We start from the raw sequence: 221,882 nt of genomic DNA, 5'->3' as shown, positions 1-221,882 counted from the left end.
GCAGGTTCCCATGCAGCGTCCCGGCCAGCCGGCGGAACTCGCCACCGCCTATGTGATGCTCGCGGATCCGGCCTCCAGCTACACCTCGGGCGCGACCATCGCGGTCACGGGGGGCAAGCCAATCCTCTGAGGCGACACGGAGGACGAAGGGGCGCGTCGGAGAACCCGGCGCGCCCTTTCCTGTTGTGCCCTCTCGCCGAACGCGCCGCGGAAGGGTGCCGCAGGAACCAGCCTCAAGATCCCTGTGCCGTTCCGTGTCTCCTCGATCTCCCCGTTGAAACTTGACCATTTTGGTAAACATAAAGTAAAGAACCGCCAGCCGTAACCTTGCTGCGACTCGACAGGGACGTGCGCAGGCAGGAGACAAGCCAAGCAAGAAACTCCCGCTGAATGCGGTCGAATACCGGAAGAATCCATGGCCTTGCTCTTGCGTCCGATCCTGCTGCTCGTCTTGACCGCCCTCGCGGCGCAGGCGCAGGAACAGCCGCCTGCCGTCCCGGATCTTGCGCCCCGGATACAGGTGCCATCATCCGACGACCCTGCTCCTGCCTTGCCGTCTGTTGACGCCGCGCCCGAAGGCTCGCCCGCGGAAGCGCCGCCGCCGGTCGCGGAGCCGGCCCCGTCCGGCGCCTCATCCCCGGCGGAGCCCTCCGCCGCCGACTCGCCGGCCGTTGCGCCGGAAGCCGATCCGCCAATCGCGTTCGAGCCGGGGCCCGACTTCGCGCCGGGTCCGATCCCGCATGACCTGACACCTTGGGGGATGTTCGAGGCTGCGCATTGGGTGGTTCAGGCGGTGATGGTCCTGCTGGTCGCGGCGAGCTTCGTGACCTGGACGGTCCTCGTCTTCAAGCTGGCCGAAATTGCCATTGCGCGCCGCCGCCTCGCCCGCACCGCGGCGACCTTGCGGGCATCCGCGACGCTGGACGAGGCAGCGCAGCGCCTCGCGGGGCGCAGCGATCCGGCAGCCTTCATGGCCCGGTCGGCGCTGGAGGAACTGGAGCGTTCCGACGCGGCGCTGGACCTCGCCGGGACTGCGGGGCTGAAGGAGCGCGTCCGCTCTATCCTCGAGCGGGTGGAGGCTCAGGCCGGCGAGAAGCTCCGGCGCGGGACCGGCCTTCTGGCGACCATCGGCTCGGTCGGGCCTTTCGTCGGGCTGTTCGGAACGGTCTGGGGCATCATGAACGCCTTCATCGGCATCTCGCAGAGCCAGACCACCAACCTCGCGGTCGTGGCACCGGGGATCGCCGAGGCCCTGCTCGCGACCGGGCTCGGCCTCGTCGCGGCTATCCCGGCCGTGGTGATCTACAACCACTTCATCCGCGCGATCTCGTCCTGGCGGCTGAGCCTCGCCGATGCGGGCGCAGCGGTCGAGCGGATGATGAGCCGCGATCTCGACTTCCGCACCGCGGGGAGGTCCTGACGATGGCGGGCTTCCGCGGCGACAACGGCGATGACCTGAACCACGAGATCAACGTCACGCCCTTCATCGACGTGATCCTCGTGCTGCTGATCATCTTCATGGTGGCGGCGCCGCTTTCGACCGTCGACGTGCCCGTGGACCTGCCCGGCTCGACCGCGAACCGCAGCCAGCGACCGGACGAGCCGATCTTCCTCACGCTGCAGAAGGACCTGCAGCTTTCTCTGAAGAACGCGCCGATCCCGCGCACCGGTCTCGGGCCGCAACTCGACGCTGTGACAGGTGGCAACCGTGACACGCGGATCTTCCTGCGGGCGGACGAAGCCGTAGCCTACGGGCAGCTGATGGAGGTGATGAACCTCCTGCGTGGGGCGGGTTACCTCAAGGTGGCGCTGGTCGGTCTGGAGGCAGTTCCCGGCGGAGGCACTCCATGAGCCATTATGCGGACTGGCGACAGAGCCTCGGCCCCGGACGGTTGCGGCGCGAGGCGGCAGGGTGGTCGCTGGCCGCCCTGACCGTGGCGGCCACGGCAACGGCGGCCGCCACGGCGGTCTTCCGCGTCGAGCAGCCCGGAAGCCCGGAGGCCCTGCAGGAGGCGGTCTATCTCGATCTCGAGCCGGAGCCGCCCACCCCCGCAGCCCTAGCCGCGCCCGCGGCCGCGCCGGAAGTGCCTCAGGCTGACGCTCCCCACACTCCCGAACCCGAGGAGATGGCCGGGTCGGCGCCGGATCTCGCCCCGTTGCCGCCCGATCTGCGGCCGCCCACCGAGACCGTCGATCTGCCGGATATTCCGGTGCCGGCGCCCGAGACCTTTTCCTACGATCCGCCGCCGCCTCCTCCCGAGGAACAGGTGGCCGAGATCCCGCCGGACGTGCGCCCTCTGCCCCGCCCGGAGCGGGACCCACCACCGGAAAGGAAGCCCGATCCTCCCAGGCGCGAGGCGAGGACGGCCGCGGCACCGCCGCCACAGCAGTCGGCCGCTCCCTCCGCTCAGGCGACAGGTCGGGCGACCGTGACCGCATCACGCGGTCAGGTGGAGAATCTCAAGGCGCGCTGGGGTGCCGAGATCCGCAATCGCATCCAGCGCCGGACCCGGGCGGCGAGAGGCTTGGCGGGAGAGGTGACGGTGCGTCTGACGGTGGCGCAGGGGGGGTCGCTCGGTGCCGCCTCGATCACCCGTTCCTCCGGAAATGCGAGGCTCGACCAGATGGCCTTGAGGGCCGTGCAATCGGCGGGCCGGTTTCCGGCCGCACCCGCAGCCCTGTCGGAAGCAAGCTACACCTTCACCTTGCCGATCACCTTTACCCGCTGAGGCGGGCGGACACCGCGAGGACGCGGGCTGGCCTCCTTCACGCACGGCACCGACCGGGATGCCCCGGCGGTAGATCAACGGAAAGACGCTCTGGGCCGGATTGGCGGCCGTGCCTCCGGCGGGGTTCTCCTCACCACGCACGGCTGGTGCGCGCGGTGGACCGGTCAGTCGGAGACGGGCCAGGTCGGGTAGAAGAGCCCGGCCGGCGAGAGGGTGAAGATCTCGCAGCCATCGGCGGTCACGCCCACGGAATGCTCGAACTGCGCCGAGAGCGACTTGTCCCGCGTCACCGCGGTCCAGTCGTCGGCGAGGACCTTGGTCTCCGGCCGGCCGAGGTTCACCATCGGCTCGATGGTGAAGAACATCCCTTCCTCAAGCACCGGCCCGGTGCCGGGACGCCCGTAGTGCAGGACGTTCGGGGGCGCGTGGAACACCCGTCCCAGCCCGTGCCCGCAGAAGTCGCGCACCACCGACATGCGGTTGTTCTCGACATGGGTCTGGATCGCCGCGCCGATGTCGCCGAAGGTCGCGCCGGGCCTCACGACCTCGATGCCCTTCATGAGCGCGTCATGGGTCACTTCCAGCAGGCGCTCGGCCTTCCGGCCGAGGGTACCCGCGACATACATCCGGCTGGTGTCGCCGAACCAGCCGTCGACGATCACCGTCACGTCGATATTGAGGATGTCGCCGTCCTTCAGCACCTTCGAGCCGGGAATGCCGTGGCAGACCACATGGTTGACCGAGATGCACGAGGCGTGCTGATAGCCCTTGTAGCCGACGGTGGCCGAGGTGAGGCCGCGCCGCTCGATCTCGTCGGTGATGAAACGGTCGATCTCGGCAGTGGTCGCGCCCGGCTGCACCAGCGGACCCACGAGGTCGAGAACCTCGGCCGCGGCCCGTCCGGCGGTGCGCATGCCCGCGAAATCCTCGGGTTCGTAGATCCTGATGCCGTTCTTGGTGATGCGGCCGCGCGACTCGTCCACTGGGCCTGATCCTTCTGGTCTCGGTGTCGTCTCAAGATAGTCAAGCTTCGGCTCCTTTGCCATACCTGCGCCTCCCGCGAAAGGTTTGAAACGCCGCGCGACCAGTCCTATAGCTTGGCCAGCCGAAGGAGGAGCCGATGCCCGCGAACCCCACCGCCGCCATGCTTGTCATCGGGGACGAGATCCTTTCCGGCCGCACCCGCGACGGCAACAGCCACTTCCTCGCGGGCGAGCTGACGCGCCACGGCATCCGCCTGTGCGAGATTCGCTGCGTCGCCGACGACCGCGAGGCGATCGTCTCGGCGGTGAACGCGCTGCGCGAACGGTGGGATCATCTGTTCACCTCCGGCGGGATCGGACCCACGCATGACGACATCACCGCCGAGTCGGTCGCCGAGGCCTTCGGCGTGCCCATCTCGGTCCGCCAGGACGCCTACGACCTGCTCGCCGCGCATTACGCGCGCACGGGCCTCGAGTTCAACGAGGCCCGGCAGCGGATGGCGCGGATCCCCGAGGGGGCAACGCTGATCGACAATCCGGTCTCGACCGCGCCGGGCTTCACGCTGGGCAACGTGCATGTGATGGCGGGCGTGCCGAACATCTTTCAGGCCATGGTGGCCTCGGTCATGCCGACCCTGACGGGCGGCGAGCCCCTCCTCAGCCAGACGCTGCGCGTGGACCGGGGAGAGGGGGAAATTGCGGGCCCTTTTGCAACTCTGGCCGCCGAATATCCCGACCTGCAGATGGGAAGCTATCCCTTCATCCAGAACGGCGCCTACGGATCCAACCTGGTGATCCGCGGCACCGATCCGGGGCGGATCTCGGAGGCCATGATGCGCCTCGCGGTGCTCTTCCCGCAGGCCCGCTGAGAGATGACGCCGCAGGACGTCTATGCGACCGTCGAGGCGACCTGGCCCGCGGCGGGCCTGACCCGCCTCGGCCCTTGGATCATCCGGGACGGCAAGGGGGGCGGCAAGCGGGTCTCGGCTGCGACCGCCGAAGGAGACTGGGCGGCTGACGACCTGCCCGAGGCCGAGGTCGCGATGGAGGCGCTCGGCCAGCCGCCGCTCTTCATGCTGCGCGCGGGCGAGGAGGCACTGGACGCGGCGCTGGACGCGCGCGGCTACCGCATCGTCGATCCGGTGACGGCCTATGCCTGCCCGGTTGGAAAACTCTCGGACGATCCTCCGGACGCCATGTCGGCGTTCACGCACTGGCCGCCTCTCGGCATCGTGCGCGATCTTTGGGCAGAGGGAGGTATCGGCCCCGCGCGTGTCGCGGTAATGGAGCGGGCGGCGGGACCGAAGTGCTGCATCCTCGGCAGGCAGAACGACCGCCCCTCCGGCGCGGCTTTCGTGGCGCTCCACGGCCCTTTCGCGATGGTTCACGCCCTCGAGGTGACGCCGGCGCTGCGCAGGCTGGGCTCGGCGCAGGCCATGATGCGGCGAGCGGCCTGCTGGGCCGAGGAGCAGGGCGCCGCATGGCTCTCCCTCGTCGTGACCTGCGCCAACGGGCCGGCGCGCGGCCTCTACGCATCGCTGGGAATGGAAGAGGTCGGCACATATCACTATCGCATGAAATGAGGCGACGAGAGGCGCAGGAGTGCACCGCAGGATCCGGTCCTCCTCCGGCGTTCCGGCTCGGCTGGATCGCAGCTGCGGTGCTTGCCCTTTGGCCGGGCATGGTGTCGGCCCTCGATCTCCCGGCTCCCTGGGCCCTTGCCGACCGGGAGGAGGAAGCCTTCTCGAGCTACCGGCTGCCCACCGGACCATGGACGGAGCAGGGCCTGCCGGTCCGGGTCTTCGAAGGCCGCATCACCCGCAGCGTTTGGCAGCGCGACCTCGAAGGCGCCTCGACGCTGGAGTTGCTTGCACCGCTTCGCGCGCAGTTCGAGGCCGAGGGCTTCGATCCGGTCTTTCAATGCGAGACGAACGGCTGCGGCGGGTTCGACTTCCGCTACGCGACAGATGTGCTGCCCGAGCCCGAGATGCATGTGGATCTCGGAGACTTCCGCTTCTACGCGGCGATCCGCGAGACACGGCAGGGGCCGGAAGCCGTCACTCTCTTCCTCAGCCGCTCGGACGCCACGGGCTTCGTGCAGGTGATCGAGACCGCGCCGCGCGATGCGCCGGAGCGTCCCGCCCCGGCGCCTCCGGCCGAAACGGCTGCCAAACCTCCGCCGGAGGTGCCGCCGGAGGGTGGCGTGGTCGGACGGCTGGAGCAGGCGGGGTCGGCGGTGCTGGAGGATCTGGCCTTCGGCAGCGGCTCGGCTGAACTGGAGGATCGCACCTACGAATCACTTGCCGCACTGGCCGGATGGATCGGGCAGGACCCCGCGCGGCGCGTTGTGATCGTCGGCCACACTGACGCCTCCGGAGGGTTGGAGGGGAATGTGACTCTCAGCCGGGCACGGGCGGCCTCGGTGCGGCAGCGGCTGATCTCGCGCTACGGGGTGGCCGAGACGCAGGTCACGGCTGAAGGCGTGGGCTATCTGGCGCCGCGCGCCACCAACCGCACCGAGGAAGGCCGCAGCCGCAACCGGCGGGTCGAGGTCATGCTGGTGGCGGGCTGACGAGGCCGAGGCAGGGACTGGCCCCTTGCCGAGCCGCCCGCAATCCATGCCGGAAGACGCGGTTTCCGGTCCTTGTGCAAAGGGCCGTCCGGTGCGGGTTCACCAGTTGTCCGGCCCCTTGTCGTTGTAGCGCCGGGCGAGGAAGTCGATGAAGGCGCGCACCTTCGGCTGTGTGAAGCGTCCGGGCGGATAGACCGCATAGATCCCCAGCGTCTCCACGGGCAGGCCGGGAATGGCTTCCTCGACCAGCCCCTCTCGCATCGCCTCGGCGAAGAGGAACGAAGGCAGGTAGGCGATCCCGAGCCCCGAGATCGCGGCGTTGAGCAGCGACTGGCCGTCGTTGACCGTGAGCCAGCCGGCCGTCCTCACCTGCCGCTTCTCGCCCGTAGGCGAGGTGATCTTCCAGACGTTGCCGTTCGCCTGGTTCGAGTAGTGCAGGAGCTTGTGGTCGTTCAGGTCGTCGATCTTCAACGGCCGGCCGTAGTGCTGGAAATAGCGGGGCGCGGCGATCATGCGCCGGGTCGTCTCGGTCAGCTTGCGGGCGCGAAGGCTGGAATCCTCGAGGTCGCCGATGCGGATCGCCATATCGAACCCTTCAGAGATGAGCTCGACATACCGGTTGTTCAGCACCATGTTCACGGTGATGTCGGGATATTCCAGCAGGAAGTCCCCGAGGATCGGAGAGAGCAGGTTGACGCCGAAGTCGGTCGCGACCGAGATCCTCAGGAGGCCGGAAGGCGCCGACTGCATCGAGGTCACGAGCGCATCCGCCTCTCCGGCATCGTTCAGCACGCGGCGCGCTCGGTCGTAATAGGCCAGCCCGATCTCGGTCGGCGAAACGCGCCGGGTCGTCCGGTTCAGAAGCCGCGCGCCGAGCCGGGCCTCGAGCGCCGAGACGTGCTTCGAGACGGCGGATTTCGAGATGCCCATCTTCTTGGCGGCGTCGGTGAAGCCGCCCTGATCCACGACCGTGGCGAAGGCTTCCATTTCCGTCAGTCGATCCATGGCGGTTCCCCCGGGGCACAGTCTTGGGCTCCTAATTCTCATGATCGGCAATTCGGGCAGGATTGCGGAAGGGGGCAGGCAAGTCCGGGATTTTGCGGTGGTCGCCCCGTTTCGCCAGAAGGCGGCGCTCGAGCTTCACGGTGATTCGCAATGGGTGCCGGGGTCGTATGCGTTGACATGCCGCACCCGCGCAGCCGGGGTGCGGACAGAATGTCACCTCGCCAAGCGCCAACGCGCAACAAAATTGCGTCATGCTGTCGCGCTGCGTTGCGGCGAGAGCATGGGAGGCATGCACCATTAGGGAGAAGTCAAGAAATCTGTGAGGTTTATATCGGGGGCCAAAGGAGAACGACCATGAAACACGATCATCGTCCCATGACCGCCGCCAATGCTGCCGAAATGGTTCCGGCCTATTTCACGCCCGAGCGCAACACCCGGCAACTGCGGAACCTGAGCGTTCTGGAACAGATGTACGGTTACTACAACCGCGACTGATCCCGCCGACGGAAGCCAGCCCGCGCCGCCCAGATCCGGACGGCGCCCGCGGCTCCAGGCTTAGACGGCTTTTCTCCCTTCCTCCTCCGGCACGCGCAGGCTGATGCGAAGGAGATCGGGCATCAGACGTCACCTCGTCATCCGTGACCACACTCGCCATAACGGCGAATCCGGCCAACCGACATGGGCGCGAGGTTCGGCACATGCCTTGCCCAAGCCGGTGAAGGCGGAATGCCTGTGCAAGCAGGTTCATTTCCGTACGCGGCGGAGGACCTTGGACAGGATATCCTGTTCAAGCGGCGCGAGGCCCGGACTACACGTCCCCCTCGCGGCAATGACGCCGGAACGCCTGCTTCAGCAGGTCGAGTTCCGCGCGCAGCAGGACCACTTCGGATAGGACGTCCTGATCAAGCGGCGCTCCGGCAACGATCGTGAAATGCGCCAGCTTTCCGGCTACGCCCGCCTCGCGGACGAGGAAGGTGTGGATGCCTTCCGAAAGCAGCTGCACCGGGATCGGCACACGCACCGTCCATTGGCCGCTGCGGTTAGGGATCGCCAGGATCTCCGGCACGGCCACCACTTCGCCCAGATGCATCACCTCGAGCTGCGGCGCCTCGCCGGCAGCCACGAGCAGGCCTTCCCAGACGCCCGCCTCTATCCGCACCTGCGTCAGGTCCATCGCCGCATCCTCACAGTTCCGCCCTCGGTCGCCGGCTGAGCGTCACGTCCCGAAGGATGATCCGATTCATACCCGGCCCTTCGAAGATCAGGTCCACCCACATCTTCTCGACTCGCGTCTCGACCATGCCGGTATAGGCCAGATCGAACTCCGTCACGCCGTCCGACAATGCGCGCACCTGCTGCTCCGTGTTGGGCCCCTGCCGCACGTTGAGCCGGGCGTAGACGGTCGTGGGCCATTCGAGATCGATTGCTGCCTCGAGCCGGAACAGGTGGCGGCGAGAGATACCGCTGCTCGCGGCGCCGGGCAGGTCGATCGCGATCGAGAGGAAGGTGCCCGTGAAACGGAACACCTCGAACTGCAGCCCATGCGGCGCAGGATCTCCCGGCCGGGCGTTCCTGATCTGGCGCAGCACGATCTCGCCCAGGTCGCAGTCATGGAAGAGCGTGATGCCTTCGCAGAGCTCGGCGCGTTTCGCGGCGGACGCGATGACCGGTAGCGGAACCGCACCCGCCCAAGGCTCGGGCCGCCAGTTCCAGTCCGTGCCGAGCGGCAGTCGCGGAGCCGCTGCTCCGCTTCGCGGCGCAGCGAGTCGCGCATCCGCCATACGCAGGAGTCTGTCGATCTGTCCTCGAAGGGCCCGGGCCTGCGTCCGGTGCAGCCGCAGCGCCTCCGGATCCTCGCGGGCGGCGCCGTCGGCTATCCTGCTCCAGCGCCGCAGCGCCAGCCGGTGCAACATTCCCTCGGCCAGCCCGCGGAGGAGTCCCATCCGGGGCCTCTAGCCTTCCGTGCGCGCGCCGCGGCGGTTCGCGTGCTGCATGGCGTCGACGAAGGCCGCGATCAGGCGCTTGCCGTTCTCACGGCCAAGCGGGGCGCTGCCAGTCCCGGAGGCGGTCAGCGTCACGAGACGACCGTTCAGGGTGATGACGGCACGCCAGCTTTCGGGGGACGAACGACGGTTGCCGTCCCGAAGGCGGATCAGGAACGCCTCGCCCCGCACCAGCGCCTCGAGAACCTCGATCCGTCGCGGATCGCCCGACCCGCTCAGCGCGCGGAGGCCGGGCTGCGACTGGAAGTAGGCCGCGAGCTCCCCTCCGCGCGTCTTGACGTCGATCCCCGAGCCCGGACCGCCGATCGTCGCGGTCAGCACCGCCGCCGGCCGGTCGGTGATACCGGCGCACCGCCCGATCAGCACGAGGCCGGCACCCGCGCCCGCCTCGCGGTCGATGCAGTACCCCGAGGGCGCCGCGACCCGAACGCCCTCGGCCGAGACCGGGAGCGCCGCGCCAGCCGCGATCAGCGCCGCAAGCAGCAGACTTGTTGTGCCGCCCCGCTCTCGCCGGCGGCTTCCGCGCACCGTGCCCGGCCCGCCACGAAGCAGGCTGCGCACGCTATGAACGAACAGGTTCCACATGGTCCCTCCGGTCCTGCTGCGCAGGGCATACTGGCCGCTACGGCGCGGAGCAAGCCGCGATTCGGTCGCCTTGCGGCATCCACCGCCGGGCGGCCCCGGTTCGCGGGGTCTGCGGAAGGATGCGACAGGGATGCCGCCGGGCCGGTCCGGATGCGGGCATCCGACCCGATCGGGACGGGGCAAGGACATGAGGGTGAGGGCGCGCCCCTCCCCCGCACGCCGCTGGGCGCGCAAGAGCATCGCGGACAGCCTCGGGCGGCCCGAAGCCCCGCGCGCCCGCGTCACAGGGGCACCCCGCCCGATTGCATTTCCCGGCCCTCCGGACTATCTCCGCACCAACGCCGCGACCGGAAGGGCAAGCCCCGCATGAACTGGATCTCCAACTACGTCCGCCCGAAGATCAATTCGCTGTTCTCGCGCCGCGAGGTGCCGGAGAACCTCTGGACCAAGTGCCCGGAGTGCGGAACGATGCTCTTCCACCGCGAGCTGTCCGAGAATCTGAACGTCTGCTCGACCTGCGACCATCACATGAACATCAGCCCGCGCGATCGGTTCGCCGCGCTGTTCGACGGCGGGATCTTCACCGAGGTCGAGGTTCCGGTGCCGCTGGCCGACCCGCTCCAGTTCCGGGACCAGAAGCGCTATCCCGACCGGATGAAGGCCGCGCAGAAGGCCACGGCCGAGAAGGAAGCGATGCTGGTCGTCGAGGGCGAGATCGCCCGGACGCCGATCGTCGCCGCCGCCCAGGACTTCGGCTTCATGGCGGGCTCGATGGGCATGTATGTTGGCAACGCCATCATCGCCGCGGCCGAGCGGGCGGTGAAGCAGAAGTGCCCGCTGATCCTCTTCGCCTCCGCAGGCGGGGCGCGGATGCAGGAGGGCATCCTCTCGCTCATGCAGATGCCGCGCACCACGGTCGCCGTGCAGATGCTGCGCGAGGCCGGGCTGCCCTACATCTGCATCCTCACCCATCCGACGACCGGTGGCGTGACGGCGTCCTATGCGATGCTGGGCGACGTGCAGATCGCGGAACCCCAGGCGCTGATCTGCTTCGCCGGCCCGCGCGTGATCGAGCAGACGATCCGCGAGAAGCTGCCCGAGGGCTTCCAGCGCGCCGAGTATCTGCTCGACCACGGCATGCTGGACCGGGTGACGCATCGCAAGAACATGCGCGAGGAGCTGGTCACGATCATCCGGATGCTGATGAACCAGCCGCCGGCGATCAAGGGCGACCTGCCCGCCCCCGAGGTCAAGCCCGTGATCGACCTGCCGCCGCCACCCACACCGGAAGCCATCGTCGAAGACAAGGCCGCGGAGTGAGCCTTCCCGCATCGGACGTCATCCTTCAGCGGATGATGTCTCTGCATCCCAAGATCATCGACCTGACACTCGACAGGGTGCACCGGCTGCTTGAGGCGCTTGGTCATCCCGAACGGTCGCTGCCGCCGGTGATCCACATTGCGGGAACCAACGGCAAGGGCTCGACCCAGGCGATGATCCGCGCGGGGCTCGAGGCGCAGGGCCTGCGGGTGCATGCCTATACCTCGCCGCATCTCGCCCGCTTCCACGAGCGCATCCGCCTGGCCGGAGAACTGATTTCCGAGCCCGCCCTTGCGGCTCTCCTCGACGAATGCCTTGAGGCGAACGGCCCCGATCCGATCACCTTCTTCGAGATCACCACCTGCGCGGCGTTGCTCGCCTTCGCCCGGACGCCCGCCGATTTTACCCTGCTCGAGGTTGGGCTCGGGGGCCGGCTGGACGCGACCAACGTGGTGGAGACGCCGCGCCTCACCATCGTGACGCCCGTGTCCATCGACCACCAGCAGTATCTGGGCGAGACGCTGCCCGAGATCGCGGGCGAGAAGGCGGGCATCCTGAAGCGCCGGGTGCCCTGCGTGGTCGGTCCGCAGCAGGAAGAGGCCCTTGCCGTCATCGAGGCCCGCGCCGCCCGCCTCGGCGCCCCTCTCCTCGCTCACGGCCAGCACTGGCAGGTCTGGGAGGAGCGCGGCCGGATGGTCTTCCAGGACGAGAACGGTCTGCTCGACCTGCCGCTTCCGAACCTGCCGGGGCCGCACCAGGTGCAGAACGCCGGTGCCGCGCTGATGGCGCTGCGCCACCTCGGCGCGCCTGCCGCCGCCTGCGAGGTGGCCGTCACCCGTGCCGACTGGCCCGCGCGGATGCAGCGCCTGCGCCGCGGCCCCCTTCCCGAAAGCGCGCCCGATATCGAGCTCTGGCTCGACGGCGGCCACAACCCGGCTGGCGGCGAGGCCGTGGCGGCGACGCTGGCGCGGATGCCACCGCGCCTTACCCATCTGATCTGCGGGATGCTGAACACCAAGGACGTGACGGGCTACATGCGCCCTCTCGCGCCCCACGCGGCGCGGCTTCACGCGGTGTCCATCCCCGGCGAGGCCAATACGCTTCCGGCCGAGGAAACCTGCGCCGCCGCCCGCGCGGCCGGGCTTGAGGCCACCACCGCCCCCTCCGTGGCCGCGGCTCTCGCCGCCATCGCCGCGGAGACGCCGGGCGCGCGCGTGCTCATCTGCGGCTCGCTCTACCTCGCCGGCGCGATCCTGCGCGAGAACGGCTGATACCGCTCGTTCCGCCGCACCCGCCGGCAGCCGGCAGCATCAGGGGGCCTCGACTTCATTCTCGTCCAAATATCCCGCGGGGGAGTCGCCGCGCCCGGAGGGCGGGGCGACGGGGGCGCGAAGCCCCCTCGCCCGCAGCGACCGGCGCTCAGGCGAGATGTTCGCGGAACGCCGCCACAACCTGCTCGTAGACCGCGCGCTTGAAGGGGACGATGGCCTCGACCATCTCGTCGGCGCCGATCCAGCGCCAGCGAGAGAATTCGGCATGTTCCGTGCCGATTCCCACCTGCTCATCGGTCCCGAGGTAGCGGAAGAGGAACCATTTCTGCCGCTGCCCGCGATACCTGCCCTTCCAGACCTTGCCGAGAAGGTCCGGCGGCAGGTCGTAGGTCACCCAATCCGGCGCCTTGGCCACGAATTCCACAAGGTCCGACGGGATGCCGGTTTCCTCCTGGAGTTCGCGCAGCGCCGCCTCGCGCGGCTTCTCGCCCTCGTCGATCCCGCCCTGCGGCATCTGCCAGGCGGGCACCGGGCTGTCGATCCGCTGCCCGGTGAAGATCAACCCTTCGCGGTTGATCAGCACGATCCCCACGCAGGGACGATAGGGCAGCGCCTCGGGGTCGATCACGTGCTCCATGGCCGCCTCAGGGCTTCACTTCGATGGCCGAGAGGCCCTTGAGGATGTCCACCGCATAGGCGAGCTGGTAGTCCTCGTCGCGGAGCTTCGCGGAGTCCTCGGCGCGGGCCCGGTCGGCCTCGAGCTGCTTCTTCTCGTCCTCGGTCATCGAATCGTTCGAGAGGACGCCACGCAGATCCGCCTCGGAGCGGCTGCGGGCGGCGCTCGCTGCGGGGGTCTCCTCCTCCTCGGTGCCCGCGGGCTTCGCCGGAGGCTGGTTCACCACGATGTCCGGCGCCACGCCGAGCGCCTGGATCGACCGGCCCGAGGGCGTGTAGTAGCGCGCGGTCGTCAGGCGCATGGCGCCCTCGCCCCGCAGCGGGATCACGGTCTGGACCGATCCCTTGCCGAAGCTCTTGGTGCCGACGACGATGGCGCGGCGATGGTCCTGCAGCGCCCCCGCCACGATCTCCGAGGCCGAGGCCGAGCCGCCGTTGATCAGCACCACCATCGGCTTGCCGTCGATCAGGTCGCCCGCGGTCGCGTTGAACCGCTCGCCATCACCCGCGGCGCGGCCGCGCGTCGAGACGATCTCGCCCTTGTCGAGGAAGGCGTCGGACACCTGGATCGCCTGGGTCAGCAGGCCACCCGGGTTGTTGCGCAGGTCGAGAACGACGCCGTTGATCTTGTCCTCGCCTCCCAGCGCCTTCATCTCCTTCTCCAGACCCTCCTTCAGGCCCGAGAAGGTCTGATCGTTGAAGGTCGTCAACCGCACCACGATGGTGTTGCCGACCACGCGGCTGCGCGCGGCCACGAGCTTGATCGTGTCCCGGATGATCGAGACGTCGAAGGGCTCGGCGGTGCCCTCGCGGACGACGGTGATGAGGATCTCCGACCCGACCGGGCCGCGCATCATGTCGACCGCCTGGTCGAGCGTGAGGCCGAGGACGGATTCGCCGTTGACATGGGTGATGAAGTCGCCGGCCTCGATGCCGGCGGCATCCGCGGGGGTCCCGTCCATCGGAGAGACGACCTTGACGAAGCCTTCCTCCTGCGTGACCTCGATGCCGAGCCCGCCGAACTCGCCGCGGGTCTGGACCTGCATGTCGTCGAAGTCGTCGGGCGGCAGATAGCTCGAATGCGGATCGAGCGAGGTCAGCATTCCGTTGATCGCGGCCTCGACCAGCTTCTGCGTGTCCACCTCCTCGACATATTGCGCGCGGATGCGCTCGAAGATGTCGCCGAAGAGGTCGAGTTGCTCGTAGACCGATTTCGACCGCTGCTGTTCCTGCGCGATGAGGGGCCCCGCCACCTGGGTCGCCAGCAGCACGCCGGCGACCGTGCCGCCCAGCGCGGCCATCATGTATTTCCTCATGGCGGTCCTATTCCTCGTTTGCCTCGAACCAGTCCGCCGGATCGACCGGCTCGGCTCCTTGCCTCAGTTCCAAGTAAAGCGTTTCCGTATCCCGAGCGCCAGCGCCCTCTCGGCCTTCTGCCTCTGCTGGCGAGGCCTGCGTCTCGCCCCCCATCAGCCCGAGCGGCGCACCGGCGGCGACGACCTCGCCCGTGTCACCATAGACGGTGCCCATCCCCGCCAACACCAGCAGATAGCCGGCGCCGGGCTCGAGGATCATCACATTTCCGTAGTCGAGAAGCGGCCCGCGGTAGCGGATCGTGGCGGGCCAGGGTGCGGTGACCAGCGCCTGGGGTCGGGCCGCGATGAGGATGCCGGGGCGGCGGATGCCCGCAGCATCGGCCTCGTTGGCGCGGCGCAGGATCGTGCCCAGCACGGGCAGCGGCAGGCTTCCGCGGGCCCCTTCGAAGTCGCGCGCCGCCGCATCCGGATCGCCGGTGGCAAGCCCGCCCGCGAAGGCGTCGAGCGTGTCGGCGCTTTCCAGCAGGCCCTTCAGCACCGCCGGGTCCTCGGTGAAGCGCGTGGGCAGGTCCACCCGCTCCGAAATCGCCTGACTGAGGCCGGTCCGCGCCTCCTGCGCGACGCCCAGTCCTTCGGCGAGCGTCTTGCCTGCCGCAGTCTGCAACTCGCGCAGGTCGCGCATCTCGCTCACCTGCTGGCGGAGCGACTCGGCCTGCGCCAGAAGCGCGGGCGTCACATCCGACAGGATCATCCCCGAGCGCGCCGTGCCGAGCGGCCCCGCAGGATGCATGAGGAGGAGCGGCCCCGGCCGCGCATCCATCCGCGCGAGCACACCCAGAAGCTGCGAGATCTCGTCCCGCTTGGCCTCGAGCAGCATCTCGAGCACCGACTCGCGGATCGCCGCCTGCCGCAGGTTCTCGCGCAGCGCGGCGAGCCCGCGCTCGTAGGCCCGGATCGTCGTGGTCAGCGCCGAGACCCGATCGCGCGCGCCCTTGGCCTCTTGCAGCGCCGTCACCGCCGCCTGCAGATCGCGCGCCGCCTGCGCTGCCTCCTGCGCCACGGTCACGGCCGCGGCCGGCGTGGCAAGAAGGCCCAGCGCAAGGACGAGCGCGCGGATCATGCGTCGATCAGGCTCCGTCCGGTCATCTCCTCGGGCTGGGGCAGCTGCATGAGCTGGAGGAGCGTCGGCGCGAGATCGGCAAGCCGGCCCGGATGGAGGCGCGCACCCGCAGGCCCGTTCACGAGAATGACCGGCACCGGGTTCGTCGTGTGCGCCGTATGCGGGCCGCCGGTCTCGGGATCGACCATCGTCTCACAGTTGCCGTGGTCGGCGGTCACGATCATCGCGCCGCCGGCCTTCGTCACCGCCTCGACCGCCCGGCCGAGCCCGCGGTCCACCTCCTCGACGGCGGCCATGGCGGCCTTCAGATCGCCGGTGTGGCCCACCATGTCGGGGTTGGCATAGTTCACCACGATCAGGTCGTAGCCGGCGCCGATGGCCTCGACGAGATGGTCGCTCACGTCGGGGGCCGACATCTCGGGCTGCAGGTCGTAGGTCGCGACCTTGGGCGAGTTGGCCATGTAGCGGTCCTCTCCCGTCTCGGGCGCCTCGCGGCCGCCGTTCAGGAAGAAGGTGACATGGGGATATTTCTCGGTTTCCGCGATACGGAACTGCCGCAGCCCATGGCTCGCCACCCATTCGCCCAGCGTGTTGCGGATCACGGGCTTGGGATAGGCCGTGGTCATGAAACGGTCGTGCTCCTTGGAATAGTCCACCATCCCGAGGAAGGCCGACCAGTCCGGCCGCGCGCCCGTCTCATAGGCGTCGAAGCCCGGCTGGGCGAGACCGGCGAGGATCTCGCGCGCCCGGTCGGCGCGGAAGTTGAGGCAGAAGAAGCCGTCGCCGTCGCCGGCGCCCGCATAGTCGCCCACCACGGTCGGCGCGACGAATTCGTCGGTCTCGCCCCGCGCCAGCGCCGCCGCCACCGCGGCCTCGGCGTCGGGTGCCTGCTCGCCCGTGGCGTGGAGCATCGCGTCGGAGGCGCGCTTCACCCGATCCCAGCGCTTGTCGCGGTCCATGGCCCAGTAGCGGCCGATCACCGTGCCGATGCGCGCGCCCTCGGGCAGCACCCGCACGAGCTGGCCCACGAACTCGCCCGCCGAGGTGGGGGCCACGTCGCGCCCGTCGGTAATCGCATGGATCACCACCGGGATGCCCTCGCCCGCCAGCACCTCGACCGCGCTGATGAGATGCTGGATGTGCCCGTGCACGCCGCCGTCCGAGACGACGCCCATCAGATGCGCCGTGCCGCCCTTGGCCTTCACCTTGCCGATGAAGTCGCGCAGCGCCGGATTCTGCGGAAACGACCCCTCCTCGATGGCAAGGTCGATGGCGCCGAGGTCCATCGCCACCACCCGGCCCGCGCCGATGTTGGTGTGCCCGACCTCCGAATTGCCCATCTGGCCGCGCGGCAGGCCCACGTCCGGGCCGTGGGTGACGAGGGTCGCGTTCGGGCAGGTCGCCATCAGCCGGTCGAAGGTCGGGGTATCGGCCAGCGCCACGGCATTCGCCTCGCGCTCGGCACGCAGCCCCCAGCCGTCGAGGATGCAGAGGACGACGGGTTTCGGTGCGGTCATGGAAGGGCCTTTCACTGGAATGGCCGGGTTTTACGCCGCGAGATCGGCCTCGGCAACCGTGGCGGTCAGGCGCCCCTCAGCATGACCCGAGACGGCGGCGGAGAGGATCCGCCCCTCGGGCTGGTCGGCGGCGAAGGCCACTTCGGTGAACTGCTCGGTTCGGCCCATGCGCGGGCCCTCCATCAGCACCCGGTGCGTCCGGCCGCGCTGGCCCTCGAGATGGGCCAGAAGCCGCGCCTCACCGAGAGCCCGCAGCTGCGCCGCCCGCTCACGGATCACGGGCCCGGCGAGCTGCGGCATCCGCGCGGCGGGCGTGCCCTTGCGCGGCGAGAAGGGGAAGACATGCAGGAAGGTGAGCCCGCACTCCTCCACGAGCTTCAGCGAGTTGGCGAAGGCCGCCTCGGTCTCGGTCGGGAAGCCCGCGATGATGTCGGCGCCGAAGACGATGTCGCGGCGCAGCCGCCGTGCCTCCTCGCAGAAGCGGATCGCATCGTCGCGCAGGTGGCGGCGCTTCATCCGCTTCAGGATCAGGTCGTCGCCATGCTGGAGGCTCAGGTGCAGATGCGGCATCAGCCGCGGCTCGGTCGCGATGGCCCCCATCAGCGCCTCGTCGGCTTCGATCGAATCGATCGAGGAGATCCGCAGCCGCGCGAGGTCCGGCACCAGCCGCAGGATCCGCATCACGAGATCGCCGAGACGCGGAGCGGCCGGCAGGTCCGCCCCCCAGGAGGTGAGATCCACGCCCGTCAGCACCACCTCGGCAAAGCCGCGGTCCACGAGCCGCCGGATCTGCTCCACCACCACGCCCGCGGGGACCGAGCGCGAATTGCCGCGGCCATAGGGGATGATGCAGAAGGTGCAGCGGTGATCGCAGCCGTTCTGCACCTGCACATAGGCGCGGTGGCGGCCGAAGCCGTCGATCAGGTGGCCCGCGGTCTCGCGCACTGACAGGATGTCGTCCACCTGCACCCGCTCGGTCTCGCCGATCAGGTCGGGCGCCATCGCGGCCCAGGTGGCGGGTTGCATCTTCTCGGTATTGCCGATCACCCGGTCCACCTCGGGCATGGCCGAGAAGGTCGCGGGCTCTGTCTGGGCCGCGCAGCCGGTGACGATGATCGTGGCCTGCGGATTCTCGCGGCGCAGGCGGCGGATCTCCTGCTTGGCCTTGCGCACCGCCTCGGCCGTGACCGCGCAGGTATTGACCACGACGGCATTGTCGACGCCCGCCGCGGTGGCGAGCTCCTTCATGGCCTCGGTCTCGTAGGCATTGAGCCGGCAGCCGAGAGTGGAGAAGACCGGCGCGCTCATGCCAGCGCCATCATCTCGGGCGAGAGATGCCCCTCGAACACCCGTGCGACCGGCCCCGAGAGCCAGACGCCCTCGTCGCGCCAGTCCACTTCCAGCACGCCCCCGTCCATCTCGAGCCGCACCTGCCGCCCCGTCAGGCCGCGCCGGGCAGCCGCCACCGCCGTGGCGCAGGCGCCCGAGCCGCAGGCGAGCGTGATGCCCGCCCCGCGCTCCCAGACGCGCAGCCGCAGCCGGTCGGGGCCGATCAGGCTCGCGAATTCCACGTTGGTGCGTTCGGGAAACAGCGGATCGGTCTCGACCGAGGCCCCCCGCGCCGCCAGATCGACCGCCTCGGCGTCGTCCACGAAGAAGACGCAATGCGGGTTGCCCATCCCCACCGCGGCGGGCGCGCCCTCGAGCGGCAGGCTCTCCGTCTCCACGGCACGGGCGAGCGGAACCTCGGACCACAGGAGCTGCGGCGCCCCCATGTTCACCGCCACGAGCCCGTCCTCGCGCCGCCGCGCGTGCAGGTGGCCACGCGCGGTGACGAGCGTCACCTCGTCCCGGCCCAGATCCCGCATCAGGTAGTCGCTGACGCAGCGCGTGGCATTGCCGCAGGTGCCCGAGCGCGAGCCGTCCGAGTTCCAGAAGTCGAGCGCGCAATCCGCCCCCTCCTGATCGCGGATCTCGGCAAGCTGGTCGAATCCCACCCCGCGGTGCCGGTCGCCCAGGGCCCGCGCCAGCCCGGCCGTCACAAGCGCCCCGCCGCGCCCGCGCGAGTCGATCACCACGAAATCATTGCCCGCCCCATGCATCTTCATGAAGCCGAGACCCGAGGAAGCGCCCATGTCCATCATGCCGCACCCTATACGCCCGTCAGGATCTTTTTGCCAGAGCAGGCGATCTTTCTGCATATTTGACCCTTGACCCCCCGCAGCCGAGTGCGTAGAGAGCGGCCCTGTCGGGAAGGACGGGTCAGCCCACTTCCGACATGGTGAGGGCGGGTAGCTCAGTGGTAGAGCAGCTGACTTTTAATCAGCTGGTCGTGGGTTCGATACCCACCCCGCTCACCATTTCTCTCAAGCAGCGCCAAGGCTTGCAAGGAACCGGCCCGCGTGGTCCGCGTTCCCTCTCCGCACTTCAGGGGAGGATTCCATGCGGATCTGGACGGGCTGAGGATGGACATCAGCCGCACGAGCGACGTCTGGTGGAAGAACGCGATCTTCTACTGCCTCGATGTCGAGACCTTTCAGGACGGTAACGGCGACGGCGTGGGCGACTTCGTCGGCCTCACGCGACGGCTTGATCATCTGGACCGGCTGGGGGTGAGCTGCATCTGGCTCATGCCCTTCTATCCCAGCCCGAACCAGGACGACGGCTACGACATCACCGACTATTACGCCATCGACCCGCGTCTCGGCACGATGGGAGAATTCGTCGAATTCCTGCGCGCGGCCAATGACCGGGGCATGCGCGTGATCGCCGATCTCGTCGTCAACCACACGTCGCGCGAACATCCCTGGTTCCAGTCGTCGCGGTCGGATCCCTCGTCGCCCTACCGCGACTGGTATGTCTGGCGCGACGAGAAGCCGGAAGAGGATGCCTCTTCGCTGGTCTTCCCGGGCGAGGAGGAAAGCAGCTGGACCTGGGACGCGAAGGCCGGGAAATACTACCTGCACCGCTTCTACAGCCATCAGCCGGACCTGAACGTCGAGCATGGGGCTGTGAGGGACGAGATCCGCCGGATCGTCGGCTTCTGGCTGCAGCTCGGCCTTTCGGGTTTCCGCGTGGATGCGGTGCCATTCCTCCTCGAACAGATGTCGACCGACGACAAGGGCTTCGCGCCGCACCGCTGGCTGCGCGACCTGCGCGCCTTCATCAACCGGCGCTCGGGCGACGCGGTTCTTCTGGGAGAGGTCAATCTCGATTATCCCGACGTCCGCCGCTTCTTCGGCGACGAGGACGGCGACGAGCTGCACATGTGCCTCGACTTCAACCTGAACCAGGCCATGGCGCTGGCGATCGCGCGCGGCGACTCGGGTCCGCTGGTGCATGGCCTGCGCCACATGCCGGAGCTGGCCGAGGATGACGGCTGGGCGCATTTCCTGCGCAACCACGACGAATGGTCGCTCGACAAGCTGACCGAGGCAGAACGGCAGGAGGTCTTTGCCGTATTCGGTCCGGATCCGGAGATGCAGCTCTTCGGGCGCGGCCTGCGGCGTCGGATGCCCACGATGCTGGGCGGGGACGAGGCGCGGCTGCGGATGGCCTATGCGCTGATGGCGTCGATGCCGGGCGCGCCCGTGATCTTCTACGGCGAAGAGATCGGCATGGCCGAAAACCTCGAGATACCGGGACGCCTCGCGGTGCGCGCGCCGATGCAATGGGAGAATGCGCCGAACGGCGGGTTTTCCTCCGCCTCCGCGGATCAGCTGCACCGGCCCGTGGTTTCCGATCCGAAATACGCGCCGGCGAAGGTCAACGCGGCCGACCAGCAGGACGATGCCGGATCCTTCTTCCATTTCATGGAGCGGCTCCTGCGGCGGCGGCGCGAATGCCCGGAAATCTCGTTCGGCAGGCATTCCGTCCTGCCGATGACCGAGGCCGAGGTCTTCGCGATCCGGCACGACTGGGACGACCGGACGCTGATCGCCATCGTAAACCTGGGTGCGGAAGCGCGGACAGTTACCTGCGCGCTCCCGGACGGGGCGGCGCTGGGCAAGCCGCGTCCGATCCTCGGCGACGGCGAGGTGTCGTTGAAGAAGGGACAGCTGACGGTCGAGCTGGAAGGCTATGGCCTCCGATGGATCCGCTTCGAGGGCTGAGGCCGCGACCGGGCGCCTGACGGCCGGGAACATCGCTCCGCAGCCCCGGTTGGCCCTTACGGCGCCCGGATGCGCCGGAAGGAGGAACCAATGGCACATGCGGACAAGAAGCACTTCGGTCAGGGCGTGCAGGGCAAGGGCGACGGAAGCGGCGCGATGAGTCAGGCCGAGACGTCCGACATCCCGGCGAACAGCGTGATCTCGAACCGTGACAAGCGGGGCACCGAAAGCCGGGGCAAGGATGGCGGCCACGTCAAGACAGAGCAGTATCAGGACCATGCGGGCAACCGCCGGACCGACTGAAGGAAGCGCCCATGAGCACGCAATCCCTACCCATCCCGCCCGGGAACCGAAGCGACAGGGGATCCGGCGGCGGTGAGAAGGATCGCCCCCACACCCACGACCCGGACCGCAAGTGACCCCGGACAGATCCCTTCGCCCGCGAGAGAACCCCGTGCCCGTTGCCTTTCCGGCGGCGGCCCTGCATCCTTCCCGCTCCTGTCGGGAGGGGAGATCGGCATGATCCGCATCGGCATCGGCGGCTGGGTGTTCGAGCCATGGCGCGGCCGGTTCTACCCCGAGGGGCTGCCGCAGAAGCGCGAGCTGGAACATGCCGCCTCGCGCCTCACCACCATCGAGATCAACGGGACCTACTACGGATCGCAGAAGCCCGAGAGCTTCGCACGCTGGCACGACGAGGTGCCCGAGGATTTCGTCTTCTCGCTGAAGGCGCCGCGCTTCGCCACGAACCGCAAGCGGCTGTCCGAGGCCGGCCAGTCCGTCGCCCGCTTCCTCGACAGCGGCATCCTGCGGCTGGGCCGGAAGCTCGGGCCGATCAACTGGCAGTTCCTTCCCACGAAGGCGTTCGATCCCGAGGATTTCGCAGGTTTCCTCTCTCTCCTGCCGCCCGAGCACGGCGGCCTTCGGCTCCGCCATGCGGTCGAGGTGAGGCACGAGAGCTTCCGTGACCCTGCCTTCGTCGAGATGGCGGCCAAACGGAACGTGGCCATCGTGCTCGCCGGCGACAGCGACCATCCCCAGATTGCGGACGTCACCGCCGATTTCGCCTATCTCCGCATCATGGGCACACGCGAGGGAGAGCCCGAAGGCTATCCGGCCGGCGAGCTGGATCTCTGGGCCGGTCGTGCGGCTGCTCTGCAGGAAGACGGGAAGCCCGCCGGGCTGAAGCATGTGACGGACACGGCACGCGCCGTCGAGGACGTGTTCCTCTACGTCATCTCCGGGCACAAGGAGGCGAATCCTGCCGCAGCCGAGGCATTGATCCGCCGGATCGGCTGAAGAGAGCGCCCTGTTTCAAAGCAGAGCGTCGACTTTCGCGCATATAATGCGCACATTCGGACGTGTTCTGTTCATCCCGCAGGCATCCGCCTTGCACAAGCCTACAAGGCAGGCAGCCTCGCTTCTGACTTCCCGATCGAGGAGAGAGCCATGTTCCGCGCCTCCGCCGCCGCCCTTGCCGCGGCATTCACCTTCACCGCCGCGCCCCTTCAAGCCGAGACGGCAATGCCGTTCGCGCTCGACTGGAAGTTCGAAGGCCCGGCCGCGCCCTATTTCGTTGCGCTCGACAAGGGCCATTTCGCCGCCGAGGACCTCTCGGTCGAGATCTCCGAAGGCGCAGGGTCGCTCGACGCGATCCCGAAGGTGGCGACGGGCGCCTTCCCGGTCGGCTTCGCCGACATCAACAGCCTGATGAAGTTCCTCGACCAGAACCCCGGTGCGCCCGTAACCGCCGCAATGATGATCTACGACAAGCCGCCCTTCGCGGTCGTCGGCCGAAAGTCGCAGGGGGTCGCGGCGCCGAAGGACCTCGAGGGCCGCAGGCTTGGCGCGCCGCCCCCGGACGGTGCCTGGGCGCAGTTTCCGATCTTCGCCGCGGAGAACGGCCTCGACATGGGCCGGATCACGGTCGAGCCGGTGGGTTTTCCCACGAGAGAGCCGATGCTGGCCGAAGGGCAGGTCGATGCCGTTACGGGCTTCTCCTTCTCGTCGGTCCTGAACCTCGTGCGGCTCGGCGTGGCCGAGGACGACATCTCGACGCTGCTCATGGCCGACCACGGCGTGGCGCTCTATGGCAACGCGATCATCGTCAACACTGACTTCGCCGAGGCGAACCCCGAGGCCGTCACGGGCTTCCTGCGGGCCGTGGCGCAGGGCTGGAAGGATGCGGTGGCCGATCCCCCGGCGGCAATCGCCTCGCTGATCGAGCGCAACCCCGCCGCCGATGCGGCCCTCGAGGAGCGGCGGCTCGGCATGGCGATCCGGGACAACGTCGTCACCGACTGGGTGAAGGCCAACGGCATGGGCACCATCGACCCCGAGCGCATGGCTCGGGCGATCGAGCAGACGAAATCGGTCTACGAGTTCCAGAATGCTCCCGATGCGGCGCTCTACTTCGATCCGCAGTGGCTGCCCGCCGACGGCAGCCTGACCTTCGAATGACATCCGCATGAACCGGACGCGCCGGGCTGGCGCGTCCCCTTCGCTGCCGGGAAGACCATGGCCAACCTCATCGACATCAGGGGCGTGACGCACGCCTACAAGACGCGTCTCGGCCCGCTGCCGGTGCTGGACGACCTGAACGTCGCCGTGCCCGAAGGCGAATTCTGTGCCGTCGTCGGCCCCTCGGGCTGCGGCAAGTCCACGCTCACCCGGCTCGTGGCAGGGCTGATGAAGCCGGACCGCGGCGAGGTCTGGCTGCATGGCGAGCGCGTGACCTCGCCTCGCAAGACGGTCGGGATGGCCTTCCAGAACCCGGTTCTGCTGGAATGGCGCACGATCCTCGAGAACGTGATTCTGCCGCTCGAGATCGTGGCGCCCCGCATGCCGCGCAAAGAACGGATCGAGCGGGCGATGACGCTGCTCGAGATGGTAGGCCTGAAAGGCTTCGAGACGAAGCGGCCGAGCCAGCTGTCGGGCGGCATGCGCCAGCGCGCCTCGCTCTGCCGGGCCATCGTGCACAAGCCCGACGTGCTGATCATGGACGAGCCCTTCGGCGCGCTCGACAACTTCACCCGCGAGGACCTGTGGCAGACCATGCGCGACCTGCGCGCGGCCGAGCCCTTCACCTGCGTGCTCATCACCCACGACCTGCGCGAGAGCGTGTTCCTCGGCGATCAGGTCATCGTTCTCTCGGGTCGTCCGGCCAGCACCCAGTTCATCCTGAACGTGGGCCTGCCCGCCGATCGCCGCATCGACGTGCTCTACACGCCCGAGGCGACCGACATGCTGCATATCCTCCGCGACCAGATCCGCATCGCGCAGGGCCGCGACGGAGAGGTCCACTGATGGATCTCCTGCGCAAGATCGGCGTGCCGCTCGCCGCCATCGCGATCTTCCTCGGCCTCTGGGAGGCGCTCGTGTGGTGGAACGGCTGGCCCAACTACAAGATGGCCTCGCCCTCGGACCTGCCGCCCGCCTACGAGCGCTACTGGGAACTGTTCCTGACGATGGGCTGGCAGACGCTCTGGCGGACCGTGGCGGGCCTCGCCCTGGCGGTCGTGTTCGGCACGCTGCTGGGCATGATCATGGGCTTCTCGCGCATCGCGCGCGACGGGCTCTATCCGCTGCTCGTGGGCTTCAACGCCATCCCCAAGGCCACGCTGGTGCCGGTGCTCGCGCTCATCTTCATCGGCCAGCACGATTTCAACACCGTGCTGATGGCCTTCCTGATCTCGTTCTTTCCCATCGCGGTCTCGGTCGGCATCGGCCTTTCGACGCTCGAGCCGGAATACCGCGACATCCTGCGCTCGCTCGGGGCGTCAAAGCTCACGATCTTCTGGAAGATCGCGCTGCCGAAGACCCTGCCCGAGTTCTTCGGCGCGCTGAAGGTCTCGGTGACGCTCGCCTTCATCGGCACCAACCTTGTCGAGATCGTGAGCCCGCACGGCCGCGGCCTCGGCGCGCTCTTCAAGTCGGGCGAGACGAACGGCGACTACCCCCTGATGTTCGCCGTCCTCATCGCGCTCGCCTTCCTCGGCATCCTGCTCTACTATGCCGTGGTCGCGCTCGAGCGGATCTTCGCCGGCTGGGCCGAGCGACCGCAGCACTGACTTCACGAAGCGCGGAATGCACGGGCCGGTCCGATCCGGCCTGTTGCCTTTTTCCCGGATCGCGCAGCAAACTCGACCGAACGGTCAGGAATCACACCGACAGGGAGCACGGATCATGCAAGGCTTGGCGCAGGCGAACGACCTCAGCGAGGTGATCGAGGCCGATCGCGCGCACATGTGGCACCACCTGAGCCAGCACAAGCAGTACGAGACGGTCGATCCGCGGATCATCGTCGAGGGCAAGGGCATGCGGGTGTGGGATGCGGCCGGCAAGGAGCATCTCGACGCGGTCTCGGGCGGCGTCTGGACGGTGAACGTGGGCTACGGCCGCGAGAGCATCGCCAACGCCGTGCGCGACCAGCTGATCAAGATGAACTACTTCGCTCATTCGGCCGGGTCCATCCCGGCTTCGATGTTCTCGAAGCGCCTGATCTCGAAGATGCCGGGAATGAGCCGCGTCTACTACTCGAACTCGGGCTCCGAGGCGAACGAGAAGGTCTACAAGATGGTGCGGCAGATCTCGCACCGGCACCACGGCGGAAAGAAGGGCAAGATCCTCTTCCGCGAGCGCGACTACCATGGCACGACCATCACCGCACTCGCCACCTCGGGCCAACCGCAGCGCGCCGAGCAATACGGGCCGCTGACGCCGGGCTTCGTCATGGTCCCGCACTGCCTCGAATACCGCAAGCAGTGGGACGTCGAGAACTATGGCGAGCGCGCCGCCGACGCGATCGAGGAAGTGATCCTGCGCGAGGGGCCGGACACCATCGGCGCGCTCTGCCTCGAGCCGGTGACGGCGGGTGGCGGCGTGATCGTGCCGCCTGCCGGCTACTGGGAGCGCGTGCAGGAGATCTGCCGGAAATACGAGATCCTGCTCCACATCGACGAGGTTGTCTGCGGGCTCGGCCGCACCGGCACCTGGTTCGGCTACCAGAACTTCGGCGTGCAGCCCGATTTCGTGACGATGGCCAAGGGCGTGGCCTCGGGCTACGCCGCCATCTCCTGCACGGTCACGACCGAGGCCGTCTTCGAGATGTTCAAGGACAACCCCGACGACCCCCTGAGCTACTTCCGCGACATCTCGACCTTCGGCGGCTGCACGGCCGGGCCGGTCGCCGCGCTCGAGAACATGCGGATCATCGAGGACGAGGGGCTGCTGGACAACACCCTGAAGATGGGTGCGCGGGTGATCGAGAACCTCTCGGCGCTGCAGGAGAAGCACGCGGTCATCGGCGACGTGCGCGGCAAGGGCCTGTTCTGCGGCGCGGAACTCGTGTCCGACCGCGCGACGAAGGAGCCCATGGACGAAAAGCGCGTGGCGGCCGTGGTGGCCGACGTGATGGCGCAGGGCGTCATCATCGGCATGACGAACCGCAGCCTGCCGGGCTTCAACAACACGCTCTGCCTCTCGCCGGCGCTGATCGCCACGGCCGATGACATCGACGAGATCACAGACGCCATCGACCGGGCGCTGACCCGCGTCTTCGGCTGACGCTTCCGGCGCCCGCCGCCAGGCGGGCGCCTCCACCTTCCTGCCCCGATCCTTTCTGGTCCTTGATCCTTTGGGCGCTGACGCCGAGGGTCAGCTCCGTTTTCCGCCCCCCCACGCCCGCAGGCCGTCGGCTCGGACTCTCCCCCGTGGCGGACGACCCTGCCCAGCCTGCGACCCGATGTCAGATTTCGCGCGCCCTAGGTCGCTTTGTGATGTGCCGCGCAGGCCCCGGCGCTATAGCCCCTTCGGAAAGACCAATGCGAGGGAGCCCCATGCCGAAGTTCGTCCTCACCGTCACCTGCCCGACCCGCCGGGGCATCGTCGCCGCCATCTCGAATTTCCTCGCCGACCACGGCTGCAACATCACCGACTCGGCGCAGTTCGACGATCAGGAGACCGGGCGCTTCTTCATGCGCGTGGGCTTCCAGTCCGAGACCGGCGCCACGCTTGACGGGCTCACCGCGGACTTCGCCGCCGTGGGCGAGACCCTCGAGGCGGACTGGCAGATCTTCGACAGCGCGCAGAAGATCAAGGTCCTGCTGATGGTGTCGAACTTCGGCCACTGCCTGAACGACCTGCTCTACCGCTGGCGCATCGGCGCGCTGCCCATCGACATCGTCGGCGTCGCCTCGAACCACCTCACCTACCAGAAGCTGGTCGTGAACCACGACATTCCCTTCCACCTCATCAAGGTCACGAAGGACAACAAGCCCGAGGCCGAGGCGCGCCTCTTGGCGCTGGTCGAAGAGACCGGGACAGAGCTTGTGGTGCTTGCCCGCTACATGCAGGTGCTGTCGGATGCCTTCTGCGCGAAGATGTCCGGCCGGATCATCAACATCCACCACTCGTTCCTGCCCTCGTTCAAGGGCGCCAACCCCTACAAGCAGGCCTACCAGCGCGGCGTGAAACTGATCGGCGCCACGGCGCACTACGTCACGGCCGATCTCGACGAGGGCCCGATCATCGAACAGGACACGGTCCGCATCACCCACGCCCAGAGCCCGGACGACTACGTGAGCCTCGGCCGCGACGTCGAGGCATCGGTGCTCTCGCGCGCCATCCACGCCCATATCCATCACCGGGTCTTCCTGAACGGCAACAAGACGGTTGTCTTCCCCGCATCCCCCGGCGCCCACGCCTCGGAACGGATGGGCTGAGCCCGGGCCCGCCGGCCCCTTCATTCTCGTCCAAATATCCCGGGGGTGCGGGGGCAGCGCCCCCGCTCTCAGGACAGATCCTCGGGCTTGAGCGGCAGGTCGTCGTGCAGCGGCACCGTCTGGCGCTCGATCATGCGGCGCACCCTTGGCTTCTCGGGGCCCCGGTGCAGCGCGAGCAGGCGGTCGGTCACCTCGGCATCCGCCTTCGTCCGCCGTTCGTGGTGGCGCAGGTATTCCGCCCAGGTCGCGACGTGATAGCTCTCGGCCCAGATCCCGGGCCGCTCCAGATCGCGCAGCAGAACCCACTGCCGCGCGCCGTCGCGGATCCGGATGCGCCGCCGATCCGCCATGGCGGCGAGGAAAGGGTCCACATTCGCGGGCTCGATCTCGTATTCGACCGTCACCATGATCGGACCCGACCGCATCCGCAGGTCGACGGGCAAACGCGGTTCCACGAAGCGGCCCAGCGGATCGAGGTCCTGCATGCCGAAGGCCGGTAGCGGCATCCTGAGGCCGGCGAGCGCCCCGATCACCAGCACGCCCGCCGCGCCGAAGAGGGCTTGCGCCACGCCGCCCACCTCGGCCGCCTGTCCCCAGAGGAAGCTGCCCGCCGCCATGCCCCCGAAGGTCGCGGTCTGGTAGAGGGCCAGCGCGCGGCCGACGACCCAGCGGGGCGTGGCGAGCTGCACGCTCACGTTGAAGAGCGACAGCGCCAGCACCCAGGCCGCGCCGGCGGGCAGCAGCACGAGGCCCGACAGCCAGAGGTCGCGCGAGAGGCCGATGCCGGTCAGCGCCAGCGCGAAGGTCACGAAGCCCGCGCGCACGATGGTCTCGTTCTGGAAGCGCTCGCGCAGGCGCGCACCCGAGAGCGCGCCTCCGATCGCGCCCACGCCGAAGCAGCCGAGGAGGATCCCGTAGGTGAAGGCTCCGCCTCCGACGAGGTCGCGCGCCACGATGGGCAGGAGCGCGAGGAGGCTCACCGCGGCCAGGCCGAAGAGGAAGCCGCGGAACAGCACCTTCAGCAGCACGGGCGACATCGAGACGTAGCGGAGCCCCGCCGCCACGGCCGAGCCGAGCGCCTCGCGCGGCAGGCGGCGGGGTGCGTAGTCCGGCCGCCAGAGGAAGAGCGCAAGGACGAGCGGCAGGTAGCTCGCCGCGTTGATGGCAAAGGCGGCCGCCGCGCCTCCGGCAGCGACGATGAGGCCGCCGAGGGCCGGGCCCACGCTGCGCATCAGGTTGAAGCCCATGCTGTTCAGCGCCACCGCCGAGGGCAGGTCGCTGCGCGGCACGATGTCGCCGACCGAGGCCTGCCACGACGGATTGTGCAGCGCCACGCCCGCCCCGATCAGGAAGGTGAAGGTCAGGAGCAGCCAGGGCGTCAGCAGCCCCGCGAGCGCCGCAAGCGCCAGCCCCGCGGAGGCGGTCAGCATGAACACCTGCGCCGTGAGCATGAGGCGCCGCCGGTTCAGGCTGTCGGCCAGCGCGCCCGAAGGCAGCGAGAAGAGCATGATGGGCAGCGTGGTCGAGGCCTGCACCAGCGCCACCATCGCCGCCGAATGGGTGAGTTCCGTCATCATCCATCCCGCACCGACGGCCTGCACCAGCCCGCCGAAGTTCGAGACGATGCTCGCCATCCAGAGGTTGCGGTAGGTGGGCAGGCGGAAGGGCGCGAGAGGAGAGACGCGGTCTGGCAAGGGAGAACCTTCTGTCGAGCCGGCTGCCTGCCGGAATAGGTCGCGCTGCGGCGGCTGGCAAGCCGGGCAGGGCCCACCGGGCCCGGATGCCGGACTGGAGCTTCAACGCCGGGAACCCGCACCCGTTCCGCCGGTTGAGGGCGACGCCAAACGGCCGGGCCCGCAACGGCGCGGCGCGGGCGGGAAAGTCGGTGGCATTCTTCGCAGATGCGGCAGCAGGAGGGGCGGAAGGTGAAGGACGGCTGCGTTCTTGTCCGGATGGCGGACGGAAGCGAGGCGCTCGTGCCCCGAGGTCTGGTCTATGTCACTGATGCCAATCCCGGCATCAGCCGGCGTCGCTGTGGCCGCGGCTTCGTCTATCGCGGTCCGGACGGACGGCTGCTCGACGCCGAGGAAAAGGCCAGGGTCGCGAAGCTGGGCGTGCCGCCGGCCTACGAGCGCGTCTGGATCTGCCCGGTCGAGAACGGGCACCTGCAGGCGACGGGCTTCGACGCGCGGGGGCGCAAGCAGTATCGCTATCATCCCGACTGGGGCGCATGGCGGTCGCAGGCGAAATACGCCCTGCTGCCGGCGTTCGGCGAGGCGCTGCCGCAGCTCCGCCGCCGCGTGACCCGAGACCTGCGGGCGGAGGCGGGCGAACTCGCCTTCTCGCTCGCCGCCCTCACCATGCTGATCGACCGGACCTGGCTGCGTGTCGGCAGTTCCGCCTACGCCGAGGAGAACCGCACCTTCGGCGCCACCACCCTGCTCTCGCGCCATGTGAAGCTGCGCGAGGGCGAGGTGCGGCTGGACTTCCGCGCCAAGGGCGGCAAGCGGGTGCGGCAGGTGCTGAAGGACCGCCGACTCCACCGGATCCTTCAGGAGATCGAGGACCTGCCAGGGCGCAACCTCTTCACCTGGATCGACGAGGAGGGGCACGTGCGCCGCGTGGCCTCGCATCATGTGAACGAGTACCTCGCCGAGGCGACGGGCCTCGCCGGGGCGAGCGCGAAGACCTTCCGGACCTGGGGCGGATCGCTCGCCGCCTTCGCCGCCGCACGCGAAGCCGAAGGGAAGCTTACGGTCAAGATGATGGCGGAAGCAGCGGCCGACAGGCTCCACAACACGCCCACGATCAGCCGCACCTCCTACATCCATCCCCGCATCCTCGGCCTTGCCGACCTGAAGCCGGACCAGCGCGTTCAGGAGCTGGCGGTGGTGACACCCGCGGACCTGCCCGACCTGCGCAGCGACGAGCGACGGATGCTGGGTTTCCTTCGGTCCTGACCCGGCAGGCGCCTCGGCCACGCCACGCCCTGTTGCTCCACGCAGCGTTTCCCGAAGCGGGAAACCGCGGCTTGCCGTGCAGACAACTCGTTTTTCGGTGCGCATGGCTCCGGGGACGCAAGGACTTCGGTGACGGGATACGGCCTGCATACGCAAGAACGCCGCGCCGGGGAGCGACGGCGCGGCGTGGGCCTCTGTCGCGCGTGTCAGCCGGACTTGTGTTCCGGCTTGCCCTTCCGCGGGGTCGAGGCCAATTCGTCGAGTTGCTTCTCGGTCATGGATTTCTCCATGCTCCTGGAGGCTCCCTTGAGGTCGCTCTTCTTCGTGTCGCCGCGCTTCGCCGAGAGGGCGGCTCCGGCAGCCTTCTGCTGGGCCTTGGACTTCGCGGGCACGCTTGCCTCCTGGCGAGTAGGTGATCCTGACGAGTGGCGGGGCGGCTGCGGTTCGTGCCGACGCCGCGCCTGTCGAGGTGGCAACGGCGGACAGGACGTGCTGTTCCCGTCGCCCTGCATCCTGCTGCAGGGTGGCGACCATATCGGCGGCGGTTTGCCGATCCTCCGACTGCCGGAACTCGTGTGCGGCCATGACTGTTGACGTCTCGCCGCGTGCGAAAGTCAATGAAGAGACTCCGGAGCCGAACGATGAGACTTGTGCCGCTTGCCCTAGGGGCGCTGCTTCTTGCCACGCCAGTGGCCTTCTCGCAGTCCGATGCGGTCGGGCCGCCGCTCGTCGTGATCGACGACGCCCAGGTGTTCGCCGGCATGGCTGTGTCCTCGGCCCTGTTTGGCGTGGAGGCCAGCGAGACCGCGCTGGAGCGCACCCGGAACGAGGAGGTGCGTGCTTTCGCGCAGGCCGTGCTGAACGAGCGGAAACAGACGACCGAGCGGCTCATGAAGGCCGCGGAGCAGGATTCCCTGCCCATTACGCCCCGCATGTCGCCGCGCCATGAGGCAGAGGCGCAGACGTTGCGCGGTGCGGATGGGGACCTGTTCGACGATCTCTATCTCGCAGGCCAGAGGCGCGTGATCGACGAAGAGGTGACGCTCTATCAGGGCTTCGCCACCGCCGGTCAGGAAGGCGCGCTTCGGGACACCGCTGGCGAGTTGCTGCCGGGGATGGTCGCAGGGCAGGAGAAAGTGCGCGCCCTGGCTGCCCCGCGCGGCTGAGGGCGGTTCAGAGATCGTGCAGCGGCGCGGCCCAGTCGCTGCGGGGGCTCGGGTCTATGCAGAAGATGGGCTCCGAAGCTCAAGAAGGTATTCCCCGCCGCAGGCCGCGCCCCGGATGTCCGCAAGGTCAGCCAAGGCAGGACGTCTTCTGCGTCGCACAGAGGGCGAGGGCGGAGGCAACTCCAGCAGTCATCGGGCGCGCTCGGCCCCTCATCATCTGAAGCCCTTACCCGTGAATCCCCCTCATGCGCGGCGGCGCGTGGACTGGATCACGCGGGCAGGTCCGCCTCGGGGCGGACGCTGCTTCATGTCACGCGCAATTCTTGTCCGGGGACACGACGTAAATCTCAGGCCGTGTCGTCCACGGTGAGGGCACCATTGTCTACGGGGGCGTGCCGGAGTGCGTCGAGGAAGGTCCGGCACCACCAGATCACGTCGTGGCTTTCCAGATGGTCCATCATCTTCCTCCAGCGCATCATCCGCTCGTCCAGCGGCATCGAAAGGGCGCGGCCGATAGCGCTGGCGGTCTGCTCGGTGTCGTAGGGGTTGATCAGGATCGCGCCGTCCAGCTCGCGCGCCGCGCCCGCAAAGCGCGACAGGACCAACACCCCGGGGTCCGAAGGATCCTGAGAGGCGACGTATTCCTTGGCAACGAGGTTCATCCCGTCGCGCAGGGGCGTCACCAGACCCACCTTCGCAAGCCGGTAGAGACCTGCCAGAGTGGGACGGGTCAGCGACTGGTTGACGTAGCGGATCGGCACCCAGTCGATCGTGCCATGCGCGCCGTTGACCCGTCCGCAATGCGACTCGACCTGCCCCTGCATCTCCAGGTATTCGGGCACGTCCGACCGGGAATGCGGCGCCACCTGAAGCAGCGTCACCTTGCCAGCCTGATCGGGATTGCGCGTCAGATATCGCTCGAAGGCATCGATCCGGGCCTCGATCCCCTTCGAGTAGTCCAGCCTGTCCACGCCGATCATGAGGGCGCTGCCGTTCAGGCTCTGCTGCATGTCCGTGACGAGCTCGAGCCCGTCGGTCTTCGCCGCCAGCCGGGCAAAGTCGTCGGTCTCGATGCCGATGGGAAAGGCCGCCGCCGCCACCTCCTTGTCGAAGGCCGTCAGCCAGCCCGGCGCCGACCAGTCGCCCCACCCCTCGCGGCGCAGGCATCCGACGAAATTGTCGAGATCGTAGTCGGTCTGGAAGCCCACGAGATCATGGGCCGCAAGGCCACGCATGATGATCTCGTAGACGGGCAGCGCGGTCAGGATGTCGGCAGGGGGCCAGGGAATGTGCAGGAAGAAGCCGATCCGGTTGCGCACACCGCGCTTGCGGAGTTCCTGCGCGAGCGGGATCAGGTGGTAGTCGTGCACCCAGATCACGTCGTCAGGCTCAAGCAGAGGAACCAGCCGGTCCGCGAAGAGACGATTGACGCGGAAGTAGCCGGCCATCTCCTGCCGGGCATATTCGGCAAGGTCGAGCCGGCAGTGGAAGATCGGCCAGAGCACCCTGTTGGCGAAACCGTTGTAGTATTCATCGAGGTCGGCCTGCGACAGGTCGGTCAGCACGTAGCTGATGCTGTCCTGCTCGAGCGTGGTCAGGCCCTGCGGCTCTTCCTCGCCGGTCGAGCGGCCCGACCATCCCATCCAGATGCCGCCGTTCTTGCGCAGCGCCGCATGCACGGCCACGGCCAGCCCGCCCGGCGGCGGTGTGCCGCGTTCGTCCGGCAGGGGCACGCGGTTGGAGACGACGACGAGCCGGCTCATGCCGCCAACTCCGCCAGCAGGTCGCGAAGCGCTTGCGGAGATGCAAGTCGTCCGCCGGCCAGTGTCGGCGCCTCCGTTTCGCAGATGCGGACCGAAATTCCGTTGCGGGCATTCGCCACCCGGAACATCTCCTCGTCGGTGACGTCATCCCCGACTGCGACCGGCCGACGGCCCACGAAGGGCGGCTCGGACAGGAAGGCCTCGATCGCCGTCCCCTTGTTGGCGGAGGCGGGACGAAGTTCCACCACCATCTTGCCGTGCTGGAGCACCCAGCCGTCGCCCATCACCTTCAGCGCCATCTCCATCATGGCGCGAACATCGGGCTCGCGCTCCGGAGCCTGCCGATAGTGCAGGGCCACGGCCGCCACCTTATCCTCGAGCAGCACGCCCGGCATCCGCGCCGTCCGCCGCCCGAGATCCTTGCGCAGCGCGTTCAGAGAGGGGGTCAGCGCGGCGCGGTCCAGCTCTCCCGAGGCGCGGCGGCGCTCGACACCATGAAGGCCGGCGGCAGGAAAGAGGTGCGGGCTGAAACTGGCGTCGATCCAGTCGACGCGGCGCCCCGTGACGAGAGCGAGCGCCCCGCCCATCCGGTCCGAGAGGCTTGCCAGATGCCGGGGCAGGTCGGGCGCAACCCGCACGTCGTGCGGCTGCTCTGCGATGTCCACGAGGGTCCCGTCGATGTCGAGGAAGAGCGCCCACTCCTCGGGCGTGTCGCGCAATGCCGTCCGGAGGAAGGCTGCGCCATCATCATGCTCGGGGTGCAGGGCAGGTTGATGCATGGGGCCTCCGGCGAAGTTGCGAACATGGGGCAACGCGCAAGGGCGGGTTCCGGTTCACCGAAAATCGCGAGACCGCGGCCGAATTCCGGTGGCGACGGGCGCTTCGGCGCGTGATCGCGCCTTTCCTGACAGGCAGTTCCGCGCCTTTCTGCGACCCACGGCCGCAGGCGGCCGGCCGCTTCAGGCGCCAACCGGATCCCTGCCGGGCGCGGCCATGATCGACGGCCGGCCCGAAGACGCGCGGCGGAGAACGGACCCTCCGCCTTCACGCACCATCGGCCGGTTCCAGCAGCTCGGCAGCGATCCCGTGGAGGAAGTCCGGCAGGACGCCGAAGGCATAGGGCGCATGAACCCGTTCGAGCGGTGTGTGATAGGCACGGCCCCACGGACCGATGTTCACGGCCGGCAGGTTCGCGATGCGCCCGTCCCAGCCCGTGGCGTTCCAGGCCGGCGTGTTGGCGCCGATGACCGGCAGGTCGGATGCATCACCCTCCCCGAGGAAGGACAGGTCCGAGATGCCGGGAAAGAAGCGCATCGTCCCGATGCGGCAGCCATGGGCTGCCTCGGTCGCCGCCCGGGCGCGGTCGATTGCGGACCGGAACTGCATCGCGCCTTCGCCGGTGCCGAGTTGCACGGCCACATAGGGCAGCGCGCCGAAGCCCAGCAGGATGGCGGGGCCTGCCCGGCCCGAGAGCCGCCAGGCCTCTTCGGCAAGGCGGCGGTTCTGGTCAGGCAGGGAATGACCCTCTGCCGCAAGACCACGCCCGAGGTCGGCCAGCCGCGCCGCCGCCTCGGACGGCAGGCTCTGCACGAGGTCGGAGAGAGTGGATACGGATATGGCCGGCAGGGCCGCGGGGCGATGCGTGATGGCCTCCTGTCGCGACGCGAGCGCGGCCACCAACCCGGCCGAGGCCTCAAGCGCGATCGCGCGGAAAGCGGCGAGCGTTTCAACGGCGGCCCGCCCCTGCGAAAGGACGTTCCAGGTCGCGAACACGGTGCCCGGCGTGGTCACGTCATAGCGCTCGCGCCCGTCGCGCAGGCTGAGCAGCACGGGCGGGATGCCGGCCGCCCCGTTCGTCCCGTCAGCGAGTTCCGGCGCCCATTCCGCCCGAGCCACGAGCGCCGCGGCAATGGCGCCCGCGTTCAGGCCCTCGTAGGGCTGGCTTGCGTGCGCGGGCACGCCGGCCACGAGCGCGGTAACCAGCAGCTTGCCGACGCTGCCCGTTGCGACGCATTGCCCGAGGCTCCCGTCGCCCTCGTCCGTCACGCAGTCGCAATTGACCGCGGCAAGCAGTCTCAGTCCCTTGTCGGCCTCGATCTGCGGCAGGGCCGAAGCCAGCGCGCGCGCCCCGACCGAGGTCACCTCCTCATCCGGCACGGCAACGAAAAGCAGGTTGCCGCGCCGGTCCGGCCGGATGGCCCAGGCTTCGAGTGCCGCCAGCGCCGCCCCCAACCCGGCCTTCATGTCGAGAAGCCCGCGACCCGGCACGAAGTCGCCGGATTCGAGATCCGCCTTCGCCAGCGCCTCGGCACGCGTCCGGGGCGAGGCGAGGCGCCGGAGCAGCGCGCCCTGCAGGGCCTCGGGCTCGCAGGCGACGGGCTGGAGGTCGCCGTAATCATCATCGGCCACGGTGTCGTAATGGCCGGTCAGAAGCAGCGTGTCCTTTCCGCTCCCGCGAACGAGGGCGGCGCAGCAGCTCCGGCCGAGCAGGTCGTCGCAAGGGAAGGTCCAGACCTCGGCACCGGCCACCGCCGGCGTGGCGGCGATGCGGTCCGCCAGCTTCCGGGCCAGCGCCACCTCGCCCGGCGTGCCCGTGGCGGACCGCTGCCGCGTGAGCCAGAGCGCCCAGTCCTCTGCACGGTCCCGGAATGGATAAGTCATTGCTCTCTCCTGCTCGTCATCCGGGGCATTCCGCCCCGTCGCTCTTCGTTAATGCCGCGTGTCCCCGCGGCTCCCCCCTGACCGGGGGCGATCCGGCCCTGCTGGCGCTGCGCGCCTTCCGCCTCGCAAGCGGTTCGGGCGCTGCGGCCGGCGTCGACCATGTCCCGGACGCAGCGCAAGGCCACCGTCCCGGAGCTAGGCAGGCCGCCTCCGGCAGGGAAGCTCGACCCACGAAGGCGTGACGGGTCGCGGCGTGATGTCGCCCATGGCCGGATGCGTCGCCCTGCGGCTTGACGCAAGCCCGCGCTGGCGGCAACGGTGAGGTCTGGCCCAGCTTGCATTGTAAGGAGGCAAACATGCCCGAAGTCTCTGAATTCGCCTTTCGCCTGATCATGGCCGCCGTCATCTTCGTCGGCGTGGGCATCATGTTCGCCTTCGCCGGCGGTCACTGGTTCGTCGGCCTCGTCGTGGGCGGCCTCGTCGCCGCCGTCTTCGCCGCCACGCCCAACAACAGCTGACGCGGATCCCGCCGCTCCGGGCTTTACGACATGCGCTGCGAGACCGGCCGGCGGCGGCGGGTCAGGCGCCTCGGCGACCGCAATCTGAGGTGGGGCCTTGAAGCGGCTCCGCCTCGGTCGTCGGCAGGGCGGCACCCGGACACGGCTGCTCCCGCCGTCCGCATCACCTGCGAGGCGCCGGCGCGACGAGGCGGTTCCCACCTACGAAGCGCAAGCCGAGAGCGGATGGGATCGCGGCGTGGAACGTCGCGGCAGGCGGACACGATCGGCACCAGCCGGCCACGCGACGGGCGCAGCACGCCCTGCCCGCGCGGCACCTTCCGTGGAATGCGGCGCTTCCACGCCGGCGCCGGGGTCATGCCTGACCCTTCTCTGAAAAGCGTTTGTCTCGGACAAGCCTCTTTGTCTAAAATCGACACTGCAGCGGTTCAGCTGCCGGGCAACGGCCCATGACCCGCCCCGGCGGCGGGCCACCCCGAACCGATTGAGATCCGATACTTTTCAAGGCTTTTCAGCATGAACATTGCGGTCATCATCCCCTTCTTCCAGCGGGAAGGCGGGATACTCTCACGGGCGCTCGACTCGGTCGACGCCCAGATCCTTCCGGATGGGTGCAGCCTCACCGTGCTCGTGATCGACGACGAATCGCCCGTTCCGGCGCGATCCGAGATCGAGTCGCGGCAGGGCCGCGTTCCGGTCAGGCTGATCGAGCAGAAGAACGGCGGCCCGGGCGCCGCGCGCAACACGGGCCTCGACGCCGTAGCGGCGGACCGGTTCGACTATGTCGCCTTCCTCGATTCGGACGACATCTGGCAGCCCACGCATCTGCAGGACGCGGTGGCGCTGCTCGAGCGCGGCCATGACTTCCACTTCTGCGATCATCAGCGCACCGAAGACGACATCACCTATTTCGAGCGCACGCCCGCGCTGCGCCGGATGCGGGGCGAGCGGCACGGGGGCGTGACGGTGCTCGACCCGGAGATCCCGATCCTGGCCTTCGACCAGCCGTCGATCATGGCGGCGTCCGTGGACACCTACCTCAGCCAGACCTCGACCGTGGTGGTGCGGCAGAGCTTCGTGCAGTCCCTTCGCTTCGAGCCGCTGCTGCGCAATGCGGGCGAGGACCAGCTGTTCTGGCTCTCGCTCATCGAGGCGGGCGCGCGTGCGGTGGTGTCCTGGAAGATGAACGTTCTCTGCGGTCGCGGCGTGAACGTCTATTTCGACGCGTTCGACTGGAAGTCGACGAAGGTGGTCGATCGCACCGGCTACATGCTGATGTTCTTCCACACGGTGGAGCGCAGGCTTTCGCTTTCGGCCTCGGACCGCAAGACGGTGGCGGATCGCGTGCGGCGCTACCGGCGCGCCTACAGCTACCTGTTCCTCCGGTCGCTGATGCAGGGGCGGGTGCCGAGCCTGTCCCTCACCTGGAAGCTTGCGACGCTGGATCCGGGACTGGTGCCGGCCATGCCGTTGCGGTTCCTCGCTGTCCTGCCGAAGCGGCAGGCCGAAAGCCTGCAGTGGTGAGGGTCCTCCCCTCCGCCGATCCGGCGGAGGGGATCATCGCACGCGAACGGCACATCCGGGTCAGGACCGCGCTCGCGGCTTAAGGTGCGACGGCTCTCCGCCAGCCCTGGCCGGCGGAGAGCGGGAAGCTCACTCCCAGATCTTCCAGGGCGCCTTGCCCTTGTCCCACATGCCCTGCAGCAGCGTCTTGTCGCGGAGCGTGTCCATGTTCTGCCAGAACCCGTCGTGACGATAGACGGCAAGCTGGCCGTCGTTGACCAGACCCTGAAGGGGCTCTTCCTCCCAGACGGTGCTGTCGCCCTCAATGTAGTCGAAGACCGTGGGCTCGAGTACGAAGAAGCCGCCGTTGATCGTCTGGCCATCCGCCATGCTCTTCTCGCGCAGGCGGTTGACGCGGGTTCCTTCCGAGAGGTCCAGCGCGCCAAAGCGGCCCGGCAGGCGGACGGCGGTGACGGTGCCGATCACGCCCTGCTCCTTGTGGAAGGCCAGCAGTTTGCCGATGTCGATGTCGGACACGCCGTCGCCATAGGTCAGGCAGAAGGCCTCGTCGCCGATATGCTCGCGGATGCGCTTGATCCGGCCGCCGGTCATCGTCTCGAGCCCGGTATCGACCATCGTCACGCGCCAGGGCTCGGACACCGGACGGTGCAGCTCGATCTGGTTGCTGCGCACGTCGATGGTGATGTCGCTGTTCCGGTGGAAGTAGCTGAGGAAATAATCCTTGATCATCTGCCCCTTGTAGCCACAGCAGATCACGAAATCGGTGATGCCGTGGGCGGCATAGATCTTCATGATGTGCCAGAGGATGGGCCGGCCACCGATCTCGACGAGAGGCTTGGGCACGATGCCCGTCTCTTCGCTCAACCGCGTTCCATAGCCACCCGCAAGCAATACGGCCTTCATGCAAATGCTCCTGTCAAAGCGTCTTCGATGTCAATGAAGCCCGGAAAATGTGGCGCGGTCCGGGCGGCCGGCTCGGAAAGGAATGTCAGAGCAACGTGTCTGCCACCTCGCGCGAGAGTCTCCGTGCGGCGGGCCACTGCATGTGGAACGCGTCCCAGAAATCCACATCCTGATAGGACGGATCGCCGAAGTAGTCGAGCACCCGGATGCCCCGGCTGCGCGCGAAGGCCTCGATGCGTCTGGTCGCAAGGGTGGTGGCCGGGTGCAGGTCCGAATAGCGCGGCGCTACCGGCGTCATGACCATCGTGAACTCCACGCCGCGGGCTGCGAGGTCCTGCTTCAACCCCTCGAGGGCCTCGAGGCAGGCCGGATCCAGCGCGATCGCGTCGTAGCGCAGGTCGTAACCGACTTCCGTCGGCAGCATGGACGGCGTCGTCCCGTGCCGGTCCAGCCAGTAACCGAAGGCGTCATAGGGCTTCAGCCGGTCCGCGCGGCGGCGCGCCTGCAGGGCGTAGCGGAGCGGCGCGAAGTAGCGCATGTAGAACCAGGCCTCCGGCACCCGGCCGCGCACATATGCGGCGGCATTGTCCAGATCCATGATCTCGCCGTCGCCAGTGCATGTGCCGTAGTCGGGCAGCGCGCTCAGCATCACGACCTGCGATATCTCGGGATAGAGGTCGAGGTAGAAGCCGGTGAAGGTGCGGATCTCGTTCACCTGCAGGTAGGCCGTGCCCCCGTTGACGAAGCGTCCTGCGGGCCTGTCAAAGGGCGCGCCGTCCAGATGCTTCCAGGTGATCGAGGAACCGATAGCCAGTATATCCACTGGCTCGGGCCCACGTTCCCGCAGATATTTGAGCTTCTCGTCGGTAGCGACGCTGCCGGAGATCGAGGGGGGTGGCATCTGGTCGGGCCAGAGAGTGGAAGCCGCCGTAAACATCGCAGCGATGGACCCTGCCATCAGGACCATGCCGCCGATCACGGACAGGATATAACCTCTCATCCCGGTAACCTTTGCTTTCAAGATCCGCGCCCGGCCGAGGGAAAAGCCCACCGGCAGATGCCGGCACCGGGTCACTTCGAAAGGATACGCCGCGCTGCCGTCATGGCGAGTGCTTTTTGCTGCGGTCACAAAAAAATTCGGGGCGGGGAACAATCACCGTGCTATCGTGCTTTCCATAGACACGACCATGCGGCTGCGCAGGCATTTGCAGCTCGTCCTTTTCGATCAACGACTTGCGGCGGTCACGCCGCGTATGAATTCGATTCGAGGCGCAATTTGGCGATAGCGTTCGATTTCACGGTAAGCGCTGACCGGATGGAAGAGTTCCGCCGAATCAGCGCAGACGACAATCCGATCCACTTCGATGCGGACTTCGCCCGGGACAGGGGGTTTGCAGGGCCGATCGTCTACGGCGGCCTGCTGGTGGCCGAGATCTCGCGGATGCTCGGCACGGCGCTGCCCGGTCACGGCTGCGTCTGGCAGTCACTGACGCTGAAGTTCCGCCGGCCGCTGCTCGTGGGCGAGACCGGAACGCTGGAGGCCGAGGTGAAGCACGAGACGCCGCATCTCGGCGTCATGCTGATACGGCTTCTCATCTCCAGCAATGGCCAGCGGATCGCCGAGGGAGAGGCGATGGCGCTTCTGCCCCGGCCGAAGCAAGAGGCGGCGGAATGAGGGGGGGGCTCCTCGTTACCGGCGGCAGCGGCGCGATCGGCGGTGCCCTCTGTCATCTGGCCGCGCGCAGCGGCCCGGTCTGGATCGGCTATGGCGAGGGCGCCGGCCGGGCCGAAGCGCTTGCAGGCAGGATCGCGCAGGAGGGGGGCACTGCCACGCCCATCCATCTTCCATCGCAGGTTCCTGTGGCGATCGAGGCGGCACTGGCCGCCATTCCTGCGGCCGAGGCGCCCCGTGCAGTCGCGCTCTGCGGGTGGCCCGCACCGCTCGTGGCGCCCTTCGGGCGGCAGGGCGAGGATCTGAACCGGCAGGCGGCGGCGCTTGTCGGGTGCCACGCCGTCCTGGCTTCGGCTTGGCGTCTCTGGTGGCGCCGCGCCGGAGGAGGACATGTCGCGGCCGTGCTGACAGCCGCCGCGGAGCCGCCGGTTGCGCGCCACATGGCGGCCTATGTCGCACAGAAGACGGCACTTCTCGGGCTGCTCCGGGCCGCTGCGGCCGAACTCGGGGCCGCGGGGCTTCAGGTCAGCGCCGTCTCGCCCGGCTATGTCGAGACGCCCATGCTCGATGCCTTCGATCCGCGCCTTCTGGAGCGGGCGAGGACCGAAGCCGGCGGAAGCTTCCTGTCGCCCGAGCGCGTGGCGCGGGTCCTTCTGGACACGCTGAAGTCGCCGGCCCCCTGCGGCACGGTTCAGGAAATTCACGTGAACGATGAGGTGGAGAGCGATGAAAAGCACCCCGCTTGAGTTGCACTGGCTGCCGGTGGCAACGGATTTCGAGGGCGACCTTGCGCGTGCCCGCGAAACGGTCACAGAGGCGCCGCAGGAGGGCTGGCGCGCGCTGCGCCGTCTTGCCGGTCACAGGATCGACTTCCTCCAGACAACGCGCATCGAGCGCGCCCTGCGTGCGGCCGAGCCTCCGCAGGAGGCGCCGAAACTCCGGCTGGCGCTTCTCGGCTCGTTCACCGTCGAACATCTGGTGCCGGGCCTCAAGGTCGGCGCGCTGCGTCGCGGGCTCGCCCTCGACGTCCATGTTCCGCCCTACGGTCAGTGGCGGCAGGAGATCCTGGATCCGTGCTCGGCTCTTGCGACCTTCGCGCCGAATGCCGTGCTGATCTGTTCCTGCGAGACGGACCTCGTGCCGCAACTGCCGCTGACGACATCCGCCGAGGAGGTCGATGCGGCGCTTGACGCGAGCCTGTCCGAGAACGTGCACCGCTGGCGCGCGCTGCGCGCGCTGGGCGCCACGGTGATCCAGCAGCTTCCGGTGCCCACGACCGATCCCGTCTTCGGTCATCTCGACCGACTGGTCCCGGCCTCGCGCCGCGCGATGGTGGCCGAGATGCAGCACCGGCTGATCCGTGCGGCACGCGACGAGGGAGTGCTGATCCTCGATCCCGCCGCGGCGGCCGAGGCCGAGGGGCTGGACGCGCTGCAGGACCGGCTGATGTGGCTGCACGCCAAGCAGCATGTGAGCCCCGCCGCCGGCCCGTGGTTCGGCGATCAGGTCGCGCGAATCCTCGCGGCCCTGCGCGGACTTTCCCGCAAGGTGCTCGTGCTCGACCTCGACAACACGCTCTGGGGCGGGGTCATCGGCGATGACGGGATCGACGGCATCGTGATCGGCGAGGGCTCGGCCCGGGGCGAGGCCTTCAAGGCCTTCCAGCTCTACTGCAAGGCGCTGCGCGAGCGGGGGATCCTGCTTGCCGTCAGCTCCAAGAACGATCCGGAACGGGCCGAGGCGGCCTTCGACCACCCGGAGATGGTGCTGCGCCGCTCGGATTTCGCAGCCTTCGTGGCGAACTGGGAGGACAAGGGCGTGGGCCTGCAGCGCATCGCGCGCGACCTGAACCTCGGCCTCGACGCGCTCGTCTTCTTCGACGACAACCCGGCCGAGCGGGCGCTGCTGCGCGAACAGTTCCCCGACGTCGCCGTCCCCGAGGTGCCGGACGAGCCGGAGGCCTATATCCGCTGCCTGGCCTCTGCGGGGCTCTTCGAGGCAGTCGGCTACACGGTCGACGATGCCCGCCGCGCCGATCAGTACGCGGCCAACGCCGAGCGCAAGCAGCTCGAGATCGTGGCCTCGGACATGGAGAGCTTCCTTGCCGGGCTCGAGATGGAGATGCAGGTGGGCCCTGTCCGGCGGGTCGATCTGGTGCGGGTGACGCAGCTGATCAACAAGACGAACCAGTTCAACCTGACCACGCGCCGCTACACCGAACGCGAGGTCGCCTCGATGATAGACGACCCCGACATGCTGACGTTCTGTGTCCGGCTCAAGGACCGGTTCGGCGACAACGGGATCGTCTGTGTCGTCCTCGGGCGGCTGCGCCCGGACGGCGAGGGGGGACGACTCTTCGAGGTGGACACCTGGCTCATGAGCTGCCGCGTCCTTGGCCGGCGTGTCGAGGAAGCCGTGGCCGCCGTCATAACGCGCGCCGCCCGACAGGCCGGGGCCTCGACCGTGGTCGGCTGCTACAGGCCTACGCCCAAGAACGGCATGGTGGCCGATCTCTTCCCGCGCCTCGGTTTCGAACCCGCGGGCGAGGACGGGCAGGCAGCCCTGTGGCGTCTCGACCTTGCCGCCGCGCCGCCGCCGCCGCCGCACATCCGGCTCACCGAGCGCGGCCTGAGCCATTGAGCGCCCCGGCGGGACCTTCGGGCCCCGCCCTTGACGGAAGCTAATGAGTGAGACCATGACCGAGCCCGAGATCTATGACGGCCTGACCGCCATCCTCCGCCAGGTATTCGACGATCCCGACATCACTGCCACGCCGGATCTTTCAGCGCAGGACGTGGCCGAGTGGGACAGCTTCAACCACATCAACATCGTTGTCGCCTCCGAGATGCGCTTCGGCGTCTCGTTCAAGTCGTCCGAGCTCGAGGAGCTGAAGAACGTGGGTGACTTCGTGTCCCTGATCCGGACGAAGAAGGCAGCCTGATGCTGTTCCACAGCCCGGAATTCCTGTTCGCCTTCCTGCCGCTGACGCTGGTGGGCTACTACCTTCTGGGACGGCTGCCGAACAAGCTCTGGGCAGTGGGCTGGGTCGCTGCCGCGTCCCTCTTCTTCTACGGATGGTGGAACATCTCGTTCCTGCCGATGCTGCTGATCTCGGTCGTGCTGAACTACGGGATCGGGATCATGCTGGTGGACCGGCCGAGGCGGTGGCTCCTGCTCGCAGGTGTCGCCATGAACCTCGCGGCCATCGGCTTCTTCAAATACGCGGGCTTCCTTGTCGAGATCCTGAACACCCTGACGGCCGCCAATGTGCCGGTGCCGCACATCCTGCTGCCGCTCGCGATCTCGTTCTATACCTTCCAGCAGATCGCCTATCTGGTGGACTGCCACGAGGGGCGGATCGGGCGGCCGAACCCGCTGCGCTACGCGATGTTCATCACCTTCTTCCCGCAGCTCATCGCGGGTCCGATCGTCCATTACCGCGAGGTCGTGCCCCAGATCGAGCGGGACGAGACCTTCCGGATCGACAGCGCCAAGCTGGTGCTGGGGATCACCGTCTTCTGCTTCGGCCTGTTCAAGAAGATCGGGATGGCCGACACGCTGGCGCCGCTGGCGCAGCCGCTCTGGGATCTTGCGGCGCAGGGCGACACCGCCTATCTCGCCTTCGCCTGGCGCGGAGCGGTCGCCTTCGCGTTGCAGCTCTACTTCGACTTCTCGGGCTATTCCGACATGGCCATCGGCCTCGGGCTCATGTTCGGGATCCTGCTGCCCTTCAACTTCGACTCGCCCTACAAGTCGCAGACGATCATCGAATTCTGGTCGCGCTGGCACATCACGCTCACCCGGTTCCTGACCGCCTATCTCTACAACCCGATCACCAAGGCCGTGATGCGGCGACGGATGGAAAAGGGGCAGCCGATCTGGAATCCGCGCAAGCCGCAGGTGCTGCCCTTCCTCGTGATGCTCGCTTTCCCCACACTGGTCACCATGGGCCTCGCCGGGGTCTGGCACGGGGCGGGCTGGCAGTTCATCGTCTTCGGGCTGATGCACGGGACGATGCTGGTGATCAATCACGGCTGGCGCGCGACGCCCATGGGGCGGGTGGCCCTTCCGGCCCCGGTGTCCTGGCTTTTATCGCCGGTCAAGATCCTCGTGACCTTCCTTGCCGTGACCGTCAGCCTCGTCTTCTTCAAGTCGCCCACACTCACCGACGCCATGACGGTGGTGCGCGGCCTCGCCGGGATGGGCGAGGACGGCGGCTATCTCTACCTCGGCGACACGGCGGTCGTCCTCTTCGGGCTCTTCATCAGCTGGGCGCTGCCGAACACGCAGGAATGGGTGGGGCTCAAGACGCACACCGCCCCCAAGGCGCCCGCGCGCGAGAGGGCACGCTTCGCTTCGCTCTACTGGAAACCCTCGCCCATGCACGGCCTTATGGTGGGTGCGGTGCTCTGCATCACGCTTCTGAGGATCTTCGGCAGCCCGCCCGCCGAATTCCTCTACTTCGCCTTCTGAGGCGAAGGACGGGCAGCCCGCCCGCGTCGCCATGGCGGAAGGCGGGCTGCACAAGTCCGGCGGGATCTTCCCGCCGGCGCCCGTGTCAGAGGACGTAGCGGCTCAGATCGGTCGAGCGGGCAAGCTCGCCCAGGTTCTTCTCGACATAAGCCGCGTCCACCGTAACCTCCTCGCCCGAGCGGTCGGGTGCGTGGAAGGACAGCTCCTCGAAGACCCGCTCCATCACCGTGTAGAGCCGCCGCGCGCCGATGTTCTCGACGGCGCGGTTCACCTCGGCCGCGATCGAGGCCAGCGCCGCGATCCCGTCCTCGGTGAAGGTGATGCCCACCTTCTCGGTCTGCATCAGCGCCTTGTATTGCAGCGTCAGCGCGTTGTCGGTCTCCGACAGGATGCGGACGAAGTCCTCTTCGGTCAGCGCGCGCAGTTCCACCCGGATCGGCAGGCGGCCCTGAAGCTCGGGCAACAGGTCCGATGGCTTGGCGATATGGAAGGCGCCAGAGGCAATGAAGAGGATATGGTCGGTCTTGACCGGGCCATACTTGGTCGAGACGGTCGTGCCCTCGATCAGCGGCAGCAGGTCGCGCTGCACGCCCTCGCGGCTGACGTCCGCCCCGCGCATGTCGGACCGGGCGCAGACCTTGTCGATCTCGTCGATGAAGACGATGCCGTTCTGCTGCACCGCCTCGAGCGCGGTGGCCTTCACCACCTCATCGTCGAGAAGCTTGTCGGCCTCCTCGTTCATCAGGATGTCGTGGCTTTCGGCCACCGTCATCTTCCGGCGCTGGGTGCGTCCGCCGAAGGCCTTCCCGAAGATCTCGCCGAGGTTCATCATCCCCATCTGGCCCTGCCCGGTGGGGTCGAGCATCTGCATCGGGTTCGACGTATCGGCCACGTCGATCTCGATCACCGTGTTGTCGAGCTCGCCGCGCTTCAGCTTGCCGCGGAACATCTCGCGGGTCTGCTCGCGCGCGTCGCGCCCGGCGACGGCCTCGATCACGCGGTCCTCGGCGGCCTTGGCCGCGCGCGCCTTCACATCCTCGCGCATCCGCGCGCGGGTCTCGACGATGGCCGCATCCACCAGATCGCGGATGATGCTGTCCACGTCGCGGCCGACATAGCCCACTTCGGTGAACTTGGTCGCCTCGACCTTCAGGAAGGGCGCCTTCGCAAGCCGGGCCAGACGGCGTGAGATCTCGGTCTTGCCGACGCCGGTCGGGCCGATCATCAGGATGTTCTTGGGATAGACTTCGTCGCGCAGGTCGTCGGCCAGCTGCTTTCTGCGCCAGCGGTTGCGCAAGGCCACGGCCACGGCGCGCTTGGCCTCTTTCTGGCCGATGATGAAGCGGTCGAGCTCCGAGACGATCTCGCGCGGGGTCAGGTCAGTCATTTCGAGATACGCTCCACCGTCAGGTTGCCGTTCGTGTAGACGCAGATGTCGGCCGCGATCGCCATGGCCGTGCGGGCGATCTCCTCGGCCGGCAGCTCGGTGGCCATCAGGCCGCGCGCGGCGGCCAGCGCGAAGTTTCCGCCCGAACCGATGGCGGTCACGTCATGCTCGGGCTCGAGCACGTCGCCCGCGCCGGTGATCACCAGAAGCGTTTCGCCGTCCGTCACGATCAGCATCGCCTCGAGGTTGCGCAGGTACTTGTCCATGCGCCAGTCCTTCGCCAGCTCGACGCAGGCGCGGGCCAGCTGGCCGGGCGCGGATTCGAGCTTCTTCTCCAGCCGCTCGAGCAGCGTGAAGGCGTCGGCGGTCGATCCCGCGAAACCCGCCACCACTTCTTGCCCGCCGGGCGAAAGCCTGCGGACCTTGCGCGCCGTCCCCTTGATGACCGTCTGGCCGAGGCTCACCTGCCCGTCACCCGCGACGACGACCTCGCCACCGCGGCGCACGGCAAGGATGGTCGTGCCGTGCCAGCCGGGAAACCTGTCTTCTGCCATGAAACCCTCCGTTTGCGCCTATATGGAGCCCCTCCCCGAGAGGCACAACCCGAGCGACGGCGCGTCACTCTGGCAGCGCCGTTAAGCCCGCCTTAGCCTTCTTGGCGCATGGTCCGGTGAAGCCGGAAGGGGAAAGATGCCGCACAGCCGCGTTCTCAACATCTATCTGCCGTCTCCCATGCGCGAGGATGCAGCCGCTGGGAAGGTGAACATCGTCAACCGGATCGGCGCCGCGGTGGCACCGCAGGGCATCCGGCTCGCGATTCATTCGGATGCCCCCGAGGAGCTGAGCGACCCTGCCCGCCGCCAGGGGTGGAGCCTCTTTCACATGCAGGAGCCGGTGGGCCCGCGCTGCCTCTGCCTCCGGCGGGCCTATCACTACCCCTTCTGGCAGATCGAGGCCACGAACGAGCGCTGGTGGTTCGACGTGGCGCAGACGCCCTTCGATCCCGCCACCGTCGATCCCGCGGCGGCGCGGCCCTTCTACCAGCGCTGGCTCAAGCGCCTTCTGGGTGAGCGCACCGTGTCGCGCGACGGCTTCATCTTCATGCCGCTGCAGGGACGGCTGGGCGAGCACCGGTCGTTCCAGTCCATGAGCCCGATCGCCATGATTCACGCCGTGCTGGAACACGACCCTCGCCCCATCCGCGCAACGCTTCACCCGAAGGAGCACTACGGCCCGTCCGAGCTGCACGCGCTCGAGGATCTGATGCGGCGGTATCCGCGGCTGTGGGTGGGGCGGACCGATCCGCTTCCCCTGCTCGCGGCCTGCGATCTCGTGGTCACGCAGAATTCCTCGGTCGCGCTGACGGGCTATTTCCTGCGCAAGCCGGTCGTCCTCTTCGCCGGGATCGACTTTCATCATATCGCGGGTTCGGTCCCCCGCGACGGGGTGACGAAGGCCTTCGGCCTGGCTGAAGGCGCGGTCCCCGACCACGAGCGCTACCTCTACTGGTTCTTCCAGTGCAACACGATCAACGCCGGCGCCCCCGAGGCAGAGGCACGGATCTCGGCCCGCCTCACACGTCACGGCTGGCACTTCTGACGGCGCGGTCACGGATCCTGCCTCGGCGGGAACCTCAGCACGCGAGCAGGGGAAACACGGATCGCCGTGCGGGTCGTGACCTCGGACGTGGCGACCGGCAGGGTCAGCTTCGTCACCCGAAGATCGCGTCCAGATAGCTGGCCTCAAGATTGAAAAGGGCGCCCGAAGGCGCCCCTGCCGGACCACAGCCGAACGACTCAGAGGGCCGTGGCGATCCAGTTCGCGAGCGCGGCCTTTGGCGCGGCGCCGACCTTGTTCGACACGACCTGCCCGTCCTTGAACAGGAAGAGCGCCGGGATGCCGCGAACGCCGAGCATCGCCGGGCTCTCCGGGTTCTCGTCGACATTGACCTTCACGATCTTGACCTTGCCGGCATATTCCTTCGAGAGTTCCTCGAGCGCCGGGCCGATCTGCCGGCAGGGGCCGCACCATTCGGCCCAGAAATCGACGACGACGGGCACGTCGGACTTGCGCACCTCGGTGTCGAAGGTGGCGTCCGTCACGGGAACGGTGGACATATTCAATTCTCCTGATCCGTAGGGCTTGCAGGAAAGGTAAGTACCGGCCGTCTCCGCGTCAAGTTGTCGTGGCCCGACCCAGGGCCGACCTCACGATATCGCGCGGCAGCCGCATCAGTTGCGCTGTCCGCGTCCAGAGGACCGCCGTCTCGACGATCCGATCCGGGTAGATCTGCGCCAGTGCCTCGGCATAGGCGCCCATCTGGCGCAGGATGCCCTCGGGCACGTCCTCGGGCCGGTCTGGCACCACACGGTTCGTCTTGTAATCGACCGCGAGCACACGGTCGGGCTCCACCACCAGCCGGTCGATCGTGCCATGGAGCCGCCGCCCCGCCACCTCGGCCGTCACGGGCACTTCGAGAAGCGCATGGGGCACCAGAGCCTCGGCCATTTCCTCGGCAGCAAGAACGGTTCGCGCCTCCTCCAGCACCTCAGGCAGGTCGACGAGATCGGGCAGGAGGCCCCGCGCCGCCACCTCCCACTCCTCCGGCGGATGGAGCGGCAGATGCTCGAGCAGCAGATGGACCGCGGATCCACGGACGAGCGCAACCTCGGTCGGCTGCGCGTCTCCGGGCAGCGCCTTGGCCCCGCCCAGATCCGACGGCGAGAGCAGCTTCGGCAATGGCGGTGGCACGACGGCGGGAAGCAGCGCCCAGTCGGGCAGCGCAGGCCGCTCAACCGCGGCCGGGGCAGCAGAGGGCGCGGGCGCGGGCCAGGCCCCCTCCTCGAGCAGCAGGCTGCCATCCGGGCGCTCCTCGGCGCCTGCCGCCTGCATCCCCTGCCGGATCAGGTCATGCCAGGCGCCGCCCGACTCGAGCTTGCCGGCCGCCGCCGCAATCAGCCAGCACTGGGCCCGCGTCATGGCCACATAGAGCAGCCGCAGGTTCTCGGCCGCGTCGCGCGACCGCCGCGCCTCGCGAGCGGCGGCGATCTGCGGCGGGCTGTCCGCGGCGGGCGTCTTCCAGACCCGCGCGCCCCCCTCCAGCGTGAAGAGCTCGTCATGCTCGCGCGGCTTGCGATCGGCCGTGTCCGGGAGGATCACGATGGGCGCCTCGAGCCCCTTCGAGCCGTGAACCGTCATCACCCGGATTCGCCCGCCCGCGGTCTCCATCTGCCGCTTCACCTCGACCTCGTCGGTCTGGAGCCACGTCAGGAAGCCCGTGAGGCTCGGCACGTCGGTCCGCTCGTAGGCGAGCGCCTGGCTCAGCAGTTCATCGATCCCGTCCTCGGCCTCCTCGCCCAGCCGGGCAAGCAGCCGGCGGCGGCCGTCGTGACGCGTCAGCGCGCGCTCGATCAGGTCGAAGGGGCGCAGGAAGTCCGCCTGATCGCGCAGGTCGCGCAGGATGGCCACCGTCCGGGGATGGGCCGCCTCGCGGTCGTAGAGCCTGCGCCAGAGATAGCCCTCGCGCCCGTGCGCCAGATCGAAGAGCTCGCCCTCGGTCCAGCCGAAGAGCGGCGAGCGCAGGACGGCGGCGAGCGACAGATCGTCCTCGGGCGTGGCAAGGAAGGCCAGCAGCGCCGAGAGATCCCGCACCGCAAGCTCGGCCCCGAGCTTCAGCCGGTCGGCCCCGGCGATGGGCAGGCGGGCTTCCTTGCAGGCCCGGATGATCTCTCCGAAGATGTCCGACCGCCGCTGGACGAGGATCAGGAAATCGCCCGCCGCAACGGGGCGGAAGCCTCCCGGCTGCGGGATCTGAACCCCCGCCTCGATCATGGCGCGGATGCGGGTGGCCACCTGCCGCGCGAGCCGCGCCGCGTGATGCTCGTCCGAGACGAGATCCACCGGATCGAACCAGTTCTCGGGCTCGGGCTCCTCGGCGGCCTCGACCAGCGGCCAGAGCTCGGCCCGCCCCGGCATGTCGCTGCGGAAGGCGATGTGGCGGACCTCGCCGCCCAGCGCCTGCCGTCGGGGCTCGTCGAAGGTGAGGTCCACCAGCCGCAGGATCGCAGGCGAGGAGCGGAAGGAATGCAGCAGGTCCAGCTCCTCGAGCCGCCGCCGCGCGCCCGCGAGACGCTCGCCGAACTCGGCCCGCATCCGGTCGAAGGCCGCCACATCGGCCCCCTGGAACGAGTAGATCGACTGTTTCTTGTCGCCCACGACGAAGATCGTCCGCTCCACCTCGCGCGCGCCGCGCCCCGAGGTGAATTCCTGCGCCAGCAGCTCGATCACCTTCCACTGGTCGGGGCTCGTGTCCTGCGCTTCGTCGACGAGGATATGGTCGATCCCGCCATCGAGCCGGAAGAGCACCCATTGCGCGACCGACGGGTCGGTCAGCAGGCCCTTGGCGCGCTGGATCAGATCGTCGAAATCGAGCCAGCCGCGGGCGGCCTTGCGCGCCTGATAGAGCGGCAGGAACACGCCCGCGAAGGCATGGATCAATCGCGCCCGCTCGGCGGCCAGCAGGCAGCAGCGCACGGGGCGCGCGGCCTCGACCCGGCGCATCAGAGCATCGAGCCGGTCGGCGAGCGGACCGAGTGCCCCGCGCGTGGCCTTGGTCGGGAAGCTGCCGAGCTTGGCGGTATGGGGCTCCTTGGCCGAGGCGCCGGTCAGGAGCACCCCCTCGAGCCCGGCCAGCGTGGCGGTCGTCGGCGCCGCGAAGGACAGAAGCCGCAGCTTCGCCGCAGCCTTCTGGTCGTTCGCCGAGCCCGCCTCGAGCGCTGCGATCAGCGCGGGCATCCACTCCTCCTCGCCGCCGAGGAAGACCTGCGCCAGCAGCGCGGCCTCGCCGCCCTCCACCCCGTAGAGCGCCCGGCAGGCAGGGGCGTCGAGCGGCGGCAGGAGGCCCGCGGCATTGCGCGCCACCTCCTCGGCCAACGCGCCGAAATCCTCGCCCGTATAGGCGCGCGCCAGATCGGCCACCACGTCGGGGGCGATGCGATCGGCCATCTCCTCGACGATCTCCTCGCGCAGGAGGCGCGCGGCGCGGTCGTCGAGCTCGGTGAACTGCGGCGAGACCCCGGCTTCCAGCGGGAAGCGGCGCAGCAGCGTCGCGCAGAAGGAGTGGATCGTCTGGATCCGCAGCCCGCCCGGCGTCTCGATGGCGCGGGCAAAGAGCCTGCGCGCCTGCGCCAGCACCTCGTGGCCCACGGCGGCTACGCCCAGGGCATCGAGCGCGTGGCGCAGCTCGGCATCGTCGAGCATCGCCCATTCGCCCAGCCGCCGAAACAGCCGGTTCTGCATCTCGGAGGCGGCGGCCTTGGTATAGGTCAGGCAGAGGATGCGCTGCGGCTCGACCCCGTCGAGCAGCAGCCGCGCCACCCGGTCGGTCAGCACCCGGGTCTTGCCCGAGCCCGCATTGGCCGAGAGCCAGGTCGAGGCGCGCGGATCGGCGGCCTGCACCTGACGCTCGGAGGCCTCGTCTCTCAGGCCGCTCATCGGCCGGCCTCAAAGGTGGCAGGGCGTCTCATGCGGCATCCTCCGGGCAGCTTCCCTTGTCGCGATCCGTCCCCGCCTCGGTGGAGCCTGCGCCCTCGTCCGGCGCCTCGGCCCCTACCGGCACGGGCACGGGCGCGTCGCTCATCTCCCATTCGCCGAACCGCGCAAGATGGTCGTAATCGCCCGGGAAGCGTTCGCCGAACATGGCGCGGCGCGAGACATAGCCCTGCTCGCGCCGCATGTAGCGGCCGACGAGGGCGTGAAGCCCCTCCCAGACCTGCCCGAGGAGCGCCGCATCGGTCTCGACACTCTCGACCTTGGGGCTGGCGCCAAGGCCGATGTAGCTGATCCGCGCCACCTCGGCGGGCCCGAGGCCACGGAAGCCGCCGCGTTCGGCCATCGCCGCCTCGAGGAGGAGCTGCTTGTCGAACTGCTCCTGCTGCTTCTTGGTGGGTGGCGTTCCGGTCTTGTAGTCGAGGATATGGAGCCGGCCGTCCGGCAGCACGTCGATCCGGTCGGGCTTCGCCGTCAGCGTGAAGCGCAGGGGCGTCAGATCCACCCGCCCCTCCTCCTCGAGCACGACCGGGGTGCCGGCATGGGCCGCCTCCGTCTCGAGGAAGAAGTCGGCGGCCCGGTCGAGCCGCGCGAGCCAGAGCGCCCGGGCCGCGGGCCAGGGCACGTCCTCGGCCAGCACCGCCTCCGCGATCCGCATCAGGCGCGCGCGCTCGCCGGGGCGGTCGCCCCCCGGCGCGCGGTCCTTCACGAAGGCCTCGAGGATGCGGTGCAAGATCGAGCCGCGCAGCCGCGCATCCGGCGCCCGGTGCAGCGGGTCCAGCGGATAGAGCCGCAGGATATGGCGGGCATAGACCGCGTAAGGATCGCGGATCAGCGTGCGGATGCCCGTCACGGCCAGCCGCTCTGGCCGGGCCGAGACCGGGGGCTGCGGCGCGGGTCGCGCGGCGAGCGGCACCGGCGTCGCGGGCTGCTCCAGCGCCGCGGCGAGGTCCAGCCAGTCGCGCCCGCGCGCGCGCATCCCGGCCAGCGCCTCCGGCCCTCCTCCCGCCTTCAGCCCGCTCATCAGGTTCATCAGGCGGTTCAGCCAGCGCGAGGGCACCGTCTCGGCCTCGGCATCGCGGGTGGCACGGGTCAGCACCACCTCGGGCGCGGCGACCGCCTGGCTGTAGTCATGCGCCGACAGGCCGATCCGCCGTTCGGGCAGAAGAAGCCCGGCCTTCAGCCGCATCTGCCGGTTGAGCCACGGATCGGGCGGCGGCAACTGCGGCCATGTCCCGTCGTTCAGCCCACCGAGGATCACGAGATCCGCGCCCTGCACGCGCGCCTCGAGCGTGCCCCAGATCATCAGGTCGGGCCGGGCCTGCACCGCCTCGCGCACCTCGCCACGCGCGAGGATCGCGTCGAAGAGGTCGGTGTAGTCGGCCGGGGTCAGCTCGCCCCCATGCGGCGCCTCGCGGCGGAGCTCCTCGACGGCGGCGCGCGCGGCCTCGCCCGCCTCCTTCAGCCAGAGCTCGCCCGTCGTGGCGCCCGCGGGCCCCGTGGCCAGCGCCTCGGCCAGCGCGAGATGCGAAGTCACATGATCGGCGAGCGGGCGCGGGCCTGCCGCGTCGAGCCCCTCGATCAGCCCGCCCAGCCAGCGCGCCCAGTCCGCCACCCCGTCCGCGGGCCGCGTCCCGGCCCAGAGCACGAGATCGGCCGCCGCCGGGAAGGGCGGCCCTTTCCGGCGCAGGTGCAGCTCCAGATCCCGCGTCCAGCGCAGGTGGTTGCCACGGTCCGCGCCGGTCGCGGTCAGCGGGTGCTTCAGCAGGGTGAGCAGCGTCTCGCCCGTCAGTCGCCGGCCGAAGAGTCGGGCCACATGGCGCAGGAAACGCCCCGGCGCCGAGAGCGCGAGCGGCTTGCCCGCGGAATCGTCCGGCACGATCCCCCAGCGGTCGAGCGCCGCCGCCACCTGCCGCGTGAGCCCCCGGTCCGAGGTGATGAGCGCCGCGCGGCGACCCTCCTCGGCGGCCTTCCTCAGGATCATCGCCACCGCCAGCGCCTCGGCCCGCGGCCCCGGCGCTTCAATGAGCGTCACGCCGCGCGCGGCCTCGGCAAGCCCGGTGAGGTGCCGGCCCTCGGTCAGCCACTGGTCAGTGACGGGCGCGGGTCGGAGCGAGAGCGAGATCAGCCGATTGCGCGCCGGGCTGGGCGGGATCTCGTCGGTCCAGCGGCCGACCTCGGCCGGGCCCACGCCCACGAGGCCCATCAGCCGGTGAAAGCGGAACTGCGGATGATCCTCGGCCGTCAGCGCGTCGTCCATCCCCTCCCAGACCGCGGCGGGCAGGTCGAAGTCGAAGCCGGGCAGCACGAGCGCGCCCTGCGGCAGCCGCGCCACCGCCTGCATGAAGAGGCTGGTCGTGCCGCGCGAGCCGGTCGAGCCCGCGACGATCACCGGATGATCGGGCGGCGCCTCGGCCCAGCGCGCCGCGATCCGTTCGACCGCCATCCGCGCCAGCGCCTGCGCATCAGGCGCGTCCGCACCGAACATCGGCGCCACGATCGCCATGAAGGCCTGCGTCCGCTGCCAGTGCGCCGAATGGTCGGCCACATCGAGCCGCGCGATGGCCTCGGGCGGCACGCCCTCGCCCTGCATCTCGTCGATGAGCTCGGCCAGACTGTCCGACAGATCGAAAAGCGCCGAGCGCGGCGCGATGTCGGGCTGCGCCTCGATCAGCCGGGCCACGAGCTGCGCAAGCTCGAGCCTGCGGCGCAGCGGCGGGACCGGGGCCGGCAGGCCCGGCACCGGCGGCAGCTCGGTCACGAGGCGGATGCGCGGCAGGAAGCCCTCGCCCTCGGCCGTCATCAGCTCGGTGACCCGCCGCCGCATCCGCTGCGTGTTGACGTAAAGCTCGACCCGCGCCATGGCCTCGGGCACGGCACCCGCCATGCGCGCGCGCAGGCCACGCACCAGTGCCGCGGGAAAGTCGACGCCCGGCGGCAGGCCGAAGAGGCGGGGGCCTGGTGTGTCAAACATCGGCAAGCATCGCCTCGGCCGCGGCGATCCCTTCGGGCCGCCCCACGTCGCACCAGCCGCCGCGGTGGACGAGGCCATGGGCCGTGCCCGCGGCAATCATCGCGTCCCAGATCAGATTGAGCGAGAATTTGGCCTCGGCGACCCCGGCGAGCCGGCCGGTCCGCAGGATCTGTGCGCCGAGATAGGTGTAACCCGGCGCGCCCCGCGCCCGGGCGAGACGGCCCGCCGCGTCCATCGTGAAATCGCCCGGCGCGGTGCCCGACGGTGCCAGCAGGAGAAGCGCCTCCATCCCCTCGCGCCAGCCCGCCGCCAGCTCGTCCAGCGGGTTCTCTCCGGTCCAGACCGCATCGCTGTTCAACGTATAGACCGGCCCCTCTCCCAGCAGCGGCAGGGCACGGCGCAGCCCGCCGCCGGTCTCGAGGATCTCCTCCTCGTGTGAAACGAGGGCGCGGCCTGCGAGATGCCCCGTCAGGCTCTCGGGCAGGTAATGGGTGTTGGCCACGATGCGCGAAATGCCGGCCGCCTCGGCCAGCGCCAGCGCGTGATCGATCAGCGGCCGGCCCGCGACCTCGATCATCGGCTTCGGCCGGGAGGCGGTCAGGGCGCCCATGCGCGTCCCGAAGCCAGCTGCAAAGATCATCACCGCATCCGGCCGCATTGCGCGCGGATCCTTTCCAGAACGGCCAGAGCGGGCTCCGGCAGGAGGGCGCGGCACTCTTCCGCCAGCGGCGCGAGCGCCGGGTGTCGAAGATTGCGCCAGAGCTGACCCCAGACCCGCGGGATCAGCGCGACATAGCCCGGCTTGCCGGCCACAAGGCAGAGCCGGGCGAAGATGCCGAGGATGCGCAGCGCCCGCTGCGCGCCGAGCACGGCATAGGATGCCGCGAAGGCCTCGGGATCCGCGGCGGTCGCGGCGACGAAGCGGGCCATCATCGCGCGCTCCATTTCCTCGGGCACGTCGCGCCGGGCATCCTGCAGAAGCGAGACGAGATCGTAGCCCGGCTGTCCCATCTGGGCGAGCTGGAAGTCGAGAAGCCCTACCCGGGCAACGCCCCGGCGGCCCGGCAGCCAGAGGAGGTTCTCGGCGTGATAGTCGCGGAGGATCAGAACCCGCGGTCCATCGGCATGCCGCGCAAGCGCCTCGGCCAGCAGCGCCTTGAAGCGCATGGTGTCTGGGCGCTCTCCGGTGGCGGCGAGGGCATACCAGTCGGGCGCGAAAGCAGCCGCTTCCGCCCAGTCCTGCGCCGCAAGGTCCGGCAACCCGGCTGGCGCGGGAGACCGCTGGAGATGAACCAGGACATTCGTCGCCGCGGCGTAGAGCTCTGCCTCGGCAGGCACCGGTTCGGAGGCCATGAGAAGCCGGGCGAAGAGCGCATCCCCCAGATCCTCGAGAAGAAGGAAGCCGTGGCCCAGATCCTCGGCCAGCACCGCTGGGGGCGAGAGGCCGAGGCCGCGAAGGTGGGCCGCGATGGCGACGAAATCCGCCGGATCGTCGCCCCGCCCCGGCGGCGCGTCCATCAGCACGGCGGTCTCGGTGCCGCGTTGCAGCCGCTGGTAGCTGCGGTCCGAGGCGTCACCCGCCAGATGACGCCGTCGGACATCGCCCCAGCCGGCCTGCGCGAGAAAGGCCCGCGCCAGCGCCTCGCGGTCGGAGGGGGCGAGATCAGCCATGCCAGACACGCTCGAGATCGGCGAGCAGGCGAGGGCGACCGCCCGACAGGACGGCGCGGCGGCCGTGACCCTCGGCCTCGAGCCTCAGGTGCAGCGCCTCGGGCGGCACGAGATCGCCGAGGCGATCGGGCCATTCCACGAGGCAGACAGCGGTCGCGAAGGCGGCCTCGAGCCCCAGTTCCAGCACCTCGTCCGGATGGGTCAGGCGGTAGAGATCGGCGTGCCAGATCTCGTGCCCCGCTGCCTCGTAGGTCTGGACCAGGGTGAAGGTGGGCGAGGGCACCTCTTCCGCAAAGCCGAGGGCGGCGCGGATGAAGGCGCGCGCCAGATGGGTCTTGCCGGCACCGATGGGGCCTTCCAGCAGCAGCACGTCCCCCGGCCGCAGCAGGCCTGCGAGCACGGAACCGAGGCGGTCGGTCTGCACTTCCGCGGCGAGCGTCAGGGTGAGGATGGCTGAAGGCGGCATGGCCGCGACCATGCCCAGAGGCGAAGCGCAGCGCAAGGGTTGGCGGGACGCAACCCGCAGCCGCCTTCGGGCCTCTGATGCCGAGCCGGTGCGGTGCCAACGGCAGGTCATACCGAACCACCCGGCGCGCCGCGGCAGGCCGGTCCGGCGGTCCGCTAGGCGGCGGATTCGGCGCGCACCGGATCTTCGGCAAGGGACGGACGGAACAGAACCAGCGTCGCGCCCCCGGTCAACGGCGTGAAGCGGCAGGAGACGAGCCGTCCATCGTCGAGCCGCACCTGCCCGCCCCAGGCCGTGCGCTCGCCCAGATCGGCCACGAAGCGTTCGGCTTCGGCCCAGATCGGCGACGGGGCACTGCGTGCCCGCCACTGCTCGCAGAGATGCGCGACCGCCCCGGCGCCCACCGTTTCGACCGGATCGTGTCCCCAGAGCGCCCCATAGGCGGCGTTGGTCATCACGAGATCGCCTGCCGATGAGAAAACGGCAATGGCCTCGTCCATCGCATCGACCACCGCCTGCCCGAGTTCCAGATCGGCGCGGTAGCGGCGGGTGCGGGACATTTCGGTCGAGATGTCCTCGAACATCAGCGCCAGCGCGCCGTTCGGATGTGGCCGGCCGATGACCCGATAGGTCTGGCCCGAAGGAAGGCTCCATGTCTCGGTGTAGAGACCGCTCGACGCCGCCTTCTCGAGTTCGAGGATCTGGCGTCTCCAGCTCGGGTAGTCCTTGGGCTCGGGGATCATCTGCCTGTCGCGCAGTGCCTCGAGGAAGGAGAAGAGCGAGGGCTTGAGCGCCAGCATGTCGGGCGGCAGGCTGGTGAGATCGAGCAGCGCCGGGTTGAAGAGCGCGAGCTTTCGGTGCTGGTCGAAGATCGCCAGTCCGATGGGCAGATGGGCGAAGGTCTTGGCGAGGGTCTGCATGAAGTCGCGCAGCGAGGCCTCGGCCAGCACGGCGGCATCCGCGGGCAGCGCGAAGAGAAGCCGCCCCTCGCCTTCGGAAAAGCCGATCAGTTCGAACCAGTGCACCGCGCCCTGGATCTCGATCTTCTGCCGCTGGCCCGGCACGCCCTGGGTCGTCGCCGCGCGGTCGAAGAGGCGCGGCAGGGGCCAGCTCAGGTCCTCGCCGGGCTCGAGGCGCTTGGCCGCTTCGAGCAGATAGGCGGCATTGGCCCATGTCACCTCGCCCGCACCGCTTTCGCGCCACATCATCAGGGGCGCCTGAGAGACGGTCGTCCGGAGTTGATCCAGTTCCTCGGCGAGCGCGCGCTGTGCCAGATGATCCGGGCGCGGGCGGGTCGAACTCGTCGGGTCGTCGAGCGTCAGGCGCGTGACCCCTCCCCGCATCTCGGCCGTGAGGAGCAGCGGCTCGCCCTCGCCCGTCGAGGCCAGCGTTAGCCGCCCGTCACCCGCCAGCGTCGAAATCCGCGTCTCCAGATCCGGGAAGCGCGGAACGAGGTAGGCCAGCAGGCGCACCCATGCCCCCCCGCGCGCCGGGGACAGCGCGAGGATGGCGCGGGCCCCGGGTGTCGCATCGAGCAGGGTCTCTCCATCAAAGAGGAAGACGGTGCCGCCCTGCGGGTCCGAGAAGATGCCACCCGTCCTGCCAACCGATCTGGCCTGCAGGACGCCTGCCAGCACGACGGCGGCGGAGGCGGCCAGCATCGCCGTCAGGATCAGCCCGAGCGCGAGTGCCCAGTCGAATTCCATCTGCCGTCACCTCAGACCGCATAGCCAAACGTGGACACCATTCGCCCAGAAGGTTAACAGCCCGTTAACATGGATTAAAAGGTGCACCCTCCGGCGACGCTCGGCACGGCCGCGCGGCGAGAAGCGCGCGCTTCAGCCCTGAATCAGGACGTTCTCGCCGAGCGGCGCATTGTGCAGCACCACGAGGCGATCGACCGGCCAGATCACCTCGACGATGGCGCCGCAGCGCTCGGGGCGCTCATGGCTGCGCAGGAAGGGGTCGGCCGCATTGGCGAAGCTGAGCTCGGCCCCCGATCTCTCGAGCAGGGTCTTGGCGATGAAGAGCCCGAGGCCCATCCCCTCGTAGCCCGGGCGGCGCGACTGGCTCTCCTCGCTGCGGCGCTGGCGGACGAAGGGATCGCCGATGCGGCCGATGATCGCAGGCGGGTAGCCCTCGCCGTCGTCGACGATGCGGACGGCGATCCGATCGCCCGTCCATTCGCCGTCGATCCAGACCGTCGAGCGGGCAAAATCCACAGCGTTCTGTATCAGGTTGCGGAGCCCGTGGATCACCTCGGGGCGGCGCAGGACGACTGGCTGGCGCTCCTCTCCGTCACGGCTGGGATAGAGGTCGAACTCGACCCGCTTGCCGCGCCCGACATGGGGCTCGGCCGCCTCGCGCAGCACCTCGCCCAGAGGGGCCTGCCGCATCTGAAGATCGTCCTTCCCCGCACGCCCCATCGAACGGAGGATGTCGCGGCAGCGGTCCGCCTGCTCGCGGATCAGTTCGGCATCGTCGCGCAGCGACGGCTGGTCGGAAAGCTCCTCCGCAAGTTCGGAACTGACCAGCTTGATCGTGGCAAGCGGCGTGCCGAGTTCATGCGCCGCCGCAGCCACCACCCCCCCGAGGTCGGTCAGCTTCTGCTCGCGATCGAGCGCCATCTGCGTGGCCAAGAGGGCGTCAGACATGGACCGGATCTCGATGGCGACCCGGCGCGAATAGAGGCCGAGGAAGAGGATCCCGATCACGATGGCGAGCCAGAAGCCGAATTCGAACATCATCGGAACCATGAGGCTCGACCCGTTCGCAAGGATCAGCGGCAGGTGGAAATAGGCGGTGAAGGTCAGCAGGCCGATGGCGATCGCCCCGAGGATGACGGTCGTCCTGAGTTCGAGCGCAAGGGCCGAGATCGTGACGGGCGCGAGGATCAGAAGCGCGAAGGGGTTGGTGAGGCCCCCCGTCAGGAACAGCAGGAACGAAAGCTGCGTCAGGTCGAAGAGCAGGATCATCAGCGCCTGGAACTCGGTCAGGCGGCGGTTCTGCGGGAAGACGAAGGTCGCGATGACGTTGGCGATCACGGAGGCGCCAACTGCCATGAAGCAGAGCCCCATCGGAAGCCGCAAGCCGAGGTACCAGTCGGTCACCACGATGGCGGCCAGCTGGCCCGCGACCGCCATCCACCGCAGCAGGATCAGGGTGCGCAGCCGCACCCAGTCGCCGCGCGTGTCACGGTTCAGAATACCGTCGGGACCGAGTATCATTGCAGCCCATGCCACTTTGCCTGTATCGGGACCTTGTTAGGTTGCCCTGACCCCGGGATCAATCGGCAACCGCAGGACCGGAGGAACCATTCCATGACGAAGCTCTACGCCGGGGCCGCGGCGGCGGCCATCGTCGCGCTTCTGGCAGGATCGGCGGCATGGGTGCTGATGACCAGGCCCCAGGAACGCTTCGCGCAATGCGGCGCGAACCAGGTCGCGGGCGGCGCCATCGGGGGACCTTTCACGCTGGTCGACCAGGAGGGCCGGACGGTAACGGACCGCGAGGTGCTGGCCAAGCCGGCGCTCGTCTACTTCGGATACACGTTCTGCCCCGACGTCTGCCCCTTCGACATGGCGCGCAATGCGCAGGCGGTGGACATACTTGCCGAATGGGGCGTCGAGGTCACGCCGGTCTTCATCTCGATAGACCCTGCCCGAGACACGCCCGAGCAACTCAAGTTCTTCGCCGAGGCGATCCATCCCGACACGGTGGCGCTGTCGGGAACCGAAGAGCAGGTGAAGGCGGCTTCACAGGCCTACAAGACCTTCTACCGCGTCCAGGACTCCGAGGACGAATACTATCTGATCGATCATTCCACCTTCACCTACTTCATGCTGCCCGAGGTCGGCTTCGTCGACTTCTTCAAGCGCGACGACACACCGGAACAGATCGCAGAGAGAATTTCGTGCTTCGTGAATGACAGCCATGTGTCAACTTCCTTTGACGCTCGGGCGCAGAAGTCCTATCAAGCATCAAGGGGAAAGCAGATGGGCGACAATCATGGCTGAGGATCTGGTATTCGAACTCGGGGCCGACCGGTCCCTGCTTCTCGTGGACGACGACGAGCCCTTCCTGAAGCGGCTTGCGAAGGCGATGGAGAAGCGGGGCTTCGTGCTCGAAACGGCACAAAGCGTCGCCGAGGGGAAGGCCATCGCGCAGGCGCGGCCGCCGGCCTATGCCGTGGTCGATCTTCGGCTCGAGGACGGGAACGGCCTCGACGTGGTCGAGGTGCTGCGCGAACGGCGGCCGGATTGCCGGATCGTCGTTCTCACCGGCTATGGCGCCATCGCGACCGCGGTCGCCGCGGTGAAGATCGGCGCGACAGACTACCTGTCGAAGCCCGCCGACGCGAACGAGGTGACCCATGCGCTTCTCGCCAAGGGCGAGAGCCTTCCTCCGCCGCCTGAAAACCCGATGTCGGCCGACCGCGTTCGGTGGGAACATATCCAGCGGATCTACGAAATGTGCGACCGCAACGTTTCGGAAACGGCGCGCCGGTTGAACATGCACCGGCGGACGCTGCAACGCATCCTTGCCAAGCGCAGCCCGCGCTGAAGCCATCCGAATGAAACGAGGGGCGGCGGCCACGATGGCCCGCCGCCCTTTTTGTTTGTGCTGCCATCCCGTTGCCCGTCCAGAGGCGCATTTCTCCACCCGACTGCCCGAAAGTGCAAGGCTCGGTCAAAAATATTCAGCGAATTGGGTGAAAGAACCCGGAATTTGCAAAGAGCGCGATTGACGCGGCGACAGATCCGTAAAATGAATTGGAGCAGTTACTGTAAACGGGAAGAATGAATGGACATCGATCTCGACTCCATGAGCCTCAAGGAACTCAAGTCGCTGCAGGCGCAAGTTGCCAAGGCGATCTCCAGCTACGAGGACCGGCGGAAGCGGGATGCACTGGCCGAACTGGAGGAAAAGGCCCGTGAACTCGGTTTCTCTCTGTCGGAACTGACGGGTGCGGCGGCCACCAAACGCCGGGCGGCTGCACAGCCCAAATATGCCAATCCCGAGAACCCTTCGGATACGTGGTCCGGACGGGGCCGCAAGCCCCGCTGGTTCGACGCGGCAATCAAGGCCGGCAAGCCGGCCGAAAGCATGGCTATATGAGTTCTGGGCGATCCAGCGCCGATAGAAGCTCCTGGTGGCGGGCGGTATAAGCCGCCCGCACTTCAACGGGTGGACGCAGGCGGATTTCCAGCCCGTCCAGAACCGAGCCCGAGGGACGCCCGAAAAAGCGATCCGCCTCGGCTTCGGTGAACCCCGCAATCTGGACCGCTTCCAGCCAGGCGGACACCCGGTCCGCCTTCTTGATGTCCCGCTTCACCTGCTGCGGCAATTGCGCGGGCAATCCGAAGCGGATGTGAATGGCCGCCGATAGCCTCGCATCCAGGTCGCCGTATTGCGCGCCGATCGCATCCTTCACGGGGCTGATCATGTCGCCGATCACGTATTCCGGCGCGTCATGCAGAAGCGCCGCAAGCCGCCAGCGCGTCGGAACCTTCGGATGGCAGCGCCCGAGGATCTCCTCGACCAGCAGCGAATGTTCGGCGACGGAATAGGCGAAATCCCCTCGCGTCTGACCGTTCCAGCGCGCCACGAAGGCGAGGCCATGCGCGATATCCTCGATCTCGATGTCGAAGGGCGTCGGGTCGAGAAGATCCAGCCTGCGCCCCGAGAGCATCCGCTGCCAGGCGCGTTTCAAAGGATCACCGTCATGTCCGAAGGAAAGCGATCCAGATAACGCGCAAGCTTTGCGGATGAAACGAAGTGTTTTACAAGCATCTTTCGCATCATGTGATCGGCAGGAGACAGTCCGCTGCTCACCGGATTGCGGGTCCGTCCGGGAAAATGCGTCGCGATGAACCGGTCGTAGCTTTGCGCGAAACGGGGCGAGTATTGGCCTTTCCGATCGGTCCAGGGTTTCAGCGTTCCGATGAAGTGGACGATGTGCGGAAAGCGCATCGCCTCGAACAGGCGTGCGGACCAGGAATACTGCCAGTTCCACATCGGGCTGAGTTCGGCCCAATCTCCACGCAGGACCGCGTTGTAGAGATTCTGGTCGTGACGGATCATCCGGTGGGACTCGCGACGGCCAAGCTCGACGCATCGGTCGAGGAGGCTCATTTCGTTGTAGCGTCGCACATCCATCAGCAGGAGCCCTGCATTGAAATAGGGTGCCGCGTCTATATTGAGACGCCGGAACTGCTCGGCCCGGCGATCGGGCGTGCGCCACTGGATGTTGTCCCGGACGGCGCCCAGCGGATGGTTCCCAAGGTCGAGCCCGAGCAGCGCCGTGAAATCTCCACCCTGAATGAAGATGTCGGAGTCGAGATATAGGATTCGGTCGTAATCGGCAGCCAGCGCCTGCGGCAGCGCAAGACGCAAATAGACGTCATGCGTCCGCCCCGGATCCAGCCGCAAGCCGGTGAATACGCCACTGGTTTCGATCCGGATCAGGCGCACATCGAGGGACGACAGGCTGTCCGGAATAGTGATCGGCTCTTCGCCATGACAGATGCAGATATCGAAGGCGCGGGCGGGAGTGAGGCGGTCGATCTGGTCGGCGGCGTGCAGCGCGAAGGGCAGGTATCCCGAATTGCAGCAGAAGATCACCGCCTGTCGCGAGCGCGCCGCCCGCGAAGCCTCCACCGTCATGGCCATGATCGCCCCCCTTCGCGCCTGCGGCCCGCAATACCTCGAAAGCCGCAGGAGGCGCGGATTGCTCCGATCCTGCGTCGATGCTAAGGCAGGGCCGACTTAGTGATCAGGAGCCGAAAGCCCATGGCCGATTTCATCGTAAAGGATCTATCGCTCGCCGACTTCGGGCGCAAGGAACTGGACATCGCCGAAACCGAGATGCCGGGCCTGATGGCCCTGCGCGAGGAATTTGGCACTTCGAAACCCCTCGCGGGCGCGCGGATCGCCGGTTCGCTGCACATGACGGTGCAGACTGCCGTGCTGATCGAGACGCTCGTGGCGCTCGGTGCCGACGTCCGCTGGGCTTCGTGCAACATCTTCTCGACCCAGGACCACGCGGCGGCCGCCATCGCCGCCTCCGGCGTGCCGGTCTTCGCGATCAAGGGCGAGACGCTCGAGGACTACTGGGCCTATACCGACAAGATCTTCCAGTTCGCCGACGGCACCTGCAACATGATCCTCGACGACGGGGGCGATGCCACGCTCTATGTGCTGCTCGGCGCGCGGGTCGAGGCGGGTGAGACCGACCTCATCGCCGTGCCGCAATCGGATGAGGAGGTGTGCCTCTTCAACCAGATCAGGAAGCGCATGGCCGAGACCCCCGGCTGGTTCACGAAGCAGCGCGACGCGATCAAGGGCGTCTCGGAAGAGACGACGACCGGCGTCCACCGTCTCTATGACCTGCACAAGAAGGGCCTGCTGCCCTTCCCGGCGATCAACGTGAACGACAGCGTCACCAAGTCGAAGTTCGACAACAAATATGGCTGCAAGGAATCGCTCGTGGACGGCATCCGCCGCGCGACCGACGTGATGATGGCGGGCAAGGTCGCCGTGGTCTGCGGTTATGGCGATGTGGGCAAGGGCTCGGCGGCCAGCTTGCGTGGCGCGGGCGCCCGCGTGAAAGTGACCGAGGTCGACCCGATCTGCGCGCTTCAGGCGGCGATGGACGGGTTCGAGGTCGTGGTGCTCGAGGATGTGGTGAAGGATGCCGACATCTTCATCACCACCACCGGCAACCGCGACGTGATCCGCATCGAGCACATGCGCGAGATGAAGGACATGGCCATCGTCGGCAACATCGGCCACTTCGACAACGAGATCCAGGTCGCCGCGCTGAAGAACCACAAATGGACCAACATCAAGGAACAGGTGGACATGATCGAGATGCCCTCGGGCAGCCGGATCATCCTCCTCTCCGAGGGGCGGCTCCTGAACCTCGGCAACGCCACCGGCCATCCGTCCTTCGTGATGTCGGCCTCGTTCACCAACCAGGTGCTGGCGCAGATCGAGCTCTGGACCAAGGGCGACGAGTATCAGCCCGGCGTCTACATCCTGCCCAAGGCGCTCGACGAGAAAGTCGCCCGGCTGCATCTGAAGAAGATCGGCGTGAAACTGACCGAACTGCGCCCTGAACAGGCCGACTATATCGGCGTGAAGGTCGAAGGGCCGTTCAAGGCCGAGCACTACCGCTACTGACCGCGCCCACAGGGTGCCGAGGGGGCCGTCCGGAAGACCGGGCGGCCCCTTTTCCGTTCCAGGAGGAAACGGCTCGCGTTCCGGCGGAAGGGGCAGACCGGCGCCCGGCCGACCGGCGGCAAGCTGCAGGTGGGGGCTGCGGGCCCCTCGTCCGGCCCCGGAGGGCCGGACCCCCCGGGGGATTTTCTAGGGGGCGTGCCGGGGGTCAGGCGGTCTCGCCGAAGCCGAAAGTCTCGGTGACGTAGTCGATGTCCTTGTCGCCGCGTCCCGAGAGGTTGACGAGGATCGACTTGCCCGCATGGGCCTTCGCCTCGCGCATGGCGAAGGCCACGGCATGCGCGCTTTCGAGGGCGGGAATGATCCCCTCATGGCGCGACAGGGAGAAGAAGGCCGCCAGCGCCTCGCGGTCGTCGGCGCCGGTGTAGGTCACGCGGCCCGAGCGGTGCAGGAAGGCGTGCTCGGGGCCGACGCCGGGATAGTCGAGGCCGGACGCCACGGTGTGGACCGGCGCCGGATTGCCCTCGGCATCCTTCAGCACCATGGTGCGGAAGCCATGGATGTCGCCATCCTCGCCGAAGGTGATCGTCGCCGCATGGTCGCCGAGCTTCGAGGAGGTGCCGCAGGGCTCGACCCCGTAGAGGGCCACGTCGTCGTCGATGAAGCCCGAGAAGATCCCCATCGCGTTCGATCCGCCGCCGACGCAGGCCGCCACCATGTCGGGCAACTCGCCGGTCATCTCGAGGAACTGCTCTCGCGCCTCGACGCCCACCACATGCTGGAAGTCGCGCACCATCATCGGGAACGGATGTGGACCCACCACCGAGCCGATGGCGAAAAGCGCCGTGTCGGCCTGGGCGAGGTAGCTCTGGAAGCAGCTGTCGACCGCCTCCTTCAGCGAGCGGCCGCCGAAGCCCACCGGCACCACCGTGGCACCCAGAAGCTTCATCCGGGTGACGTTCGGCGCTTCCTTGGCGATGTCGATCTCGCCCATGTGGATCTCGCATTCCATGCCGAAATAGGCCGCGGCCGTGGCCAGCGCCACGCCATGCTGCCCGGCGCCCGTCTCGGCCATCAGCTTGCGTTTGCCCATGAAGCGCGCGAGCAGCCCCTCGGCCATGCAGTGGTTGAGCTTGTGCGCGCCGGTATGGTTCAGATCCTCGCGCTTGGCATAGATCTGGGCGCCACCGCAGAGCGCCGAGAGGTTCTTCAGATGCGAGACCGGCGTCGGACGGCCCTGGAAGTGCTTCCGGATGTAGCGCAGCTCGGCGATGAAGTCGGCGGATTTCGAGATCCGGCCATAGGCCTCGCGGATCGCCGCGAAATGCGGCTCGAGCGGGGGCGGCAGCATGGCGCCGCCATAGGGGCCGAAGAAGCCCTCGCGGTCGGGATGGGATTTCAGATAGGCGCTCATTCCGCCCCTCCTCCTCTGGATCGGTTCGGCGCACTATCGACCGCCCGGCGCGCGGCTTCCAGCCGGGTCGTGGTCGCAGGGAGGCCGAATTTTCTTTGCGGTGACGCGCTCGGGACCTACCCTGCCGCCGCGGGCAATCCCGCCCGCTGAAGTCGGGAGGATGGGATGAGCAGACGTGACGAGTTGATCGCCAAATACGCCGCAGTGCTGCGCGACCGCTGCGGGCTGGAGCCCGACATGGACCTGCTGAAGCGCGTGACGATCGCCTGCGGACCGTCGATCTACGATGCAGATGCCGAGACGGTCGCGGCAAGCTCTGCCACGGAGCTGGCGACGGTCCGGAAGAACTTCCTGATGGGCAAGCTGGGGCTGCCGGACGGGCCGGAACTCGACGAGGCGCTGACGGCGGTCATTGAGCGCTACGGAAAGTCGGACCGGAACAAGTATCGCGTGGTGCTCTACTACCTGCTGACGGTGCATTTCCATCGCGAGGCCGTGCTCGCCTGAATTCTACTAGAATGCCGGGCGCTTCGGCTTTGCGCGGAGCGCCCGAGTCGCGCTAGTGTCAACTCGACGGGGCAGGATGCCCGGGACCTTTCAGGAACACGTGTGGTGCCGAACGGGGGCACGTGGGGTGGATGGAGGGTCCCTTCTGGGGTGGGGCCCTCCATTTCTTTCAAACGTCAGATCTTCTTTAAGACGTCAGATCGTGCCGGCTCCTGAGGGGAAGCACCCGACCGAGCGAACGATCCGGGCCTCGGGTCGCTTCAGAGACCGCCCATCTCCCGAATGATGCGCCACTCGTCCTCGGTTACCGGCTGCACCGACAGGCGCGAGTTGTTCACGAGCACCATGCCCGACAGCCTCGGCTCGGCCTTGATCTCATCCAGCGTGACCGGCTTCGGTAGAGGCTCGACCGCGCGGATCGTGACGCAGTCCCAGCGCGGATCCTCGGTGGTGGAATCCTGTGCCGAGAGCCCGCAGACCTCGACGATTCCCACGACCTCCTTGCCGATGTTGGAATGGTAGAAGAAGCCGCGTTCGCCGATCTTCATCGCCCGCATGTTGTTGCGCGCCTGGTAGTTGCGAACTCCGGTCCATTCCTCGCCCGCGTCTCCCTTCGCGACCTGCTGGTCCCAGGACCAGGCGTCGGGCTCGGACTTGAACAGCCAGAAGGCCATCAGCCGACCACCTTCTTCCATTCCGAGAGGGTGACGTTCTCGAAGAGGCCCGCCCTGGCATAAGGATCGCCGGCAGCCCATTCCTGCGCCTCGGCCAGCGTCTCCACGTTCAGCACCACGAGCGAACCAGTCATCTGTCCCTCCGGGTTGAGGAACGGGCCGGCCATCTCGACCACGCCGGTCTCCTCGATATAGCCAAGGTGCGCGGCGCGGTTGTCGAGCCGGGTCTGAAGGGCGCCTGCCTTGTCGGTGCAGATGAGAGCCACGCGCATGGGTTACTCCTGTTTCAGGGGGCGGGAGAGAAGGGACTGGACGGCCTGCGGCAGGGTCACGCGCCCGGCGACGAGGGCATCGACCATGGTGGTGATCGGCATGTCGATGCCGTGGCGGGCCGCGAGCGCGACGACGGCGGCAGCGGTTGCCCGGCCCTCGACGGTGACCTGGGCGTCGAAACCTGATCCGGCACCGAGCGCCTGGCCGTAGCGGAAGTTCCGCGACTGCTCCGAGGTGCAGGTCAGGACGAGATCTCCCAGCCCCGAGAGGCCGGCAAGCGTCTCGGCCCGCGCGCCGAGGGCGAGGGCGAGGCGCTGCATCTCGGCATAGCCCCGCGTCATCAGGGCGGCACGCGCCGACTGGCCGAGGCCCGCCCCGATCACCACGCCGGCGGCAATGGCAATCACGTTCTTCAGCGCCCCGCCGAGTTCCGCGCCCGTGGTGTCGGTGGTGCGATAGAGCCGAAGGCTCGCCGTCGAAAGCTCGCGCTGCAGCGCCTCGCCCGCCGCCTCGTCGGCAGTGGCGAGGGTCAGGGCCGTTGGCAGGCCGCGGGCGATGTCGGTCGCAAAGCTCGGCCCGGTGAGGACGGCCGCGACAGCGCCGGGGCACGCGTCCGCGATCAGCGCGGTCGGCCCCAGTCCCGTCGCCAGATCGACGCCCTTGCAGCAGGCGACGAGCGCCCGGCCATCCAGCCGCGCGGCGTTCTCGCGCAGCAGACCGCCCAGCGCCTGCATCGGCACGGCGAGCAGCATCGTCCCGCCCAGAGCCTCATTGAACTCCGCCGTGAGGCGAAGCTGCGGGGGAAGCTCCACGTCGAACCCGGTCGTGCCGCGCCGCGACCAGAGCGTTACCGGCTGCTCGCGGCCGAGCGTGACCGCAAGAGCCGTGCCGAAGGCGCCTGCACCGAGGATGCCGATCATGCCTTGGCCCCCTTCCTGCCCGAGCCGATCAAGGCCGGCGCGCTTCGGTCGAGCGGCCAGCGCGGGCGGGCGGAGAGGTCCATCCCGTCCCGCCCGCCGGCACGGAAGCGCTCGATCCCGGCCCAGGCGATCATTGCCGCATTGTCCGTGCAGAGCCGGAGCGGGGGCGCGAGGAAACGCACGCCCGCCTCTTCGGCGACGCGGGTCAGCGCGGCACGGATCGGCCCGTTGGCGGCAACGCCGCCTGCCACGGCGAGCGCGGGCTCGGCCGGCCCTTCGGTGGCGTAGAGCGCGAGCGCCCGGCGCGTCTTCTCGGCCAGCACCTCCACCACGGCCGACTGGAACCCTGCGCAGAGGTCTGACCGATCCTGCCGCGTGATCCCGCCCTTCTCGGCCACGATCGCGTCGCGCGCGCGAAGAAGAGCGGTCTTCAGGCCCGAGAAGGACAGGTCGCATCCGGGGCGGTCCAGCATCGGGCGCGGGAAGCCGAAGCGTCGAGGATCGCCCGCCGCAGCCTCGGCTTCGACCGACGGCCCGCCCGGCTGGGGCAGGCCCAGAAGCTTCGCGGTCTTGTCGAAGGCTTCGCCGGGCGCGTCGTCGATGGAACCGCCGAGGCGCGAGAAGTCTTCCGCTCCGCGTGCGATGAGGAACTGACAGTGGCCGCCGGATACAAGAAGCAGGAGATAGGGAAAGGACAGGCCGTCCGTCAGACGCGGGGTCAGAGCGTGACCCGCAAGATGGTTGACCCCCACCAGCGGCAGCCCGCTTCCCGCCGCGAGCCCCTTCGCCAGCATCACGCCCGAGAGCACGCCGCCGATCAGCCCCGGTCCCGCCGTTACCGCGATTCCGTCAAGGTCGCGCAGCCCGAGGCCCGCTTCGTCAAGCGCGCGCTCGACGCAGAGGTCGAGCCGCTCGGCATGGGCGCGGGCCGCGATCTCGGGCACGACGCCGCCGAAGGGCGCGTGAAGCGCCGTCTGCCCGTCTACGACCGAGGACAGGATCCGGGCCTGCAGCCCCTCCGCACGCACGACCGCCGCCGCCGTGTCGTCACAGCTGCTCTCGATGCCGAGGAAGGTCAGGGGACGGGACATCTGGATGCGACTTGCTGGATGCGACTGGGGGCGCCGTTGCCGTTGGATCTGACCGCAGGTAACACCTTGCTCATGGCCCCACAATCCCGAGCCCCCCTTCCCGCTGTCCTTCTGACCCGCCCCGAGGCGCAGGGTGCGCGTTTCGCCGCGGCGCTTGCGGCCGCGCTCGGGCCGGTGCGCATCGTGACCGCGCCGCTGATGGTGCCGCACTATCTCTCGCCGGCGATCCCGCTGCGACCGGCGGCGCTGGTCTTCACCTCCGAGACCGGGGTCGAGGGCTTCCGCCGCTTGCGCGCGCCGGCGCTCGAGGGCGTGGTCCGGGCCTGGTGCGTGGGCAACCGGACGGCACGGGCGGCGCGGGCCGCGGGTCTCGACGCGCGCTCGGCCGATGGCGATGCCGAGGCGCTGATCGAGGCGATCCTCGCCGCGGGGGAAACCGGACCGCTCCTGCATCTTCGGGGAGAGGAATCCCGCGGCGCGGTGGCCGCACGTCTGTCGGCATCGGGGCTGATGTCGGCCGAGGCGGTGGTCTACGACCAGCGCCCGCAGCCGCTCTCGCCCGAGGCCGTGACCCTGCTGTCCGAAGGGACGCCGGTCATTGCGCCGCTCTTCTCGCCGCGCACCGCGCGGCTTCTCGGCGCGGAACTGGCGCGCGCGGGCCTCGCGCCGCCGCTGCGCGTGGCCGCGATGAGCGCCGCCGTGGCCGAAGCGGCGGCTGCGCTTCCGCCCCACCGGCTGCGTATCGCGGAGCGGCCCGACGCCGAGGCGCTTCTGGAAGTTGTCAAAGCGCTGTTTGACGCAGAGGCAGAAGCTTGAGGCATCCCGCCGCAGCGGCTAGGGTGACTCCGGTCACAAAAACTCCTGAAAAACTGGAAGGCACGGCGATGTCAGAACCGGAGTCCCGCGAACCTGGTGAGAAGAAACGGGTCGATGACGCGCCCGCTTCCCAGACCCTTTCCACGCCGGAGCCTGTCGAGCCGACGGAAGCCGGAGAGCGTCCGCCGCTCGATTCGGCCATGTCGCCCATGACCGGCGACGTTTCCCCGGCCGAGCCCGCGGACCGCGACCGGACCCTCCCGGACGAGGCGGAGATCATGGCCGAGATGCCACCCGCGACCGATGACGATCGTCGTGAGGAACTCGGACCGGAGCCCGCTCCCGCCCCGCCGCCCCCGCGCAAGCCCGAGCCACAGCGGGGCAGCAGCGGCCCGGCGGGCTTCGTGCTCCTTCTCGTGGGGGCCATTGCAGGCGCCGCCGGCGGTTTCGCCTATTCCCGCCATGCCCAGCCCGACTGGCCGCTCGCCGACTATGGCCAGACCGAGCAGTCAGCGGCCCAGCAGCGCGAGATATCGGATCTGCGTGCCCAGCTTGCTGCCGTTCCCGAGCCGGCGCCCGCCCCCGCCGCCGGCCCCTCCGCCGAGGATCTTGCCGCCGCGCAGGATCGTGCCGCCGCCGCCGAGGCGCGGGTGGCCGAACTCGAGCAACAACTCGCACAGGCCGGCAGCCAGTCCGCGCCGACCGCGGATACCGGCTCTCTCGAAGCCGAGATCGAGGCGTTGCGCGCCCAGATCGCGGAGGCCTCCGGTTCGGCGGTGAGCGATGCGCAGGCCGAAGCCCAGGCTCGGATTGCCGAGGCCCAGCAGGCAGCGGACCAACTCAAGGCCGAAGCCGAAGCACAGGCGCGCGAGGCCACCACGACGGCCGCGGTGGCGCAGGTGCATGCGGCACTCAACTCGGGCTCGAGCTACGGAGAACCGCTGCAGGAGCTTTCCGCGGCTGGCGTCGAGGTACCCGAATCGCTGAGCGCCAACGCCGAGGGCGGCGTGCCGACCCTTGACACGCTCGAGGACGATTTCCCCGCCGCCGCCCGCGAGGCGCTCGAAGTATCGCGGCGCGCCACGATGGGCGACAGCTGGACCTCGCGCGCGCAGGCCTTCCTGCTGTCCGAAGCCGGTGTCCGCTCGCTCTCGCCGCGCGAGGGCACTGACCCCGATGCGGTGCTGTCGCGGGCCGAGGAGGCCGTCCGGTCGGGCGAACTGCAGGCGGCGCTCGACGAGATCGCGGCGCTCCCGCCCGAGGGCCAGGAGGCCATGAGCGGCTGGACGGCCGCCGCGCGCAAACGCATTGAAGCAATCGACGCCGTCGCGGCTCTCGCCGCAGCCGCGGAAGGGAAGTGAGGCGCGTTCCATGCTCTGGTCCTTGATCAAGATCCTGATTTTCGTCGCCCTCGTGGGCGGCCTGACCTTCGGCGCCGGAATGCTCATGGACACCGGCGGCGGGCTGCGCCTCGCCGTCGGCGACCTCGAGCTGAACCTCGGCCCGCTGCAGGCGGTGATCGCGGCGCTGCTGCTGATCTTCGCGGTCTGGCTGTTCCTGAAGATCGTGGGCTTCCTTTTCGCCCTCCTTCGCTTCCTCAACGGCGACGAGACCGCCGTGTCCCGCTACTTCGACCGCTCGCGCGAGCAGAAGGGTCTGCGGGCGCTGTCCGAGGGGATGATGGCGCTGGCCGCGGGCGAGCCTCGCGTCGCCATGTCGCGCGCGGCACGGGCGCGGAAATTCCTCGGCCAGAATGCGATGACCACGCTTCTGAACGCCCAGGCCGCGCAGCAGGCGGGCGATTCGCGCCGTGCGCAGGAATCCTACAAGCTGCTGCTCGAGGATGAGCGGACGAAATTCGTCGGCGTGCGCGGCCTTCTCAAGCAGAAGCTCGACGAGGGTGACACCGAGACCGCCATGGCGCTCGCCCAGAAGGCCTTCGAGATCAATCCGAAGCACTCGGAGACGCAGGACATCCTGCTGAAGCTGCAGGCCGACCGTCACGACTGGACGGGCGCGCGCAGCACGCTGACGGCCAAGATGAAGTCGGGGGCGCTGCCGAAGTCCGTCTACAAGCGGCGCGACGCCGTGCTGGCGCTGCAGACGGCCAAGGACGTCTTCGACGAGAATGCCTCGATCGAGGCGCGCGAGGCGGCGATCCTTGCAAACAAGCAGTCGCCGGACCTCATCCCGGCCGCCGCGATGGCCGCGCGCAGCTACCTCGCGCAGGGCAACAAGAAATACGCGACGCGGGTGCTCAAGAAGGCCTGGGAGGCCGAGCCGCACCCCGATCTCGCCGCAGCCTTCGCCGAGATCGAGCCGGACGAGACCCCGACCGAGCGGCTCAAGCGCTTCCGCACCCTCACCGCGATCAACCCTGACCACGAAGAGACGCGGATGCTGGTGGCCGAACTGTCCCTTGCCGCCGAGGACTTCCCCGGCGCCCGGCGGGCGCTCGGCGACATCGTCTCGCGCCATCCGACGCAGCGGGCGCTGACGATCATGGCCGCGGTCGAACGTGGCGAGGGCGCGGACGAGGCCGTGGTGCGCGGCTGGCTGGCGCGCGCGCTGTCGGCGCCGCGCGGACCGCAATGGTGCTGCGACAACTGCCAGACGGTTCATGCGAACTGGGCGCCGATCTGCGACAACTGCGGCGGCTTCGACACGCTCAGCTGGCGCAAGCCGACGCAGCAGTCCACGCCGAGCGCCACCGGAACCGAGCTTCTGCCGCTGATCGTGGGCGCGCCCGCGGCCCCGCGCAAGGAAGCCGAAGACGATGACGTGATCGACGAAAAAGCGGTTGAGCCGGCCCCAAAATAGGGCTACCCACCGCCGCGGGACTTTGCTAGAAGCCCGCAACATCGCCGGATCGGGCGCAGGCGGACCAGCCGTCGTGCGCCCGGATCCCCGGAAAAGGCAGGCGTGAGAGCCCCTTGGCCGGAGCCGCGACCCGGAGGACCATCCAACGGTCCGCCCAGAGAAGTGCCGGTGTAGCTCAGCTGGTAGAGCACGTCATTCGTAATGATGGGGTCGGGGGTTCGAGTCCCTTCACCGGCACCACTTCTCGTCCAGGATCTGTTCATCGGCCCCGCCATACGCCTCGTTCGCAGGGCGTGCGTCGCTCAGTCGGGCATGCCGACCCGGGATCGCCTTCGGCAGAACTCCGACATGAGTGCTTTCTTGCGGGGCGGTGGTCGCCAGTCGGACCGGCCGCGCCTGCAAAGCGGTCAGCCGAACGACGCCGGCAAGCCGGAGCTTCCTGCAATCACACCCGCTTGCGCAGCAGTCGACGAACCGTCCCGCGCCAGAGGTCGCGGCGGGCTTCCGCGGCGACGGCAGCCGCGAGACCAACGCTCGGCTGCGGAACGGTCAGTGGCCCCTGCGCAGGGCCAAGCAGCGCATCCCGCAGATGCGCCATCCGCTCGGCCTGCAGGGCACGGCAGCGCTGCACGTCGGCCAGCAGCGGCTGCGACGGCCGCGCTTCCTGAAGGATCCTGCGGCCGGCGTCCGTGAGGCCTGCTTCGCCATCTGCAAGAGAGAGGCCGTGAAACTCCTCCGCAAGCCAGCGATTCTTGTGGGTGTTCGTGCGAACGAGGGCGCTCGGGATGCCCTTCGTCGCGCACATCAGCGCCATGTGGTAACGCCCGCCGACATGGGCGCGGCAGCGTGCCAGCAGCAGGTCCGCATCGGCGAGGCGCACATCCTGACAGAAGGTGCCGCCGAGCGCCTCGACTTCCTCCTGAACGGGCAGGAACCGTTCCCAGCCCTTCGTCACCACCATCGGCCTGAGGCCGGTCTCCCGGCACAGATCGAGCGCGGCCCGCGCCGCGGCCAGATCGCGCTCCGGCGTGACCTCGGCACCGGTGGTCATGAGAAGACCATCCGCGTCCGGTGCCTGCGGCTCGCCATCCCAGAGCACAGCCGTGTCGGGAGCGAAACCGACCTTCCAGAATTCGGCGGAGGGGCGGTCGCGCAGGGACGCATGAGCCGCCCCTTCGAGCAGCCAGCGGATCGGCTCCGACCGCTCGTCGCGGAACAGCGGGAAGGTTCCGTTCGTCACGGCCACCGGGACCCGCGCATGGAACATCGCATAGAGCGGAAGCGACAGGTTGCGCAGGATGCGCAGCGCCCTGTGGTTGTCGGAAATCGTGCCTTCCGGCTGGAAGATCACGCAAGCGCCCTCGTCGACATGGGCCACCGCCTCGTGGCCATATTCGGCGGCGGCCAGAGCGCGGAGGAACCGCGCGCCCATCAGGTCGGAAGGACGCAGCGCCGACAGCCAGTTGCGCCATGTCCCAAGGCGCAGGCGACGGCCAAAGCCCCATGGAACAGGAATGATCTCGGCCTCCGGGAAGGTGTCTTCGACCGAGCGCTTCAGGGTGCGGCTCGTCAGTCGGCAGCCGGGGTTGCGCCTCCCGTCGGTGTCGTTGACCACCAGAAGCCTCATCCGCGCTCTCTCCACCCTTTCGAACAGCCCTGCTTGGCTAGCCCGAAGCCCGCAGCCGAGGCAAGGCGCTTCGGCGACCGTATGCCGGCCGTCTTGCCCCCGGGCGCGTGCAGTGCAACTCTGCGCGCGACTGGCCGGCGTGCCCATGCCCGGGCTTTCGATGAAGGACACCCGCCATGACCGCTTCGGTCAATGTGATCTGCATGAAATGGGGCAGCCTCTACGGCCCCGAATACGTGAACAACCTGCGCCGCGGCGTTGCGCGACATCTCGCGCGGCCGCACCGGTTCGTCTGCTTCACCGATCGGGCCGAGGGGCTCGATCCCGAAGTCGAGGTCTTCCCGATCCCCGATCTGGGCCTTCCGCCCGGACACGGCGACCGGCGCTGGCAGAAGCTCTCGGTCTTCCGCCCCGACCTTGCGGATCTGAAGGGCACCACCCTGTTCCTCGATCTCGACCTCGTTGTGGTGGACGCGCTCGACCCCTTCTTCGATCTGCCCGGGGATTTTCGCATCATCCGCGACGACGACCTCTTCCGGCCCAAGCCGCTGCGCCGGATCAACCCGGCGCGCGACCGTTTCCTGCATTCGGTCGGCAACAGCTCGGTCTTCCGTTTCGAGATCGGCGCGCACAGCTACATCCTCGACGCCTACCTTGCCGACCCGGCCGCAGCCACCCGCGACTACGAAATCTCGCAGCAGTTCCAGAGCGCGCAGCTCGCCCGGCACGATCATCTCGACTACTGGCCCAAGGGCTGGTGCGTGAGCTTCAAGAATGACTGCGTGCCGCGCGGCCTGTCGAGTTTCCGCGAGGATCCGAGCCTGCCGCCGGGCGCACGGATCGTGGTCTTTGCGGGCAATCCGAAGATGACCGACGTCCTCGAGGGCCGAGGGCAGAAATGGTATCGCCGGATCGGCGAGACCGGCTGGCTCCGCCGCGCCTGGGAGGAATGAGATGGGCCTTGCGGACGCGATCCGCGCCGCCAAGGCACGCTGGCGCGCGGCCCGCGCCCGGGCCGAGATCGAGGCGCGGCGGATCGAGCCGCGTGCGCATGGGCTGGCGGAGCCGCTCGCCGTCTCGCTCACGAGCTATGCTGCGCGGTTCCCCACGCTCGGGCCGACGCTGAGGGCACTGCTGCGCCAGACCGTGCGGCCCGACCGGCTGATCCTGTGGCTGACGGAGGCGGATGCCACAGCCCTGCCTGCGGATATCAGGGCGCTTGAGGAGCAGGGTCTCGAGATCGGGATCTGCCCCGACCTGCGCTCCTACAAGAAGATCATCCCCGCCCTTCAAGCACTTCCCGGCCATGCCATCGCGACGGCCGATGATGATGCCTACTACTGGCCCGACTGGCTCGAGGGTCTGGTCGAGGCGCGGCGGGCAACCGGCCGCGCGGTCGTCTGCCACCGGGCACATCGGGTGACACTCGGGCCGGAGGGATCTCCGCTGCCCTATGACGCCTGGGAGCGGCGGCTCGACCGGCCCGAGCCTTCGGGACTGCTCTTTCCCACCGGGGTTCTGGGTGTGCTCTATGCACCCGATGCCTTCCACGAAGACGTGCTCCGCGAGGATCTGTTCACGCGACTCGCGCCCTCGGCCGATGATGCCTGGCTCTACTGGATGCACCGGCTCGCCGGTCACCGCGCGATGCAGGTGGGGCGGGTGCAACGGGTGCTGGAATGGCCGCGGAGCCAGGAGACCAACCTCCGGACGGAGAACCTCGCCGCCGGCGGGAACGACCGGGCCATTGCGGCGCTGATCCGGCACTACGGCTTCCCCAGGCCCTGACACGGAATCGCGCGGCCGGGCACCTGATCGCTGCGTCAGCGCTGGACGGCACCGGCGCAGGGTGCCACCTTCCCCGGCAAGCCAAGGAGGATGCCATGATCGAGAAACGCGACTTCTACATCGGAGGCGGCTGGGTGGCGCCGGCGACTCCGCGTGATTGCGAAGTCATCGACCCTTCGACCGAAGAGGCCTGCGCGGTGATCTCGCTCGGCGATCAGGCGGATACGGATGCGGCGGTGGCCGCGGCAAAGGCCGCCTTCGAGGGCTGGGCCGCCACGCCCCCCGCCGAGCGGCTGCGCCTCGTGAAGGGCATCCTCGCGCAATACGAGACCCGCAAGGAAGAGATGGCGCAGGCAATCAGTCTCGAGATGGGCGCACCCATCGACCTTGCGCGGAACAGCCAGGCGCCCTGCCTGCCGTGGCACCTCACGAACTTCCTCAAGGCCTTCGAGGAGATCGAATGGGTGCGCCCCCTCGGCCCCCACGCGCCGAACGACCGGATCGCGCTCGAGCCCATCGGCGTCGTGGGCCTCATCACGCCCTGGAACTGGCCGATGAACCAGGTGACGCTGAAGGTCATCCCGGCGCTGCTGGCGGGCTGCACCTGCGTGCTGAAACCGTCCGAGGAGGCGCCGCTCTCCTCGCTCCTCTTCGCCGAGTTCGTCCATGACGCGGGCATTCCGGCGGGCGTGTTCAACCTCGTGAACGGCGATGGCGCGGGTGTGGGCACACAGCTTTCCTCGCATCCGGATGTCGAGATGATCTCCTTCACCGGTTCGACGCGCGCGGGTCGGGCGATCTCGAAGGCTGCGGCCGAATCGCTCAAGCGCGTGACGCTCGAGCTCGGCGGCAAGGGCGCGAACCTGATCTTTGCCGATGCCGACGACCGCGCCGTCGAGCGGGGCGTGAAGCACTGTTTCAACAACTCGGGCCAGAGCTGCAATGCCCCGACCCGGATGCTGGTCGAGCGTCCGCTCTACGATCGCGCGGTCGAGATCGCGGCCGAGGTGGCGGCCAAGACGCGCGTGGCCTCGGCCCACGAGGAGGGGCCGCATATCGGGCCGGTGGTGAACAAGCGCCAGTTCGAGCAGATCCAGGCCTATATCCAGAAAGGCATCGACGAGGGCGCGCGGCTGGTGGCGGGCGGCCTCGGCCGGCCCGACGGGCTGAACCGCGGCTTCTTCGTGCGCCCCACCGTCTTTGCCGACGTGACCCCCGGCATGACCATCGAGCGCGAGGAGATCTTCGGGCCGGTCCTGTCGATCCTGCCGTTCGAGACCGAGGACGAGGCGGTGCGCATCGCCAACGACACGGCTTACGGCCTGACCAACTACGTCCAGAGCCAGGACGGCGCGCGGCGCAACCGCCTCGCCCGCCGCCTGCGCTCGGGCATGGTCGAGATGAACGGCAAGTCGCGCGGGGCCGGCGCCCCCTTCGGCGGGGTCAAGGCCTCGGGCCGCGCGCGGGAAGGCGGCGTCTGGGGGATCGAGGAATTCCTCGAGGTCAAGGCGATCTCGGGCTGGGATCCCGAGGCCGAGGCGCTGGCCGCCGAATGAGGCTCGCCGTCCTCGCCGACATCCACGGCAATGCCGATGCGCTGCAGGCGGTGAGGGCGGACCTCGCCCTTCAGTCGCCCGACCTGGTGGTCAATCTGGGCGACTGCCTGTCCGGCCCGCTCGAGGCCGAGCGGACGGCCGACCTGCTGATGGAGGCTGGCTGGCCGACGGTTCGGGGCAACCATGACCGCTGGCTGGTCGAACCCGAGGGCGGCACCGTCTGGGAGGCCGACGCGCGGCCGCGCCTCTCGGCAGCGCACCGGGACTGGCTTGCGGCCCTGCCCGCGACGCGCGTGGAAGCCGGGGCCTTCCTCTGCCATGCGACGCCGGGCTCGGACCTGATCTACTGGCTGCATCACGTCACGCCCGACGGCCATGTGGCGCCGAGCCCGCTCGAGCGCATTTCGCGCTTCGCGGGCGGCATAGCCGAGCGGCTGATCCTCTGCGGTCACACCCATCTTGCGCGGGCAGTGCGTCTGCCTGACGGGCGGCTCGTGGTCAATCCGGGTTCGGTCGGCTGCCCGGGCTACGAGGACGACAAGCCCGTGCCGCACCGGGTCGAGGCTGGCACGCCGGCCGCCTGTTACGCGATCCTCGACCGGACGGGCGAGGACTGGCGCGTGACCTTCCGCCAGATCCCCTACGACCACGACCGGGCGGCCCGCCTCGCTAGTCGCTACGGTCGGCCCGACTGGGAAAGCGTGCTCGCGACCGGCTGGCTGCCTGATCAGAACGGACAGGGCGCGCTGTAGGTGAGGCTCTTGCCGGTGTCGGGATGGCGCACGCGCAGGCTCTCGGCATGGAGCATGAGCCGCGGGAAGTCGCGCGCCGCCCCCTCGGCATAGAGCGCATCGCCGAGAATCGGGTGCCCCGTCTCGGCCATGTGCACCCGGAGCTGGTGGCTGCGGCCGGTGACCGGCATCAGCCGCACCCGGGTCTCCTTCGGCAGGTATTTCACGACGCGCCAATCGGTCTGCGCCGGGCGGCCGTTCTCGTGATCCACATGCTGCTTCGGCCTGTTCGGCCAGTCGACGCAGAGCGGCAGGTCAACCCGCCCCTCGCGCGGCTCGAGCCGGCCCGCGACGCGCGCCACATAGACCTTCTTCGTCTGACGCTTCTCGAACTGCTGGCCAAGGGCCCCCTGCGCGGCCTTCGTCAGCGCGAAGACCATGACGCCCGACGTGTCGCGGTCGAGCCTGTGCACCAGCAGGATCTCGGGGAAGACGCCGCGCAGGCGCTCGATCAGGCAGTCGGCCTTGTCCTCGCCCTTGCCCGGCACCGACAGGAGGCCCGCAGGCTTGTCCACCACCACGATCTGCGCATCGTGATGGATCAGCGTCAGCGGAACGTCCGGCGGGGCATAGAGATCGGTCATCCTCGCCCCATAGCCGAGGCTGCGGGCGGGAACAATCGGCGTCCGCACGCGATTGGACCGCGCAACCCAATCGGGAGAGAGACATGAGCGACGCCACGACCACCCGCGACCACGACGAGATCCGCAAATGGGCCGAGGCGCGCGACGGCCATCCCGCCAAGGTCGACACCGGCGGAAAGGGCGGCATCCTGCGCATCGACTTCGGCGAACCGGAAGACAGCCTCACCCAGATCGACTGGGACGAGTTCTTCCGCATCTTCGACGAGAACGGGCTTTCGTTTCTCTATCAGGAGAAGACGAAGGACGGCGGACAGAGCCGGTTCAACAAGTTCGTCTCGGAATGACGCATCCGGCGACAGCCGGTTCAGGCTCGGAAGGCCCCGCCGTCGCATGGCCTCCCTTCTGGCGACAGCGCGTCACCGGGCGTCGCGGAAGGTGCGGTCCAGCAGCGCCTGAAGCCGCTGCGCATCCTCTTCGGTGAAGGCCGCCGGCGTGTTGCTGTCGAGGTCGAGCACGCCCAGAAGCTGCCCCTCGCCATTGCGGACCGGCAGGACGATCTCTGACCGCGTGGTCGAGGAGCAGGCGATGTGGCCGGGGAAGGCATCGACGTCGAGCACGAGCTGCACCGCGCCGGTCCGTGCCGCCGCTCCGCAGACGCCACGGTCGAAAGGGATCACGAGGCAGCCGTGCGAGCCCTGATAGGGTCCGATCTTCAGCATGCCCGGCTCGGTGACCCGGTAGAAGCCTGTCCAGTCCGAGAGCGGGTGGGCGTGGTGGATCTCGCAGGCGACGGTGGCCATCAGGGCCACCGCGTCCCGCTCGCCGTGGCAGAGCGCGTCGATCGACTGTTCAAGCTGGTCGTAGTCCATGGTCCGTCCGAAGAAGGCTGCGGGGAGGGACAGGATAGGCCGCCGGCAGTGTGAACGGAAGGCGTCGGTTACCCTATGTCAACCCTCCGGCCCTAGTGTTGCTCCGCAGATAAAGGAGCGGGGCATGAGACTTGAAGCGGAAGAGCGCGGGGACCTTCTGGTGGTGCACGTGCAGGAAGAGAGGATCGACGCGGCGGCGGCGATCCAGTTCAAGGACAGGATGCGTGAGGTCGTGGTGACGCCGGCTCCGCGCGTGCTGCTCGACCTGTCGAAGGTAACCTTCCTCGACAGCAGCGGGCTCGGGGCAGTCGTTTCCGTGATGAAGCTTCTGGGGCCCGAGCGTCGGCTGGAACTGGCCGCGCTGGCGCCGGTCGTGCAGAAGGTCTTTCGACTGACCCGGATGGACCGTGTCTTCACGATCCACGAACAGGTGAGCGATGCCTACTGACGCAGGCATCTCCACCGGTCGGGCCGTCGCCAGATTTCTTCTGGCGAGCAATCCGCTTGCGGTCCGCGAGGCGCTGGCGAGCATTCGTCGCTCGGCTCCGGTCTGCCTGCTTCCGGACGAGGACGCCGACGCGGCCGAGGTGGTGCTGGCGGAAGTGCTGAACAACTGTGTGGAACACGCCTATGCCGGGGCGCGGGGCGAGATCGAGGTTTCGCTCGAACTGGTTCGAAGGTGGCTCTTCTTCGAGGTCAGCGATCTTGGGCGGCCGATGCCGGGCCGGTGTCTCGTGGTTCATGGGGACGTGCGCTCTCACGCGGGGGTAGCCCTGCCCGAGGGGGGCTTCGGTTGGTCGATGATCCGTGCGCTTGCGCAGGACTTTTCCTACAGACGGGAAGGCGGGAGGAACCGGCTGATGTTCCGGATGCGTCTCGATCAGCGTCATGGCTGCGCTGAAGGTGGCTTTCTCGAAACGCTGCAGGCCTATCCCTCTGCCTTGCCGTGATGCACGGCCGCCTCGGATGCCGTGTGCGCCTTGCCCGGAGCAGGCCGGGAATGCCAGGCCCGCCATGATCGGACGAGGATGTGTCAGAGCCAACGTGGAGCGGCGAGGCCTGCTCAGCCTCATCCTTTCGACTGATACCGGCATTGCGCCTGCTTCGCTCATTACCGCATTCCGGCCGGATTTCGGCTGCGAATCTGCCGCAACGCGGGTTCATGGTGATCCTGTAGCGACTCCAAGCTTCCCTCGGCGCCCGGGCTTCCTCCCCCACCTGCTCCGGCGCCGAGGTTCCCGACTTGGAAATTGCCGCTTGCGCTTCTAGGCTTCCTCCGGACCGAGGAGGATGACATGCGCGATTTCCACCAACCGGGCCGCTCGGCCGTCTATGCCAGCAACGGCCTCTGCGCCACCTCGCATCCGTTGGCCTCCAAGGTTGCCGTGGACATCCTGCAGGCTGGCGGCAACGCGGCGGATGCCGCCATCGCGGCGGCCGTGCTGCTCGGGATCTGCGAGCCCCAGATGACGGGGATCGGCGGCGATTGCTTCGTTCTGCTGAAGCCGCCGGGCGAGGACAGGATCGTGGCCCTCAACGGCTCGGGGCGAGCGCCTGCGGGCCTCTCGGCGGCCCTGATGCGCGAACGGGGACACAAGGTCGTGCCGGTCTGCGGGCCCGAGGCGGTCACGGTGCCCGGGGCCGTCGACGCCTTCTGCCGCCTATCCGCCGATTGGGGCAACCTCGAGATGGCGCAGGTGCTGGCTCCGGCCATCCGCTATGCAGAGGAGGGCGTTCCGGTTGCGCCGCGCACCGCCTTCGACTGGGCCGAGGCGGCACCGCTGCTGCAGGGGGCGGCGCGGCAGTACTACCTGCTGGATGGCGCCCCGCCCCGCCCCGGACAAATCTTCCGGGCGCCCGGCCAGGCCGAGGTCCTGCGGCGGATCGCGGCGCAGGGTCGCGCCGGCTTCTACGAGGGTGAGATTGCCGAGGACATGGTGACCTCGCTCCGCTCGGCGGGCGGCTCGCACATGCTGGAGGATTTCGCCTCCACCGCCTGCACCTATGGCGAGCCGATCTCTGGCCACTACCGCGGGATCGAGCTGGTCGAGCACCCGCCGAACGGCCAGGGCGCTACGGCGATCCTGATGCTGAACATCCTCGCGCAGTTCGATGTGGCCGCCCTGGATCCGTTCGGGACAGCCCGCGCCCACCTGGAAGCCGAGGCCGCCAAGCTCGCCTATGACGCCCGCAATCGTTTCCTCGCTGATCCGTCGCACGTCCGGCGCCTTGCCCACATGCTCTCGCCGCAGACGGCCGAGCGGCTGGCGGCGCTGATCGATCCCGCGAAGGCGATGCCGGCCGCCGCCCCGCTTTCCGAGGCCGTCCACCGCGAGACCGTCTATCTGACGGTCGTGGACCGCGACCGGATGGCCGTCTCGCTGATCTACTCGGTGTATCACAGCTTCGGCTCGGGCCTCGCCTCCTCTCGGTTCGGGATAAACTTCCAGAACCGGGGCGCCGGCTTCTGCCTGACCGAAGGCCACACCAACGAGGCGATGGGCGGCAAGCGCCCGATGCACACGATCATCCCCGGCATGATCCGTCGGGACGGACGGGTGATCATGCCCTTCGGGGTGATGGGCGGGGCCTACCAGCCTGCAGGGCACGCCCGATTCGTCTCGAACCTCGTGGATTTCGGCCTCGACGCGCAGGAAGCCATCGACGCGCCGCGCTGCTTCTCCGGGCCTGAGGGCATGCTGGTCGAACGCGGCTATTCCGACGAGGTGCGCGCGGAGCTTTCAGCCATGGGCCACGCGGTCAGCATTCCGCACGAGCCCATCGGCGGAGCGCAGGCGATCCTTATCGGAGAGGATGGCGTGCTCGTCGGTGCCTCCGATCCGCGCAAGGACGGTTGCGCCCTAGGCTACTGAGGCCGCAAGGCGCACCTCAAGAGGGCGCCTGCCCGACGACGCGGAAAGCCGTCAGTTCAGCTGAAACTGCAACGGATAGCGGCCATCCTCGAATTCTCCGAAGAGTTCGGCCAGGTCGGGATGCTCGACCGGCTCGCCCGTGTCGTCGGGCACGAGGTTCTGCTCGGAGACATAGGCCACGTAATAGCTCTGCTCGTTCTCGGCCAGCAGGTGGTAGAAGGGCTGATCGCGGGATGGCCGGCTGTCCTCGGGGATCGCGTCATACCATTCCTCGGTGTTCGAGAACATCGCGTCCACGTCAAAGACGACGCCACGGAACGGATGCTTCCGATGACGGAGCACCTGTCCCAGATGATATTTCGCCTCTGTCTTGAGCATGTCACGCACCCCCGACGATTCCATTATTCCCCCTGCCATCCATTTGTCCACAGCGACCCTTTGCAGGCCAGGAAACAGTATGTGGCGTCCATCCTTGCGATAGCCGTTCGCGACGAAAGGCACGTCTCGGCCGCAGCCTGTTCCACCACGTCAATGGCCTGCGGCGGGGACAGTTCCGGGCGCTCGCATTTTTCTGATGAGGCGTGCCGCCGCGGCCATTCCCCCCTTGTCCGATTTGGCTTATCCTGCAGGCAAAAGAGAACACGCGAGGGGCAGATGAGCAGACTTCTCCGCGCGGCCATACTGCTGGTCTTCCTGGCTTCCTGCGGCGGCGGACGCTACTCCCCGCCCCGCGATCTGGAAAATGCCTGCAGCATCGTCGCCGAACGGCCACAATATTATCGCGCCATGAAGACGACCGAGCGCCGCTGGGGCGTGCCGGTCTCGGTCCAGATGGCGACCATCCACCAGGAATCGAAGTTCGTCGGCAACGCCCGGACGCCGCATCAGTTTCTCCTCGGGATCATCCCGATGGGGCGGCAAAGCTCTGCCTATGGCTACAGCCAGGCGCTCGACGGCACCTGGGAGGACTACATGTCCGAGCGCAAGAAGCGCCGTGCCCGCCGCGACCGCATCGAGGACGCGACCGACTTCATGGGCTGGTACATGGACGGCACCACGCGCCGTCTCGGCATCCCCAAGTGGGATGCGACCAACCAGTATCTCGCCTATCACGAGGGCCGGACCGGCTTCGCCCGTGGCAGCCACAACACGAAGCCCTGGCTTCTGGCGGTGGCGCAGCGCGTCGGGGATCGCGAACAGCGCTACCGGGCGCAGCTGGCCTACTGCCGCCGCTGACGCGAATATGGCCCCTCCGCCATCCGGCGGGGCGGCCTGACCCCGGCCGGCCTGCACCGGATGTCACCGCTCGCGGCGGTCCACGGCGGCAGAAGGGCCGATCCTCCCCCCACGATGCGATCAGTCGGCTCCCCGCGCTAGCGCGCGCGCTTGGCGGCCTCGGACTGGATGCTGAACAGCGAGGCCGGCAGGTTGCCGCCCTGCTTCATCTCGCCCAGGATGACCGTCGTCTGGCTTCCCGCATCGTCGGTAATGACCCACTGGCGCAAGGCCACCGGGTTGCCCGTGAAGACCATCTCGATGGTGCCGTATTCGGGATGCGCCGGATCCTGCGCCACCACGCGGGTCGTGTTCTTGTCCTCGCGGTGACCGACGACCATCCGCGCCCGTCCGAGGTCGATGTGCGAAGCGAGGATGAGGCTCAGCGGCGTCCGGCTGAGCGGATACTGCTCCGGCGGCTGGTTCGACTTGGCGTCGAAGATCGCGACCTGTCCGCCGCCCGCCATCACCAGGCTCTTGTCCGGTGGGGCATATTCGAAGCGGACCCGGCCGGGCCGCTTGATGAAGATGCGGCCGGTCGAGATCGATCCGTCGGCATTCACCTGAGTGAAATCGGCCTCGGCGCTGCCCAACCGGTTCAGATAGGCGGAGATGGCGGACAGCGGGATCTTCTCGGCCGCTGCCGGCAGCGCGAGGGCGAGAAGCGCCAGGGACGCAAGGATCAGACGCAGTGTTTTCATGGTGATGAAGCTAGTCGCTCCCCCTTGGCTGCGCATCCCCGCCGCCATCACGTTGCGGCGAGAAAGGTTTCACTCGCATCGCCCCACCCGGATCCGCCCCGACCGCAGCGGCCGGTGGGAGATCGCGGCCCCTCCCCGTTCAGCGTCACTGCTCGGGGAGCAGGATCTCGCGCTTGCCGACGTGGTTGGCTGCGGTCACCACGCCCTGCTCTTCCATCTGCTCGACAAGCCGCGCGGCCTTGTTGTAGCCGATGCCCAGCTTGCGCTGGATGTAGGAGGTGGAGCACTTCCGGTCCTTTGCAACAATGGCCACTGCCTGATCGTAAAGCGCATCCTCGGAATCCGTGTTGCCGCCGAGCCCGAGAACCGCGTCGATATCGTCCGCGCGGTCATCCACGGGGCCTTCCACCACGCCGGACATGTAGCTCGGCGGGCCGAAGCTCTTGAGGTGGTTCACGATCTCCTCGACTTCCTCGTCGCTGACGAAGGGGCCGTGGATGCGGGTGATCTTGGCGCCGCCCGCCATGTAGAGCATGTCGCCCATGCCGAGGAGCTGCTCGGCCCCCTGCTCGCCGAGGATGGTGCGGCTGTCGATCTTCGAGGTGACCTGGAAGCTGATCCGGGTGGGGAAGTTCGCCTTGATCGTGCCGGTGATGACGTCGACGGACGGGCGCTGCGTCGCCATGATGAGGTGGATGCCGGAGGCCCGTGCCATCTGCGCGAGGCGCTGGATGCAGGCCTCGATCTCCTTGCCCGCCACCATCATCAGGTCGGCCATCTCGTCCACCACGACGACGATGAAGGGCAGCTTGACCGGCTGGAGGTCCTCGGTCTCGAACACGGGCTCGCCCGTATCCTCGTCGAAGCCGGTCTGGATCGTCCGCTTGAACATCTCGCCCTTTTCGAGCGCCTCGGCCACACGGCCGTTGTAGCCCTCGATGTTGCGGACGCCGAGCTTCGACATCTTGCGGTAGCGCTCCTCCATCTCGCCCACGACCCACTTGAGGGCGACGACCGCCTTCTTCGGATCGGTGACGACGGGCGAGAGCAGGTGCGGGATGCCGTCGTAGACGGAAAGCTCCAGCATCTTCGGGTCGATCATGATCAGCCGGCATTCCTCGGGCGTCAGCTTGTAGAGGAGGCTGAGGATCATGGTGTTGATCGCCACCGACTTGCCCGAGCCGGTGGTGCCCGCGATCAGCAGGTGGGGCATCTTGGCGAGGTTCGCGACCACCGGCCGCCCCGCGATGTCCTTGCCCAGCGCCAGCGGCAGCCGCATGGCGCTGTCGCCGAAGTCTCGCGCGGCGAGGATCTCGCGCAGGATCACCTTTTCGCGGCTGGCATTCGGCAGTTCGATCCCGATCACGGTCCGGCCCGGAACCGTCGAGACGCGGGCCGACAGCGCCGACATCGACCGCGCGATATCGTCCGCAAGCCCGATCACCCGGCTGGCCTTCAGGCCCGGAGCCGGTTCGAGTTCATAGAGCGTGACGACGGGGCCTGCCTGCGCGTCCACGATCTCGCCCTTCACGCCGTAGTCGTCGAGCACGGATTCGAGCATCCGCGCGTTCTCCTTCAGCGCATCGACCGAAAGCGTGTTGCGCACGACCGTCGAGGGACAGGTCAGCAGCGAAAGCGGGGGCAGCTCGTACTGCACCTCCTGCTCCTCGAAGCGGAGCTTCGGCTGCGCCTCGGCGACCGCCTGCCGCGAGGGCTGCACCTTGACCTGCGGCATCTGCACGGCAACTGACTTCTCTGGCGGACGCGGAACGGCGGCCCTTGCCTGCGGCTGCGCAAGGTCCAGCGACCAGTCGGTTCGGTCGTCGAAATCCTCGTGCGGAAGCCACTCGGCCTCGTCTTCTGCATAGGCTGCCATATCGGGGTACGCCTCATGCCGGTCGCGGTGGACGGCCGGCTCGGGCGCGTCGTCGTCGGCATGTTCGGCATAGGCGAGCTGTTCGCGCGCCGTGAGCAGCGGTTCCTCGCCGTCGAGCGGCTCGTCGTAGGCATCCGGATAGGCGTCGTGCATCAGCCGCGGCGCATGTGCCGGCGTGGCGGCGGCCTCGAGCGCGCTCATGGCAAGACGGACCGTGGCGCCGCCGGGAATGCGCGAGGCGACCATGCCCGAGGCGAAGCGGATCTTCTCGCCGATCCCTGCGACGACCGGAGGCTCGGGCGGCAGATCCATCGGGGCGCGACGGCTCGCCACCATGGGCGCCGGACCGGAGCGCCGGCGGGCTACCGGCGGCTCGCGGCGAGCGATGGCCGCAGCGATGGGCGAGAGCGGACCCGTCGACTGGCGCACGCGCGACCGGATCACGTCGTTGATGCGGGCCTTGATCCGGTCCTCGGACGGACCTTCGGCGCTGGCAGCAGCGTCCGAAAGCACCGGCTCGACCAGTTCGGCTTCGGGATCGGCCACGCGGCGGATGATCTGCGGCATGCGGGACAGAAGACCTGCGCGCTCGCGCGGAGCAGGCGGCTGCGCGGGCTCGGCGTAGCGCGGTTCTGCGCGCAGGCTGTCGGAGCGCAGCGTGGCCGGGCGGCCCCACGCGGCCTGCTCGACAACGGCTTCGGGATCCTCCTCCGCAGCCTGGCTGGCGCGGAGCCGGTTCAGAAAGCCCATGCGCGGGGCAGGTGCCGGTTCCGGCTCGGGCTCCGGATCCCGGAAGCGGCTGCGCGGGCGCGGCATGGCCTCGGCCCGTGCATCCGAGCGGACGGCGGCATCCACCGCCGAACGGCCTTCAAGATGCGCGCGGATCTTCTCCTGCACCAGCTGCGCCGCCTGAGCGGACCCGCGCCCCGCAAGCTGCAGCGCCGCGTTGTACGTCACGACGAGGCCCACCAGCAGGAACTGCCCCACCTGCCGCAGTTCGCGCAGGTCGAAGCCGCAGACGAAGAGGCCCATCGCGACAAGGCCACCGCCCACAAGCAGCGACAGCAGCTTCAATCCGTAGGCGGCGGGCAGCGGCACGATCTCGAGGAGCGCGCCCAGCACGGTGTCCCCGAAAAGCCCTCCAAGGCCAAAGGAATGCGTCCACTCCGGGCCCGGCACGTGGGTGGCCGCGTAGATCGAACCGAGCGCGATGGCGATGACGGCAAAGACGATGCGGCCCAGCGCCCGCTCCTCACCCCGGTGGAGGAGGAAGCGCGCGCCCCAGGCGGCCGAGATAATGGGCAGCCCCCAGGAGCCCTTGCCCGCGATGATCATCAGCGTCGAAGCGATGGCCGCCCCGATCCGGCCGAGCGCATTCCTTGCGGGCTCGTCGGTCGCCACCATCCAGCCCGGATCCTCGGGCGAGTAGGTGGCCAGCATCAGCATGAACAGGAAGGCCACGACCAGCAGGCCGATTCCCAGCAGTTCGCGCCCGCGGCGTTCCAGCATCGCCTGCATGTTCTGGTCCAGAAGCGGGTCGCGCTGCCGTGCGTGATAGGATGCCATGCTACCGTCCTTACCCGTAAAGGCAGTCGCGGAGCCGCACCAGCCCGCGCTGCATTTCGTCCTTGGGGGCCACCATCGCGACCCTGATGTAGCCCTTGCCGGGATTCTCTCCGCCGACCTCGCGGGCGAGATAGGCTCCGGGCAGCACCCGCACCCCCGTCTCGGTCCAGAGCTTCAGCGCCGCCTCTTCGCCATCGGGCACCGGCAGCCAGAGGAAGAAGCCACCCTCCGGCCCCATGTAGCCTTGAAGGCCCGAGAAGACCTCGTCGGCAATGCGGAATTTCTCCTGGTACAGCGCGCGATTGACCTCGACGTGAGATTCGTCGGACCAGGCACGTTCGGACACCCGCTGCACAGGAAGCGGCAGCGGCGCGCCCGCGAAGGCGCGAAGCTGGCGGATGCGCAGGATTCCCTCGGCCCCGCCCGCGACGAAGCCCGAGCGCAGGCCCGGCAGGTTCGACCGCTTCGAGAGCGAGTGGAAGGCGAAGACCCTCTCGGGATCCGTGCCGGTGGCCTCCGCCACCTCGAGCGCGCCGGAAGGCGGCGCCGTGCGCCAGATCTCGGAATAGCATTCGTCTGCGAAGATGCGGAAATCGTGCGTCTCCGCCAGATCCATGAGGCTCGCCCAGTAGTCGCGCGAGGCGACGGAGCCCTGGGGATTGGCCGGCGAGCAGAGATAGGCAAGGGCCGTCCGCTCGAGGATCTCGACGGGGAGACCCGCATAGTCCGGCAGGAAACCGTTCGACGCCAGCGCGGGCACGTAGACGGGTTCCGCCCCGAGCGCGAGCGCCGCCATCGCGTAGACCTGGTAGAACGGGTTCGGCATCAGCACGACGGGCCGCTTGCCGCGCTTCTCCTCTGGCACGAGCGCGAGCGCCGCGTTGAACAGCCCCTCGCGCGTGCCGTTCAGCACCATGAGCCGCTCCGGCGCCACCTCGACCCGGTAGCGGCGCTTCAGCCAAGCGGCAATGGCCGCCAGAAGTTCCGGAGTGCCGTCGTTTGGCGGATAGACGTTGAAGCCCTGCAGGCTCTCGGCCAGCACGGGTCCCACGAAATCCGGCATCGCGTGCTTCGGCTCGCCAATGGTCATGGCGATGGGCTCGCCCCCCGCAGCATGCGAGTCGAGAAGCTTCCGCAGACGCGGAAATGCGTAATCTGGCAGGTTCGAAAACCGCTCGGGGAATGCCATTGACTGCCTCGTGGTCGGGGTCGTGTCGCCCCGTTTTGTCGCAGGATAGCGGCAACTTGCCGGAGGGTCCAGAAAAACGCCCAACGGCGTCAGGCGTGCCCGGCGCTGTGGCTTTTTCGCCGTCGAGGCAAGAATGTCGCCTGGCATGACCCCGGACCCGAACATCCGGCAGGCGCGGCTCCGCCGACGTCGGGGACGCTCCGGACCGGGGCTCTCGCTCCCCTCAGCCCAATGCCCGTTCGGCGGCCGCCCCCAGCCGCAGCAGATGCTCCTCGCGGAACGGGCGCCCCATGAGCGAGATCCCGCAGGAGGGCTGACCGGTCGGCAGCGTAAGGACCGGCAGGCCCATCAGGTTGCCGATCCGCGTGTTCCGGAGCGCGAGGAGATTCTCGGTGACGTAATAATCCTCGTCAGTCATCAGGCGGTTCGCAACCGGCGGCAGGATCGGCGAGGTCGGCACGAGCACGGCGTCATAGGCAGCCGTCCGCAGGCTCCAGACAGCCCGCAACTCCTCGAGCCGCTGCCAGCAGCCGATGAAATCCGCAGCCGAGACCGAAGAGCCCGACCGGAACCGTTCGAGGATGCGGGGGAACATCAAATGGGGTGCAGCCTCGATCACCTCCGCCCAGGTGGCATAGGCCTCGCCCGTGAAAAGCGGTCCGGCCAGAGCCATGGCCTCGGACACTTCGGGCGCGGATCCGCGCTCGATCCTCGCCCCGGCCCGGCCCAGCCGGTCGAGCGCCTCCTCGAAGCCGCGCGCCGGCGCCTCGCGCAGGTCGTCCAACGCCACGGTCTCGAGGACGAGGAACCGCGCATCCGTCAGCGACGCCCCGCGCAGGTCCGGCGCCCGTGCCCCTTCGAGGGCAGCCATCAGCAGGGCGCAATCCTCGGTGCTGCGCGCGAGCGGCCCCACCGTGTCGAAACGGGCGGCCAGAGGCACGACCCCCTTCAGCGAGAGGCGGCCCGAGGTCGTCTTCAGGCCCACGAGATCGTTCCAGGCCGACGGGATCCGGACCGATCCACCCGTGTCCGAGCCGATGGCCGCCGGGGCGAGACCGAAGGCCACCGAGGCCGCGGCCCCCGAGGAGGAGCCGCCCGGCACAGCCACCGGATCGTTGACGCAGGGAGGCGTGGCCGTCACCGGATTGAGCCCGAGCCCCGAAAAGGCCAGTTCGGACATGTGCGTCTTGCCGAGACAGACGAGACCATGAAGCGTCGCCGTCTCGACCACCTCCGCATCCTGGTCCGGCACCCGCCCCCGCAGAAGGGCCGAGCCCGCCTCGGTCGCGGTGCCGGCGGTGTCGAACAGGTCCTTCCACGACACCGGCACCCCGTCGAGCGGCCCCCGGCGCAGGCCGAGCTTCGCCCGCTCCGCCGCGGCCATCGCTTCGTTCCGCGCCCGCTCCGGCGTCATCCGCGCATAGATCCGGTCGTTCTCGGGATGATCGGCTGCCGCATCGAGGAAAGCCTCGGTCAGTTCGACGGGATGGATCTTCCCGGCATCGATGCGCCGCCCCAGTTCCGCCGCCGTCATCCACAGCCAGTCCATCGCGTTCTCCCTGTCTCGACCGCGGACGGTAACCGCGCGGGCGTCACTGGACAATCCCGCAGGCCCGGCCATATTGGCCGCATGACCCAGGTTGCCGACATTCTCATCGCCGGAGGCGGGCTGAACGGCCCCGCGCTGGCCCTCGCGCTGGCGCGAAACGGATTCTCCGTGACGGTCGTGGATGGACGGCCCGCGCCGCAGCGCGCCGAACCGGGCTTTGACGGGCGCGCCTATGCGCTGGCGCTGGCCTCGAAGCGGCTCCTGTCGGCGCTCGGGCTCTGGGAGGGGCTCGCGCCCCGGGCGCAGCCGATCCTGCGCGTCGTGACGTCGGATGGCGCCACCGCCACCGGTCCCTCGCCCTTCGTGCTGACTTTCGATCATTCCGAGATCGAGGAGGGGCCGATGGGCTTCCTGCTCGAGGACCGCTTCCTCTACGCAGCCTTCCTGGCCGCGATGCAGGCCGAGCCGCGCATCCGCCTGATCTCGGGCGCGACGGTCGAGGCGCAAGAGACCGACGCGGCCGGCGTCACCGTCACCCTCTCCACCGGCGACCGGCTCTCGGGCCGGCTCCTCGTCGGCTGCGACGGGCGCCAGAGCGGCACCGCGCGCCGCGCCGGCATCCGCCGCACCGGCTGGGGCTATGGCCAGACCGCCCTCGTCACCGCGGTCGAGCACGAGCGCCCGCACGAGGGCACGGCCTGGCAGTATTTCCTGCCTTCGGGACCGCTCGCGATCCTGCCGCTGCCGGGTGGCCACCGCTCCTCGATCGTCTGGAGCGAAGGCGAGGCCGCAGCGACCGAGATCCAGCGCCTGCCCGATGCCCAGTATCTCGATGCCCTGCGGCCGCGCTTCGGCGACTTCCTCGGCGAGATCCGCCTCGCGGGCGACCGCTTCACCTATCCGCTGTCGCTGTCGCTTGCCCACAGCTTCGTGGCCCCTCGGGTGGCCCTCGTGGGCGATGCGGCCCATGGGGTGCATCCGATTGCCGGTCAGGGGCTGAACCTCGGCCTCCGCGACGTGGCGGCGCTGGCCGAGGTGCTGACGCTTGCCGCGCGGCGCGGCGAGGATCCGGGTTCGGCGCTGGTCCTCGATCGCTATCAGCAGTGGCGGCGGTTCGACGCGACGGCCCTTGCCCTCGGCATGGACATGGTGAACCGCCTGTTCTCGAACGACAACCCCGTGCTCCGGGCCGGTCGCGACCTCGGAATGGGGATCGTCAACGCCCTCCCCGGCCTCCGCCGCGGCTTCATCCGGCAGGCGGCCGGCCTCTCCGGAGACCTGCCGAGGCTCCTGCAGGGCCGCGCGATCTGACAGATCCGGGCCTCCGGCCTTCATTCTCGCGGAAATATCCTCGGGGGTCCGGGGGCAGACAGCCCCCGGCGCCGGCCCAAGCGCCCGGGTCAGAGAGCCCGCGCCTCCGACACCAGCATGATCGGAATCCCGTCGCGGATCGGAAAAGCCAGCCGCGCCTGCTTCGACACCAGTTCCTGGCGCCCCGCGTCATAGCTCAGCACCGCCTGCGTGACGGGGCAGACGAGCGCCTCGAGCATCCGGCGGTCGAACAGGGGGGACTCGGTCATTGCATCACCTCTTCACCATTGCCGCCCCTCAGGGCGAATTCTATCAGCGTCACCAGCGTTTCCCGCCGCGTCTCGAGCGAGGGCGCCTCGAGCAGCGCCTGCTTGTCCTCGGGATCGAAGGGGCAGAGCATCGAGAGCGAGTTGATCAGCAACTCCTCCTCGGCCTCGCGCAGGCTTCCCCAGTCGGTCGAGAGCTCCATCGCAGTGAAGTAGCGGCCGAGCAACTCGAGAAAGGCATCGCGCTGAAATCCGCAGTCCGACTCCGTCGGGCCGAGATCGCGCGAGAAGTTCGTCCAGTCCACGGTGCAGCGGCGATAGGGGGTGAAGCCCTGGACCTCCGAGATCACCCGGAAGCGCGAGATCCCCGACAGCGTGATCATGTAACGCCCGTCCTCGGTCTCGGAAAAGCCGGTCAGCCTGCCTGCGCAGCCGATGGCGTGGAGGCGCTTCTCGGCCCCGCCAGGCACGTCGCGCGGCTGTACCATCCCGATCAGGCGCTGCTGCGTCTTCAGCGTGTCGTCGAGCATCTGCAGGTAGCGCGGTTCGAAAATGTGCAGCGGAAGGCGCGCCCGCGGAAGGAGCAGGGCGCCAGGCAGCGGGAACACCGGGATCACGTCGGGAAGGTCGGCCTGCTTGATCATGGGCTCTCAACTAGCCCGCCCCATCCGTCAGGCAAATATCATCGAGGAGAGCCGCCGGCGCCCTTTCAGAACAATCGGATCGGTCGGCTTCAGCGCGTCGAAGATGATGAAAAGCTGCGTCCGCGCCGCCCCCTCGTTCCATTCGCGGTCGCGCCGGAAAAGCTCGAGCAGCTGGTCCACCGCCTCGTCCACCCGCCCCGCGGCGTGAAGCGCGAGGGCGAGGTCGAAGCGCGCCTGATGGTTGGCCGGATCGGCCTCGACGGCACGGCTGAGTTCGGTGACGGGTCCGGCCTTGGCGGCCTGCCGTGCCAGCTCGATCTGGGCACGGGCGCCCTCGATCTCCTTGGTCTTCGCGATGGCGGCGGGAGCGGCGGCGGCATAGGCCTCGGCCTGGTCGAGATCGCCGGCCGCGAGGTGGCAGCGGATCAGCCCCGAATAGGCCGCGGCATTCTCCGGCTCCTCGCCGAGGATCGCGGCGAAGGTCTCGAGTGCGTCCACGATCGCGCCTTCGGACAGCATCTCCTCGGCGGCGGCGAGTGCGTCGGCGAGGCCGCCGTCGCCGCCCATGGCCGCGATCTTCTCCACGAACTTCTTGATCTCGGAGGCCGGCAGCGCGCCCTGGAAGCCGTCCACGGGCTGCCCCTCGAAGAAGGCATAGACCGTCGGGATCGACTGGATGCGCAGCTGCGCCGCGATCATCTGGTTCTCGTCCACGTTGACCTTGACCATGCGAACCTTGCCCTTGGCAGCCGTCACCGCGGCTTCGAGCGCCGGCCCGAGCGTCTTGCAGGGCCCGCACCAGGGCGCCCAGAAATCGACGATCACAGGAACTTCGCGGCTGGCGTCGATCACATCCTTCATGAAGGTCGCTTCCGAGGCGTCCTTCACGAGGTCGCCCTGCGGAGCGGCGCCGTTCGCGGGATTTTCACCGAATCCGAGCATGGTTCATCCTCCGTCTGACGTGGTGCCCCTATATGCGCGCGGGTCCGTCAAAGTCCAAGAGGCAAACGGTCGGCGCATGGGCGTGCCGATCCGACGTCATCCGGCAATGGGCTTCCGGCCGAGGCTTCGGAGGCAGGAGGCGAGGCCGGGCGGCCGAAGGCGCCCGGGATCGTGCTCTCAGCCCTTCGGGCCGACGAGGCCGAACATATGCCCCTTCGGATCCAGAAACTGCGCGATCCACATGGCGCCCGGCACCTCCTGCGGGCCGAAGATGTGCTGCGCCCCGAGTTCCTTCGCCAGATCGATCGAGGATGCGATCGATCCGGTCGTGAAGTAGGTCAGCCAGCGCCGGGGCACCCCTTCGGGCGCGCGCATCATGCCCCCGATGGTGGTGCCTCCGGCGGCAAACATCTGGTAGGGCCCCATCTCGCCCATATCCATCGCAGTGTCCTTCGTCCAGCCGGCGAAGTCGGCGTAGAAGGCGAAGGATCGTTCGGTATCCGCACCGTAGAGTTCGTCCCAGACCGGCAGGCCCGGCGTGCCCGGACCGGCCGCCGGAGGAGGCTCCGGCCGGGCGGGCGTCATCAGCACGAAATGCGCGCCGTCGGGGTCGCACATGATCTGCATCCGCCCGACCTCTTCCATCTCTTCGGGTTCGCCGACCGCCACTCCGCCCGAAGCCGCGGCCGTCCGGGTGGCCTCGTCGACATCCGGGACGTGCACGTAGCCGATCCATCCCGACGGCTGCGGCGCCTTCTCCACCTGTATTCCCGCGACCGCGGCACCGCCGGCCCGCATGACGAGATACGGAGGCTCGATGCCCGGAAAGGGCTCCGCCTCCCAGCCGAGAAGGCGGCCGTAGAAGGCCGCCTCCGCGTCCGGATCCTCGGTGGTCAACTCGTGCCAGATGAACCCGCCCATGTCAGACATCCACGATGGTCTGGAACCCGCCATAGATCATGCGCTTGCCGTCGAAGGGCATGTCCTTGCCCATCTCGGCCATCTCTGGATCCTCCATCATCTGCTTCCAGGCGACGTCCCGCGCCTCCTTCGACGGCCAGACGATCCAGGAAAAGACGGCGGCCTCGGACTCCTCCTGCTTTACCGCCATGCGGAATGAGGTCACCTTGCCCTCGGGCACGTCGTCACCCCAGCATTCCACCACCTTGAGCGCGCCGAGCTCCTTGAACTTCGCTGCCGCCTGCGCGGCGTGGTCGATGTACTTCTGCCGGTTGTCCACCGGAACGGCACAGACGAATCCGTCGACGTAAGGCATCGCAAGTCTCCTTTTCTGGAAGGCCCCGAAGGGCACTGTTCGTCCCGGCCACCTCCCGCCGCCGGGATCAGGCCCCGGATCGACCGGGGATCGAGAACATCAGGCAGACATACCGTCTCAAGTGATCCAGCGCCTCGGATACCGCAGCCTGCCCTCCTCCGGCCTTGGCGAGGATGAAGCTGCCCTGCAGCACCGCCTGCATGTGCCGCGCAAGACCTGCCGGATCCACCCCGGTGACGCCACGCGCCTGCATCGCCTCGGCCAGGTCGGCCTCCAGCGTTCTCGCATGCCCGTAGATGCTTGCGGCGCAGGCCGCCCGCACCGCATCGCAGCCGTGGGCCTCCTGCACGATCGTGCCGACGAGACAGGTGTAGTCCGCGACTTCGCCTGCAACGAGCGAACGTCGAAAGTCGATGTAGGCGAGCACGCGATCCAGCGGATCCGCAGGCTCGTGATACGGCGCCTCGGCGAAGAGGCGCCCCGTCATGTCTGACCAGTTTTCGGCCGCCGCCACCCCCAGCGCCTCCTTGCTGGGAAAGTGGTGGAAGAAGGCGCCCTTCGTCACGCAGGCTTCGCGGCAGATGGCCTCGACGGATGTCGCCGCGAAGCCCTGCTCGCGCACCAGCCGCGTTGCCGCCGCCAGCAGCCGTCTGCGCCCGTCGCCCCTGCCGCCCGCACTCATCAACGATCCTCTCCGCCTGAACATACCGAACGGTATGTCGGAGTCAAGCCGCTATACATGCCGGGTCGAATCCTGTAGAGCGCCCGGACGGCCCAGACACTCTGGACGGCGGGCGAGGAGGCCCGGCCGCGATGGGAGCAGGTTGGCCGTCAACCCGGGCGCCCGAGCGCGCCCCCCATTTGGCAGATACATGACCCATACCGATATTGCCGCGCCTCTGGCTGCGGCCCTCGCCGCCAAGGGCTACGAAACCCTCACCCAGGTCCAGGAGGCGGTGCTCGCCGAAGGCGTGGCCGGGCGCGATGTCCTCGTTTCCGCCCAGACCGGGTCCGGCAAGACCGTGGCCTTCGGCCTTGCCGTGGCCCCCGAGATCCTGCAGGGAGCCGAGCGGCTGCTCTATTCCGATGCGCCCATTGCGCTCGCCATTGCTCCCACGCGGGAGCTTGCCCTGCAGGTCGCGCGCGAACTCGGCTGGCTCTATGGCGAGGCGGGTGCGCATATCGCCACCTGCGTCGGCGGAATGGATTACAGGACCGAACGTCGTGCGCTCGATCGTGGCGCGCATATCGTCGTCGGCACCCCCGGCCGCCTGCGCGACCATATCGAGCGCGGTTCGCTGGATCTTTCGGGCCTGCGCGCCGTCGTGCTCGACGAGGCCGACGAGATGCTCGACCTGGGCTTCCGCGAGGATCTGGAATTCATTCTCGGCTCCGCGCCGGAAGAACGTCGCACGCTGATGTTCTCGGCCACCGTGCCGAAGGAAATCGAGGCGCTGGCGAAGGAATTCCAGCGCGATGCCGTCCGCATCCAGACCGCGGGCGAGCGGAAGCAGCATGCCGACATCGAGTATCGCGCCCTGACCGTCAGTGCACGCGACAGGGAGCATGCGATCTTCAACGTGCTCCGCTTCTACGAGGCGCCCTCGGCCATCGTCTTCTGCAAGACGCGGATGGCGGTGAACCACCTGCTCGCGCGGATGGGCAACCGAGGCTTCCAGGTGGTGGCTCTGTCGGGCGAGCTTTCGCAGCAGGAGCGGACCCATGCGCTGCAGGCCCTGCGCGACGGCCGTGCCCGCGTCTGCATCGCGACCGACGTGGCCGCACGGGGCATCGACCTGCCCGGACTGGAACTCGTGATCCACGCGGACCTGCCCACGAACTCGGAAACGCTGCTCCACCGCTCGGGCCGGACGGGTCGCGCAGGCGCCAAGGGCGTGTCGGTGCTGATCGCCGCCCCCTCCGAGGTGCGCAAGGCCCAGCGACTGCTGACCGGAGCGAAGCTCGTGGCCGACTGGGGCAAGCCGCCCTCGGCCGACGAGGTGCAGGAACGTGACGATGCGCGGCTGCTCGAGCATCCGGTGCTTGGTGTGGATCTCTCCGAAGAGATGCCGCTGGCCGAGAAACTCCTCGAGCGCTTCGGCCCCGAGCAGATGGCCGCGGCCTTCGTGCGCCTCTGGCGTGAAGGGCGCTCGGCCCCCGAGGTGCTGCAGGATCTCGCCCCGCCAGAGCCGGCGCAGCGCGCCCCGCGCGAGCGGGGAGAGTTCGGCGAAGCCGTCTGGTATGCCGTTGCCGTGGGCCACACCGGCCGGGCCGAGGCGCGCTGGCTGCTGCCGAAGATCTGCGAAGCGGGCGGCGTGACCAAGAACGAGATCGGGGCGATCCGCGTCCAGCAGGAGCAGACCTTCGTCCAGATCGCGAAGGCAGCGGCAGGACGCTTCGGCGAGGCGCTCGAGATCGAGGCCGGCGTCGGCATGGTGCGGATCGAAGGCGAGCCGATGCTGGAGCGCCCGGAGAGACCCGTCTCCCGCAAGCCGCGGCCCGAGCAAGGCGAGCGCCATCGGCCGGAGCGGAATGACGAAGCACCGCGGCGCGAAAAGACCCCCTACCAGCGCAAGCCGTCGCGCTTCGTAGACGAAGCCAATGAAGCGCCGCGCAGCGGCTGGACCCCCGACGACAACCCCGAACGCGCGCCGCGTCCGCGGCGGGACGAGCGCCCGCCGTTCGCGAAGCGTGAAACGAGCGATGAGTTCCGGCCGCGCCGAGAGGGCGTCGGCGACGACGAGGGGCGCAAGCCGCGCCGGGCTCAGGACGATCGGCCGGCCCGTCCCGGCGCCAAGGTGCAGGCCGCCAGGGCAGAGGCCACCGGCCGGTCCGCCGGCTACAAGTCGCACGGGGGCACGGCGTCTCGGTCGGCAGGCTACAAGTCGCACGATGCGGAAGCGCCAGCCCGAGGCAAGACGCGCGGCGACGAGACGACCCGCCCGTTCAAGCCGCGCGCAGAGGACGCTCCGCGCTCGACGGGCTCAAGGACCCCTTCCAAGGTGGCTCGGGGCGATGCCGAGGGCGTGCGCGCCCGTAGCGGAGACGAGCGCCCGGCCCGGTCTGCCGGTTTCAAGGGGGCCCGCGACGAACGCCCCGCGAAGCCCCGCAGTGAGGGCGGCACCGACAGGCCGCCGCGCGCCGGAGGCTTCAAGAAGGAGTTCGGCAAGAAGGACGCTCCGCGCAAGCCGCGCGCCGATGCATCCGACACGAGCCGTCGCTTCACGCCGCCGAAGAAGCCGCGCGGCTGAAGCCGGCGATCTTGCCGCAAGCGCCGCTGCCTGACGGGCGGCGGCGAGCCGTGCTGCAGACGGGATGACGGTCAGGCCGCCGGGTCGAGCGCGCCTTGGCCTTCATCCGGCGCCTGCACGTCGGACGGCGCCTGCGACGCCAGCAGCGCGCGCGCCTCGTGGGCGCGCAGGGTCGGACGCGCGGCCGGGAAGCTTGCCGCACCCTCTCGGGTGGCAAGCTCGGGGAAGATGGCGAAGAGTTCGGCCCGCTGGTCGGCATCCAGCCCCTCGATCGTGCGGTCGCCGGGCTGGAAGCTCTCGGTCCATGTGCCGTCGGCCATGACGATCTCGTGCCGATCGAAGAGCACGTGAAGATAGGTCACGTCGTTCGCGGCGGCCTCCTCGACGCCCGGCTGTCCGAGCAGATGTGCGGCCCGCACCAGCAACTCGCCTTCGCCGAAGAGAAGCTCCGCTCGCGCGCCCCAGATAAGCATGCGGTGCTGGCGCGACACCATCATGTCGCGCGATGGCCGGTCAGGGCCCAGGGCACCTCGCCGGATCAGGATCGGCCGCAGCTCGGGCTGGAAGGACAGCATCGAGGACGGCAGGTGCCGCCGGCCGATCCAGCGGACCGGACGATAGCCGCTGTCGCGGGTCAGGACCCGGTCGCCGACCCGGAGGTCCTCGACCGCCACCTCTCCCCGCAGCGTCAGCAGGAGGCTGCCCGGAGTGAAGCAGGGAACGTAGCGGATCTTCTCGATGTTCTCGAAGCGGATCGACTGCGTGCCGCTTGGCGTCTCGAAGTAGATCCACCCCGATTCCGGGTCATCCTCGTCCCGGACGACCGTATAGGGATAATCTCCGCCGACATTGAGGATCAGCACGTCGCGATCGCCATCGTCGGAGTCTTCGCCGCCGACGATCGTGTCACCCAGACCTGCGACGACGGTATCGTTTCCCGCTCCGCCGGTCAGGACGTCACTGCCGTCGCCCCCATCGATCCGGTCGTTGCCGTCGCCACCGAGCAGCGTGTCATCTCCCGACCCGCCGTCGAGGGAATCGTCGCCCGCCCCGCCCTCGACCACATCGCTGCCGGCCCCGGCGAGAACCGTATCGTTGCCGTCGTCGCCGAACAGGCTGTCGTCGCCGGCGCGGCCGTCGATGACGTCGTTGCCGCCTCCGCCATGGATGACGTTCGTGTAGATGTCGCTGCCGGTCGTCGACTCGCCGTCGAAGCCGACCAGGGTGTCGTCATGCGTCGAACCGATCAGGCCGTCGACCCCGCTCAGGACGTCGCCCTGTGCGTCGCCGCCCGAGGCGGTCCAAGTCGTCAGGTTGACGTTGACCGCGCTCGCGGAGCCGCTGTAGTCGGCAATGTCGAGCCCGGTGCCGCCGTTCAGCGTGTCGGCACCGGCCCCGCCTGCGAGGCTGTCATTGCCGTCGCCGCCCGAGAGGTTGTCGTTGCCCTCTCCCCCGGACAGGCTGTCGTCTCCCGCATCGCCGGACAGGGTATCGGTCCCCACCCCGCCCTCGAGCGTGTCGTTACCGGCACCGCCGTCGAGGCTGTCGTTGCCTATCCCGCCATCGAGGTCGTCGCTGCCGTCGCCACCCAGGAGCGTGTCGTTGCCAGTCCCGCCGTCGAGCACGTCGTTGCCGTCGCCGCCGGACAGGCCGTCGGCACCGTCGTCGCCCGAGAGGGTGTCGTTGCCCGTCGAACCGATGAGACTGTCGTTGCCCGAGCCTCCCAGCAACTGGTCGTCGCCGGAGCCGCCGTCGAGGTAATCGGCATCGTTGCCGCCATCGAGCAGGTCATTGCCGTCGTTGCCGTAGATCGTGTCGTTGCCGGAGAGGCCCCTGAGCGTGTCGTTGCCACCATATCCGGTCATGGTGTCGCGGTTATAGGTGCCGGTGAGGCTGTCGTCGCCGCTCCCGCCGTTCCTCGTCGCCATCGCTCTTCACTCCGCCTGCCCGAAGTGCGGCATGCCACGCGAACACGGGCGAAATCCGCAGAAATTATGTCAATTTCTTGGCTGGATTATCCGGTGGAGAATCTTGTCGCAAGGTCAGCCGGCGCACGCATACATGCTTGCGCGGATCGGTCAGCGAAAAAGATCTGGCGTGATATCACATTGATAGCTTGCTCAGACCGGCGCGGCGAGGTGAATTGCGACGGAGAGTCGCGACCCCGAAGCCTCCACGAGCGCGAAGCTGTGGCAGCCGTTGTCCAGCAGTGCCGCAATCATCCGGACCGGCAGGCTCGAAAGCTCGGCGACCGCCCGGCCGGCTTCGTCGATGAGAAGCACGATCCCCGAGGCGAAAGGCTTCCGCGGGTCCCGGATCAGGCGCAGCACCTCGCCTTCGGCGGGAGGGTGCGCCACGAGGACGGGTGCCGCATCGCAGGCAAGAACCCTCACGGCTCCCGCGAGCCTGCAATCCGCCTGAACCACCGCCGCTGCAGGGGGGCGGTTCCGCAACGGATCTTCGGTCGCGATCATTCGGCTCTCTCCTGCTGCGTCGCCGGTTCAACCTCTAGAAGCCGTTTTGGTTCATGCAAGATGAAATTTTCACTCTGGAACGTGCAACCGCCCTGTATGTTGCGCAAGTTCAACCAGCGAGTGAACGCATGACCGATTGCATCGTGGTAGGCGCAGGCCCGGCCGGCCTGACTGCCGCCATTTTCCTCGCACGCTTCAGGCGGAGCGTGGTGCTGCTCGATGGCGGTGAAAGCCGCGCGTCGTTGATTCCCCGGTCTCACAACCACCCGGCCTTTCCCGAAGGCATTCGGGGGCCGGAGCTTCTCTCGCGGATGCGAAGCCAGCTCGGCCGGCTGGGGATCGAGCCTGCGCCGCTTGCGGCAGGGACCGCGCACCGCCTGCCGGAAGGCCTCTGGCAGATCGACACGACGCAAGGACCGCTGACCGCCCGCCACGTCATCCTCGCCACAGGGGTGCGCGACCGGTTGCCCGACCTGCCGGATGCGCGGACCCATGTCCGCGAGGGGCTGATCAGGCAATGCCCGGTCTGCGACGCGTTCGAGGTCACGGACCGCCGGATCGCGGTCCTCGGCAGCGAGGACTGCGCGGTGAGCGAAGCGCTCTTCCTGAGAGGCTATACCGCCGACATCACGCTGATGACCCTCGGGCAGGAGCTGCCGGAGACCTGGCGCCAGAAGCTCGCCGCCGCGGGCGTGGAGGTCGACGACCGGACCGTCAGGCACATCGAGGCCCGTCCGGAGAGCGGGGTGACGGTTCATCTGCCGGACGGCACGTCACGCCGGTTCGACGCCGCCTATGCGGGGCTGGGGAACGAGCCCCAGACCGACCTCGCCCGGTCGATGGGTCTGCCGCTTCTGCCGGACGGCCGCATCGGGACAGACACGCATCAGCGCACGGCTCTCCCCGGCGTCTGGGCCGCGGGCGACGTGGTGACCGGCCTCAACCAGATCGCCGTGGCGATGGCACAGGCCGAGATTGCCGCCACCGACATCCACAACCGCCTGAGGTGCCGCGAAGGCCTGAGCATTGCGCAGCAGCCGGAGACCTGGGGCTGAGGCGGCGGCATTGCGCGCGGCCCGCGGCAAGGGGAACGGAACCGCATCCCCGGCCGGATGTTCGGCAAGCGACCGGCAAGATCTTGCTCATCCGCATGTGCCGTTGCGGCAAACGGGCTTCCTGCGGCTGCGAAAGATGCGGAAGGATCCACTCAACCAGAAGGACAACAAGGAGGACAATCCCATGACGACCCTTTCGCTTCGCACGGGCGCCTGCGTGCTCGCGCTTCTTGCGGGAAGCGCCGGCATTGCCGCCGCACAGGTGACGCTGGTGCGCGGGAACGACACCGACCCCGCGACGCTCGACCATCACCTGACCTCGACGGTGGCCGAGAGCCGCATCATGAACGACCTCTACGAGGGGCTCGTGGTGCAGGATGCCGAAGCCAAGGTCGTGCCCGGCGTGGCCGAAAGCTGGGAGATCTCGGAGGACGGCCTCACCTACACCTTCAAGCTCCGCGACGACGCGAAGTGGTCGAACGGCGATCCCGTCGTGGCCGAGGACTTCGTCTTTGCCCTGCGGCGCATCATGACGCCCGCGACCGCGGCGGTCTATGCGAACATCCTCTATCCGATCGCGAATGCCGAAGCCGTCGCAACCGGCGAGATGCAGCCCGAGGAACTGGGCGTCGAGGCGGTGGACGAGCGCACACTGAAGTTCACCCTGAACGCGCCTACCCCCTATTTCCTCGAACTGCTGACGCACCAGTCCTCGCTGCCGATGCACCGGGCGACGGTCGAGGCGGAAGGGTCGAACTTCACCAAGCCCGGGGTGATGGTCACGAACGGCGCCTACAAGCTGGTCAGCTTCGTGCCCAACGACCGTATCGTGCTGGAGAAGAACGAGAACTTCCACGACGCCGCCAATGTGGCCGTCGATCGCGTGGAATGGGTGCCCTTCGAGGATCGCTCGGCCTGCCTGCGCCGCTTCGAGGCGGGCGAGGTGCAGATGTGCACCGACGTTCCGGCCGAACAGATGACCTACATGCGCGAGAACCTGAAGGACGAGCTGCACGTCGCTCCCTATCTCGGGACCTACTATCTGCCGGTGAAGGGCGCCGACGGCAGCCCGCTCAAGGACAAGCGGGTGCGGCAGGCCATCTCGATGGTGCTGGACCGGACCTTCATCGCCGAGGAAGTCTGGCAGGAGACCATGCTGCCCGGCTACACGATGGTCCCGCCCGGCATCTCGAACTACGTGCAGGACCCGCCGTCTCTCGACTATGCCGACGAGGATCTGCTCGACCGGGAGGACAAGGCCAAGGCGCTGCTCGAGGAGGCGGGGGTCGCCGAGGGCAGCCTGACGGTGCAGCTCTCGTACAATTCGTCCGAGAACCACCGGAACACGATGACCGCCATCGCCGACATGCTGAAGAACGTCGGCATCAACGCGACGCTGAACGAGATGGAAGGGACCAACTACTTCAACTACCTGAAGGAGGGCGGCGCCTATGACATCGTCCGCGCGGGCTGGATCGGCGACTACTCCGACCCGCAGAACTTCCTGTTCCTGTTCGAGTCCGACGTTCCCTTCAACTATCCTCGCTGGAAGAACGCCGATTACGACGCGCTGATGGACAAGGCCGCGCAGACGATCGATCTGGACGAACGCGCGCAGATCATGGCGGAGGCAGAGAAGATCTTCCTCGACGAGGTTCCGGCGATTCCGCTGCTGACCTATTCCTCGCGCGCCCTCGTCTCGGACAGGGTGCAGGGCTATGCGGACAACCTGCCCGATGTTCACCTGACCCGCTGGCTCTCGCTCGCGCAGTAATCCGTTCCGGGGCGCGGCAGCCATTGCCGCGGCCCCTCTTGCGAGGGCCATCCCGATGCTTCGCTACACGCTCCGGCGGCTTGCCTCGGCCGTGCCAACCGTCTTCATCATCGTCACGCTGACCTTCTTCATGATCCGCATCGCGCCCGGCGGTCCGTTCGACCTCGAGCGGCAGGTCGATCCGCTGATCATGGAGAACCTCAAGCGGGCCTACAATCTCGACGGCTCGCTCTGGTCGCAATACCTGACCTACATGGGCAACCTGCTGAGGGGTGACCTCGGCCCGTCGTTCACGAAGCGCGATTTCACAGTGAACGACCTCTTCGCCTCGGGCCTGCCGATCTCGATGCTTCTGGGCGGCCTCGCCATATCGCTCGCCGTGCTGATCGGAACGCTTCTGGGCGCCATCGCCGCGTTGAGGCAGAACTCCTGGCTCGACTACACGATCGTGGGCCTCGCGACCTTCGGCATCACGACGCCGAATTTCGTGGTGGCGCCGCTCCTGAGCCTCTTCTTCGGCGTGATCCTGCACTGGCTGCCGGCGGGCGGCTGGTCATCCTCCGATCCCGCCTACTGGGTGCTGCCGGTGGTGACGCTCGCCCTGCCGCAGGTGGCGGTGATCGCGCGCCTCGTTCGCGGCGCGACCATCGAGGCGTTGCGCTCGAACCACGTCCGCACAGCCCGCGCCTATGGCCTGCCCGCCCGGACGGTGGTGGTGAAGCACGCGCTGCGCGCGGCCATGCTGCCCGCCGTCAGCTACCTCGGCCCCACCGCCGCGGGTCTCCTGACCGGATCGGTCGTGGTGGAAACCATCTTCGGCCTGCCCGGGATCGGGCGCTATTTCGTGCAGGGCGCGCTTGGGCGCGACTACACGCTCGTGATGGGGACCGTGGTGGTGATCGCCCTCTTCATCCTGCTCTTCAACCTGATCGTGGACCTGCTCTACACGCTCCTCGACCCGCGGGTGCGCTATGACTGAGATGCCCGTTCCCACCCCCGGCACGCCCTCGCCCCAGCCCGAAGCCATCGTTGGCCGCTCGCTCTGGCAGGATGCCTGGATCCGGCTGCGCAGGAACCGCGCCGCGGTCGCCTCGGCGCTGGTGCTGGCCTTCCTCGGCCTCGTCGGCATCTTCGGCCCGATGCTCTCGCCGCACGACTACACGCGCGTCTATCCGCAGTTCGTCCGGGCACCGGCCAGCCTCGAGCCCTATCCGCGGGCCGACGTGGTGATCCCCAACTTCGAGCGCACCATGGCCCGCGCCCGGATCGAGGGCACGCCGGTGCTGGAGAACGGCACCGTCTCCGTCCAGATCCAGGACGAGGAGCCCATCGACGAGCGCATCCTGCGCTACTTCCAGCGGTCCGACCTCTTCATCAATCCGCGGCTCGACCTTGCGCCGGACGGGCTGAGCGGCACACTCTCGGCCGATGTGGAGCAGCTCTACTTCCTCTTCGGCACCGATGCCGTGGGGCGGGACCTCATGTCCCGCATCTTCATCGGCGTCCGGATCTCGCTCGCCATCGGGCTTCTGGCCTCGGCCATGGCGCTCCTGCTGGGCGTCACCTACGGGGCGATCTCGGGCTATCTCGGCGGGCGGGTCGACAACGTGATGATGCGGATCGTGGACGTGCTCTATTCGCTCCCGTTCATCTTCTTCGTCATCCTGCTCGTGGTCTTCTTCGGGCGAAACCTCGTCATCATCTTCATCGCCATCGGCGCGACCGAATGGCTCGACATGGCGCGGATCGTGCGCGGCCAGACGCTCAGCCTCAAGCGGCAGGAGTTCGTGCAGGCGGCCGAGGCGCTCGGCGCCACGCGCGCGGGCATCCTCATGCGCCATGTGGTGCCGAACACGCTCGGGCCGGTGATCGTCTTCGTGACGCTTCTCGTGCCCAAGGCCATCCTGCTGGAAAGCCTGCTCTCGTTCCTCGGCCTCGGCGTGCAGGAGCCGCTGACCTCGCTGGGCCTGCTGATCTCGGAAGGGGCCGCCAACATGCGCGGCGCGCCGTGGCTTCTGATCTGGCCCGCCCTCACGCTGACCGCGATCCTGTTCGCGCTGAACTTCCTCGGCGACGGATTGCGCGACAGCCTCGATCCGAAGGACCGCTGAGATGGAGCCCGTTCTCGACGTGAAGGGCCTCCGGGTCACCTTCCAGACCAACGACGGCGAGGTGGAGGCCGTGCGCGGCATCGACCTCTCGGTGATGCCCGGCGAGACCGTGGCCATCGTGGGCGAATCCGGCTCGGGCAAGAGCCAGACCACCATGGCGCTCATGGGGCTTCTGGCGCAGAACGGCCGCGCCACCGGCTCGGCCCGCTATCGCGGGCGCGAACTGATCGGCCTGTCCGAGCGCGAGCTGAACAAGGTGCGTGGCGACAAGATCACCATGATCTTCCAGGAGCCGATGACCTCGCTCGACCCGCTCTACCGGATCGGCGACCAGCTGGCCGAGCCGCTCCGCTTCCACCGCGGCCTCTCGAAGCGCGCGGCGCGTCCCCGGATCGTCGAGCTTCTGGGCCTCGTGGGCATCCCCGAGCCCGAGCGGCGGATCGACAGCTACCCGCATGAGCTGTCGGGCGGACAGCGCCAGCGGGTGATGATCGCCATGGCGCTCGCCTGCGGCCCCGACATCCTGATCGCCGACGAGCCCACGACCGCGCTCGACGTGACGATCCAGGCGCAGATCCTGACGCTGCTGGCCGAACTGCAGAAGCGGCTCGGCATGGCGATCCTCTTCATCACCCACGACCTCGGCATCGTGCAGCGCTTCGCCGACCGGGTCTATGTGATGCAGGCGGGCGAGGTGGTCGAGACCGGCGAGACGGCGGCGCTGTTCGAGGCGCCGTCGCATCCCTACACGCGGATGCTGCTCGATGCAGAGCCCGAGGGGACGAAGGCGCCGCCGCCCGAGACGGCGCCGGTGTTGATGGAGGGGCGCAACGTCGAGGTGGTCTTCTCGAGCGGCGGCGGCCTCTTCGAGGCGCCGAACAAGCTGCGCGCCGTGGACGGCGTGTCGGTCCGGCTCCGGCAGGGCCAGACGATCGGGGTGGTGGGCGAGTCCGGTTCGGGCAAGTCCACCCTCGGGCGGGCGCTGCTGCGGCTCCTGCCTTCGGCGGGCCTCGTGACCTTCGAGGGTCGCGAACTCGCCCGCGACGCGGCCGAGATGCGCCCGCTGCGACGCCGGATGCAGCTCGTCTTCCAGGACCCGTTCGGCTCGCTCTCGCCGCGGATGACCGTGGGCCGGATCATCACCGAGGGCCTCAAGATCCACGAGCCGGGCCTCTCCACCCGCGAGCGCGACCGCCGCGCGGGCGAGGCGCTGGCCGAGGTGGGCCTCAGTCCCGCGATGCGCAACCGCTACCCGCACGAATTCTCGGGCGGCCAGCGCCAGCGCATCGCCATCGCCCGGTCGATGATCCTGAAGCCGAAGGCGATCGTCCTCGACGAGCCGACCTCGGCGCTCGACCGCTCGGTGCAGAAGCAGATCGTGGACCTGCTGCGCGACCTGCAGGCGCGCCACGGGCTCTCCTACCTCTTCATCAGCCACGACCTCGCCGTGGTCCGGGCGCTGTCGGATTACATCGTGGTGATGAAGGAGGGCCGCATCGTCGAGGAGGGCCAGACCGCCGACATCTTCGACCGTCCACAGGAGGGCTACACCCGCACCCTCATGGCTGCCGCGCTCGAGACGCGGCGCTTCCGCGAAGAGGCGGAACGGACCGGCGCCTGAGCGGTTTCCCCGCCGAGGAGGATGCCATGACCGACAAGGACAAGTCAGCGCCGGACGACCGCAGGCGCGAGGACAACGTGGTGGACCAGCGCCATCAGCAGACAGACCCGGCCGGGAAGGACCGTGAGGATCCGGGCGAGGCCGGCCCTCACCGGTCGCAGAAGCAGCCGGGACAGGCACCGGAAGACCCTCAGGACAGACGCTGAGCCGCAGGGGGGCGAGGCAACTTGACGCGTCTCGCCCCCTGCGAGTCGTTCGCGCGCGACAGGGACGGGACGATGCGCGATGTCCGTGGCAGCCAGAGAGCCACGGATGAGCATGATGACCGACGAGCGCGCACCCCTGATCCTGACAGGCCTTACCCTCGTCGGAATGCTTGCGGCCGCAGCGGTGCGCTGGGGGATCGGCACCGCCGAGGCCCCGTGGCCCGTGGTCGAGGGCGGGGCGTTGCTCCTCGTCTTCCTCGCGGGGGGGGTGCCGGCGGCTGTTCGCGCGCTCACCGCCCTCTGGCAGGAACACGAACTCGACATCGACCTTCTGATGGTCATCGCGGCCCTCGCCGCGGCGGCTGTGGGTGCCGCCATGGAGGGCGCGGTCCTTCTCACCCTCTTCAGCTTCTCCACCACACTCGAGCAACGCGCCATGGGCCGCGCCCGCAGGGCCATCGAGGCGCTGATGGAACTCCGCCCCGACCGGACGTTGCGGCGCACGCCCGGAGGCACCGAGGAGGTGGCCGTCGAGGATCTGCGCCCCGGCGACGTGGTGGTGCTGCGCCCCGGCGCTCGGGTTCCCGTGGACGGCATCGTGGTCGAGGGCGAGGGATCCATCGACGAATCCACCATCACTGGCGAGTCGATGCCGGTCGCCAAGAGCCGCGGCGCGTCGGTCTTCGAGGCCACGGTGAACCTCCACGGCGTGCTCGAGGTCGAGGTGCGGCGGCCGCTGTCGGAAAGCACCGTTGCGCGGATGATCCAGCTCGTGACCGAGGCGCAGGCGGCGCGCGCGCCCTCCGAGCGGTTCTCCGAATGGTTCGGCCAGCGCTACACGGTGGCGGTCCTCGTCGGCTCGATCCTCGCGCTTTTCGGCTTCCTCTGGGCCGGCCGCGCCTGGGACGACGCGCTCTACCGGGCGGCCACGCTCCTCGTCGCGGCGAGCCCCTGCGCCATCGTGATCTCCGTCCCTGCGGCCATCCTCTCGGCGCTCTCCGCCGCGGCGCGAGGTGGCGTGCTCTTCAAGGGCGGGGCCGCGCTCGAGACGCTGGCCCGCGTGAGCACCTTCGCCTTCGACAAGACCGGCACCCTCACAACCGGCCGGCAGGAGGTGGTCGAGATCGCCTGCGACGGCGATCAGGATGCCTTCCTCACCCGGCTTGCCGGCCTCGAAGCCCATTCCGAGCACCCCATCGCCGACGCGATCCGCCGCGCGGCCGAAGCGCGGGGACTGCAGCCCTTCCCCGTGCGCGAGGCGCGCGCCGTGCCGGGCGAGGGGATGGTGGGCGTGGACGACGGGGGGATGATCTGGGCCGGCAACGCCCGGCTTGCGGCCCGGATGGGCGCCCGCGGCGCACCGGCGGACCCCTCGCCCTCCGTCGCCGCCCTTCATCAGGGAGCGGAAACGCTGGTGCTGCTGGGCCGCGGCACCCGCATCCTCGGCGCCCTCACCGTGGCCGACCGCCCGCGGGACAGCGCACGCGCCGGGATCGAGGCGCTGCGCCGGGCCGGGGTGGCCCGGATCGAGATGCTGACCGGAGACCGCCGCGCCGTGGCTGAACGGATCGGCACGGGCCTCGGGATGGACCCGGACGAAATCCACGCCGACCTGCTGCCCGAGGACAAGGTCCGCGTCGTGGCCGATCTCGCGGGACGCAGCCAGGTGGCCTTCGTGGGTGACGGCGTGAACGATGCGGCCGCCCTCGCCCGCGCCGATGTCGGCATCGCCATGGGCGCCGCCGGATCCGAAGTGGCGCTGCAGGCCGCCGACGTGGCGCTGCTCTCCGAGGACATCGGCCGCCTCGCGGCCGCGCACCGCCTCTCGCGGCGGACAGCGCGGATCATCCGTCAGAACCTGGTCTTCGCGATGGGTGCGATGGTGATCCTGGTTCTCTCCGGCCTCTTCCTCGAGCTGCCGCTGCCGCTCGCGGTCATCGGCCACGAGGGCGGCACGGTGCTCGTGGTGCTGAACGGCCTGCGGCTCCTCGCTGATCCGATCCGTCGCCGGAAGAGCGCCTGACCGCAGGACCGCCGGGACACCCGAACTCTCCGGCGCAAGCTTCGTGTGCGGAACGGTCCCCTGCACCGCCTCCGCGCCCTTTCGCCTTTCACTCTGCTTAAATATCCCGGGGTCCGGGGCAGAGCCCCGGCGGGCTCCGCAGGAAAAGGCCCGGCCGCAGCAAGCGACCGGGCGCAATCGATCCATCTGAGGCCGATCAGAACTCCAGCGCCCGGTCCCCGGCCGCATCCTTGATCCGCGTGGGCAGGCCCATCCGGTTCAGCAGCGCGAGGAAGGGCCTGGGATCCAGTTCCTCGACGTTCACCATCTTCTTCACGTCCCAGGTTCCTTCGGCCACGAGGATCGCGGCCGCCACCGGCGGCACGCCCGCCGTGTAGGAGATCCCCTGTGCGCCGACCTCGGCATAGGCCTCGGCATGGTCGGCCACGTTGTAGATGAAGACCTCGGCGGGCTGGCCGTCCTTCGTCCCCTTCACGATATCGCCGATGCAGGTCTTGCCGGTGTAGTCGGGGGCGAGCGACGAGGGATCGGGCAGCACGGCCTTCACCACCTTCAGCGGCACGACCTCGAGCCCCTCGGCCGTCGTCACCGGCTGCTCGGACAAGAGGCCCAGGTTCTTCAGTACCGTGAAGACGTTGATGTAATGATCCGAGAAGCCCATCCAGAAGCGCACATCGGCCTGCGGATAGTTCGCCGACAGCGAATGCACCTCGTCGTGGCCGGTCATGTAGGCCTTCTGCCTGCCCACGACGGGCAGGTCGAATTCCTGGCCCACCTCGAACATCCGGTTGGCCTGCCAGGCGCCGCCCTGCCAGGAATAGACCGTGCCGGTGAATTCGCGAAAATTGATCTCCGGGTCGAAGTTGGTCGAAAACCAGCGCCCGTGGCTGCCTGCGTTGATGTCCACGATGTCGATCGAGGCAACCTCGTCGAGATAATCGTCCGCCGCCAGCCGCGCATAGGCGTTCACCACGCCCGGATCGAAGCCCACGCCGAGGATCGCCGTCACGCCGGCCTCGGCGCAACGGGCGCGCCGCTTCCACTCGTAGTTGCCATACCAGGGCGGCGTCTCGCAGATCTTCGACGGATCCTCGTGAATTGCCGTGTCCATGTAGGCGGCGCCGGTCTCAAGGCAGGCCTCGAGCACGGGCATGTTGACGAAGGCGGAGCCCACGTTGATCACGATTCCGGCGCCCGTCTCGCGGATGAGCGCGGCGACGGCTGCGGTGTCCATCGCGTCCACCGAATGGGCCTCGAAGCTGCCCGGCACCTTCATCGCGTTCTTCGCGTGAACGGAATCGATGATCGCCCGGCATTTCGAGACCGTGCGCGACGCGATGTGCAGGTCGCCCAGCACGTCGTTCGCCTGCGCGCATTTGTGCGCCACGACCTGCGCGACGCCGCCGGCACCGATGATCAACACGTTCTTCTTCACTTCGAACCGTCTCCTTTCGATCCTTGAGGGAGAGAGGGAAGCGCCTCAGCCAAGGCTGGAGGCATAGTCGCCATAGCCGAACTCGCGCGCGAGGCGCAGCGTTCCGTCGGTCTCGCGGAGGACGATCGAGGGCATCTTGACCCCGTTGAACCAGTTCTTCTTCACCATCGTGTAGCCCGCTGCATCGGCGATGGAGAGGCGGTCGCCCACCTTGAGGGGCGCCGGAAAGCGGAACTCGCCGAAGATGTCGCCCGCGAGGCAGGACTTGCCGCAGATCATGTAGGTATGATCGCCGGTCTCACCCTCCATCCGCGCGGACTGGCGGTAGATCAGCAGGTCCAGCATGTGGGCCTCGACCGAGCTGTCGACGATGGCAAGTTGCTTGCCGTTGTCGAGCAGGTCCAGCACCGTCACCTCGAGCGTGGCCGAGCGCGTGATCGCGGCCTCACCCGGCTCGAGATAGACCTGAACGCCATGGGCCTGCGCGAAGGCCTTCAGCCGCGCCGCCAGCCGGTCCACCGGATAACCCTCGCCCGTGAAATGGATGCCGCCGCCGAGGCTCACCCAGTCCAGCCGGTCGAGGATGCTGCCGAAGCGGGCCTCGATCTCCGAGAGCTGCCGGTCGAACAGGTCGAAGTCGGCATTCTCGCAGTTGTAATGGATCATCACGCCGGAAATCAGCGGCAGAACCGCCTCGATCTTCTCCGCGCTCCATTCGCCCAGCCGCGAAAAGGGGCGCGCGGGGTCCGCCAGATCGAAGCCCGAGGTCGAGAGGCCCGGGTTCAGGCGCAGGCCGCGCGCGATGCCGCCGGTGCGGTCGCTGAACCTCTGAAGCTGGCCCACCGAGTTGAAGATGATCTTGTCGGCGTAGCCCACGGCCTCGTCGATCTCGTGATCGGGCCAGGCGACGGAATAGGCGTGGGTCTCCTTGCCGAACTTCTCGCGCCCGAGCCGCAGTTCGTAGAGCGACGACGAGGTCGTCCCGTCCATGTGATCGCGCATGTGATCGAAGGCGGGCCAGGTCGCGAAGCACTTGAGCGCCAGGAGCGCCCTGGCGCCCGAGGCCGCGCGGAGCCGGTCGATGATGGCCATGTTCCGCTGAAGGCTGGCCGCGTCGATCAGGTAGTAAGGTGTCTGGATCATGAGACCCCCCGCGCGAGAAGGAAGAACGGGGGCGTATAGGGCCGCCCCCCCCCTGATGCAAGAGTTTTGCGGCAGTGGCATGACGGTCCCGCTGGCGCATCGGGAATACCGGGCAGGTCCCATGATCCGTTCAAGCAGCCGTGACCTGCCCTCACTGACCCGGAAGCCCGCTCCGTGCGTTCGCATTAGGAACAGCACGGAGAACCGCCATGACCTCTTTCCGCATCGGACTCGCCTTAGCCGCTACCCTCGCCGCCACCGCCGCCTTCGCCCACCACGGCTGGAACTGGGCCGAGGACCAGCAGTCCCAGGTGACGGGGGAACTTCAGGCGGTGTCGATGAACCCGCCGCATCCCGAACTCGAACTTCTCGCCCCGGACGACGCGCGCTGGACCATCGAGCTCGGCAATCCGAGCCGCACTGAACGCGCGGGCTTCACCGCCGACTCAGCCGAGCCGGGCGTGGCGGTCCATGTTCTTGGCCACCGCGCCAAGGACGGCTCGAACCGGATGAAGGCCGTCCGGATCACGATCGACGGCACGGCTTATGACTTCTACCCGGAGATGATCGAGCCGCAGAACTGATGCTCGAGCTTCTGGAGGCCTGGCCGGGAGCGGCCTGGATCCGGGCCTCGGGCACCGGCTACCTGTTCGTGAACGCGGCCCACATCCTCGGGATCGGCCTTCTGCTCGGGGCAATTCTTCCGTTGGACGTGCGGCTGCTCGCGGGGCGTCCGGTGGCGACGGTGGCGCCCGTTCTCGTCCCGAGCGCCGGTGCGGGCCTTGCGCTTGCGGTCGTGACCGGCCTGTGGCTCTTCAGCGTGGATCCTTGGGAGTATCTCGGCAATCCGGCGTTCCTGTGGAAGCTGCCGCTGATCGGCGCCGCGGTCCTGAACCTCGCACTCCTCCACCGGAGCCGCGCTTGGCGCGCCGTGCGCCGCGGGGGACCGATCCCGGCCCGGATACGGGTCGGGGCGCTCACCTCCGCCGGGCTCTGGATCGCGGTCCTGTTGGCGGGCCGCTGGATCGGCTTCCTCTGAGACGGTCAACTTTCTGGGACCGAGCCGGGAGCCAGTCGTATAAAGCGTCTGGCCGCGAATAGCCTCAGCCATGCGCACGGCGTCCCCAGTCGGACCGGGCGGGCAGCCAGTCTCCGGCGCCCTGCGCCACTCGACATGCGGAGCGCGATATCCAAGCGCGCGGATCAGACCATCCGGATCACGTCCTTGCCGACCGCGAGCACATAGCCGCGTCGGGCGATGGTTTTCACCAGAAGCTCGCTCACCAGCTGGTTGCCGAGAGCGTCGCGCAGCCGCTTGACCCGCGTCGCCCCGGCCGCTTCGTCGCAGTCCGTGACGTTCTTGCCCGAGATCATCGACTCGATCTGCGCCCCGGTCAGGACGTCATCGTCCATCCGCGCCTCCGCCAGCACCGAAAGCGTCTCGATGGCAGCCTCGGTCAGGCTGAACTCCATGTCGTTGATGTAGACCGACCGGCTCTCGCGGCTGATCATCAGCGAGGCAACCTGAATGCCTGACCGCTGGATCGCCGACATCCGCCGGTTCAGCGCGACGATCGTGACCAGAAGCACCAGCGCGGCGACCAGAAGCGAGGTCGAGAAGACCAGCAGGACGAAGATCACCATGCGGTAGCTCGCCAGCACCTCCGAGAAGGTCGTGCCGGACTGCGCGAGGATCTCCAGAAGCCGGATCTCGGGGCCGGATCGCAAGGCGTCGACCTCGACGAAGAGCCGCTCGACGCGCGCGTTGAAGGCATCCGCATCCGGCAGGTTGAGGAAGAGGAACACCGCCGCGGCAGAGAGGATGAGCACGATGGCCGCGATGCCGCCGGCAACGACGCGGTTGCCGGCCCTGAGGGCGTCAGTAGCGGAGGAAGAAGCGTCCTGCACTCGCTTTCCTTTCGTCCAGTCCCTCCGGCCCGAATGTCGACAGGACATTCAGGAGCGTCCAGCCCGCCTGCGCGAGGCGCGGCTTCAGAACGCGCGTGGCGCCCTTGCGGTTGCAGGCGCCGTCCGGCACCTGCGCCACGCCGTAATGCAGGCGGAGAGGGCGGTCCTGCTTGGCCTTGTAATCGGCAAAGCAGGCGGCCTCGGCCGGCGCGGCCATCGCGCATCCAAGCGCGAGCACGGCCAGCAGGGCGACAAGTCTCATGGAACTGCTCCGGTTTCTCTTGCGCCGATCATGGGGAGCCATGGGACGATAATCAATGTCCGAGCCGATCCGGCGGCGCGGTTATCCGATAGCAGTGGCCGGTCATGGCCTCGCAGCGCACTGATATTGCCCCTCCGGACATGCCGCAGTCATGGTTGCGCCATAATCAATCCGGATCGCCCGGGCCGATCGCGTGGATCCGGAGATTCCTTCCTGCCTGCACCGCGGGCCCTGACAGCGAGGACAGCATGATCCCTCTTGCACGTCTTTCCCTTTCGCTCGCCGCGGCGCTTCTTGCCGCCGCTCCACTTCCGCCCGATCAGGCGCATGCACAGACCGTCGTTTCCCGTCCGATGCCGCAAGGCGCGGACCAGACCGTCATCCTGCCCTGGACGCGTCCCGTCCTGCCCGGCGAGGGCCACGGCAGGCCCGCAGCCTGGGGGCGGATATATCCGCCGCCGCAGGAGGTCCGACCGGCAGAGCGTCAGCGCGACCTCCGGCGCGACGACAAGGGCGGATGGCACGGCGGCGACCACGACCAATGGGAGAATCGCCAATGGATTGGCCCCCATGCCGGCGACCATCACTGGGACCAGCGCCGCGCACGGGAGGACTGGCGTCGCTGGTCGGACAGTTCCCGCTGGCGGGACCAGCGGCGGGCACCTCCATGGGCCGGACCCCCGCGGCCGGCACTGGACGACCTGCCCGGCGAGTGCCTGATCATCTCGCGCGCGGGCAGCACGGTCTATGACGGAGGCTGCCTCGCCCGCTACGGCATCAGCTACTGATCCCCCCGGGCGCGCGATCCCCCCAAGAGGCGCGCCCGCCGGCGGAGGCGGAAGGACGAGCAGCTTCCGCCTCCGTCACGGCCCCGGGCGGCCGGCAAGGCACCGAGGCCCCCTTGCCGCGCACCTTCATCCGGCTCCCCTGCAGAGCTTCCCCACAGGTCGCCGGCGCGCTAAAGCTCGGCCATGGACATCGCCTGCCCCGACTGGAGTCACGAAACCGCCGCCTTCGCCGAGGGCTTCACCTGCGTCGTCGGCGTGGACGAGGTGGGCCGCGGCCCTCTTGCCGGGCCCGTCACGGCCGCAGCGGTCCGTCTCTTCGCGGGTCGCATTCCAACGGGCCTGAACGACAGCAAGAAGCTGACCGCCGCCCGACGCGAGGCGCTCGCGGCCGAGATCGTCGCCGTGGCCGAGGTCTGCGTCGCCCATGCCTCGGTCGAGGAGATCGACCGGCTGAACATCCTGCAGGCCAGCCATCTCGCGATGGCGCGGGCGCTCGCGGGGCTGCCCTGCCCGCCCGACATCGCGCTGATCGACGGTCACCTGATCCCCAAGGGCCTCGGGCATCCGTGCCGCGCGATCGTGAAGGGCGATGCGCTCTGCCTGTCGATCGCAGCAGCCTCCATCGTGGCGAAGGTGGAGCGCGACCGGATCATGGTGGATTTGGAGCAACAGCACCCCGGCTACGGCTGGCGCACCAATGCCGGATACGGCACGCGGGATCATCTTCAGGCTCTTCTAAATCTTGGCCCGACCCCTCACCATAGGCGTTCGTTCAAGCCGGTCCACAATATCTTGTATCAAGAGGCTTCCGTAAGTCTTTGATTCAAAAAAGAATTTGACGGCGATTCGCCGATGACTCATCCTCTCAGACCACAGAACGGCGAAAGAATGCCGGCGGCAGAGGCAGAGAATGGCGACCAAGACGAAGACGACGGAGGCCCCGGCGCTTCCGCTGAACCAGATCCTTGCGGGTGATTGCATCGAGGTGATGCGGTCGCTGCCTGAATGTTCGGTCGACCTGATCTTCGCCGATCCGCCCTACAACCTGCAGCTCCGCGGCGACCTGCACCGGCCTGACAACAGCCGGGTGGACGCGGTGGACGACCACTGGGACCAGTTCTCGAGCTTCTCGGTCTATGACCAGTTCACCCGCGAATGGCTCGCGGCCGCCCGGCGGCTGCTGAAGCCCAACGGCGCGATCTGGGTCATCGGCAGCTATCACAACATCTTCCGCGTGGGGGCAGCCCTTCAGGACCAGGGATTCTGGATCCTGAACGATGTGGTCTGGCGCAAGTCGAACCCGATGCCGAACTTCAAGGGCAAGCGGCTGACCAACGCGCACGAGACGCTGATCTGGGCCTCGAAGCAGGAGGCCAGCAAGTACACCTTCAACTACGAGGCGCTGAAGGCGCTGAACGAAGGCGTGCAGATGCGCTCGGACTGGGTGATCCCGATCTGCACCGGCCACGAGCGGCTGAAGGACGAGGCGGGCGACAAGGCCCACCCGACCCAGAAGCCCGAGGCGCTGCTGCACCGCGTGATGGTCGCCACGACAAATCCGGGCGACGTGGTGCTCGACCCGTTCTTCGGCACCGGCACGACCGGCGCGGTGGCCAAGATGCTCGGCCGCGACTTCATCGGCATCGAACGCGAGGAAGCCTACCGCAAGGTCGCCGCCGAGCGGCTGTCGCGCGTGCGCCGCTTTGACGCCTCGGCGCTCGAGGTCTCGGGCTCCAAGCGGGCCGAACCGCGGGTGCCCTTCGGCCAGCTGGTCGAGCGCGGGATGCTGCGCCCGGGCGAAGAACTCTACTCGATGAACAACCGGCACAAGGCCAAGGTGCGGGCCGACGGCACGCTGATCGGCAACGACGTGAAGGGCTCGATCCATCAGGTCGGCGCCGCGCTGGAAGGCGCGCCCTCGTGCAACGGCTGGACCTACTGGTGCTACAAGCGCGAGGGCAAGATGATCCCGATCGACATCCTGCGCCAGCAGATCCGGGCGGAGATGGAAGACCCCCGCCCGAACTGACATCTCCCGAAATCAGGTTCCGCCCGTGCCGTAGGTCCTGCGCCACGGCACCACTTCCCTCGCCGTGTCGTCACGGCGAGGTTTTTTGCCTTGCCCGATCGGGCTCCTGCGCTCCGGGAACGGCCGCCGGCCGGTGCGGATCGGGCGGTGCCCCGGCCACGAGCGGGTCGGGGCACGGTTGATCAGACGGCCGGCTCGCTCTTCGGCGAAGTCACGGGCGCCTCGGGCGCTTCCGTCGGGGCGGCAGGCGCCGCGGCCTGGGTGGCCGGCACTTCCGTTACCGACACGGGTTCGTCCGCCCTCACGGCCGGCGCGGCTGCCGCAGAGGCAGCTGCCGGCGCGGCAGGGGCTGCGACCGGGGCCGCCGCCTCGTCGGCCACGGCTGCGCCGCCGAGGTTGTAGGGCGTCCAGTCCTCGATGTCGGGGTAGTATTTCTTCCGCCAGTCGCGCACGCGCGGGTTCATCCGGCTGCGCCAGTATCTGGGGAAGAGCGCCATGGCCGCCATCAGCGGGTAGCCATGCGGCAGTTGCGGGGCCTGCTGCTCGGAATAGGTCTGGAGCAGCGGGAAGCGCCGGTCGGGCTTGAAGTGGTGGTCCGAATGGCGCTGCAGGTTGATAAGCAGCCAGTTCGACGCCTTGTGGGCCGAATTCCAGCTGTGGTGCGGCATGACCGGCTCGGGCTTGCCGTCCGGCAGGATGCGCCGCGTCAGGCCGTAATGCTCGACGTAATTGGTCAGCTCGAGCTGCCAGATGGCCACGAAGGCCTGCACGAGGAACAGCAGGAGCCCCTGTGCCCCGCCGAGGGCGAGGGCCAGCCCCACCATCACGAGTTGCAGAGCGCCATAGACCCAGAACGGGTTCTTCAGCGACTGCGGAGGCCGGCCGGTGCGCTTGAGCAGGTCGACCTCGGTCTCCCAGGCGTGCTTGTGACCCTCGGTCAGAACGCGCTGGAAGTAGGTGTGGAAGTCCTCGCCGTAGCGGGCGGTCACCGGGTCCTCGGCCGTGCCGACATGGACATGGTGAACCTTCAGGTGCTCGGTCCGGAAATGGCTGTAGAGCACCATGGCGAGCAGGACGTCGCCCAGCCAGCGCTCAAGCCGGTTGTTGCGGTGGATGAGCTCGTGCGCATAGACGATGCCCACGATGCCGGTCATGACGCCGACCCCGATGAAGAGGCCGATCTTCTCGATCAGGCCCAGATGGGTCGCGTTGCTGACGTATCCGATCAGGCCGAAGACCAGCAGGAACTGGATCGGCACCCAGATCATGGTGAGAAGACGGAACCAGAACAGGTTCTTCTCGTCCGTCGCGGGATCCTCGTTCCTCGTGTTCAGGCCGACGACGAGATCCAGCAGGTCGAAGAGCCCCCAGGCGAAGAGGGGCAGCAGCAGGACCGTCCAGCCGCCATAGGCGGCGCCGATCAGGGCAAGGGGCACCATCGCGAGAGAGATCGCGAAGGGCAGCGCGCTCTTGATGTGCGCGATGGGTGGCGGGTTCGACTTCACGACGTCAGGAGGAGAAACCATTTCACTACTCCACTTACTACAGTCGGTCCGCGGAGACTATGCGAGTCGGCCCTCTCCTTTCCGGTGACCGATCGCCGCTGCGGCAACGTTCCATGCCTTGCGCATCAGCGTCGGAAGGGCGGCGGGCTGGAACAGGGCCTGCGGCACGAAGGCGCCGCGGTCGGGCGCTGCGTCCTGCGGAACCTCGGCAAGCAGCACCGTGAGCCGCAGGTGGAAGTGGGTGAAGGTGTGGCGGACCTCGGCGCCCGCGTCTTGCCACTCCGCCTCGAGCGGCGGGCCGGAGGGTCTGCCGCTGCGATCCCAGTCCGTGCCGGGCCAGCCGAGCATGCCGCCCAGCATCCCCGTCTCGGGCCGCGTCTCGAGGAGGACAGCGCCATCCGCACGCCGCGCGATCCAGAGCGTGCCCTCGCGCAGGGGCTTTTCGGCTTTCGGCGCCTTGCGGGGCAGCTCCGCCGCGACCCCCTCGCGGAAGCCCTGGCAGTCGGGGTTCAGCGGGCAGAGGCTGCACACCGGCTTCCGCGGCGTGCAGATCGTGGCGCCGAGGTCCATCATCGCCTGCGCATGGTCTCCCGGCCGATCCAGCGGGGTGAGGGTCGCGGCAAGCCGGGTCAGCACGGGCTTCGCCGCCGGAAGCGGCACCTCGACCCGGAAGAGGCGCGAGACCACGCGCTCGACGTTGCCGTCCACCACCGTCGCCGGCTCGTCGAAGGCGATGGCCGCAACCGCCGCCGCCGTGTAGGGGCCGACCCCCGGCAGGGTCATCAGGCCATCGCGCGTGCCGGGAAAGACTCCGCCGTGATCGGCCACCACCGCGCGCGCGCCCTTCAGCAGGTTGCGCGCACGCGCGTAGTAGCCGAGGCCCGCCCATTTGGCCATGACCTCGGCATCCTCGGCAGCGGCAAGGGCTGCGACGTCGGGCCAGCGCTCGGTGAAGCGGCGGAAGTAGTCGCGCACGGCGGCGACCGTCGTCTGCTGCAGCATGATCTCGGACAGCCAGACGCGGTAGGGATCGGGCCGCACGCCGGAGCGCCGCTCGGCCGGCCCCACCCGCCAGGGCATCACGCGCGCGTGCCGGTCATACCATACCAGGAGCCGCGCCGACATGTCGGCGGCCGCGGCCTCCGGGCTTTCCTCGGTGTCACGCAATCTTTATGCTCCCTCGCGCAGCGCGGCTCTGGCGCCTCCGGGCGCGGCGCCTAAGATAGGCGCACGATCAGGATTGAACAGATGGCCCGAGCTCCCTCCCCTCCGCCTGCCAAGCCGAACCGCCGGATGCGCGGGTTCGAGGCTGCATCGGGCCTGCTGCAGGAGCGGATCCGGAAGGCGGGCGAGAAGCGGGGCTTTGCGGTCACGAGACTACTTACGCATTGGCCCGAAGTCGCGGGCGAGGATCTCGCCCGTATCACGCGGCCGGTGAAGGTGGGCTATGGCGCGAGGGAGGGCTTCGGCGCCACGCTGACGATCCTCGTCTCCTCCGCCCATGCGCCGCTGGTGCAGATGCAGCTTCCTTCCCTGAAGGAGCGGGTGAACGCCTGCTACGGCTATGCGGCGATCCACCGGATCGTGCTCACGCAGACGGCACCTTCGGGCTTTGCCGAGGGGCAGGCGCTGTTTGATCCGGCGCCGTCCGCGCCGCGTCCCGTGGACCCCGCCGTGAAGGCCCGCGCGGTGCAGACCGCCGACGGCGTGCGCGACGAGGGGCTCAGGGCGGCGCTCGAACGGCTCGCCGAGAATTTCCTATCACGCTCCAAAGCATGAAGAGGCACGGAATGGTCAAGAAACTCGGGCTGGCGGCGCTGGCACTCACGACGGTCGCGGGCTTCGCCCTCTGGAACGGCAGCCGCGACGCGGGGCAGACGCTGCTGCCGCCGATGGCGGCCTCGGCACAGGAAGGGGCCGGATCCGAGACGGCTGCGACGGTCGAGGACATGGTGATGGGCGCCGAGGATGCGCCTGTGAGCATCGTCGAATATGCGTCCTTCACCTGCCCGCATTGCGCGACCTTCGAGCAGGACGTGCTGACGCCGCTCAAGCGCGACTACATCGATACGGGCAAGGTGCGCTTCACCTTCCGCGAGGTCTACTTCGACCGCTACGGCCTCTGGGCCGCGATGGTCGCGCGTTGCGGCGGCGAGATGCGCTATTTCGGCATCGCCGACCTGATCTTCGACCAGCAGAAGGAATGGGTCGCCAATGATCCGGGGCAGGTCGCCGCCAACCTGCGCAAGATCGGCAAGACGGCCGGTCTCGACGATGCGGCGCTCGATGCCTGCATGAACGATCAGGCAAAGGCCGAGGCGATGGTCGCGGCCTTCCAGAAGAACAGCCAGGCGGACGACATCACGGCCACGCCCTCGCTGATCATCAACGGCACCAAGCACTCGAACATGAGCTACGGCGAGCTGAAGGAGATCATCGAGGCGGAGCTCGCCAAGGAATGAGCGCGCCTCTCGCCGGTGTCCGGGTCGTGGAACTGGCCCGGATCCTGGCCGGTCCCTGGGCGGGGCAGGTGCTGGCGGACCTTGGCGCGGATGTCGTCAAGGTCGAGGCGCCCGAGGGTGACGACACCCGCCGCTGGGGCCCCCCCTTCATCGAGCGCGAGGGCGACCGCTCGGCCGCGTACTTCCACGCGGCCAATCGCGGCAAGCGCTCTGTCACGGCCGATTTCCGCACGCCGGAGGGGCAGGCGCTGGTGCGGCGCCTCGTGGCCGATGCCGATGTGGTGATCGAGAACTTCAAGGTGGGCGGGCTCGCGAAATACGGGCTCGACTGGCCGTCGCTGCGCGAGGTGAACCCGCGGCTCGTCTATTGCTCGATCACGGGCTTCGGGCAGGACGGACCCTACGCCCACCGCGCGGGCTACGACTTCATCATCCAGGGCATGGCGGGGCTGATGAGCGTGACCGGCGCGGCCGAGGGCCAGCCGCAGAAGGTGGGGGTGGCCGTCACCGACGTCTTCACCGGCATCTATGCCGCGACCGCCATCCTCGCGGCGCTGCACCAGCGCGAGAGCACAGGGCTCGGCCAGCATGTGGACATGGCGCTGATGGACGTGGCCACGGGAATCATGGCCAATCAGGCGATGAACTACCTCGCCACGGGAACGGCCCCTCGCAAGATGGGCAACGAGCATCCGAACCTCGCGCCCTATGCGGTTTTCGACTGCGCCGACGGCTGGATCATCATCGCGACCGGGAACGATGCGCAGTATCGCCGGCTCTGCGGGCTTCTGGGCCTGCCGGGGCTGGCCGAGGCGCCGTCGTTCCTCACCAATGCCGACCGGGTGGCGAACCGGACGGAGCTGGCACAGGCCCTGACCTCCGTCACACGGGGCTGGAAGAAGGCCAACCTCCTCGCCGCTTGCGAGGCACAGGGCGTTCCGGCAGGTCCGATCAACGACATGGGCGAGGTCTTCGCCGATCCGCAGATCCGGCACCGGGGCATGCGGATCGAGCCGGGCGGCGTACCCGGCGTGCGCTCGCCCTTCCGCTTCTCGGGGGCCGAGCTCTCGCTCGGCCGTCCCGCTCCGCGCCTCGGCGAGCATCAGGCGGAAGTGCTGGGGGATCCCGTGGAGCAGGAGTGAGAGGCCGGACGCCCTCTCAGCCGCGCCGCGTCAGGCCCAACCGGTCGAAGGCCGCGTCGATCTCGGCCCAGTCATCCAGTTCGAGCCGCACCGGCAGGGTCAGGACCTTCTGCCGGAAGGAGGGCGGCAGTCGCACCGCGTCCTTCTCGGTGGTCACGAGCTGCGCGCCGAGCGCCATCGCCTCGATCTCGAGCCTCCGCATCAGCGCCTCGCCCAGAGGCTGGTGATCGTCCAGCGCCTCGGCCCGCAGAAGCTCCGCCCCTTCGGCACGCAGCGAGGCGAAGAACTTCTCGGGCCGCCCGATCCCGGCAAAGGCCAGAACACGCGCACCCTGCCAGTCCATCCCCATCTGCAGCGTCGCGAGCCGCCCCGTCAGCCGCGGCACGGGCAGCGCCGGCCAGTCCGCGGCGAAGCGCCGTTGTGCGTCCGGGGGTCCGATCGAGACGAGCAGATCGGCCCGCGCGAGGCCTTCCGCCACCGGCTCGCGCAGCGGACCGGCGGGCAGGCAGCGGCCGTTGCCGAATCCTACGCCCGCATCCACCACCACGAGCGACAGGTCCTTGACCACCGAAGGGTTCTGAAACCCGTCATCCAGCAGGATCGCGCGGGCGCCCGCAGCCTCGGCGGCGCGGACGCCCTCGGCCCGGTCGCGCGCGACCCAGGCGGACCCGAAGGCCGCCAGCAAAAGCGGCTCATCCCCCACATCCGACGCCTTGTGACGCCGCGGATCGACCTGCACCGGGCCCTCAAGATCGCCGCCATAACCTCGCGAGACGACATGCGCGGCAATACCCCGTCCCTCCAGCCGCTGGATGAGAGCGATGGCCATGGGGGTCTTGCCGGCTCCGCCTGCGTTGAGGTTGCCGATGCAGATCACCGGAACACCTGCGCGATGACCTGGCCTGCGCAGCCTCCGCTCAGTGGCCGCGGCGTAGAGCCGACCCAGCGGTGCCAGCAGCCGCGCGGCGGCGGCCGGCTGGTCGGGCGGCGTGAACCAGAAGCCCGGCGGGCGCATCAGGGCTCCTTCTCCACCAGACGGCCGGCGAGCGCCACCATGCGGTCGGTCACCTCCGTTCCCTCGGACACGACGGCCCATCCCGCATGCGCGAGGCGCGCCACCCGATCCGGAGCGAGCAGGTCCGCCAGCGCCTCGGCCAGTTCCCGCGAGGATGAGACCGGCATCGACGCCCGCGCGGCGGCGATCCGGGCGAAGGTCACTCCGTGGATCCCCGGCCGCGGGCCGTGGATCAGCGCGGACCCCAGCGACGCGGCCTCGAGAGGATCAAGGATGCAGCCTGCGCCGAGACTTCCGCCGAGCCATGTCACCGGCGCCAGCCGATACCAGAGCCCGAGCTCGGCCATGCCGTCCGCCACGAAGACCTCGGTCTCGGCATCGGGTTCCTCGTCGGCCGACCGGCGGGCCACCTTCCATCCCTCCGCCTCGAAGCGGTCGGCAAGCGGCCCCGCGCGCTCGGCCTCCTGCGGCACCGCGATCAGAAGCATCCGGTGGGCGAGCTTCAGAGCAGCGTGGTGGGCTGCGATGATCGCGGCCTCTTCTTCCTCGGGCAGGCCCGCCGCGAGCCACACCTGCCGCGTGGCCAGGAGGCGGGCGAGGGCGGCGCGCTCGGCCTCGGTGCAGGGCAGCGCGAGCGTGCCCTCTTCCAGGCGGCCGGCGACCTGCGTCACCTGGGTGGAACTTCCCGCCTTGCGGAAGGCGCGGGCAGCCGTCTCGTTCACGGTGAAGACGTGGCGGAACCGCGACAGCAGGTTCCGCATCTGCCCGGGCCACCAGGTCTCGCGCCCAGGCAGGATGCGCGGCGCGATCCCGTCCACCAGCGCAAGCGGAATGTCGCGGTCGAAGGCCGCGTGGATCAGCCGGGGCCTCAGTTCGCCTTCGGCCATGAAGGCCGCATCCGGCTTCCAGTGATCGAGGAAGTCGGCCACGGCCGCCTGCGTGTCGGGCGGAGGCGGCTGCACCATCAGGATCCCGCCCGAGCCAACCTGCGCATGGGTGGTGAGCAGCACCGGAAATCCCTCGTCCAGGATGATCCGGCGCCCCAGTTCGGCCATCGGCCGGGCCGACTCGCGCGAGGGCGCATGCAGCCAGACCAGCTTGCCGAGCGGGCGCTGGGGCCGGACCGGCCCCTCGGCGGGGTCACGCCGCAAGGCAGTCCCGAGCGAGAGGCCGAAGGCGTTCGCCATGGGTGGCTCGTATCAGATCCCGAGTTCCTCGGTGGCCGAGGCCGGCTGCTCCTCGTCCCGCAGCCGGTGGATATGCGCAATGAAATAACGCACATGGGCATCGTCCACCGTCCGCTGCGCCTCGGCCTTCCAGGCCGAATAGGCCGAGGCGTAGTCGGGGAACATGCCGACGATGTGAATGGCCTTCACGTCCTTGAAGACGTTCTTCGTCGGGCTGACGAGTTCGCCACCGAAGACGAGATGAAGACGCTGGGCCATGGCGATGCTCCTTTGAGTGGCGGAATGTCGCGCACCCTAGACGATGCGCGGCGGGGGTCAAGGACGGCAGACGGCGGGGGCTGGCGCGCAGCCCGATGCCCCGCCGCGGCGAGCGGCGCCGTTCAGCGCGCGGCACGGCAGCGGCCGGGCCTGCCGGGCGCTTCCCGACGCCGCGAAGGCGGTAAGCAATCAGGATAGGTCGCGCGCGAGAAGCTGGCCGCCAGGCCCGGCCGTGACCTCGAAGCGGCTGATCTTCTTGATGAGGTCCGAAAGCTTGGCCGAGCCGTAGGTTCGGGTGTCGAAGTCCGGATTGGCCTGGGTGATGAACTGGCCGATCTGGCCCAGCGTATACCACTCGCCCTCCGGATCTATGGCGCGCATGGCAGCGACGATCAGGGGAATCGCCTTCATCGGTTCTTCCTTTCCGCGCTGCACCGGCTGCGGCTGCGGCTCGTCGGCCGGCCGCGGCTCGCGCACGGGAACCTCGTCCGAGCCGAGGTTCTCGACGTAGATGAAGCGCTTGCAGGCCATGCGGAACGCCTCGGGCGTCTTCTTCTCGCCGATGCCGTAGACGTCCAGCCCCTGCTCGCGGATCCGGGCGGCGAGGCGGGTGAAGTCGCTGTCCGAAGAGACCAGCACGAAGCCGTCGAAGAGGCCCGAGTGGAGGAAGTCCATCGCCGAGATCACGAGGCCGATGTCGGAGGCGTTCTTGCCCTTGGTGTTCGAGAACTGCTGATCGGCGACAAGACCGAGCGCCGCGACCTTCTTGGCCCAGGCGTTCAGCCGCATGGCCGACCAGTCGCCATAGATCCGCCGCACGGAGGCCTCGCCCAGGGCCGCGATCTCCTCGAAGATCGCCTCGGCGTAGTTGGCAGGCACGTTGTCGGCGTCGATCAGCACGCAGAGACGCGGGGCGCGAGGTTCGGTCATGATCGCTCCTGTTTTTCCTTTCCTGCACCATTGTCCGCGCACGGGAAAGTCCGGAAACGATGGGACACCGCGAAGCTTGGCCGACGCAATGCCCGGGTGGGCTCCGAGCGGGAGGCGTTTCCGAAGCGCAGGCTCTCGCCGGAAGGCCCTTTGGCCGGAAGCCGGACGGGCAGTTCGAAGCGGTTGTGCCGCAGGCAGAGGCGGTCCGAAGCGTGCCGCGGCAGGAACGGGACGGCACGGCGTCGCAAGCCGCGTGCTGCATGACCGGAAATGGCCCTGCACCGAGGCTCTTGTGCACCGGAACTGCTGGCTGCAGCCTGTCGCTCACGGATCCGTCATCACCGTTCCTGCGGCGCGGAGGTCGCCTTGTGCCCGATGAGGCGGAAGGCTAGGTTGCGCGCCGTTCGACCGGAGACGTCACGACATGCGCCGCACCCTTCTTCTTCTGACCGTCCTCGCCGGCCTCGCCGCCTGCGGCAAGAAGGAGCCCGAGATCATCCTGCCCACCGACAGCTGTGGCGCGATCCGTCTGCAGGGCCTCGTCGGCCAGCCTGCCGAGGTGCTGGAGACGATCCGTTTCACCCAGCCCGTCCGCGTGGTGCAGCCGGGTCAGGCGGTCACCATGGACTTCAGCCCGAACCGGCTCACGATCGAGACGAACGAAGCGGGGCGGATCGTCCGGATCGCCTGCGGCTGATCCGCCGCTCCGACGCGCAGGGCCGGATACCGGGCCGCTGTCGCGGAACCGGTTCCTCGACGCGGGAGGACGGTTCGGGCTTCGAGCCTTTCGCCTCCCGTGAGTGACGGCTCGGGAGGCTTCCAGCACTCTGCCTTCCCGGGCGTGACGGCGCGGGGGCCTCCGGCATTCTGCCTTTCTGGAGGTGCCGGCTCGGGGGTCTCCGGCATTCTGTCTTTCTTGACGTGCCGGCTCGGGGGGCTTCCGGCATTCTGCCTTCCCGGAGGTGCCGGCTCGGGGGGCATCGAGCCCCCTCTCGCCGGCGCTGCCGCGGAAGGCCCTTCGGCGCAGTCGAGGAATTGAAGCGCATCCCGGGATTTCGCCGCGTTGCAAGGAAGTGCGGATGTGCGCGGCAATCCTGGCGTGGCGCGGGCGAAGGCTGACCTTCGGACGGGGACGCAGGATCTGGCGGGGTCGCTGGAGCGGCCCGGAACACTTGCCCCGGGATGCTGAAGCTTCGCCGACTCGACTCTTCTTTCCCCTCCGCGGTATCCTGAACGAAACAGGAACGTGACAATGGCGCGGCGACGGATTCTCTGCCTGTGGTTCCCCCGGCTGGCGGCCGAGCGGCTGTTGCGGCGGCGCAACGAGGCCCTGCCGCCGCCTCTCGCGGTGGTGGGAGAGCGGCGGGGGGCGCAGGTCCTGACGGCCGTCTCGGCCGAGGCGGAGGCACTGGGCCTCGGCCCCGGCCAGGGCCTGCGTGATGCCACCGCGATCTGCCCTCAGCTTGTCACCGCCACGGAGGATCAGCCGGCAGAGGCCGCCTTCCTCACCGTCCTGCGCCGCTGGTCGGGAAAGTTCTCGCCTTGGGTCGCCGAGGAGCCCCCTGCGGGGCTGACGGTCGATCTGACCGGCTGCGCCCATCTCTTCGGTGGCGAAGAGGCGCTTCTCGGCGTGGTCGAGGCCGATTGTGCGGCGCTGGGTCTCACGGTGCGGGCGGCCATCGCGGACACCCCCGGCGCAGCCTGGGCGCTGGCGCGCCATGCCGGGCGCAGGGCGGCGGCCAGCCGCAGCGGCGACGCGATCGAGCAGGAGGCCCACGCCACCCGCGCGCGGGCGATGAGGCGCCGGGCGCTGGCCCCGCCCAGCGGCGGGACGCTCGGCGTGATCGCCGCACCCGGGCAGATGCGGCAGGCGCTCGCGCCGCTGCCGGTCGCGGCCCTGCGGCTGCCGGAGGGCTCGGCCGAGGCCCTGGCCCGGCTCGGCCTGCGCCGTGTGGGCGACCTGCTCGACCTGCCGCGCGCCTCTCTCGCCCGGCGCTTCGGCACCGAGGTGCTGCGCCGGATCGACCAGGCGCTGGGACTCGAACCCGAGCCGGTCTCGCCCGCCCGCGCGCCGCTGCATTTCGCCGTGCGGCTGACGCTTCCCGATCCGATCGGTCTGCGCGAGGATGTGGAGGCGGGTCTCGACCGGCTGTTGCCGCCGCTCTGCGAGCGGCTGAAGGAGAAGGGGCGCGGGGCGCGGCGGGTGCGGCTGCAGGCCTTCCGCAGCGACGGGCAGGTGCCCATGGTCGAGGTCGGCCTTGCGCGGCCTGCCGATACCCCCGACCGGATCCGTCCCCTGCTTGCCCTGAAGCTCGAGACGATCGATGCGGGCTTCGGCATCGACATGTTGCGGCTCTCGGCCGTCGAAACCGAGCCGATGGTTGCCCGCCCGCACCGCGGCCCCTCCTCCGGAGCGCAGCAGGCCGATGCGCTGGCCGATCTGGTGGGCCGGCTCGGCGCCCGGCTGGGGATGGAGGCGGTGACGCGGTTCCACCCGGCAGAAAGCCACATCCCGGCGAAATCCGCCCTCATCCTCGCCGCCGCCTGGTCCGAGCCTGCCGGCGCCTGGCCCGCCCCCCATACACCGCGGCCGCTGGTCCTCTTTCCGCCCGAGCCCGCCGAGGCGGAGGGCTCGCCCCCCTGCCGCATCCGCTGGCGCCGCCGCCTGCGCCGCATCGTCCGGGCCGAGGGACCGGAGCGCATCCTGCCGGAATGGTGGCTCGACGATCCCGACTGGCGCAGCGGCCCGCGCGACTACTGGGCGGTGGAGCTGGAGGACGGCGAACGGATCTGGATCTTCGAGGCGATGGGGGGGCTGCTCTCGGGCGGCTGGTGGGTCGAGGGCGAGATGGCCTGAGCGGGCAGCGTCGAGGCCCGGCCGCCTCAGAGCAGCGGCCGCAGCAGCGCCATCGGATGCGCCCGCAGGGTCAGGCGGAAGGCGACGTAATCCTCGACCACCTCCTCGCCCAGCGTCATCTCGCGCAGGGCCACAGCGGGCTCGACGATGCCCTCGCCGTCCATGTCGCCCGCGAAGAGCGGAAGCGGCCGCTCTCCCGTGAGGGCGCGGGCCTGCCACATCGCCTCGCGCCGCGAGAGGCCGAGGGCGGCGAAACAATCCGCCTCGGCCAGCCGCGTCACCGTTGCGGGCGAGGCCCCCGCCCGCCGCCAGACATCCCCGACGGCCCGGTAGCCGTTGCCTCGGGCCGCGACGATCCAGAGCGCCTCCTCTTCCGGCACGCCCTTGATCTGGCGGAACCCGAGCCGGAGCGCGAGGCGGCCGCGCCCGTCCGGCTCCATCACGTTGTCCCAGCGGCTGGCGTTGATGCAGGGCGGCAGAACCACCACCCCATGGGCGCGCGCGTCCCGCACGATCTGCGCCGGCGCATAGAAGCCCATCGGCTGCGAATTCAGCAGCGCGCAGGCGAAGATGCCCGGGTGATGGCACTTCAGCCAGGCCGAGGCATAGACGAGGAAGGCAAAGCTTGCCGCGTGGCTCTCGGGGAAGCCGTAGGATCCGAAGCCCTCGATCTGCGAGAAGCAGCGGGCGGCGAAGTCCTCGTCGTAGCCGTTGGCGCGCATCCCCTCCATGAAGCGGTCCTTCAGCGCCGTCACGTTGCCGTGCTTCTTGAAGGTGGCGAGCGCCCGGCGAAGGCGGTCGGCCTCGTCGGGGGTGAAGCCCGCGCCGATGATGGCGATCTGCATCGCCTGTTCCTGGAAGAGCGGCACGCCCAGCGTCTTGCCCAGCACCTCGCCGAGTTCATCCGAGGGAAAGCTTACCGTCTCCTCGCCGTTCCGCCGCCGGATGTAGGGATGCACCATGTCGCCCTGGATCGGGCCGGGGCGGATGATCGCCACCTGGATCACGAGGTCGTAGAAGCGCCGGGGACGCATCCTGGGCAGGAAGTTCATCTGGGCCCGCGACTCCACCTGGAACACGCCCAGCGAGTCCGACCGGCACAGCATGTCGTAGGTGGGCCCGTCCTCCTCGGGCAGGGTGGCGAGAGAGTAGCGCGTGTGGTGGTGCCGCTCGATCAGGTCGAAGGCCTTGCGGATGCAGGTCAGCATCCCCAGCGCCAGCACGTCGACCTTGAGGATCCCCAGCGCGTCGATGTCGTCCTTGTCCCAGCAGATGACCGTCCGATCCTCCATCGCCGCGTTCTCGATGGGCACGAGTTCGTCGAGCCGCCCCTCGGTGATCACGAAGCCGCCGACATGCTGCGAGATATGGCGCGGAAAGCCCTGGATCTCGTCGATGAGTTGCAGCGTCAGCCAGAGCCGCCGGTCGGCCGGGTCGAGGCCGATCTCGCGCAGGCGCTGCTCGGTGAGGGATCCCGGCCCGCCCCAGCCCCAGATCTGGCTCGACATCGCGGCCAGCGTATCCTCGGAAAGCCCCATCGCGCGGCCGACCTCGCGCACCGCCCGCTTGCCGCGATAGTGGATCACCGTGGCGCAAAGGCCGGCGCGATGCCGCCCGTAACGCTCGTAGATGTGCTGGATCACCTCCTCGCGCCGCTCGTGCTCGAAATCCACGTCGATGTCGGGGGGCTCGTTCCGGGCCTCGGACACGAACCGCTCGAAGACCATGGTGCCGATCTCGGGGCTGACCGAGGTCACCCCCAACGCATAGCAGACGATGGAATTCGCCGCCGAGCCGCGGCCCTGGCAGAGGATGCCCCGATCGCGCGCGAAGCGGACGATGTCGTGGACGGTGAGGAAATAGGGCTCGTAGCCGAGCTTGCCGATCAGCTCCAGCTCGTGCCGCGCCTGGGCCTCGACCTTCGCCGGCGCGCCTGACGGATAGCGCCAGTCGAGCCCCTCGCGCGTCAGCCGGGCGAGCCGGTCCGAAGGACCCTCGCCATCGGCGATCTCCGAAGGGTATTCGTAGCGCAACTCGCTCAGGCAGAAGCCGAGCCGGCCGGCGATCTCGGCGCTGCGGAACACGGCTTCCTCGTGGCCCGGATAGAGGCGCAGCATCTCGGCCTCCGAGCGGATGCGCTGCTCGCCATTGGCCAGCGCCCGGCGGCCGAGCTCATCCACCCGGCAGCCGAGCCGGATCGCGGTCAGCACGTCGGCCAGCCGCCGCCGCGCCCCGTGGTGCAGGATCGGCAGGCCGGAGGCGACGGTGGGCACCCCCAGCCGCGCGGCCAGCAGCGCCAGCCGCTCGAACCGCTGCCGGTCCTGCCCCGCATACTGCGGCGCGAGGATCAGCGAGACCCGCCCGGGACAGCACGTGGCCAGCTGCCCCGCCAGCGCCCGCCACTCCGCCGAGGGACGGGCGGGCGGGTGGAGCAGCAGCTCCTGCCCCTCGGCATGGGCGAGCAGATCGGCGAGGCCCAGGTTGCAGCCGCCCTTGGGCGCCGCCCGCCGCCCGACGGTCAGCAGCCGGCAGAGCCGGCCCCAGGCGGCGCGGTCGCGCGGCAGGACGGTCACGGTGACACCCTCGCGCACCACCACCCGCGCCGCCGGGACGAGGCGCGGGGCCGATCCCGTCTCGCGCAGAATCTCCTTTGCCTCGCAGAAGGCGCGCACGATCCCGGCGACCGAGTTCTCGTCGGCAATCGCCAGCGCAGGCAGCCCCAGAGAGGCGGCGCGCCGCATCAGCTCCTCGGGATGCGAGGCGCCGGTGAGAAAGGTGAAATTCGACGTGGCCGACAGTTCCACGAACGGCATGGCAGTGCCCGAGTCGCTTGAACGAAAAGGGAACATACCTCGCATGGGAACGGAAGGGGAGTCCCTCCGTGCCGGCGCTCCGGCTCAGGCCCCCTCGCGCAGCCGGTTCAGGATCGCCTCGTTGGCATAGCCGTCGGCGACGAGACCCCGCGCCGCCTGCCAGGCCCGAAGGGCTGCGAGCGTGTTCGGCCCGATCATCCCGTCCGCACCGCCCGTGTCGAAGCCTGCCGCCGTCAGCAGCCGCTGCAGCTCGGTCCGCTCGGCCGCGGCCAGCGCCCGGTCGCCCCGCGGCCAGCCGCCCGTGAAGGCAGGCCCGCCCTTCAGCCGGTCGGCAAGATGGCCCACGCCGATCACATAGGCATCGGCCGGATTGTAGCGCGAGATCGCGCGGAAGTTCGGATAGATCAGGAAGGCCGCCCCCTGCGCCCCGGCCGGCAGGAGAAGCGCGGCCTCGCCCGCCGGCAGCGGTGCGCCATCGGGCCGGCGGAGGCCGAGTGCCTGCCACTGCCCGACAGGCTGGCGCAAGGCCTTGCCGCTCCGCGCGAAGTCGAAGCCCGGGGGCAGCCGCACCTCGACGCCCCAGGGCTCGCCCCTCCGCCAGCCCGATGCGGCCAGATAGGCGGCCGTCGAAGCCAGGGCATCCGAGGGATCCTCCGACCAGATATCGCGCCGCCCGTCGCCCGTGAAATCCACCGCATGGGCAAGGTAGGAGGTCGGCATGAACTGCGTATGCCCCATCGCCCCCGCCCAGCTTCCGGTCATCGCCTCGGGCCGCACGTCGCCACTGTCGAGGATCTTCAGCGCCGCGATCAGCTGCTCCTCGAAGAAGGCAGCGCGCCGTCCGTCATGCGCCAGCGTCGCCAGCGCCCCCACGAGCGGATGGTCGCCGCGCCGCGTCCCGTAGGAGGTCTCCATCCCCCAGACCGCCACGACGATCTCCTTCGGCACCCCGTAGCGCGCCTCGATCCGCCCAAGCGGCGCCGCGTGCCGCGCGAGAGCCTCGCGGCCATTCGCGATCCGCGTCTCGGACACGGCGGCATCAAGATAATCCCAGAGCGTTCTATTGAACTCGGCCTGGTTGCGGTCGCGCGCCACGGCCTCCGCATCGTAGCGAACGCCCCGGAAGGCCGCGGCGAAGGTTTGGGGCCGGATGCCCGCGGCCAGCGCCCGCGGCCGGAACCCCTCCACCCAAGCCTCGAGCCCGGCCTGCGCCGCCCGCTCCGCCTCGGTCATGGTCACCGGAACCACCCCCCGCTCCACCGGTCGCTGCGACACCGCCACCGGTTCGGCGGCCGCCGGCCCGACTGCCGCCAGGCACAGCCCCAGAAGGAAAATCCGCATCCTGTCCCCACCTGCTCTTGCTCTTCTCGTTCCGGCAACTTTAGCGCGAGCAGGCCCATCCGCAAAGCCGGAAGCGGAGAACGCAGCCACGACCGGCCATCCGCGCGAGACATCCGCCAGCAAGGCACATCAAGTGCACCAGGGCCCGCTACCTGCACCGACGGGTATCCTTCACTCTTGAAAAATATCCTCGGGGGGCGCGGGGGGCAGACAGCCCCCCGCCCTGGCCGTGGCGCTGCGGTCAGCGACGTGTGCGCAGCACCCGCCGCTTCGCCTTCCCGGCCTTCGCCGCCTCGCGGCCGGGCTTGCGCGGTGCCGACCGGCCGCGGCGGCCTTTCGGCCCCGGCAGGCCGCGGTCCTCGACCGTCAGCAGCTCGAGCATGAGCCCCCCGGTCAGCGGAACCGCCTCGGCGAGCCGCACCGTCACCCGCTGCCCGATGCCCAGCACCGTTCCCGTATTCGATCCCATCAGCGTCTGGCTCTCGGGATCGAAATGGAAGAATTCGCGCCCCACCGAACGGATCGGGATCAGGCCGTCCGCCCCGCTCTCGTCCAGCTTCACGAACAGCCCGAAGCGCTGCACACCCGAGATCCGGCCGGTGAACTCCGCGCCCACCCGGTCCGAGAGCCAGGAGGCGAGATAGCGGTCGGTCGTGTCCCGCTCGGCCGCCATGCTGCGCCGCTCGGTGTCCGAGATCTGCTTCGCCGTCTCCTCGAGCATCTCGATGTCCTGCGCCGAGAGCCCGTCGTCGCCCCAGCCGTGGCCGAGGATCAGCGCCCGGTGCACGATCAGGTCGGAATAGCGCCGGATCGGCGAGGTGAAATGCGCGTAGCTCCGCAGCGCCAGGCCGAAATGGCCGAAGTTCTCCGGGTGGTAATAGGCCTGCGTCATCGAGCGCAGCGTGGTGATGTTCATCAGCTCGTCGAACTCGGTCCCCTCGGCCTGCGCGAGCAGCCGGTTCAGATGCGCGGTCTTCAGCACCTGCCCCTTGGCCAGGGTAAAGCCCGAAGCCTCGGCCACCTCGCGCAGAGACTCGAGCTTGTCGACCGACGGCTCCTCGTGGACGCGGAAGAGCAGCGGCCGGCGCAGGCGCACCAGCTCCTCGGCGGCGGCCACGTTGGCGAGCACCATGAACTCCTCGATCAGCCGGTGCGCATCGAGCCGCTCTCGGAAGGCCACCGACAGCACGCGGCCCTCCTCGGACAGCTCGATCTTCCGCTCGGGCAGGTCCAGTTCGAGCGGCTGGCGCAGGGCGCGGGCCTGCTTCAGCGCCGCATAGGCGTCGTAGATCGGCCGGATAACATGATCCAGCAAAGGCGCCGTCACCTCGTCCGGCTGGCCGTCCTGCGCCCGCTGCACCTGAGCGTAGTTCAGGCTCGCGCGCGACCGCATCATGCCGCGCGTGAACCGATGGGAAAGTTTTTCTCCTTGCGCCGAGAGCCGCATCCGAACCGCCATGCAGGGCCGATCCACCGCCTCGTGCAACGAACAGAGGTCGCCCGAGAGCGCGTCCGGCAGCATCGGCACGACGCGGTCGGGGAAGTAGGTCGAGTTGCCCCTCCGCCGTGCCTCGCGGTCGAGCGCCGAGCCGGGCCGGACGTAGTGGGCCACATCGGCGATGGCCACCCAGAGGATGTGACCGCCGGGATTCTGCGGATCCGGGTCAGGCTCGGCCAGAACCGCATCGTCGCGGTCGCGCGCGTCGATCGGGTCGATGGTGACGAAAGGCAGGTGGCGCAGATCCTCGCGCGCGCCCATTGGCGCGGGGCCCGCCGCCCCGGCCTCGGCCAGAACCGCCTCGGGGAAGCTGTCGGGGATGCCGTGCTGGTGGATCGCGATCAGCGAGACGGCGCGCGGGCCCGCCGGGTCGCCGAGCCGGGCAGTGATGCGCGCCTGCGGCAGGCCGAGGCGGCGCGGCCCGACCTGTTCGGCCTCGACAAGCTCGCCGTCGCGGGCACCGCCAGTGCCGTCCTGCGTGACGCTCCACTCCTTCTCCTCGCCCTTGTCGATGGGCAGGATCCGCCCGCCCTCCGACCCGCCGCGGAAGATACCGAGAACCTTCGGCTTCGCCCCACCGAGCCTGCGGATCAGCCGGGCCTCGTGGCTGTGGTCCTCGCCCTCGACCTCGGTCACGCGCGCAAGGATGCGCTCGCCCTGCGCCAGCGCCGGATCGCCCTTCTTGGCCACGAAGAGGATGCGTGGCGGCTCCCCCTCGCCGCCCCATTCCAACGGCCGCGCGAAGAGGTCGCCCTGCGCATCCGGCCCCATGATCTCGAGCACCGAAACCGGCGGCAGCGCACCCTGCGGCAGGAAGCTGCGCTTGCGCTTTTCCAGCGCGCCCTCCGCCTCCATCTCGCGCAGGAGCCGCTTCAGCTCGATGCGCGCGGCACTGCCCTTGACGCCGAAGGCGCGGGCGATGTCACGCTTGGCCGTCAGTGACGGGTTCTCGGAAATCCAGTCGAGGATCTGGCTCTTGGAGGGGATCTGGTCCATGCCGAGGAGGTAGCACGCCCCCCGCGCCCCGTCATCCGCAATCAGGAGCAGCCCGGCGCGCGCTTCATCCGGCCGGTCGGACACGACACTGTCCCGGCCCCCGTCACCGGCGCCCGGAAACCGGCAGGGAGACTTCAGAACTCCAGCACCATGTCCTGATGCGGAATGCCCGCGTCCAGATACTCTTCGCCGATGCGTCGGAAACCGAGCTTCTCGTAGAACCCGGTCGCATGGCTCTGCGAGCCGAGCTTCGCGCGGCGGATGCCGGGAACGGCCCGCAGTTCGGACACGGCCGCACGGATCAGGGCGACGCCCACGCCCGTGCCACGGCACTCCGCCAGCACGCAGACACGGCCGATCTTGCCGGTCTCTCCGCGAAGCAGCAGCCGCGCAGTGCCGACCGCCCGCCCTTCATCCATCGCCAGCAGGTGAATGGCCTCGTCGTCGAGATCGTCGATCTCGTCCGCCTCCGGCACGCCCTGTTCCTCGATGAACACGACGCGCCTCAACGCGCGGCAGACAGCGAGGTCGGACGTGCGGGAGACATTCATGCGAAATACTCTTTCAGGACCCGCTTGTAGATCGCCTTGAGCGCCGGGATCTGCGCGACCTCCACCCGCTCGTCGACCTGGTGCATGGTCTTGCCGACGAGGCCGAATTCCACGACCGGGCAGTGGGCCCTGACGAAGCGCGCATCCGAGGTGCCGCCGCTGGTGGAACCTTCCGGCCGGATGCCGGTCTCCGCCTCCACCGCGTCCGCCACGAGCTGCGACAGGCTTCCCGGTGGCGTCAGGAAGCTCTCGCCCGAGATCTTCACGGTCATGTCGATCGCGACGCCGGTTTCCCCCTGAACCCGCTCGGCCTCGGCAGCCAGCCAGTCGGTCAGGCTCGTCCCCGTATGGAGGTCGTTGAACCGGATGTTCACCGTCGCGCGGCAGAGCGCGGGGATCACATTGGTCGCCGGATTGCCGGTGTCGATCGTCGTTACGGCCAGCGTGGAGGGATCGAAATGCTCGGTCCCCTGGTCCAGTTCGTGCGAGGCCAGCCGGTCGATCAGCCGCGCCACCGCGGAGACCGGGTTCCTCGCCCGATGCGGATAGGCCGAATGGCCCTGAACGCCACGCGCGGTGAAAAACGCCGTCATCGACCCGCGACGGCCGATCTTCATCATCTCGCCCAGATGCTCGGGGCAGGTTGGCTCGCCCACGAGGCAGACCGACATGGCCTCGCCCTCGGCGGCCATCCAGTCGAGCAGCGCCACCGTGCCGTCGACCGAGTCTCCTTCCTCGTCGCCGGTGATCGTCAGGATCACCGCCCCGTCAGGCGGCGTCTCGCGCACGAAATCCACCGCTGCCGCGACAAAGGCCGCCACGCCCGACTTCATGTCGGTCGCCCCGCGGCCCCAGAGCCAACCGTCGGAAATTTCGCCGCCGAACGGGTCATGCGTCCATGCGGCGGCATCGCCCACGGGCACCACGTCGATATGGCCGTTGAAGCCGAAGGTCCGGTTCGCGCCCTGGCGGCCCCATCGCGCAAAGAGGTTCGGGACGCCGTTGCGATCGACGCGGGTGCAGGCGAAACCCGCGTCTGTCAGGATCCCCTCGAGCAGGCGGAGCGCGCCGCCCTCCTCGGGCGTGACCGAGGGGCAGCGGACGAGGTCGGCGGTCAGCGCGACGGGATCGAGGGACATGGGTATCTCCAGACAGGGGCCGGGGCTCCGGCAGCGACCGGACGGAGCCCCGCGCGACAATCTTTTCCGGCGCGGACCGGCGGGGACAGGTCAGTCGTAGAAGGGCGTCACCTGCGCCACGACGACGGAATTCTCGGCCAGCGCCCGATCCATGAGCGCACGCTCCTCGTCGTCGATCTCGTCGCCATTCGCCAGTCGCTCCTCGAGCGTGCCGTAGCCCGAGACGTCCAGCGGGGCCATGTCGGCCGTCTTCAGCAGCGCGACCGTCTCGCGCACCGCCTCGGCCTCGTCGACGCCGCTGGCGTAGCACATGAGCGCGGCTCCCGTGGCATCCTTCGGCAGGCCGTCGCCCGCCTTGCGCCCGACCTCGATCACCAGCGTATAGACCTGCTGCGGCCGCTTCTTCTTCTCTTCCGCCATTGGCGCCCTCCTGAAGGCTTGGGGAACGGTTGGCAGGAAACGAGCCGGGCTTCAAGCTCGGTCGTCCGATCTGTCTCGTCCGGGCGAAACCGGGGAGCCGGCCCCAGCCAGCAGCCCCAAGGCAGGCACCGGATTGCGTCTCTCGGCCGTCAGTCGCGCAGCAGCTCGTTGATCGAGGTCTTCGAGCGGGTCTGCGCATCCACGCGCTTCACGATCACCGCGCAGTAGAGGTTCACGCCGCCCTTCGAGGGCATCGAACCGGCCACGACGACGGAGCCTGCAGGCACTTCGCCATACATGACCTCGCCCGTCTCGCGGTCGACGATCTTCGTCGACTTGCCGATGAAGACGCCCATGCCCAGCACCGAGCCCTCGCGGACGATGCAGCCCTCGACCACCTCGGAGCGCGCACCGATGAAGCAGTTGTCCTCGATGATGGTGGGGCCGGCCTGCATCGGCTCAAGCACGCCGCCGATGCCGACGCCGCCCGACAGGTGCACATTCTTGCCGATCTGCGCGCAGGAGCCGACGGTGGCCCAGGTGTCCACCATCGTGCCCTCGTCGACATAGGCGCCGAGGTTCACGAACGAGGGCATCAGAACGACGCCCCTGGCGATATAGGCCGAGCGGCGGACGATGCAGTTCGGCACTGCGCGGAAGCCCGCAGCCTTCCACTGCGCCTCGCCCCAATGGGCAAACTTGCTGTCGACCTTGTCCCACCAGGTCCCGCCCTGCGGCCCGCCGACCTGCACCTCCATGTCCGTCAGCCGGAAGCCGAGCAGCACCGCCTTCTTGGCCCACTGGTTCACATGCCAGTCCGCGCCGCGCTTCTCGGCCACGCGCAGGCTGCCCTTGTCGAGCGCCTCGAGCGTCGCCTCGACTGCGTCGCGGGTCTCGCCCTTGGTGGCCGGGGTGATCGTCTCGCGCGCCTCCCAGGCGGTTTCGATGGCGGCTTCGAGCGCGGAATACGACATGGGGATCACCCTTTTTCATGGTCCTTGACCCGTGAAGCCTATAAAGGCTGGGCCCATTCGCCGCAATGCGCCGAAGGATCATGATGAAGGACGACCGCCGTCACCCGTTCCGCGACAGCTCGCAGGACATGGAATCCGCCCACCGCGTGCCGGACACGCCGCAAAGCCGCGCGCCTGCCTACCGGCTCGCCTTCGCGGATGCCGAATTCCTCATGCGGGACGAACTGCGTCCCGTGCGCCTTCAGCTCGAACTGATGAAGCCGCAGATCGTCATGGACGAGCGCGGGATCGTCTCGACCGTGGTCATGTTCGGCGGCGCCCGCATTCCGGCGCCCGAGCGGAAGGAAACCGCGCCGGAGGGTCTGGCCTCACTTGCTCATTACTACGAGGAGGCGCGCAAGTTCGCCCGTGCGGTGACCGAACGCAGCATGGAGACCTACGGGCGCGAACTGGTGATCGTGACCGGCGGCGGGCCGGGGGTGATGGAGGCCGGCAACCTCGGCGCCCACGAGGCGGGCGGCCAGTCGATCGGCCTCAACATCGTGCTGCCGCACGAGCAGGCCCCCAACGCCTATGTGACGCCGGACCTGTCGTTCAACTTCCACTACTTCGCGGTGCGGAAGATGCACTTCCTGATGCGCGCCCGCGCCGTGGTGGTCTTCCCCGGCGGGTTCGGCACGCTCGACGAGATGTTCGAGAGCCTGACGCTGATCCAGACCAAGCGGATGAAGCCCATCCCCTTCCTGCTCTTCGGGCGCGACTTCTGGGAAAAGATCATCAACTGGCAGGCTCTGGCCGAGATCGGGACAATCTCGCCCGAGGATCTGCAGCTCTTCCGCTTCGTCGAAACCGCCGACGAGGCGCTCGACGCCCTCGACGAGTGGGATTGAGGCCTTTTCGCGTCCTGCCGTCAGGGTCCGCACCTGGACAAGCCGGGCGCCGGGATCAGTCGATCGGGCGGATCAACTTGCGTTCCAGCACGCGCAGGACCTGAGCCAGATCCTGTCCGCGCCGCAGGATCTGTCCGTCCATGCCGAGCACGGCATACATTCCCTGCCGTCCCCGCAGCTTCGGGCGCTTCTCGATCCGATAAAGGGCGTTCTCTGCCGTCCGGCGGAAGATCGAGAACACCGCCACGTCGCGCAGATGCGATATGCCGTAGTCTCGCCACTCGCCCATGGCGACCATGCGCCCGTAGAGGGTGAGGATCTGACCGAGCTCCTGCCGGTCGAAACTCACCTGATCGAAGGTGTGTGAGGTGAACGGGATCGGCGGCTGCACGGTCATGTCACGAAGCTGACGCAATCGACGTGGCATGGCAAGTCCGCTTGGCCGCCGCGGCGCGGCAAGCGCCCGTGAAGCTGCCCTTACCGAAGCTTCGTCAGGCTGCAAAGCAGCCGGTCCTCGGTGCACTTCCCGTCGCGGCCGAGGCGCCGACCGGTCTGCGTTCCGGTCATCCCGCTGCTCCTGCGGCGGAACCCGGCCATCCCGCCTGCCGCCAGCACGACTCCGCGGATCATCTGCTCGAACTGATCGCTTGCGCCGGCCTGCGCCGTTTGGCCGCCCGCCCGGAAAACGCCACGGATCGACCGTTGCCAAGCCGCAATCGACCGAGATGATCCGATCATGTAGCAAGTGACCGATCTTCCCGGCGGTATGGTGAAAACTGTCCCCTGCCTGCCGCCGGACCGGCACCAGTGCTCACGGAAGCTCCGGCCTGCCGGGGCTTCCGGTCAAGTTCCACAGCGACGTGCACGCAGCGCCTCCGGCAGAGGCCGGGGGCGCGTCAGGCGAACCCCGGCGCCTTGCACAGCACCCCTGTCTCGATTCCGCGCCAGTTGGTCTGGACAGCCCCCAGCCGCTTCATCGTCGCCGGATGATCGGGATCGAGCAGCCCGTGCCGCACGAGAAGCGCCGCGATCGCCGCCTCGGAGGCGCGGGTCGATCCGTCGACGATCTTCAGCGCCATTCCGATCCGCTTCTCGGGCACGATCGCCACGAAGACCGCCTCGGCACCCGTCTTGATCGCGGCCCGACCGCGCATGGCGCGCATGAGTTCGGTGCAGGCGCGGCCTTCGCCGGCAACGAGATCCGGATGGGTGAGCATCGCCTCGACCAGCCGGCTCGCCGCCCGCTCGCGCGGTCCGCCGCCGGACGAAGCCGCCGCAAAGAAGGCCATCGCGCGCGCCAGCCCCGAGACGGTGGTGGCGAAGTTCGGCGCAGAGCAGCCGTCGATCCCGAACCCGGGGCTTTCTTCGCCCGTCACCTCCTCGAAGGCCGCACGAATGGCACGCTGCGCGGGATGGGCCGGATCGACATATTCCGAACCCGCCTTCAGGTGCCTCGAGAGCATGAGGAAGCCCGCGTGCTTTCCGGAACAGTTGTTGTGGATCTGACAGGGCGCCTCGTGCGCGCGGATCAGCCGCTCGCGTTCATCCGCATCCGCCGGCATGTGCGCGCCGCACCGCAGGTCGGAGTCCGCGAAGCCGAGGTCGGACAGCCAGCGGCTCACCAGCCCGGTATGCAGCGCCGCCCCCTGGTGGCTGGCGCAGGAAAGGGCGAGCCGCTCGGTCGAGAGGCTCTCGCCCGCACCGCTCTCGAGCAGCGGCAGGGCCTGGATCATCTTGCAGGACGACCGCGGGAAGATCACGGTCTCCGGCTCGCCCCAGGCCTCCAGCAGGCCGGCGTCCGCACTCCAGACAGCGGCATGTCCGACGTGCCAGCTCTCCAGCAGGCCGCCGCGCCAGAGCTCCACCATCCTTGCAGGGCCAGTCATGACATCCCCTCACAGCTGCGCGATTTTGTGCCCAAGGGGGCTTTTTACCGGGGCAAAGCTTGCGCTAAGAAGCGTTATCGGGTTGAAACGGCCTGCGCTACTGGAAAAGCTCGTCACAAGACGGCGTGGAGCGGGCAGAGGCACTGGCAGCTGGAGGCTGTGAACGACATGAGAAGCACGATGGGGCGCCTGCTTCCGGCCGCGGCGATTGTGATCGCCGGTCTCGCGACGGGCGCGACCGCGCAGACCTCGGACAATCTGGTCGCGACCAAGACCGACTGGAGCGTTTTTGCCGAAAGCTCTCCGAAGGAATGCTGGGGCGTATCCACGCCGAAGCAGACCGAGGCGACGCGGGACGGCAAGGCGGTCTCGGTGCGGCGCGGCGACATCCTGCTCTTCGTGACCTACCGGCCCGGCTCCGGCGCCAAGGGCGAGATCTCCTACACCGGCGGCTACCCCTTCGCGCCCGGCTCGACGGTGAACGTGAACATCGGCGGCACGACCTTCGAGCTGTTCACCGACGGCGAATGGGCCTGGCCGGCCAATCCGCAGGACGATGCCGCGCTGCTGGCGGCGATGAAGCGTGGAAGCACGGCCGTCCTCACGGCGCGCTCGGCGCGCGGCACCCAGACCAAGGACAGCTTCTCGCTTTCCGGCTTCACCGCGGCCATGTCCGACGCCGAGACGCGGTGCAAATAGGCTTCGGCTCCTGACGGGTTCCCCGCCTGCGATGTGCCCCGGCCCTGCCGGGGCCTTTTCATGTCCGGCTTCGGTTGCCGGGTTCCGTTTTGCCGACGAATCCCCTATATGAGGCGCTTCCCCGCTTCCGAGGCCGCCATGACCGCCAACGCTCCGATCACCCAGGACGTGATGACCCTGCCGCGCAAGTTGCCGGAGGGCGGGCCGGTCAACATCGTCGGCCTCACGCGGGAAGAACTGCTGGACGCCCTCGTCGCCGCCGGAACGCCCGAGCGGCAGGCCAGGATGCGGATGGGCCAGGTCTGGCAATGGGTCTATCACTGGGGCGTGCGCGACTTCGCGCAGATGACCAACCTTGCCAAGGACTATCGTGCGCTCCTCGCCGAGCATTTCGCCATCGGTCTGCCCGAGGTCGTCACCCGGCAGATCTCGTCTGACGGCACCCGGAAATATCTCATCCGGATCGCGGGCGGGCACGAGGTCGAGACGGTCTACATCCCCGAGGAAGGCCGCGGCACGCTCTGCGTCTCCTCTCAGGTCGGCTGCACGCTGACCTGCTCGTTCTGCCACACCGGCACGCAGAAGCTGGTGCGCAACCTGACGGCGGGCGAGATCGTGGGCCAGCTGATGCTCGTGCGCGACGACCTCGACGAGTGGCCCGAGCGTGGCGCGCCGAAGGACGAGACGCGACTGGTGTCGAACCTCGTGCTGATGGGCATGGGCGAGCCGCTCTACAATTTCGAGAACGTGCGCAACGCGATGAAGGTCGTGATGGACGGCGAGGGCCTCTCGCTCTCGCGCCGCCGGATCACGCTCTCGACCTCGGGCGTCGTGCCCGAGATCGCCCGCACGGCCGAAGAGATCGGCTGCCAGCTTGCGATTTCGTTCCACGCCACGACCGACGAGGTGCGCGACATTCTCGTGCCGATCAACAAGCGGTGGAACATCCGCACGCTTCTGGACAGCCTGCGCGACTATCCGCGCCTGTCGAACTCCGAGCGGATCACCTTCGAATACGTCATGCTCGACGGGGTGAACGACAGCGACGCGGACGCCCGGCGGCTGGTGAAGCTGATTTCGGGGATCCCCTCCAAGATCAACCTGATCCCCTTCAACGAATGGCCGGGCGCGCCCTACCGCCGCTCGACGCCCGAGCGGATCGCGGCCTTCGCCGACATCATCTACAAGGCAGGCTATGCCTCGCCGATCCGCACCCCGCGTGGCGAGGACATCATGGCGGCCTGCGGCCAGCTCAAGTCCGCGACCGAGCGCGCCCGCAAGAGCCGGGCCCAGATCGCCGCCGAATCCGGCCTCTGACCGGGCCGGCGGCCGTGATCCTCCCCAACCCGCTCGCCCGCCGGCTGTTCCTGCATCTCCACGCGCTCGCCGAGCCGCCCACCGGTCCGGCCAAGGGCGAGGCGCTGCTGGCGCTGATCGACCGGCTGGGCTTCGTGCAGATCGACAGCATCTCCACCGTCGCCCGCGCCCATCACATGATCCTCTTCGCGCGGCGGCAGAGCTACCGGCCCGAGGCGCTGGACCGGTTGCTCGCGCAGCGGCGGCTGTTCGAGCACTGGACCCACGATGCGGCCGTGATCCCGACCCGTCTCTTTCCCTTCTGGCACCACCGCTTCCGGCGCGACCGCCCCCGCCTGCTGGCCCGCTGGAAGGGATGGCAGCGCGAGGGCTTCGAGGAGCAGTTCGACACCGTCCTCGCCCGGATCGCCGAGGCCGGGCCGGTCTCGGCCGCGGAGGTCGGCGAGGAGGAGACCCGCAGCGCCGGAGGCTGGTGGGACTGGCACCCGTCGAAGGCCGCGCTCGAATATCTCTGGCGGGTGGGCGAGCTGTCGATCGCCCGGCGCGACTCCTTCCGCAAGCTCTACGACCTGACCGAGCGCGTGATCCCGGCGGAGTTCCTGGCCACCGATCCCGGCGATGCCGCCACCATCCACTGGGCCTGTTCCGAAGCGCTGGATCGTCTGGGCTTCGCCACCTCCGGCGAGCTGGCGGCCTTCTGGGCCGCGGCGACACCTGCCGAAGCTCAGGCCTGGTGCCATGACGCGCTTGCCCGCGACGAGATCGTCGAAGTGCGCGTCGAGGGCGCGGATGGCAGCCTGCGCCGCAGCTACGCGCGGCCGGGCCTTCTGGCGCTGGCCGAGGCGGCGCCCGACCCGCCGCCACGCCTCCGCATCCTCTCTCCCTTCGATCCCGCGCTCCGCGACAGGGCTCGTGCCGAACGGTTGTTCGGGTTCCGCTACCGGATCGAGGTCTTCGTCCCCGAGGCGAAGCGGACCTATGGCTACTACGTCTTCCCGATCCTCGAGGGCGACCGGCTGATCGGCCGGATCGACATGCGCGCCCACCGCGAGAGCGGCAGCCTGCGCATCCGCGCCCTCTGGCCCGAGGCGGGAGTGCGGCTTGGATCGCGCCGGCTCGGCCGGCTCGGCGCCGAGCTCGACCGGCTCGCGCAGTTCTCGGGCTGCGATCAGGTGGTGTTCGAGCCCGGCTGGCTGCGCGAGACGTTGCTGGAAGGGAGTCCGTCGGGGAGCTAGCGCGGCGGCGTCCCTGCGGCGCCGCATCCGGGGCCGAATGCCTCGGGTATCGCCTTCCGTGCGGGGCTGCGGGACCTCAGCGACCGATCCCCATCCTCAGGCGCGCGCCTTCGGTGTGGTCCCGGTCAGGCGCGCTCAGGGCCGCCGCCGCGCCAGGACCGGCCCCTCACCGGCCGCGGCGATGCGCGCGATGGCCGCCTCGATCTCTTCCTCGATCACGCCCATGACGTAGCCCGTGGCATGGATCATCCGCAGCGCGTCGATCGCCATGGCGACATGGCCCTTCCAGAACAGGAGATCGCCCGCCTGCACCTCGCCCTCGACGTTGCTGCCGATCGTCTGCTGCAGGTCGCTGTCGCCGGGGCAGTCGATGCCGCAGGCCAGAAGCGCGGCCTGCACAAGCCCCGAGCAATCAATGCCGGCGCGGCTGTTCCCTCCCCAGAGATAGGGCGTTCCGTGGAAGAAGCGGGCAACCTCGACCGGATCGGAATGGCGGCGGTCGAGCGGCCACAGATGGCCCGCAGGCACCCAACCCCTCGTCGTTTCAAGGAAACTTCGCGCTTCGCCAATGACCGTCAGCCGCGCGCCGAAGCTCAGCGCCGCGATCTCCTGCGCCTGCACCCGCGGCTCGGGATAGAGATGGGTGGCCGGAACCGCCACGCGGTGGGTCGCCACCTCGGGCGCGGAGAGGGACGCCTCCGGAACCCAACCGCAATAGCCGTCCTTCGCGGCGCGGCCGAAGACATGGCCCTCGCGCCGGTCAATCACGAGGAAGCCCTCGCCCATCAGCAATTGCCGGTCACGTGGGCCTTCGGGTCGGGCCAGCAGGTCGACGAGCGGAACGCCCACCTCAGCGGGCTCGCCTTCCGTGAACCGCTCGGCCGCGACCTGCCCCGCCAGCGAGACATGCGCCACCTGCCCGCTGCAGGGCGTCATCCGCCGGTCCATCACAGGCCGAGCATCTGCGGAAGCGCCGTGAGGAGGGCCCGCGCCCCCTGCCCCACCCCGCCCTTGGGCCGGGCCGGCGCATCCGACGGGGTGTGACCGTAAATGTCGAAATGCATGTAGCGCGGGTTCTCCACGAAGCGCCGCAGGAAGAGCGCCGCCGTGATCGATCCTGCGAAGCCGCCCGAGGGCGCGTTGTCGAGATCCGCTATGCCGGGCTCGATAAGCGCCTCGTAGGGTTCCCAGAAGGGCAGCCGCCAGACCGGGTCGCAGGCAGGGCCGGAGGCGGCCTGAAGGGCCACGGCAAGGCCCTCGTCATCCGTGTAGAAGGGCGCCAGATCGGGACCCACCGCAACCCGCGCCGCCCCTGTGAGGGTCGCCATCGAGACGATCAGATCGGCCTCCTCCTCGTCGGCCAGCGCCAGCGCATCGGCAAGGATCAGGCGCCCCTCGGCGTCGGTGTTGTTCACCTCGACCGTCAACCCCTTGCGCGAGATCAGGATGTCCTTCGGGCGCATCGCATTGCCCGCGATGGCATTCTCCACCGCCGGCACCAGCACGCGCAGCCGCACCGGCAGGTCGAGCGCCATGATCATCTGCGCGAGGCCCATGACGGTGGCGGCCCCGCCCATGTCCTTCTTCATCAGAAGCATGCCGGTCGAGGGCTTGATGTCGAGCCCACCCGTGTCGAAGCAGACCCCCTTGCCCACCAGCGTGACGCGCGGCCCGCGCTCGCCCCAGCGCATCTCGAGCAGCCGCGGCTCGCGCGTCGAAGCGCGGCCGACGGCATGGATCATGGGGAAGTTGCGGTCGAGAAGCTTCTCGCCGCGGATCACGGCGGTCTCGGCCCCAAAGCCGTCCGCGAGGGCGAGGAAGGCCGCCTCGAGCTCCTGCGGGCCCATGTCCGAGGCCGGAGTGTTGATGAGGTCGCGCGTCAGCGCCTCGGCCTCGGCCATGGCGAGGAGCCGCGCCCCGTCCCGCCCCTCGGGCAGCTTCAGCCGCGCCTTCGGCAGTCTGGCCGCGCCGCGGTAGCGCGTGAAGGCGTAGGTGGAAAGAAGCCAGCCGAGCGCGGCCTCGTCAGCGGCCTCCGGCGCGAGGTCGCCCTTGAGGTGCCAGTCTCCCTCGGGAAGACCCGACAGGCCGCGTGAGAGACCGAAGCGGCTGCGGGCGCGCGCCTTGGCCGTGCCCGAGCCGATGACGGCCCCGGCGATGCCGCCGCCCGCCGCGGGCAGCAGGCGCAATTCGCCCAGACCGGCCTCGAACCCCGTCGCCGAGAGCCACGCCCGAACCTCGTCGGGCTGACGGGCAAGCCAATCAGCCAGCGCGTCGGAGGCAACGACATGGACAGGCAGCGAATCGGCAGCGGGATCGGCGAAGGAAGGGGACATGGCTGGTTCCGGAAGACGAAGGTCCGGGCGAGCCTAGCCTTTCCTCTGGCACCCGCAAGTCCCGCCTGTCAGAGGCTCCGGTCGAGCAGATCCTTGTCGGAGGCGAGCGATCTCTCGGCCACGCGCAGAAGACGTGCCCAGACCGCCGCGAAGGCGATCATGTCACCCGCCTCGAAGGTCGCGCGCGCATCGGCGGCCACCAGCCCGAGGCTCACCATGCCGAGGTTCTCGGACATGCGCTGCAGACGCCGGAGTCGCCGCGAAAGCTCGGCCAGTTCCCGCGTCTTCACCTGTTGCGACACCGACGCGATGGTCAGCGCAAGCTCGCCCAGCGCCCGGTTCACGATCTGCTCGGCAGCCTTCGTGCCCATCTCGCGATACATGGCGGCAATCGGCTCCGCGTCCTGCCGAATCCGGTCCATCGGCCGCATGGCCGTTATGATGCAGGTCATCTCACCTACCCCCAGTTCACACCCGAGACGAGGGTGCACTCCTGTTGTTGAACGAAAGGTTGCCGAGGCTTGCAGAAATCCCTCGAATTTTTCGGGGCCGCCCCCTATTCAATCGCGTGGACCGACCGAGGACGATGGAATGCATGACGCCAAGCCGCTTCCGAACTACCTAGCCCAGCGCTTCCACGGCTGGCGCGCGACCACCTTCGCCGACAACAAGGCCTGGTACCGCCGACTGGCCGAGAGCGGGCAGCATCCGCGGGCGATGGTCATCTCGTGCTGCGATTCGCGCGTTCATGTCACGTCGATCTTCGGCGCGGACGAGGGCGAGTTCTTCATTCACCGCAACATCGCCAATCTGGTGCCGCCCTACAGCCCCGACGGCCAGCAGCACGGCACGTCGGCCGCTGTCGAATACGCGGTGACCGCGCTGAAGGTGGCGCACATCGTGGTGCTCGGCCATTCCAACTGCGGCGGCGTCAAGGGATGTCACGACATGTGCTCGGGTCGGGCGCCGCAGCTCGAGGAGACCTCGAGCTTCGTGGGCCGCTGGATGGACATCCTGCGTCCGGGCTACGAGCGGGTGAAGGATCTGCCCGAGGACTCGCGGATCACGGCGTTGGAGAAGGAAGCCGTGCTGGTCAGCATCGGCAACCTGATGACCTTCCCGTTCGTGAAGGAAGCCGTCGCCGACGAGGTCCTGACCCTCCACGGGCTCTGGACGCACATCGGCGAAGGCTCCCTCGAGCAGTACGTGCCCGGGCAGGGATTCGTTCCGGTCTGAGGCCGCCGGCCCGCCCCGCCCCGCTGAGGAGCCGCAGCCCTCGCGGCTGACGCTGCCTGACGCGGCGGCTCATGGGTCGAAGCGGCGGAAGGCGCCGGCGTGGCCGGCCACCCTCCGCCGTGAGTGCCTCAGCCCTTCTTGAGGCAGCGATTGCCCAGAACCTCGGCGATCTGCACTGCGTTGAGGGCGGCGCCCTTGCGCAGGTTGTCCGAAACGCACCAGAGGTTCAGGCCGTTGTCGATCGTGGAATCCTGCCGGATGCGGCTGATGTAGGTGGCGTAATCGCCCACGCATTCGACAGGCGTGATGTAGCCGCCCGGCTCGCGCTTGTCGACGACGAGCACGCCGGGCGCCTCGCGCAGGATGTCACGCGCCTCCTCCTCGTCGAGGAAGTCCTCGAACTCGATGTTGATCGATTCCGAGTGACCCACGAAGACCGGCACCCGCACGCAGGTCGCGGTGACCTTCACCTTGGTGTCGAGGATCTTCTTCGTCTCGGCCACCATCTTCCACTCTTCCTTGGTGGAGCCGTCCTCCATGAAGACGTCGATGTGAGGGATCACGTTGAAGGCGATCTGCTTGGTGAACTTCGACGGCGCCACTTCCTGACCGGGAACGTAGATCCCCTTGGTCTGGTCCCACAGCTCGTCGATGCCCGCCTTGCCCGCGCCGGAAACCGACTGGTAGGTGGACACCACCACGCGCTTGATCCTGGCCCGGTCGTGCAGCGGCTTCAGCGCCACCACCATCTGCGCGGTCGAGCAGTTCGGGTTGGCGATGATGTTCTTGGCCTTGTAGCCCTCGATCGCGTCCGCGTTCACTTCCGGCACGATCAGCGGCACCTGCGGGTCGTAGCGGTAGAGCGACGAGTTGTCGATCACGACGCAGCCCGCGGCCGCAGCCTTCGGCGCATAGATCTTCGTTGCGTCGGAACCCACCGCGAAGAGCGCGATGTCCCAGCCGGTGAAGTCGAAGGTGTCGAGGTCCTTGGTGGTCAGGGTCTTGTCGCCAAAGCTCACCTCGGTGCCGAGCGACTTGCGGCTCGCGAGAGCGGCAATCTCATCCACCGGAAACTCGCGCTCGGCGAGGATGTTCAGCATTTCACGGCCCACGTTGCCCGTGGCACCCGCGACGACGACCCTGTAGCCCATCGGGGACCCCTTCTCATGTCGGAATGACGCGCCCCCATAGCGCAAGCGGGGTTAGGGGGAAAGGGGAATCGGGGATGGCAGCCCGTGCCGGCCTCGGGATCGGAAGGACGGGTCAGGACTGCAACGCCCGGTACCGCAAGGCAGTGGCCAGCCCCCTCGCGCCCACCACGGATCCGCCTGCGGCGACGGCGACGTGCTCAGGATGCCGGCTGACGGCGCATCCTGAAGCGAGGGTCGCGCTCGAGCAGCGTGCTGACGAAGGCCGCCTCGGCAGGGAAGTCGTGCGGCACCTGCGCCGCGGTCCGGCTGCCCGTGAGCGAGAGGCTGTCGAAGAAGTCGAACCCGTAGAGCGAAACCGAGGCGACGCGGCTCCTGGACAAGAGTTCGATCATCATGAGTCCGGTCGAGGGCTGCGCGTTCAGGCGACGTCGCAGATCCTCGTACTCTGCCCGGGGATGCAGGTAGAAGCCCCGGCGACTCGCGACGTGCCAGGGCAGGCGCTTGCGCTTGTGCGACATCCAGAGCGTGAGACGGGGCGCCAGCCGGTCCAGCGCCTCGGCCTTCAGCGAGGTCGCCAGTGCCAGCGCATCCGTCCGAGTTCCGTGGCTCGCCGCGGCGGGCATCGGCGCCCGGTTCAGCCGGATCACCAGATCGGCCGCGTCGATCTCCTCGCCGAAGGCGGCGTCGGCGAGGCTGCGGGCATTGCCCACAAGTGCGATGCGTTCTGTGGCGAAGCGGGCGAGCAGCGCCTCCTCCGAGAGCGACAGCGACGCCAGCGGCGCCTCCTGCCGGAGGGTGCGGGCGAGAAGGAAGCCGAAACGGTTCATGCAAGAAGCCTCCGGTAGAGCGCGACGAGGGCCGCGGCTTCGTCCTCGATGCGGAACCCGGCAAGAGTCCGGGCGCGGGCGGCTTCGGCCATGCGCGCCCGTCCCTCCTTGTCGTCGAGCAGCGCGCCGACCTCTGCCACCATCGCCTCGAGATCGCCGGGAGGCACGAGCCGGCCGGTCTCGTCGTTCACCAGTTCCTCGAAGGCGCCGACGCGGGTCGCCACCACCGGCACGCCGCAGGCCATCGCCTCGAGGGGCGTCAGGCCGAAGCCCTCCCACCGCTGCGGCGCGACGTAGAGATCCAGCGCGCGGTACCAGTCGGGCATCCGGTCGACCGTCACCTCCGGGCGGAAGAGGATGCGGTCGCCGAGGCCGGCCGCCGCGACCTCGCGGCGGAGCCCGTCGAGGAAGGACTGGTGCTCGCCCACTGCGCGCCCCATCACGACCGCGGCGACGCCCGGCCGCGCGGGCAGCAGCCGCATCATCGCGTGAACGAACACGTCCGTGCCCTTCTGCGCCCGGATGCGTCCGTAGCAGCCGACCAGCACCGCCTCGGGCAGGCCGAGGCGTGCGCGCACGGCGGCGCGGTCGCCCGGCCGGAAGGTTCCGGTGTCGATCCCGTGCAGGATCACCTCGCAGGGCCGCTCGAGATAGGAGGCCGTCCGGCGCGAGGTCGCGACCAGCGCGTCCATCCGGCCGATGAGCCAGCGTGTGTAGCCCGTGTGCCTGCGCTGCGAGGCCGAGGTGAACAGAAGCTTCAGCCGCCGGCGCAGCAGGTGGCGCAGCACAAGGCCCAGCAGCATCTCGGTGTTGCGCCGCGCGTGCCAGACCCGCCAGCGGTCGCGCGGCAGCAGCGGCAGGCGCCAGAGTGGCAGGTGCGGCACGTCGGCGGGCAAGCCCGGCCCGGTCGCCACGATGCCGATGCTGCGCGCCTGCACCGGCACCAGCCGCGCGATGGTCGCGGTCACGCCCGACAGGCGGCGCTTGAGGTTGGGCGCAATGACCTCGATCCGATCCGGCTGCACTGGCATGGTCTCCCTCCGGATCTCTCGTTAGCGCAGGGAGCGGCGGACGGAAAGTCAGTCCGTCCGGTCGCGGCTGAAGGCGTAGATCGCGCAGCCTGCAAGGATGAAGAGCGCGAAGAAGAGAAAGAGTGCGGCATAGGGCGCCGCGGGCGGGACGGGCGCGACCGAGGCATGGACCGCGCCGGTGGCGAACTGCATGATGCCGGGGGCCGCGATCCCGAAGAAGTTGAGCAGCGTCACCCCCCGCCCCATCAGATGCGGCGGCACGAAGGCGCGCCCGTGGGCGATGACCATGGGAAAGGAGGCGCCGAAGAGCCCGATCCCTGCAAAGAGCAGCACGGAGGTCCAGCCCCCGGCCTCGGGCATGGCCCAGAGCGCGAGGAAGCAGACAGCCGTCAGGAGGTTCCCGCCCAGGATCAGCCCCTTCCGCGTGCCTAGCAGCCGGTCGAGCGGTCCATAGGCGAAGCTTCCCGCCACCATGGCAAGCCCCATGACCAGCGTCGCGCGCCCGATCTCGGCTGCCGAAGCTCCGAAGACATCGGCCGAGTAAGGGCCTATCCAGAGCCCGCGCAGCCCGGCCGCGGGCGCGTAGCAGACCACCATCATCGCCAGCACGGGCCAGAGCGCGGGCATCCGCAGAAGCTGGAAGAGCGAGCCGTCGGCGTGGCCCTCGGCGCGTCCGGGATCGCGGACCATCAGCCCGATCGCCGCCGCCACCGCGAGCGTGACGGCGGCCAGCGCCATCAGCGTCTCGCGCCAGCCGAAGGCCTCGACCGCCCAGGCGAGCGGCACCGAGCCTGCGATGTTGCCGAGGCTTCCGATCCCCACCACGGCCGCGGCAAGCGTGCCGAAGACCGCCGGCGAGTAGCTGCGCGCGAAGATGTAGTAGCTCGCCATCAGCACGGGCGAGCAGCCGATGCCGATCAGCGCCATGGCGACCTTGATCGCGCCCGGACCCTCGGCCAGCCCGAAGACCAGGGCCCCGCCCGCACCGCCTGCCGCGAGCAGCACCATCGCGGTCAGACGCGGCCCCACCCGATCGAGCGCCCATCCCACCGGAAACTGCATCAGCGCGAAGGCGAGGAACCAGATGCCAGAGGCCGCCGCGAGATCCTCGGCCGTCAGGCCAAGCTCGTCCTTGAGGACGGGGGTCAGCACCGCGAGGAAGGCGCGGTAGAACTGGCTCAGCACATAGGCCAATACCAGGCAGACAATTCCGGCTCGCATCACGTCTCCTCCCCCAGGCCGCCCGAGGTATATCCACGGCCGCAGGCAGGGCAAGGGGCGCCGCGCCGCGACCCGTGCCGTTCGTGCTTCGTGAAACGCTGATACCCGGATCGCGGCGACCGCCGTCGGCCGGCGTGTCCGCGCCGTGCCATCCGGCACCGCGTCGCCCGGGGGCGGAAGCGATCAGGCCGGCTGCAGCGCGGGGCCCCTGTTCTCGCGGATCGGCAGGTGGACGATGGCCGAGAAGGCGCCGACGCCCACGCCGATCCACCAGACCATCGTGTAGTCGCCGGTCATGTCGTACATGCGTCCGCCCAGCCAGACGCCCATGAAGCTGCCGATCTGGTGGCTGAGGAAGACGAAGCCGTAGAGCGTGCCCATGTAGCGCAGCCCGTAGAGATGCGCGACGAGCCCGCTCGTCAGCGGCACCGTAGCCAGCCACAGCGCCCCCATGGCCAGCGAGAAGAGCAGCACCGAGGCGGGCGTCATCGGCAGCATGATGAAGAGCGCGGCCGCGATGGTCCGCCCGGTGTAGATCGCCGCCAGCAGATACTTCTTCGAATAGCGCTTCCCGAGCCAGCCCGCGGTGACCGTGCCGACGATGTTGGCCAGGCCGATCAGCGAGATCGCGACCGCACCCAGCGCCGAGGTGGTCGTGATCCCCAGTGCGGCGAGCGGCCCTCGCGGATCGATGGCTCCGCACATCTCGGTCACGAAGGCCGGGAAATGCGCCGTGATGAAGGCAAGCTGGTAGCCGCAGGAGAAGAAGCCCACGAAGATGAGCGTGTAGGACGGATCGCGGAAGGCGCGCAGCACGACTGTGCCCAGAGACTCCTCCAGCTCCGCCTTCGTCGCTGTCACGGGCGCCCGCATGAAGGGCAGCGCGAAGATCGCGGCAAGGATCACCGCCGCGAAGATCAGGAAGACGGTCTGCCAGGAATAGAAGCCAAGAAGGATCTCGGCGGCCGGCGCGCCGAAGACCTGTCCCGCCGAGCCCGCCGCCGTGGCGATCCCCAGCGCCAGCGAGCGATGCTCCGGCGCCGTGGCGCGCCCCACCACGGCAAGGATCACGCCGAAGCCCGTGCCCGCGATGCCGAAGCCCACCAGCACCTCGAGCAGCTGGTGCTGCAGCGGCGTCACCGCGAAGCTGGAGAGGACGAGGCCCGCCGCATAGGTCAGCGCGCCCACGACGATCGCGCGACGGTCGCCGAATTTCTCGGCCAGCATGCCGAAGATCGGCTGGCCGATGCCCCAGGCGAGGTTCTGGATCGCGATGGCCATGGAGAAATCGGCACGCAGCCAGCCGAACTCCTCGGCGATGGGGATCTGGAACACCCCGAAGCTGGCGCGGATGGAAAAGCCGAGCATCAGGATGATGCAGCCCGAGATCAGGACGGGCGTGAAGAGCGGGGCTTTGGTCATGGAAGGTCCCGTCGGGCAGGAAGAAGGCGCGAAGGGTGCTCCGCCCGCCGCCGCATCGTCAATCGGTAATTGTTGATGTCATCTTTGTCGTTCCGTGATGGCCCTCCCCGTCCTTGCATCCGCTGCCCAAGGGGTGTGGCCACGGCCACCTGCCCCTTGGCCTTGCATCCGCGGACTGCGGCCCGCGCTGCTGTTTCACTCTTGCGGAAATATCCTCGGGGGAGCTGCCCCGCAGGGGCAGCCGGGGGCAGCCGGGGGCAGACAGCCCCCGCCCCGGCCGGCCCTGCGCGCACGGTCCCTGAGGCTCGACCGGGGAACCGGCCCGCGGCCCATGCGCTTGACCCCGGTGAACGAACACGAGGAGACAGCATGTCGGATTGGTGGCGCGGCTCGGTGACCTATCAGATCTATCCCCGCTCGTTCCAGGACTCGGACGGCGACGGGGTGGGCGACCTGCGCGGCATACTCGAGCGGCTCGACCATGTCGCCTGGCTCGGCGCCGACGCGATCTGGCTTTCGCCCTTCTTCCCCTCGCCGATGGACGACATGGGCTACGACGTCTCGGACTACACCGGCATCGACCCGCTCTTCGGCCGGATGGAGGATTTCGACGCGCTCCTCGCCCGGGCGCACGAGCTCGGGCTCAAGGTCATCATCGACCAGGTGCTGAGCCATTCGTCCTCGCAGCATCCGTTCTTCCGCGAAAGCCGGAGAAGCCGCAATAACCCGAAGGCGGACTGGTATGTCTGGGCCGATCCGCAGCCGGACGGCAGCCCGCCCAACAACTGGCTCTCGATCTTCGGCGGTCCCGCATGGGAGTGGGAGCCGCAACGACGGCAGTATTACCTGCACAATTTCCTGACCACGCAGCCGGACTTCAACTTCCACAATCGTGCCGTGCAGGACTGGCTGCTCGACCAGATGCGCTTCTGGCTGGACAAGGGCGTGGACGGCTTCCGGCTCGACACGGTGAACTTCTACTTCCACGACGCGCAGCTGCGGCCGAACCGACCCAATCCGTCGAATGGCGAGATCCCCGCAATCAACCCCTACGACATGCAGGACCACGCCTTCTCGAAGTCGCAGGCCGAGAACATCGGCTTCCTGCTCCGGATGCGGAGCCTGCTCGACGAATATCCCGACCGGACGATGGTGGGCGAGGTAGCCGACGGCATCCGCGCGCTCGCCATCATGGCCGAATACACGAGTGGATCCGAGCGGCTCCACATGGCCTACACCTTCGAGATGCTGTCGCGGATCTTCACCGCCACCCATTTCCGCAGCCGGATCGAGACCTTCTTCGAGACCGCCCCGCATGGCTGGCCCTGCTGGGCCTTCTCGAACCATGACGTCGTGCGCCACGTCACCCGCTGGGCCGGCCACGGCGCATCCGACGATGTGGCGCGCCTGTCTGCCGCGATGCTCCTGTCCTTCGAAGGGTCGGTGAGCCTCTATCAGGGCGAGGAACTCGGCCAGACCGAGACCGTGCTCGCCTACGAGGAACTGACCGACCCGCCGGGCCTGCGCTTCTGGCCCGAGGAAAAGGGCCGCGACGGCTGCCGGACGCCGATGGTCTGGGATGGCGGGCCGCACGGCGGCTTCACCACCGGCAAGCCCTGGCTTCCGGTGAAGGACCCGCAGCTTGCCCGCAACGCCGCCGCGCAAAGGGGCGTCTTCGGCTCGGTTCTGGAGACCTACCGCGCGCTCCTGCATTTCCGCCGGTCGGAACCTGCGCTGATCCGGGGCCGGAGCCGCTTCTTCGACCTTCCAGAGCCGATCCTGGGCTTCACCCGTACGCTCGAGGGCCGGACGCTTGCCTGCCTCTTCAATCTCGGACCCGGCTCGGTCAGCGTCACCGTTCCCGGTCACGAGGGAATCGTCGGCCCCTCGCAGGCGGCAGCGATGGAGGGAGAGAGCCTCACCCTCGGGGCCAATGGCTATGCCTTCCTGCCGGTGCCCGAGGATGCCGCCATCGCCTCGCCCGGCTAGGGGACCCGGCCACCGGCCGGCGGCGAGGGATCGATCAGTCCCATCGCCGCCGCGAGGCCGCCGACCGTGCATGCCGGACCCGGCAGCAGGCGGACCTGCCCCCCCTGCGCGCCGAGCGCCGTGGCATATCGGGTGGCCAGACCCTCCTCTCCCACCAGCACGACGGATTGGCCAAGCCAGTAGCTGCGCGCACCCACCAGTTCGAGACCGATCAGCAAGCCCGAAAGCCGCGCCCGCGCCACGGCGGGCGGCAGGTCCTGCAACAACCCCTCGGCCCGCAGGCCAAACAGCTTCGAGCCCAGCTTCTGGGGGTGCGACATGCCGTCCGACACGGCGGCGAGGAAGGCTTCCTCGTCCCAACCCTCGCCTGCAAGCCCGTGTCGCAGCACCGAACGCTCCGAGAGCAGGGCAAAGAGCTCTCCTGTCAGGAAGCTGCGGAAGCTTACGACCTCGCCGGCCGAGACCTGGGCCCATTTCGAATGGGTGCCGGGCAGACAGATCACCCCGTCGAAATGGCCGAGCAGCGCCAGTGCACCCGCGATCTGCGTCTCCTCGCCCCGCATGACATCGGCGGGCCGCGGCTGTGCGAGGCCGGGCACGATCCGGACCGAAATCCGCGGATCCTCGGCAGGCACCGGCACCAGCGACTGCGGGTCGACCGGCGTGCAGGGCAGGTTGCGGTAGGGCGCCTCGTGCCAGCCCTGCCGCGCCCCGGCCATGCCGCAGACGACCACCGGCACGGGTGGTCCCTCGCCCAGCCACGACCAGACGAGCCGCAGCAGAGCAAGTTCGAAGCCGCCCTCGGCGATCTGGCCCATGCCCTCAGCCGACTGCGCCTCGGCCACCACGCCCTCGGGGCCCATCGCCCAGGCACGAAGCCGGCTCGTGCCCCAGTCCACGGCGATCCAGTCGGGCTTCATCCCGTCACCACCACGCCGCCGTCGATCACCAGCGCCTGACCCGTCATCATCCGCGACGCATCCGAGGCGAGGAAGAGCACGCCGCCCACCATGTCGGCGGGCACCAGCGCGTCCTTCAGGCACTGCCGGTCGATATGCGCCTCGAGATCCTCGGGCGTCACCCAGAGATCCTTCTGCCGCTCGGTCAGCACCCAGCCCGGCGCCAGCGCATTGACCCGGATCCGGTCCGGCCCGAATTCGCGCGCGAGGCTGCGTGTCAGGCCGTTGATCCCGGAATTGGCGGCCGTATAGGCCGGGTAGCCGGCGTTCCCCATCATGTAGGAGATCGAGGAGAAGTTGATGATCGACCCCCCGCCGGCCGCCTTCATCCCCGGGATCACCGCCTGAGAGGCGAAGAAATAGTGCCTGAGGTTCACCGCCTGCGCCTGATCCCAATACTCCTCGGTCACTTCGGCGGTGGTGTGCCGGTTGTCGTTCGCCGCGGCGTTCACGAGCACCCGGATCGGCCCCTGAAGGTCGGCCGCCCGGGCCAGTGCCTCGCGAAACGCCGGGATGTCGGTCACGTCGCAGGGCAGGAAGAGCGGGCGCGCGCCGGTCTCGGCCTCCATCCGGTCGCAGAAGGCGGTCGCATCCGAGCGTTGCACGAAGGCCACCCGCGCGCCCTGACGCAGGAAGCCTTCGGTCAGCGCGGCCCCGATGCCGGAGCCGCCGCCACTGATGAAGACCGAGGCGTCCTTCAGATCCGGGAAGACGGGATGGGCGGCTGGGCGGTCGTCTGTCATGGGGCTGTCTCCGGTAGGGATACCGGCGCGGCAAGCCGGGGCTTCGGCCGGAACGCGGCGGGAGAAGGCCCTCCGCGCTGCAATTTGTCGCCCGGAGGGGCGTGGGGCGTCAAGGCCGGGGCGGCGCCGCCTCCATTGACCTCGGGGCGCGCACTCCTTAGCCCTTGCGGGAAGACTGTCCGAGGAGGCGGAGATGCGGCCCCAGACCGAAGCCCTGATCGTGATCGACGTGCAGAACGATTTCTGCCCGGGCGGTGCGCTCGCCGTCGCCGGCGGCGATACGATCATTCCTCGCATCAACGCGCTGATGCCCGACTTCGCCGCGCGCATCTTCACGCAGGACTGGCACCCGGCCGACCATTCCTCCTTCGCCGCCAATCACGATGCCGAGCCGTTCTCGCTCATCGAGATGCCCTACGGGCCGCAGGTGCTCTGGCCCACACACTGCGTGCAGGGCACCAGGGGCGCCGAATTCCATCCCGATCTCGCCACCGATCCCGCCGACCTCATCATCCGCAAGGGCTTCCGCGCGGGCATCGACAGCTATTCCGCCTTCTTCGAGAACGACCGCACCACGCCGACAGGGCTCGAGGGCTACCTGCGCAGCCGCGGGATCGAGGCGGTGACGCTGGTGGGCCTCGCGACGGACTTCTGCGTGGCCTATTCCGCGCTCGATGCCGCCCGGCTGGGCTTCCGCGTGACGGTGCTGGAAGGCGCCTCGGCCGCCATCGACCTCAACGGCTCGCTCGCCGCGATCAAGGCGCAGATGGCCGAGGCCGGCGTCGTGCTGGAGCCCTGACATGGTCGATATCGCTACCCGCGTCTACAATCACAAATGGAAGATCGACCCGATCATCCGTTCCCTGATCGATACAGACTTCTACAAGCTGCTGATGTGCCAGTCGGTGTTCCGAAACAGGCCGGACACCGTGGTGCGGTTCAGCCTGATCAACCGGACCAGGTCGGTGCGGCTGGCCGAGCTGATCGACGAGGGCGAGCTGCGCGAACAGCTCGACCACATCCGCACCCTGCGCCTCTCCCGCGGAGAAAGCACCTTCCTGCGCGGCAACACCTTCTACGGCAAGCGCCAGATGTTCCGCCATGACTTCATGGAGTGGCTCGAGGGGCTGCAGATGCCGCCCTACCACCTCGAGAAGCGCGACGGCCAGTACGAGTTGACCTTCGAGGGCAAGTGGCCCGAGGTCATGCTGTGGGAGATCCCGGCGCTCGCCGTGCTTATGGAGCTGCGCTCGCGCGCGGTGCTGGCTACGATGGGGCGGTTCGAGCTGCAGGTGCTCTATGCCCGCGCCATGACGAAGCTCTGGGAGAAGATCGAACGGCTGAAGACGATCGAGCGCCTCAAGATCGCCGATTTCGGCACCCGGCGGCGGCACTCGTTCCTCTGGCAGGACTGGTGCGTGCAGGCGATGATCGAGGGGCTGGGCGATGCCTTCACCGGAACCTCGAACTGCCTGATCGCCATGCGGCGCGAGGTCGAGGCGATCGGCACCAACGCGCATGAACTGCCGATGGTCTATTCCGCGCTGGCCACCTCCGAGGTCGAGCTCGCCCGTGCGCCCTATCAGGTGCTTGCCGACTGGCACGAGGAGCATGACGGCAATCTCAGGATCATCCTGCCGGACACCTACGGCACCAAGGGCTTTCTCGAACGCGCGCCCGACTGGCTCGCGAGCTGGACGGGCATCCGCATCGACTCGGGCGATCCGGCACAGGGAGCGGAAACGGCAATCCGCTGGTGGCAGAGCCGGGGCGAGGATCCGCGCCGCAAGCTCGTGATCTTCTCGGACGGGCTCGATGTCGAGAAGATCGAGGAACTGCACCGCCAGTTCAACGGCAGGGTCAAGGTGAGCTTCGGCTGGGGCACGATGTTCACCAACGATTTCCGTGGCCTGGTGAAGGACGATGCGCTGGCGCCCTTCAGCCTAGTCTGCAAGGCGGTCTCGGCGGATGGCAGGCCTACGGTCAAGCTCTCGGACAATCCGCTGAAGGCAATGGGACCGGCGGATGAGGTCGAGCGCTACAAGCGCGTCTTCGGGGTGGGCGAGCAGGTCGCCTACGAAGTGAAGGTCTGACCGCGACTTCCGCCGACTGACGGCCAAGCGACACTTCGGCCAAGGTGATCCGCGAGTGGTGCCTGCGGGCGCGAAGCCCGGCGTCGCGCCACCGTCTTCCGGGCGCGGGCGACGGCCCGACCCGCAAGCCGCGCCCGATCTTCCGGATGTGCAGGACGACGGCTGCGCGCCCGCTCAGGTCAGCCCTCCTCGTCGGTCACCTTTCCCCGACCCGCCTTCACCTCGCCCCGGATCGCCTTCGCGACCAGCCTGCGCCTCTGGCTGCCCAGCGTTGGCTTGGTGGCAATCCGCCGCTTCGGCGCCACCAGCGCCGCGCGCACCAGTTCGGCCAGCCGTTCGCGCGCAAGTTCCCGGTTGCGCTGCTGGCTGCGCGTTTCCTCGGCGCGGATGACGATGGCGCCCTCCGTCGTCCAGCGCCGCCCGGCGAGCCGCTTCAGCCGAGCCTTCACGGCCGGCGCCAGATGCGGGGACCGCTCGGCCTCGAAGCGCAGCTCGACCGCCGTCTCGACCTTGTTGACGTTCTGCCCGCCCGGCCCCGACGAGCGCGAGAAGCTCTCGGTCATCTCCCAGTCGGCGAGCGTGATCTGATCGGTAATGCGCAACATGAAGCGGGCCTGACGCGGGAACGGCCCGCCGCAGCGGGTCTCGAATAACGAGAAAGGGCCGCCACGCCTGGCGACCCTTTCCGAGATCCAAGGAGATGAGCCAGTTAGGATCCAGCCCAACCACCGGTGTGTCCTAAGAGGGGCTGCCCTCAGAAAACACCCCCGATAGCTGTCCCGACACTTCTCTCCAATATCACTCTAGACACTGGATCACCTCCTTTCAAATGGTTGCCGATGAGAGGAGGGTGGCACAGATCTGGTGTTTGTCAAATGATGATTACGCAACGTGTGCGGTCATCCGCCTCACAATTATGCGAAATGGCAGGAGTGCCACCAAAGCGAGCAACAGTTTGACGGACCAGTCCGCAACGGCCAGCGAGATCCACAATGGCGCCTCGGGTCCTGCCCCCAGCAGCGGCAGGATCTCGTTCGCCCAGGAGACGTCGTTGGCAGGTTCCAGCCAGACCAGAGACGCCGAAAAGGCGGTGCCGAAGAAGATCAGCGTGTCGAGGCTCGATCCGACGAGGGTCGAGATCAGGGGCGCCCGCCACCAGCGCAGGGAATGGCGCATCCGGTCGAAAACGGTCACGTCGAGCATCTGCGCGACGAGGAAGGCCGCGCCCGATCCCAACGCGATGCGAAGGGTCACGAGCGGTCCGAACTCGCCATGGATCTGGGTCCCGATGAGCGAGCAGAGGATCCCCGTGGCAAAGCCCGCCAGCACCACGCGCCGTGCCGCGGCCGCGCCGTGGAGACGGTTGGTGAGGTCGGTCACGAGGAAAGCGAGCGGATAGGTGAAGGCGCCCCAGGTCAGCCACTGGCCGAACAGGAACTGCACGAGGATGTTCGAGGCCACCACGATGGTGGCCATCGCCAGGGTGGCGGGGATCAGGCTGCGGGTCATTGGCATTCCGTTTTGGCAAGGTCGCGGAGACTTGGCCCCCGTCCGGGGACAGCGCGGCCTACAGCCCCGCAGGTCCCCCTGTCAATCCGGGAGTCGCACCTCGACGATCTCGGTCCGCTGCAGGAACAGGAAATTGTCGTCCGAGACCATGCTGACCACGGTCCCGCCTGCGGGCTCGCGCCAGACGGAAATCCCCTCGAGATTGTCGTAGCGGCCCGAAGGCGTCTCGAAGAGCGTCTCTTCCGAGGTCACGCCGTCCGGGCCGATCTCGAAGCGGCGCACGCGACTGGCAAAGCCCAGAAAGCCGCGGAACATGCGTTCGAGCAGATAAAGCCGCCCGTCCGGCCCGAAATCCGCGCCCACGGCAAGAAACGACCCGCGCCGCGGTATGTCGAAGGCCCGTTCCCACGCACAGTCCGTGTAGCGATAGACCGGGAAGGGACGGTTGACGCTGCCGGACCGCTCCGGAAGCGTGTAGAGCACGCCCTTGTCGTCGATGGCCAGCGCCTCGAGCGCTCCATTGCCCAACATCAGACGGAAGTCCCGGTGCACGGGCAGACTCTCGGCCTTTCCCGCGAGGTCGCGGTATCGCAGCACCCGTGCCGCCCCCTCGAACGAGACATAGGCGGTCCCGTCCCGTCCGATGGCAAGGCCCTCGCTGTCCGTCCGGCCCCGGCCGAGCGGTCCTCCACGCTGTCCGCGCAGGATCTGCATGGGCTCGGTCAGGATGTCGGTGATCCTTCCCTTGCCGTTCCTGATGACCCGTCCCCGGGTCCATGCCCCGCGGTCCGACAGCAGTGTCACGAGACGCCCGTCGTCCGACATCTCGATCCCGGAGAGCCCGCCGAAGAGCGGGTCATCCTTCGTCCACACGAAGCTCGAGAAGCGGCCATCGTCGAGGGTGCCGGCGCTTCCGCAGATTGCGAGGCTGACCGCGAGCCCCGCGATCAGCGCGAGGCGAGGACTTCGCGGCATTGCGATGGCAGGTCGGAAAGGGTGAAGTCGCGCGCGCCCCTCGGCCGCGGCCCTGCAGGCTTCTGAGGCGGTGTCTTCGGCGGATTCAGATAATCCGTCACCCACCACATCAGTGTATCGTCGCAGCCGTTCCCCCCTTTCGAGAGTTCGGCCACCGACGGTCGCTGCGTCTGGCAGGCCACCGCACCCGGCGGGCACTTGAGCCGGATGTGGAAATGGGTGTCATGCCCGGGCACCGGGCGGATCTTCTGCAGCCAGGCCCGGTCTGCACGGGTCGCTGTCCTGCACATCTCGAGCTTGACGGCGGCCGCCACGAAGATCCGGTCCACCCGGTCGTCCGAGGCCGCCGAGCGCAGCAGCGTGTGATGCGCCCGCGTCCAGTTGGCGGTCACGCTGCGCTGGTCCGCCGACCGGACCGGGATCGAAGAGATCCGCTCGCGGTCGCCCGCGCTGAGGTTCAGCCGGCGCGGCGGCAGCATCCAGACATCGGCGTCAAGGCCGATCTGATGACTCGCATGGCCCGAGGTCATCGGCCCGCCGCGCGGTTGGCTCATGTCGCCGATGTAGAGCCCGGCCCATCCGATCTGCCGCGCCGCGACCGACAGCGCCTTCAGGAACTCGACCATCTCCGGATGGCCCCAGTTGCGGTTGCGCGACAGACGCATGACCTGCCAGGTCGGTCCGCTCTCGGGCATTTCGACGAGGCCCGCCGCACAGCCGCGGTTGTAGCTGCCGATCGGCATCGGCGCCTGCTGCGACGGACGCATCTGCGCGCCGAAGAGCGCGTTGGCCTTCGGTTCGGCCTGAGCGGCCGTGACCATCCCCAGCGCGAGGATGAGGGAGAGGATGCGGATCATGTCACTGCCCGTTGTTCGCCTTCCGGTTCAACCCAGACTAGCAGAACGAGCCCCGCAAGGAAGAGCACGATCAACGGGGCGATGCCCGCGCGCTGCGATCCGCTGAGGGTGGTGGCGATCGCGATCAGGAGCGGCGCCAGAAAGCTCGTGACCTTGCCCGAGAGAGCGTAGACGCCGAAGGCCTCGGTTGCGCGCGCGGGCGTCGTGTGCCGGGCCATCATCGTGCGGCTGGCCGCCTGCAGCGCACCGCCAGCCCCGCCGATCAGCGCGCCGCAGACGAAGAACAGGAGGTCGGGCAGGCCGGAGTCCTGCGGCAGCGGCTGGCCGAGGATGCTCTGGCGCGAGGTGCCGACGATCAGGACGCAGACGACGGCGAGCAGCAGGATGCAGGTGACGATCACCGGCTTCGGCCCGAAGCGCCGGTCGGCACGGCCCCCGGCCCATGAGGCCACCGTGGCCGTGACGGCGCCCACCACGCCGAAGGTGCCGATCTGGATCACGCTCCAGCCCAGCACGCCCGAAGCATAGACCCCGCCGAAGCCGTAGAGGGCGTTCAGCGCGTCGCGGTAGAGCAGCGACGAGCCAAGGTAGGCCGCAAGGCTGCGCCGCCGGGGAAGACCCGAGATGAAGGCGCGCAACTCCTGCACCGCCGCCCGGATCCGGAGCGCGCTCCGCGGCACCGGAGGTTCCCTCACCCAGAGGAAGAACGGCAGCATGAACACGGCATACCAGATCGCCGTGAAGGGCCCGACCACCCGCGTCCCCTCGCGCAGCGCCGGATCAAGACCAAAGGCGGGCGGCAGGCCGATCAACGTTCGCCCGGTCGCCGCGCCTTCGGCAAGGAACAGGAGCATGACCGCAAGGGCTGCCACGCCCCCGAGATAGCCGAAGGCGAAGCCCGAGCCCGAGATCTCTCCGATCCGGTCGCGTGGTCCCAGCGTCGGCAGCAGCGCGTTGGTGAAGATGGTCGCGAACTCCATGCCGACGAAGCCGAGCCCGAAGCAGGCGAGCGCCCAGACCAGCGCGTCGCCGTCCGGCGTCAGGGCCCAGAGACCGGCCGAGCCGAGGATATAGAAGACCGAGAAGCCCCAGATCCAGACGAGCCGCCGTCCGCCCGCATCCGCGACGGCGCCCAGCAACGGCGCAAGCAGCGCGACGACGAGGCTCGCCATGCCCAGCCCCGTCGCCCAGAGCGACTGCGCCGCGGCGCCTGCGGCCACGGGATCCAGCCCTTCCGCGACGTAGCGTGCGCGGGCCGTCTCGGCGAAATAGGGCGCGAAGACGAAGGTCAGGAGCAGAGTGCTGTAGGGCTGGCTCGCCCAGTCGAAGAAGTACCAGCCCCAGATGCGGTGTTTCGCGCTTGCCATGGCCCCTCCGACGACGTGCGGGGATCAAGCCCGAAACCGTGCCGCCGCGCAAGCAGTCGCCTCCTCCTGGCCGGTTGTGCGCGAGGGGGGGGAGGCGCAGGAAGCCCGCGGCCCCCACATCCGCCGCACATCCGCCGCCAGGCGCTCAATGCGACGGCGGCCAGGGCCTCATAGCATCCGCCTCGACCCAGGCCGCGGCCCATTCCGGCAAGGGCGGACTTTCGCCGGCCTCGAGCAGCGCCGCGACCTCGGCGGGCGGAACGATGCCCTCGCGCGAGACGACAGCCGCGCGCAGCAGCATGTGGCTCGTGCAGTCGCCTTTCCGCCAGAGGCTCTGCTCCATGTAGAAGAACCTGCTGTCCCAGCCGATGCAGCGGCTCACCATGTCGAGCCGGTCCATCAGCACGACCCGCCGCCGGTAGCGCACCGAACTGCCGGCCACCGTCATGCCCCAGCCCTTTCCGGCGCAGATCCTCGCAAGCCCCGTCCGGTGGATCAGCGGCAGCCGGCCCAGGTCGAAGAGCGTCAGGGTCCGGCCGTTGTTCAGCTCTCGCCAGGGATCCAGATCCCAGGGCAGGCATCGGACCGAGGATCTGTGAGTGCCCAGAACCGGCAACGGCCCGAGACGCCGCGTCCGGCGCATCTCCATGAAAATGCGGAAGTAAGGATACATCTACCACTCCTTCACGCCTTGGGTGCTACGTCATCCGGCAGCCGTCAAGCCGCGACGCTGCGGAACGAGGTTGCCCTTTGGCGGGCCCGTCTATACCTGTTCGGAAGATTTCCCGTGAAGGATGCGTCCATGATATCGCTCTTCCAGATCCTGATGCTGATCCTCGACATCGCGAAGTTCATCATCTTCGTGCACATCATCATGAGCTGGCTCATCAATTTCGAGGTGCTCAACCTGCGTCAGCCGCTTGTCGGCCAGATCTGGGACGGGCTGACCCGCCTGCTCGAGCCGATCTATTCGCAGGTCCGGCGGATCCTGCCCTCGATGGGCGGTCTCGATCTCGCTCCGCTGATCGTGCTCGTCGCGATCTACGCGCTGCAGATCGTGATCCGGAACAACGTCGCCGCCTTCTACTGATCCGCCCGTCCCGCAGCTGACGGTCCGGCCTGCCGCGCCGGACCCAACCGGATTCCGCCATGTCGGCCCCGCGCGAGCTTCTCCAGTCCGTCTTCGGCTTCCCCGGCTTCCGGCCGGGGCAGGAAGAGATCGTCGAGGCGGTGCGCGCGGGGCGCAACACGCTGGCCATCATGCCGACCGGCGGGGGCAAGTCGCTCTGCTACCAGCTTCCCGCGCTCTGCCGCGAGGGGGTGACGCTCGTTGTTTCTCCGCTGATCGCGCTGATGCGTGACCAGGTGCGCTCCCTGCGCGAGGCGGGGGTGGAGGCCGGGGCGCTGACCTCGGGCAATACCGAGGCCGAGACGGAAGAGGTGTTCCGCGCGCTAGACGAGGGACGCATCCGACTGCTCTACATGGCACCCGAGCGGCTGGCCTCGGGCGGGACGTTCTCGCTCCTCCGGCGGATCGGCGTCGGGCTGATCGCGGTGGACGAGGCGCATTGCGTGAGCCAGTGGGGCCATGACTTCCGCCCCGACTACCTGCGCATCGGCGAGCTGCGCCGCGCGCTGGACGTGCCGCTCGCGGCCTTCACCGCCACCGCAGATGCCGAGACGCGGGACGAGATCGTGGCGCGTCTCTTCGACGGCGTGCCGCCCGCGACCTTCCTGCGCGGCTTCGACCGGCCGAACATCCACCTCGCCTTCGCGGTGAAGTCGAGCCCCCGCCAGCAGATCCTGACCTTCGCCGCCGCGCGCAAGGGCCGTTCCGGCATCGTCTACTGCGCGACCCGGGCGAAGACCGAGACCCTTGCCCAGGCGCTGCGCGAGGCGGGGCACTCCGCCTGCCACTACCACGGCGGGATGGAGGCGGACGACCGGCGCGCGGTCGAGATCCGCTTCCAGCAGGAGGACGGCCTGATCGTGGTGGCGACCGTCGCCTTCGGCATGGGGATCGACAAGCCCGACATCCGCTGGGTGGCCCACGCAGACCTGCCGAAATCCATCGAGGGCTATTATCAGGAAATCGGCCGCGCGGGCCGCGACGGCGCGCCCGCCGAGACGCTGACGCTCTACGGACCCGACGACATCCGCCTGCGCCGCGCGCAGATCGACGAGGGCGCGGCCCCGCCCGACCGCAAGGCCGCCGATCACGGCCGACTGAACGCCCTTCTCGGCCTTGCCGAGGCGACGGGGTGCCGTCGGCAGGTTCTGCTCGGATATTTCGGCGAAAGCTCCGGGCCCTGCGGCACCTGCGACCTCTGCGAGCGCCCGGCCGAGCTTTTCGACGCGACCGAGGCGGTGCGAAAGGCGCTCTCGGCGATCCTGCGCACCGGCGAGTGGTTCGGGACCGGCCATCTCGTCGACATCCTCACCGGGAACGCGACGCAGAAGGTGCGCGACCGGGGCCATGACCAGCTTCCCACCTTCTCGGTCGGCCGCGACCTCTCTCGCGCCGCCTGGGAGGCGGTGTTCCGGCAGATGATGGGGCGCGACCTCGTCCGCCCCGACGCCGAGCGGCACGGTGCGCTGAAGATGACAGAAGCCGCCCGCCCCATCCTCCGCGGCGAAGAGGCGATCACGCTCCGGCGTGACACGGTGCGCTCGGCCTCGGCCCGCCCGCAGGCGCGGGCGCTCGTCTCCGACGAGGACGCGCCGCTTCTGTCCGCCCTCAAGGCCCGCCGCCGTGCGCTGGCCGAGGCCGCGGGCGTGCCGGCCTATGTGATCTTCACCGATCGGACCCTGATCGAGATGGCCGACCGGCGTCCGCGAAACCTGGACGAGATGGCGGGCATCACCGGCGTGGGCGCGAAGAAGCTCGACAGCTACGGCGCGACCTTCCTCGAGGTGATCACCGGCGGGAGCGAGGAGATGCATCCCCAGCGCCGCCGCCTTGCGGGGCGCGACGCGGGCGAGCTTTTCGACCGGCTGGCCGAGGTGCAGGTGGCGCTGATGCGGGGCGAGGACGGGACCGGCAAGCCACTGAGCCTGCCGCAGAGCGCGCTGCGCCGGATCGCCGAGGCGCGGCCCTCGACCCTCGCCGATCTCGAGCGGGTGGGCGATCTCGGGGCGCAGAAGATGGAACGCTTCGGCGAGGCCTTCCTCGACGTGCTGCGGCAGGCCTGATGCTCGCCGTCCTCTCGCCCGCCAAGCGCCTCGCGGCGCGGCCCGCGCTGGAGCTGCCGGCGACTCTCGCACCCACCACGCCCCGCTTCCAGGATCAGGCGGACGCGCTGGCCCGGATCGCGCGGGAATTGACCGCCGCGGACCTGCGGCGCCTCATGCACATCTCGGAGCCGTTGGCCCGGCTGAATGTGGCGCGCTTCGCACAATTTCACGAAGCGCGGGATGCGGCCGTTCCGGCGCTCGCCCTCTTCGACGGCGATACCTATGCCGGCTTCGAGGCCCGGACGCTGGGCGAGGACGCCCTTCGCTGGGCGCAGGATCGGGTCTGCATCCTCTCCGGGCTCTACGGCCTCCTCCGGCCGCTCGACCTGATCCAGCCGCACCGGCTCGAGATGGGGACGCGGCTCGCGACCGACCGCGGGGCCACGCTCTACGACTTCTGGGGCGACCGCATCGCCCGGGCGCTGAACAAGCGCGCCGCCGAAACCGGGGCGCGGGTGCTCGTGAACTGTGCGTCGGTCGAGTATTTCTCGGCCGTCGATACCTCATCCCTGCGGCTGCAAGTCATATCGCCGGTCTTCCTCGAAGAGCGCGATGGCGAGCGGAAGATCGTGAGCTTCTGGGCCAAGCGCGCCCGCGGCGCCATGGCGCGCTTCATCGCCGAGAACCGGCTCGACGATCCGGCGGACATCCGCGCCTTCCGCGCCGGTGGCTACCTTCATGAGCCGGACCTGTCGACGGATGACCGCCCTGTCTTCCTGCGGGCGGCCTGACCCGGCGAAGGACTGCGGGTGTGGCGGAGGGCTCCGGGTGGGGCAGCCGCATCGGCATGGCTGAGCCTCATGAAGGCTGTGCCTCGCGCGCCGCCGCATCGCCACGCGCGGGCGCAGCGCCCCCCTCGGTGGCTGCCGGCAGGATGGCACGGGCCTCGGGCGGGCAGAAGGCCGCCAGCGTTTCCAGGATCGCCGCCCGGCGCAGCGGTTTCGTGAGCGTCCGGTCCATGCCTGCCGCAGTGCTCGCCGCGGCATCGCTTTCCAGCGCATGGGCAGTCAGGGCCACGATGGGCACGCGACGCCCCTCCGGCTCGCGCGCCCGGATGGCGCGCGCGGCAGAGCGCCCGTCCATTTCGGGCATTGAGATATCCATGAAGACGAGGTCGGGCCGAACGCGGTCGCAGAGTTCGACCGCCTCGCGCCCATTGCCCGCAAAGCTCAACTCGATGTCGAGATCGCGCACCATCTTGCGGAAGACGAGCTGGTTCGTGCGGTTGTCCTCGGCCGCCAGCACCCGCATCCGACGCAGTTCGGCACCCGGGGCAGGAGGCGGCGCGGGTTCCGGTCCGGCCGCCGTGAGGGTCTGAAGCCGCCGGTAGAGATCCGACCGCAGGAGCGGCTTCTGCAGCACACCCGTCAGAAGTGCCACGGACGGATGATCGCGCAAGCCTGACGGATTCGAGGTCAGCAGCAGGATCGGCATGAACGAGCCACAGGCCCGGACGCGTTCGGCCAGCGCGAGACCGTCGAGATCCGGCATCTCGTGATCGGTGAGCAGGAGATCGTAATCGGGGTCAGAGACGAGTTCGGACAGGGCCTCTGCGCCAGACCGGCAGAGCTTGACCTCGATTCCGCAGGGCACCAACTGCCTCTCGAGGATGGTGCGGTTGATGAACTGGTCGTCCACGACCAGGGCGCGACGCACCTGGAGCGGCTCGGGCGGTGCGGCTACGTCGTCCGCCGCGGGCAACGTCAGCCGGAACCCGAAGCAGGATCCGCGGCCGAGCTCGCTCTCGACCCAGACGGACCCGTCCATGAGCTCGATCAGGCGGCGGGTGATGGCGAGGCCGAGGCCGGTGCCCTCGAACCGCCGCGTGGCTTCGGTGTCGACCTGGTTGAACTCGCCGAAGACCACGTCGAGGTTCGCGGCGGCGATGCCGATGCCGGTGTCCTCGACCGTCACATGAAGGTCGTGGCGCCCTTCGCCCACCTCGAGCCCCACGACGCGGATCAGCACATGGCCCGTCTCGGTGAACTTCACCGCGTTCCCGATGAGGTTCGTGAGCACCTGCCTGAGCCGGCACGGATCGCCGATGAAGCGCGTGGGAAGGAACATGTCGAAGTCGATGAGCAGGTCGATCTTCTTTGCCCGCGCCTTCGGCTGGAGGAGCATGGCGACCTCGTGGATCGTCCGCTCGAGGTCGAAGGGCTCGGGGTAGAGGGTCAGGCGGTTGGCCTCGATCTTCGAGTAGTCGAGGATGTCGTTGATGATGACGAGGAGCGCCTCGCCCGAGGACCGGATCGTCTCGGAGAACAGCCGCTGATCCTCGGTCAGGACGGTTTCGCACAACAGTTCCGCCATGCCGACGATCCCGTTCATGGGCGTGCGGATCTCGTGGCTCATGTTGGCCAGGAAGGCGGACTTGGCGCGGCTCGCGGCCTCGGCGGCTGCACGCGCCGTTTCCAGCGCGGCCTGCTGGACCTTCAGTTCGGTGATGTCGACGCCGAGGCCAACGCGGCCGCCGTCCGGCGTCTCGTGCTCGATCACCCGCAGCCAGCGGCCGTCGTCGAGTTGCTGCTCGGCCGCGCCGCCGAGCTTGCGGAAGGCCGCGAGGCGATCGGCCAGCCAATCCTCTTCGTGCCCGGCGGCCTCGGGGAACTGACCATGGGCAAGACCATGGCGAAGGATGTCCTCGAACCGGGCGCCGGGGCGGATGGCCTCGGCCGCACGGGGGTAGATCTCGCGGTAGCGGTCGTTGCACAGCACGAGCCGCTCGGCCCGGTCGAAGAGCACGAAGCCGTCGGGTATGGCGTCGATCGCCGCCCGGAGGCGCATCTGCTCGGTAATGTCGATCAGCAGGCTCACCATGTCGCCGTCGCGCGCGCGCCGGTTCACGAGCCGCAGCCAGATGCCGTTCGTGCGACGCAGGATCGCAGGCTCTACCGGATCATCGTCCCAGCGGCGGACCATCCGTTCGCACCATTCCTCGGGCACTTCGTCGCCGAGATCGAGAAGACCAAGATCGACCGTGGCCCGCAGGAGATCCATCAGCGTCATCCCCGGTTGCACCTTGAGCCCTGCGAAATGGGCGCAATAGGCTTCGTTCGCCGCCACGAGCTTCTGGTGCGAATCGTAGACCGCGAACCCGTCCTCGATCGTGTCGATCGAATCCCAGAGCCGCCGCTCGGCCATCACGGCAGCGGTATGGGCACGCTCCAGCTCGGCCAGGAAGCGGCTGTTCTGGCCCTTCAGCTTCTCGGCCTCGGACAATGCCGTCTTCACGACCGCGCGTTGCTCGATGATCTGGTCCGAAAGCGCGCGCGCATGGATCGCGAGCTTCTCGTTCGCGGCGAAGAGCTCTCGCTGCTTGTATTCCAGCAGGCGTTCCGCCGCGAGCCGCCCCCGCCGCTCTTTCGCCAGCCTCTGCTCGATGTCCATCCGTCCGTCCCGCCTCGCCATGCCGGCAATCTGCCGCGGCATGATGAATCTCCTCTTAAGGACGAACGACACGCCCGAAGAAATGGCCCCCGAGAATCCTTGCCTCCCCCGGAGGGCGGTGACAGCATCCCCGCAGCTTTCCGGAGGAGCTTCCATGCGCATCCGTCATCTGCTGCCGGTCCTTATGCTTGCCGTCCTGCTGCCGCTCGCAGCGGCGGCTCAGGACTGGCTGCCCGACCGCCGTTTCGTGCTGAGCGCGGACACCGACCTGCCCGGCAGCGACATGGCCACGCTGCTCGACACCACGCTCGAGGCCTGCGAGCGAGCGTGCCTGTCCCGGTCGGGTTGCACGGCCTTCACCTTCAACGGGCGCAACGGGTCGTGTTTCCCGAAATCTGCCTCGGGTGACACGTCGCCGTATCAGGGGGCAACCTCGGGCATCGTGGTACCGTCTGATCCGGCGCGGCAGGAGACGGCGCGCAGCCGGCGCTCGGAGCTGGCCTTCCTCTCGGACTACGACCTGACGCGGGCGAAGGAGCAGGCGGAGGGGCTCGGGAACGAGCATACGGTGAACGGGTTCACCGCCGAGGAGCATCTGCAGAGCGCGGCACGCGCGGAGGCATCGGGAGAGGCCGTGGCTGCGGCCAACTTTACCGGCGCGGCCGTCAGCGCCTCCGACCGGGCCGAGAGCTGGATCGACTACGCCCGCCGTCTGCGGGCTGCGGGTGGACCCGAGACATCGGCAAGCGGCGAGTTGCGCGATCGCGCGTTCCGGGCGGCGATCAACGGCTATCTGCGCGCAACGACGCCGGCTCTCCGCCATACGGCGCTGGTTGAGCTGGGTCTTGCGGCCGAGGCGGTCGACAGGGGCCGCGACATGGTGCAGGCCCTTCGGCTCGCCCAGTCGACCCAGCCGCGCGACGACACTGCCCGGCTTCTCGAGTCCGCCGCGGGAAAATACGGCTTCCGCATCACGGAGGATCAGGTCGAGGCCGACACGACGAGGCCACGGATCTGCGTCACCTTTTCGGAGCAGCTGGCCCAGACCGGCGTCGATTACGCAAGCTACGTCCAGCTGGGTGAACCGGGCCTGACAGTCGAAGCCGAGGACCGCCGGATCTGCGTCGGCGGCGTGTCGCATGGCGCGCGCCATGTGCTGACCTTCCGCGAGGGGCTTCCGGCCGCCGACGGCCAGACGCTCGCCAAGTCGGTGCAGATCGCGGCCTATGTCCGCGACCGCTCGCCCTCGGTGCGGTTCCCGAGTCGGGCCTATGTGCTGCCTCGGGCGGGCGCGCCGGCGATCCCCGTCGAGACGGTGAATGCCCGGACGCTCGACCTCGCGCTCTACCGCGTGTCCGACCGCAACCTGTTGCGGGCGATCCAGCAGGATTACCTCGGCCGGCCGCTCGACCAGTGGCAGGCGGACCAGTTCACCGCCGAGGTGGGCGAGGAGATCTGGACCGGCACCGGCGAGGTGGCGATGGAGGTCAACCGCGACATGACCACCCGCCTGCCGATGGAAGAGCCGCTGAAGGGCCTGCCGGCCGGCATCTATGCACTGAAGGCCGCGATCCCGGGTCAGGATGTCTACGAGCATCCGTCCGCCTGGCAATGGTTCGTGGTCTCGGATCTGGGCGTCACGACGTTGTCGGGGACGGACGGGCTGCATGTCTTCGTGCGCAGCCTCGGCTCGGCCGAGGCCAAGGCCGGCGTCACGGTCGAGCTTCTGTCGCGCGCGAATGCCGTGCTCGGCACGACGACGACGGACGATCAGGGCCATGCGGCCTTCGGCGCGGGCCTGACCCGCGGCACCGGCCCGGCCGAGCCCGCGCTGGTGGTCGTGAAGGAGGGCGAGGCCGACATCGCCTTCCTTTCGCTCACCGATCCCGAGTTCGACCTGTCGGACCGGGGCGTGGAGGGGCACGAGCCCGCCCCGCCGGTCGACGTGTTCCTCGCGACCGAGCGCGGCGCCTACAGGGCGGGCGAGACGATCCACGCCCTCGCGCTCGCGCGGGATGGCGAGGCCGCGGCCATCGAGGGGCTGCCGCTCACCGCGATCCTGAAGCGGCCGGACGGCGTGGAATATTCGCGCGCGCTGGCCTCGGGCAGCGGCGCGGGCGGCCATGTGTTCGACCTGCCGCTCGCGGGATCGGCTCCGCGCGGGGTCTGGCGGCTGGAGGTGCTGGCCGATCTCGAGGCGGCGCCGCTCGCAGCGAAGACCGTGCTGGTCGAGGATTTCCTGCCCGAGCGGATCGACGTGACGGCGAGCCTGCCCGAGGCGCCCATCGCGCTTGGCGACGCGCCGGACCTGACGGTCGAGGCGAATTTTCTTTACGGAGCGCCGGGCGCGGATCTCGCCATCGAGGGCGAAGTGCTGCTGCGCGAGGCGGACGGGCTGCCCGGCTTTCCGGGCTATGTGTTCGGCCGTTCCGATGCGTCCTTCGATCCGCAGGTGGCCTCGTTCGGCGGTGAACGCACGGACGCTGCCGGCCGGGCGCAATTCGCGATCAGCCTGCCCGAGGTCGAGGATCCGGCGCGCCCGCTCGAGATCCTTGTCGCGACCCGCGTCTCGGAAGGATCGGGGCGGCCCGTGGAGCGGACGATCACCCGCCGCCTGCGCCCGGCCGAGCCGATGATCGGCATCCGCCCGCTCTTCGACGGGGTGGCGGCGCAGGACACCGAGGCGCGCTTCTCGCTGGTGGGCGTGGGCCCCGAAGAGAGGCCCGCCCCGATGCAGGTGCGCTGGACGCTGAACCGGGTCGAGACGGACTATCAGTGGTATCAGCAATACGGCAACTGGGCCTGGGAGCCGGTCGAGACGCGCACGCGGGTGGCCGAGGGCGAGGCCGAGCTCGGCACGGCTCCGGCCGAGATCGGGGCTCCGGTGGACTGGGGCCAGTATGAGCTTGTGGTCGAACGCACCGACGGCCGCCCGGCCGCCAGTTCGACGAGCTTCTACGCCGGCTGGTATGCGCCCGCCGATGCGACCGCCACGCCCGATACGCTGGAGTTGTCGCTCGACAAGCCCGCCTACCGGCCCGGCGAGACTGCGCAGCTGCGCATCGTGCCGCGCGCGCCCGGCAAGGCGCTGGTCACCGTGCTCTCGAACCGGCTGATCGCCATGAAGGCGTTCGAGATCGGCGAGGGCGAGACGCTGGTCGAGTTGCCGGTGACGGACGAGTGGGGGACGGGCGTCTATGTGACGGCCACGCTCCTGCGGCCGATGGATGTGGCAGCGGGGCGCAACCCGACGCGCGCGCTTGGTCTGGCGCACGCTGCCATCGACCCGGGCGAGAAGAAGCTTGCGGCCCGCATCGAAACCGCTTCCGAGGCCGCACCCCGCGGCCCGATGGAGGTCGCGGTCAAGGTCGAGGGCATGGCTCCGGGCGAGACGGCCTATGCCACGCTGGCCGCGGTCGATGTGGGGATCCTGAACCTCACCGGCTTCGAGACGCCTGACCCGGAGGACCATTACTTCGGGCAGAGGAAGCTCGGCGTCGGCATCCGCGACCTCTACGGGCGGCTGATCGACGGGATGAACGGCGCGCAGGGCTCGGTGCGCTCGGGCGGCGACGGCGGGCGGGCGCAGACGCAGGCCCCGCCTCCCACGGAAGAGCTGGTGGCCTTCTTCTCGGGCCCGGTCGAGGTGGGGCCCGACGGTCTCGCGCGTGCGACCTTCGATCTGCCCGCCTTCAACGGCACGGTGCGGGTGATGGCGGTCGTCTGGTCGAAGACCGGCGTCGGCCATGCCGAGCAGGACGTGCTGGTGCGCGATCCTGTGGTGGTGACGGCGAGCCTGCCGCGCTTCCTCGCACCGGGCGACGAGAGCCGCCTGCTGCTCGAGATCGCCCATGCGACCGGCCCCGCCGGACGGGTGAGCCTTGATGTCTCCTCGCCGGGCCTCACGGTCGGATCGGTGCCCTCGGGCCTCGATCTGGCCGAAAAGGGCCGCGCGCGGGTTGAGGTGCCGGTCTCGGCCGACCGGACGGGCCTGCAGGAGATCGCGGTCTCGCTCACCACGCCGGACGGCAAGCAGCTGACCAAGCGGCTCGTCGTGCCGGTAGAGGTGAACGACCCCGAGATCGCGCGGCGCGACCGGCTGACGCTGGAGGGCGGCCAGACCTTCACGCTGGACGAGAACCTCTTCGCGGGCTTCGTGCCGGGCACCGGGCGCGCGACCATGGCCATCGGCCCCATCGCGCGGCTCGACACGGCAGGGCTGCTGGCGAGCCTCGATCGCTATCCCTACGGCTGCACCGAGCAGATCACCTCGAAGGCGCTGCCGCTCCTCTATCTGAGCAGCGTGGCCCGGGCGCTCGACCTGCCCGGCACCGAGGATATGTCGGTGCGGATCGGGCAGGCGATCGACGAGGTGCTGACCAACCAGACCGCCGAGGGGGCCTTCGGCCTCTGGCAGGCGCAGTCGGGCGACTTCTGGCTCGATGCCTATGTCACCGACTTCCTGTCGCGGGCGAAGGCGCAGGGGCACCGGGTGCCGGAGCTTGCGCTGCGCCGGGCGCTCGACAACCTCCGCAACCAGGTGAATTACTCGGCCGACTTCGACGAGGGCGGCGAGGCGCTGGCCTATGCGCTGATGGTTCTGGCGCGCGAGGGGGCAGCCGCCATCGGCGACCTGCGCTACTATGCGGACGTGAAGGCGGATGCCTTCGCCACGCCCGCGGCGCAGGCCCAGCTCGGAGCGGCGCTAGCGAGTTATGGCGATCAGGTGCGGGCGGATGCAATGTTCCGCAAGGCGGCCGCGCGGCTGAACGGGTCGCTCGTGGCCCAGTCGCAGCAGGTGTTCCGCGCCGACTACGGCACCGCCTACCGCGATGCGGCGACTGTGCTCACGCTCGCGGCCGAGGCAGGCTCGCAGGCGGTGGACCGCGAGGCGGTGACGACCTCGCTCGCCGCGCGCACCGGCACGCTCTCCACGCAGGAGGCCGTCTGGACGCTTCTTGCCACGAACGCGCTGATCGACCGGCCGGGCGTGGAGGGGATCGCCATCGACGGCACCCCCGCGACCGGGCCCCTCGTCCGGCTGCTGCGCGATGGCGATCCGGCGTTGGCGGTCACCAATTCGGGCGGGCCGCAGGTGCTGACGGTCACCAGCACCGGCGTGCCCTCCGATCCGGAGCCCGCGGGCGGCAACGGCTATGCCATCACGCGCAGCTACTACACGATGGAGGGCGAGGCCGCCGACCCGGCTTCGGTTGCGGCGGGCAGCCGGCTCGTGGCGGTGCTTGAGGTGACGCCCTTCGGCAATGGCGAGGGGCGGCTCATGGTCAACGACCCGCTGCCCGCGGGCTTCGAGATCGACAACCCGAACCTGATGCGGGGTGGGCAGGTAGATGCGCTCGACTGGCTCGCCCCGGTCGAGAACGTGGCCCATGCCGAGTTCCGGCAGGACCGCTTCCTCGCCGCCCTCGACCGCTATGACGGCGAGGCCTTCCGGCTGGCCTATATCGTGCGCGCCGTCTCGCCGGGCACGTTCCACCACCCGGCGGCCTCGGTCGAGGACATGTATCGGCCCGAGTTCCGCGCCTGGACCGAGGCCGGCCGCATCACCGTCACCCCATGATCCGGGCACGGTGGCTGTTCGCGGCGGCGGCGGGGCTGTTCCTGGCCGCCGCTGCCCGCGACGGGGTCGACGGCTTCATCTCTGCGACCGAGATGCCGCCCCTGGCGCTGCAGACCTCGGTCGAGGTCGAGGCGCGCGACGGCACGCTCCTGCGCGCCTATACCGTCGCCGACGGCCGCTGGCGGCTGGAACCGGGGCCGGTCGATCCGCTGTTCCTGAAGATGCTCGTGGCCTACGAGGACGGTCGCTTCTACGACCACGGCGGCGTCGATCCGCTGGCGCTGACGCGGGCGGTGCTGCAGGCGCTGCGCTACGGGCAGGTGGTGTCGGGCGGCTCGACCCTCACCATGCAGGTCGCGCGGCTTCTCGAAGAAAGCGGCACGGGCCGGGTGGCGGGCAAGCTCCGGCAGATGCGCGTGGCGTTGGCGCTCGAGCGGCGGCTCTCGAAGCAGGAGATCCTGTCGCTCTACCTCCGTCTCGCGCCCTATGGCGGCAACCTCGAGGGGATCCGGGCGGCGTCGATCTCCTATCTCGGCAAGGAGCCCGGCCGGCTGACCGCGGCCGAGGCGGCGCTTCTGGTCGCGATCCCGCAATCGCCCGAGGGGCGGCGGCCCGACCGCCACCCCGAGCGGGCCGAGGCCGCGCGGGCCCGCGTCCTCGCCCGCGCCGTCCGGGCGCGGGTGATCGAGGCCGACCGCGCCGAAGCCGCCCTGCGCGAGGCGATACCCCTTGTGAGAAGACCTTTTCCAGCGGTCGCGCCGCATCTCACGGACCGGGTGATCAAGGCCGGTCCGATGCGCCAGACCCATCGGCTCACGCTGGACGCGGCCCTGCAGAAGCGATTGGAGGCGCTGGCCACCGAGACGGTCGAGGCGCGGGGCGAGCGGCTTCAGGTGGCGATGCTGGTGGCCGATCACCGCTCGGGCGAGATTCTGGCCTCGGTCGGATCGGCGGCCTACCGGGCCGACAGGCGGCAGGGCTTTCTCGACATGACCGTGGCGCTGCGCAGCCCGGGCTCGCTTCTCAAGCCGCTGATCTACGGGCTCGCCTTCGACGAGGGCCTTGCCCATCCCGAAACGCTGCTCGACGACCGGCCGATGGATTTCGCGGGCTACCGGCCGCAGAACTTCGACCGGATCTTCCGCGGCGAGATCCGCGCGCGCGAGGCGCTGCAGATGTCGCTGAACCTGCCCTCCGTCGCCCTGACCGATGCGCTGGGGCCGGCGCGGCTTCTCTCCGCGCTGGAGCAGGCGGGGGTGAGGCCGGTGCTGCCGGGGGGGCAGCCGGGCCTTGCCGTGGCGCTGGGGGGCGTTGGGGTCACCCTTGCCGACATGGTCCAGCTCTATGCGGCGCTCGCCCGCGGTGGGGTGGTGCTGCCGCTCCGTGTCGAGGGCGAGGGCGCGCCGGGGCGGCGGCTTCTGTCCGAGGTTTCGGCCTGGCAGGTGGCCGATATCCTCTCGGGCATGGCGCCGCCACCCGGCGCGCCCGCCAACCGGCTGGCCTACAAGACGGGCACCAGCTACGGCCACCGCGACGCTTGGGCAGTGGGCTTCGACGGGCAGCATGTGGTGGGGATCTGGCTCGGGCGAGCGGATGGCACGCCGGTGCCGGGGGTTTTCGGGGTCGATCTCGCCGCCCCGGTCCTCTTCCGCGCCTTCGCCCGGCTGAAGCCCACACTCGAGCCGCTGCCGCCCCCGCCCGGCGCGGCGCTCACGGTCGGCAATGCGGAACTGCCGCAACCGCTTCGCCGCTTCCGCTCGCGGCTCGCGGCCTTCGAGCCGGGTGGTGGTCCGCAGGTGGCCTTCCCGCCGGACGGGGCCGAGGTCGAGCGGCTGCGCGGCGGATTGAAGGTGAAGGTCGAGGGCGGGACCGCCCCCTTCACCTGGCTCGCGAACGGGGCGCCGGTCGCGATCGCGCTCGGAGGGCGCGAGACGCTGCTCGACCTGCCGGCGGGTTTCCTGACGCTCTCGGTGATCGACGCGGACGGCCGCTCGGCCCGGACCCGCGTTCGGCTGCACTAGCCGGCGCCGCGCAGTGGTCCGATGACCGGGAAGCCTGCCTTGCCTTGCGGGCGGGTGGGGCCTCTTGTCATTTCCGCGTCGTGCCGGAGGTCAGACCCGCTCGAGCGCCAGCGCGATCCCCTGCCCTCCACCGATGCACATGGTGACGAGGGCGCGGCGGCCGCCCGTCCGATGCAGTTCATGCAGCGCCTTCACCGTGATGATCGCGCCGGTCGCGCCCACGGGATGGCCGAGGGCGATGGCGCCGCCGTTGGGATTCACCCTCGCCGGGTCGAAGTCGAGGTCGCGCGCCACGGCGAGGGCCTGCGCCGCAAAGGCCTCGTTCGACTCGATCACGTCGAAATCCGACACCGAAAGACCGGTCCGGGCGCAGAGCGCGCGGACGGCGGGAATGGGGCCAAGGCCCATCACCTCGGGATCGACGCCTGCATGGGCGTAGCCGATGAGGCGGCCAATCGGCGCAGCGCCCGGCACGGCCCCGTCGCGCGCCAGCACCAGCGCCCCCGCCCCGTCGTTGATCCCGCTGGCGTTGCCGGCGGTCACGGTCCCCTCCCTGCGGAAGGCGGGGCGAAGGCCCGCGAGCACCTCGGCGGTGGTGGCCTTGGGATGCTCGTCGCGGGCGAAGGAAACCGGACCCTTCCGCGAGGCAATCTCGACCGGCACGATCTGGCCGTCAAACCGGCCCTCGTCCAGCGCCCGGGCGGCGCGGTTCTGGCTTTCCAGCGCGAAGGCATCCTGATCCTCACGGCTGATGCCGTGGCGCTCGGCCACGATCTCGGCGGTGATCCCCATGTGGCCGGTGCCGAAGGGGCAGTTCAGCGCCCCCGTCATCATGTCGAGCGCGCGCGTGTCACCCATCTTCTGGCCCCAGCGGGCCGCCGTCAGCGCATAGGGTGCGCGGCTCATAGACTCCGCCCCTCCCGCCAGCGCCACCTCGGCATCGCCCAGCATCAGCGCCTGCATGGCCGAAACGATGGCCTGCGCGCCCGACCCGCACAGCCGGTTCACGTTCATGGCCGGCACCTCGGCCGGGATGCCCGCCTGAATGGCCGCCACGCGCGAGAGATACATGTCACGCGGCTCGGTGTTGATGACATGGCCGAAGACGACATGGCCAACGCGAGCCGGCTCGATCCCCGCCCGATCCAGCGCGGCGCGGGCAACGGTGGTGGCCAGATCGCCCGGCGGCACGGCGGCGAGCGCGCCGCCGAAAGTGCCGATGGCGGTGCGGACACCGGAGAGGATGAGGATGTCGGACATGGCGCGGCCTTTCTTCCTGTGCAGGCCACAGCATATCGCGTGCGCGGCGCGCCGCTGCCGTGACGTCGCGTTCGGAAGCCCTCAGACCCTCAGGCGATGGGTGCGCGCCCGTCCTGCCCGAGCTGCCAGACCGATTGACCCTCGATCACCACGGCCGACAGCGGCCCGCCGTAGGCCGCGCCGCTGTCGAGGTTCAGCCGGTTTCCGTAGTGGGTCACGGCGTCGATCGCCGTGTGACCATGGACGACGAGGGCCCCGTGATCGCGTGGATCCGACAGGAAGGGCTCGCGGATCCAGAGCAGATCGTCCTCGGCCTGCTCGGCGAAGGGAATGCCGGGGCGGATGCCGGCATGCACGAAGATCGTCCCGTCGCGCTGATACCGGATCGGCAACGCCTCGATGAAGGCCAGATGCTCTTCAGGAACCAGTTCCGCGGCCTCGCGGTGGACGACGCCGACAGGACGGTCCGCCGCATGATGGACGCCGTATGATTCCAGCGTCGGACCACCTCCGAGACGCGGATGCAGCCAGGAGAGATCCCGCCGGAGGCCCGGATCGCAGCGCGCCGGATCGCGCATGAAGCCGGTGAACATCCGGTCGTGGTTGCCCTTCAGCACCACCCAGTTCTCGCCGTGCTCGATCCCCTGACGCAGATACTCGACGACACCGCGGCTGTCGGGTCCGCGGTCCACCAGGTCGCCGATGTGGACGACTGGCGCCTCGTGATCCCCGGTCGCGCGGCGGTCCATGGCGATCCGGTCATGGATTTCCTGCAACAGCGACAGATGTCCGTGGATGTCGCCGATGGCGTAGGTTCGCATCTCGGTCCTTCCAGATGGGCAAAGAGGTCCGGCCGGGCCGGACCTCTGCACCTTATTCTTCCCGACCCGAAACCGGAAGGGCAGCCGGGCGCCGTCAGGCCACGTCGAATTCGAGCGGCTTCACCTGCTGGAACAGGCCCGTCGACTCGAGGGTCTCCACCACCTTGGGGTCGATCGCCTGGTCGAGGTAGAGGATGGCGATCGCATCCTGCCCGACCGAGGTCCGGCCGAGGGTGAAGTTCGCGATGTTCACGCCGTTCTTGCCCATGGTCATGCCGAGAAGGCCGATGATGCCCGGCACGTCCTCGTTGGTGGTGTAGAGCATGTGGCGCCCGACCTCGGCGTCGATGTTGATGCCCTTGATCTGAATGAAGCGGGGCTTGCCGTCCGAGAAGCAAGTGCCCGCAACCGACCGCTCGCGCTTGTCGGTCACGACGGTCAGCTTGATGTAGGCATCGAAGCTGCCCGACTTCGCCTGCGTGGTCGTCGAGATCTGGATCCCGCGCTCTTTCGCGACGACCGGAGCCGAGACAAGGTTCACGTCCGGGTTGGTGGCCTTCATGATGCCCGCGATGGTGGCGCAGTTCAGTGCGGCGAGGTTCATCTCGCCCACGGCGCCGTCGTAGAGCACGTTGATCGCCTTGATCGGCTCGTCCGTCATCTGGCCGACGAAGGCACCGAGATGGCCTGCGAGCTTGACCCAGGGCCCCATGACCGAGGCTTCCTCGGCGGTGACGGAGGGCATGTTCAGCGCGTTCTGCACGGCACCGGTCAGCAGGTAGTCCGACATCTGCTCGGCGACCTGCAGGGCCACGTTCTCCTGCGCTTCCGTGGTCGAGGCGCCGAGGTGCGGCGTCACGACCACGTTCGGCAGACCGAAGAGCGGGCTTTCGGTCGCGGGCTCGACTTCGAACACGTCGAAGGCGGCGCCGGCGACATGGCCCGAGGTCAGCGCCTCGGCCAGCGCCTTCTCGTCCACCAGACCGCCGCGGGCGCAGTTGATGATCCGCACGCCCTTCTTCGTCTTGGCGATGTTCTCGGCCGAGAGGATGTTGCGCGTCTTGTCGGTCAGCGGAACGTGCAGCGTGATGAAATCGGCGCGGGCCAGCAGTTCGTCGAGTTCGACCTTGGTCACGCCGAGCGCCTTGGCGCGTTCGTCCGACAGGAACGGGTCATAGGCCACGACCTTCATCGACAGGCCGAGAGCGCGGTCGCAGACAATGCCGCCGATGTTGCCGGCACCAATCACGCCAAGGGTCTTGTTGAAGAGTTCGACCCCCATGAAACGGGACTTCTCCCACTTGCCGGCATGGGTCGAGGCATTGGCTTCGGGCAGCTGGCGCGCGACGGCGAACATCATCGCGATGGCGTGCTCTGCCGTGGTGATCGAGTTGCCGAAGGGCGTGTTCATCACGATCACGCCCTTGCGCGAGGCGGCCGGGATGTCGACGTTGTCGACGCCGATCCCCGCGCGGCCGATCACCTTCAGGTTGGTAGCCTGCTCGAGCAGCTTCTCGGTCACCTTCGTGGCCGAGCGGATCGCGAGGCCGTCATACTGGCCGATGATCTCGGCCAGCTTTTCCTTGTCCTTGCCGAGCTTCGGCATGTAGTCGACCTCGACGCCACGGTCGCGGAAGATCTGGACGGCGGTTTCGGAGAGTTCGTCGGAAACGAGAACGCGGGGGGCCATGTCGGGCATCCTGTGGAATGGGGAGGAATGCGGCGGGGAAACCCCCGCCCCATGTCATGCGTGAGGGGAAAGCCCGCTCAGGCGGCCTTGGCGAGCGCCGCGATCTCGGCCTCGAAGGCCCATTTCAGCCAGGGCATCAGCGCCGCGACATCCGCCGTCTCGACGGTCGAGCCGCACCAGATCCGAAGGCCCGCCGGCGCGTCGCGATAGGCGCCCACGTCCAGCGCCACGCCTTCCTTCTCGAGCCGCTTGGCCACCGCCTTGGCGAAGGCCGCGCCGTCGGTGATGCGCGGGTCGGTGAACTTCAGGCAGACCGAGGTGGTCGAGGCCGTCGCCGGGTCCACCGCGAGGTTCGCGATCCAGTCGTTCGCCGCCACGAAATCGGCTACCACCTTCGAGTTGGCCTCGGCCCGGGCGACCAGCGCCTTGAGCCCGCCGATCTCTTTCGCCCACTTGAGCGACACGAGGTAATCCTCGACCGCCAGCATGGAGGGCGTGTTGATCGTTTCGCCCTGGAAGATGCCTTCGATCAGCTTGCCGCCCTTGGTCATGCGGAAGATCTTCGGCATCGGCCATGCGGGGGTGTAGCTTTCCAGCCGCTCGACCGCACGGGGGGAAAGGATCAGCATCCCGTGGCCGCCCTCGCCGCCCAGCACCTTCTGCCAGGAGAAGGTGACGACGTCGAGCTTGTCCCACGGCAGTTCCATCGCGAAGGCGGCCGAGGTCGCGTCGCAGATGGTGAGGCCCGCGCGATCCGCCGGGATCGCATCACCGTTCGGCAGGCGGACACCGCTGGTGGTGCCGTTCCAGGTGAAGACCACGTCACGGGCGAAGTCGACCTGCGCGAAGTCCACGATCTCGCCGTAGGGCGCCTTGCGCACCGTAGCGTCGAGCTTGAGCTGTTTCACCACGTCCGTGACCCAGCCTTCGCCGAAGCTTTCCCAGGCCAGCATCTCGACGGGGCGGGCGCCCAGCAGCGACCACATCGCCATCTCGACCGCGCCGGTGTCCGAACCGGGGACGATGCCGATGCGATAATCGGCGGGCACGCCGAGGATTTCGCGGGTGAGGTCGATCGCCTCTTTCAGCTTGGCCTTGCCGACAGCAGCGCGGTGCGAACGGCCCAGCGGGGCGTCCGACAGAAGGTCCAGCGAATAGGCGGGAATCTTGGCACAGGGGCCAGAGGAGAAGCGCGGATTGGCCGGCCGCGCGGCCGGGGTCTGCAGATCAGACATGTTACCCTTCCAGATAGATGCCTCTCGTTGGGGAGAGGTGTCCCGCCGTCGCCATTACGCCTCGGTGGGCTCTGGCGCAAGCGAAAGAATTGTCCTAGAGCGGCGCTCGACCGCGAAAAAGCGACCTTGGGAGAGTGCGATGTTCGTTGCCGTCCTCATGACCGACCCGGCCTCTCCGAGCCTCGAGCGGACCACCGTCGAGGCGCTCCGCAATGCCTGGGGTGGGGGCGACGCGCGCTGGCTGCAACCGGGGGTAGCCGCGGAATTTGCCCTGTCGGCAATGCCTTCCAACCGCTGGCAGGTCTGGGACGATCTGCAGGCGCTGAAGGTGGACCTGGCGGTGGTGCCGGCGGAGGACCGCCGGAAGAAGCTGCTTCTCGCGGACATGGATTCGACGATGATCCGGCAGGAGTGCATCGACGAACTGGCCGACGAGGCGGGCGTCGGCGAATATGTCGCAGGCATCACGAAGCGCGCGATGAACGGCGAGCTGAACTTCGAATCCGCTCTGCGCGAGCGGGTGGGCCTCCTGAAGGGCCTGCCCGCCTCGGTCATCGACCGGGTGTTCGAGACTCGGATCCGGTACATGCCGGGCGGGCGGGCGCTGGTGCAGACGATGAAGGCCAATGGCGCCTGCGCGGCGCTCGTCTCGGGCGGCTTCACCGCCTTCACCGAGAAGGTGGCGGCGGGCCTCGGCTTCGACGAGCATCGCGCGAACATCCTTCATGTCGCCGAGGGCGCACTGACCGGCACGGTGGCCGAGCCGATCCTCGGACGCGAGGCGAAGCTCTCGGCGCTCGAGGAACTCTGCGCGAAGCTGGGCATCGATGTGTCGGAGGCGATGGCCGTCGGCGACGGAGCGAACGATCTCGGGATGCTCAAGCGCGCGGGCGCGGGTGTGGCGCTGCATGCAAAGCCGGTGGTTGCGGCGGAATGCGACATCCGCATCAACCATGGCGACCTGACGTCGCTTCTCTTCGTGCAGGGTTACGCCGAGGACGAGTTCCGCACCTGAGCCAAGCCGCTCTCGCGCCACAACATGAGCGCGATCGCTCTGTTGCGGACTGGCCGGACCCTCAGGCGTTCGCCCAATCGGCCGATTGCATCTCGCGAAGCCGGCTCGCCGTCCGCTCGAACTCGAACGACCCTTCGCCTTCGATATAGAGCCGCTCCGGCTCGTCCGCGGCCGAGGCGATCAGCCGGACCCGTGCCTCGTAGAGCGCGTCGATCAGCGTCACGAACCGCTTGGCCTCGTTGTAGTTTTCTGCCGAGAGCCGGGGGATGTCCTCAAGGATCAGCACCCGGCAGGCCTCGGCAATGGCGAGGAAATCGGCAGGACCCAGCGGCCTCGCGCAGAGATCCCAGAAGGTCGCGCGGCCCACGCCGTTCGCGAAGCACGGAATCTCGACCGTCCGGCCGTTCACGGGCAGGCGCAGCGGATGGCCGCGGTCGCCTCCGGTCAGGTCCGTCCAGATCCGCGCGATCGCCTGCTGTGCCCTGCTGGCAGGATGGAAGAAGACCTGTGCGCCCTGCAGCCGGTGCTGGCGGTAGTCGGTCGGACTCTCCAGTTCGACCACGGCCATCCGCGCGCGCAGGAGATCGATGAACGGCAGGAAGACCTCACGGTTCAGCCCGTTCTCGTAAAGCGCCTCGGGCGGGCGGTTCGAGGTGGTGACGATTACCACGCCCTGCTCGAAGAGCTTCTGGAACAGCCGCCCGACGACCATCGCATCCGTGATGTCGGTGATCTGCATCTCGTCGAAGGCCAGGAGCCGCACCTGCCCCGCCACCTTGTCGGCAACCGGCTGGAGGGCGTCGTCAACACCCTTCTTCCGGGCCTCGTGCATGCCCTGCTGAACCTCCTGCATGAAGGCGTGGAAATGCACGCGGCGCTTAGTCGGGATTGCCACGGCGTCGGTGAAGAGATCCATCAGCATCGACTTGCCGCGCCCGACCCCACCCCAGAGGTAGAGGCCCTTCGGCAGTTCTTCCTTCGCTGCAAAGAGGCCGAAGAGCCCCCGCTTGCGTTCGGGATGGGCCTCGAGCCACTGGCGAATCTCCTCGAGGTCAGGCAGGACGGCATGCTGAGCCGGGTCGGCCCGCAACTCCTCCGCATCGACGCGGGCTTCGTAGATCTCGGTCAGGGTCTGGCGCATGCGCCCTCATAGATCGATGCCGCGCAGCGGAAAAGACGGAACCTCTGGCGGAAGGATCGCGTTCCCGAAAACCCCTCGGAGTTCGTCATGAGTCCCAACCGTCTGCGCCTTCTATGGTCCCGCATCCGGCGGAAACTCTGGTTCACTCCGGCGCTCTATGCGGTGGTGGCGCTGCTGGTCCTGTCCACGGCGCCCGTGGTCGGCCGGATGCTGCCCTCGGGCGTCAACAGCCTGATCGGCCTCGACGGTGTCTATGACCTCATGGACGTGCTGTCGAACTCGCTGCTTGCGGTGTCGATCTTCTCGCTTGGCATCATGACATCGTCGCTGCAGGCGGCGGCGGGCGCGGCCACGCCCCGCGCGCGCCCGTTGCTGACCGAGGACCGGACAGCGCAGAACGCGATCTCGACCTTCCTCGGCGGTTTCATCTACGGCATCGTCGGCCTGGTCGGGCTGTCCACCAACTACTACGGCGACGAAGCCAAGGTCGTGCTGTTCCTCGTGACCTGCGCCGTGATCGTGGCGGTGATCGTCGCGCTCATCCGCTGGATCGCCCGACTGTCGAACCTCGGCGACGTATCCGAGGTGATCGACCTCGTCGAACGCGCCGCCGCAAGTGCCTTTGAGGCCGATGCGGCGCAGCCGTGGCTGGGCGGCGTCCCAATGACAAGCCTTCCGCCCCAGCTGTTTCCGGTACATCCCGATCGCATGGGCTTCGTGCAGGCCGTGAATGCCGCGGGGCTCGCGGGAATGGCTGAGGAGTGGGAGATGGACTTCCATCTCGCCGCGCGACCGGGCGCCTATTCCGATCCCAACCGGCCGCTGCTCCTCTCGTCACGCAGGCTCGATGACGAACAGGTGGCTGCCGTCCGCTCGGCCTTCGTGATCGGCGGGCAACGCACCTTCGAGGCCGACCCCCGTTTTGGAATGATCGTCCTGTCCGAGACAGCCTCGCGTGCACTCTCGCCCGGCGTGAACGATCCGGGGACGGCGATCGACGTGATCGGCACCTCTGCGAGGGTTCTGGTCGACTGGGCGCTGGCGCTGGACCGCGCCGAGCCGAAAGTGCGCCATCGCCGGCTGCATGTCGGGCGCCTGTCGGCGGCGGACGTGATGGAGGATGCATTCCGCTGGATAGCGCGGGATGGGGCGGGACAACTCGAGGTGCAGATCCGACTTCAGCGGGCACTCGCCACGCTGGCCGCGTCGGCGCCCCGGTTGTTCGAGGAACCGGCCCGCGCGCTCTCGCACGAGGCGCTGCTGCGGGCCGAGCAGGCGATGAGCCTCGATCAGGATCTGGAGCGGCTGCGGGCCGAATCGGCCCGGCTCGGCTTCAGGTGTCCAGATTCTCCACGTTCAGCGCATTCTGCTGGATGAACTCACGCCGGGGCTCGACCACGTCTCCCATCAGCTTGGTGAAGATGTCGTCGGCCTCGGCCAGATCCTCGACCTTCACCTGCAGGAGCGTCCGCGCCTCGGGATCGAGCGTCGTCTCCCAGAGCTGCTCGGGGTTCATCTCGCCAAGACCCTTGTAGCGCTGGAGCGACAGCCCCTTCTCGCCCTCGGCCAGCACGGCCTTCAGCAGCGCGACGGGCCCGTGGATCGGCTGCTCGCGATCCTTGCGGACGAGCCGGGCGCCGGGCGCATAGACATCGCGCGTCTGGATCGAGACCTGCGACAGCCGCCGTGCCTCGCCCGAGCGCAGCACGGCGCCGTCGAGCGTGCGCAACTCTTCGACCCCGCGCAGGACGCGCGAGAGACGGATGCCGTGGTCCTGCGTGATCCGGCCCTTCCAGCCGCGCTCGTATTCGGCGGCAGTCAGGTCGAGCCGCTCGGCCACCCGGTCGGCCACGAGTTGCAGGTCGTCGTCGGCCTGGCCCGGATCGAAGGCCCCTGAGAGCGCCGCCTGCTCGAGGATGTTGCGCGGGTAGTGCGTGGGGAAGCCCTCGAGCACCCGGCGGAACTGGCGGGCGCCCTCGATCACGCGCAGGAGATCCTGCCCCGCGATCTCCTCGCCCGTCGAGAGGCGCAGGATGGCGCCCTCGATCCCCTGATGAATCAGGTAGTCCTCGAGCGCCGCCTGATCCTTGAGATAGACCTCGGACTTGCCGCGCGCGACCTTGTAGAGCGGCGGCTGCGCGATGTAGAGGAAGCCGCCTTCGATGATCGCGGGCATCTGCCGGAAGAAGAACGTCAGCAGGAGCGTGCGGATGTGGGCGCCATCCACGTCGGCGTCCGTCATGATGATGATCTTGTGATAGCGCAGCTTGCCGATGTCGAACTCGTCGCGTCCGATGCCCGCCCCGAGGGCGGTGATCAGCGTCCCTACGGTTTCCGAGGACAGCATCCGGTCGAAGCGCGCACGCTCCACGTTCAGGATCTTGCCCCGGAGCGGCAGCACCGCCTGGTTCTTCCGCGCGCGCCCCTGCTTGGCCGAACCGCCGGCCGAGTCACCCTCGACGATGAAGAGTTCCGACAGCGCCGGGTCCTTCTCCTGACAGTCGGCGAGCTTGCCGGGCAGCGAAGCCACGTCCATCGCGGTCTTGCGCCGGGTCATCTCGCGCGCCTTGCGCGCAGCCTCGCGCGCCAGAGCCGCCTCGACGATCTTTCCGACGATGGACCTCGCAATGGCCGGGTTCTCCTCGAACCACTCGGCGAGCTTCTCGTTCACGAGGTTCTCGACGGCCGGCCGAACCTCGGAGGACACAAGCTTGTCCTTGGTCTGGCTTGAGAATTTTGGATCCGGCACCTTGACCGACAGAACGCAGGTCAGTCCTTCGCGCGCGTCGTCGCCGGTAAAGTCCACCTTCTCGCGCCGGGCGATCCCGCTGTCCTGCGCATACTTGGTGATGGTCCGCGTCAGCGCACCCCGGAAACCCGCGAGGTGGGTGCCGCCGTCGCGCTGCGGGATGTTGTTGGTGAAGGGCAGCACCGTCTCGTGGTAGCTGTCGTTCCACCACATCGCGACCTCGACGCCGATCCCGCCGCGCTCGCCCGTGATGAAGATGGGCTCGGGCATCACCGGGCTCTTCGACCGGTCGAGATAGCGGACGAACTCGCGCACGCCGCCCTCGTAAAACAGTTCGCTGTGCAAGGGCTCGGCCGGGCGCTCGTCCTCAATCAGGATGCGGACGCCCGAGTTCAGGAAGGCGAGTTCGCGCAGCCGCGCCTCGAGCGTCTTGAAGCTGTAGTCGAGGTTCGAGAAGGTCCCGTCGGGCCGGTTGGTCTTGGCGGAGGCCATAAATCGTACCTCGGTGCCCTTTTCGCCCGGCGCGTCGCGGACGACGCGCAGATGCTCTACCGTCTCGCCGTTCTCGAACCGGGCGAAATGCTCCTTGCCGTTGCGCCAGATGCGCAATTCGAGCCAGTCGGACAGCGCGTTCACCACCGAGACGCCCACGCCATGAAGGCCGCCCGAGACCTTGTAGCTGTTCTGGTCGAATTTTCCCCCGGCATGGAGCTGGGTCATGATGACTTCGGCCGCCGAGACACCCTCGGAGGCATGCATGTCCACCGGAATCCCGCGCCCGTTGTCCCGCACAGAGACCGAACTGTCGGCATGGATCTTCACCGACACGGCCGTCGCATGACCGGCCAGAGCCTCGTCGATCCCGTTGTCCACCACTTCATAGACCATGTGGTGGAGGCCCGAGCCGTCGTCCGTGTCGCCGATATACATGCCCGGACGCTTCCGGACAGCTTCCAGCCCCTTGAGAACCTTGATGGAATCGGCGCCATACTCTTCCGGCACGCGGGCAGCTTCGGCCATTCGGACAAACCCTTTTCTTTGCGCGCGAGTTATAGCGGTCCCACCCGCGAATGTCACGCCCGAGGCCCAAGATTTAGCCGCACGCCGCCGTCAGGGCAGGGTCAGGGTCCCGTCTTCCGCCAGCGGCCAGACCGGGTTCATCGCCACCTCCCAGACATGGCCGTCGGGATCGGCCCAGTAGCCCGAGTAGCCGCCCCAGAACACCTTCTCGGGTCGCTTGAGGGCCGTGGCGCCGGCCGCGAGTGCCTCCTCGAAGGCCGCGTCGACCTCCGCCACAGTGCCGAAATTCTGCGCGAGTGTGATGGCGCCCGTCCCGAGCTCCGCCCCGGGGCGCCCCTGATCGGCCGCGAGCTCCTTGCGCCCGAAGAGCGCCAGCGCCGAGCCGTGCAACTGGAAGAAGGCCACGCCCTCCTGCGCCCGGTGCTGCTGCCAGCCCAGCCGCTCGTAGAAGGCAACCGACGCCTCCAGATCGGCGACGCCCAACGTAATGAGCGTGACCCGTTGCGGTGTCATGGTCGGATCTCCCTCGTCTCCGAAAGCCCTGCGGCCTCCGCCACCTCGATCCGCTGCGCCCGGTGCCCGAGGGCTGCGAAAAGCTCCGGCCCGGTGCCGGTCATGAAGGCCTGCGCGCCGAGCGCGCAGATCTCGTCGAAAAGCGCCGCGCGCCGGCCCTCGTCCAGATGAGCCGCCACCTCGTCGAGAAGCAGGATGGGCGCCGCCCCCAGATCCTCGGCCAGCGCCCGGGCATTGGCAAGGACAACCGAGATGAGAAGCGCCTTCTGCTCACCCGTTGAGCATTGCGCGGCCGCGATGCCCTTCGCGTCATAGATTGCCGTGAGGTCGGCGCGATGCGGCCCGGCCAGCGTCCGCCCCGCCGCCATGTCCCGCCGCCGCCCTTCGGCCCAGGCCGCGGCCAGATCCTCGGGATCCTCCGAAGCGATCGAAAGGGCGGCGCGCGGAAAGGCAGTCTCGGCTTCGGCCTGCGCCGCCGCCAGGCGCGCGACGGCCCCCTCGCGATGAGCCCGGATCAGCCGCGCGGCTTCCGCCATCCGCTTCTCGAGCGCCGCATGCCAATGGGCGTCCACCACCTGCTCCTTCAGCAGCCGATTCCTCTCGCGCATCGCCTTCTCGTAGTCGAGCACCGCCTCTGCATGGTCGGGAAAGAAGCTCATCGTCACGCGATCGAGAAATCGCCGTCGCCCCTCGGCCGCCTCGGTCCAGAGCCGGTCCATCGCGGGCACGAGCCAGACGATGCGAAGCAGCCGGCCCAGCATCACCTGTGTCGCAGCCTTGCCGTCGATCCGCACCTGCCGCGAGGCGCCCCCCTCGGCCCAGGTCTCGACCTCATGGTCGGAATGCAGCCCCCGCGCGGTGGCCGTCACTTTCCAACCCAGCGCCTCGGGCCGCCGCGCGATCTCGTCCGCCGCCGCCCGCCGGAGGCCTCGCCCCGGAGACAGCAGCGAAATCGCCTCGAGAAGGTTGGTCTTGCCCGCGCCGTTCGCGCCGACGAAGGCCACCGGCCGCCGGTCAAACTCCATCCGCGCCGCGCGATGCGAACGGAAGTGGGAGAGAGAGAGGGATGTGACGGCCAGACCGCGCATCCCCTGTCCTTTCATTCTCGGAAAAATATCCCGGGGGTGCGGGGGCAGCGCCCCCGCCCGCCCTCCGTCACACGCGCATCGGCATGACGACATAGACCGCGGACATGTCGTTCCCTTCGCGCATCAGCGTCGGATCGCCCGAGGAGTTGAACAGGAACACGGCATTCTCGCGATCCACCTGGCTCGCGATCTCGAGCAGGTATTTCGCGTTGAAGCCGATCTCCAGCCGCTCGTCGCCGTAGGCCACCGCCAGCTCCTCCTCGGCCGCGCCGGAGTCGGGCGCATTGACCGAGAGCACCAGCCGGTCCTCGTCCAGCGAGAGCTTCACGGCCCGAGACCGTTCCGACGACACCGTCGCCACCCGGTCCACCGCCTTCGCGAAGTCCTGCGCATCCACCTCGAGGCGGCGCGTATTGCCGACCGGGATCACGCGCGAATAGTCGGGGAAGGTGCCGTCGATGACCTTCGAGGTCATGGTGATCTGCGGAGTGGCAAAGCGAACCTTCGTCTCCGAGACCGAGACGGCGATCTTGACCTCATCGTCGTCGAGCAGCTTGCGCAACTCGTTCACCGTCTTCCGGGGCACGATCACGCCCGGCATCCCCTCGGCGCCCTCAGGCAAGGGCGCGTCGATGCGCGCCAGCCGGTGGCCGTCGGTCGCCACGCAGCGCAGCACCGGCCCGTCCTCGCCCGTGGCCACATGCATGAACACGCCGTTCAGGTAATAGCGGGTCTCCTCGGTCGAGATCGCGAATTTCGCCTTGTCGAAGAGCCGCCGCAGCACCGGGGCCGGCGCCGAGAATTTCGAGCTGTATTCCGAACTGGCCATCACGGGGAAATCCTCGCGCGGCAGCGTCGCGAGACTGAAGACCGAGCGGCCCGCTGTCACCGTCAGCCGGCCCGAGGCCGCATCCTCGGCAAGGCCCACAAGCGCACCGTCCGGCAGCTTGCGCACGATCTCGTGCAGCATGACAGCCGAGACGGTCGTGGCGCCCGGACGCTCCACCACGGCCGGGGTGCGGTCCACCACCTCGATGTCGAGATCGGTTGCGCGGAACGAGACGGTGTCGCCTTCGGCTTCGATCAGCACGTTGGCAAGAATCGGGATGGTATTCCGCCGCTCGACGACCGACTGGGCCTGGCCCACGGCCTTTAGCAGAGCGCCGCGCTCGATGCTGATCTTCATTCCCCTCACCCCTTCTTGACGCGGACGCCGAAACTGCCCGGTTTCGCGCCGAACCTCAAGATTTTTCGCGACTATGGATGGTTTGCGGGGGGCGTCAAGCGCCCCCGGGGCCACAGGTCAGGCCTGGAGGAGGCGACGCAGAAGCTGCAGGTCGTCGGCGAGCTGGGAGTCGGTGGCCATGAGTTCTTCAATCTTGCGCACGCCATGCATGATCGTCGTGTGATCCCTGCCGCCGAAGCGACGGCCGATCTCGGGCAGCGAGCGGGGCGTGAGCTGTTTGGCGAGATACATCGCCACCTGCCGAGGCCGGGCGATGGTGCGCAGGCGCTTCGGGCCGATCATGTCCGAAAGGCGGATGTTGTAATGCTCGGCCACCTTGCGCTGGATCTCCTCGATCGTGACCTTGCGGTCGGAAGCGCGGAGGATGTCGGCCAGACAGTCCTGCGCCAGATCGAGGGTGATCTCGCGGCCCACGAGGCTTGCGAAGGCGAAGAGGCGGGTGAGGGCCCCTTCGAGCACGCGCACGTTCGTCGTGATGCGGTGGGCGAGGAACTCCAGCACGCCGTCAGCGATGACGAGCCCCTTGTACTGCTCGCGATAGAAGTCGGCCTTCTGCTGCAGGATGCCGAGGCGCAACTCGTAATCGGTCGGGTGCAGGTCCACCACGAGGCCGCATTGCAGGCGGCTCTTGATCCGCTCCTCGAGGTCCTTGATCTCGCCCGGCGCACGGTCGGCGGAAATGACGATCTGCTTGTTCTGGTCGACGAGGGCGTTGAACGTGTGGAAGAACTCCTCCTGCGTCGAGTCCTTGCCGGCGATGAACTGGACGTCATCGACCATGAGCACGTCGACCGAGCGGAAAAGCTCCTTGAAGCCGAGGATCTCGCGCTCGCGCAGGGCCTGAACGAAGCGATACATGAACTGTTCGGCCGACAGGTAGAGGACGCGCGCCTGCGGCTGGCGCTTCTGCAACTCGTGGGCGATGGCGTGCATGAGGTGGGTCTTGCCGAGGCCCACACCACCATAGAGGAAGAGCGGATTGAAGGTCACGGGTCCGCCCTCGGCCACCCTGCGGGCAGCGGCATGGGCCAACTCGTTCGGCTTGCCGACCACGAAGCTGTCGAAGGTGAAACGCGCATCGAGCGGAGCGCCGCGCAGATCCTCCTCGGGCGGGGCCGGGCGCGCCTTGACCGGCGCGACGGCGGCCGCAGCCTTGACTTCCTTGAGCGGCGGGCGCGGCGAGTTGGAGACGGCAAATTCGAGACGCTCGACGGGCGAACCCGCTTCTGTCAGGCGCATGCGGATGTGGTCCGCGAAGTTGCGCTGCACCCAGTCTCCGAAGAAAAGCGTCGGCACTTCGAAGCGCGCCACTCCTTCATCGAGACCCATCAGCCGAAGAGGCTCGATCCAGGTCACGAAATTGTTCCGGCCCACCCGCTTGAGGAGCCCTTCGCGCACTTGAACCCAAGTGTCATTTGTCATTTCCTGTGCCCGTTCGCCGTTCATCGCCTGCGGCCTCGCCCGCGCATTCTGCACGGGGTGCCTTGTTCTGGTTCTGCGAAGCAACGCTATTGGGGCACCAATCAAGGCGCATGAAGCCACCCCACCGCCTGCGGGTGCAGGCAGTGCGGTTGACGGGAATCCACAGACACAGAAGCAGGCCGAAGCCCACTTCCCCGCGCCTGCGGTCAGTGCCGGTCAAGGCACATCCATTTAAGTCCCGAGACCGCGGAACATCAGTCGTCTCGCCGCTTGCGCGGCATCTGGCAGCAGACGCATGACGATCCGCGATCGGCCATGTCCCCCCAAGGACGTGTGAATCGCTCAGATGACGCTAGCAAGCTGTGACGAGCATCTGCAACCGAACTTCGCTGTTGACTAATCCTTTGTCGCAGCGAATCCCGAGGGCCCGTTTGGCCTGCCATAATGCTGCCAGAATTGCGCCGTTCGGGGCGCCGGAAACGCAAAACGCGCCCCGGGGGGCGCGCTTCGAACGTCTGCCGGGAGCAGCTTGGATCAGGCGGCGGCCGGTTCCGACAGCACCTTCACGCGATGCGCCAGGCGCGACATCTTGCGCGCCACGGTGTTCTTGTGCAGCACGCCCTTCGTCACGCCACGGGCCAGCTCGGGCTGGGCGGTCTTCAGGGCGGCAACGGCAGCCGTCGAGTCACCGGAAGCGATCGCTTCCTCGACCTTGCGCAGGAAGGTGCGGATCCGCGACCGGCGGGCCTTGTTGACGGCGGCGCGGGCCTCGGCCTGGCGGGCACGCTTCTTGGACTGGGGCGAGTTAGCCATGTGTCAGGTTATCCGTGTGGGTTCGAAGTCTCGTTGAAGCCGCGTCTTTACGGGCGACTCGGTGCCAAGTCAACCCGCAGGGCAGCAATTCCCGGTGCGGCGCACCGAATTACTTGTCGCGGAACTGCGGCGTCCGCTTCTCGAGGAAGGCGGCCATCCCTTCCTTCTGGTCCTCGGTGGCAAAGAGCGCGTGGAACAGCCGCCGCTCGAACAGCACGCCCTCGCGCAGCGTGGTCTCGTAGCTGCGGTTGACCGCCTCCTTCACCGCCATCGCCGTCAGAAGCGACTTCTCCGCGATCTTGGCCGCGACCTTCATCGCCTCTTCCATGAGGTTCTTGGCAGGCACGACGCGGCTCACGAGGCCGCATCGCTCCGCCTCGGCCGCATCCATGAAGCGGCCGGTCAGGTGCATGTCCATCGACTTCGACTTGCCGACAAAGCGCGTGAGCCGCTGCGTCCCACCCAGCCCGGCCACGACACCGAGGTTGATCTCGGGCTGGCCGAACTTGGCCGTATCGGCTGCAATGATGAAGTCGCACATCATGGCGAGTTCGCAACCGCCGCCCAGCGCATATCCAGCGACAGCCGCCACGATGGGCTTGCGCACCCGCAACATGGCCTCGGAATCCGAGGTGAAGAAGTCGCTGCCGAAGACGTCCACGAAGCTCTGCCCCGCCATCTCCTTGATGTCGGCTCCCGCGGCGAAGGCCTTCTCGGACCCTGTCAGGACGATGCAGCGCACCTTGTCGTTGCGGTCCGCCGCGCCCAGGGCCTCGGCCAGTTCCGACATCATCTTGCTGTTGAGCGCGTTCAGCGCATCCGGGCGGTTCAGCCGGATCAGCGCCACATAATCCTCGATCTCGACGATCAGGGTCTCGTAGGCCATTCGGGTTCCCTCGTCATGGCAATTCCGCTGAGGTCTAGCAGTCCGGCGGCAGGGATCAAGTCATCTCTGGCATTGCGGACAGTGGAAGGACGAGCGTCCGGACTGGATGATCCGCCCCACGACGCCCTGACAGCCCGGAGTGACGCAGGGTAAGCCCGCCCGGCCGTAGACCCGGAAGGTGTGCTGGAAATAGCCCAGTTCGCCGTCGGCCTGGCGGTAGTCGCGCAACGAGGATCCGCCCGCCTCGATCGCCTCGGAAAGCACCTCCCGGATGATCGGCACGAGGCCCGCGGCATCCTCGGCGCTGAGGCTTCCGGCGAGGCGACCCGGCGCCAGACCTGCACGGAACAGCACTTCGCACACGTAGATGTTGCCCAGACCCGCGACGATGCGCTGGTCGAGGAGTGCGGCCTTGACCGGTGTCCGCCGACCTGCGAGCCGTGCCGCGAGATACGGCCCGTCGAAGCCGTTTCCGAGCGGTTCTGGTCCGAGAAGCGCCAGCAGGGGATGCGTTTCGGCGGCCTCCGTCGCCACAAGGTCCATGGCGCCGAAGCGGCGCGCATCGTTGAAGGTGACGCGCGCCCCACCCTCCATCTCGAGCACCACATGGTCGTGCCGGGCGGGCGCCGGATGGTCGTGGAAGAATTCGCCCACCTGCGCGCCCGAGACCAGCATCCGCCCCGACATGCCGAGGTGGATGAGCAGAGACTCGCCCCCCGCCAGGTCCGCGAGGATGTATTTCGACCGCCGCCGGAGCCGTGTCACCCGCTGCCCCGTCAGCCGCTCGGCCATGCGCGGGGGCAGCGGCCAGCGCAGATCCGGGCGGTTCACGCGCGCCTCGGCAATGAGGCGCCCGGTCATCACCGGCTCCAGTCCGCGACGGACGGTCTCGACCTCGGGAAGTTCGGGCATCACCACTCCGCGACAGATGGCAGCAAGGGGGTGCATTGCAGCCCCCGCGCCGGGGCCTATAAAGAGGGCGCAGCAGAGGACGGCAAGAGCCCATGAGCGAAGAAACTTCCAACACGACACATTTCGGCTTCCGCACCGTGCCGGAAGGCGAGAAGGCCGGGATGGTTCATGGGGTCTTCACCCGCGTGGCCTCGAAATACGACATCATGAACGACCTGATGTCGGGCGGCGTCCACCGGCTCTGGAAGGACGCGATGATGGACTGGCTCGCGCCGCGACCGGGGCAGAAGCTGCTCGACGTGGCCGGCGGGACGGGCGACATCTCGTTCCGGTTCCTGAAGCGGGCGCCCGGCGCCCATGCGACCGTCTGCGACATGACCGAGTCGATGCTGGTCGAGGGACGGCAGCGCGCCGACGCGGCCCAGATGGCCGACCGGCTCGACTGGGTAGTAGGCGATGCGATGGCCCTGCCTTTCGCCTCGAACACCTTCGACGTCTACACGATCAGCTTCGGCATCCGGAACGTGACCCGCGTGCAGGATGCGCTGAACGAGGCCTACCGCGTGCTGAAGCCCGGCGGGCGGCTCATGGTGTTGGAGTTCAGCCAGTTGCCGAACCCGATGATGCAATGGGCCTATGACCGCTACTCCTTCAACGTGATCCCGGTGATGGGCCAGATCGTGGCGAACGACCGCGACAGCTATCAATATCTGGTGGAGTCGATCCGCAAGTTCCCGGATCAGGAGACCTTCGCGACGATGATCCGCAAGGCGGGCCTCGGTCTTGTGAAATACCGCAACCTCTCGATGGGCATCGCCGCACTGCACTCCGGCTGGAAGCTCTGAGTTGAAGGGTCCGCACAATATCTGGCGGCTGGTGCGCACTGCCGCCACCATGGAGCGCACAGGCGCCATCGGCGCCGTGCTGGAAGCCATGGATGCGCCGGCAAACCTCCGCGTCGTGGCGCGGGTGCTGGGCTGGCCGTTCAAGTGGCTCGGCCTGCCCGGCGACCCGGCCCTGCCGCCCGCGACGCGGGCGCTGACCGCACTGGGGCCCGCCTACATCAAGTTCGGTCAGATCCTCTCGACCCGTCCCGACGTCGTCGGACCCGAGATGGCGGTGCAACTGCAATACCTTCAGGACAAGCTGCCGCCCTTTCCCACAAGCGTGGCCAAGGCCCTTATCGAAGAGGAACTGCACGTCCCCGTGGACCGCGTCTTCTCGGAATTCTCCGAGCCGGTGGCGGCGGCCTCGATCGCTCAGGTCCACCGGGCGCGGCTGGCTGACACCGGGGTCGAAGTTGCGGTGAAGGTTCTGCGTCCCGGCATCGAGCGGGCATTCCGCACCGACATCGACGCCTTCTACCTTGCTGCGCAGATCATCGAGATCCTGGCCCCCTTCTCGCGCCGGCTTCGTCCGACCGAGGTCATCCGCCATTTCGAAGGCGTGGTGAACGGAGAGCTCGACCTGCGCCTGGAATCGGCCTCGGCCGGCGAATTCGCGGCCAACACCGAGAACGACCAGGGCTTCCAGGTTCCGAAACCGGTCTGGAATCTCTCCGCGCGGCAGGTCATGACCATCGGCTGGGCCGAGGGCCTTTCGCTGGCCGACAATGCCGCTCTGGACGCTGCGGGCCACGATCGCACGGTGCTCGGGACACGTGTCCTCTCGCTCTTCCTGAGCCATGCCCTGCGCGACGGGTTCTTTCACGCCGACATGCACCAGGGTAACCTGAAGGTCGCGGCGAACGGCGACATCATCGCCTATGACTTCGGGATCATGGGCCGGCTCGACGAATACACGCGCCGCGTCTATGCCGAAATCCTGTTCGGCTTCATCCAGCGCGACTACCGGCGGGTGGCCGAGGTCCATTTCGAAGCGGGTTACGTCCCCGCCGACCGTGACATCGACGAGTTCGCCCGCGCGCTCCGAGTGGTGGGCGAGCCGATCTTCGGCATGGATGCCTCTCACATCTCCATGGCCCGCCTGCTCGCCTATCTCTTTGAAGTGACAGAGCGCTTCGGCATGGAGACGCGAACGGAACTGATCCTTCTCCAGCGGACGATGGTAGTCGTCGAAGGCGTTGCCCGCTCGCTCGACCCGCACATCAACATCTGGCAGGTCGCCCGGCCCATCGTCGAGGATTACATTCGCGACAACGTCGGGCCGCGTGCCATCGCAAGGGATCTCGTGCGGACCGCCCGCATTCTCGGTCGCTTCGGGCCGCGACTGCCCCGCCTCGTCGAGGCGCAGCTGATCCGGCAGGGCCAACCCGAGGTGGTGGAGGTTCCGGCGCCCGAAAGCCATCCCGTGCGCTGGATGCTCGTCGGCGCCGCGCTGACTGCAGCGGGTGTCTGGATCGGCAGCCTTCTATGATCGAGAGGCGTCGCGGAGCGCCGTGACCGAAGAGGCCGGGACCTCGATCCCGCCTTTCAGGACAAGGATCGTCCCGTCGCTTCCGCCCTTGGCCTCGATGATCTCCGCATAGACTTCGACGTCCGTGGTGCCGATCAACTCGCCATTGGTGAAGCTCTCGAGCGAAAAGCTGTAGGCGCCCTCGGGCAGGGGGGTGCCCGAGCTGTCGGTTCCGGCCCATTCGATCGGGCCTGCCTCCGCTTCGATCGTCTCCTGTGAGACGATGACGCCCTCCGAGTTCCGCACGACGAGGTTCGCCCGATCGGCACCGACGACCGGGTTCGGCGATATCGTGACCGGTGTGCCGTCGAACCAGGCCGAGGCCTCCACGCGGGCTTCGCGCCCGATCCAGCCCGCCAGTTCCGACAGGCCCATGACACCGAGCGATCCGCTCATGCTGGTGAGGATCTCGTTGGTGCGAACCTGCTGCTCGACGCCCGAGAAGGTCGCGAGCTGCATTGCGAAATCGTCCGATTCCATCGGATTCATCGGATCCTGATTCTGAAGCTGCGTCGTCAGCATCTTCAGGAACGTGTCGTAGTCGGAACTGATCGCGCTCGGGCTCGAGGAGCTCTGGCTGGTCGTCGAGGCTGTGGTGCTGGTCACTTCCATGGTGAACTCCTAGATTCGAAGGTCGAGGCCGCCGGTGGTGGCGCCTCGGGACGGTGTGGCGGACGGCTGGAGGTCGGCAACTTCGCCCGCGAACGAGGCATGGGCGCGGGGTCGCGAGCGCTCCTCCCGCCCTCCGAAGCTGAGCGAGGCACCGGAAAAGCCGGCTTGCCGAAGCTCCGCGCCAAGCTGGTCCGAGTGACGCCGCATCAGGTCGAGCGTATCCGACCGATCTGCCTGCACGAGGACGCGCAGCTGGTCGCCCTCCTGCGCCATCGTCATCTTCACGCGGCCAAGATCGTCGGGGTCCAGCACCACCTCGACCGCATCTCCGGCCGTGGCGGATACCTCTTCACGCGCCGGAACCGGAGGTTGTGCCGGCTGTGCCGTGCCGCGCGGCGAATCCGCCACGGTCCGAGGCTCGGAGGTCTGGAAGACCTGCGGCTCGTCTGGCGGTGACGACAGGGGATGGGGATGCTGCAGATCGGCCGACGCATCCGGCGCAGCCCCGGCCGGCAGGCCGGTGAAGGACTGCGGTGACGGGCTGTCGGGGCGCATTTGCGGTTCGCGATCAAGGTGTCGCGGTTCGTGTTCGGGCAAAGGATCGCTCCGGTATGCCGCGCTCGGAACGAGGTCTGCCTCAGGATCGACCTCGGCCCGAGCAACGGGAGACTGCCAGACCGCAGGCATGCCGTCCTGCACGGCAGCCGGGCGAGGATCCGGAACTGACGGCAGATCCGTCCCGCTGAGGATCCGGCGTGGCTGGCTCGCAGCCGCGGCCGGCTGTCGCTCCTCCACGGGCCGGTCGGGATCCTCTGGATCTGGCTTGGTCAGCACGGGGAGCGATGCTTCGCTTGCTTGCTTGACCGGAGCCGCCCCCCCCGCCACAGGCGTCTGCTCCGCATCACTGGGCTGGGCTTGGGCATCGGGCGCGGAGGCTGCCACCGTGATCTGCCGCACCCCCGCATATCCGGCAACATGGGCCGATCGCTCCACACGGCCCCGGGTGCTTCCTGCCGGGGATGCAACAGTCACAACCGATAGGCTCGACTGCTCGATCAGTCGCCCGACGTCATCGGCGTGGTCCGCAGTCGGTGCCGCCTGATCGACGACAGCTGCACCCTTTCCGGTAGCGGACAGCGGAGCCGGAAGCCCGGCCGCATCTCGCGACAGCGGCACCGCTTGCGCCGGTCCTTCAGCCCGCGCAAGCTTCGGCCGCATGTCATTCTGTCCGCTCACTGAAAGCCGCGTCTGTCCTGACGCAGCGTCGGATCGCGCCTCACTGCTCCGGAACGCGCCGGGGCTGCCAAGTCCTTCGACCTGTTCTGCAGGTGCCACAGGACATGCGGCCTTCGATGAGGCGGAAGCATGTCGCGGCTCATAAGGCACCCGCGGCTGAGGGGTGCTGTTCCAGCGCGCATCGTCGCGACGACGGGTAGGGTCTTCACCAGCATCCCCTCCGAGCGCCTCGTCAATGGGAGAGGCGTTGCCTTCCCGTGACTTCCCGACCAGCGCGGAGGTGCGCGGCCCCGGTTGTTCCGGAACCAAGCCGTCTTCGGCAAGCACCGGTTGGAGGGACCCGGCTTCGGCTGCCACGTCCCCCGGGTTCGTCACAGAAGCCTCCCGCGACCATTCCCCTCGGACCGGGGCTGCGGTGGATGGCAACGGCCGCTCCTCGACATATCCCGCCACCTCCGTCTCGGCGGCGTCTGCGAGGCGCACCGCGTCTTCCGGCACCGGAGCTGCAGAAGTCATGGGAAGCGCTTCCCGGCGATGCGCGAGCGGCAGTTCGCAGGCTGCGTCCGTCGTCAGGGTTGTCCCTGTCTCCTCCGGCTCGGAAGACGGCTGGTCCTCGGCATCTTCGACCTCCGAAGCTGCAGCTTCGCTCTCCGCCAGCCCGGAAGGATCCGCACGGGACGAGCCTGCGTCGCCGTCCACCATGCCGGCCGCTTTGCGGGGGTCTGGTGCGGAACGGCGCTGCCAGCCGTCGAGTGCGCAGGCAAAGGCGTCACCAGAGGCCGAGCCCTGCGCCACCTGCTCTTTCGGGGCGGCCTCGGCCATGCATGCAAACTGCGGAAGTGCGCCAATCATATCGTTCGGACCTTCTGTCGCCTGTCCTGCTTCTGCGGCAAAGGGATTACCGAACATTTACTCCTTTGCCTCAGGATCACGAAAATCCGTGCGAAAGGAAGACCTCCATGACCGAACCGATCAGACTTGCACCGGCGTGCCCGCCGGATCCTCGGGCGCAGTTGCGCAAGAAGGCCGAGGAGCTGGAAGCCGCCTTCCTGTCCGAGATGCTGGGCCACACCGGACTCGGCGCCCTCTCCGGGTCGTTCGGGGGCGGGCTCGGAGAGGAGCAGTTCGCCTCGTTCCTTCGCGGCGAGCAAGCCAGCGGCATGGTGCGCGCGGGCGGCATCGGATTGGCCGAGCAGTTCTACCGCTCGCTGTCGAAAGGTCTTCACGATGGCGGCTGAGGGATCACTCGAAGTCCTGCTCGACGAGATGCGTCAGTCCATGATCGCAGGCGATCTGGCCTCTCTCGGAAGCCTCGAGGGAAGGATCGCCGCCGCAATGGAGCAACCGCTGGGAACAGCAGAACGGGCGCGGCAGGTGCGCGCAAAGGCGGCGCGGAACCTTGCCTGCATCGAGGCCGCCGCGCGCGGGGTGCGCGCCGCGCGCCGTCGTCTCGAGGAGATCCGCACGGCGACATCGGGCGCCGTCGTGGTCTACGACGGTCGCGGCCGCCGCGCGGAGACCCTGCCGGAGCCGCTTCCGCGCCAGAGGCTGTGAGACGCGCGCCGGCCATGGTCCCGCCGGCGCGACACATCTAACGCCCGAGGCATTCGGACAGACGGCGGAAGCTCGCTTCGACGCCTTCCGGCGAATCCTCCGCAAGGAAGGCGTCGAGCGCCGGCCAGACCCGGATCGCGGCATCCACCTGCGGATCGGATCCCTTCACGTAGAGCCCGGCCTGGATCATCATCTCGGCCCGGTCCCAGGCACCCAGCAGCCTCCGCGCCTCGGTGATGATCTCGTTTTCCGGCCCTGTCGCCGCGTCAGGCAGGGACCGCGAGACGGAGCGCAGGAGGTCGATCGCCGGGAACCGTCCGCGTTCCGCGATCCTGCGATCCATCACGACATGCCCGTCGAGCACCCCGCGCAGAATGTCGGCGACGGGCTCCTCCATGTCCGACCCGGCGACGAGCACCGAAAAGACCGCGGTGATGTCGCCCACGCCCTCTGCGCCCGGCCCCGCACGTTCGGCGAGAGACATGATCGTATGGGCGGTCGAGGGAGGAAAACCCCGCATGCTGGCCTCCTCTCCCGCGGCCAGGGCGACTTCGCGGTGGGCCTCGGCGAAGCGCGTGATCGAATCGGCGAGGAGCAGCACATGCAGCCCCTGGTCCCGGAAATGCTCGGCCACGGCCATCGCCGCCCAGCCGCACCTGCGCCGGATCAGCGGCGACTGGTCAGAGGTTGCCGTCACGACCACCGAGCGTGCCATGCCCTTCGGCCCGAGAACCCGCTCGGTGAAGTCCCGGAGTTCACGTCCGCGCTCGCCGATCAGCCCGATCACGACCACATCCGCCGAGATCCCGCGGGCGAACTTGGCGAGCAGCGAGGACTTCCCGACCCCGGACCCCGCGAAGAGGCCGATCCGTTGCGCCTGGACGAGCGGCAGCATCGTGTCGAACACCGCGACCCCGGTGGCGAGGCGCGGCCCGAGGCCCTTCCGCGAGGCGGCCGGAGGTGCGGGCGCGCGCAGGGGACGCGCCTGCCGACCGCGGAACAGGGGTCTTCCGTCGAGCGGGCGGCCGAGCGGATCGACGATCCGGCCGATCCAGCTGTCATCGGGCGCGATCTCGGCCGGACCCACGAGCTCGACCGGATCGCCGATGGCCAGCCCCTCCATGGCAGCATCGGGGAGGATCGTCACGGAGTCGCGGGCAAGCCGCAGCACCTCTCCTCCGATGCGCCCGGCCGAACCGTGCACGATGACCCGGTCTCCGAGCCCGGCACCGGCCGTCAGCCCGCCGGCAGAGACGGTTCCGCGGGCAAGCTCGGTCACCCGTCCGTAGCGGCGGCTGAGCGGCACCGCCGCGATCTCGGCGAGCAATCCCTCAAATTCGCAAGACATCCGATCCCTCTTTGTTCGCGCCTTACCCTTTCTAAAGGAATCTACCTTAAGCCTTGATGAAACCAATCGAGGGAGAAGCCCCGATGTTCGAGAAGCTCGAAATCGTCAGAATGGCGCAATCCATGGCGCGGCATGCCGGGCTCCGGACCGAGGTCGCGGCGCAGAATGTCGCGAACGCGGACACGCCCGGCTACCGCGCCCGGGATCTGCCCGACTTCGAAAGCTACGCCAGCGGCATGACGGGTCTCCGCACGACCCGCGCCGGACACCTGCGTGGGGCGGAGGCGACGGCCGCCGAGCCCGTGCCGGTGGAGACGAAGGGTGCGGCCTCTCCCAATGGCAACACGGTCTCCCTAGAGGAGGAGATGGTGAGGGCAGTTGCCGCCCGGCAGCAACACGAGATGGCACTCTCGATCTACCAGAGCAGTTCGCGCCTGATCCGCACGAGCCTCGGCCGGAGTTCATGATCATGACCGACCTCAGCCAGTCGCTCACGCACTCGGCCTCCGGCATGCGCTCGCAGGCGCTTCGCCTGCGTCACGTGTCCGAGAACATCGCCAACGCCGATACGCCCGGCTATCACCGCAAGACCGTCAGTTTCCAGGAAGATCTGGACAGCGGTATCGTCTCGACAGGTCCGGTCCGCCTCGACCGGAGCGAGGTGCAGAAGATCTACGACCCCGGTCATCCCCTGGCGGACGAGACCGGCTACTACGACGGTTCCAACGTCGATCTGGTGGTCGAGATCGCTGACGCGCGCGAAGCGCAGCGCAGCTACGAGGCAAACCTCCGGATGTTCGACCAGGCGCGGCAGATGACGCAGAGCCTGTTCGACCTCCTGCGTCGTTGAAAGGAATTCCAGAATGGACATCAGAACCTCCATCGCAGCAGAAAGCTATGCGAAGGCCCGTACGGCGGCGGCACCCGATCAGCCGTCCGTGGGCATGGCGGCGGCGCTCGAGCGCGCCGCCGAGAGCTTTTCCGACACGCTGGCCCAGGGCGAGGAAACGGCCCGCGCCGCCATGACCGGAAAGGCAGACCCCCATGCGCTCGTCGAGGCGTTGGCGGCGTCGCAGATGGCGGTCGAGACGGCCGTCACCCTGCGGGACAAGGTGGTCGAGGCCTATCAGGAGATCCTGAGGATGCCGGTCTGATGTCCGAGCCCGCGCTCTTCGACGCTCTCCGGCAGGCGCTCTGGGTGGCCGTGCTGATGGCCTCGCCGCTCCTTGTGGTGGCTCTGATCGCCGGCGTCACCATCGGCCTCCTGCAGGCTCTCACCTCCGTGCAGGAGATGACGCTGACCTTCGTTCCGAAGGTCGGCGCGATGCTCCTCGCCTTCTGGGTCTCCATGAGCTTCATGACCACGACCCTTACCGCCTTCTTCGTCGACGGCATCATCCCCAGGATCGAAGGGCACTGAGATGGACGCGGCAGGCTACACCACGCTCACCCGCCAGTCCGGTCTCCTGCGCGAGATGCAGACCGTCGCGAACAACATCGCCAACGTCTCGACCACGGGGTTCCGGCGCGAGGGGGTCGTGTTCACCGAACATGTGAAGCGCCTCGGCGCCGACCCGTCCCTTTCGATGGCGAGTGCCAGCGCCCGCCAGGTCGATCTCGGGCAGGGCGGCCTCACCCGCACCGGTGCCGCCTTCGACTTCGCGATCATGGGAGACGGGTTCTTCCTGATCGAAACCCCTCGGGGCGAGCAGCTCACGCGCGCCGGCAGCTTCACCTCCAGCGCGGAGGGCGAACTCGTCGACAGCGACGGCAACCGGCTTCTCGATGAGGGCGGGGCGCCGATCTTCGTGCCCCCGGACTCTCCCGCCGTGGTGCTCGCGAGCGACGGAACCCTTTCGTCGAATGGACTGCCCGTCGGGCGCATCGGTCTCTGGCAACCCACGGATCCGCTGAGCCTGCAGCACGAGGGCGGCACGCGCTTCTCGACCGGGAGCGGGGTCGAGCCGGCATCCGGCGCAACCCTCGTCCAGGGCTCGCTCGAGGAGTCGAACGTCGAGCCGGTGTCGGAGATCGCCCGGATGATCGAGGTTCAGCGCGCCTACGAGCTCGGTCAGAGCTTCCTCGACCGCGAGGATGACAGGATCCGCACCACCGTCAGGACACTTGGAGAAAGCTGATGAAGGCGCTTCAGATCGCAGCCACCGGGATGAGCGCACAGCAGACGCGTGTCGACGTCATCTCGAACAACCTCGCGAACATGTCGACGACGGGCTACAACGCCCGGCGCGCGGATTTCGCGGATCTCCATTATCAGCAGCTGGTTCGGCCCGGAACCGTCAGCGCCGACGACGGACGCATGCTCCCCACCGGTGTTCAGCTCGGAATGGGTGTCAGACCGTCTTCCGTCTCGGTCGTGCTTTCGCAGGGTGCGCTCGCGCAGACCGGCGGCGATCTCGACCTCGCGATAGACGGGCGCGGCTATGTCGAGGTCACGCTGCCTTCGGGCCAGTCGGCCTATACGCGGGACGGCGCGCTGAAGCGGTCGGGCGAAGGGCTCGTCGTCACCTCCGACGGGCACGAGGTCGCACCGGGCATCACGATCCCGGACGACGCGGCAAGCATCTCCATCAACGCATCGGGCGAAGTGTGGGGCTATTTCACCGGACAGGTGCAACCACAGCTTCTCGGACAGATCACGCTGACCGCCTTCTCGAACGAGAAGGGGCTTGAGGCGATCGGCTCGAACCTCTTCCTCGAAACCTCCGCCTCCGGGCCCCCGATCGCCGGCACGGCAGGAGAGGATGGCTTCGGCACCCTGCGGCAGGGATATCTTGAGGAAAGCTCGGTCGACTCCGTTCAGGAAATCACGGAGCTCATCAAGGCGCAGCGTGGCTACGAGCTGAACGCGAAGGTCATCACCGCGGCCGACCAGATGCTTGCGGCGACGGCGCAGGTCAAATGATGCGCGCTCTCTGCTTCTTGTTGTGCCTCGTGACGCCGGTTTCGGCCGAGACCATCGTCGCCGCCCGCAACATCCGCGCCCTCGAGGTGCTGGAGCCCGGGGATGTGGCGCTGCAGGCGGAAGCCGTGCCGGGCGCGCTCACCGAAATCTCCCAGGCGCTCGGGCAGGAGGCGCGGGTGACACTGTACGCGGGCCGGCCGATCAGGCCCGGTGACGTGGGACCACCCGCCATCATCGCCCGCAACCAGATCGTGCAGATCACTTTCGAGGCGGGAGCCCTTGCCATCCGCGCGGAGGGACGTGCCCTCGCTCGCGGGGGTGTGGGCGATGTCATCCGCGTCATGAACCTTTCGTCCCGCTCCACCGTGACCGGCCGCATCGCGGATGACGGCTCTGTACATGTCGGCCCCGGCTCCTGAAGGATATCCCATGCGACGTCTCGTCCTGCTTCTCCTGGCTCTCCCCTCATGCGGACGTCTCGCGGAGGTCGGGAAGGCACCCTCCTTCAGCCCGGCGGATCAGACCTTCCAGTATCATGCCATGTACGCGCTCCCGATTCCCGAGAACCTCGGCAACCCGGGACCGACCGCGCGATCCTCGCTCTGGGCAGGCGACCGGGCGTCCCTGCTCGGCGACCGGAGGGCCAGCCGACGCGGCGACATCCTGACCGTCGTGATCGAGATCGACGACCGGGCCGAGATCTCGAACTCGAGCGGACGCAGCAGGGCGGGAGGCGAGTCGCTCGGCCTGCCCTCCTTCTTCGGCATTCCCCAGCGCATCGACAGGCATCTTCCGGACGGGGCATCCATGGCCGATGCGGTGTCCACCACCTCTTCGTCGAGCTACGCCGGGGACGGCTCGGTCAAGCGCAAGGAGAAGATGACCCTCCGCATTGCCGCGACGGTCGTCGAGGAACTGCCGAACGGCGTGATCCGGATCCAAGGACAGCAGGAGGTGCGCGTGAACTACGAACTTCGCGAGTTGATTGTCACGGGCTATGTCCGGCCAGGCGACATCTCGAGGCAGAACGAGATCACTTACGACAAGATCGCCGAAGCCCGGATCTCCTATGGCGGACGCGGCCAGATCACCGACGTCCAGCAGCCTCGGTACGGTCAGCAGGTGGCCGACATCATCCTCCCGTTCTGACATGCTCAAACTGATCATTCCTCTTTTCCTGGCGATCGCGGGACTCGGCGCAGGCGTCGGCGCAGGCATCATGTTGCGGCCCGAAGAGGAGCCGCAGGCCACCGCCGAAGACGCCGGAAACGGACACGGGACACCGCAGGGAGAGCCCGCGCCGGAGGGGGGCCCACACGCCGCCGCCGCGCACGAGGGCAATCCGGAAGAGCAGCCGGACTACGTCAAGCTGAACAACCAGTTCATCGTGCCGATCGTCGAGAACGGCCGCGTGTCCTCGATGATGATCCTGTCGCTCAGCCTGGAAGTGCCGCACGGCGGCAGCGAGCAAGTCTATGCGGTGGAGCCGAAGCTGCGGGACGGCATGCTCAGCGTGCTCTTCGACCACGCGAACACAGGCGGCTTTCGCGGCTCCTTCACGGAGTCGCAGAACCTCGTGGCGCTGAGGCGCGCCCTGATGGAAGTCGCTCGCTCCGTCCTTGGCCCGAGCGTCTCCGACGTGCTGATCACCGACATCATGCGTCAGGACAGCTGAGCCGGAACGTTGACGATACCCGGGGCCCGCCTAGTCCAGGCGGGCCTTCAGCAGTCTCAGCGCCTCGGATCGGGCAAAGGCCGTGCGGGCGGAAGCGCTCTTCTTCGTCCAGTCGGCGGATTGCCGCGCCAGCGTCAGGTTGATCTCCGCCCGCCTGCCGTCAGCCCAGGCCTGGTAGCGCAGGTTCGCGCGTGCTGCCACGATCGGATCAATGTCGTCCACCGGCGCCGCCTCCAGGGCCTGCAGCCTGTCCAGACACTCCTGCCGCTGCCGGGCGACCCGGCTCAGTTCCGCGAGCCGCAGGTCGAGCACCATGCGCGTGAGCGCAGCGATCTTCTCGATGTCCGACTTCCGGCTGCTCATCTCGTCCCCTTCATCTTGCGTCGGATGGCCTCTGCAAAGCGGATGGCGGCAGCCACCGCCTGATAATGTTCCGGCCGGATTTCCTCTCCGATCCGGACCACCGCATGCAGCGCGCGCGCGGTCGGCGGATCCCTGTGAATGGGGATGCCGGCCTCCATGGCTCGCTCCCGGATGCGGGCGGCCACTTCGTCCACGCCCTTTGCGACGCAGACGGGCGCGCGGCGGTCGCCGCGTTTCCAGCGCAGCGCGACCGCGTAATGCGTCGGGTTGACGACTACGACATCCGAGGTCGCGACGTCCTGGAGCATCCGGTTGGTCGCGACCTCGACCGCGCGACGGCGACGCTGCGCCTTCACATGCGGATCCCCCTCCGAGTCCTTCGACTCGTCGGAAAGCTCCTTGCGCGACATGCGGTGCTTGCGAAGATGCTCGGATCGCTGCCAGAGAAAGTCGGCCAGGCCGATCGCCGCCGACAGCATGACAATGACGAGCAGGAACTTCAGGAGCATCCTGAACATGATGCCCGTCGCAACGGCGGGTTCGACCAGCAGCATGTCAAGGATTTCGTCTGCGTGCCGCGCAACGAACAGCGCGAAGAGCAGGCTGACGAGGAGAAGCTTGAGCAGGCTCTTGCCGAACTCGAACAGGCCGTTGCGGCCGAAACGGTTCCGGAACTGAGATACGGGCGAGATCCGCTCGAGTTTCGGAGCCAGCCTTGCCGGCGCAACCACGAGGGCGCGCTGGGCCGCAAGCGAGCCCAGGGCCCCGATGGCGGGAAGCAGGAAGAAGGGAAGCACGGCAAGCGTCACCTCGGCCAGCAGCCGGCCCACCTGCGGCTCCGCATGATCGGCAAAAAGCACGGAGAGCTGATCCGCCCTTCCGAGGAGCGTCGCCCCGGCTTCCCCCAGCTGCCGCAGTGCGCCCTCACCCAGAAAGGCCGCCGCCAGAAGGAACCCAGCGTAGGCTGCCGTCGTCGCCAGATCCTGCGAGCGGGGCAGCTCCCCCTTGCGCCTCGCCTCATCCAGCTTGCGCTGCGAAGGTTCGTGCGGCTTGTCTTCCTCGCCATCGCTCATGGCAATGCCGTAGAGGCAAGAGGTGACGACAGGAAATCGCGCAGCGCACTCGCCCAGAACGCCACGGCGACGGGAGCCGACATCGCAAGAAGAACGAGGCCGCCGAGCGTCAATGCCGGAGCCCCGACGAAGAACACCATCAGCTGCGGCATGGCGCGGTTGATGATGCCAAGCGCCACGTTGAAGATGAAGGAAGCTGCCAGAAACGGCATGGACAGCATGAATCCGAGCGAAAAGGAGTGGGAGATCAGTCGAAGGCCCCAGTCGGCCGCATCGGCGGGCGGAGGCAGCCGTCCCACGGGCAGGAACTCGTAGGACATGATCAGGAATTCCGCGATCCGGACGTGGAGCCCGGCGGCGACGGCGATTGCGAGGCCCCCGAGCGTGAGCACGTTGCCAATGACAGGCTGCGGCTCGCCGGAAGACGATCCGAAGAGCTGCGAGAGGGACGCGGCCTGTGCGGCGATCGAGCCCGCCGTCTGAAGCGCCAGAACGAAAAGCCTCAGCGAGATCCCAAGCAGAAGACCGATGGCAGTCTCGATCGCCAACGGCCCGAGAGAACCGTCGAAGGGGGGAATGCGGTCGCTGAGGGCGGGGAACACGATGGCCGTGAAGGCGAGCGCCGCGGCGAGGCGGACGCGGGCGGGCAGGCTGGCCTCGCCGAAGGCCGGCAACAGAGCCATGGCCGCCCCGACGCGGATGAAGACCAGGAAACCTGACCGGAAGAGGTCCTGGGCCAGAAGCGTCAGCTGCGTCAGATGCTCGAACAGGGGCGTCATGCCTGGACGGTGCCCACCATTGCTGCTCGTGCCTCGGTGCCGATCTCGTCGTAGGAGATGACCGGAACCATCAGCCCCTTCGCAGCTGCAACTGCGCGCAGGAAGCGACGTCTCAGCGTCGATGTGACGAGGGCCGGCTGAACGCCGTTATCGGCGGCACGCGCGAGTTTCTCGGCGAGACCGTTGGCGAGACGGCTGAACGCCTCGGGGGGGAGGGCAACGTCGCGGGTCCCGCGTCCGCTCTCGATCTGATGCGCGGCGAAGGTCTTCTCCCACTCGGGTGCAAGCTGGATGAGCGGAATCGTTCCGTCCTCGCGCTTCAGTTCGGCGACGATCTGAAACCCGAGGCGCTGACGCACATGTTCGCAGATCTCCTCGGGAGAGTTGAGTTGCCGGGCCTCGGCGATCGCTTCGAGAATCAGCGGAAGGTTCCGGATGGACACCCTCTCCTCCAGAAGCAGGCGCAGAACGGCGAGCAGAAGGTCGACCGGCACGCGATCCGGGACGAGTTCGTCCAGCAGTCTCCGGTTGGCGTCGGCGCGCACGCGGTCCGAGAGATTGGTGAATTCGTCGAGGAGCCGGCGCAGCCCCTTGAGCGTCAGGAGGCGGGCGAGATTGCTCTTCATGACCTCGAGAAGATGAGTGGCGAGCACTTCCGCCGGCGTGACAACCGTAAGTCCTGCAAGCGCGGCAGCCTCCTGGTGATCGGGAAGGATCCAGCGCGCGGGTGCGCCGTAGACCGGTTCGCGCACGTCGATCCCCCGGGGGGCTTCATGCCCGTCCATCAGCAGCACCAGCACATGATCCGGCAGAAGACGATCGCGCACACGTTCCACGCCCTGCAGCCGGATGCGGTAGGAGCCGGGCGGCAGCGTCGTGTCGTCCGTAACCCGGATCTCGGGCAGGATAAGCCCGAAGGCGCCGGCGATGTGATTGCGCATGTTGACAATTCTGGCATCAAGCCCGGTTGCGGGATCGAGGACCATTCCGACGAGATTTGACGCAAACTCGATATGGATGTCGTCGAAATCAAGAATGTCGCCCAGTGGCCTCGCCCCCGGAGCTTCCGCTGCGTCGGGTTCCGAAGGGGGCGGTTGGCTCCGCCTCTTCAGGCCGAGATAGGTCAGGCCCGCAAGCGAAAGCGCGGCCAGCATGAAGGGGCCGAAAGGCAGTCCCGGGACCAGCGCGAAGAGCGCCATGAGGAGGGCGACTGTGCCCAGCGCGCCCGGATAGCGGCCGAGTTGCAGGAAGAAGGATGCATCGGCCGTACCCGACGCCCCGCCGCGCGCAAGCAGCAGAGCGGCGGCGATCGAGATGATGACCGCCGGGATCTGGCTGACGAGACCGTCGCCGATCGTGAGGATGGCATAGGTTTCGAACGCACGCCCGATCGGCATGCCGTGCATCAGCACGCCGACCAGCAGGCCGACGACGATGTTGAGGCCCGTGATGAGCAGGCCCGCCACGGCATCGCCCTTCACGAACTTCGAGGCGCCATCCAGCGAGCCGAAGAAATTGGTCTCCGCGAGTTCCTGCTCACGTCGCCGCTTGGCCTCCGCATGATCGATGGCGCCGGCCGACATGTCACTGTCGATCGCGAGCTGCTTGCCCGGCATCCCGTCCAGGGCAAAGCGCGCGCCCACCTCGGCCATGCGGCCAGCGCCCTTCGTGATGACGACGAAGTTCACGATCAGGAGAACGCAGAAGATCACCACGCCCATCATGACGCTTCCGTTCATGATGAAGCTCGCGAACCCTTCGATGACATGACCAGCGGCGGCCGTTCCGGCGTGACCGTTGCCGATGATCAGCTTGGTGGACGAAATGTTGAGCGACAGCCTCAGCATCAGCGAGGCGAGCAGGATGGTTGGGAAAGCGGAGAAGTCCAGCGGCCGCTCGATGAAGAGCGTGACGGTGAACATGAGGATCGCGAGAGAGAAGGACAGCGCCAGCCCGAGGTCGAGCATCCAGGCCGGGACAGGCAGCACCATCATGACGATGACCGCCATGAGAGCAAGGGCGAGCAGGATCGTGGGCTGAAAGACATCTCGGTTGGAAAGGAATTTCATCATTGGCTTCCGAACATGGGCCGCGGCGAACCGTCGAGGGGCACCAGCGATCCCGTGCTTCTCGCCGATCCGATCCGGAAGAGCGGGTTAAGGTTGACGCGCACGACGGACGGGACATCGAGGTCGCCGGCGGACAGGTCGGCCAGCAGCATGTCGAAGCGCGCGCGATATCTCTGCGCGTACTCCGGTGTGGCCGAATGATAGGCGCCGGCAGCACTGGACCAGTCTTCCGACCCATGTCGCAGATCCATCAGATAGCGCGCCGCATAGAGTGCGTTCTCCCTCGGATCGAACATGGTTTCGAGCCCGCGAAATGCACTCGCGTGCCACTTGTGGTTCAGCTGGAAGCAGCCGACATCGAAGTTCTCGAGACCCTGCCTCAGCGCGTCCTGCGCGAATTGCTCCGCGTCGCGCCTCGTTCGGAACCAGTGTCCCTCGCCCTGCAGGTTGACCGCCCACGGCCATGGACGCATCGGTCCACCCTCAGAGCGGCGGCCCGTTTCCGTCAAGGTGATCGCCGTAAGCACTTCGCGCGGAACGCCCGTGGTGCGTGCCGCGTAGTGCGCCGCCTCCTCGCAAAGCGCGGCGTCGGAGGGACTCGCCTGCGCTCGAAAGGTCGATGCGAGAAAACAGGTTAACGCCACATGCGCGCCCAGCAGGGTCGCCGACGTCACGCTGCGTCGCTTCATCTTGCTGGCCTCCATGATGTCCAGGCGCGATGAGCATCGGACATGAAGCTTGGTAAATGATTAGCGCCGTCTCATGCGCCGCCGCGAGCGCAGGAGGAAGCTCAGGGACCTGCGCTGCGCAGCAGATCCTCGATCCTCTGCCGAGCCTTGGCGCTTTCTTCGACAAGCGCCCTGCTTCTCGCCAGCGTTCCCTCGGGATCGGAGAGACCTTCTTGCGGCAGACCCGCGACTGCCGGCACCTTGGCCGCCTGTGCATCGGCCTCTGCCGAACCTGACGCATCCCGCGCCGTCGAAACCTGATCCACCGCGGAGGGGTCGGAGCCAGAAGCTGCAGCGACTTTCTGGTCGGTCCCTTGCGGTGCGTTTTCGGTCCGCGCGTCGGAACCAGCATCGGGCTCGCGCTGGACCCAGAGATTGGCGGGACCCTCAAGCCCCAGAGTCCTCAGGCGGTCGGCAAGGATCTGGCGCGGCGGTTGTGGAAGATCAGGTGCCGACCCGGGGTCTGGCAGCACGGCATACTCGAGGAGTGCGCTGTCGGGACCCATGTCCGCGAGGACGCTCCAAACCTCGATGTCCGCATCGGGAGCGAGGTCGCGCCGCGAAAAAGCCTGCTCATAGTCACCGGTTGCAGCCAGGGCGAGGCGATAGGCGTGGCCAAGACGCCGGCCAAGGTCGGTTCCCTCGTTTTCGTTATAAAGGGCAGCGAGTGCCAGAACATCCTCGGTCGTGGGCACCTTGCGGTCAATCACCTTTTGTTCCACGAGCAGGGCGAGCGCGTCGGCTCCGTCGGGCCCCGTCTGACGCCCGACTCTCGCCAGATCCGCAGCCGACAGGGCTTCTCCACGGGCGATGGACAGACGGGCGGAGCTAAGAGTAGCGCCGGCAGTCGGGGCGTCGCCGCCGCGGAGCATCGCCTGGTTGACGCTTTGCGCACTTGCGTCATCCTTGCGGTTGAGAAAATCTTCCACAAGCCGCGGTCCGAGTAGCTGACGAAGATCCGGTGGAAGAGCCGAGAAGGCGCGCAGCACGGCGGGTGCGTTGACCTCGCGGCGGGTAGGCGGCGGGTCCGCCAGGGCAGACCAGAGCGCGGCTGCGGTATCACAATTCGCCATGGACGAGAGCGGACCGGCCGGTTGCCGCTCGCCATCAAGGACTCGCGCCATCGCATCCCAAAGGTCTCGGTCGGGCATGTCCAGCGGGAAGGCAGCAAGCAGTTGCCGCGCCTCGGCGCCGAATCCCACACTCAGGTAGAAGCGTACCGCCCTCTCCAGGGCCGTCGGCTGCGGATCGTCGAATTCGCCGGTCAGGCCGGAGAGTGCGTGGCCCATCTGGTCGGCCACCGGTCCCTCGGCCCGCCATGACGCTACGTCGAATCTCTCGTCGGAGGGGCATTCGGCGACGGATGCCATCAGGCTTCCATCGGGTCGCTCCTCCGCGGCAATGTCGATGCCGGGCTCGGGAAGGATCTGGATGTTTCCGACGGGATCCGGCGGCGCTTCCGGATCGGCTGGGGGAGGCTCTCGGACAAAATCAACCGCTCCGGCAGCGGCGCCGCGGCTGAGCTGCTCCACCAGCGACTGGCGCATGGCGGTGACAACAGCAGGCTCCATGGAGAGCTTCGGCGCCGCTGCCGGTGTCTCGATCTTGCGCCAGTCGTACCGAGCTTCGGCGGTGGCCGGCCGGCCGCGCGGGCGAACCTGCGCCAGGGAGGGCTGACCCTCCTCCGGCAGAGGATGCTCGTAGCGGGCTCCTGCGGGAGCGGGACCATCATATATGTCGAGCACGATCACGCCCGGGCGGATCTCGACAGGCTGAACGTGGCAATCACAGCCAAGGCCCAGCTTCAGATCTCCATTCGGCGCGACCGCCAAGGTCGCAAGACGCCGTCGTGAAATCTGCCGGAACGCGCCGGAGAGGGCGAAACTGCGTCCCCCGGGCAGGACGCGAAGCTCGTAGTCGTGGCCGGACCGTCCCAGGCTCCATGACCTGATGTCCGGATCATCGACTACGAGGCGTGTGAAGCCGGGGTGCTCGCCGGTTCGTACCGCAACTTCCGAGGCGGTCGCCGCCTGCGTGCCTGCCACCAGCGCGAGGAGGCATCGGGCAGCCAGTCTCATCATGCGGCCTCCTGCTTCAGGGCCCGGATGGCCTCCTCGAGATCCGTGAAGCTGGGACGAACATGATGAGGCGTGTTTTGCCGCCCCACCTCTATGCACATGTTGGCCGGATGATTGTGGAGATTGGCAATCAGCACCTCTCGGATGAGGTTGTAGAAGTGACCGTCGTCCTCGACCACCGCCTTCACGCGGACCGCAAACGGGCCAACGATACCGTAGGCGAGGAAGACGCCGAGGAAGGTCCCGACCAGAGCTCCCCCGATCATCTTGCCCAGGATCTCCGGAGGCTGGTCGATGGAGCCCATCGTCTTGATCACACCCAGCACGGCCGCCACGATGCCGAGGGCCGGCAGGGCATCCGCCATCGACTGCAGGGCATGACTGGAATGGAGGGCGTGGTGCTGCGCCTTCTCGACCCGCTTGTCGAGCACTTCCTCGACCTGGTTCGGGTCGTCGTAGTTCATTGATGCCGCGCGGAGCGTGTCGCAGATCAACTCGATCGCATCATGGTCATGCAGAATGCGCGGATAGCGCGCGAAGACGGACGATTCGTCGGGATTCTCGATATGCTCCTCAAGCCCGACGGGATTCACCTTGGCGATCCGGACAAGTTCGAACAACAGGCAGAGGAGATCCCGGTAATCCGCAACCTTCCACTTCGGGCCCTTGAAGACCTTGCCGATGTCTTTCAGCGTATGCTTGACGGAGGCCATGTCATTCGAGAGCAGGAACGAGCCGGCCGCGGCCCCGCCGATCATGATCATTTCGAACGGAAGGGCCTTCAGGATCACGCCGATCTTGCCACCGGCAAGGATATAGCCACCGAAGACCATGACGAAGATCACAACGATGCCGATGATCCCGATCATGCCCAGACTCCTGCTTCTGCCGCCCGCGATCTTCGCAAGGCGAGGTTAACAAAGCTTCACTCCGTGGGAGCCAGTGCATTCCGGCCGGCAAGAAGGACGCTCACGCTGTAGGCGGCTTCGGCCGACATGCCCGACATGACGGCTGCGGCCGCCTCCGGCTGCATGCGGCCGATGAAGCCTGCCGCGAATTCCGGCGCCATGGCCTGAAAGAGCGCTGCGGCTTCCTTTGGCTTCATCGACTCGTAGACCGCGGTCAGGCGCGAGAGGTCGCCCTCTGCCGCGCCATCCGCCCGCGCAATCGTCTCGTTCAGTTCGGCCTCCGCCCGCGCGAGTTCGTCTATCTGCAGGCGCACCGCCTTTTCGGCCTCGTCGAGTGCTGCCTGACGCTTCTGCATGGCCTCTTCCTGGCCGCGCACCGCCGATTCTCGCTCGCGCAAGGCTTCGGCGAGGGCGAGCGGCGGTTCGGGACAGGTGAGGGGTGCATCGGAGGAGGTGTCCGGGGCTCTTGCCATGGCCGCGCCGAGGTTTGAGCCAAGGCGCATCGCGCCCGACGAGGCTAGGAGCAGCGCGAGAAGCACGAGCGCGCCGCGCGTGCGGAAGCGCGGTGTCATGCTCCGGTCTCCGCTTCTTCTCGCAGGCTGCGGCGGCGGACGAAGCGGAGACGACGCTCGGCCTCCGGGTCTTGCTCGGATTTCGGATCCGCGGCCTTGTCGGGCAGGTCATGCATGGAGGCCAGCATGAGCTCGAGCCGCGACGCGACCGATTCGCCCCTCTCGGTCAGGCCTTCGAGAGAGCTTGCCGAAACCATGGCAGCAGCCCGCGCCTTCTCGAGCGCGCGCGTCATGTCATCCACCTGCGCGGACAGTACGGCGATGGCGCCGCCCATCCCTCCTTCAAGCGTCGCGAACCGCTTCAGCCGCTGCGAGAGGACGTAGCAATACAAGGCTGCGCCGAACGCGCCTCCGGCCATCAGGATATCGGCGATGAAGTCCACTCCCACCTCCTAGTTCAGCACGAATTCCGTCACGAGAAGATCGCGCACGCGGCCTTCTCCGGTGACTATCTGGATGCGGCGCAGCATCTGCGCCCGCAATTGAACGAGCGCGGTTGGATCCTCCAGCCGCGACACGGACACCGCCCGCAGATACCCGTTGATCACGTCGATGATGCGCGGCATCAGCTGCACCACCTCTTGCGCGCTCTGCCTTGCGACCTCGAGCTGGGCCGTGAACCTCAGGTGTGACAGGGTCGACCCGCGGCCGAGGCTGATCACCACCGGGTCGATCGGCACGAAGGCGATGTCCGGGAGCGGTTCCGGACCTGCCCCCTCATGGGCGTCTTCCGACCCGGATGGCGTCAGGATCAGGCCCGACCACGTGGCATAGAAGCCGCCGCCGCCCAGCGCGACGGCGAGCACGACGCCGAGGATCAGCGGAAGTGCCGAACGCCTGGGAGCCGTTGCGCCCTGATCCATCGTTGCATCCGCCATGAACGACTCCTTTTCTCGATGGCAGATCTATAGGCCTGATCCTCCTAACCGATTGTTAAGCCACATCCGTCATTGCTGATCCGGCAAGGCAGAAGCCCCAGGCCGGAGTGCGAAGTGCAGAATCTGATCTCAATCTGGAACGATCTCGACGGTCGCCGACGTGCCGTGATCGTCGTCGCGACGCTTGCAATGTTTCTTGCCGTTCTCGGCTTGTCGCGGCTCACTGGGCAGGCTCAGATGGCGCTTCTCTATGCCGGGCTCGAGGGGCCCGCAGCAGGCGAGGTCGTTGCCGCGCTCGAGGCTCAGGGCGTGGCCTACGAGGTGCGGGGCGATTCGATCCATGTGGACGCCGCGCGCCGGGACGAGGTCCGGATGAAGCTCGCGGGCGAGGGACTGCCCGCGACAGGAAGTGCCGGTTACGAGCTCCTCGACGGACTTTCGGGTTTCGGGACCACCTCCCAGATGTTCGATGCCGCATACATGCGCGCGAAGGAGGGTGAACTCGCGAGGACGATCCTCGCGAGCCCACAGGTAAAGGCAGCACGTGTCCACATCGCCCAGCCCGATGCGCAGCCATTCCGACGCAACCAGCCTCCGACCGCGAGCGTGACGGTGACGACATCCGGCGGGACGCTGACGCCGGTGCAGGCGCGCGCCTTCAAGCATCTCGTCGCCTCGGCCGTGGCCGGAATGCGGCCCGAGGACGTGTCCGTCATTGACAGCGTGGGCGGGCTGATCCGCTCCGGAGACGAAAAGGACGGAGCCACGGCGGCGGGCGACAGCAAGGCGGCAGAGCTGCGCAACAACGTCGAGCGGCTGCTCGAGGCAAGGGTCGGCCCCGGCCGCGCCGTGGTCGAGGTGAGCGTCGATGTCGAGACCGCGCGCGAATCGATCGTCGAGAAGAGCTTCGATCCGAAGGGCCGCGTCCCGATTTCCTCCGAAACGCAGGAAAGGACGAGCTCCTCCACCCAGCCGTCGCCCGATGTGACGGTCGCCTCGAACCTGCCCGATGGCGATGCCGCGGGGGGGGCGGGCGGAAAATCCAGCAGCAGCGAAACGCGGGAGACCACGAACTTCGAGGTCTCGCAGACTCAGCGCGAACTGCTGCGCCAGCCGGGAACCGTCCGTCGCCTGACGGTCGCGGTGCTCGTGGACGGCATCAAGACCCTCTCCGAAGACGGCACGGTGAACTGGCAGCCCCGACCCGAGGAGGAGTTGGAGGTCTTGCGGGAACTGGTGAGCTCGGCCGTCGGACTGGACGAGGCGCGTGGGGACCGGCTGACGCTGCGGTCTCTCGCGTTCGAAGTTCCGCCCGAACTGGGAACGCTGGCGGAAGCCGGCCTTCTGAGCGGCCTTGGAAGCTTCGACCTGATGAGCCTCATCCAGATCGCCGTCTTGGCACTCGTCGCGCTCGTTCTGGGACTCTTCGTCGTGCGCCCGGTGCTCACCTCCCGGCCGGAGGTTCGGTCACCTCCGAACGCGGCTCCACTGTCCCTGCCTGGATATGATGCCGGCGAGGCGCTGACAGGAGAGATCGACGACGGGACGGATCTTCCCGATTTCCCGATGGTCACTGCTGCGTCCCTCGATCTGCCGGAGGAGGATGCCGATCCGGTCGCGCGCCTTCGCCGCCTCATCGAGGAGCGGCAGACGGAATCGGTCGAAATCCTGCGCGGCTGGATGGAGCCGCAGCGTGAGGCCCCGTGATGGCACTGCGTCTCGAGGTGTTCGAAGACCGGGCCGAGGAAACGGGCGAAATCGTCGTTACCGATACGGCAACCATCGAGGACGGTCGCCTCGCCTCCTACGAGGAAGGCTACAGCGCCGGCTGGGAAGATGCCGTCAAGGCGCAGAACGAGGATCAGGCGCGGATGCATGCCGATCTCGCCCGGAACATGCAGGCCCTCGGCTTCACCTTCCACGAGGCCCGCATGCATGTCCTGCGGGCCATCGAACCGCTCATCGACGTGCTCATCTCGCGGATCCTGCCGGAGATGGCGCGAGATGCGCTCGCCCCGCTGGTGCTCGAGACCCTGATGCCCCTCGCCGAGCAGATCGCCGAGGCGCCGGTGACGCTGATGGTCAATCCGGCGTCACGTCCGGCAATCGAGGCCCTTCTTGCGCAGGCCACGGGTCTTCCTCTCGACCTCGTGGAAGAGCAGAGCCTCGGTGACGGGCAGGTCTCGTTGCGCCTCGGCGCCGCAGAAATGCGCATCGACGTGGATCGGGCGGTGCAGGAGATCACCGCCGCCGTGCATGACTTCTTCGATCTCAAGGAACAGGAACTCCGCCATGGATGAGCCCGACCAGAATCCCTTCACTCAGGTCCCGATCGAGATCACGATTTCGGTCGGTCGAGCCCGGCCGCCGGTGCGCGAATTGCTGCGCCTTCAGCGCGACTCGGTCCTGCCGCTCGATCGGCGCGTGGATGACCCGGTCGACCTCTACGTCGGCGACCGGTTGATCGGCCGCGGCGAACTGACGGAGCTCGAAGGCGACCAGGCGGGTCAACTGGCTGTCCGTCTCACAGAGGTCGCCAATCTGCGAGGCGGGTTGTGATGCGCTTCCTGCTTCCCATCCTGCTCTGCGCATGGGCGGCCCCCGCGACCGCGCAGAGCCTCTCGGTCGATCTGGGCGACGGTGGCTCCCTGACCACGCGCAGCATTCAGCTCATCGCGGCCATCACGCTGCTCAGCCTCGTGCCGGCGCTGGCGATGATGATCACCTGCTTT

209 protein-coding genes and 2 tRNA genes (2 of these 211 cut by a window edge) are annotated in these 221,882 nt (G+C 68.5%); 98 read left to right on the top strand and 113 right to left on the bottom strand.

The window, feature by feature from the left end:
- From ACTVZP_RS06620 to ACTVZP_RS06605, 4 genes are all read left to right on the top strand, one after another.
- Positions 1–130, top strand: the 3' end of a protein-coding gene (locus tag ACTVZP_RS06620) for an SDR family oxidoreductase (RefSeq protein WP_443211333.1). It extends 728 nt beyond the left edge of the window; the window shows 130 of its 858 coding nt (coding positions 729–858); its start codon lies beyond the left edge, outside the window; it ends in the stop codon at positions 128–130.
- 285 nt (positions 131–415) lie between these two features.
- Positions 416–1,420: a tonB-system energizer ExbB gene (exbB, locus tag ACTVZP_RS06615; RefSeq protein ID WP_443211332.1), complete on the top strand. Its 1,005-nt coding sequence runs from the start codon at positions 416–418 to the stop codon at positions 1,418–1,420.
- A gap of 2 nt (positions 1,421–1,422) precedes the next feature.
- A complete protein-coding gene (gene exbD, locus ACTVZP_RS06610; RefSeq protein WP_443211331.1) occupies positions 1,423–1,851 on the top strand; it encodes a TonB system transport protein ExbD in 429 nt (142 codons plus the stop codon).
- Positions 1,848–2,729 carry an energy transducer TonB family protein gene (locus tag ACTVZP_RS06605; RefSeq protein WP_443211330.1) on the top strand — a complete coding sequence of 294 codons (882 nt, stop codon included), beginning with the start codon at positions 1,848–1,850 and terminating at the stop codon, positions 2,727–2,729. Before exbD ends, ACTVZP_RS06605 begins: the two co-directional genes overlap by 4 nt.
- A 164-nt stretch (positions 2,730–2,893) precedes the next feature.
- Here ACTVZP_RS06605 and map read toward each other — a convergent pair whose 3' ends face one another.
- Positions 2,894–3,775: a type I methionyl aminopeptidase gene (gene map, locus ACTVZP_RS06600; protein ID WP_443211328.1), complete on the bottom strand. Its 882-nt coding sequence runs from the start codon at positions 3,773–3,775 to the stop codon at positions 2,894–2,896.
- Positions 3,776–3,849: 74 nt separating this feature from the next.
- Between map and ACTVZP_RS06595 the strand changes: the two genes are divergently transcribed.
- From ACTVZP_RS06595 to ACTVZP_RS06585, 3 genes are all read left to right on the top strand, one after another.
- Positions 3,850–4,581 carry a competence/damage-inducible protein A gene (locus tag ACTVZP_RS06595; RefSeq protein WP_443211327.1) on the top strand — a complete coding sequence of 244 codons (732 nt, stop codon included), beginning with the start codon at positions 3,850–3,852 and terminating at the stop codon, positions 4,579–4,581.
- A 3-nt stretch (positions 4,582–4,584) separates the two neighbouring features.
- The gene (locus ACTVZP_RS06590) at positions 4,585–5,295 is read left to right on the top strand and encodes a GNAT family N-acetyltransferase (RefSeq protein ID WP_443211326.1); all 711 of its coding nucleotides are present in this window, start codon (positions 4,585–4,587) and stop codon (positions 5,293–5,295) included.
- 77 nt (positions 5,296–5,372) lie between these two features.
- Positions 5,373–6,284, top strand: coding sequence for an OmpA family protein (locus tag ACTVZP_RS06585; RefSeq protein ID WP_443211325.1), 912 nt, complete (start codon positions 5,373–5,375; stop codon positions 6,282–6,284).
- 99 nt (positions 6,285–6,383) lie between these two features.
- Here ACTVZP_RS06585 and ACTVZP_RS06580 read toward each other — a convergent pair whose 3' ends face one another.
- The gene (locus ACTVZP_RS06580; protein WP_443211324.1) at positions 6,384–7,289 is read right to left on the bottom strand and encodes a LysR family transcriptional regulator; all 906 of its coding nucleotides are present in this window, start codon (positions 7,287–7,289) and stop codon (positions 6,384–6,386) included.
- Positions 7,290–7,643: 354 nt separating this feature from the next.
- Here ACTVZP_RS06580 and ACTVZP_RS06575 point away from each other — a divergent pair, with 354 nt between their 5' ends.
- Positions 7,644–7,784, top strand: a complete 141-nt coding sequence (locus ACTVZP_RS06575) for a hypothetical protein (RefSeq protein ID WP_443211322.1) — start codon at positions 7,644–7,646, stop codon at positions 7,782–7,784.
- Positions 7,785–8,097: 313 nt separating this feature from the next.
- Here the strand turns inward: ACTVZP_RS06575 and ACTVZP_RS06570 are convergent, their stop codons facing one another.
- From ACTVZP_RS06570 to ACTVZP_RS06560, 3 genes are read right to left on the bottom strand one after another with little or no spacing between them, the layout of a single operon-like run.
- Complete coding sequence (locus ACTVZP_RS06570) at positions 8,098–8,463, bottom strand: hypothetical protein (protein ID WP_443211321.1); 366 nt, start codon at positions 8,461–8,463, stop codon at positions 8,098–8,100.
- Positions 8,464–8,473: 10 nt separating this feature from the next.
- Positions 8,474–9,232 carry a DUF6478 family protein gene (locus ACTVZP_RS06565; RefSeq protein WP_443211320.1) on the bottom strand — a complete coding sequence of 253 codons (759 nt, stop codon included), beginning with the start codon at positions 9,230–9,232 and terminating at the stop codon, positions 8,474–8,476.
- Between the two features lie 9 nt (positions 9,233–9,241).
- Positions 9,242–9,877, bottom strand: coding sequence for a cation transport ATPase (locus ACTVZP_RS06560; RefSeq protein ID WP_443211319.1), 636 nt, complete (start codon positions 9,875–9,877; stop codon positions 9,242–9,244).
- A gap of 366 nt (positions 9,878–10,243) precedes the next feature.
- On the opposite strand from ACTVZP_RS06560, the gene accD reads away from it, so the two are divergent.
- Together accD and ACTVZP_RS06550 are read left to right on the top strand one after the other, a co-directional pair.
- On the top strand, positions 10,244–11,197 hold the full coding sequence (accD, locus tag ACTVZP_RS06555; protein WP_443211317.1) for an acetyl-CoA carboxylase, carboxyltransferase subunit beta: 954 nt from the start codon (positions 10,244–10,246) through the stop codon (positions 11,195–11,197).
- Entirely contained in the window at positions 11,194–12,468 is a 1,275-nt protein-coding gene (locus ACTVZP_RS06550) for a bifunctional folylpolyglutamate synthase/dihydrofolate synthase (RefSeq protein ID WP_443211316.1), read from the top strand. Before accD ends, ACTVZP_RS06550 begins: the two co-directional genes overlap by 4 nt.
- 148 nt (positions 12,469–12,616) lie before the next feature.
- Here the strand turns inward: ACTVZP_RS06550 and ACTVZP_RS06545 are convergent, their stop codons facing one another.
- The 6 genes from ACTVZP_RS06545 to dapF are packed head-to-tail and all read right to left on the bottom strand — an operon-like array spanning position 12,617 to position 19,240.
- Positions 12,617–13,105 carry an RNA pyrophosphohydrolase gene (locus ACTVZP_RS06545; RefSeq protein WP_443211315.1) on the bottom strand — a complete coding sequence of 163 codons (489 nt, stop codon included), beginning with the start codon at positions 13,103–13,105 and terminating at the stop codon, positions 12,617–12,619.
- 7 nt (positions 13,106–13,112) lie between these two features.
- Complete coding sequence (locus tag ACTVZP_RS06540) at positions 13,113–14,459, bottom strand: S41 family peptidase (protein ID WP_443211314.1); 1,347 nt, start codon at positions 14,457–14,459, stop codon at positions 13,113–13,115.
- A gap of 7 nt (positions 14,460–14,466) precedes the next feature.
- A complete protein-coding gene (locus ACTVZP_RS06535) occupies positions 14,467–15,579 on the bottom strand; it encodes a murein hydrolase activator EnvC family protein (RefSeq protein ID WP_443211313.1) in 1,113 nt (370 codons plus the stop codon).
- A complete protein-coding gene (gene gpmI / locus ACTVZP_RS06530; RefSeq protein ID WP_443211312.1) occupies positions 15,576–17,096 on the bottom strand; it encodes a 2,3-bisphosphoglycerate-independent phosphoglycerate mutase in 1,521 nt (506 codons plus the stop codon). The genes ACTVZP_RS06535 and gpmI overlap by 4 nt, the downstream gene beginning before the upstream one ends.
- Before the next feature lie 30 nt (positions 17,097–17,126).
- A complete protein-coding gene (gene mtaB, locus ACTVZP_RS06525; RefSeq protein WP_443211311.1) occupies positions 17,127–18,404 on the bottom strand; it encodes a tRNA (N(6)-L-threonylcarbamoyladenosine(37)-C(2))-methylthiotransferase MtaB in 1,278 nt (425 codons plus the stop codon).
- The gene (gene dapF / locus ACTVZP_RS06520) at positions 18,401–19,240 is read right to left on the bottom strand and encodes a diaminopimelate epimerase (RefSeq protein WP_443211310.1); all 840 of its coding nucleotides are present in this window, start codon (positions 19,238–19,240) and stop codon (positions 18,401–18,403) included. The genes mtaB and dapF overlap by 4 nt, the downstream gene beginning before the upstream one ends.
- Before the next feature lie 141 nt (positions 19,241–19,381).
- On the opposite strand from dapF, the gene ACTVZP_RS06515 reads away from it, so the two are divergent.
- The 9 genes from ACTVZP_RS06515 (at position 19,382) to purU (ending at position 27,930) form a co-directional block, all read left to right on the top strand.
- Positions 19,382–19,456 (top strand) — tRNA-Lys (locus tag ACTVZP_RS06515).
- Positions 19,457–19,561: 105 nt separating this feature from the next.
- Positions 19,562–21,208: an alpha-amylase family protein gene (locus ACTVZP_RS06510; protein WP_443211309.1), complete on the top strand. Its 1,647-nt coding sequence runs from the start codon at positions 19,562–19,564 to the stop codon at positions 21,206–21,208.
- 90 nt (positions 21,209–21,298) lie between these two features.
- Entirely contained in the window at positions 21,299–21,511 is a 213-nt protein-coding gene (locus ACTVZP_RS06505) for a hypothetical protein (RefSeq protein ID WP_443211308.1), read from the top strand.
- A gap of 216 nt (positions 21,512–21,727) precedes the next feature.
- Entirely contained in the window at positions 21,728–22,507 is a 780-nt protein-coding gene (locus ACTVZP_RS06500; protein ID WP_443211307.1) for a DUF72 domain-containing protein, read from the top strand.
- Positions 22,508–22,657: 150 nt separating this feature from the next.
- Positions 22,658–23,668 carry an ABC transporter substrate-binding protein gene (locus tag ACTVZP_RS06495; RefSeq protein WP_443211306.1) on the top strand — a complete coding sequence of 337 codons (1,011 nt, stop codon included), beginning with the start codon at positions 22,658–22,660 and terminating at the stop codon, positions 23,666–23,668.
- Between the two features lie 57 nt (positions 23,669–23,725).
- A complete protein-coding gene (locus tag ACTVZP_RS06490; RefSeq protein WP_443211305.1) occupies positions 23,726–24,514 on the top strand; it encodes an ABC transporter ATP-binding protein in 789 nt (262 codons plus the stop codon).
- Complete coding sequence (locus tag ACTVZP_RS06485; RefSeq protein ID WP_443211304.1) at positions 24,514–25,278, top strand: ABC transporter permease; 765 nt, start codon at positions 24,514–24,516, stop codon at positions 25,276–25,278. Before ACTVZP_RS06490 ends, ACTVZP_RS06485 begins: the two co-directional genes overlap by 1 nt.
- Before the next feature lie 115 nt (positions 25,279–25,393).
- Positions 25,394–26,773, top strand: a complete 1,380-nt coding sequence (gene tpa, locus ACTVZP_RS06480) for a hypotaurine--pyruvate aminotransferase Tpa (RefSeq protein ID WP_443211303.1) — start codon at positions 25,394–25,396, stop codon at positions 26,771–26,773.
- A gap of 272 nt (positions 26,774–27,045) precedes the next feature.
- A complete protein-coding gene (purU, locus tag ACTVZP_RS06475) occupies positions 27,046–27,930 on the top strand; it encodes a formyltetrahydrofolate deformylase (protein ID WP_443211302.1) in 885 nt (294 codons plus the stop codon).
- A 68-nt stretch (positions 27,931–27,998) separates the two neighbouring features.
- Here purU and ACTVZP_RS06470 read toward each other — a convergent pair whose 3' ends face one another.
- Complete coding sequence (locus ACTVZP_RS06470) at positions 27,999–29,624, bottom strand: MFS transporter (RefSeq protein ID WP_443211300.1); 1,626 nt, start codon at positions 29,622–29,624, stop codon at positions 27,999–28,001.
- Positions 29,625–29,855: 231 nt separating this feature from the next.
- On the opposite strand from ACTVZP_RS06470, the gene ACTVZP_RS06465 reads away from it, so the two are divergent.
- Complete coding sequence (locus tag ACTVZP_RS06465) at positions 29,856–30,890, top strand: DNA topoisomerase IB (protein WP_443211299.1); 1,035 nt, start codon at positions 29,856–29,858, stop codon at positions 30,888–30,890.
- Between the two features lie 206 nt (positions 30,891–31,096).
- Here the strand turns inward: ACTVZP_RS06465 and ACTVZP_RS06460 are convergent, their stop codons facing one another.
- Positions 31,097–31,282 carry a DUF3008 family protein gene (locus ACTVZP_RS06460; protein ID WP_443211298.1) on the bottom strand — a complete coding sequence of 62 codons (186 nt, stop codon included), beginning with the start codon at positions 31,280–31,282 and terminating at the stop codon, positions 31,097–31,099.
- Positions 31,283–31,531: 249 nt separating this feature from the next.
- Between ACTVZP_RS06460 and ACTVZP_RS06455 the strand changes: the two genes are divergently transcribed.
- Entirely contained in the window at positions 31,532–32,056 is a 525-nt protein-coding gene (locus tag ACTVZP_RS06455; protein WP_443211297.1) for a DUF4142 domain-containing protein, read from the top strand.
- 347 nt (positions 32,057–32,403) lie between these two features.
- On the opposite strand, the gene otsA is transcribed toward ACTVZP_RS06455, so the two are convergent.
- The 3 genes from otsA to ACTVZP_RS06440 all read right to left on the bottom strand — a co-directional run bounded on the left by otsA (position 32,404) and on the right by ACTVZP_RS06440 (position 36,480).
- Entirely contained in the window at positions 32,404–33,819 is a 1,416-nt protein-coding gene (otsA, locus tag ACTVZP_RS06450; protein ID WP_443211296.1) for an alpha,alpha-trehalose-phosphate synthase (UDP-forming), read from the bottom strand.
- The gene (gene otsB / locus ACTVZP_RS06445) at positions 33,816–34,598 is read right to left on the bottom strand and encodes a trehalose-phosphatase (RefSeq protein WP_443211294.1); all 783 of its coding nucleotides are present in this window, start codon (positions 34,596–34,598) and stop codon (positions 33,816–33,818) included. Before otsB ends, otsA begins: the two co-directional genes overlap by 4 nt.
- A 265-nt stretch (positions 34,599–34,863) precedes the next feature.
- Positions 34,864–36,480: a M20/M25/M40 family metallo-hydrolase gene (locus ACTVZP_RS06440; RefSeq protein WP_443211292.1), complete on the bottom strand. Its 1,617-nt coding sequence runs from the start codon at positions 36,478–36,480 to the stop codon at positions 34,864–34,866.
- Between the two features lie 356 nt (positions 36,481–36,836).
- On the opposite strand from ACTVZP_RS06440, the gene ACTVZP_RS06435 reads away from it, so the two are divergent.
- Positions 36,837–36,998 carry a hypothetical protein gene (locus ACTVZP_RS06435; protein WP_443211291.1) on the top strand — a complete coding sequence of 54 codons (162 nt, stop codon included), beginning with the start codon at positions 36,837–36,839 and terminating at the stop codon, positions 36,996–36,998.
- 516 nt (positions 36,999–37,514) lie between these two features.
- Entirely contained in the window at positions 37,515–38,522 is a 1,008-nt protein-coding gene (locus ACTVZP_RS06430) for a glycosyltransferase family 2 protein (RefSeq protein ID WP_443211289.1), read from the top strand.
- Between the two features lie 129 nt (positions 38,523–38,651).
- Here the strand turns inward: ACTVZP_RS06430 and rfbF are convergent, their stop codons facing one another.
- Complete coding sequence (gene rfbF / locus ACTVZP_RS06425) at positions 38,652–39,425, bottom strand: glucose-1-phosphate cytidylyltransferase (protein ID WP_443211288.1); 774 nt, start codon at positions 39,423–39,425, stop codon at positions 38,652–38,654.
- Between the two features lie 85 nt (positions 39,426–39,510).
- On the bottom strand, positions 39,511–40,425 hold the full coding sequence (locus ACTVZP_RS06420; RefSeq protein ID WP_443211287.1) for a hypothetical protein: 915 nt from the start codon (positions 40,423–40,425) through the stop codon (positions 39,511–39,513).
- A gap of 315 nt (positions 40,426–40,740) precedes the next feature.
- On the opposite strand from ACTVZP_RS06420, the gene ACTVZP_RS06415 reads away from it, so the two are divergent.
- The 5 genes from ACTVZP_RS06415 to ACTVZP_RS06395 are packed head-to-tail and all read left to right on the top strand — an operon-like array spanning position 40,741 to position 45,570.
- Complete coding sequence (locus ACTVZP_RS06415) at positions 40,741–41,100, top strand: MaoC/PaaZ C-terminal domain-containing protein (RefSeq protein ID WP_443211286.1); 360 nt, start codon at positions 40,741–40,743, stop codon at positions 41,098–41,100.
- Positions 41,097–41,843: an SDR family NAD(P)-dependent oxidoreductase gene (locus ACTVZP_RS06410; RefSeq protein ID WP_443211285.1), complete on the top strand. Its 747-nt coding sequence runs from the start codon at positions 41,097–41,099 to the stop codon at positions 41,841–41,843. Before ACTVZP_RS06415 ends, ACTVZP_RS06410 begins: the two co-directional genes overlap by 4 nt.
- On the top strand, positions 41,824–43,737 hold the full coding sequence (locus tag ACTVZP_RS06405; protein ID WP_443211284.1) for an HAD-IIIC family phosphatase: 1,914 nt from the start codon (positions 41,824–41,826) through the stop codon (positions 43,735–43,737). Before ACTVZP_RS06410 ends, ACTVZP_RS06405 begins: the two co-directional genes overlap by 20 nt.
- Positions 43,738–43,792: 55 nt before the next feature.
- Complete coding sequence (locus tag ACTVZP_RS06400) at positions 43,793–44,038, top strand: acyl carrier protein (protein WP_443211282.1); 246 nt, start codon at positions 43,793–43,795, stop codon at positions 44,036–44,038.
- Positions 44,038–45,570 (top strand): MBOAT family O-acyltransferase, encoded by a 1,533-nt coding sequence (locus ACTVZP_RS06395; protein WP_443211280.1) that lies wholly within the window; start codon positions 44,038–44,040, stop codon positions 45,568–45,570. Before ACTVZP_RS06400 ends, ACTVZP_RS06395 begins: the two co-directional genes overlap by 1 nt.
- 85 nt (positions 45,571–45,655) lie before the next feature.
- Here the strand turns inward: ACTVZP_RS06395 and hslU are convergent, their stop codons facing one another.
- Both hslU and hslV read right to left on the bottom strand, forming a co-directional pair.
- Positions 45,656–46,957, bottom strand: coding sequence for an ATP-dependent protease ATPase subunit HslU (gene hslU, locus ACTVZP_RS06390; protein ID WP_443211278.1), 1,302 nt, complete (start codon positions 46,955–46,957; stop codon positions 45,656–45,658).
- Positions 46,954–47,511: an ATP-dependent protease subunit HslV gene (hslV, locus tag ACTVZP_RS06385; protein WP_443211277.1), complete on the bottom strand. Its 558-nt coding sequence runs from the start codon at positions 47,509–47,511 to the stop codon at positions 46,954–46,956. Before hslV ends, hslU begins: the two co-directional genes overlap by 4 nt.
- A 136-nt stretch (positions 47,512–47,647) precedes the next feature.
- On the opposite strand from hslV, the gene ACTVZP_RS06380 reads away from it, so the two are divergent.
- Positions 47,648–48,556 carry a hypothetical protein gene (locus ACTVZP_RS06380; RefSeq protein WP_443211276.1) on the top strand — a complete coding sequence of 303 codons (909 nt, stop codon included), beginning with the start codon at positions 47,648–47,650 and terminating at the stop codon, positions 48,554–48,556.
- A gap of 197 nt (positions 48,557–48,753) precedes the next feature.
- Here the strand turns inward: ACTVZP_RS06380 and trxA (ACTVZP_RS06375) are convergent, their stop codons facing one another.
- The 8 genes from trxA (ACTVZP_RS06375) to regB form a co-directional block, all read right to left on the bottom strand.
- Positions 48,754–49,074, bottom strand: a complete 321-nt coding sequence (gene trxA, locus ACTVZP_RS06375) for a thioredoxin (protein WP_443211275.1) — start codon at positions 49,072–49,074, stop codon at positions 48,754–48,756.
- A gap of 58 nt (positions 49,075–49,132) precedes the next feature.
- Positions 49,133–52,450: a double-strand break repair helicase AddA gene (gene addA, locus ACTVZP_RS06370; protein ID WP_443211274.1), complete on the bottom strand. Its 3,318-nt coding sequence runs from the start codon at positions 52,448–52,450 to the stop codon at positions 49,133–49,135.
- A 28-nt stretch (positions 52,451–52,478) separates the two neighbouring features.
- Entirely contained in the window at positions 52,479–55,478 is a 3,000-nt protein-coding gene (gene addB, locus ACTVZP_RS06365; RefSeq protein ID WP_443211273.1) for a double-strand break repair protein AddB, read from the bottom strand.
- The gene (locus ACTVZP_RS06360) at positions 55,471–56,136 is read right to left on the bottom strand and encodes a nucleotidyltransferase family protein (protein WP_443211271.1); all 666 of its coding nucleotides are present in this window, start codon (positions 56,134–56,136) and stop codon (positions 55,471–55,473) included. Before ACTVZP_RS06360 ends, addB begins: the two co-directional genes overlap by 8 nt.
- On the bottom strand, positions 56,118–57,149 hold the full coding sequence (locus ACTVZP_RS06355; RefSeq protein WP_443211270.1) for an aminoglycoside phosphotransferase family protein: 1,032 nt from the start codon (positions 57,147–57,149) through the stop codon (positions 56,118–56,120). Before ACTVZP_RS06355 ends, ACTVZP_RS06360 begins: the two co-directional genes overlap by 19 nt.
- The gene (gene tsaE, locus ACTVZP_RS06350; RefSeq protein ID WP_443211269.1) at positions 57,142–57,627 is read right to left on the bottom strand and encodes a tRNA (adenosine(37)-N6)-threonylcarbamoyltransferase complex ATPase subunit type 1 TsaE; all 486 of its coding nucleotides are present in this window, start codon (positions 57,625–57,627) and stop codon (positions 57,142–57,144) included. The genes ACTVZP_RS06355 and tsaE overlap by 8 nt, the downstream gene beginning before the upstream one ends.
- Before the next feature lie 143 nt (positions 57,628–57,770).
- Entirely contained in the window at positions 57,771–59,321 is a 1,551-nt protein-coding gene (locus tag ACTVZP_RS06345) for a PAS-domain containing protein (protein WP_443211267.1), read from the bottom strand.
- Between the two features lie 132 nt (positions 59,322–59,453).
- On the bottom strand, positions 59,454–60,842 hold the full coding sequence (gene regB / locus ACTVZP_RS06340) for a sensor histidine kinase RegB (RefSeq protein WP_443211266.1): 1,389 nt from the start codon (positions 60,840–60,842) through the stop codon (positions 59,454–59,456).
- Between the two features lie 93 nt (positions 60,843–60,935).
- Between regB and ACTVZP_RS06335 the strand changes: the two genes are divergently transcribed.
- The 3 genes from ACTVZP_RS06335 (at position 60,936) to ACTVZP_RS06325 (ending at position 62,733) form a co-directional block, all read left to right on the top strand.
- A complete protein-coding gene (locus tag ACTVZP_RS06335) occupies positions 60,936–61,631 on the top strand; it encodes an SCO family protein (protein WP_443211265.1) in 696 nt (231 codons plus the stop codon).
- Positions 61,624–62,178 (top strand): ActR/PrrA/RegA family redox response regulator transcription factor, encoded by a 555-nt coding sequence (locus ACTVZP_RS06330; RefSeq protein WP_002722225.1) that lies wholly within the window; start codon positions 61,624–61,626, stop codon positions 62,176–62,178. Before ACTVZP_RS06335 ends, ACTVZP_RS06330 begins: the two co-directional genes overlap by 8 nt.
- A 240-nt stretch (positions 62,179–62,418) precedes the next feature.
- The gene (locus ACTVZP_RS06325) at positions 62,419–62,733 is read left to right on the top strand and encodes an H-NS histone family protein (protein WP_443211264.1); all 315 of its coding nucleotides are present in this window, start codon (positions 62,419–62,421) and stop codon (positions 62,731–62,733) included.
- Here the strand turns inward: ACTVZP_RS06325 and ACTVZP_RS06320 are convergent.
- Together ACTVZP_RS06320 and ACTVZP_RS06315 are read right to left on the bottom strand one after the other, a co-directional pair.
- Positions 62,726–63,307: an HD domain-containing protein gene (locus tag ACTVZP_RS06320; protein WP_443211439.1), complete on the bottom strand. Its 582-nt coding sequence runs from the start codon at positions 63,305–63,307 to the stop codon at positions 62,726–62,728. The genes ACTVZP_RS06325 and ACTVZP_RS06320 overlap by 8 nt on opposite strands.
- Before the next feature lie 17 nt (positions 63,308–63,324).
- On the bottom strand, positions 63,325–64,281 hold the full coding sequence (locus tag ACTVZP_RS06315; protein ID WP_443211438.1) for a glycosyltransferase family 8 protein: 957 nt from the start codon (positions 64,279–64,281) through the stop codon (positions 63,325–63,327).
- Between the two features lie 126 nt (positions 64,282–64,407).
- Between ACTVZP_RS06315 and ahcY the strand changes: the two genes are divergently transcribed.
- Positions 64,408–65,799, top strand: a complete 1,392-nt coding sequence (gene ahcY, locus ACTVZP_RS06310) for an adenosylhomocysteinase (RefSeq protein WP_443211263.1) — start codon at positions 64,408–64,410, stop codon at positions 65,797–65,799.
- Positions 65,800–66,004: 205 nt separating this feature from the next.
- On the opposite strand, the gene trpB is transcribed toward ahcY, so the two are convergent.
- Positions 66,005–67,210 (bottom strand): tryptophan synthase subunit beta, encoded by a 1,206-nt coding sequence (gene trpB, locus ACTVZP_RS06305; protein WP_443211262.1) that lies wholly within the window; start codon positions 67,208–67,210, stop codon positions 66,005–66,007.
- Between the two features lie 165 nt (positions 67,211–67,375).
- On the opposite strand from trpB, the gene ACTVZP_RS06300 reads away from it, so the two are divergent.
- Positions 67,376–67,717, top strand: a complete 342-nt coding sequence (locus ACTVZP_RS06300; protein ID WP_443211261.1) for a DUF2853 family protein — start codon at positions 67,376–67,378, stop codon at positions 67,715–67,717.
- 260 nt (positions 67,718–67,977) lie between these two features.
- Here the strand turns inward: ACTVZP_RS06300 and ACTVZP_RS06295 are convergent, their stop codons facing one another.
- Genes ACTVZP_RS06295 through tsaD form a run of 4 tightly spaced genes read right to left on the bottom strand, consistent with a single transcriptional unit; the run spans position 67,978 to position 70,675 of the window.
- Positions 67,978–68,391: an EVE domain-containing protein gene (locus ACTVZP_RS06295; RefSeq protein ID WP_443211259.1), complete on the bottom strand. Its 414-nt coding sequence runs from the start codon at positions 68,389–68,391 to the stop codon at positions 67,978–67,980.
- Complete coding sequence (locus ACTVZP_RS06290; RefSeq protein WP_443211258.1) at positions 68,391–68,663, bottom strand: YciI family protein; 273 nt, start codon at positions 68,661–68,663, stop codon at positions 68,391–68,393. The genes ACTVZP_RS06295 and ACTVZP_RS06290 overlap by 1 nt, the downstream gene beginning before the upstream one ends.
- Before the next feature lie 3 nt (positions 68,664–68,666).
- Positions 68,667–69,584 carry an NAD(P)H-dependent glycerol-3-phosphate dehydrogenase gene (locus ACTVZP_RS06285; protein ID WP_443211256.1) on the bottom strand — a complete coding sequence of 306 codons (918 nt, stop codon included), beginning with the start codon at positions 69,582–69,584 and terminating at the stop codon, positions 68,667–68,669.
- Entirely contained in the window at positions 69,581–70,675 is a 1,095-nt protein-coding gene (gene tsaD / locus ACTVZP_RS06280; protein WP_443211255.1) for a tRNA (adenosine(37)-N6)-threonylcarbamoyltransferase complex transferase subunit TsaD, read from the bottom strand. The genes ACTVZP_RS06285 and tsaD overlap by 4 nt, the downstream gene beginning before the upstream one ends.
- Before the next feature lie 72 nt (positions 70,676–70,747).
- Between tsaD and ACTVZP_RS06275 the strand changes: the two genes are divergently transcribed.
- The 4 genes from ACTVZP_RS06275 to ACTVZP_RS06260 all read left to right on the top strand — a co-directional run bounded on the left by ACTVZP_RS06275 (position 70,748) and on the right by ACTVZP_RS06260 (position 74,551).
- A complete protein-coding gene (locus ACTVZP_RS06275) occupies positions 70,748–71,491 on the top strand; it encodes a uroporphyrinogen-III synthase (RefSeq protein ID WP_443211254.1) in 744 nt (247 codons plus the stop codon).
- Between the two features lie 68 nt (positions 71,492–71,559).
- A complete protein-coding gene (locus ACTVZP_RS06270; RefSeq protein ID WP_443211253.1) occupies positions 71,560–72,852 on the top strand; it encodes a COG4223 family protein in 1,293 nt (430 codons plus the stop codon).
- 10 nt (positions 72,853–72,862) lie between these two features.
- On the top strand, positions 72,863–74,311 hold the full coding sequence (locus tag ACTVZP_RS06265; RefSeq protein ID WP_443211252.1) for a heme biosynthesis protein HemY: 1,449 nt from the start codon (positions 72,863–72,865) through the stop codon (positions 74,309–74,311).
- A gap of 164 nt (positions 74,312–74,475) precedes the next feature.
- Positions 74,476–74,551, top strand: a tRNA-Thr gene (locus tag ACTVZP_RS06260).
- Positions 74,552–74,756: 205 nt separating this feature from the next.
- On the opposite strand, the gene ACTVZP_RS06255 is transcribed toward ACTVZP_RS06260, so the two are convergent.
- Positions 74,757–75,938: a polysaccharide pyruvyl transferase family protein gene (locus ACTVZP_RS06255; RefSeq protein WP_443211251.1), complete on the bottom strand. Its 1,182-nt coding sequence runs from the start codon at positions 75,936–75,938 to the stop codon at positions 74,757–74,759.
- 176 nt (positions 75,939–76,114) lie between these two features.
- Here ACTVZP_RS06255 and ACTVZP_RS06250 point away from each other — a divergent pair, with 176 nt between their 5' ends.
- From ACTVZP_RS06250 to ACTVZP_RS06235, 4 genes are all read left to right on the top strand, one after another.
- On the top strand, positions 76,115–76,891 hold the full coding sequence (locus ACTVZP_RS06250; protein WP_443211250.1) for a hypothetical protein: 777 nt from the start codon (positions 76,115–76,117) through the stop codon (positions 76,889–76,891).
- A gap of 1 nt (position 76,892) precedes the next feature.
- Complete coding sequence (locus ACTVZP_RS06245; protein ID WP_443211248.1) at positions 76,893–77,726, top strand: glycosyltransferase family 2 protein; 834 nt, start codon at positions 76,893–76,895, stop codon at positions 77,724–77,726.
- Between the two features lie 95 nt (positions 77,727–77,821).
- Positions 77,822–79,282, top strand: a complete 1,461-nt coding sequence (locus tag ACTVZP_RS06240; RefSeq protein WP_443211247.1) for an aldehyde dehydrogenase family protein — start codon at positions 77,822–77,824, stop codon at positions 79,280–79,282.
- Complete coding sequence (locus ACTVZP_RS06235; RefSeq protein ID WP_443211246.1) at positions 79,279–80,034, top strand: metallophosphoesterase family protein; 756 nt, start codon at positions 79,279–79,281, stop codon at positions 80,032–80,034. Before ACTVZP_RS06240 ends, ACTVZP_RS06235 begins: the two co-directional genes overlap by 4 nt.
- Here the strand turns inward: ACTVZP_RS06235 and ACTVZP_RS06230 are convergent.
- Complete coding sequence (locus tag ACTVZP_RS06230) at positions 80,010–80,657, bottom strand: RluA family pseudouridine synthase (protein ID WP_443211245.1); 648 nt, start codon at positions 80,655–80,657, stop codon at positions 80,010–80,012. The genes ACTVZP_RS06235 and ACTVZP_RS06230 overlap by 25 nt on opposite strands.
- Positions 80,658–80,740: 83 nt before the next feature.
- Here ACTVZP_RS06230 and ACTVZP_RS06225 point away from each other — a divergent pair, with 83 nt between their 5' ends.
- The gene (locus ACTVZP_RS06225) at positions 80,741–81,001 is read left to right on the top strand and encodes a hypothetical protein (RefSeq protein WP_443211244.1); all 261 of its coding nucleotides are present in this window, start codon (positions 80,741–80,743) and stop codon (positions 80,999–81,001) included.
- 72 nt (positions 81,002–81,073) lie between these two features.
- Here ACTVZP_RS06225 and ACTVZP_RS06220 read toward each other — a convergent pair whose 3' ends face one another.
- Positions 81,074–81,526 (bottom strand): GAF domain-containing protein, encoded by a 453-nt coding sequence (locus tag ACTVZP_RS06220; protein WP_443211243.1) that lies wholly within the window; start codon positions 81,524–81,526, stop codon positions 81,074–81,076.
- Between the two features lie 124 nt (positions 81,527–81,650).
- Here ACTVZP_RS06220 and ACTVZP_RS06215 point away from each other — a divergent pair, with 124 nt between their 5' ends.
- From ACTVZP_RS06215 to ACTVZP_RS06205, 3 genes are all read left to right on the top strand, one after another.
- Positions 81,651–81,974 (top strand): STAS domain-containing protein, encoded by a 324-nt coding sequence (locus tag ACTVZP_RS06215; RefSeq protein ID WP_443211242.1) that lies wholly within the window; start codon positions 81,651–81,653, stop codon positions 81,972–81,974.
- Positions 81,964–82,476, top strand: coding sequence for an ATP-binding protein (locus ACTVZP_RS06210; protein WP_443211241.1), 513 nt, complete (start codon positions 81,964–81,966; stop codon positions 82,474–82,476). The genes ACTVZP_RS06215 and ACTVZP_RS06210 overlap by 11 nt, the downstream gene beginning before the upstream one ends.
- A 345-nt stretch (positions 82,477–82,821) precedes the next feature.
- Positions 82,822–84,399 carry a gamma-glutamyltransferase family protein gene (locus tag ACTVZP_RS06205; RefSeq protein ID WP_443211240.1) on the top strand — a complete coding sequence of 526 codons (1,578 nt, stop codon included), beginning with the start codon at positions 82,822–82,824 and terminating at the stop codon, positions 84,397–84,399.
- Positions 84,400–84,450: 51 nt separating this feature from the next.
- Here the strand turns inward: ACTVZP_RS06205 and hspQ are convergent, their stop codons facing one another.
- On the bottom strand, positions 84,451–84,777 hold the full coding sequence (gene hspQ / locus ACTVZP_RS06200; RefSeq protein WP_443211239.1) for a heat shock protein HspQ: 327 nt from the start codon (positions 84,775–84,777) through the stop codon (positions 84,451–84,453).
- A gap of 276 nt (positions 84,778–85,053) precedes the next feature.
- Between hspQ and ACTVZP_RS06195 the strand changes: the two genes are divergently transcribed.
- Positions 85,054–85,635: a transglycosylase SLT domain-containing protein gene (locus tag ACTVZP_RS06195; protein ID WP_443211238.1), complete on the top strand. Its 582-nt coding sequence runs from the start codon at positions 85,054–85,056 to the stop codon at positions 85,633–85,635.
- Positions 85,636–85,772: 137 nt separating this feature from the next.
- Here ACTVZP_RS06195 and ACTVZP_RS06190 read toward each other — a convergent pair whose 3' ends face one another.
- The 4 genes from ACTVZP_RS06190 to ACTVZP_RS06175 all read right to left on the bottom strand — a co-directional run bounded on the left by ACTVZP_RS06190 (position 85,773) and on the right by ACTVZP_RS06175 (position 92,555).
- A complete protein-coding gene (locus tag ACTVZP_RS06190) occupies positions 85,773–86,411 on the bottom strand; it encodes a LolA family protein (RefSeq protein ID WP_443211237.1) in 639 nt (212 codons plus the stop codon).
- A gap of 109 nt (positions 86,412–86,520) precedes the next feature.
- On the bottom strand, positions 86,521–89,817 hold the full coding sequence (locus ACTVZP_RS06185) for a DNA translocase FtsK 4TM domain-containing protein (RefSeq protein ID WP_443211236.1): 3,297 nt from the start codon (positions 89,815–89,817) through the stop codon (positions 86,521–86,523).
- Between the two features lie 10 nt (positions 89,818–89,827).
- A complete protein-coding gene (locus ACTVZP_RS06180; RefSeq protein ID WP_443211235.1) occupies positions 89,828–91,006 on the bottom strand; it encodes an aminotransferase class I/II-fold pyridoxal phosphate-dependent enzyme in 1,179 nt (392 codons plus the stop codon).
- 223 nt (positions 91,007–91,229) lie between these two features.
- On the bottom strand, positions 91,230–92,555 hold the full coding sequence (locus ACTVZP_RS06175; protein ID WP_443211234.1) for an amidase: 1,326 nt from the start codon (positions 92,553–92,555) through the stop codon (positions 91,230–91,232).
- A gap of 81 nt (positions 92,556–92,636) precedes the next feature.
- On the opposite strand from ACTVZP_RS06175, the gene ACTVZP_RS06170 reads away from it, so the two are divergent.
- Positions 92,637–93,866: a UbiH/UbiF/VisC/COQ6 family ubiquinone biosynthesis hydroxylase gene (locus tag ACTVZP_RS06170; RefSeq protein WP_443211233.1), complete on the top strand. Its 1,230-nt coding sequence runs from the start codon at positions 92,637–92,639 to the stop codon at positions 93,864–93,866.
- An 89-nt stretch (positions 93,867–93,955) separates the two neighbouring features.
- Here the strand turns inward: ACTVZP_RS06170 and ACTVZP_RS06165 are convergent, their stop codons facing one another.
- The 6 genes from ACTVZP_RS06165 to ACTVZP_RS06140 form a co-directional block, all read right to left on the bottom strand.
- On the bottom strand, positions 93,956–94,135 hold the full coding sequence (locus tag ACTVZP_RS06165) for a Trm112 family protein (protein ID WP_443211232.1): 180 nt from the start codon (positions 94,133–94,135) through the stop codon (positions 93,956–93,958).
- On the bottom strand, positions 94,132–94,776 hold the full coding sequence (locus ACTVZP_RS06160; RefSeq protein WP_443211231.1) for an LON peptidase substrate-binding domain-containing protein: 645 nt from the start codon (positions 94,774–94,776) through the stop codon (positions 94,132–94,134). Before ACTVZP_RS06160 ends, ACTVZP_RS06165 begins: the two co-directional genes overlap by 4 nt.
- Before the next feature lie 27 nt (positions 94,777–94,803).
- A complete protein-coding gene (gene trxA / locus ACTVZP_RS06155) occupies positions 94,804–95,718 on the bottom strand; it encodes a thioredoxin (protein WP_443211230.1) in 915 nt (304 codons plus the stop codon).
- Between the two features lie 177 nt (positions 95,719–95,895).
- Positions 95,896–96,639: a VOC family protein gene (locus ACTVZP_RS06150; protein WP_443211229.1), complete on the bottom strand. Its 744-nt coding sequence runs from the start codon at positions 96,637–96,639 to the stop codon at positions 95,896–95,898.
- 1 nt (position 96,640) lies between these two features.
- On the bottom strand, positions 96,641–96,994 hold the full coding sequence (locus ACTVZP_RS06145; RefSeq protein ID WP_443211228.1) for a DUF1428 domain-containing protein: 354 nt from the start codon (positions 96,992–96,994) through the stop codon (positions 96,641–96,643).
- A gap of 67 nt (positions 96,995–97,061) precedes the next feature.
- Positions 97,062–97,676, bottom strand: coding sequence for a TetR/AcrR family transcriptional regulator (locus ACTVZP_RS06140; RefSeq protein ID WP_443211227.1), 615 nt, complete (start codon positions 97,674–97,676; stop codon positions 97,062–97,064).
- A 190-nt stretch (positions 97,677–97,866) separates the two neighbouring features.
- Between ACTVZP_RS06140 and ACTVZP_RS06135 the strand changes: the two genes are divergently transcribed.
- A complete protein-coding gene (locus tag ACTVZP_RS06135; RefSeq protein WP_443211226.1) occupies positions 97,867–100,245 on the top strand; it encodes a DEAD/DEAH box helicase in 2,379 nt (792 codons plus the stop codon).
- 71 nt (positions 100,246–100,316) lie between these two features.
- Here ACTVZP_RS06135 and ACTVZP_RS06130 read toward each other — a convergent pair whose 3' ends face one another.
- Complete coding sequence (locus ACTVZP_RS06130) at positions 100,317–102,173, bottom strand: Hint domain-containing protein (protein WP_443211225.1); 1,857 nt, start codon at positions 102,171–102,173, stop codon at positions 100,317–100,319.
- A 192-nt stretch (positions 102,174–102,365) separates the two neighbouring features.
- Positions 102,366–102,719: a hypothetical protein gene (locus ACTVZP_RS06125; protein ID WP_443211224.1), complete on the bottom strand. Its 354-nt coding sequence runs from the start codon at positions 102,717–102,719 to the stop codon at positions 102,366–102,368.
- Positions 102,720–102,847: 128 nt separating this feature from the next.
- On the opposite strand from ACTVZP_RS06125, the gene ACTVZP_RS06120 reads away from it, so the two are divergent.
- The 7 genes from ACTVZP_RS06120 to ACTVZP_RS06090 all read left to right on the top strand — a co-directional run bounded on the left by ACTVZP_RS06120 (position 102,848) and on the right by ACTVZP_RS06090 (position 111,509).
- Positions 102,848–103,774: an NAD(P)/FAD-dependent oxidoreductase gene (locus ACTVZP_RS06120; RefSeq protein ID WP_443211223.1), complete on the top strand. Its 927-nt coding sequence runs from the start codon at positions 102,848–102,850 to the stop codon at positions 103,772–103,774.
- 184 nt (positions 103,775–103,958) lie between these two features.
- Complete coding sequence (locus ACTVZP_RS06115) at positions 103,959–105,548, top strand: peptide ABC transporter substrate-binding protein (RefSeq protein ID WP_443211222.1); 1,590 nt, start codon at positions 103,959–103,961, stop codon at positions 105,546–105,548.
- Positions 105,549–105,603: 55 nt separating this feature from the next.
- Entirely contained in the window at positions 105,604–106,527 is a 924-nt protein-coding gene (locus ACTVZP_RS06110; protein ID WP_443211221.1) for an ABC transporter permease, read from the top strand.
- Entirely contained in the window at positions 106,520–107,659 is a 1,140-nt protein-coding gene (locus ACTVZP_RS06105) for an ABC transporter permease (RefSeq protein ID WP_443211220.1), read from the top strand. The genes ACTVZP_RS06110 and ACTVZP_RS06105 overlap by 8 nt, the downstream gene beginning before the upstream one ends.
- Position 107,660: 1 nt before the next feature.
- On the top strand, positions 107,661–109,280 hold the full coding sequence (locus tag ACTVZP_RS06100; protein ID WP_443211219.1) for an ABC transporter ATP-binding protein: 1,620 nt from the start codon (positions 107,661–107,663) through the stop codon (positions 109,278–109,280).
- 26 nt (positions 109,281–109,306) lie between these two features.
- Positions 109,307–109,486, top strand: coding sequence for a hypothetical protein (locus ACTVZP_RS06095; RefSeq protein WP_443211218.1), 180 nt, complete (start codon positions 109,307–109,309; stop codon positions 109,484–109,486).
- A 79-nt stretch (positions 109,487–109,565) separates the two neighbouring features.
- Positions 109,566–111,509, top strand: a complete 1,944-nt coding sequence (locus ACTVZP_RS06090; RefSeq protein ID WP_443211217.1) for a heavy metal translocating P-type ATPase — start codon at positions 109,566–109,568, stop codon at positions 111,507–111,509.
- A gap of 196 nt (positions 111,510–111,705) precedes the next feature.
- On the opposite strand, the gene ACTVZP_RS06085 is transcribed toward ACTVZP_RS06090, so the two are convergent.
- Together ACTVZP_RS06085 and ACTVZP_RS06080 are read right to left on the bottom strand one after the other, a co-directional pair.
- Entirely contained in the window at positions 111,706–112,944 is a 1,239-nt protein-coding gene (locus ACTVZP_RS06085; protein WP_443211216.1) for a saccharopine dehydrogenase family protein, read from the bottom strand.
- 45 nt (positions 112,945–112,989) lie between these two features.
- Positions 112,990–114,087: a carboxynorspermidine decarboxylase gene (locus tag ACTVZP_RS06080; RefSeq protein ID WP_443211215.1), complete on the bottom strand. Its 1,098-nt coding sequence runs from the start codon at positions 114,085–114,087 to the stop codon at positions 112,990–112,992.
- A 209-nt stretch (positions 114,088–114,296) separates the two neighbouring features.
- Here ACTVZP_RS06080 and ACTVZP_RS06075 point away from each other — a divergent pair, with 209 nt between their 5' ends.
- Together ACTVZP_RS06075 and ACTVZP_RS06070 are read left to right on the top strand one after the other, a co-directional pair.
- The gene (locus ACTVZP_RS06075; protein WP_443211214.1) at positions 114,297–114,671 is read left to right on the top strand and encodes a DUF6152 family protein; all 375 of its coding nucleotides are present in this window, start codon (positions 114,297–114,299) and stop codon (positions 114,669–114,671) included.
- Positions 114,671–115,126, top strand: a complete 456-nt coding sequence (locus ACTVZP_RS06070; protein WP_443211213.1) for a DUF2214 domain-containing protein — start codon at positions 114,671–114,673, stop codon at positions 115,124–115,126. The genes ACTVZP_RS06075 and ACTVZP_RS06070 overlap by 1 nt, the downstream gene beginning before the upstream one ends.
- Positions 115,127–115,290: 164 nt before the next feature.
- On the opposite strand, the gene ACTVZP_RS06065 is transcribed toward ACTVZP_RS06070, so the two are convergent.
- The gene (locus tag ACTVZP_RS06065) at positions 115,291–115,995 is read right to left on the bottom strand and encodes a winged helix-turn-helix domain-containing protein (protein WP_443211212.1); all 705 of its coding nucleotides are present in this window, start codon (positions 115,993–115,995) and stop codon (positions 115,291–115,293) included.
- Entirely contained in the window at positions 115,967–116,257 is a 291-nt protein-coding gene (locus ACTVZP_RS06060; protein ID WP_443211211.1) for a hypothetical protein, read from the bottom strand. Before ACTVZP_RS06060 ends, ACTVZP_RS06065 begins: the two co-directional genes overlap by 29 nt.
- A 248-nt stretch (positions 116,258–116,505) precedes the next feature.
- Between ACTVZP_RS06060 and ACTVZP_RS06055 the strand changes: the two genes are divergently transcribed.
- The 3 genes from ACTVZP_RS06055 (at position 116,506) to ACTVZP_RS06045 (ending at position 119,074) form a co-directional block, all read left to right on the top strand.
- Positions 116,506–117,045 carry a hypothetical protein gene (locus tag ACTVZP_RS06055; RefSeq protein ID WP_443211210.1) on the top strand — a complete coding sequence of 180 codons (540 nt, stop codon included), beginning with the start codon at positions 116,506–116,508 and terminating at the stop codon, positions 117,043–117,045.
- A 183-nt stretch (positions 117,046–117,228) separates the two neighbouring features.
- On the top strand, positions 117,229–117,867 hold the full coding sequence (locus tag ACTVZP_RS06050) for a ribonuclease HII (protein WP_443211209.1): 639 nt from the start codon (positions 117,229–117,231) through the stop codon (positions 117,865–117,867).
- Between the two features lie 88 nt (positions 117,868–117,955).
- The gene (locus ACTVZP_RS06045; protein WP_443211208.1) at positions 117,956–119,074 is read left to right on the top strand and encodes a site-specific DNA-methyltransferase; all 1,119 of its coding nucleotides are present in this window, start codon (positions 117,956–117,958) and stop codon (positions 119,072–119,074) included.
- Positions 119,075–119,256: 182 nt separating this feature from the next.
- On the opposite strand, the gene ACTVZP_RS06040 is transcribed toward ACTVZP_RS06045, so the two are convergent.
- Together ACTVZP_RS06040 and mutY are read right to left on the bottom strand one after the other, a co-directional pair.
- Complete coding sequence (locus tag ACTVZP_RS06040; RefSeq protein WP_443211207.1) at positions 119,257–120,600, bottom strand: alkane 1-monooxygenase; 1,344 nt, start codon at positions 120,598–120,600, stop codon at positions 119,257–119,259.
- 36 nt (positions 120,601–120,636) lie between these two features.
- Positions 120,637–121,746 carry an A/G-specific adenine glycosylase gene (gene mutY, locus ACTVZP_RS06035; protein WP_443211206.1) on the bottom strand — a complete coding sequence of 370 codons (1,110 nt, stop codon included), beginning with the start codon at positions 121,744–121,746 and terminating at the stop codon, positions 120,637–120,639.
- A gap of 81 nt (positions 121,747–121,827) precedes the next feature.
- Between mutY and ACTVZP_RS06030 the strand changes: the two genes are divergently transcribed.
- The 3 genes from ACTVZP_RS06030 to ACTVZP_RS06020 are packed head-to-tail and all read left to right on the top strand — an operon-like array spanning position 121,828 to position 124,183.
- Entirely contained in the window at positions 121,828–122,358 is a 531-nt protein-coding gene (locus ACTVZP_RS06030) for a DUF721 domain-containing protein (protein ID WP_443211205.1), read from the top strand.
- 11 nt (positions 122,359–122,369) lie between these two features.
- A complete protein-coding gene (locus tag ACTVZP_RS06025; protein WP_443211204.1) occupies positions 122,370–123,041 on the top strand; it encodes a DsbA family protein in 672 nt (223 codons plus the stop codon).
- On the top strand, positions 123,038–124,183 hold the full coding sequence (locus ACTVZP_RS06020) for a CaiB/BaiF CoA transferase family protein (protein WP_443211203.1): 1,146 nt from the start codon (positions 123,038–123,040) through the stop codon (positions 124,181–124,183). The genes ACTVZP_RS06025 and ACTVZP_RS06020 overlap by 4 nt, the downstream gene beginning before the upstream one ends.
- Before the next feature lie 16 nt (positions 124,184–124,199).
- Here the strand turns inward: ACTVZP_RS06020 and lpxK are convergent, their stop codons facing one another.
- From lpxK to ACTVZP_RS06000, 4 genes are all read right to left on the bottom strand, one after another.
- Positions 124,200–125,198, bottom strand: a complete 999-nt coding sequence (gene lpxK, locus ACTVZP_RS06015) for a tetraacyldisaccharide 4'-kinase (protein WP_443211202.1) — start codon at positions 125,196–125,198, stop codon at positions 124,200–124,202.
- On the bottom strand, positions 125,198–126,385 hold the full coding sequence (locus ACTVZP_RS06010; RefSeq protein ID WP_443211201.1) for a 3-deoxy-D-manno-octulosonic acid transferase: 1,188 nt from the start codon (positions 126,383–126,385) through the stop codon (positions 125,198–125,200). The genes lpxK and ACTVZP_RS06010 overlap by 1 nt, the downstream gene beginning before the upstream one ends.
- Positions 126,386–126,397: 12 nt before the next feature.
- A complete protein-coding gene (locus ACTVZP_RS06005; RefSeq protein ID WP_443211200.1) occupies positions 126,398–126,643 on the bottom strand; it encodes a DUF4170 domain-containing protein in 246 nt (81 codons plus the stop codon).
- Between the two features lie 189 nt (positions 126,644–126,832).
- Complete coding sequence (locus ACTVZP_RS06000; protein WP_443211199.1) at positions 126,833–127,573, bottom strand: NYN domain-containing protein; 741 nt, start codon at positions 127,571–127,573, stop codon at positions 126,833–126,835.
- Between the two features lie 424 nt (positions 127,574–127,997).
- On the opposite strand from ACTVZP_RS06000, the gene ACTVZP_RS05995 reads away from it, so the two are divergent.
- Together ACTVZP_RS05995 and ACTVZP_RS05990 are read left to right on the top strand one after the other, a co-directional pair.
- A complete protein-coding gene (locus ACTVZP_RS05995; RefSeq protein ID WP_443211198.1) occupies positions 127,998–128,270 on the top strand; it encodes an I78 family peptidase inhibitor in 273 nt (90 codons plus the stop codon).
- 555 nt (positions 128,271–128,825) lie between these two features.
- Positions 128,826–130,430, top strand: a complete 1,605-nt coding sequence (locus tag ACTVZP_RS05990; protein WP_443211197.1) for a Y-family DNA polymerase — start codon at positions 128,826–128,828, stop codon at positions 130,428–130,430.
- Between the two features lie 26 nt (positions 130,431–130,456).
- On the opposite strand, the gene ACTVZP_RS05985 is transcribed toward ACTVZP_RS05990, so the two are convergent.
- The 7 genes from ACTVZP_RS05985 to dapD all read right to left on the bottom strand — a co-directional run bounded on the left by ACTVZP_RS05985 (position 130,457) and on the right by dapD (position 140,162).
- On the bottom strand, positions 130,457–133,243 hold the full coding sequence (locus tag ACTVZP_RS05985) for an error-prone DNA polymerase (RefSeq protein ID WP_443211196.1): 2,787 nt from the start codon (positions 133,241–133,243) through the stop codon (positions 130,457–130,459).
- A gap of 84 nt (positions 133,244–133,327) precedes the next feature.
- Positions 133,328–134,584 (bottom strand): lytic murein transglycosylase, encoded by a 1,257-nt coding sequence (locus ACTVZP_RS05980; protein ID WP_443211195.1) that lies wholly within the window; start codon positions 134,582–134,584, stop codon positions 133,328–133,330.
- Between the two features lie 241 nt (positions 134,585–134,825).
- The gene (rnr, locus tag ACTVZP_RS05975; RefSeq protein WP_443211437.1) at positions 134,826–137,078 is read right to left on the bottom strand and encodes a ribonuclease R; all 2,253 of its coding nucleotides are present in this window, start codon (positions 137,076–137,078) and stop codon (positions 134,826–134,828) included.
- 134 nt (positions 137,079–137,212) lie between these two features.
- Positions 137,213–137,629 carry a GNAT family N-acetyltransferase gene (locus tag ACTVZP_RS05970; protein WP_443211194.1) on the bottom strand — a complete coding sequence of 139 codons (417 nt, stop codon included), beginning with the start codon at positions 137,627–137,629 and terminating at the stop codon, positions 137,213–137,215.
- Positions 137,626–138,768 (bottom strand): succinyl-diaminopimelate desuccinylase, encoded by a 1,143-nt coding sequence (dapE, locus tag ACTVZP_RS05965; protein WP_443211193.1) that lies wholly within the window; start codon positions 138,766–138,768, stop codon positions 137,626–137,628. Before dapE ends, ACTVZP_RS05970 begins: the two co-directional genes overlap by 4 nt.
- Positions 138,769–138,858: 90 nt before the next feature.
- The gene (locus tag ACTVZP_RS05960; protein ID WP_443211192.1) at positions 138,859–139,188 is read right to left on the bottom strand and encodes a hypothetical protein; all 330 of its coding nucleotides are present in this window, start codon (positions 139,186–139,188) and stop codon (positions 138,859–138,861) included.
- Between the two features lie 149 nt (positions 139,189–139,337).
- Complete coding sequence (gene dapD / locus ACTVZP_RS05955; RefSeq protein WP_443211191.1) at positions 139,338–140,162, bottom strand: 2,3,4,5-tetrahydropyridine-2,6-dicarboxylate N-succinyltransferase; 825 nt, start codon at positions 140,160–140,162, stop codon at positions 139,338–139,340.
- Between the two features lie 83 nt (positions 140,163–140,245).
- On the opposite strand from dapD, the gene ACTVZP_RS05950 reads away from it, so the two are divergent.
- The gene (locus ACTVZP_RS05950) at positions 140,246–141,052 is read left to right on the top strand and encodes a TIGR00730 family Rossman fold protein (protein ID WP_443211190.1); all 807 of its coding nucleotides are present in this window, start codon (positions 140,246–140,248) and stop codon (positions 141,050–141,052) included.
- 55 nt (positions 141,053–141,107) lie between these two features.
- Here ACTVZP_RS05950 and ACTVZP_RS05945 read toward each other — a convergent pair whose 3' ends face one another.
- Together ACTVZP_RS05945 and ACTVZP_RS05940 are read right to left on the bottom strand one after the other, a co-directional pair.
- Complete coding sequence (locus tag ACTVZP_RS05945; RefSeq protein ID WP_443211436.1) at positions 141,108–141,449, bottom strand: DUF2794 domain-containing protein; 342 nt, start codon at positions 141,447–141,449, stop codon at positions 141,108–141,110.
- 499 nt (positions 141,450–141,948) lie between these two features.
- Positions 141,949–142,938 (bottom strand): asparaginase, encoded by a 990-nt coding sequence (locus ACTVZP_RS05940; RefSeq protein WP_443211189.1) that lies wholly within the window; start codon positions 142,936–142,938, stop codon positions 141,949–141,951.
- Positions 142,939–143,106: 168 nt separating this feature from the next.
- Between ACTVZP_RS05940 and ACTVZP_RS05935 the strand changes: the two genes are divergently transcribed.
- The 3 genes from ACTVZP_RS05935 (at position 143,107) to ACTVZP_RS05925 (ending at position 146,189) form a co-directional block, all read left to right on the top strand.
- Positions 143,107–143,637 carry an invasion associated locus B family protein gene (locus tag ACTVZP_RS05935; RefSeq protein ID WP_443211188.1) on the top strand — a complete coding sequence of 177 codons (531 nt, stop codon included), beginning with the start codon at positions 143,107–143,109 and terminating at the stop codon, positions 143,635–143,637.
- 138 nt (positions 143,638–143,775) lie between these two features.
- The gene (gene rlmN / locus ACTVZP_RS05930; protein WP_443211187.1) at positions 143,776–144,954 is read left to right on the top strand and encodes a 23S rRNA (adenine(2503)-C(2))-methyltransferase RlmN; all 1,179 of its coding nucleotides are present in this window, start codon (positions 143,776–143,778) and stop codon (positions 144,952–144,954) included.
- A 14-nt stretch (positions 144,955–144,968) separates the two neighbouring features.
- Positions 144,969–146,189: a winged helix-turn-helix domain-containing protein gene (locus tag ACTVZP_RS05925; RefSeq protein WP_443211186.1), complete on the top strand. Its 1,221-nt coding sequence runs from the start codon at positions 144,969–144,971 to the stop codon at positions 146,187–146,189.
- Between the two features lie 135 nt (positions 146,190–146,324).
- Here the strand turns inward: ACTVZP_RS05925 and ACTVZP_RS05920 are convergent, their stop codons facing one another.
- The 3 genes from ACTVZP_RS05920 to ACTVZP_RS05910 all read right to left on the bottom strand — a co-directional run bounded on the left by ACTVZP_RS05920 (position 146,325) and on the right by ACTVZP_RS05910 (position 148,974).
- Positions 146,325–147,137, bottom strand: coding sequence for a C40 family peptidase (locus ACTVZP_RS05920; RefSeq protein WP_443211185.1), 813 nt, complete (start codon positions 147,135–147,137; stop codon positions 146,325–146,327).
- Positions 147,137–148,522, bottom strand: coding sequence for a leucyl aminopeptidase family protein (locus tag ACTVZP_RS05915; RefSeq protein WP_443211183.1), 1,386 nt, complete (start codon positions 148,520–148,522; stop codon positions 147,137–147,139). Before ACTVZP_RS05915 ends, ACTVZP_RS05920 begins: the two co-directional genes overlap by 1 nt.
- A 68-nt stretch (positions 148,523–148,590) precedes the next feature.
- Positions 148,591–148,974 carry a hypothetical protein gene (locus tag ACTVZP_RS05910; protein WP_443211182.1) on the bottom strand — a complete coding sequence of 128 codons (384 nt, stop codon included), beginning with the start codon at positions 148,972–148,974 and terminating at the stop codon, positions 148,591–148,593.
- Between the two features lie 139 nt (positions 148,975–149,113).
- Here ACTVZP_RS05910 and ACTVZP_RS05905 point away from each other — a divergent pair, with 139 nt between their 5' ends.
- On the top strand, positions 149,114–149,758 hold the full coding sequence (locus ACTVZP_RS05905) for a carbonic anhydrase (protein WP_443211181.1): 645 nt from the start codon (positions 149,114–149,116) through the stop codon (positions 149,756–149,758).
- 128 nt (positions 149,759–149,886) lie between these two features.
- On the opposite strand, the gene ACTVZP_RS05900 is transcribed toward ACTVZP_RS05905, so the two are convergent.
- From ACTVZP_RS05900 to ACTVZP_RS05880, 5 genes are all read right to left on the bottom strand, one after another.
- A complete protein-coding gene (locus ACTVZP_RS05900; RefSeq protein ID WP_443211180.1) occupies positions 149,887–150,909 on the bottom strand; it encodes an aspartate-semialdehyde dehydrogenase in 1,023 nt (340 codons plus the stop codon).
- Positions 150,910–151,106: 197 nt separating this feature from the next.
- Positions 151,107–151,736, bottom strand: a complete 630-nt coding sequence (locus ACTVZP_RS05895; RefSeq protein WP_443211179.1) for a glycosyltransferase family 29 protein — start codon at positions 151,734–151,736, stop codon at positions 151,107–151,109.
- On the bottom strand, positions 151,733–152,767 hold the full coding sequence (locus ACTVZP_RS05890) for a glycosyltransferase family 4 protein (RefSeq protein WP_443211178.1): 1,035 nt from the start codon (positions 152,765–152,767) through the stop codon (positions 151,733–151,735). The genes ACTVZP_RS05895 and ACTVZP_RS05890 overlap by 4 nt, the downstream gene beginning before the upstream one ends.
- Positions 152,768–152,815: 48 nt before the next feature.
- Positions 152,816–153,988, bottom strand: a complete 1,173-nt coding sequence (locus ACTVZP_RS05885) for an MFS transporter (protein ID WP_443211177.1) — start codon at positions 153,986–153,988, stop codon at positions 152,816–152,818.
- 183 nt (positions 153,989–154,171) lie between these two features.
- Positions 154,172–155,410, bottom strand: a complete 1,239-nt coding sequence (locus ACTVZP_RS05880; RefSeq protein WP_443211176.1) for an MFS transporter — start codon at positions 155,408–155,410, stop codon at positions 154,172–154,174.
- A gap of 369 nt (positions 155,411–155,779) precedes the next feature.
- Here ACTVZP_RS05880 and ACTVZP_RS05875 point away from each other — a divergent pair, with 369 nt between their 5' ends.
- Complete coding sequence (locus tag ACTVZP_RS05875; RefSeq protein WP_443211175.1) at positions 155,780–157,399, top strand: alpha-amylase family glycosyl hydrolase; 1,620 nt, start codon at positions 155,780–155,782, stop codon at positions 157,397–157,399.
- Here the strand turns inward: ACTVZP_RS05875 and ACTVZP_RS05870 are convergent.
- A complete protein-coding gene (locus tag ACTVZP_RS05870; RefSeq protein WP_443211174.1) occupies positions 157,396–158,319 on the bottom strand; it encodes a 2-dehydro-3-deoxygalactonokinase in 924 nt (307 codons plus the stop codon). The two genes, ACTVZP_RS05875 and ACTVZP_RS05870, sit on opposite strands and share 4 nt — an antisense overlap.
- Positions 158,316–159,101, bottom strand: coding sequence for an SDR family NAD(P)-dependent oxidoreductase (locus ACTVZP_RS05865; RefSeq protein WP_443211173.1), 786 nt, complete (start codon positions 159,099–159,101; stop codon positions 158,316–158,318). The genes ACTVZP_RS05870 and ACTVZP_RS05865 overlap by 4 nt, the downstream gene beginning before the upstream one ends.
- Positions 159,102–159,294: 193 nt before the next feature.
- Here ACTVZP_RS05865 and pncA point away from each other — a divergent pair, with 193 nt between their 5' ends.
- Both pncA and pncB read left to right on the top strand, forming a co-directional pair.
- A complete protein-coding gene (gene pncA, locus ACTVZP_RS05860; protein WP_443211172.1) occupies positions 159,295–159,900 on the top strand; it encodes a bifunctional nicotinamidase/pyrazinamidase in 606 nt (201 codons plus the stop codon).
- A 1-nt stretch (position 159,901) separates the two neighbouring features.
- The gene (gene pncB, locus ACTVZP_RS05855; RefSeq protein ID WP_443211171.1) at positions 159,902–161,194 is read left to right on the top strand and encodes a nicotinate phosphoribosyltransferase; all 1,293 of its coding nucleotides are present in this window, start codon (positions 159,902–159,904) and stop codon (positions 161,192–161,194) included.
- A 179-nt stretch (positions 161,195–161,373) separates the two neighbouring features.
- On the opposite strand, the gene arfB is transcribed toward pncB, so the two are convergent.
- The 6 genes from arfB to ACTVZP_RS05825 all read right to left on the bottom strand — a co-directional run bounded on the left by arfB (position 161,374) and on the right by ACTVZP_RS05825 (position 166,575).
- On the bottom strand, positions 161,374–161,799 hold the full coding sequence (arfB, locus tag ACTVZP_RS05850; protein WP_443211170.1) for an alternative ribosome rescue aminoacyl-tRNA hydrolase ArfB: 426 nt from the start codon (positions 161,797–161,799) through the stop codon (positions 161,374–161,376).
- Between the two features lie 277 nt (positions 161,800–162,076).
- The gene (locus ACTVZP_RS05845) at positions 162,077–162,703 is read right to left on the bottom strand and encodes a queuosine precursor transporter (RefSeq protein ID WP_443211169.1); all 627 of its coding nucleotides are present in this window, start codon (positions 162,701–162,703) and stop codon (positions 162,077–162,079) included.
- A gap of 81 nt (positions 162,704–162,784) precedes the next feature.
- Positions 162,785–163,678 (bottom strand): esterase-like activity of phytase family protein, encoded by an 894-nt coding sequence (locus tag ACTVZP_RS05840; protein WP_443211168.1) that lies wholly within the window; start codon positions 163,676–163,678, stop codon positions 162,785–162,787.
- Positions 163,651–164,535, bottom strand: coding sequence for a penicillin-insensitive murein endopeptidase (gene mepA / locus ACTVZP_RS05835; RefSeq protein ID WP_443211167.1), 885 nt, complete (start codon positions 164,533–164,535; stop codon positions 163,651–163,653). Before mepA ends, ACTVZP_RS05840 begins: the two co-directional genes overlap by 28 nt.
- Positions 164,532–165,902: an MFS transporter gene (locus ACTVZP_RS05830; RefSeq protein ID WP_443211166.1), complete on the bottom strand. Its 1,371-nt coding sequence runs from the start codon at positions 165,900–165,902 to the stop codon at positions 164,532–164,534. Before ACTVZP_RS05830 ends, mepA begins: the two co-directional genes overlap by 4 nt.
- Positions 165,903–166,047: 145 nt before the next feature.
- Positions 166,048–166,575 carry an acyl-CoA thioesterase gene (locus tag ACTVZP_RS05825; RefSeq protein WP_443211165.1) on the bottom strand — a complete coding sequence of 176 codons (528 nt, stop codon included), beginning with the start codon at positions 166,573–166,575 and terminating at the stop codon, positions 166,048–166,050.
- 129 nt (positions 166,576–166,704) lie between these two features.
- Between ACTVZP_RS05825 and ACTVZP_RS05820 the strand changes: the two genes are divergently transcribed.
- The 3 genes from ACTVZP_RS05820 to yaaA are packed head-to-tail and all read left to right on the top strand — an operon-like array spanning position 166,705 to position 169,867.
- Positions 166,705–166,992 (top strand): YggT family protein, encoded by a 288-nt coding sequence (locus ACTVZP_RS05820; RefSeq protein ID WP_443211164.1) that lies wholly within the window; start codon positions 166,705–166,707, stop codon positions 166,990–166,992.
- Positions 166,993–167,051: 59 nt separating this feature from the next.
- A complete protein-coding gene (gene recQ, locus ACTVZP_RS05815) occupies positions 167,052–169,094 on the top strand; it encodes a DNA helicase RecQ (protein WP_443211163.1) in 2,043 nt (680 codons plus the stop codon).
- Complete coding sequence (gene yaaA / locus ACTVZP_RS05810; RefSeq protein WP_443211162.1) at positions 169,094–169,867, top strand: peroxide stress protein YaaA; 774 nt, start codon at positions 169,094–169,096, stop codon at positions 169,865–169,867. Before recQ ends, yaaA begins: the two co-directional genes overlap by 1 nt.
- A gap of 67 nt (positions 169,868–169,934) precedes the next feature.
- On the opposite strand, the gene ACTVZP_RS05805 is transcribed toward yaaA, so the two are convergent.
- Entirely contained in the window at positions 169,935–172,526 is a 2,592-nt protein-coding gene (locus ACTVZP_RS05805; RefSeq protein WP_443211435.1) for a response regulator, read from the bottom strand.
- A 154-nt stretch (positions 172,527–172,680) separates the two neighbouring features.
- Between ACTVZP_RS05805 and ACTVZP_RS05800 the strand changes: the two genes are divergently transcribed.
- Positions 172,681–178,107, top strand: a complete 5,427-nt coding sequence (locus tag ACTVZP_RS05800) for an alpha-2-macroglobulin family protein (protein WP_443211161.1) — start codon at positions 172,681–172,683, stop codon at positions 178,105–178,107.
- The gene (gene pbpC, locus ACTVZP_RS05795) at positions 178,104–180,128 is read left to right on the top strand and encodes a penicillin-binding protein 1C (RefSeq protein ID WP_443211160.1); all 2,025 of its coding nucleotides are present in this window, start codon (positions 178,104–178,106) and stop codon (positions 180,126–180,128) included. Before ACTVZP_RS05800 ends, pbpC begins: the two co-directional genes overlap by 4 nt.
- Positions 180,129–180,218: 90 nt before the next feature.
- Here the strand turns inward: pbpC and ACTVZP_RS05790 are convergent, their stop codons facing one another.
- The 4 genes from ACTVZP_RS05790 to ACTVZP_RS05775 form a co-directional block, all read right to left on the bottom strand.
- Positions 180,219–181,388: an acetyl-CoA C-acyltransferase family protein gene (locus ACTVZP_RS05790; RefSeq protein WP_443211159.1), complete on the bottom strand. Its 1,170-nt coding sequence runs from the start codon at positions 181,386–181,388 to the stop codon at positions 180,219–180,221.
- A gap of 89 nt (positions 181,389–181,477) precedes the next feature.
- Positions 181,478–182,209, bottom strand: a complete 732-nt coding sequence (locus tag ACTVZP_RS05785) for a metallophosphoesterase family protein (protein ID WP_443211158.1) — start codon at positions 182,207–182,209, stop codon at positions 181,478–181,480.
- A 94-nt stretch (positions 182,210–182,303) separates the two neighbouring features.
- Positions 182,304–183,899 carry a phosphoglycerate dehydrogenase gene (gene serA / locus ACTVZP_RS05780; protein WP_443211157.1) on the bottom strand — a complete coding sequence of 532 codons (1,596 nt, stop codon included), beginning with the start codon at positions 183,897–183,899 and terminating at the stop codon, positions 182,304–182,306.
- A 77-nt stretch (positions 183,900–183,976) separates the two neighbouring features.
- Entirely contained in the window at positions 183,977–185,134 is a 1,158-nt protein-coding gene (locus ACTVZP_RS05775) for a phosphoserine transaminase (protein WP_443211156.1), read from the bottom strand.
- 139 nt (positions 185,135–185,273) lie between these two features.
- On the opposite strand from ACTVZP_RS05775, the gene serB reads away from it, so the two are divergent.
- Positions 185,274–186,149 carry a phosphoserine phosphatase SerB gene (gene serB / locus ACTVZP_RS05770; protein WP_443211155.1) on the top strand — a complete coding sequence of 292 codons (876 nt, stop codon included), beginning with the start codon at positions 185,274–185,276 and terminating at the stop codon, positions 186,147–186,149.
- Between the two features lie 61 nt (positions 186,150–186,210).
- Here serB and zapE read toward each other — a convergent pair whose 3' ends face one another.
- Positions 186,211–187,290 carry a cell division protein ZapE gene (gene zapE / locus ACTVZP_RS05765; RefSeq protein WP_443211154.1) on the bottom strand — a complete coding sequence of 360 codons (1,080 nt, stop codon included), beginning with the start codon at positions 187,288–187,290 and terminating at the stop codon, positions 186,211–186,213.
- A gap of 87 nt (positions 187,291–187,377) precedes the next feature.
- Between zapE and ACTVZP_RS05760 the strand changes: the two genes are divergently transcribed.
- Entirely contained in the window at positions 187,378–188,667 is a 1,290-nt protein-coding gene (locus ACTVZP_RS05760; RefSeq protein WP_443211153.1) for a DUF2254 domain-containing protein, read from the top strand.
- Here the strand turns inward: ACTVZP_RS05760 and gyrB are convergent.
- The 8 genes from gyrB to mutM all read right to left on the bottom strand — a co-directional run bounded on the left by gyrB (position 188,624) and on the right by mutM (position 197,939).
- The gene (gene gyrB / locus ACTVZP_RS05755; RefSeq protein ID WP_443211152.1) at positions 188,624–191,059 is read right to left on the bottom strand and encodes a DNA topoisomerase (ATP-hydrolyzing) subunit B; all 2,436 of its coding nucleotides are present in this window, start codon (positions 191,057–191,059) and stop codon (positions 188,624–188,626) included. The two genes, ACTVZP_RS05760 and gyrB, sit on opposite strands and share 44 nt — an antisense overlap.
- Before the next feature lie 90 nt (positions 191,060–191,149).
- On the bottom strand, positions 191,150–191,572 hold the full coding sequence (locus tag ACTVZP_RS05750) for a VOC family protein (protein WP_443211151.1): 423 nt from the start codon (positions 191,570–191,572) through the stop codon (positions 191,150–191,152).
- Positions 191,569–192,660 carry a DNA replication/repair protein RecF gene (gene recF / locus ACTVZP_RS05745; protein ID WP_443211150.1) on the bottom strand — a complete coding sequence of 364 codons (1,092 nt, stop codon included), beginning with the start codon at positions 192,658–192,660 and terminating at the stop codon, positions 191,569–191,571. The genes ACTVZP_RS05750 and recF overlap by 4 nt, the downstream gene beginning before the upstream one ends.
- Positions 192,661–192,727: 67 nt before the next feature.
- Positions 192,728–193,846, bottom strand: a complete 1,119-nt coding sequence (gene dnaN, locus ACTVZP_RS05740; protein WP_443211149.1) for a DNA polymerase III subunit beta — start codon at positions 193,844–193,846, stop codon at positions 192,728–192,730.
- Between the two features lie 117 nt (positions 193,847–193,963).
- A complete protein-coding gene (dnaA, locus tag ACTVZP_RS05735) occupies positions 193,964–195,328 on the bottom strand; it encodes a chromosomal replication initiator protein DnaA (RefSeq protein WP_443211148.1) in 1,365 nt (454 codons plus the stop codon).
- Positions 195,329–195,862: 534 nt separating this feature from the next.
- Positions 195,863–196,141, bottom strand: coding sequence for a 30S ribosomal protein S20 (rpsT, locus tag ACTVZP_RS05730; RefSeq protein WP_443211147.1), 279 nt, complete (start codon positions 196,139–196,141; stop codon positions 195,863–195,865).
- Positions 196,142–196,250: 109 nt separating this feature from the next.
- Positions 196,251–197,027: an enoyl-CoA hydratase gene (locus ACTVZP_RS05725; RefSeq protein ID WP_443211146.1), complete on the bottom strand. Its 777-nt coding sequence runs from the start codon at positions 197,025–197,027 to the stop codon at positions 196,251–196,253.
- Between the two features lie 60 nt (positions 197,028–197,087).
- Positions 197,088–197,939, bottom strand: coding sequence for a bifunctional DNA-formamidopyrimidine glycosylase/DNA-(apurinic or apyrimidinic site) lyase (gene mutM, locus ACTVZP_RS05720; RefSeq protein ID WP_443211145.1), 852 nt, complete (start codon positions 197,937–197,939; stop codon positions 197,088–197,090).
- Positions 197,940–198,031: 92 nt separating this feature from the next.
- Here mutM and ubiE point away from each other — a divergent pair, with 92 nt between their 5' ends.
- Together ubiE and ubiB are read left to right on the top strand one after the other, a co-directional pair.
- The gene (ubiE, locus tag ACTVZP_RS05715; RefSeq protein ID WP_443211144.1) at positions 198,032–198,784 is read left to right on the top strand and encodes a bifunctional demethylmenaquinone methyltransferase/2-methoxy-6-polyprenyl-1,4-benzoquinol methylase UbiE; all 753 of its coding nucleotides are present in this window, start codon (positions 198,032–198,034) and stop codon (positions 198,782–198,784) included.
- A gap of 1 nt (position 198,785) precedes the next feature.
- On the top strand, positions 198,786–200,315 hold the full coding sequence (ubiB, locus tag ACTVZP_RS05710) for a 2-polyprenylphenol 6-hydroxylase (RefSeq protein WP_443211143.1): 1,530 nt from the start codon (positions 198,786–198,788) through the stop codon (positions 200,313–200,315).
- Here ubiB and ACTVZP_RS05705 read toward each other — a convergent pair.
- Together ACTVZP_RS05705 and fliK are read right to left on the bottom strand one after the other, a co-directional pair.
- A complete protein-coding gene (locus tag ACTVZP_RS05705; RefSeq protein WP_443211142.1) occupies positions 200,310–200,966 on the bottom strand; it encodes a flagellar hook assembly protein FlgD in 657 nt (218 codons plus the stop codon). The two genes, ubiB and ACTVZP_RS05705, sit on opposite strands and share 6 nt — an antisense overlap.
- A 9-nt stretch (positions 200,967–200,975) precedes the next feature.
- Entirely contained in the window at positions 200,976–203,111 is a 2,136-nt protein-coding gene (fliK, locus tag ACTVZP_RS05700) for a flagellar hook-length control protein FliK (protein WP_443211141.1), read from the bottom strand.
- Positions 203,112–203,161: 50 nt separating this feature from the next.
- Between fliK and ACTVZP_RS05695 the strand changes: the two genes are divergently transcribed.
- Both ACTVZP_RS05695 and ACTVZP_RS05690 read left to right on the top strand, forming a co-directional pair.
- Positions 203,162–203,440, top strand: a complete 279-nt coding sequence (locus ACTVZP_RS05695; protein ID WP_443211140.1) for a rod-binding protein — start codon at positions 203,162–203,164, stop codon at positions 203,438–203,440.
- Positions 203,430–203,756, top strand: coding sequence for a hypothetical protein (locus tag ACTVZP_RS05690; protein ID WP_443211139.1), 327 nt, complete (start codon positions 203,430–203,432; stop codon positions 203,754–203,756). Before ACTVZP_RS05695 ends, ACTVZP_RS05690 begins: the two co-directional genes overlap by 11 nt.
- A 37-nt stretch (positions 203,757–203,793) precedes the next feature.
- Here ACTVZP_RS05690 and ACTVZP_RS05685 read toward each other — a convergent pair whose 3' ends face one another.
- A complete protein-coding gene (locus ACTVZP_RS05685; protein WP_443211138.1) occupies positions 203,794–205,104 on the bottom strand; it encodes a FliI/YscN family ATPase in 1,311 nt (436 codons plus the stop codon).
- An 83-nt stretch (positions 205,105–205,187) separates the two neighbouring features.
- Here ACTVZP_RS05685 and ACTVZP_RS05680 point away from each other — a divergent pair, with 83 nt between their 5' ends.
- Genes ACTVZP_RS05680 through ACTVZP_RS05640 form a run of 9 tightly spaced genes read left to right on the top strand, consistent with a single transcriptional unit; the run spans position 205,188 to position 209,702 of the window.
- Positions 205,188–205,571, top strand: a complete 384-nt coding sequence (locus ACTVZP_RS05680) for a FlgB family protein (RefSeq protein ID WP_443211136.1) — start codon at positions 205,188–205,190, stop codon at positions 205,569–205,571.
- 2 nt (positions 205,572–205,573) lie between these two features.
- Entirely contained in the window at positions 205,574–205,954 is a 381-nt protein-coding gene (gene flgC / locus ACTVZP_RS05675) for a flagellar basal body rod protein FlgC (RefSeq protein ID WP_443211135.1), read from the top strand.
- Between the two features lie 13 nt (positions 205,955–205,967).
- Positions 205,968–206,258, top strand: a complete 291-nt coding sequence (gene fliE / locus ACTVZP_RS05670; RefSeq protein WP_443211134.1) for a flagellar hook-basal body complex protein FliE — start codon at positions 205,968–205,970, stop codon at positions 206,256–206,258.
- Positions 206,258–206,524 carry a flagellar biosynthetic protein FliQ gene (locus ACTVZP_RS05665; protein ID WP_443211133.1) on the top strand — a complete coding sequence of 89 codons (267 nt, stop codon included), beginning with the start codon at positions 206,258–206,260 and terminating at the stop codon, positions 206,522–206,524. Before fliE ends, ACTVZP_RS05665 begins: the two co-directional genes overlap by 1 nt.
- Position 206,525: 1 nt before the next feature.
- A complete protein-coding gene (locus tag ACTVZP_RS05660; protein ID WP_443211132.1) occupies positions 206,526–207,242 on the top strand; it encodes a flagellar hook-basal body complex protein in 717 nt (238 codons plus the stop codon).
- Entirely contained in the window at positions 207,242–208,027 is a 786-nt protein-coding gene (gene flgG, locus ACTVZP_RS05655; RefSeq protein WP_443211131.1) for a flagellar basal-body rod protein FlgG, read from the top strand. Before ACTVZP_RS05660 ends, flgG begins: the two co-directional genes overlap by 1 nt.
- A complete protein-coding gene (gene flgA, locus ACTVZP_RS05650; protein WP_443211434.1) occupies positions 208,027–208,446 on the top strand; it encodes a flagellar basal body P-ring formation chaperone FlgA in 420 nt (139 codons plus the stop codon). Before flgG ends, flgA begins: the two co-directional genes overlap by 1 nt.
- 10 nt (positions 208,447–208,456) lie before the next feature.
- On the top strand, positions 208,457–209,176 hold the full coding sequence (gene flgH, locus ACTVZP_RS05645; protein ID WP_443211130.1) for a flagellar basal body L-ring protein FlgH: 720 nt from the start codon (positions 208,457–208,459) through the stop codon (positions 209,174–209,176).
- Position 209,177: 1 nt separating this feature from the next.
- A complete protein-coding gene (locus ACTVZP_RS05640; protein WP_443211129.1) occupies positions 209,178–209,702 on the top strand; it encodes a flagellar basal body-associated FliL family protein in 525 nt (174 codons plus the stop codon).
- Between the two features lie 30 nt (positions 209,703–209,732).
- Here the strand turns inward: ACTVZP_RS05640 and ACTVZP_RS05635 are convergent, their stop codons facing one another.
- From ACTVZP_RS05635 to ACTVZP_RS05590, 10 genes are all read right to left on the bottom strand, one after another.
- A complete protein-coding gene (locus tag ACTVZP_RS05635) occupies positions 209,733–210,065 on the bottom strand; it encodes a hypothetical protein (RefSeq protein ID WP_443211128.1) in 333 nt (110 codons plus the stop codon).
- The gene (gene flhB, locus ACTVZP_RS05630) at positions 210,062–211,138 is read right to left on the bottom strand and encodes a flagellar type III secretion system protein FlhB (RefSeq protein WP_443211127.1); all 1,077 of its coding nucleotides are present in this window, start codon (positions 211,136–211,138) and stop codon (positions 210,062–210,064) included. Before flhB ends, ACTVZP_RS05635 begins: the two co-directional genes overlap by 4 nt.
- Positions 211,135–211,917, bottom strand: coding sequence for a flagellar biosynthetic protein FliR (locus ACTVZP_RS05625; protein ID WP_443211126.1), 783 nt, complete (start codon positions 211,915–211,917; stop codon positions 211,135–211,137). Before ACTVZP_RS05625 ends, flhB begins: the two co-directional genes overlap by 4 nt.
- Positions 211,914–213,986, bottom strand: a complete 2,073-nt coding sequence (gene flhA, locus ACTVZP_RS05620; RefSeq protein WP_443211125.1) for a flagellar biosynthesis protein FlhA — start codon at positions 213,984–213,986, stop codon at positions 211,914–211,916. The genes ACTVZP_RS05625 and flhA overlap by 4 nt, the downstream gene beginning before the upstream one ends.
- The gene (locus tag ACTVZP_RS05615) at positions 213,986–214,675 is read right to left on the bottom strand and encodes a transglycosylase SLT domain-containing protein (RefSeq protein WP_443211124.1); all 690 of its coding nucleotides are present in this window, start codon (positions 214,673–214,675) and stop codon (positions 213,986–213,988) included. The genes flhA and ACTVZP_RS05615 overlap by 1 nt, the downstream gene beginning before the upstream one ends.
- A gap of 101 nt (positions 214,676–214,776) precedes the next feature.
- Positions 214,777–216,759 (bottom strand): hypothetical protein, encoded by a 1,983-nt coding sequence (locus tag ACTVZP_RS05610; RefSeq protein ID WP_443211123.1) that lies wholly within the window; start codon positions 216,757–216,759, stop codon positions 214,777–214,779.
- Positions 216,760–216,791: 32 nt separating this feature from the next.
- The gene (gene motA, locus ACTVZP_RS05605; protein ID WP_443211122.1) at positions 216,792–217,661 is read right to left on the bottom strand and encodes a flagellar motor stator protein MotA; all 870 of its coding nucleotides are present in this window, start codon (positions 217,659–217,661) and stop codon (positions 216,792–216,794) included.
- 56 nt (positions 217,662–217,717) lie between these two features.
- Positions 217,718–218,272, bottom strand: coding sequence for a MotE family protein (locus tag ACTVZP_RS05600; RefSeq protein ID WP_443211121.1), 555 nt, complete (start codon positions 218,270–218,272; stop codon positions 217,718–217,720).
- Positions 218,269–218,655 (bottom strand): hypothetical protein, encoded by a 387-nt coding sequence (locus ACTVZP_RS05595; protein ID WP_443211120.1) that lies wholly within the window; start codon positions 218,653–218,655, stop codon positions 218,269–218,271. Before ACTVZP_RS05595 ends, ACTVZP_RS05600 begins: the two co-directional genes overlap by 4 nt.
- A 9-nt stretch (positions 218,656–218,664) precedes the next feature.
- On the bottom strand, positions 218,665–219,150 hold the full coding sequence (locus ACTVZP_RS05590; protein WP_443211119.1) for a flagellar basal body-associated FliL family protein: 486 nt from the start codon (positions 219,148–219,150) through the stop codon (positions 218,665–218,667).
- Between the two features lie 114 nt (positions 219,151–219,264).
- On the opposite strand from ACTVZP_RS05590, the gene fliF reads away from it, so the two are divergent.
- The 4 genes in view from fliF to fliP are tightly spaced (each overlapping or abutting the next) and all read left to right on the top strand, a layout consistent with a single transcriptional unit that may run on beyond the window.
- On the top strand, positions 219,265–220,857 hold the full coding sequence (fliF, locus tag ACTVZP_RS05585) for a flagellar basal-body MS-ring/collar protein FliF (protein ID WP_443211118.1): 1,593 nt from the start codon (positions 219,265–219,267) through the stop codon (positions 220,855–220,857).
- Positions 220,857–221,450: a flagellar biosynthesis protein gene (locus ACTVZP_RS05580; RefSeq protein WP_443211117.1), complete on the top strand. Its 594-nt coding sequence runs from the start codon at positions 220,857–220,859 to the stop codon at positions 221,448–221,450. Before fliF ends, ACTVZP_RS05580 begins: the two co-directional genes overlap by 1 nt.
- The gene (locus ACTVZP_RS05575) at positions 221,443–221,709 is read left to right on the top strand and encodes a FliM/FliN family flagellar motor switch protein (protein ID WP_443211116.1); all 267 of its coding nucleotides are present in this window, start codon (positions 221,443–221,445) and stop codon (positions 221,707–221,709) included. Before ACTVZP_RS05580 ends, ACTVZP_RS05575 begins: the two co-directional genes overlap by 8 nt.
- Positions 221,709–221,882 carry the beginning of a flagellar type III secretion system pore protein FliP gene (gene fliP, locus ACTVZP_RS05570; RefSeq protein ID WP_443211115.1) on the top strand. It continues 540 nt past the right edge of the window, so only the first 174 of its 714 coding nucleotides appear in the window; the start codon lies at positions 221,709–221,711; its stop codon lies off the right edge, out of view. The genes ACTVZP_RS05575 and fliP overlap by 1 nt, the downstream gene beginning before the upstream one ends.

The organism is Rhodobacter sp. NSM (genome assembly GCF_052244495.1).
Classification (GTDB): domain Bacteria; phylum Pseudomonadota; class Alphaproteobacteria; order Rhodobacterales; family Rhodobacteraceae; genus Cereibacter_A.
Note: the sequence above shows the minus strand (reverse complement) of the source record. Positions and strands in the feature narration are given on the sequence as shown.

Bases quoted from the DNA above. Each gene is read 5' to 3' on its own strand.
- exbB (WP_443211332.1), top strand. From the start codon at position 416: ATGGCCTTGCTCTTGCGTCCGATCCTGCTGCTCGTCTTGACCGCCCTC.
- exbD (WP_443211331.1), top strand. From the start codon at position 1,423: ATGGCGGGCTTCCGCGGCGACAACGGCGATGACCTGAACCACGAGATC.
- ACTVZP_RS06605 (WP_443211330.1), top strand. From the start codon at position 1,848: ATGAGCCATTATGCGGACTGGCGACAGAGCCTCGGCCCCGGACGGTTG.
- map (WP_443211328.1), bottom strand. From the start codon at position 3,775: ATGGCAAAGGAGCCGAAGCTTGACTATCTTGAGACGACACCGAGACCA.
- ACTVZP_RS06595 (WP_443211327.1), top strand. From the start codon at position 3,850: ATGCCCGCGAACCCCACCGCCGCCATGCTTGTCATCGGGGACGAGATC.
- ACTVZP_RS06590 (WP_443211326.1), top strand. From the start codon at position 4,585: ATGACGCCGCAGGACGTCTATGCGACCGTCGAGGCGACCTGGCCCGCG.
- ACTVZP_RS06580 (WP_443211324.1), bottom strand. From the start codon at position 7,289: ATGGATCGACTGACGGAAATGGAAGCCTTCGCCACGGTCGTGGATCAG.
- ACTVZP_RS06575 (WP_443211322.1), top strand. From the start codon at position 7,644: ATGAAACACGATCATCGTCCCATGACCGCCGCCAATGCTGCCGAAATG.
- ACTVZP_RS06570 (WP_443211321.1), bottom strand. From the start codon at position 8,463: ATGGACCTGACGCAGGTGCGGATAGAGGCGGGCGTCTGGGAAGGCCTG.
- ACTVZP_RS06565 (WP_443211320.1), bottom strand. From the start codon at position 9,232: ATGGGACTCCTCCGCGGGCTGGCCGAGGGAATGTTGCACCGGCTGGCG.
- ACTVZP_RS06560 (WP_443211319.1), bottom strand. From the start codon at position 9,877: ATGTGGAACCTGTTCGTTCATAGCGTGCGCAGCCTGCTTCGTGGCGGG.
- accD (WP_443211317.1), top strand. From the start codon at position 10,244: ATGAACTGGATCTCCAACTACGTCCGCCCGAAGATCAATTCGCTGTTC.
- ACTVZP_RS06545 (WP_443211315.1), bottom strand. From the start codon at position 13,105: ATGGAGCACGTGATCGACCCCGAGGCGCTGCCCTATCGTCCCTGCGTG.
- ACTVZP_RS06540 (WP_443211314.1), bottom strand. From the start codon at position 14,459: ATGAGGAAATACATGATGGCCGCGCTGGGCGGCACGGTCGCCGGCGTG.
- ACTVZP_RS06535 (WP_443211313.1), bottom strand. From the start codon at position 15,579: ATGATCCGCGCGCTCGTCCTTGCGCTGGGCCTTCTTGCCACGCCGGCC.
- gpmI (WP_443211312.1), bottom strand. From the start codon at position 17,096: ATGACCGCACCGAAACCCGTCGTCCTCTGCATCCTCGACGGCTGGGGG.
- mtaB (WP_443211311.1), bottom strand. From the start codon at position 18,404: ATGAGCGCGCCGGTCTTCTCCACTCTCGGCTGCCGGCTCAATGCCTAC.
- dapF (WP_443211310.1), bottom strand. From the start codon at position 19,240: ATGATGGACATGGGCGCTTCCTCGGGTCTCGGCTTCATGAAGATGCAT.
- ACTVZP_RS06510 (WP_443211309.1), top strand. From the start codon at position 19,562: ATGGACATCAGCCGCACGAGCGACGTCTGGTGGAAGAACGCGATCTTC.
- ACTVZP_RS06505 (WP_443211308.1), top strand. From the start codon at position 21,299: ATGGCACATGCGGACAAGAAGCACTTCGGTCAGGGCGTGCAGGGCAAG.
- ACTVZP_RS06500 (WP_443211307.1), top strand. From the start codon at position 21,728: ATGATCCGCATCGGCATCGGCGGCTGGGTGTTCGAGCCATGGCGCGGC.
- ACTVZP_RS06495 (WP_443211306.1), top strand. From the start codon at position 22,658: ATGTTCCGCGCCTCCGCCGCCGCCCTTGCCGCGGCATTCACCTTCACC.
- ACTVZP_RS06490 (WP_443211305.1), top strand. From the start codon at position 23,726: ATGGCCAACCTCATCGACATCAGGGGCGTGACGCACGCCTACAAGACG.
- ACTVZP_RS06485 (WP_443211304.1), top strand. From the start codon at position 24,514: ATGGATCTCCTGCGCAAGATCGGCGTGCCGCTCGCCGCCATCGCGATC.
- tpa (WP_443211303.1), top strand. From the start codon at position 25,394: ATGCAAGGCTTGGCGCAGGCGAACGACCTCAGCGAGGTGATCGAGGCC.
- purU (WP_443211302.1), top strand. From the start codon at position 27,046: ATGCCGAAGTTCGTCCTCACCGTCACCTGCCCGACCCGCCGGGGCATC.
- ACTVZP_RS06455 (WP_443211297.1), top strand. From the start codon at position 31,532: ATGAGACTTGTGCCGCTTGCCCTAGGGGCGCTGCTTCTTGCCACGCCA.
- otsA (WP_443211296.1), bottom strand. From the start codon at position 33,819: ATGAGCCGGCTCGTCGTCGTCTCCAACCGCGTGCCCCTGCCGGACGAA.
- otsB (WP_443211294.1), bottom strand. From the start codon at position 34,598: ATGCATCAACCTGCCCTGCACCCCGAGCATGATGATGGCGCAGCCTTC.
- ACTVZP_RS06440 (WP_443211292.1), bottom strand. From the start codon at position 36,480: ATGACTTATCCATTCCGGGACCGTGCAGAGGACTGGGCGCTCTGGCTC.
- ACTVZP_RS06435 (WP_443211291.1), top strand. From the start codon at position 36,837: ATGCCCGAAGTCTCTGAATTCGCCTTTCGCCTGATCATGGCCGCCGTC.
- ACTVZP_RS06430 (WP_443211289.1), top strand. From the start codon at position 37,515: ATGAACATTGCGGTCATCATCCCCTTCTTCCAGCGGGAAGGCGGGATA.
- rfbF (WP_443211288.1), bottom strand. From the start codon at position 39,425: ATGAAGGCCGTATTGCTTGCGGGTGGCTATGGAACGCGGTTGAGCGAA.
- ACTVZP_RS06420 (WP_443211287.1), bottom strand. From the start codon at position 40,425: ATGAGAGGTTATATCCTGTCCGTGATCGGCGGCATGGTCCTGATGGCA.
- ACTVZP_RS06415 (WP_443211286.1), top strand. From the start codon at position 40,741: ATGGAAGAGTTCCGCCGAATCAGCGCAGACGACAATCCGATCCACTTC.
- ACTVZP_RS06410 (WP_443211285.1), top strand. From the start codon at position 41,097: ATGAGGGGGGGGCTCCTCGTTACCGGCGGCAGCGGCGCGATCGGCGGT.
- ACTVZP_RS06405 (WP_443211284.1), top strand. From the start codon at position 41,824: ATGAAAAGCACCCCGCTTGAGTTGCACTGGCTGCCGGTGGCAACGGAT.
- ACTVZP_RS06400 (WP_443211282.1), top strand. From the start codon at position 43,793: ATGACCGAGCCCGAGATCTATGACGGCCTGACCGCCATCCTCCGCCAG.
- ACTVZP_RS06395 (WP_443211280.1), top strand. From the start codon at position 44,038: ATGCTGTTCCACAGCCCGGAATTCCTGTTCGCCTTCCTGCCGCTGACG.
- hslU (WP_443211278.1), bottom strand. From the start codon at position 46,957: ATGACTGACCTGACCCCGCGCGAGATCGTCTCGGAGCTCGACCGCTTC.
- hslV (WP_443211277.1), bottom strand. From the start codon at position 47,511: ATGGCAGAAGACAGGTTTCCCGGCTGGCACGGCACGACCATCCTTGCC.
- ACTVZP_RS06380 (WP_443211276.1), top strand. From the start codon at position 47,648: ATGCCGCACAGCCGCGTTCTCAACATCTATCTGCCGTCTCCCATGCGC.
- trxA (WP_443211275.1), bottom strand. From the start codon at position 49,074: ATGTCCACCGTTCCCGTGACGGACGCCACCTTCGACACCGAGGTGCGC.
- addA (WP_443211274.1), bottom strand. From the start codon at position 52,450: ATGAGCGGCCTGAGAGACGAGGCCTCCGAGCGTCAGGTGCAGGCCGCC.
- addB (WP_443211273.1), bottom strand. From the start codon at position 55,478: ATGTTTGACACACCAGGCCCCCGCCTCTTCGGCCTGCCGCCGGGCGTC.
- ACTVZP_RS06360 (WP_443211271.1), bottom strand. From the start codon at position 56,136: ATGCGGCCGGATGCGGTGATGATCTTTGCAGCTGGCTTCGGGACGCGC.
- ACTVZP_RS06355 (WP_443211270.1), bottom strand. From the start codon at position 57,149: ATGGCTGATCTCGCCCCCTCCGACCGCGAGGCGCTGGCGCGGGCCTTT.
- tsaE (WP_443211269.1), bottom strand. From the start codon at position 57,627: ATGGTCGCGGCCATGCCGCCTTCAGCCATCCTCACCCTGACGCTCGCC.
- ACTVZP_RS06345 (WP_443211267.1), bottom strand. From the start codon at position 59,321: ATGGAATTCGACTGGGCACTCGCGCTCGGGCTGATCCTGACGGCGATG.
- regB (WP_443211266.1), bottom strand. From the start codon at position 60,842: ATGATACTCGGTCCCGACGGTATTCTGAACCGTGACACGCGCGGCGAC.
- ACTVZP_RS06335 (WP_443211265.1), top strand. From the start codon at position 60,936: ATGACGAAGCTCTACGCCGGGGCCGCGGCGGCGGCCATCGTCGCGCTT.
- ACTVZP_RS06330 (WP_002722225.1), top strand. From the start codon at position 61,624: ATGGCTGAGGATCTGGTATTCGAACTCGGGGCCGACCGGTCCCTGCTT.
- ACTVZP_RS06325 (WP_443211264.1), top strand. From the start codon at position 62,419: ATGGACATCGATCTCGACTCCATGAGCCTCAAGGAACTCAAGTCGCTG.
- ACTVZP_RS06320 (WP_443211439.1), bottom strand. From the start codon at position 63,307: ATGCTCTCGGGGCGCAGGCTGGATCTTCTCGACCCGACGCCCTTCGAC.
- ACTVZP_RS06315 (WP_443211438.1), bottom strand. From the start codon at position 64,281: ATGACGGTGGAGGCTTCGCGGGCGGCGCGCTCGCGACAGGCGGTGATC.
- ahcY (WP_443211263.1), top strand. From the start codon at position 64,408: ATGGCCGATTTCATCGTAAAGGATCTATCGCTCGCCGACTTCGGGCGC.
- trpB (WP_443211262.1), bottom strand. From the start codon at position 67,210: ATGAGCGCCTATCTGAAATCCCATCCCGACCGCGAGGGCTTCTTCGGC.
- ACTVZP_RS06300 (WP_443211261.1), top strand. From the start codon at position 67,376: ATGAGCAGACGTGACGAGTTGATCGCCAAATACGCCGCAGTGCTGCGC.
- ACTVZP_RS06295 (WP_443211259.1), bottom strand. From the start codon at position 68,391: ATGGCCTTCTGGCTGTTCAAGTCCGAGCCCGACGCCTGGTCCTGGGAC.
- ACTVZP_RS06290 (WP_443211258.1), bottom strand. From the start codon at position 68,663: ATGCGCGTGGCTCTCATCTGCACCGACAAGGCAGGCGCCCTTCAGACC.
- ACTVZP_RS06285 (WP_443211256.1), bottom strand. From the start codon at position 69,584: ATGATCGGCATCCTCGGTGCAGGCGCCTTCGGCACGGCTCTTGCGGTC.
- tsaD (WP_443211255.1), bottom strand. From the start codon at position 70,675: ATGTCCCGTCCCCTGACCTTCCTCGGCATCGAGAGCAGCTGTGACGAC.
- ACTVZP_RS06275 (WP_443211254.1), top strand. From the start codon at position 70,748: ATGGCCCCACAATCCCGAGCCCCCCTTCCCGCTGTCCTTCTGACCCGC.
- ACTVZP_RS06270 (WP_443211253.1), top strand. From the start codon at position 71,560: ATGTCAGAACCGGAGTCCCGCGAACCTGGTGAGAAGAAACGGGTCGAT.
- ACTVZP_RS06265 (WP_443211252.1), top strand. From the start codon at position 72,863: ATGCTCTGGTCCTTGATCAAGATCCTGATTTTCGTCGCCCTCGTGGGC.
- ACTVZP_RS06255 (WP_443211251.1), bottom strand. From the start codon at position 75,938: ATGAGGCTTCTGGTGGTCAACGACACCGACGGGAGGCGCAACCCCGGC.
- ACTVZP_RS06250 (WP_443211250.1), top strand. From the start codon at position 76,115: ATGACCGCTTCGGTCAATGTGATCTGCATGAAATGGGGCAGCCTCTAC.
- ACTVZP_RS06245 (WP_443211248.1), top strand. From the start codon at position 76,893: ATGGGCCTTGCGGACGCGATCCGCGCCGCCAAGGCACGCTGGCGCGCG.
- ACTVZP_RS06240 (WP_443211247.1), top strand. From the start codon at position 77,822: ATGATCGAGAAACGCGACTTCTACATCGGAGGCGGCTGGGTGGCGCCG.
- ACTVZP_RS06235 (WP_443211246.1), top strand. From the start codon at position 79,279: ATGAGGCTCGCCGTCCTCGCCGACATCCACGGCAATGCCGATGCGCTG.
- ACTVZP_RS06230 (WP_443211245.1), bottom strand. From the start codon at position 80,657: ATGACCGATCTCTATGCCCCGCCGGACGTTCCGCTGACGCTGATCCAT.
- ACTVZP_RS06225 (WP_443211244.1), top strand. From the start codon at position 80,741: ATGAGCGACGCCACGACCACCCGCGACCACGACGAGATCCGCAAATGG.
- ACTVZP_RS06220 (WP_443211243.1), bottom strand. From the start codon at position 81,526: ATGGACTACGACCAGCTTGAACAGTCGATCGACGCGCTCTGCCACGGC.
- ACTVZP_RS06215 (WP_443211242.1), top strand. From the start codon at position 81,651: ATGAGACTTGAAGCGGAAGAGCGCGGGGACCTTCTGGTGGTGCACGTG.
- ACTVZP_RS06210 (WP_443211241.1), top strand. From the start codon at position 81,964: ATGCCTACTGACGCAGGCATCTCCACCGGTCGGGCCGTCGCCAGATTT.
- ACTVZP_RS06205 (WP_443211240.1), top strand. From the start codon at position 82,822: ATGCGCGATTTCCACCAACCGGGCCGCTCGGCCGTCTATGCCAGCAAC.
- hspQ (WP_443211239.1), bottom strand. From the start codon at position 84,777: ATGCTCAAGACAGAGGCGAAATATCATCTGGGACAGGTGCTCCGTCAT.
- ACTVZP_RS06195 (WP_443211238.1), top strand. From the start codon at position 85,054: ATGAGCAGACTTCTCCGCGCGGCCATACTGCTGGTCTTCCTGGCTTCC.
- ACTVZP_RS06190 (WP_443211237.1), bottom strand. From the start codon at position 86,411: ATGCGCAGCCAAGGGGGAGCGACTAGCTTCATCACCATGAAAACACTG.
- ACTVZP_RS06185 (WP_443211236.1), bottom strand. From the start codon at position 89,817: ATGGCATCCTATCACGCACGGCAGCGCGACCCGCTTCTGGACCAGAAC.
- ACTVZP_RS06180 (WP_443211235.1), bottom strand. From the start codon at position 91,006: ATGGCATTCCCCGAGCGGTTTTCGAACCTGCCAGATTACGCATTTCCG.
- ACTVZP_RS06175 (WP_443211234.1), bottom strand. From the start codon at position 92,555: ATGGACTGGCTGTGGATGACGGCGGCGGAACTGGGGCGGCGCATCGAT.
- ACTVZP_RS06170 (WP_443211233.1), top strand. From the start codon at position 92,637: ATGACCCAGGTTGCCGACATTCTCATCGCCGGAGGCGGGCTGAACGGC.
- ACTVZP_RS06165 (WP_443211232.1), bottom strand. From the start codon at position 94,135: ATGACCGAGTCCCCCCTGTTCGACCGCCGGATGCTCGAGGCGCTCGTC.
- ACTVZP_RS06160 (WP_443211231.1), bottom strand. From the start codon at position 94,776: ATGATCAAGCAGGCCGACCTTCCCGACGTGATCCCGGTGTTCCCGCTG.
- trxA (WP_443211230.1), bottom strand. From the start codon at position 95,718: ATGCTCGGATTCGGTGAAAATCCCGCGAACGGCGCCGCTCCGCAGGGC.
- ACTVZP_RS06150 (WP_443211229.1), bottom strand. From the start codon at position 96,639: ATGGGCGGGTTCATCTGGCACGAGTTGACCACCGAGGATCCGGACGCG.
- ACTVZP_RS06145 (WP_443211228.1), bottom strand. From the start codon at position 96,994: ATGCCTTACGTCGACGGATTCGTCTGTGCCGTTCCGGTGGACAACCGG.
- ACTVZP_RS06140 (WP_443211227.1), bottom strand. From the start codon at position 97,676: ATGAGTGCGGGCGGCAGGGGCGACGGGCGCAGACGGCTGCTGGCGGCG.
- ACTVZP_RS06135 (WP_443211226.1), top strand. From the start codon at position 97,867: ATGACCCATACCGATATTGCCGCGCCTCTGGCTGCGGCCCTCGCCGCC.
- ACTVZP_RS06130 (WP_443211225.1), bottom strand. From the start codon at position 102,173: ATGGCGACGAGGAACGGCGGGAGCGGCGACGACAGCCTCACCGGCACC.
- ACTVZP_RS06125 (WP_443211224.1), bottom strand. From the start codon at position 102,719: ATGATCGCGACCGAAGATCCGTTGCGGAACCGCCCCCCTGCAGCGGCG.
- ACTVZP_RS06120 (WP_443211223.1), top strand. From the start codon at position 102,848: ATGACCGATTGCATCGTGGTAGGCGCAGGCCCGGCCGGCCTGACTGCC.
- ACTVZP_RS06115 (WP_443211222.1), top strand. From the start codon at position 103,959: ATGACGACCCTTTCGCTTCGCACGGGCGCCTGCGTGCTCGCGCTTCTT.
- ACTVZP_RS06110 (WP_443211221.1), top strand. From the start codon at position 105,604: ATGCTTCGCTACACGCTCCGGCGGCTTGCCTCGGCCGTGCCAACCGTC.
- ACTVZP_RS06105 (WP_443211220.1), top strand. From the start codon at position 106,520: ATGACTGAGATGCCCGTTCCCACCCCCGGCACGCCCTCGCCCCAGCCC.
- ACTVZP_RS06100 (WP_443211219.1), top strand. From the start codon at position 107,661: ATGGAGCCCGTTCTCGACGTGAAGGGCCTCCGGGTCACCTTCCAGACC.
- ACTVZP_RS06095 (WP_443211218.1), top strand. From the start codon at position 109,307: ATGACCGACAAGGACAAGTCAGCGCCGGACGACCGCAGGCGCGAGGAC.
- ACTVZP_RS06090 (WP_443211217.1), top strand. From the start codon at position 109,566: ATGTCCGTGGCAGCCAGAGAGCCACGGATGAGCATGATGACCGACGAG.
- ACTVZP_RS06080 (WP_443211215.1), bottom strand. From the start codon at position 114,087: ATGATCCAGACACCTTACTACCTGATCGACGCGGCCAGCCTTCAGCGG.
- ACTVZP_RS06075 (WP_443211214.1), top strand. From the start codon at position 114,297: ATGACCTCTTTCCGCATCGGACTCGCCTTAGCCGCTACCCTCGCCGCC.
- ACTVZP_RS06070 (WP_443211213.1), top strand. From the start codon at position 114,671: ATGCTCGAGCTTCTGGAGGCCTGGCCGGGAGCGGCCTGGATCCGGGCC.
- ACTVZP_RS06060 (WP_443211211.1), bottom strand. From the start codon at position 116,257: ATGAGACTTGTCGCCCTGCTGGCCGTGCTCGCGCTTGGATGCGCGATG.
- ACTVZP_RS06055 (WP_443211210.1), top strand. From the start codon at position 116,506: ATGATCCCTCTTGCACGTCTTTCCCTTTCGCTCGCCGCGGCGCTTCTT.
- ACTVZP_RS06050 (WP_443211209.1), top strand. From the start codon at position 117,229: ATGGACATCGCCTGCCCCGACTGGAGTCACGAAACCGCCGCCTTCGCC.
- ACTVZP_RS06045 (WP_443211208.1), top strand. From the start codon at position 117,956: ATGGCGACCAAGACGAAGACGACGGAGGCCCCGGCGCTTCCGCTGAAC.
- ACTVZP_RS06040 (WP_443211207.1), bottom strand. From the start codon at position 120,600: ATGGTTTCTCCTCCTGACGTCGTGAAGTCGAACCCGCCACCCATCGCG.
- ACTVZP_RS06030 (WP_443211205.1), top strand. From the start codon at position 121,828: ATGGCCCGAGCTCCCTCCCCTCCGCCTGCCAAGCCGAACCGCCGGATG.
- ACTVZP_RS06025 (WP_443211204.1), top strand. From the start codon at position 122,370: ATGGTCAAGAAACTCGGGCTGGCGGCGCTGGCACTCACGACGGTCGCG.
- ACTVZP_RS06020 (WP_443211203.1), top strand. From the start codon at position 123,038: ATGAGCGCGCCTCTCGCCGGTGTCCGGGTCGTGGAACTGGCCCGGATC.
- lpxK (WP_443211202.1), bottom strand. From the start codon at position 125,198: ATGCGCCCGCCGGGCTTCTGGTTCACGCCGCCCGACCAGCCGGCCGCC.
- ACTVZP_RS06010 (WP_443211201.1), bottom strand. From the start codon at position 126,385: ATGGCGAACGCCTTCGGCCTCTCGCTCGGGACTGCCTTGCGGCGTGAC.
- ACTVZP_RS06005 (WP_443211200.1), bottom strand. From the start codon at position 126,643: ATGGCCCAGCGTCTTCATCTCGTCTTCGGTGGCGAACTCGTCAGCCCG.
- ACTVZP_RS06000 (WP_443211199.1), bottom strand. From the start codon at position 127,573: ATGACCGAACCTCGCGCCCCGCGTCTCTGCGTGCTGATCGACGCCGAC.
- ACTVZP_RS05995 (WP_443211198.1), top strand. From the start codon at position 127,998: ATGCGCCGCACCCTTCTTCTTCTGACCGTCCTCGCCGGCCTCGCCGCC.
- ACTVZP_RS05990 (WP_443211197.1), top strand. From the start codon at position 128,826: ATGGCGCGGCGACGGATTCTCTGCCTGTGGTTCCCCCGGCTGGCGGCC.
- ACTVZP_RS05985 (WP_443211196.1), bottom strand. From the start codon at position 133,243: ATGCCGTTCGTGGAACTGTCGGCCACGTCGAATTTCACCTTTCTCACC.
- ACTVZP_RS05980 (WP_443211195.1), bottom strand. From the start codon at position 134,584: ATGCGGATTTTCCTTCTGGGGCTGTGCCTGGCGGCAGTCGGGCCGGCG.
- rnr (WP_443211437.1), bottom strand. From the start codon at position 137,078: ATGGACCAGATCCCCTCCAAGAGCCAGATCCTCGACTGGATTTCCGAG.
- ACTVZP_RS05970 (WP_443211194.1), bottom strand. From the start codon at position 137,629: ATGAATGTCTCCCGCACGTCCGACCTCGCTGTCTGCCGCGCGTTGAGG.
- dapE (WP_443211193.1), bottom strand. From the start codon at position 138,768: ATGTCCCTCGATCCCGTCGCGCTGACCGCCGACCTCGTCCGCTGCCCC.
- ACTVZP_RS05960 (WP_443211192.1), bottom strand. From the start codon at position 139,188: ATGGCGGAAGAGAAGAAGAAGCGGCCGCAGCAGGTCTATACGCTGGTG.
- dapD (WP_443211191.1), bottom strand. From the start codon at position 140,162: ATGTCGTATTCCGCGCTCGAAGCCGCCATCGAAACCGCCTGGGAGGCG.
- ACTVZP_RS05950 (WP_443211190.1), top strand. From the start codon at position 140,246: ATGAAGGACGACCGCCGTCACCCGTTCCGCGACAGCTCGCAGGACATG.
- ACTVZP_RS05945 (WP_443211436.1), bottom strand. From the start codon at position 141,449: ATGACCGTGCAGCCGCCGATCCCGTTCACCTCACACACCTTCGATCAG.
- ACTVZP_RS05940 (WP_443211189.1), bottom strand. From the start codon at position 142,938: ATGACTGGCCCTGCAAGGATGGTGGAGCTCTGGCGCGGCGGCCTGCTG.
- ACTVZP_RS05935 (WP_443211188.1), top strand. From the start codon at position 143,107: ATGAGAAGCACGATGGGGCGCCTGCTTCCGGCCGCGGCGATTGTGATC.
- rlmN (WP_443211187.1), top strand. From the start codon at position 143,776: ATGACCGCCAACGCTCCGATCACCCAGGACGTGATGACCCTGCCGCGC.
- ACTVZP_RS05920 (WP_443211185.1), bottom strand. From the start codon at position 147,137: ATGGACCGGCGGATGACGCCCTGCAGCGGGCAGGTGGCGCATGTCTCG.
- ACTVZP_RS05915 (WP_443211183.1), bottom strand. From the start codon at position 148,522: ATGTCCCCTTCCTTCGCCGATCCCGCTGCCGATTCGCTGCCTGTCCAT.
- ACTVZP_RS05910 (WP_443211182.1), bottom strand. From the start codon at position 148,974: ATGACCTGCATCATAACGGCCATGCGGCCGATGGACCGGATTCGGCAG.
- ACTVZP_RS05905 (WP_443211181.1), top strand. From the start codon at position 149,114: ATGCATGACGCCAAGCCGCTTCCGAACTACCTAGCCCAGCGCTTCCAC.
- ACTVZP_RS05900 (WP_443211180.1), bottom strand. From the start codon at position 150,909: ATGGGCTACAGGGTCGTCGTCGCGGGTGCCACGGGCAACGTGGGCCGT.
- ACTVZP_RS05895 (WP_443211179.1), bottom strand. From the start codon at position 151,736: ATGAACCGTTTCGGCTTCCTTCTCGCCCGCACCCTCCGGCAGGAGGCG.
- ACTVZP_RS05890 (WP_443211178.1), bottom strand. From the start codon at position 152,767: ATGCCAGTGCAGCCGGATCGGATCGAGGTCATTGCGCCCAACCTCAAG.
- ACTVZP_RS05885 (WP_443211177.1), bottom strand. From the start codon at position 153,988: ATGCGAGCCGGAATTGTCTGCCTGGTATTGGCCTATGTGCTGAGCCAG.
- ACTVZP_RS05880 (WP_443211176.1), bottom strand. From the start codon at position 155,410: ATGACCAAAGCCCCGCTCTTCACGCCCGTCCTGATCTCGGGCTGCATC.
- ACTVZP_RS05875 (WP_443211175.1), top strand. From the start codon at position 155,780: ATGTCGGATTGGTGGCGCGGCTCGGTGACCTATCAGATCTATCCCCGC.
- ACTVZP_RS05870 (WP_443211174.1), bottom strand. From the start codon at position 158,319: ATGAAGCCCGACTGGATCGCCGTGGACTGGGGCACGAGCCGGCTTCGT.
- ACTVZP_RS05865 (WP_443211173.1), bottom strand. From the start codon at position 159,101: ATGACAGACGACCGCCCAGCCGCCCATCCCGTCTTCCCGGATCTGAAG.
- pncA (WP_443211172.1), top strand. From the start codon at position 159,295: ATGCGGCCCCAGACCGAAGCCCTGATCGTGATCGACGTGCAGAACGAT.
- pncB (WP_443211171.1), top strand. From the start codon at position 159,902: ATGGTCGATATCGCTACCCGCGTCTACAATCACAAATGGAAGATCGAC.
- arfB (WP_443211170.1), bottom strand. From the start codon at position 161,799: ATGTTGCGCATTACCGATCAGATCACGCTCGCCGACTGGGAGATGACC.
- ACTVZP_RS05845 (WP_443211169.1), bottom strand. From the start codon at position 162,703: ATGACCCGCAGCCTGATCCCCGCCACCCTGGCGATGGCCACCATCGTG.
- ACTVZP_RS05840 (WP_443211168.1), bottom strand. From the start codon at position 163,678: ATGCCGCGAAGTCCTCGCCTCGCGCTGATCGCGGGGCTCGCGGTCAGC.
- mepA (WP_443211167.1), bottom strand. From the start codon at position 164,535: ATGATCCGCATCCTCTCCCTCATCCTCGCGCTGGGGATGGTCACGGCC.
- ACTVZP_RS05830 (WP_443211166.1), bottom strand. From the start codon at position 165,902: ATGGCAAGCGCGAAACACCGCATCTGGGGCTGGTACTTCTTCGACTGG.
- ACTVZP_RS05825 (WP_443211165.1), bottom strand. From the start codon at position 166,575: ATGTATCCTTACTTCCGCATTTTCATGGAGATGCGCCGGACGCGGCGT.
- ACTVZP_RS05820 (WP_443211164.1), top strand. From the start codon at position 166,705: ATGATATCGCTCTTCCAGATCCTGATGCTGATCCTCGACATCGCGAAG.
- recQ (WP_443211163.1), top strand. From the start codon at position 167,052: ATGTCGGCCCCGCGCGAGCTTCTCCAGTCCGTCTTCGGCTTCCCCGGC.
- yaaA (WP_443211162.1), top strand. From the start codon at position 169,094: ATGCTCGCCGTCCTCTCGCCCGCCAAGCGCCTCGCGGCGCGGCCCGCG.
- ACTVZP_RS05805 (WP_443211435.1), bottom strand. From the start codon at position 172,526: ATGGACATCGAGCAGAGGCTGGCGAAAGAGCGGCGGGGGCGGCTCGCG.
- ACTVZP_RS05800 (WP_443211161.1), top strand. From the start codon at position 172,681: ATGCGCATCCGTCATCTGCTGCCGGTCCTTATGCTTGCCGTCCTGCTG.
- pbpC (WP_443211160.1), top strand. From the start codon at position 178,104: ATGATCCGGGCACGGTGGCTGTTCGCGGCGGCGGCGGGGCTGTTCCTG.
- ACTVZP_RS05790 (WP_443211159.1), bottom strand. From the start codon at position 181,388: ATGTCCGACATCCTCATCCTCTCCGGTGTCCGCACCGCCATCGGCACT.
- ACTVZP_RS05785 (WP_443211158.1), bottom strand. From the start codon at position 182,209: ATGCGAACCTACGCCATCGGCGACATCCACGGACATCTGTCGCTGTTG.
- serA (WP_443211157.1), bottom strand. From the start codon at position 183,899: ATGGCCCCCCGCGTTCTCGTTTCCGACGAACTCTCCGAAACCGCCGTC.
- ACTVZP_RS05775 (WP_443211156.1), bottom strand. From the start codon at position 185,134: ATGTCTGATCTGCAGACCCCGGCCGCGCGGCCGGCCAATCCGCGCTTC.
- serB (WP_443211155.1), top strand. From the start codon at position 185,274: ATGTTCGTTGCCGTCCTCATGACCGACCCGGCCTCTCCGAGCCTCGAG.
- zapE (WP_443211154.1), bottom strand. From the start codon at position 187,290: ATGCGCCAGACCCTGACCGAGATCTACGAAGCCCGCGTCGATGCGGAG.
- ACTVZP_RS05760 (WP_443211153.1), top strand. From the start codon at position 187,378: ATGAGTCCCAACCGTCTGCGCCTTCTATGGTCCCGCATCCGGCGGAAA.
- gyrB (WP_443211152.1), bottom strand. From the start codon at position 191,059: ATGGCCGAAGCTGCCCGCGTGCCGGAAGAGTATGGCGCCGATTCCATC.
- ACTVZP_RS05750 (WP_443211151.1), bottom strand. From the start codon at position 191,572: ATGACACCGCAACGGGTCACGCTCATTACGTTGGGCGTCGCCGATCTG.
- recF (WP_443211150.1), bottom strand. From the start codon at position 192,660: ATGCGCGGTCTGGCCGTCACATCCCTCTCTCTCTCCCACTTCCGTTCG.
- dnaN (WP_443211149.1), bottom strand. From the start codon at position 193,846: ATGAAGATCAGCATCGAGCGCGGCGCTCTGCTAAAGGCCGTGGGCCAG.
- dnaA (WP_443211148.1), bottom strand. From the start codon at position 195,328: ATGACAAATGACACTTGGGTTCAAGTGCGCGAAGGGCTCCTCAAGCGG.
- rpsT (WP_443211147.1), bottom strand. From the start codon at position 196,141: ATGGCTAACTCGCCCCAGTCCAAGAAGCGTGCCCGCCAGGCCGAGGCC.
- ACTVZP_RS05725 (WP_443211146.1), bottom strand. From the start codon at position 197,027: ATGGCCTACGAGACCCTGATCGTCGAGATCGAGGATTATGTGGCGCTG.
- mutM (WP_443211145.1), bottom strand. From the start codon at position 197,939: ATGCCCGAACTTCCCGAGGTCGAGACCGTCCGTCGCGGACTGGAGCCG.
- ubiE (WP_443211144.1), top strand. From the start codon at position 198,032: ATGAGCGAAGAAACTTCCAACACGACACATTTCGGCTTCCGCACCGTG.
- ACTVZP_RS05705 (WP_443211142.1), bottom strand. From the start codon at position 200,966: ATGGAAGTGACCAGCACCACAGCCTCGACGACCAGCCAGAGCTCCTCG.
- fliK (WP_443211141.1), bottom strand. From the start codon at position 203,111: ATGTTCGGTAATCCCTTTGCCGCAGAAGCAGGACAGGCGACAGAAGGT.
- ACTVZP_RS05695 (WP_443211140.1), top strand. From the start codon at position 203,162: ATGACCGAACCGATCAGACTTGCACCGGCGTGCCCGCCGGATCCTCGG.
- ACTVZP_RS05690 (WP_443211139.1), top strand. From the start codon at position 203,430: ATGGCGGCTGAGGGATCACTCGAAGTCCTGCTCGACGAGATGCGTCAG.
- ACTVZP_RS05685 (WP_443211138.1), bottom strand. From the start codon at position 205,104: ATGTCTTGCGAATTTGAGGGATTGCTCGCCGAGATCGCGGCGGTGCCG.
- ACTVZP_RS05680 (WP_443211136.1), top strand. From the start codon at position 205,188: ATGTTCGAGAAGCTCGAAATCGTCAGAATGGCGCAATCCATGGCGCGG.
- flgC (WP_443211135.1), top strand. From the start codon at position 205,574: ATGACCGACCTCAGCCAGTCGCTCACGCACTCGGCCTCCGGCATGCGC.
- fliE (WP_443211134.1), top strand. From the start codon at position 205,968: ATGGACATCAGAACCTCCATCGCAGCAGAAAGCTATGCGAAGGCCCGT.
- ACTVZP_RS05665 (WP_443211133.1), top strand. From the start codon at position 206,258: ATGTCCGAGCCCGCGCTCTTCGACGCTCTCCGGCAGGCGCTCTGGGTG.
- ACTVZP_RS05660 (WP_443211132.1), top strand. From the start codon at position 206,526: ATGGACGCGGCAGGCTACACCACGCTCACCCGCCAGTCCGGTCTCCTG.
- flgG (WP_443211131.1), top strand. From the start codon at position 207,242: ATGAAGGCGCTTCAGATCGCAGCCACCGGGATGAGCGCACAGCAGACG.
- flgA (WP_443211434.1), top strand. From the start codon at position 208,027: ATGCGCGCTCTCTGCTTCTTGTTGTGCCTCGTGACGCCGGTTTCGGCC.
- flgH (WP_443211130.1), top strand. From the start codon at position 208,457: ATGCGACGTCTCGTCCTGCTTCTCCTGGCTCTCCCCTCATGCGGACGT.
- ACTVZP_RS05640 (WP_443211129.1), top strand. From the start codon at position 209,178: ATGCTCAAACTGATCATTCCTCTTTTCCTGGCGATCGCGGGACTCGGC.
- ACTVZP_RS05635 (WP_443211128.1), bottom strand. From the start codon at position 210,065: ATGAGCAGCCGGAAGTCGGACATCGAGAAGATCGCTGCGCTCACGCGC.
- flhB (WP_443211127.1), bottom strand. From the start codon at position 211,138: ATGAGCGATGGCGAGGAAGACAAGCCGCACGAACCTTCGCAGCGCAAG.
- ACTVZP_RS05625 (WP_443211126.1), bottom strand. From the start codon at position 211,917: ATGACGCCCCTGTTCGAGCATCTGACGCAGCTGACGCTTCTGGCCCAG.
- flhA (WP_443211125.1), bottom strand. From the start codon at position 213,986: ATGAAATTCCTTTCCAACCGAGATGTCTTTCAGCCCACGATCCTGCTC.
- ACTVZP_RS05615 (WP_443211124.1), bottom strand. From the start codon at position 214,675: ATGAAGCGACGCAGCGTGACGTCGGCGACCCTGCTGGGCGCGCATGTG.
- motA (WP_443211122.1), bottom strand. From the start codon at position 217,661: ATGATCGGGATCATCGGCATCGTTGTGATCTTCGTCATGGTCTTCGGT.
- ACTVZP_RS05600 (WP_443211121.1), bottom strand. From the start codon at position 218,272: ATGACACCGCGCTTCCGCACGCGCGGCGCGCTCGTGCTTCTCGCGCTG.
- ACTVZP_RS05590 (WP_443211119.1), bottom strand. From the start codon at position 219,150: ATGGCGGATGCAACGATGGATCAGGGCGCAACGGCTCCCAGGCGTTCG.
- ACTVZP_RS05580 (WP_443211117.1), top strand. From the start codon at position 220,857: ATGGCACTGCGTCTCGAGGTGTTCGAAGACCGGGCCGAGGAAACGGGC.
- ACTVZP_RS05575 (WP_443211116.1), top strand. From the start codon at position 221,443: ATGGATGAGCCCGACCAGAATCCCTTCACTCAGGTCCCGATCGAGATC.